This window comes from Rhizobium sp. Leaf341 (genome assembly GCF_001424325.1).
Lineage (GTDB): Bacteria > Pseudomonadota > Alphaproteobacteria > Rhizobiales > Rhizobiaceae > Ferranicluibacter.
The window spans coordinates 732924-959958 of record NZ_LMPE01000015.1 but is presented as its reverse complement, the minus strand read 5'-3'; the positions used below and the strand labels follow the sequence as shown (position 1 = coordinate 959958).

Sequence of the window (227035 nt, the reverse complement as noted above, 5' to 3'; positions counted from 1 at the left end):
TCGCCCGGGCCCGCGAGATCTCGGACATCCTGGAGAAAGCCATGATGGGGGATCGAAGCGCGCTGCACGATCGGACGGAGCGCGGCTGGACTCCGCCGGATATCGCGGCGCGCAACCATGACCTGGGCGCCTCTCTTCCGGACGCAACGGATCTGGAGCGGTCGACCCTGGAGCGGCGGGATCGGGCGGATCTGGATGGACAGGGCGAGGGGTAGGAGGAGCCAGAGATTACCGGCCGGCGGTTCGCCGTTTCCGTGCGGGGCCTTCGAGAGTGCCTTGCGCGGGACACGGCTGGACAAAAGGGGGCGGGCGGGCTAACCCACGCGCCGCAACGGCGGGGCCGACATCCCTCGGGTCCCGGCTCGATGAGACGCGCGTGCCGATGTTCGTCGAGCCGGCTCCGGGCCTTGCATTTATATGCGGTTCGCCGCTGACGCCCATCGGCCCTGCGGAGACGCCTGCATGACATCCACGACATTATCGCGCGCCGCCCGCTTCATGCCCTGGCCCGCTTCGTCGGTCAGCCCGAAGGAGCGGTTTCGCTCGGCCGGCGGCGCGCTGTTCGGCCTTCTGGTCACGGGCCTCCTCGGTGCCTTGCTGACGGCGACGTTTCCCCTCTCGCCGGCACTGGTCGCGCCCATGGGGGCTTCGGCCGTGCTTCTGTTTGCCGTCCCGTCCAGTCCGCTTGCCCAGCCCTGGTCGTTGATCGGCGGCAATCTCGTCGCGGCGTTTGTCGGGGTGACCGTGGGGATGTTCGTGCCCGACCCCATGCTCGGGGCGGCCCTTGCGGGGGCGATCGCCATCGGCCTCATGATGAGCCTGCGCTGCCTGCATCCGCCGAGCGGCGCGATCGCGCTCACGGCCGTTCTCGGCGGCCCACCGATCCATGCACTCGGCTACGGTTTCCTGCTGTGGCCGGTGCTGGGAAACTCTCTTCTGCTCCTGGCGGCCGCCTTGCTCTTCAACAATCTGACCGGGCGTCGCTATCCGCATGTCGCCTTGCCGGCGCTCGGCCCGCACCAGACGAAGGACCCGCCGCCCATCGCCCGCATCGGCTTTGCGGCCGAGGATCTCGATGCCGTGCTCAAGGACTACGACCGGGTTCTCGACATCCAGCGCGACGAGCTTGTGACCATCCTCAAGCGTACGGAGCTGAGGTCGTTCCAACGCCAGTCCGGGCAGACCACCTGCGGGCAGATCATGTCGCGTGACGTGATCGCGATCGCGCCGGATGCCTCGCTGTCGGAGGCGCACGCGCTCCTGCGCGCCCATCACATCAAAGCGCTGCCGGTGACCGACGACAATGCCCGCGTCATCGGCATCCTGACCCAGACAGATATCCTCGATCGCGCCGATTGGACCCGCGGCCGGCCGACCATCGGTCTACGCCGCCGCTATCAGCTCGCCGTTTCCGGCTCGACGGCACCGAACGGCACCGTCAAGGACATCATGACCAGCCCCGTCCGGACCGTGTCGCCCGAGGATGTCCTGTCCGAAGCCATCCTTCTCTTTGCGGAGGGCGGCCTTCACCATCTCCCCGTCACCGATTCCGCGAACCGCCTCGTCGGCATCGTCTCGCAATCGGACGTGCTGGTGGCGATGCTGGCGGAGGGGTGACGTCGTTCCTCGACCGGCCTTACCGCCAGCCGAGCGCCGGCGCGACCTCGGTCAGGATGGCTTCGATGACGTGGGCGTTGTAGTCGACGCCAAGCTGGTTGGGGACCGTCAGGAGAAGCGTATCGGCTTCCGCGATCGCCTCGTCACCGCGCAACTGCTCGATCAGCGTGTCGGGCTCTGCGGCATAGCCCCGGCCAAAGATGGCGCGGGTGTCGGCATCGATGAAGCCGATCTTGTCGCGGGCGTCACCAGAACGGCCGAAATAGGCACGATCGAGATCGTTGGTGATGGCGAAGATGCTGCGGCTGACGGAAACGCGCGGGGTGCGGCTGTGGCCGGCAGCCTTGAAGGCGGCACGATAGGCCCGGATCTGGTCGGCCTGCTGCACGTGGAAGGGCTCGCCCGTTTCGTCGTCCTTCAGCGTCGAGCTCTGCAGGTTCATCCCGAGTTTTGCGGCCCAGATGGCGGTCGCATTCGAGCTTGCGCCCCACCAGATCCGGTCGCGCAGGCCCGGCGCGTGCGGCTCCAGTCGCAGAAGGCCGGGCGGGTTCGGGAACATCGGATTGGGGTTCGGCGCAGCAAAGCCTTCGCCGCGCAGCACGTCGTAGAAGACCTCGGCATGACGGCGGGCCATGTCGCCGCTCGTTTCGCCGTCTGCCGGCGCATAGCCGAAGTGGCGCCAGCCGTCGATCACCTGCTCGGGCGAGCCGCGGCTGATGCCGAGCTGCAGGCGCCCGCCGGAGATAATGTCGGCAGCGCCGGCATCCTCCGCCATGTAGAGCGGATTTTCATACCGCATGTCGATGACCGCCGTGCCGATCTCGATCCGGCTCGTGCGGGCGCCGACGGCTGCCAGAAGCGGGAAGGGCGATGCCAGCTGGCGGGCAAAGTGGTGCACCCGGAAATAGGCGCCGTCGGCACCGAGCGCTTCGGCCGCCACTGCCAGGTCGATCGACTGCAGCAGCGTATCCGCAGCACTGCGTGTCTGCGATTGCGGCGACGGCGTCCAGTGGCCGAATGAGAGGAAGCCGATCGTCTTCATGGTGTATTCCTGACCGTTGATGCAGTGCCGGTGTTGTCGCACGGTCCGTGCCGGGGAAACAATCGTGCAAATGGAGCACGGTTCGTTCGCATTCGCAGCGCAGCGGCCTTTGACGCCCGCCGCGCCGCTTCGCCGCAGGTTTTCGGTCGGTCTCCGTCTTCCTTCCCGTCGGGGACAGCGCTAGATCTCGGACCATGCGACGCCGCGACCCTGTGCGTTGCCGACGTGCAGCTGCCGGGTTTCGGCGGTGCGAGAATGGCAGAAAGAGACATATCATGAGGCACTCCGTTCCCTCCTCCCGCGCCGGGCGCCTTTGCCACTCGACCCACATGGCGCAATTGTCCGGCCTCGCTCTCTGCCTCTTTCTCGTTGCGGCACCGGCCGGTGCGCATGTCACGATTGCGGCGAAAGGCGTCGAGGCCGGGAAGACGAGCTCCTTCGTCCTGAAGATTCCGCATGGGTGCGGCGGGGCCGCGACGACCGGGCTGCGGGTCGCCGTGCCCGCCGTGCTGTCCGACATCGCGCCGAAAGACAAGGCCGGCTGGACCGCCACGGTCACGCCGGCGGCTGCCGGGGCCGGGGACAGGGCAAAGCCGGCGCAGATTGCCTGGACGGGCGGCACGATCGCCGCTTCCGACCATGCCGAATTTACGTTCACGGCAAAAGTCGCAGCCGATGCCAAAGGTCGCATCTATGTGCCGATCGTCCAGCAATGCGGCGATGTCGCGGAGCGCTGGATCGAGATCCCCGCAAAACCGGGCGCAAGCGAACCCGAGAAGCCGGCGCCGGCCTTCGACGTGAGGCCTTGACGGCGCCATGAAGCAGGGCGTCATCGGCACGATGCGGGCCGGGCGGTTCTGCGGCACGCGCGGGCACCGGCCTTCCCCATGGCACACGGGTCTCCTCGCGTTGCTGCTGCTGCCGATGCTGCTCCTGGCGGGCACCGGCCAGGCCCTTGCCCATGCGCAGCTGATCTCCTCCGATCCAGCGGACGGCGCACATCTTGCGGCATCGCCACGCGAGATCGTGCTGACCTTTTCCGAGCCGGTCGATCCGCTTGTCTTCCGCCTGAGCGATCCGACCGGGCAAATGAAGGTGCTGTCGGCGGCCGCCCCCGGCGTGGCTTCCGGCCAGGCCGCGACCCGCCTCGTCGTTGCGCTGCCTTCGGACGTGGCCGTAGGGGCTTACAGTCTATCCTGGCGGGTGACGTCGGCAGACGGACATCCGATCGGCGGCGGTCTTGTCTTCTCCATCGGCGACGCCGGCGGGTTCGCGGCACGGGCTCCGGCCGCCGACGAGCGGGTCGCGTCGCAGGATACGGTGACCAAAGCCGGCCTGTGGATGGCCCGCCTGATCGTGATAGCCGGGCTTGTGTTCGGCGTCGGCGGTGCCGGGTGGGCCGCGCTCCTTTCGCGCCGGAATGCCGTGTCGGCGGATGCGGGTGGGGACGCACCAGCGGCTCCGGCCCTCGTTGCTCTGTCTCTATGGCTTGGTCTAGCCGCCACGCCGGTCTGGATCGTCTTCCAGGGCTACGATGTCCTCGGGGACGTCCCCGATGGATGGGTGTCGCCGGCGGTCTGGTCTGCCGGTCTAGGGGGCACGGCCTATGGTCGCGCCGCCATCCTCTGCAGCGTGGCGATCATCACGGCGATCGTCTCGCTCCGCATGCGCCGAAGAGGAGTCCGCCTTGCGCTTGCCGGGCTCGCCTTCGTGCTGGCGGGCCTGTCTGCGGCCGTTGCGGGACACGCGGCCACGGCGCCGCCGCGCTTTGCCACCATCCCCGGCATCGTGCTCCACATGTTCGGCGCCATGGCCTGGATCGGCGGTCTCGCGCCCCTTTGGGCAGCTCTCGGTGCATCACGGCTGGGCACGTCTCTCTCCGACCCCGATGGTGCGGCGCTTCGGCGCTTTTCCCGTCTCATCCCGTTCGTGCTCGCGATCCTTGTCGGTTCGGGCCTGCTGCTGGCGACGGTCCAGGTGCAGGCGGTGTCGAACCTCTGGACAACGGCCTACGGGCAGGTGCTCCTGGCCAAGCTCGCGCTCGTGCTGCTTCTGCTCGTGCTCGCGACGGTCAATCGGTTTCTGTGGACCCGCACGGCCATCGAGGGGCACCCCCGGGCCCTTCGTCGACTGCGGCGCAGCATTCTGGCCGAGATCGTGCTCGGAGCGATGGTCCTTGCCGTCCTCGGCCTCTGGCGCTTTACGCCGCCGCCCCGCGCGCTCGCCGTCTCGGCCCCGTCCGTTCAGGCGCAGAAGGGAACGCCACAGGACGCCCAGCAACGAGAGGTGCGGGAACAGGGACTGATGGCGACGGTTTCGGTCACGCCGGCGCGCACGGGGCTGGTTCGCGTGTCCATTACAGGGCTGATGCTGGACACGCAGCCGATCGACCCGCTTTCGGTCACGGTGGACGTCGCAGATCCCGGCCGGGAACTTGGTCCCTTCGTGCGGCAGGCACAGCGGGCGGCAGACGGGCGGTTCCAGGCCGATGGTTTCCTGCTGCCCGTCGCTGGTGCCTGGACCGTTCGTGTCACGGTGCTGGTGGATGATTTCACCGCGCTGACGATGACGGCACCGTTCGACATCGCCGCCGAGTAACGGCGGATCCAACCAACGGTTCCCAAAAAGCAAGGCAGCCCTATATCGCGGGTTCGGCGTGTTCGACGTCCAGAATGAGATTGCGTGAGCCGCCCGGCTTTTGAACCGAAATTCTACGGCAGCCTTGATCGGCAGGCCATCCTTCGTTGCTTCATCGGTCGGCATTTGCAATTTTTCAGGGCAATTATCCGGCATCCTCCTCCCAAGACTGAAAGCAGACCCGTCATGACGAAAACCTTGAACCTCCTCATCGAAAAGACAAGCCTGACCCGGCGCGCCGGCCTTGCGCTGGCCGCATCCGCGGTCGCCGCCGCCTTTGTTTCCGCCTCCCTCGCACTGGCGCCGACACCGGTTTTTGCGCAGGACAAGACGTCCGTGAAGGTCGGGATCATGAGCGGCGAGGATGAGGACGTCTGGCGCGTCGCCGTTGCAGAAGCCGGCAAGAAGGGTCTTTCCGTGGAGACCGTCGTCTTCAACGACTATACCCAGCCGAACGAGGCTCTGGAGCGCGGCGAGATCGATGCGAACGCCTTCCAGCATCTTCCCTATCTCGAAAACCAGATCCAGCAGCACGGCTACAAGATCGTCCCGGCCGGCTTCACGGCCGTCTGGCCGATCGGCGTCTACTCGCGCAAGGTATCCAAGATCGCGGACCTTCCCGAGGGCGCGGTGGTCGGCGTGCCGAACGATCCGTCGAACGAAGGTCGCGCCTTGCTCGTGCTGCAGACCGAAGGCCTGATCAAGCTGAAGGAGGGGACCGGCATCCTGGCGACCATCACCGATATCGCCGAGAACCCGAAGAACATCGAGATCAAGGAACTGGACGCCGGCATCGTCGGGCGTTCGATCGACGATCTCGATGCGGCCGTCGTCAACACGGACTGGGCGCTGAAAAGCGGCCTGACGCCGGAAAACCGGATCGCCCAGGAGGCTGTGGACGGCAATCCCTACCGCAACTTCATCGCGGTCAAGGAAGACCAGAAGGATGCGCCCTGGGTGAAGACGCTGGTTTCCGCCTACCAGAACGATGCCGTGAAGGCCGAGTTCGACCGTGTCTACAAGGGCACGGGCATCAGCGCCTACTGATCCGAACGGCATCAGGAACAGAAAACGGCTCGCGGCCCTGGTTGTCGCGAGCCGTTCGCCTTTGCGGCGGGAAGGACAGGACAATGACAAGGATTGCCAGCGCGGAGACCCGCAGCATTCCAGCAGATGGAGAGCCATCGCCGGTGCCTCATGCTGGGCATGGGGCAGAAAGGGCTGCTGACGTGCCCGTCGTTCAGCTCGACGGCGTGGTCCGGCATTTCGGCGGAACGGCTGCGCTGGACGGGATCTCGCTCTCGGTGCGCAAGGGCGAGGTGGTCGGCATCATCGGTCGCAGCGGGGCCGGAAAATCGACGCTGATCCGCTGCCTGAACGGGCTGGAGCGCCCGGACCGCGGCACGATCGCGATCGAGGGCCGCGATATCACCGGCCTTTCCGAGGCTGAGCTGCAGCCGTTGCGGCGCCGGATCGGCATGATCTTTCAGCATTTCAACCTTCTCTCGGCCAAGACCGTGGCCGAAAACGTCATGTTGCCCCTGAAGATCGAGGGCATGCCCCGCGCCGAGCGTCGGGAGCGCGCGGCCGAGCTGCTGGATCTCGTCGGCCTGTCGGCAAAGGCCGATGCCTATCCGTCCGCGCTCTCCGGCGGGCAGAAACAGCGGGTGGGAATCGCCCGGGCGCTCGCCGCACGACCGGCCCTTCTGCTTTCCGACGAAGCCACGTCCGCGCTCGATCCGGAAACGACGGCGTCGATCCTCGCGCTCCTCAAGGATATCAACCAGCGTCTCGGCCTGACGATCCTCCTCGTCACCCATGAGATGGAGGTCGTGCGCGGCGTTGCCGATCGCGTGGCGGTGATCGACGCCGGGAAGATCGTGGAGGACGGCCCGGTCTGGTCGGTGTTCTCCGCTCCCAAGGCCGCCACGACCCGGAGCCTCCTCGGCGCCATCCGTCCCGACCTGCCGCCGGCCATCGTGGCCGAACTTGCAGCGCGCGGCGAGCGCGTGCTCGGTGTCGATCTGGTCGGGCCGGAGGCCGCGACGCTGCTCGCCGCATTGTCCATCGAGCTCAAAGCGCCCGTTCGCCTCGTGCATGGCGGCATCGATTACATCCAGGGGCAGTCGGTCGGCCGCTTCTTCATCACGCTTCCTGCCGGCGCCGCCCTGCCGCAGGCGATCGCATTCCTGACGCGCCACGGCGCCCATGTGGAGACCACGGGTCATGTCCCCGATCATGTTTGATCTTCTGCTGCGGTCTCTGTGGGAGACCGTCCTGATGACGCTCGCCTCGGGCATCATCTCGTTGGTCGCAGGCCTACCGCTCGGCCTTGCGCTGGTCATGACCGGCAAGGGCGGCATTTCGGAGAACCTCTGGGTCAACCGTGTGCTGGGCGCCGTGGTCAACGGGTTCCGCTCCGTGCCGTTCATCATTCTTCTGGTCGCGCTCATCCCCGTCACGCGCTTCATCGTCGGCAGTTCGATCGGCACCTGGGCCGCGATCGTGCCTCTGTCCATTGCCGCCACGCCCTATTACGCGCGCATCGCCGAGGTCTCCCTGCGCGAGGTGGATCGCGGCCTGATCGAGGCGGTGCGGTCGATGGGCGGCAATCGCTGGACGATCGTGCGGGAGGTGCTGCTCCCCGAAGCGCTGCCCGGCATCGTCGCCGGCTTCACGGTCACGCTCGTCACCCTGATCGGAGCCTCGGCCATGGCCGGCGCCATCGGCGCGGGCGGGCTCGGCGATCTTGCGATCCGCTACGGCTACCAGCGCTTCGAGACCTCGGTCATGGTGGCGGTCGTTGTCGTGCTTATCGTGCTGGTCTGCGCGATCCAGTGGATCGGCGACCGGCTGGTCGATCGCCTGGACCATCGTTGACCGACGGCTGACCGGCGCGCCGTTCTTTTCCTGACCCGGACCATGCCGGGATGAACCGAGGGCAATATCCATGACGAAGCAGATGCATCTCGGCGCCTTCATGCGGCCTGTCAGCCTGCATACCGGCGCGTGGCGTTATCCGGGCGCTGCTCCGGATGCGAATTTCAGCTTCAAGCACCTGAAGCATTTTGCGCAGACATTGGAAGCGGCAAAGTTCGATGCTTTCTTCATGGCCGACCATCTGGCCGTCCTCAACATGCCGGTCGAGGCGTTGAAGCGGAGCCACACGGTGACCTCGTTCGAACCCTTCACGTTGCTCTCGGCACTCGCTGCCGTGACCGAGCGGATCGGGCTGGTCGCCACGGCTTCCACCACCTTCGACGCGCCGTACCACATCGCTAGGCGGTTCGCCTCGCTCGACCATATCAGCGACGGCCGGGCCGGATGGAACATCGTCACCACCTCCAACCCCGATGCCGCGCTCAATTTCGGTCTCGAGGAGCATGTGGAGCACAGCGAGCGTTATCGACGGGCGCGCGAGTTCTTCGATGTCGTCACCGGACTTTGGGACAGTTTCGCCGACGATGCCTTCGTGCGCGACCAGGAGAGCGGGCTGTTCTTCGACCCGGAAAGACTGCACGTTCTCGCTCATCAGGGTCCGAGCCTTACCGTGCGCGGGCCGCTCAACATCGCCCGCCCGCCGCAGGGCTGGCCCGTCATCGTGCAGGCAGGACAATCGGAGCCGGGACGCCAGCTTGCGGCGGAAACGGCCGAGGTTATCTTTGCCGCGCCGCGCGATCTGCAGGGCGGGCAGGAACTCTACGCCGACATCAAGGGGCGGCTCCATGCGCTTGGCCGTTCGCGCGACCATCTGAAAATCCTCCCTGCCGCCTTCATCATCATCGGCGACACGGTCGAGGAGGCGCGGCAGAAGCGCGCGTTGCTCGACAGCCTGGTGCACTTTGAAAGCGGGATCGCATCTCTTTCGATCGCGCTCGGGGTCGACGCATCCGGCTTCGATCTCGATCAGCCGCTGCCGCAGGAACTTCCCGAGACGAATGCCAGCAAGACGGGACGCCAGCAGGTGTTGCGGCTGGCGCAAACCGAAAAGCTGACGGTGCGACAGCTCGCGCAGCGTTATGGCGGCTATTCGGGTCTCGCCTTCGTCGGAACGCCGGCAAGCGTCGCCGACGACATGGAGACCTGGATCGATGCGGAAGGATCGGACGGGTTCAACGTCGTCTTTCCCTACCTGCCGCAAGGGCTCGACGACGTGGCCCGGCGGCTTGTTCCCGAGCTTCAAAGGCGCGGCCGCTTCCGCCGGGACTACGAGGGCACGACATTGCGCGACCATCTCGGCCTGCCGCGTCCGGACAACCGGTTCTTTCCGCGCTGAGATCCCTGCCGAGGAGAGGCTACGTCTCCTCGATGCGCCGTTCATCGTCGGGAAGGACGGCCAGCTCGCGCCAGTCGATCTCCTCGAGAAGTAGATTGTACTCGTCGACGTTCAGCCGATTGCTGGTTCGAAGCCGTTCCAGCGCCTTGCGCTGGGCGTCGATCGCTTCCAGGGCGAGGGTGCGATAGGTTCGGAGCGCATCGGCACCCGCGGTATTGCCTCCCCGCGTGTCGATCAGCGCCGCGCGCTCGATGGCGAACTTGTTGCGCACGAGCTCGGCCTCCGGCCCCGAGCGAGCTTCGATGCGCTCGAGCCCGGCCGAGGCAATCTCCAGTCGGAAATCGGTCATGTCGCGGGCGCCCTGTTCGCGCTGGTCGAGGCCGAGCAGCCGGATCAGCGGCGCAAGCGTCAGCCCCTGCAGCACGAGGGTGGCCAGAACCACGGCGAACGCCGCAAGCACGACGAGGTCACGCTGCGGAAAATCGGACGGCAGCGCGAAGGCGGTGGCCAGCGTGACGAGGCCCCGCATGCCGCACCAGGCTGCGAGCACCGACTGACGCACGTTCGTTTGTTCCTCGACGCTCAGAAGGGCGTTTCGAAGGCGGTTGAAGCCGATGCAGATGACGAAGCGGACAAGGACGACGGTCGCGACGACGGCGGCGATGAAGCCGGAGACGTGGATCAGCCGGTCGCTCGTCATGCCGCCGAGAATGTCGCGCACCTGCATGCCCATCAGCAGGAAGGCCATGACGTTCAGCACGAAGACCACGGCACTCCATACGGCATAGGACTGGACGCGCATGCGGGCGGACGAGCGGCTGGTGCTGCTGGCAGCCGCGGTCATGGCGAAGGCGACGATGGCAAGCACGGCCGACAGGCCAAGTCGCTCGGCGAGGATCCAGAGCAGGAACGTCTGGACGAACTGCAGCAGGTTGCCGCCGAGCGTGCCGGCGACATAGGTCGTGACGCGCGCCGTGGCCCAGGCCGTGGCTATGCCGAGCAGAATGCCGCCCGGTGCGGCGATGGCGAAGTGTAGCGCGACCGCCGGTCCGAGCCCACCCGATGTCTGCACCGAGAGGGCCGCGCCGAAGATCAGGAGGGCAGCGGCATCGTTGAACAGGCTTTCGCCGCGCAGGACGGCATCCGTGCTGCGCGGAATGGACATGCCAGACAGCACGGCGGTTGCGGCTGCCGCATCCGGCGGCGCGACGATCGCGCCGAGAACGAGCGCTGCGGCGACCGGCAGGCCGGCATAGAGCGAGCCGACGACGGCAACAGCGACGGCGGTGGCCGCCACACCGCCCACGGCAAAGACGATCAGCGCGACCCAGTAGCGGCGCGCGGTGTTGACGGGGAAGTCGAACGCGGCGTCCATGAGGGCGGGGGCGATGAAGAGCGCGAGCGCGGTCTCGGGCTCGAGCGCGATATAGGGCACGCCCGGCACCACGGCGGCGGCCACGCCGGCCATAGCGAGCATGGAGGGATAGGGCACCGACAGGCGACGCGACACCTGCAGAAGTGCAATCGCCACGAGAAGAAGGACGAGGAGGCTCTCAAAAAAATTCATCGATGGCGCTTCATTCCCTGAAGACCGTGCCGGCGTCATGCCGTCCGGGCGGCAACCTTGCCTCAGCGCCGGGGATCGGTCCAGAGCGGGAAAAGCCGGAAGGAGGCTTTCCGTCGCTGCATCGAGCGTAAGCCGTCTATTTCATAAGGCCTGCCGCGCGCAGGGCTGCCTCGATGACGTCCTTGACGCCTTCCGGCCTTCCGGCGCCGGTAGAGGCGGCAGCAGGCGCTGCGGGATCGCGCCCGGCATGTCCAGCGCGGGACGAGGACGCGGGGGAGGTCGCCTTTGGGGCATGTGTCGCCTGCGGGCGCTGCGTCGTCCTGTCGAACGAAGCCGCGATGCCCCAGCTGCGCGCGATATGGAGGGTGGAGGAAATTCCGACATCCAGCATATAGGGTGCCGCCTCGCCATAGCCGCTCTGGGTGTCGAGGGGCGTGCCGTGGCCCATGCCGCGCACGAGGAAAAGATCGAGAACCTCGCGCCCGGCACCGTCCACCCAGATGTGCCGCTCCTGGCCATCCACCGTTTCCACCCGTTCGGGACGCGCCGCGACGCCGAGTGCGCCGCGCCACTGGTCGATCAGCGCGCCGGCGTTCCTGTCGGAAACGGTGCTGTCGGCCGTCCCTTGCCAGATCGAGATGGTCGGCCAGGGACCCTTGTGCGGCGATGCCGTGGCCAGCAGGGCCTGAAGCCTGTCGGCCTCCGGCAGGCCGTGGCCGCGCATACGGTCGAAGGCTTCCGGTACGGTGGTCGCCACGCCATGCGGCAGGCCGGCGATGATGGCGCCGCCCGCGAAGATTTCGGGATAGGTGGCCAGCAGGGAGTTCGCCATCGCTCCGCCGGCGGACAGGCCTGTCACATAGACCCGGCGCGCATCGACCCCGTGATCGGCGATCATGGTCGCGATCATTTCCCGGATCGACAGCACTTCGCCGGATCCGCGCGTCACGTCGGGCTTCTGGAACCAGTCGAAGCAGAGATTGCCGTTGTTGCTGCGGCTCTGCTCCGGGTAGAGCACGGCAAAGCCGTAGTCCTCCGCCAGGGCCGACCAGCCGGAGCCACGGTCGTAACCGGCCGCGTTCTGCGTACATCCGTGCAGCACGACGACCAGCGGCAGCGCGCCTTTCGGCTTTGACGGTTTACTGTACCAGCCGGTCAGCTCGCCCGGATTGCTGCCGGCGCGCCCGAGCGGCTGCAAGCTGGATGTGGCCGGCCGAAAGCCTTCCGGACGGGCACGCAGGCGTGCCAGGCGCTCGATCGTGTCGGACAGTTTTCTCATGGTCGGTTTCTCATGGCCGTCTCCCGGCTCTGGGCCGGACCCCTGAATGTCGGGTGGCGCATGGTGCAGTGCACAACAGATGGGACGCCATCGTGGCGAGACAAGGGCCACGCGGCCAATCCGGCTTTATTTACGACAGTCCTAATATGTTGTCGACCGTGCGCAGGAAGATGCGCGCGCCCTGTTCGATCAGGATGTCAGGGAAATCATAATCGGGGTTATGGAGCGCGGGATGCGCCTCTCCGCTTCCCAGGAACAGCATGGCCGAGGGGCCGCAGGCGCCGAACCGGCCGAAGTCCTCCGACGCGCGGATCGGCAATCCTGTCGTGTCGTGCGCCATGCCCTCGTCGGCAAGCGCCTGCTCGAGATGCGCGACCGCTTCCGGCGCGTTGTCGCAGTGGTGATAGATATCCTCGTAACGATAGGACAGGTTCAGTCCTTCCTCGCCGGCCACCTGCGCGATCACCGCTTCGGCGCGGGCACAGAGATCCGCCATGCCGGCATCGGTCAGGGTGCGCAGGGTCGCCCAGATTTCGGCACGGCCGGGCGCAATGCTGAAGGCCGGCTCGCCGAGTACCGCATGGGTCAGCGTGACCATGGCGAAATCGTCTGCGGGAAAGCGCCCTGTCGTCAGGTTCGTCAGCTGGGGCATGAGACGCGCGAGCGCCTGCATGGGAGACAGGCCTGTCTCGGGCATGGACGCATGCGCCGTCTTGCCGTCGAGAAGTGCGCAGAGGCCGCGTGAGGCGCAGTTGACGGGCCCGGAGGCGAGCGCGACATGTCCGAGCGGCAGGCCCGGAAGATTGTGCAGCGAAAAGGAGAGTTCGGGGCGGATCTCGTCGAAAGCCGGATCGGCCATCACGGCGGCCGCACCGGCGCCGGTCTCCTCGGCCGGCTGGAACATCAGCACCACGCGTCCTCGCGAAGGTCGCCGCCGCGCAAGGCCGCGACCCAGCGCCGCGATGATCGCCATATGCCCGTCATGGCCGCAAAGATGCGCCTTGCCGGGCGTTCCGGAACGGTAGGCCGCTTCGGATATTTCGGGGATCGGAAGGGCATCGAGTTCGCAGCGGAACAGCAGCGTCGGCCCAGGCGCCTTTCCGGAAAAGACGGCCGCCACCCCGTGGCCGCCGAGACCGGTGAGGATGCGGTCCGGTTCGAGCACGGCGAGATGCGCCTGCACCCGCGCCGCCGTTTCCCGTTCCTCGCCCGAGAGTTCCGGATGCCGATGCAGGTCGTGCCGGAACGCCGTGAGGTCGGCCAGATCCGTGTGATCGAGAAACATGCTCATCCTTCCGCGCGAGTCGCAGTGGGATCTTATCGCGTGCAGGCGGCGCGGCAATGGTCAAGCTCGGGCAGACGATCACCCGAGATGGGCGCGTCCGAAGCGGGACGCAACGTCCGGAAGGTCTGTCTCGGCCGATGCGTCGGCGAAATCGTCGAGGATCGGGCAATCCGGACGGTGGTCTCCGTGACAATGGCTGGCCAGATGCCGCAGCGTTGCCGTCATCGCCGCAATGGCGGCCGCCTTGCGATCGAGTTCGGCAATATGCTCCAGCGCGATCGCCTTGACATCGCCGCTTGCCCGCCCGCGATCGTGCCAGAGGGCCAGCAGCGTCTTCATCTGGTCGACTGAGAAACCGAGGTCGCGGGCGCGGCGGATGAAGCGCAGCGTATGAAGATCCGCGTCCGTATAGGTGCGGTACTGCGCTTCGCTGCGATGGGCGGGCGAAATCAGGCCGATCTGCTCGTAATAGCGGATCATCTTGGAAGATACGCCGGTGGCTTTTGCGGCTTGGCCGATGTTCACGAGGGCGTCCTTTCCACAGAGGCGGGCGGAGAAAAACTGCGCAGGCGCAGCGCATTGCCGAGCACGAAGACGCTGGAGAGGCTCATGGCGCCGGCGGCCAGCACCGGCGACAGCAACGTGCCATTGACGGGATAGAGTAGGCCGGCTGCCACCGGTACGAGACCGATATTGTAGGCAAAGGCCCAGAACAGGTTCTGGCGGATGTTGCGGATCGTCGCCCGGCTGATGGCGATCGCGCGGGGCACGCCGGCGAGATCGCCGGACATCAGCACGACGTCGGCGCTTTCCATGGCGATATCGGTGCCCGTTCCGAGCGCAATTCCGATATCCGCCTCCGACAGAGCGGGCGCGTCGTTGATCCCGTCGCCCACGAAGGCGACACGGGCCTCGCGGCGCAGGGCCTGCACCGCAGCGACCTTGCCGCCGGGCAGAACATCGGCCACGACCGCGTCGATACCGAGCGAACGGGCGACGGCCGTGGCCGTGCGGCGGTTGTCGCCCGTGATCATCACGACCTTCAGGCCCGCCGCCTTCAGGGCCGCAACGGCGGAGGCGCTGCCTGGCTTGACCGGGTCCGAGACGGCCATCACGGCTGCAAGCCTGCCGCCGATCGCCGCATAGATCGGCGACGTTCCGGCATCGCCGAACGTGACCGCCTGCGCCTGATATTCGGAAACGTCGACGCCGACGTCGCGCATGGCGCGATCGGAGCCGATCAGCACGGCCTCTCCGTCGATCGTGCCCCTGACACCCGAGCCGGGAAGGGCCTCGAAATCGGTGACATCGGCCGGCACGAGGCCTTCCCGTTGCGCGGCGGAAACGATGGTCGCGGCGATCGGATGTTCCGAGCGGATCTCGAGACCGGCGACGCGTCGCAGCACGTCCGCGCGGTCAAAGCCCGGTGCCAGCACGAACGAGGTGAGCTCCGGCTTTCCCTGTGTGAGCGTTCCCGTCTTGTCGAAGGCGACGATTCCCACGTCGCGCAGACCTTGCAGGGCGTCGCCCCTGCGGAAGAGGATGCCGAGTTCGGCGGCGCGTCCGGTGCCGACCATGATCGAGGTCGGTGTCGCCAGACCCATGGCGCAGGGGCAGGCGATGATCAGGACGGCAACGGCGTTGATCATGGCGTGGCCGAGCACGGGCGCCGGTCCGAAGACGAGCCATGCCGTGAAGGTCAGCAGGGCGGCAGCGAGAACGGCGGGTACGAACCGCGCGGTGATCCGGTCCACCGTCGCCTGGATCGGCAGCTTTGCGCCCTGTGCCGTCTCCACCATGCGGATGATCTGGGACAGAAGCGTATCCGCACCCGTTTTCGTCACGCGGAAGGTGAAGGTTCCCGTGCCATTGATCGTGCCGCCAACGACGGCCGCGCCTTCGGCAATCGCAACGGGCAGGGGCTCGCCCGTGATCATCGACTGGTCGACCAGAGAGCGGCCTTCCTTGACCTCGCCATCGACGGGAATTTTTTCGCCGGGCCTGATCAGCACCCGGTCGCCCGGCTTCACTGTCCCGATCGGGATTTCCACGATGCCATCCGCGTGGATCACCCGTGCCGTTCTTGCCTGAAGGCCCATCAGCCGGCGGATCGCCTGACCGGTACGTCCTTTCGCCCGGGCTTCGAGCATCCGGCCGAGCAGGATCAGCGTGACGATCACGGCCGCCGCCTCGAAGTACACGTTGTCGGTGCCCGGCGGCAACGCGGTGGGCAGGAAGGTCGCGACGACCGAATAGGACCAGGCGGCCGTGGTGCCGAGCACGACAAGCGCATTCATGTCGGGTGCGAGACGCAGCAGGTTGGGCACGCCCTTGCGGAAGAAGGGAAGGCCGGGGCCGAATAGAACCAGCGTCGCCAGCACGAACTGCAGGCGGCGGCTTCCCGCCATCCCGAGCGTCGACAGCACCCCGTCATGGATGGCCGGCACGAGGTGCGAGCCCATCTCGAGAAGGAACAGCGGCAGCGTGAGCACCGCGGCCAGGAGGAACGCGCGGGCAAGCCGCCTTGCCTCACGCGTCTGGCGATCGCCGGCTTCGTCCACAGGGTCTGCGGCGTTTCCCTCTGCCGGGGACCGCAGATGATAGCCTGCCGTGTTCACGGCCGCCTCGATTGCGGCGATCTCCGTGCCCTCCAGCAGGCGGACGGTCGCTGTTTCCGTTGCGAGATTGACGTCTGCCGCCTGCACGCCGGGTACCGCGGCCAGGGCCTTCTCGACGCGGGCAACGCAGGAGGCACAGCTCATGCCTTCGATGGGAAATGCATGCGTGGCGAGCCGCGGTGCATACCCCGCGGCTTCGATCGCGGCGACCATGGCCGTCGGTGCGAGGTCGGCGGCATGCGTCACCGTCGCCCGTTCGGTTGCAAGGTTGACGCTGACCTCGATCACCCCGGGGACAGCGGCAAGAGCCTTCTCGACGCGCGCGACGCAGGAGGCGCAACTCATCCCCTCAACGGCAACGGTCGTCGTCGTGGAGGTGGTCACGGGCTTGTGGAGAGACGTATGCGCCGTCATCGGGAAGGCTCCCTGTTGTCATCTGCCGATATAGGTAGGCCTTCCCATCATGGGAAGGTCAAGGGCGTTGCACCGTGTTTGCCGGTGACCGGAAGCGGACGGACGCAGGGCGGAAACGCGCGGCTGGCGAAAGGACAGGCAAAAGCCCGCGGGGATCAGCGCGGCGCGCGAAGATGCGGGGTGTAGCCGGCCGCCGTGATGGCCTCGGCGATCTCGTGGGCGCTTGCGGCCGTTTCCACGTCCGCTGTCTTTGCGGCAAGATCGATGCGGATCGTGGCGCGGGCGTCCACGCGATGCACCGCGCCTTCGACCGTGCTCTTGCAGTGGCCGCAGGTCATGTCGGGAATATCAAACGCAATCATGGGGACGTCTCCTTTTCAGATACGTCCCCATGATAGGGCTTCCAACGATGGGAAGGTCAAGGCTGCATCGACTATCCGTCGAGCGTGTCGAGGAGGTCCTGTGCCCGACCGGCCGAGAGGCGGCGAACGTCGAGTTCGTCGCGGCGACCGGCAAGAAGATCGCTGGCAAGAATCCGGTCTGCGAGATCGGCCGGCAGCGAGAGAAGAACACGCGTCTCATCCGTGTGGATGCCGCCGAGGGACGAGCGCTTGCCCGTGATCATGCCGCCCGCCACCGTGTTGTTGGTGTCGGGGTCGATCAGGATGAACGCACCCGTCGTCCGGTTCTGCTCGTAGGCGTCGAACATGGCCTGCTCGTCGAAGGCGAGATGAACCTTGCCGATGGCGTTCATCGACAGCGCTTCGGACGGACCCCACTTGCCGCTCTTCAGATCGAGCTGGCTTACCGGCTCGACGCTGACGCGCTGGCGGCGAGAGCCGCTCTTCAGCCAGTAGCGCTTGTTCGGCTGGATCCCGTCCGGCTGCAGGGCCACGATCTGCGCATCGAAGGCAACCCCGGTCTGTGGCTGGCTGTCGATGGCGACGATCATGTCGCCACGCGAGACGTCTACCTGGCGGTCGAGCACGAGGGTGATCGCGTCGCCGGTGACCGCCGCATTGCGGACGAGGTCGAAGGTGACGATCTTGGTCACGTTGGCGACCATGCCGGAGGGAAGGATGACGACGCTGTCGCCCGGCTTGACCGAGCCGCCGGCAACGGTGCCCTGATAGCCCCGGAAGCTTTCGCCCGGGCGCGAGACGCGCTGGACCGGCAGGCGGAAGCCGGTCGTCTGGCCGGAGCGCACGGTGGCGAGCTCCAGAACCTCGACCAGCGTCGGACCTTCGTACCAGGGCATGGAGGCGCGACCGTCATAGACCACGTTCTCGCCTTTCAGCGCCGAAACCGGGATCGCCGTGACCTGGCGGACGCCGAGCGAAAGGGCGAGTTCCCGGAAGTCGTGGCTGATCGCATCGAAACGGACACGGTCATAGCCGGTCAGGTCGATCTTGTTGACGGCCAGCACGAATTGGCGAATGCCCATCAGCGTGGCGATCGTCGCATGGCGGCGTGTCTGCTCGAGCAGGCCGACGCGGGCATCGACCAGGAGGATGGCGAGGTCGGCAGTTGAGGCGCCGGTCGCCATGTTGCGCGTATACTGCTCGTGTCCGGGCGTGTCGGCCACGATGAAGGAGCGGTTCTCGGTCGCGAAATAGCGGTAGGCCACATCGATCGTGATGCCCTGTTCGCGCTCGGCCTGAAGACCGTCGAGGAGAAGCGCGAAATCCGGCAGGCCGAGGTCGTTCTGCTTGCCGCTGGAGTCGCGGGCCAGCGTCGCGGCCTGGTCTTCCTTGACCGCCTTGGTGTCCCAGAGCAGCCGACCGATCAGGGTGGACTTGCCGTCGTCGACGCTGCCGCAGGTGATGAGGCGCAATGGGCGACTGTCACGCGGGGCCCGGGCATCGGCTCCGGCGAAGGCCTTGACGTCGCCGGTCGTGCGCTGAGCATCCTGCAGGGTCGTGTGGCTGCCGGTGGAAGCGGAAACGGTCATCAGAAATATCCTTCGCGTTTTTTCTTCTCCATGGATCCGGACTGGTCCCGGTCAATGGCGCGGCCCTGGCGTTCGGAGACGGTCGCGGTCTCGAGTTCGGTGATGATGTCGTCCAGCGTCGTGGCACTGGAGCGGATGGCGCCCGTCAGGGGGAAACAGCCGAGCGTGCGGAAGCGGATCTGCTCCATGCGCTTGGCCTCGCCGGGCAGCAGCTCCAGCCGCGGATCCTCCGCGAGGATCATCATGCCGTCGCGCTCCACGATCGGGCGTTCCGCAGCGAAATAGAGCGGCACGATCGGGATTTCCTCGGCCTGGATGTAGCGCCAGATATCGACTTCGGTCCAGTTGGACAGCGGGAAGGCGCGAACGCTTTCTCCCTTGCGGATCATCCCGTTATAGACGTTCCAGAGTTCAGGACGCTGGTTGCGCGGATCCCAGCGATGATCGGGCGTGCGGAAGGAATAGATCCGCTCCTTGGCCCGGCTGGCTTCCTCGTCGCGCCGTGCGCCGCCGAAGGCCGCATCGAACCCGCCTGCATCCAGTGCCTGGCGCAGGCTTTCCGTCTTCATGATGTCGGTGTAGAGCGCGGAGCCGTGCGTGAAGGGCGTCACGTTCTCGGCCGCACCGCGCGGATTGATATGTTCGATCAGATCGAGGTCGTAGCGCTCGACGATCTCGTTGCGAAACGCGATCATCTCGGCAAATTTCCAGCCGGTGTTTACATGCAGCAGCGGAAACGGGACGCGGCCGGGATAGAATGCCTTGCGCGCAAGATGCAGGAGGACGGAGCTGTCCTTGCCGACCGAATAGAGCATGACCGGCTTCTCGAACTCGCCGGCCACTTCGCGGAAGATGTGGATGGCTTCGTTCTCGAGGGCCTTGAGATGCGGGTCGAGCGGGGGGCGGGCGCTCTGCGGATTGTGCAGTTCCGTTTCCGGAAGCGTCAGGGACATCGGGTCGTCTCCAGTCTTGTTCGGGCAGGGTCGGTCAGCGCGCGTCAGGCGGCGCTACCGGCCAAGGCCTTGGCATCGGGTATCGGCTGTGACGCGGCGTCCGCCACGTGCAGGCCGCATTCGCGGGTCTCGTCGTTTTCCCACCACCAGCGGCCGGCGCGCTCGGGTTCGCCGGGCTTGATCGCCCGCGTACAGGGCTCGCAGCCGATGGACGGGTAGCCGCGGGCATGCAGCGGATTGACAGGGATCGCTTCGGCCACGACATAGGCGCGGATCGTGTCGATGTCCCAGTCGGCCAGCGGATTGATCTTGATCAGGCCGCGGTCGAGATCGGCTTCGGCGAAGGGCGTGTCGGCGCGGTTTCCGGACTGACCGCGGCGCAGGCCGGTGATCCAGAACGTCGCTCCGGCAAGGGCGCGTGCGAGCGGCTTGACCTTGCGCACGCCGCAACAGGCGTGGCGCGCCTCGATGCTTTCGTAGAAACCGTTCAGGCCGTAGGTCGCGGCAAAGGCATCGACATCGGCCTGCTCCGGATGGAACCGCTTGATGAGGATCCCGTAGGTCTGTTCGGTGGTGTCGATCAGGGCCACCGTCTCGTTGAACAGCCGACCGGTCTCGAGCGTCGACACCTCGATGTCGAGCTTCGCCGTGCCGATGGCGGCCGTGATGACCTGATCCTCGATGCCGAGGCTGGTGGTAAACACGGCCCGGCCGTCGAGCGATGCGACCAGTGCCAGCCGCTCGCCGAGGGTGAGACATTCCAGCTGCCGGGCCAGCGCCGCGGCAGTTGTTTCAAGGGACATGGATGTCATGGGTTATCCTGTATGGTTCCCATCTTTATCGCAGCCATTCGTCATGAAAGACAGAAAAACGGATTTCCAATGATAGGCGATGGGAGCAAATATCACTCCGATCGCGGGGGATGTGGGAAAAGGCTGTTGCGTGGCCTTCGGCAGAGCGCGTCATCGATGGAGATGGGACGGGCTTGGCGCGATGCTTGGACAGAGCTTCAGACGGGCGCGTGGGTGCGGGAAGGATCGGGCCCTTGTCGCGCCGTTGGCAGCGCCTCTTCCCGCAGCGCCTCTTCCCAAGGTCCGCAAAATGATCCACGCTTGGACTGCGGCTTCTCCCGGGGGCGAAGGGCATGGCTTGACGATGGGGGATGCTTGATGACGCTGATCGGCTGCGGCCACATCTTTCACGGGCTGCCTTGCTGGCCGCCAAGCTGCAGCATCAGCGCGACGAGGCGGCTGTCCAGAGCCTGGGGCTCATTGGCGTCGCGGCGGCCATCGTCACCCTGCGAGGCGTCGTTCTCGCCGCCAACGACCCTTTTCTGTCGCATGACGGCGTTTCGATCTCGGCCTATAACCGGCTGCGGATCCAGTCGGCTTCCGCGGCTAAACTCCTGGATGCGGCGCTCGAGCGACTGGCGGCCGACGCTCTGCCTCTTGCGCCGATGTCGATCGCCGTGCCGGCTACAGAAAACGAGGCTTCCGTCGTGCTGCATGTCCTGCCGGTCAAGGGCCGTGCCCGCGACATTTTCGGTGCCACGACCGTTCTGGTGATCGTCACCGCGCTCGGGACGAAGACGCGACCGTCGGCGTCTCTGATCCGTGCCCTCTTCGATCTGACCCCCGCCGAAGCCCGCGTTGCCGAAGCGATCGTTGCGGGCCGCGACGAACTCGCGGCGTTGCAGGCGCTGGGCATCAGCTCGGGAACCGTGCGTACCCACGTCAAGTCCATCTTCCGGAAAACGGGCCTGAACAGCCGGCTCGAGCTTGTGCGCCTGCTCAGCACGATCGGACTGCCGGGATGACGCGTCTCACAAGCGGCGGTCGCTCGATGCCGCGCGTGGGTTGACCCACGGCTCCTGGTTCGAGCGGGGCAGAGGCTGCTTGCCGAGGATGTGGTCCGCGGCTTTTTCGCCGGTCATGATCGAGGGGCCGTTGAGGTTGCCATAGGTGACGTGCGGGAAGATCGAGCTGTCGGCCACGCGCAGGCCGTCGACCCCGATCACCCGGGTCTCGTGATCGACAACGGCGTTCGGGTCGTTGGCATCGCCCATGCGGCAGGTGCCGCAGGGGTGATAGGCGCTTTCCAGATGCTCGCGCAGGAACGCGTCGATCTCCGCGTCGCTGGCAACGCCTTCGCCGGGCTGGATCTCCGGACCGCGATAGGTGTCGAAGGCCGGCTGGCGGAAGATCTCGCGGGTCAGTCGCACGCAGTGGCGGAACTTCTCCCAATCCTCGGGGTGGCTCATGTAGTTGAAGCGGATCACGGGATCGGCTTTCGGGTCCGCGGACCTGAGCGTGACCGCGCCGCGCGATTTCGACAGGTTATAGCCGACGTGAACCTGGAAGCCGTGGCTCTTGGCGGCGGCCTTTCCGTCGTAGGAGATGGCCACCGGCAGGAAATGGTACTGAATGTCCGGCTGTTTCAATCCCGGTGCCGAGCGCAGAAAGGCGCAGGCCTCGAACTGGTTGGAGCTGCCGAGCCCCGTGCGCGTCATCAGCCATTGTGCGCCTGCGACACCCTGCCAGAACCAGGGCAGCCAGGAATAGAGCGAGACAGGTTTTGTCGAGACCTGCTGAAAGTAGAACTCCATGTGGTCCTGGAGATTGGCGCCAACCCCTGGTCGGTCTGCCTTCACCTCGATGCCCATCGACTGCAGATGCGCTGCGGGACCGATGCCCGAGAGCATCAGCAGCTTCGGCGAATTGAATGACGATGCGGAGATGATGATGTCGCGCTTTGCCTTGACGATCTCGATCGCGCCGCCGCGTTCGATCTCGACCCCGGTCGCGCGGCCGTTCTCGATGACGATGCGGCGCGCAAAGCCACGGACGAGGGAGACATTCGGCCGCTTCATGGCGGGGCGGAGATAGGCATTGGCCGCCGACCAGCGGCGTCCATTGTGGATCGTCTGCTCCATCAGGCCGAAGCCTTCCTGCTTGGAGCCGTTATAGTCTTCCGTCATCTCGAAACCGGCCTCGCTGCCGGCCTTGATGAAGGCGTGGAAGAGGGGATTCTTGACCGGCCCGCGCCGCACGTGAAGCGGACCGTCTGTGCCCCGCCACCCCTCTTCGCCGCCATGCGAATGTTCCATCCGCTTGAAATAGGGCAGCACGTCGGCGTAGGCCCAGCCGCGTGCGCCGAGCGCTTCCCAGCGATTGAAATCTTCCGCGTGGCCGCGCACGTAGACGAGCCCGTTGATCGAGGACGAGCCGCCGATCACCTTGCCGCGTGGCGCGCTGATGCGCCGATTGTTGAGGTTCGGCTCCGGCTCGGAATAATAGCCCCAATTGTACCGCTTCATGCTCATCGGCCAGGCAAGCGCCGCCGGCATCTGGATGAACGGCCCGATATCCGATCCTCCGGCCTCGATGACGATCACCGTGTTGCGGCCATCCTCGGAGAGACGGTAGGCAAGGGCCGAGCCGGCAGAGCCGGAGCCGACGATGATGAAGTCTGCGTCCATGATGATATCCTATCGCCTTGGGGAAAGACGGTCCGGCGAGTGCGCTGCCGGCAATGAAAGACCTCGCCGCCCAACGCTCCCGGAGTTGTGGTCGATGACTCGTTTTGCGGAGGGGACGAAACTCCGCCTTTCGAAGCGGTCCGGGACCGCTTCGACACCGACAGCCCTAGGCGCGATGGTTCCCACCATGATGTGGATCGCATCGTGACGGCCTTGACGGTCGTTGTCGTGCTCGAACGGGACGCCCATCAATAGGGCGCCTCGACCTTGCCCATCGCCACATAGACCGTCTTCAGCTCGGTATAATGCTGCAGGGCTTCCACCGAGTTCTCGCGGCCGAAGCCCGATTGCTTGGAACCGCCGAACGGAATTTCGACCGGGCAGAGATTGTAGGTGTTGATCCAGAGCGTGCCGGCTTCCAGCCGATCCACCACGCGGTGCGCACGGGCGATGTCGCGCGTGAAGACGCCGGCCGAAAGGCCGAATTCCGTCGCATTGGCGCGCCCGATCACCTCTTCCTCGTCATCGAAATCCAGCACGCACATGACCGGGCCGAAGATCTCCTCGCGCGCGATCGTCATCGTGTCCGTCACATCGGCAAAGACGGTCGGCTGGATGTAGGTGCCCTCGGTGGGAACGTCGTTGGGGATTGCGCCGCCCGTGACGAGGGTTGCGCCTTCCGCCTTGCCGGTCTCGATATAGGCAAGCACCTTGTCGCGCTGCAGCTTCGAGACCATCGGTCCAAGCTGTGTCTCCTCGCTCAGGGGGTCGCCGATCACGATCTTTTCGGTGCGGTCCCGAAGGCCCGCCAGGAAACGGTCCTTGATGCCGTTCTGAACGAAGACGCGCGTGCCATTGGAGCAGACCTGGCCCGTCGAATAGAAATTGCCGAGCATCGCGCCGCCGATCGCGCTGTCGAGATCGGCATCCTCGAACACGATCAGCGGTGACTTGCCGCCAAGCTCCATGGTGACATGCTTCAGCTGGCCCGCTGCTGCCGCTGCGACCTTGCGCCCCGTCGGCACCGAGCCGGTGAGCGACACTTTTCCCACATCCGGGTGGCCGACGAGCAGGGGCCCCGTATCCCGGTCGCCCTGTATGACATTGAAAAGCCCCTTGGGCAGGCCGGCCTCGATGAGGATTTCGGCGATCTTCAAGGCACCGAGCGGCGTGTTTTCGGACGGCTTGAACACCATGGCATTGCCGGAGACCAGGGCCGGCGCCGCCTTCCAGCAGGCGATCTGCTGCGGATAGTTCCAGGCGCCGATGCCGACGCAGACGCCGATGGGCACGCGCTTCGTGTAAGCGAAATCGGCCCCGAGCGGGATGTGCGCGCCATTGAGTGCCGCGGCCGCCACGCCGCCGAAGAACTCGAAGCTGTCGGCGCCCGAGGTGGGGTCCGCGACGAGCGTTTCCTGGATCGGCTTGCCGGTGTCGAGCGTTTCCAGCTCCGACAGTTCGCGGTTGCGCGCCCGCATGATGTCCGCGGCTTTCTTCAGGATGCGGCCGCGCGCCGTCGGGCTCATGGCCGCCCATTCCGGCTGGGCACGCTTTGCCGCGGCCACCGCCTGCTCGACGATGGCGGGCGTTGCGGCGTGAAGCCTCGCGATGACTTCGCCGGTGGCGGGGTAGAGGCTGTCGAACGGCGTGCCGGCGCTGTCCTCGACATAGGCGCCATCGATGAAGTGGGATGCGTTCGGCTGGGCTCTCATCGGGTTTCCTTCGCGTGTGGTCTCGGGGGCTCGGCTTCATTCGCCGCGCGGAAAGCGTTTCTGTTCTTCGAGCGTGTCGAGGTTCATGTGATTGCGCATGTAGCGCTCGGACGCCTTCTGCAGCGGCTGATGGTCCCAGGGGTAATAGGCGCCGTTGCGCAACGCCTCGTAGACCACCCAGCGCCGGGCCTGGCTCTCGCGCACGGCGGCATCGAAACGGGGCATGTCCCAACGGGCCTCGCGCATCTGGCGGAAGGCCTCCAGCGTGGCCGCGATGGCAGCGGTCGGCGGAGACGCTGCGAGATTGTCGAGCTCGAGCGGGTCGGCCTCGAGATCGTAAAGCTGGTCGGGATCATCCGCACAGTGGACATATTTCCACTTGCCCTCGCGGATGGCGACGAGCGGGGAGATCGATCCTTCCGCGGCATATTCCATCAGCACGGGCGAGACGCGCTCCCCCCCGTTGATAACGGGCAGCAGGCTTTCTCCATCCGTCCAGGGCATGATCTCGTCCATCGAGATGCCGGCAAGGTCGCAGAGCGTGGGGGTGACGTCGAGATTGGAGACGGGGCCTGCGTGCAGTCCGGGCGTCACGCCGGGTCCCGCGATCATCAGCGGCACGCGGGCCGATCCCTCGAAGAAGTTCATCTTGAACCACAGGCCGCGTTCGCCCAGCATGTCGCCATGGTCGGAGCAGAAAAGGATCAGCGTGTCGTCGAGCTGCCGTGTCCGCTCCAGCGTGTCGATGAGCCGCCCGACCTTCTCGTCGATATAGGAAATGTTGGCGAAGTAGGCCTGGCGGGAGCGTCGGATATCGCTCTCCGTCACCGTAAAGCTGTCATAGTCGCAGGCCGACATCAGCCGCTCGGCATGCGGGTCCTGCCGGTCGAGCATGCCGACCTCGGGCAGAAGGTGGTCGCAATCCGCGTAGAGATCCCAGAATTGCCGACGGGCCACATACGGATCGTGCGGATGGGTGAAGGAGGCCGCCACGCACCAGGGACGCCGGCCCGGTGCGCCCGCGTCGCGTGCAAGGTGATAGATCTTCTGTTCCGCGAGAAAGGCGACCTCGTCGTCATATTCCATCTGGTTGGTGATTTCGGCGACGCCCGCGCCGGTGACCGAACCGAGATTGTGGTACCACCAGTCGATACGCTCGCCCGGCTTGCGGTAGTCCGGCGTCCAGCCGAAATCCGCGGGATAGATGTCCGTCGTCAGGCGCTCCTCGAAGCCGTGCAGCTGATCCGGGCCGACGAAATGCATCTTGCCGGACAGAGCGGTGTAATAGCCAGCGCGTCGCAGATGATGGGCGAAGGTCGGGATGGAGGAGACGTATTCCGCCGCGTTGTCGTAGACGCCGGTGCGGCTTGGAAGCTGCCCGGCCATGAAAGACGCCCGGGCGGGCGCGCAGAGCGGCGACGACGTATAGTTGTTGACGAACCGGGCCGAGCGGGCCGCCAGGGCCTTGAGATGCGGTGCGTGCAGCCACGCCGCAGGCCCGTCCGGAAAAAGTTTCCCGTTGAGCTGGTCGACCATGATGATCAGGATGTTCGGCTTGCTGCTCTCGGCGGGGCTCACGCGGCGGCTCCATTTTCTCGGCGAAGGGCAATGCGGGCGAGTGCGGCATCGACGGTGTCCTCCGCCAACGCGATCGACCGCTCGGTTGTCAGCGGTGCGGCACCCAGTGCGCGGCGGATATAGAGCCCGTCGATCAGCGCGGCCGTCGCCTCGGCGATGCGGGCAGCCTCTGTCTTCGGACAGAGCTGCGACAGGCTGGCCGACAGGTTGGAGTGCAGCCGGCGGGCATAGAGCACCAGCAGTCGCCGGACGGCGTCCGAGCGCTGCGCCTCGCTGTAAAAGGCAAGCCAGGCCGCCACCGTTTCCGGCGCGAACTGCCCGGCATGAAAGCTGACGCGGATCAGGGCCGAAACGCGCGCGCGGGGATCTTCCACCTCGGCCAGCGCCGAGACCGTATCCCGCCGCAGGTCGCGCAGCAGCGAGCGCATGGTCTCGGTCAGAAGCTGGTCTTTGCTGCCGAAATAATGATGGGCAAGAGCGGGGGAGACGCCGGCGCGGCGGGCGATGTCCGACATGGTCACCGACAGCGTGCCCTGGTCTCCGATGGCGCTGATGGCAGCATCGACCAAGGCCTTTCGGCGCACCGGCTCCATTCCGACCTTCGGCATTCCGATCTCCCGTCGTCCGCCGCAGCTTGATTTTGGCAACGTAATGTCGGCAGACTAATTTTGATTGAGCCGTCAATCAAGAAAAAAGACGCGGGAAAGGGAGTTGTGCGCGGTGGGTTTTGCCGGCTTCCGGGCGCGTCAGGCGCGGCCGAAAGCCTCGGTCACCCTGACATCGCCGACATGCATGCCGTTCCAGTTGTGCATGGAGGTCGTCGCTTCCGCCAGCAACGCAGCCTCGATGTCAGGCTCGTCGCGGAAGAAGCGGGCGAGTGTCGCGGCGATCATGGATTCGGCGGCCCTGGTCGTGCCGTCCTCGCATTTCAGCGCAATGGCGATGCCCTGTTCCGGAAGGGTGGCGCAGAAGACGCCTTCAGCGCCGGTCTTGGCGAAGATCCGGCCCGGTGCGATCTGCATGAGACGGGTGCAGGCGCGTTTCGTTCCCGCGACGTAAAAGGGCTCGGCCATGCAGGCGTCGATCAGCCGGCGTGCCGCCTTCGCCCGCTCCGGCCCGAGGCCCGTGCCCGTCGTCATCTTCGCAAAGCCATGGGCAAGCCCCTTCAGGGGCACGGCATAGGTGGGAATGGCGCAGCCGTCGATGCCGCAATTGTCGTGTCCCAGGGCGGCGCCGGTCAGGCTTTCCATCGCGTCACGAATCTCGCGCTGGATGAAGTGATCGTAGGCGATATAGCCTTCCGGATCGACGCCGGCATGGCAGGCGGCGCAGATGAAGCCGGAATGCTTGCCTGAGCAGTTGTTGTGCAGGGCGTTCGGCTTGTCCATTGCCCGGACCTGGTCGATCAGGACCGGCTGGGCGAAGGACCAATGCGCGCCGCATTCGAGCGTCGAGACGTCGCGTCCGGCGAGCGCCAGCATATCGGCGGCAAGGGCTGCATGTTCCGGCTCTCCATTGTGGGAAGAGCAGGCCAGCGCCAGCATCCGCTGATCGAGTCCGTAGGCGTCGGCGGCGCCTGTTTCGATGAGGGGCAGGGCCTGCATGGCCTTGCAGGCCGAACGCGGAAAGATGGCGGCGTCGACGTCACCGAGGGAGAAGACGGTCCGGCCATTGCCGTCTACGGCAATGACCATGCCGCGGTGACGGCTTTCTACGAGGGCGCCGCGCGTCACTTCCACCAATATCGGGTTCGTCATGCCAAAACCTCTCTTCGTCGCTGTTGTCTATCACATTTCGGTGCGGGTCTTGCGAAGCCTGCCCGTCACGACGATCTCTGTCCCAGAAGACGCCGCCTGCTGACCCTGCCATAGCCGATCGCGCTTCGGCGTCAAACCCGGACATTGCATGAATCTGATCCGCATTCTCCTGCTTGCCATTCTGGTCATCTATCTTCTTCCGGCCCTCGCCTCTGCCGGACTGTGGTACGTCAAGGACAGGCCGGAGAGCTGGCGCAATGCCGACTGGTCGTCGTCCGGGGTTCTGCCGAAAGCGACGGCGGATAGGGAAGCCGCCATCTATGTGCTGTCGGCGGCCACCGGCGGCTTGAAGGGGGCGGTGGCAAGCCATTCCTGGATCGTCACCAAAGCGGCCGGCGATCGGGTCTACAACCGGTATGACAAGGTCGGTTGGGGCACGCCCATTCGGCGCAACATGCGCGAGGCCGACGGCGCCTGGTATTCCAACCGGCCGAACATCGTGGTGGCGATCACCGGGGCCGAGGCGGCGCGGCTTGTTCCAGAGGTCGAAGCGGCCATCCAGTCTTACCCCTACGCCAAGCCGGGCGCCTATCGCATCTGGCCGGGACCCAACTCCAACACCTTCGTCGCGCATGTTCTGCGCACCGTGCCGGACCTCGGGGCTGTTCTGCCGCCCGATGCGGTCGGACGCGACTATCTTCCGGACGGCAAGCTTTTTTCGATCGATGCCGATGGTCGCGATGTCCACGCGACACTCTACGGCCTTCTCGGCGTTTCCGCCGGCGTGCGCAGCGGGTTCGAGCTGCACTTTATGGGGCTCGTCGCCGGCATCGATGTCGCGCGGCCGGCGCTCAAGATCCCGGCCTTCGGGAGGCTGGGCATATGACCGAGCTTGGCGATCATGTGTCACCGATGATGCGCCGTTCGTAGGCGCGATCAGGGCCGGCGACCTCCGGCGGAGACAGGGGTCTCTGCACGCATAACCAGAAACGGAAAAAGGGCCGCGTTAGCGACCCTTTCCACGAAATACGGCCCGTAATCGGCCCGGACTGGCTGCTGGCTCAGTCCGTAGAAGGAAGGCTCAGAGCGAGGGCTGCCTCGTTTCCGCAACCATGCTTCCCGTGTCCGTTACGAGTACCGAAATCTCATTAGACATTGGACCACCTTCCTTTCATTACGTTGAACATGAGGAAAAGATAGGTGATTTTCGGCAAAGCGCAAGTCCTAGTCCGACAAAACTTCCGTCCGCGGGATCACGAAGAATAACGCATGACGCGCAGACCGTGAGGCGTGCGGAAAGCGGGTTCAGAGCGTCAGCACGATCTTTCCGATATGGTCGCTTTCCTCCATCAGGCGATGGGCTTCCGCGACATTTGCGAAGGGAAGAACGGCGCTCATGACCGGGGCGACGGTGCCTTCGTCGAGCAGCGGCCAGACATTGTCCTCCAGATCGTCGCGGATGGCTTCCTTTTCCGTCGCCGTGCGCGGACGCAGCGCCGACCCCATCACCCGCAGGCGCTTGGAGAGGATCGGCGCGATATTGGCGTTTTCTACCTTGGCGCCGCCGAGGAAGGCGATGATGGAGAGCCGTCCGTCGGTCGCCAAGCATTGCAGGTTGCGGTCCAGATAGGCGGCGCCGATCATGTCGAGGATGACATCGACGCCCCGCCCGCCGGTTTCCGACAGGATGATCTCCTGGAAATCCTCCTCCTTGTAGTTGATGGCCCTGACGGCGCCGAGCGACACGCAGGCCTCGCATTTCTGGGCGCTGCCGGCGGTCACGAACACCTGTGCCCCGAAGGCGCCGGCAAGCTGGATCGCCGTCGTGCCGATGCCGCTCGAGCCGCCGTGAATCAGGATGGATTCGCCTTCGACGAGATCGGCCATCTGGAACACGTTTGCCCAGACGGTGAAGAAGGTTTCCGGGAGGGCTGCGGCACGGGCGGCGTCGTAGCCGGTCGGCCAGCGCAGCGCCTGCGTCGCCGGCACGCTGCAGTATTCGGCATAGCCGCCGCCATTGGCAAGCGCCGTGATCCGATCCCCCAGGGAGAAGCCTTCTGCCCCGTCGCCGATCGCGACGATCTCGCCGGCGACTTCCAGCCCGAGGATGGGGCTTGCGCCGGATGGCGCCGGATAAAGCCCCTTGCGCTGCATGACATCCGGCCGATTGATGCCGGCGGCCTCTACGCGCACGAGAAGATGTCCGGCCTCGAGATCCGGAAGTGGACCTTTGGCAAGAACCATGGTTTCCGGCCCGCCATGCGAGGGCAGGTCGATGAATGTCATGTGTGTCGGCAGCGGCATGGGAGCTCCTGTGCTTCGTCGCAGCTAGAGCTAGGGCATTCACCGGCACGGTCAAAGGTGCATGGGCGAAGGCGGTGCGTGAACGCGGAGGGCGAACGCCGCCGGTCGGTGCGGCGACCGTCAGGCGGGCTCGTTTTCGCGGGCGGACATCATGTCCCGGAATGCGGCCCGCGACTGGCAGCGTTCGATCCAGTCCCGGACGCCCGGGTGCCTGTCGAACAGGGCCGTCTGGCTCTGGGCGTAACGAAACACTTCCGCCAGATTGAGGTCGGCCACCGTGAAGCGATCGCCGACGACGTAGGCGCGTCCCGCGAGGCGGGTTTCCAGCACGCCGAAGCGCGTTTCCAGGGCGTGCGTCGCGGCCTCGACGATGGCCCGGCCCCGTGCGGGTCCCTTCGGCTCGGCATCGTGGGCAAGCACGATCTTGACGGCGTGCGGCTCGACCTCGCTTGCAGCCCAGAGCGTCCAGTCGACGATTTCCGCGTCCTCCGTGGCATTGGCGGCGGCGAGCGGCCCACCATGCTTGCGGGCAAGGTAGAGGTTGTTAGCCAGCGATTCGCCCAGCACCAGCCCGTCATCCTCGATCGCGGGGATCGTGCCGCGGGGGTTGATGGCGAGATAGGCAGGCGACTGCGTGTTGAGCGGCGCCGTCTCCGACAACGGGTCGATCAGCCGCCGCGCCTGTATCACGGGGACGGACCGGAACGGCAGACCGAGTTCGCCCGCCATCCAGTAATTGCGCGATGCCCGCGATCGGTACACCCCGTAGATGGTCAGCATGATGCTCTCCGTTCCAGATCCAGCTTCCGATAGAACGCCCAGCCTGACGCGATTGGCCGGACGAGGGAAGGTGGCCCTGCTGATGCAAGACATGAAAATTGCTGATGGATCGTTCTAGACGCGCCGGTTTCCCGCTATCGTCAGATGGGCAAAGGCATCCGTCGCGCCGTCCACGAGGTCTGCGCTCGCTTTCTCCGTCCAGCGGTAGCCGAGGATGGCGTTCTCGACGTTCTCGAACAGATTGTTGGTGATGAGAGCCGTGCCCGCACCGTCTGCCACGGTCACGCCGCAGCCGAGCGGCGCGATGCGGACGATATTGCCGCTCACGGTAACGCTGCGCAGATAGGGCCCCCAGCCGATCATCAGGGCCCAGCGGGCCACCTTCTCGATGACGTTGCCGATCACCACCGTGTCGGCTTCGGCCGAAATCCCGTAGCCGAAGCCCGCGCCGTCGGACACATAGGGACCGGTGCCGTGAATGTTGCGGACGATGTTCTGCCCGACGGTCGCGAGCCGCCCGCCGGAATCAAAGTTGACGATCGCGATGCCGTTGGCCGCGGTGTCGACGATGTTGCCGGTGACGACGGCGCCTTCGAAACCGAACTCCGCATAGATTGCAGTCTCGCCGGAGCGCAGGCACTGGTTGGCAGAGATCAGCATGTTGCTGGCTGCATTGCCGCGGATGGCAGAGAGCGCGCAGTCGGAGATATGGTTGCCGGAGACGACGACGTCGCCCGCACGAAAGATGTTGATTCCATTGCCGTTTTGTCCCGTTCCGCCGCCCAGCGACGCGATACGGGCGATGCGGTTGCCTGAAACCAGCGTTCCGTCCGGCCCGGTGTCCGACCTGTGCACGAGGATCCCGCCATTGCCGCAGTCGGCGACGGTATTGCCGGTGATCGACAGGCCGGTGCTGTCGACGGCGAAGATGCCGACGCCTTGCGGGCCTGCAATGTCGTTCTCTTCGATGCGACCGCCGCACCGCTTCAGATGCAGGCCGTGACCGCGCGTCCGGCCGGAGACCGCGCAGTTCTCGATCGTCAGCCGCGCGATGCCGTCGAGATCCACGAGACCGCGGCCGAGGTCACCGGACAATGCCTCGGCGTCGAAGGTCAGGCCGGTCAGCGTCAGGCGGGCAAGGTTCGCCGCAGTGAGAATCGGACCTGCACCCGCGGCAACGAGGCGCGTGGCGCCCGGCGTGCCGGCAAGTGTGAGGCCGTCTGGAAGCGTGATGTCAGAGAGCCTGTAGTCGCCGGGAGGAAGCAGGACGGGCAAGCGTCGGTCGACGGCTTCGGACAGGAGGGCGCGGAAGGCCTTTGACTGGTCGGAGCGCGTGCCGGACCGGATGCCGAAGTCGCCCGCATCGAGCGCGCCGCGAAACCCGTCCGGCAGCGCGGCGGCGCTTGTCCACCGGGTTGCGAGCGCGAGCGGCAGGCCGGCAAGGGCGAAAATCAGGGTGCGGCGGGTGGTCATGGCTCGTCCGATGATCAGGGGGCGATTTGGGAGAGTGTTTAGGGAAGAATAACTTCTTTCCTTTAGCACTTTGTATCCAACAGCGCGCGCCAATGACTGGCGGGAGACGGCCTTGAGCAAAACGAACCTTCGCGGACGCAGCCCGATGTCCGACGGTCTTTCGGGCGACGACGATACGCAGCGCCTGATCGAGGCGACGCGCCGGCTCGCCAGCGAAGCGGCGCGTCTCTACGGCCCGCGAACCGACATCGCCGAACGCCATTATTGGCTCGAGACGATGGTCAACCACATCCCGGATTACATCTACGCCAAGGACCTGCAGGGCCGCTTTCTCCTCGCCAACGAGGCGACCGTTCGCGACAACGGTTTTTCCGAGATGCACGAGATCGTGGGTCTGACCGATTTCGACCTGCATGCAGAGGACATCGCTGCCCGGATCGCGGACGGGGAGCGGCAGGTCATTGCGAGCGGCGAGGCGATCATCGGTCTGGAGGAGCGGGCGGCCGTCGACAAGGGCAACGAACGCTGGCTGATGACGTCCAAGGTGCCGCTTCGCGACAAGCTCGGCCGGACGATCGGCACCGTGGGCGTGTCGCGCGACATCACCGACCGCAAGCGGGCCGAACAACTGATGATCGGGCAGACACGTGTCCTGGAGATGATTGCGAAGGACACACCGCTCGACGATCTCTTCCGCGAGCTCATCCTGATGATCGAGGCGCACGTGCCGGGTGTCCAGGGCGCCGTCTACATGCTGACGGAAGACGGGCAGCGACTGATGAAGGGCGTGGCCCCCGGGCTCGATCCGTCCTACACGGCAGCGATCGAAGGGTTTCCGATCGGCCCGAACAGCGGCTCCTGCGGCACGGCCGCCTATCTCGGCCAGCCGGTCTTCGTCGGCGACATCCTCACCGATCCGCTCTGGGCCGCCTATCTCGATATCGTCCAGCCCTTCGGATTTCGCGCCTGCTGGGCCGCGCCGCTCCTGTCGTTTCACGGCAAGGTTCTCGGCACCTTCGCGCTCTATGCCAAGACTCCCGGCCTTCCGGCGGACCCGGTCAGCGATCTGATCGCCATGGCGGCCCGTCTTGCAGCGATCGCCATCGAGCGGCGTGAGGCGGCCGAACGCATCCATTTCATGGCGCATCATGACGCCCTGACGGGGTTGCCCAATCGCAGCATGCTCGACGGCCATATGGAAAAGGCCATGACGGCCGCGCGCGAGACGGGCGAATGGATCGCGCTCGCCTTTCTGGATCTCGACAATTTCAAGCTGGTCAACGACAGCCTTGGACACAATGCCGGCGACGAACTTCTGCGCACCGTCGCGCAGCGCATGAGCCTCTGCGTGCGCAAGGGCGATATGATCATCCGCGTCGGGGGCGACGAGTTCATCATCCTGCTCACCGGCCTTCAGGCCGACCGGGAGTTGGTGCTGTCCCGTTTCGAAGGCATCCGCAGCGCGATCGCGCGTCCGATGACGCTGGCGGGACAGACCTTGCAGGTAACCTGCAGCATGGGCGTCGTCTGCTATCCGGAACAGGGCGAAAGCACGGGCGAACTGCTCGCCAATGCCGATGCCGCCATGTATCGCGCCAAGGCTTTCGGTCGGAACAACCTGAAGCTCTTCTCGTCGGAAATGGCAGATGCGGCCCGGGCGAAGCTGGTGCAGGTCGAAGCGCTTCGCCAGGCGCTGGAGCAGGGAGAATTCGTGCTGCACTACCAGCCGCAGCTCGACCTCGCCTCGGGCTGCGTCTTTGCGGCGGAAGCGCTGGTGCGCTGGAATCATCCCCGTCACGGCCTGATCTCGCCCGCCGACTTCGTACCGCTGGCCGAGGAAACCGGGCTGATCGTCGACATCGGCGAATGGGTGCTCGATGCCGCCTGCCGGCAGAACCGCGCCTGGCAGGATGCCGGGCTGCCCAGTCTCATCGTAAGCGTCAACGTCTCGGCGCGCCAGTTTGCCGAAAAGGCCTGGGTCTCCCGCGTTGCCCGAACGCTTGCCGACACCGGGCTCGATCCGCAGTTCCTGGAACTCGAGCTGACCGAAAGCCTGATCATGCAGGACGTGCCCCAAGCGATCGCCACCATGCACGAGCTGGAAGCGCTCGGCGTGCGCCTCGCCATCGACGATTTCGGGACAGGCTATTCCAGCCTGAGCGCGCTCAAGCGCTTTCCCGTCAGCCGCCTGAAGATCGATCGGTCCTTCGTCAAAGACATTCCAGGCGACGAGGACGACATGGCGATCACCGCCGCCATCATCTCGCTGGCGCAGAAGCTCAAACTCGATGTGATCGCCGAAGGCGTAGAGACGCAGGAGCAGCTCGATTTCCTGCGCGAGTCCGGCTGCAACGAAATCCAGGGCTATTGGGTCAGCCGGCCGCTGCCGCCGCTCGCCTTCGTCTCGCAGTTTGCCCCGGGCCTCGCGCTGGAAGCCATGAGCGCCTGAGACGCGGTCCCGTCCGTGCGGACCCCGTGATCCAGCGGCGGCTGCGCCGACGGCGTGTGGCAAGCCTCGCGCCAGCACCTGTCTGCCATAAGGGCGGCAACCGCCGGCAGCGGATGGATGCAAAGTTGCAACGGTCGTCAAAAACCCTGCAGCCCCTGCTTTTCCTCCGTTTGTCGCGCGCTAGCTTGCTGTTGTGCTCGTTGAAGCCGAAGACGCCGTACCGTTCTCCCAGCGGCCGTGCGCGCTCGGCCAAACGGACCATGATCATTGCGTCAACCGGAAGTCCGCCCCATGAGCCCGCTCAAGCCCCCGATGTCCCCCCTGTCGCGCCGGCAGTTCCTGAACCTGACCGGCGTGGCGGCTGCGACAGCCGCGCTGTCGTCCTGCAACTACACGTCCAACACCGCCAGCTTCAACGCCGAGACCCGGCCGTATTTCCGGAACCCGGAGTTCGACAACCGCTTCGCTCCGGCAAACGGCAGCTATCCCGTCTACGGGCAGCCCCAGAACGCCGCATACATGACGGGTCTGCCGCCGCAGTCCGCCTATGCCGCCAGCATCTACGGCCCCGTGGTCGACGGCGGCTTTGCCATTCCCGCCGTGCCCTATCAGGAGATCGATCCGCGGTTCTACCGCCAGGAGGTTGCCGATCCCTTCGGTGAAGCTCCCGGCACGATCATCGTGGACACCCAGGACCGGTTTCTCTACCTGACCGAGCCGGGCGGCCGCGCGATGCGCTACGGCGTCGGTATCGGGCGCGAAGGTTTCGCCTGGTCCGGCCGCGGCGTGATTCAGTGGAAGCAGAAATGGCCGCGCTGGAAGCCGCCGAACGAAATGGTCGCGCGCCAGCCGCATCTGGCCGCCTATTCGATAGAGAACGGCGGCATGGAGCCCGGCTTGTCCAATCCGCTCGGCGCGCGCGCCATGTACATCTTCAAGGATGGGCAGGATACGCTCTATCGCCTTCACGGTTCGCCGGAATGGCAATCGATCGGCAAGGCCGTTTCCTCCGGCTGCGTACGCCTGATCAATCAGGATGTGATCGATCTCTACGATCGCGTCCGGACGAAATCGCCGATCCTCGTCGTCTGATCGCCGACGACACACGGCAGACGATCGACCGGCGGTCTCCGCCGGTCCTTTCCGCGCCATTCGTCTCTGTCATCAGGTCCGGCATGAGCTCGGGGCTCAGTGCCGGCCCGTCTCGATGATGTCCGCCAGCGCCTTTAGATTGTCCGACGTCAGAGGCTTTTCGAAATAGCGTTTCACGAAGTCATACTGGAGCGCCTTGTTCCGGTCCGTGCCGAGATGCGAGCTCGTCAGCATCACTACGAGGGGCGCTTGCCCGCCGCAGGGGCGGACGAAGTCGCGGGCAAAGGTTTCCAGGAATTCGAAGCCGTTCATGACCGGCATGTTGATGTCGAGAATGATCGCATCCGGCTGCTCCTGCTGCAGCATCTCCAGTCCCTCGCGGCCGTTGGAGGCCTGCACGACCTTGATGGACGGGTCGAAGCGCTGGATCGTATAGCCGCAGATGAAAAGATCCGTCTCATCGTCGTCGATGATCAGGAGGGAGCCTATGGTCATGCATCATACCTCTGGGGTAATCGTATGACAAATCGACTGCCTTTGTCGAGCCGAACATACGTTACGGTACCACCAAGATGCTCGGCGCTCTTTCTCACGATGTAAAGACCGAGACCGCTGCCGTCCGACCGGGCAGGATGGAAGCGCTTGAACATCTGGAACAGGCTGCCCTCGTCACCGGGGTCGAGCCCGAGGCCGTTGTCGGAAATGCGCAATTCCAGAACCCCGTCTCCGGTGATGGCGGCATCGATCGTCACGTTGCGCACCGCCTCCTCGGGATCAGCATATTTGATGGCGTTTGAGACGAGATTGTCGAGGATCATCCGCAGACGGGCGGGCTTCGTTCGAAGGGTGAGGTCCGCCGCGACGTCGACCGTGAAGGAGACCTGTCGTGCAGGGTCGATGAAACGCAGGCGCTCGATCGTTTCCTCGATGGCGGCGAGGAGGGGGATCGTCGTCATGGGCTCGTCCAGCAGGCGGCTGCGTTTCAGCTGGATGATGTTCTCGATCAGCCCGTCGAGTTTTTGAAGCCCGCGCTCGAGCCGCTCGACAACGGGCGCCATCTGCGTCGTTGAGGCTTTGAGACCGATCATGTCCCGCATGATGGTCGTCAGGCCGATGGAGGATGCGATCGGCGCGCGCAGATCGTGCGAGGTGCGGTAGGCGAACTCCTCAAGCTCGGCATTGGCTTCGAGAATTTCCTGTTCGTGCCGCTTTCGCTGGGAGATGTCGCGGACGATGCCGCTGTAGAGGACGGCGCGATCAAGCTCGATCCGGGCGACGGAGAGATCGAGCGGGAAACGGATGCCGCTGCGGCGCTTGCCTTCGATTTCCCGCGCCCTTCCGGCGATGTCCCCAACTCCAGGTTCAGCTCCGGCATCCTCGGGTTTTCCCGCCGGGGGCAGGAAACCGGGAATAAGAGTGCGGACGTCATGACCGAGCATCTCCACGGCGCGGTAGCCGAAAATCGCTTCCATCGCATGGTTGGTGGACAGGATCCTGCCGGCTGCATCGACGGTGACGATCCCGTCCGCGGCGGTATCGATGACGGCGCTGAGGCGCTCCTCGCTTTCGCGCAGCTTGAGGGCCGTCTCGCGATAGCTCTGTGCCTTGCGGAAGGCGTAGACGATGAGGCCGGCATAGACCATGCCGGAGACGACCAGAAGTCCGGCAAGAATGGCCTGGGAGGCCGGCCTGCCGTCGGAATCGATGCTGATCGTCGGGCTGGTCCCCTCGAACGCATCCTGCAGGTCGAGCAGGGTGAGAAGCAGGAGAAGCAGGTAGCTGGCCGCACCGAGCGTGGCGGCGATGGTCGAGGCGTCGTAGTGGAGCTCCTCGACCCGCAGGAAAATCAGGGGCAGGGCGAGAGCCGCGAAACAGAGCGCGGTGTGCGGCGACATATGGCCATAGCGCGGCCAATCGCTTTCCGTCGCCAGCTGCAAACCGTAGCCGAGCAGCGTCGCCGCCGCCGTCATGAAGACGGTGGCCGCCAGCGCGATGCGCAGGAGCGTCGGTTTGCCGGTCAAGGCGCTGACGAGTATGCAGACGCCGAGCAGGGCGAAGGAGAGCGCCGTTCCGCTGGCGAGATGGCCGGGATAAGGCGCCGTCTGGCGGAAGGGGTCGATCGTCAACCTATCGAGAGGGTGCATCGTGAAGAGAACCGGCTCCAGCAGGAAGGCGAGGCCGATCAGCATCACGACAACGGACAGGACCGTCGCGGTGCGGTTTGCCTCGTGGAGGAGGGCCGCAAAGGCAAGGCCGCTCAAGACGAAGCTGGCGGCGGTGTTGAACTGCATGCGGAAGAGAACCGGCAAGGCATCGGCGAGGGAGCCGACTTTCAGAAGCCAGAGCGCGCTGATGCCGATGCCGACGAGCATGCTGAACCCGGCGGCGCCCATGCCGGCGGCGTGCCAGCGCAGGCTGCGGGGCGGCGCTGCGCCTGCAGGCCGGGAGCGCTGATGGAGGTCGGCGCCTACGAGATCGGATCGATCACGCCCGCCGACGGCTTCGTGCATCCCGTCCGCTCGAAGCGTCCCGCGTTCTTCCCCTGCCTGTGCGCGAACCATCCCCCCAGGTCATCCCCCGCTTCGCTTTGGTCCACAGAGAACACGCGCCGAGCAGGCCGTCAACGCCCGCAGCGCAGGTGCTTTTCGGCGCAGGTGGTTTTTAGGGCAGGTGTTTTTCGGGGCAGGTGCCGGAATGGCGGGCGGGGAGGCGTCAGCCGACGATCAGAGGATTTTTCGGCTGCGAGAGGCGCTCGGTCAGCGCGTCCAGGACGGCCTTGAGCGCGTGGGCCTCGTCGTTGCTGCACCCGATCGCGCTGCCGATCGCGGTCTGGACATGGCCGGCCTCCGCCTGAAGCGCCTCGCCCTTTTCCGTCAGTGCGATGTTGACCTGCCGTTCGTCCTTGCGGTCGCGCGTCCGGCTGACGAAGCCGGCGGCATCGAGCCGCTTGAGAAGCGGCGAGAGCGTGCCGGAATCCAGCCCCAGCTGGTCCCCGATCTGCTTGACGGTCATGACCCTGTGTTCCCAAAGCGCCAGAAGCACGAGGTATTGCGGATAGGTCAGGCCGAAGCGGTCGAGCAGCGGTTTGTAGGTCCGGTTGAAGGCGTGGGACAGCGAATAGACCGCAAAGCACAGCTGGTCCTCGAGCGGCAGCGGAATGCTCAGCGAAACCGCCCGTGCTGTCGTCTCGGTCCGATCTGCCCTTCGCTTTGTCATGGCACGATCTTACGCCTTCCGACGCAAAAATGCAATTTGCAAAATTGAGTTGCGTGCAATTGAATCGTGCGTTATAAAGGTCTCGAAGACGGACGTTCTTCTTCACGAAACGCGTCGAAAGCGACGACAGGAGACACCAATGGCTATTCTCTACACCACCAAAGCTTCTGCCACCGGCGGCCGTGCAGGCCGTGCCGTGTCCGAAAACGGCGTGCTCGACGTCGTTCTGACCGTTCCGAAGGAACTTGGCGGCGACGGCGCCACGGGCACGAACCCCGAGCAGCTTTTCGCTGCCGGTTACTCTGCCTGCTTCCTCGGTGCGCTGAAGAATGTTGCAGGCAAGGAAAAGATCAAGGTTCCGGAAGAAACGAAGGTCACCGCGACCGTCGGCATCGGCCCGCGCGATGACGGCACCGGCTTCGGCATCGATGTCTCTCTGCTCGTCGATATCCCCGGCCTGGACCGCGAAACCGCCGAACGGCTTGTGGCTGCCGCGCATATCGTCTGCCCTTACAGCCACGCCATGCGCACCTCGACCGAAGTTCCGGTCAAGGTTGCCTGATCGACGATCTGCACAAGCGATCGATCGCTTGTTCAACCGACCGAGGCAACAGGCTTCGGATGGGAAGGGTGGAGACGGTGCGTCCGTCTCCACCCTTTTTTGCGTTAGGCTTTTTTGCGTTAGGCCTCTTTTCCCGTCATGCGTGCGCATTTGATCAAGACAGGGAAGAATGTCATCATGGCATCAGGAGACATGGCGAAGGGAGGGGAGCAGATGTCGGACGAGCATGGCAAGTTTATCTGGGCGGAACTGATGACGACCGATCCGTTGGCGGCAGGCGCGTTCTACCGCGCGGTCGTCGGCTGGACGACCGTCGAGATGGCGGATTACGATTACACGGTCTTCGAGGCGGCCCGGCCGGACGGCGAGGGGCGGGCCGGCGTTGCCGGGATGATGCGCATTCCGCCGGAATTGCTGGCCGAGCACGTGCCGCCGAACTGGACGGCCTATGTGTCCGTGTCCGATTGCGATGCCACGGTGGCACGCGTAGCGGCCTTGGGCGGCACGGTCCGGCGCCCGCCGGAAGACATTCCGGCGATCGGACGCTTCGCTGTCGTCGCCGATCCGCACGGGGCTGTGCTCTGCATCATGACGCCTCTGCCGATGGACACTCCGCCGCGGTCTGTCCCGGCCATGACGCCCGGACAGTTCGGCTGGTACGAACTCCATACCGACGATGTCGATGCGGCGTTCGCTTTCTATTCGCAGGTGTTCGGCTGGTCGCTCGATCACGATATGGATATGGGCGACTTCGGCGTCTACCGGATCTTCGCCCATGACGGTCAGGCCGTCGGCGGCATGATGAAGCGCATGCCGCAGATGTCGAATGCGCATTGGGCCTGCTACATCACGGTCGCGCGGCTCGATGACGCCGTGTCCCGGCTCGTGACCGGCGGCGGAAGCGTCCTCAACGGCCCGATGGAGGTTCCAGGCCCGGCCTATATCGTCAACGCTATCGATCCGCAGGGCGCGTTCATCTCCCTGCTAGCGACCGAACGGTGAGAAGAGAGGGGTTCTGCCTCCGCAAGCGGCCGGTGTTAGGGCCGTTTCTTCACTGCGAGAAGCCATGATCGTGGTCGGGGAGGATGTTCGGAAGGATCGTCAGGAATGGGATCCCGAAAGCATCCCGTCCGGACCCTTGCGGCCTTCGTTCAGCAAAGCTTGCAGCAAGGCCTGGATATCGGCGGGGTCGGGACCAAGGATGTAGGGACGGGGGCCCTCCGAGGGAAGCAGCGTGTCGACCACGATGAAGATGTAGGGCAACCGCAATTCTTCAAACGCGTCGAGCAGGTCGATCAGTCGGTCGTCAACCAGGGCGATATCCACAAGCACGCCGGCCCAGTCGCGGGCTCTGCCAAGGTCGATGGCGTCCGGCGCGGTCGGCCCCTCGAGCATGATCTCTGCGGCCTGCCAGGCGAGGCGTGTCGTTTCCAGCAGCGTCTGGGGATCACCGATGACGAGAACCTTGAACTGGGGCACGGTCGATCCACTCGGTAAGGCGCCCAGGTTTGGCGCATCACGCGCCTGTCCTCCGGCATCGGCCGCAAAGCCGACGATGCGCCGTTGCATCGTCCGGTCATCGGCCCGCAGCCCTTAGACGGAAATTCCCCCAGGGTCGAGGCATGCGACACCCGTTGCGACGGGCGCACGCGAAGGCGTCCGTCGGTGCGGCATGTTTGCATCGCTGCGGACAGGTGAAAGGCGGGTCGCGCCGTTTAGCGGAGCTCTTCGCCGAGGTCGCGGGCCAGATGCTGCCGGGCACGGCTGACACGGCTCTTCATGGTCCCAAGCGCACAGTCGCAACGTGCAGCGGCCGATTCGTAGCTGATCCCGTCGATGAAGATATACTGGATCGCCGTCCGATAATGCACGGGCAGGCGCATGACGGCCCGCTCGAGTTCATGACCCCGAACCGACCATTCCTGCGTCGCGGCGACCGACGAGCGATCCGCAACACAATCGTCGAAGCCGACATGCTCCCGCTTGGAAACGCCGAAACGCGTGCAGAAGGTGTTGCGCATGATGGTGAACATCCACGACTTCAGCCGTGTTCCCGGCTCGAACTTGTCGATGTTGGCAAGACTCTTGGCAAGCGTCTCCTGCACCAGATCCTCAATGTCCGTTTCAGACCGATAGAAGCGCGAGGCAAAGGCGCGCAGTGCCGGAATGAGTGCGACGACGTCCTGTTGAAGACCGCTCGTCTGGATTTTCCGATCCATGTTTTTCCCTCCTGACAATGCGTTACCAATCAGCCCGCCGAAGGTTCGTTCCCCCGTTTAGGCGCGATCCAGCCGCTTTTTGAAAAGAATTCGTCTTTTTGTATTTGTCTCAGATTGAATGTAAAAAATGACACAACCGGTAAATGCTGATTTGCATCCCTGTGACGGACGTCGTGAGCACCGTTAGGAAGGTTGGAAACAGCCATGCCGTTTCTTCCAAGGGAACCGAGATCTCCTGGTTTGGTTGACCCTTGGAATGCGCAAAGCGCATGCGCCACGATCAGCCTGCCCTGCACACGAAAAGGGGCACGACAAGCACAGGAAACGTCATGACAGACGAGAACAGCCGGACCCCCAACGAAACATCGACGGAGCGCGACGGCAGCCGCACGGTCACGCGCCGCGCCGTCATGGGTGCGACCGGAGCGGTTCTGGCCGGTGCGGCGATGACCTCCGCGGCCGCTGCGCAAACGACAACGAAGGCCGCCACATCCGAGGCTGCGCCCGCAAAGCTGGTCGATCCGCGTACGGCCTATCCCAAGCCGCCGTTTCCGTCTCAGGAACAGCCTTTTCCCGGCCTCGCCTCCAAGATGGACCCCCGGCCGGATCATGGTGAGACGAGCTACAAGGGCAGCGGTCGGCTGGCCGGACGAAAGGCCCTGATCACCGGCGGCGACAGCGGCATGGGGCGGGCCGCGGCGATCGCCTATGCGCGCGAGGGCGCAGACGTGGCCATCAGCTATCTGCCGGATGAGGAGCCGGACGCGCAGGAGGTGATCGCGCTGATCGAAAAAGAGGGCCGGAAGGCCGTGGCGCTTCCCGGCGACATCCGCGACGAGGCCCTCTGCCGGCGGATCGTCGAGGATGCGGTCCGCGAACTTGGCGGACTGGATATTCTCGTCAACAATGCCAGCCGCCAGCAGCAGCGTCCCTCGATCGCGGATCTTTCGACCGAGGATTTCGACGCGACGATGAAGACCAATCTCTATGCCATGTTCTGGCTGACCAAGGCCGCGCTGCCGCACCTGCCGCCGGGCGCGACGATCATCCAGACGACGTCGGAGCAGGCCTATGATCCTTCGGAAAACCTGGTCGACTACGCCATGACCAAAGCCGGCATGATGAGCTTTACCAAGTCGATGGCCAAGCAGCTTGCGCCCAAGGGTATCCGCGTCAACGGCGTCGCGCCGGGCCCGATCTGGACGCCGCTTCAGGTCAGTGGCGGAGCAACGCAGGAAAAGCTCGTGACGTTCGGGGGCGACACGCCGCTTGCCCGTCCGGGACAGCCTGCAGAGCTTGCCTCGATCTACGTCCAGCTTGCGGCAGCCGATGCAAGCTATGCGACCGGACAGGTTTACGGCGCCGCCGGCGGTAGCGGCCAGCCCTGATCGGGCATCGGCGCGACAGGGTCGTGCCGCGCATTGCGCCCTTCCCGGAGCAGCGGGGAGGGCGGCGCGGCAAACGGGCCTTGGCAAGACGGTCTCACCTTCGATGCTTCTCCTGTGTATGCTGTCGCGAAACGGGGTGCGAGACCAACGACATGCCTGCAATTGGTGCCATCTGGCGCGCGGAGATCGACGCCGTCGAATTTCATGTCGATGGCGGCTACCGTTTCGTCGTGCATCGCAACGTATTCCGCACGCTGCGCGGATCGCCGGCAGCCGGGGAAGTCTGCGTCGCATTTACCGAGGCGCACGGGGAGGCGTTCCTTGCGGCCGCTCAGGCGCGCATCGCGTCCGACGAATCCGAAACAACACGCGCGTTCCATCTCAACAGCCGGCAGGTTCGACGCGCTATGACCGGCACCTCGAACCGGACTGCGATTCTCAGAGAACCTGGGCCGCGCTGATCGACGAGACGAACTGGCGGGTGCGCTGGTGCTGCGGCGTGTCGAAGATGGTTCGCGCCGGTCCCGCTTCGACGATATCGCCGGCCTGCAGGAAGATGACCTGGTCGGCCAGTCGCGAGGCGAGACGCAGATCATGCGTTGCCATGACCATGGTGGTGCCTTCGCGGGCCAGCGCTCCCAGCACGTCCACCACTTCGGCCGCAAGCTCGGGGTCCAGAGCCGAAGTCGGCTCGTCGCAGAGCAGGACGCGCGGCGAGGGGGCCAGCGCCCGGGCGATCGCCACCCGCTGTTGCTGCCCGCCCGAAAGCGTTGCCGGCCATGCCGTGGCCTTTTCCGCCATGCCGACCTTCGTCAGCAGTTCCATCGCGCGGGCGCGGGCCTTTTCGGCCGGCCATTTGAGAACGGTGGTGAGGCTTTCCATCACGTTCTCGATCGCCGTGCGATGCGGGAAGAGCTGAAAGTTCTGAAACACCATGCCCGTCTGCTGACGAATTTTCTGGATGTCGTGCCAGCCTGGCTTCCTGCCCGTCTCGAAACGCGTCTCCTCGCTGCCGATGCGGATCGTGCCGGCGCTCGGGATTTCGAGCAGGTTGATGCAGCGCAGCAGGGTGCTCTTGCCGCCGCCCGAGGGGCCGATCAGCGCGGTCACGCTGCCTTCGGGGATCGTGAGGTTGATGTCCTTCAGGATGACGGCATCGCCGAAGCGCTTTTCGATATGGCGAAGCTCGATCATCGATTGGACTCCATCATGCCGCCATAGCGCGCGAACCGCCGCTCCAGCCGGACCTGCAGCGAGGACAGAACGGAGCTGAGCGCGAGGTAGATCAACGCCGCCTCGATGTAGAGGATCAAAGGTTCATAGGTCGTGGCAACGATGCGCTGAGCCGACTGGAACAGCTCGGGAACGGTAATGGCCGCCGCGAGCGAGGTATCCTTCACCAGCGAGATGAAGGTGTTGGACAGCGGCGGCACCGCCACGCGCGCCGCCTGGGGCAGGATGGTGCGCCGCATCGCTTGGCTCCAGGTCATGCCGATCGAATAGGCGGCTTCCCACTGGCCCTTCGGGACCGAAGAGAGGACGGCACGGATGATTTCGGAGCTGTAGGCGCCGACATTCAGCGTAAAGCCGATCAGCGCCGCGGGAAAGGCATCGAGAAGAATGCCGATGCTCGGCAGGCCGTAGAAGATCACGAACAGCTGAACGAGAAGCGGCGTCCCGCGGATGACCCAGACGTAGAAGCGCGCGATCAGGGCGAGCGGCATCGGCGCGAACAGGCGCGTCACCGCCGTGACCAGCCCGAGGATCGCGCCGAGGAAAAAGGACAGAAGCGTGAGCGGGACCGTAAACTTCGCGCCCGCCCACAGGAGCGTGGGAAGCGAGTCGATCATGAGTTGCAGCCAGTGCGGCACGGTATTTCCTCAATTGCTCGGTACCGGAATAAAGCATGTCCGGTGAACGTCAGTCCACCGGACATGTCATCCGTCTGTCAAAGGTCAGTGCCGGCCGGCGAAGCAGGGCGCCTTGCCGGGAAGCAGGCGATCAGCGCGAGACGTCCTGACCGAAATAGGTGTCGGAGATCGTCTTGTACGTGCCATCGGCCTTGATCTCGGCCAGAGCCTTGTTGATCGCGGCAAGGAGTTCCGGCTCTCCCTTGCGGATGATGATGCCGGAATAATCGGCATTGTCCTGCTCCGCGGCAATCTTCACCGGCGCATCGGGCTTCTGCTTCTTGAAGTCGAGGAAGGACAGGCTGTCGTTGACCGTCGCGTCGGCCCTGCGGGTCAGGACGAGCTGGATCGACTGGTCGAAACCATCCGTGCCAACCAGTTCGGCGCCGGCGCTCTGGGCGATCTTGCCGAAATTGCTGCTCAGCGACTGTGCCGACGTCTTGCCCTTGAGGTCGGCAAAGCCCTTGATGTCGTCATTGTCCTGCCGGACGATCAGCACGGCCTTGGAGGCGATATAGGGCTCGGAGAAATCGTATTTCTGCTTGCGTGCCTCGGTGATGCCGACCTGGTTGATGACGGCGTCATAGCGGCCCGCGTCGATGCCGGCGATCAGCCCGTCCCACTTGCCCTCGATGAACTGCGCCTTGACGCCCAGCTTGGCGGCCACGGCCTCGCCGATCTCCACGTCGAAGCCCACCAGCTTGCCCTCGGCATTGTGGAAGGTGAACGGCGCGTAGGTACCTTCCGTGCCGATCTTCAGCACGCCGGCCTTCTGAATGGCCGACAGGTTCTCGCCGGCCAGCGCCGGGGCGATCGCGGCGGCGTGGAGGATGGCGGCGGTGGCGATGGTCTTGAGCCAGTTCATGATGTCTGCGTCCTTCTGAAGCGATGTCGGTCGTCTCGGCACGGCGGCCGGTCGAGCTCTGTCATCGCAGGAAATAGGCGCGAAGGATTGAAAGAAAACTGCGAATGAAACCGGCAAATGCGAAAATCTTGCTCTTTCCGCCTGCCGAGCCGACAGGCAGATCGCGAAGTCTCGCTAGGTCGCTATGTTAGGCAAACCTTTCTTTACGTTTATGTCGGATTCTAACACTTCACCGGGCTACCGTGGCCGGGCAGCACTTCGGAGATGGCCATGCGCCGCTTGTCTCAGTCCCTCGGCTTCGATGCGAAGTCGGTTCTTCACGCGATCAGTCAGTCCCAGGCGATCATCGAGTTCGACCTGACCGGCAAGGTTCTCACCGCCAACGACAATTTCTGTCAGGCCCTGGGCTATAGCCTTTCCGAAATCGTCGGTCGCCATCACAGCCTGTTCGTCACGCCGGAAGAAGCTGCATCCCCGGCATACCGGGAATTCTGGGCCGCTCTCGCCGGCGGGCTTTTCCAGCGGCGGCAGTACAAGCGCATCGCCAAGGGCGGCCGCGAGGTCTGGATCGAGGCGTCGTACAATCCCGTCCTGCGAAACGGCAAGCCCTACAAGGTGGTGAAGGTCGCGACCGAGATCACGGCCTCGAAGATGAAGAGTGCCGAGGACGGCGGCAAGCTCATGGCCTTGTCGCGGGCGCAAGCCATCATCGAATTCACGCCGCAGGGCGAGATCCTCTGCGCGAACGACAATTTCCTCGGCGCCCTCGGATACGATCTCTCCGAGATCGCGGGGCGGCATCATTCGATGTTCTGCGAGCCGTCCTATACGGCCTCGCCCGACTACAAGGCTTTCTGGGACGATCTGCGCCGCGGGACCTTCAAGACCGATCAGTTCCTGCGCATCGGCAAGGGGGGCAAGCGGGTCTTCATTCAGGCGTCCTACAATCCGATCTTCGATGATGCCGGACGGGTCTTCAAGGTGGTGAAATTCGCGATCGACGTCACGGATCGCATGCATGCCGTGGAGGAACTCGGTGCAGCGCTGGAGCGGTTGTCCCAGTGCAATATCCGCGTGACGCTGGACGAGCCTTTCGTCGGCGAGTTCGACAGTCTGCGGCGCGATTTCAACACGTCGATCAGCGAGTTTCAGAAGACGCTGACAAACGTGCTCGGCCAGACCCACGCGCTGAACGCGAGCAGCCAGGAAATGCGCCACGCGGCCGAAAGCCTTGCCGAACGGTCGCAGCAGCAGGCGGCCGCGCTCGAGGAAACGTCAGCCGCCCTTGACGAAGTCACGGCGACCGTTAACTCCTCTACCGAAAATACGCAGGAAACGCGCACGCTGGTGCAGAACGCCCGCGTGTCGACCGGCGCATCGGCAGCCGTGGTGCAGGAGACGGTCACGGCCATGCAGAGGATCGAACAGGCCTCAGGCGAGATCAGCCAGATCATCGGCGTGATTGACGAGATCGCCTTCCAGACGAACCTCCTGGCGCTGAATGCCGGCGTCGAGGCCGCGCGGGCCGGCGAGGCCGGAAAGGGTTTTGCCGTCGTTGCCCAGGAGGTCCGCGAACTGGCGCAGCGCTCCGCGAAGGCTGCCAAGGAGATCAAGGTTCTGATCACCAATTCCGGCAAGGAGGTTTTGGAGGGCGTCCGTCTCGTCGGCAAGACCGGCGACGCACTGAAAGAAATCGACATCTTCGTGCGCCGGATCGACCAGAACGTGGACGCGATCGCCACCGCCGCCAAGGAGCAGTCGGTCGGCCTTCGCGAGATCAACAAGGCGGTGAACGAGCTCGATCGGATGACGCAGGAAAATGCCGCCATGAGCGAGCGGACGACCGATATCAGCCTGGCGCTGGCCGAAGGCGCCGATGCGCTGGCCGCGATGGTCAGCGTCTTCAAGCTCAACCGGCGGACCGCCCAGCGCCAGCCGGGCGCGTCGGATGCTTCCCGGCCTTCGCACAGGGAGGCGACGCCCGGGCGGAGGAGCTTCGCGGCCTAAGACGCACTGCCGCCTTGAGGCGGGAAAGGACTTGTCATGCAGGAAGACCGGCGCAGGAAGGTGCTCTCGCAGCGCCTTATTCCGGACAACGAGATCGATCGTCTCGCCGCCGTTCGGTCCATCGGCTTCCGTGCCGTCGAGACGATGCCCGAACTCAAGGACCTCGCCTCTCTTGCGCGCGACGTGTTCGAGTGTGCCTTCGCGGCGGTCAACATCGTCGATCAGGACTGGCTCCGCTTCATCGCCCAGTCCGGGACCGTCGTCGAGAGGTGCTCGCGTGACGAATCCATCTGCCAGTACGTCGTGCATGAAGGCGAGGTCATCGTCGTTCCCGACCTGACCCTGGAGCCGGCAATGGCCCACTTGCCCTATGTGGTCGGGGGGCCACGCATGCGCTCCTATGCCGGGGCACCCATCGCGCTGGAGCCGGGCCTGACCGTCGGCGCGTTCTGCATCATGCACACGGATCCCCGCGATCTCGATGCGCGTCAACGTCGGCGGTTGACGGAGTTTGCGCGGCTTGCCGGTGCGCTTTTCCGGTTGCAGCGGTCCAATCTGCTGATGGCGAAGGCCGAGCAATCATTGCGTCTGGCGGCAATCACGGATCCGATGACGGGCTTCTTCAACCGGAAGGCCTTGTCGGAGCTCGTGGATCGCCAAATGGACGAGACGCTGGCGGCTGGCCGTCCGTTCGGTGCCGCCTATCTCGACATGGACGGTTTCAAGGCGATCAACGACCGGCACGGCCACCAGACGGGCGACGAGGTTCTGCGGCAGGCCGCCGGGCGCATTCGCTCGGTCATTCGGGCCGGCGATATTCCATTGCGCATGGGCGGCGACGAATTCGTCGTCTTCTTCCCCGATTGCGGCAGCGAGGATGCGTTGCCGACAATTGCGGCGCGTCTGGTCGAGGCATTCCGCACGCCGTTCCTGATCGGCGGCACACCTGTGGTGGCACATCTGAGCATCGGTGCAGCCGCCGTGTCGCACAACGGTGCAAGCCGCGAGGCACTGCTGGACACGGTGGACAGGGCCTTGTACGAAGCCAAGGCAAGCGGTCGGGACCGCTATGTCGTGCGTCCGGGGAACATGCCGGACTAAACGGTGTCCGTCGCGGGCCGGCGGAAGACCAGGAGGCTTGCCGTCAGGGTCTGCACGATCCCGTCGTCCTGGTTGATCGTCCGGCTGCGCATGACGACGATGCCGCGATCCGGCTTGGAGCGGGATGGGCTGATCTCGACGATCTCTCCCTCCACATGCAGCCTGTCGCCCGGGCGGGTCGGCAGCGGCCAGGCAAGCTCGCAGTGCGTGCCGATGAGGCCGCCATCGAAGGGGAGGCTCTCCACGATCAGACGCATGGTCAGCGCCGCCGTGTGCCAGCCGCTGGCGGCCAGTCCGCCAAACAGCGTCGCATGCGCTGCTGCGTCATCGAGGTGAAAGGGTTGCGGATCGAACTGGCCTGCAAAGCTGCGGATTTCGTCCGCGGTGACATCGACGGTCCCGCTTCGGAATGACAGGCCCGGTGCCAGATCGTCCAGAAAGAGACGCGGTGTGTGCTGTTTCATGCCCGACCTCCCAAAACCTCTGCATCGTGTCTTATCAGAGATCTCTCATTTTCCGTAGCGGCACCGGATCTCAAGGACGATCGCGGGCGAGGTCCTCGAGGTCCGGCGCTAGCCGACGAGATCGCGACGGCGCCTGCAGGCTCCGTGAGAGGCGGAGCACTGCAGGCCTTCGCCGCTCAGGGGATCAGTCGCTCGTTCCGCAGCTCGTCGAACAGGGTCGTGAAGGCGTCGTCCGTCGGCTGATAGACGGTGAATCCCATCCGGCGGCTCTTCGACATGTCGGTGACCACCTCGATCGGCCGACCGAGGTCAGCATCGGTATGCCAGGGCGAAATCAGCCGATGGATGTCGTGTTCCACCAGCCTCTCCCGCTCGGCAATCCTGCGCCAGATCGCAGCGTCGTCTGCCATCTGCTCTTCCAGCGGACGGACCGTGCCGTCGAACGGCGCGGCCTCGATGCCGAAGGCCGCTGCGATGCGCTGCCACATCCAGCTCCAGCGGAAGACATCGCCGTTGACGACGTTGAAGGCCTCATTGGCGGCTTCCGGCGTCGTGGAGGCCCAGAGCATGTGCTGGGCGAGCACATCCGCACTGGTCATGTCGGTGAGGCCGTTCCACTGGGCTTCCACACCCGGAAACCGGAACGGGCGCCCGGTCTCGCGGCAGATGGCAGCATAGACGGCGAGCGTGGTCCCCATGTTCATGGCATTGCCGACGGCCTTGCCGATGATGGTGTGCGGACGGTGGACGCTCCAGGTAAAGCCATCGCGCTCTGCGGCGGAAAAGACCTCGTCTTCCTGCGCGTAGTAGAAATTCTCCACATCGAGCCGGCCCTGTTCCTCGCGGAACGGCGTCTGCGGCAGGGTGCCTTTGCCATAGGCCTCGAAGGGTCCGAGATAGTGCTTCAGCCCCGTGACCAGCGCCACGTGACGCACGCTTCCGGCTGGGCGGAGCGCTTCGAGCAGGTTGCGCACCATGGCGGCATTCACACGAATGTTTTCGGCCTCCGTCGGCTGGCGCAGCCAGCTTGCGATGAAGACATGGGTGGGGGCGACGTCCGCCAGAGCGGGGCCAAGCGTGGCCGGATCGAGAAGATCGGCGGCCAGTGGCGTTACGTTCTCCTGGCGTCCCGGCTTTCGTGCGAGACCCGTGACATCCCAGCCGGCCTTCGACAGCACCTTTGCGGTGGCGCTGCCGACCACGCCGCTGGCGCCCACGATCAAAGCCTTGTTTTGCATCTACAGTCTCCTTGCGTTCACGCCGGACATAGGCATCCCTTCCATTCTGTCCACCCGCCCTATCTGTCCTCCCATGGGCAATCGTACGCCTGCGGACATTCGGTTGCGGAACATTCCATGCTCCGCCCGGTTGGTTGTCGTGCCGGACTTTGCCCGCGATGGGGGCTTTGTTGCCCGTCACATGTCCTTCTTCACACTCGTGGCGTTCCGGTGTTTTCATGACAGTTAAAATTGCGATTATCGGGTCGGGTCCGACTGGTATCTACACGCTCCACGGCCTCGTCTCCTGCCCGCGGCCGCTCGACATCACCGTGTTCGAAAGCGATGCCGATCCGGGGAAGGGGACGCCCTATCATCCCGATATCAACGACCAGGCCATGCTGGCCAATATCGCCAGCATCGAACTGCCGCCGATCTACGAGACGCTCGTCGCCTGGCTTCGCCGCCAGACGGACGCGGAGCTGGAGCGGATGAATGTGGCGCGGGACGCCATTGCCGAGCGTTCCTTCTATCCGCGGATCGTGCTCGGCGAGTTCTTTCAGGACCAGTTCCGCCAGTGCGTGATCGAGGGCCGCAAGGCCGGGCATGTCATCGAGATCAAGGCGTTGCATCGGGTCGACGATATCGATCTTCATCCCGGCGACATCGCCGTCACCGCCACCGGACCGGAGGGACAGCAGCGCTATGCCTTCGACCACGTGGTGATGGCAACGGGGCACGACTGGCCGGAAACGACCGAGACGCGCCCGGGCTACTTCATGTCGCCCTGGCCGGCGCCGGTGCTGAAAACCATTCCGCCGGGGCGCGTCGGCATTCTTGGAACGTCGCTGAGCGCCATCGATGCGCTGATCACCGTCGCCACGGCGCACGGCGCCTTCTACCTCGATGCCGCAGGATCGCTCGAATACTTCCCGTCGCCCGGAACGGAGGCCTTTTCGGCGGCGCTGATGTCGCGCAAGGGCGTGCTGCCGGAAGCCGACTTCTATTGTCCCTATCCCTATCTGCCCTTGTCCATTTGTACACCGGAAGCGGTCGATGCCCTGGTAGCAGGGGGTCGGGGTGATCTTCTGGATCCGATCTTCGACCTCTTTCGGGCCGAATTGCTTGCAGCCGATCCTGCCTATGCCGAGCGGGTCGGTCTGGGGATGCTGACGGTGGAGACGCTGGCGCCGGCCTATTTCGCGGACCGGGAGGGGGCGGATCCCTTCGTCTGGGCGGCTGCGAACCTCGCGGAGGCCGAACAGAACGAGCGCGACCGGCGCACGATCGGCTGGCGCTATGCGATCCTGCGCATGCACGAGGTCATCGCGCGGGCCGTGCCGTTCTTCAACAAAGACGATCTCGATCGCTTCCACAAGCACTTCAAGACCGTGTTCATCGACGATTACGCGACCGTGCCGCACCAGTCGATCCGCCGCCTGCTGGCGCTTCGGCGCGCGGGCAAGCTGGAGGTGCTTCGGCTCGGCAGGGAGTCCGATGTCGATACGGAAAACGTCGATCGCGGCGCGACCGTCAGCTTCGAGGGCCGGTCCGAGACCTTCACGGCCTTCATCGATGCAACGGGGCAGCACCAGCTTTCGGCGCGCGACATCCCGTTCCCCAGTCTCGTCCAGCACGGGTTCGTCCGAAAGGCCACGACACCCGTCTCGACGGTTCTGATCGAGATGCCGAACGAACCGGCGGTGGTGCGCACCGGTGGGGTCGATCTCGATGATACGTTCCGTCCGATCCTGACGGCGCCTGTCAACCGGAACCTCTACTGCGTGTCCATCGCCTTCCTGCTGCACAAGCTTCCCTTCATTCAGGGGATCACCAGCGCGCACGAACTCGGCGGGATCGTCTCCACGACGATCCTTGGCGAGATTGACGGGACAATCGGGGGCGCAGGGTCGGGCATCCTTGTCGGGATCGACATGAACGCCGCGTAACGCAAGGCCCTCAGGCGTCGACCCAGACCTCGGCGCCGAGGGTGACCCGGCCGGGGACGGCGATGTCGGCGTAAACGCCGAGGTTGCGCCGGTTGCCGCGCAGGATACTGCGCAGGATGTTGGGCTGTTCCGGCAGTCCGGGCTGTGCGGCGAGCGTCATGCCGCACCGCTTCGTGCCTTCGGTTACCTGGATCTCCAGCGTGCCGATGACGACCCTCCGGCCGATCCAGTCGTTTTCGACAAAGCCCGCTGGCGTCTCCGTCTGGATCAGAATATCCGGCCGGAACCGTCGTGCATCGAGGGTCGATGCGGGATCGCTTGCCCGGATGGCCTCCATCGAGGCCGTCGTCAGGATGTGGAGAGGGCTTGCCTTGTAGCGCGGCTCGACCACGGGCCAGTTTCCCCCGGTGCCCCGCGTCTCGGCCAGGCCGACGGAAAAGCCGAAATGCGCCGACAGGCGATCCTCCAGATCCGGCGCATCGGCCGGCCGCCACGTGCCGTCGGGAAAGCCGATTTCGGCCATGCCGTCCGGTCGCAGCCGTGAAACGAGATGCAGCGCCTTGCGCCAGCGCTCGCTTGATTCCGGTGCCGCGGGTTCGCGCGTGTCCGCGTCGAAAAGCAGAAAGGATCGACTGCCGGGAACGCCGCTCAGGGCAGGATCCGCTGCCCCGGCTTTGGCGTCACCGGTTGCCGCGACATCGAGGTGGTCCAGTTTTTCGCCGCCCACCGAACTTACCGGGTAGCGCCAAAGTTCGGCAATCCGTCCAACAGATATCATGGAACGTGTCTCCGGCAGGTGATGGGGGGATGAGCAGGTTCGAGGACGCCTGCGGGTGGAACTCTCCGTCTGAATGCGCCCGTGTCTCGCTGGTTCCCGACGCCCGCCCGTAAATACGTCAGGGAACGATCCCCGAAAGAGGTGATCCGCGTTCCACAAGGGAGTGTTGTCTTTACCAGGGCGCGAATTATTTCAATTCAGCAATCCAAGGATGTATATATTATTGGATATTTATTTAGCTTTGCTTGTTATTCTTCCGGTTCATAGCACGGGTCAGGGTAGGTTGATGGTCAGCGTTTTCGGAGAATCCACACGCCTGCTTGTGCCGACGGATGACTTCCGAACGCTGTTTCAGACCCATCCGTCGCCGATGTGGCTTTATGATCCACTGACCTATCGTTTCCTCGTCGTCAATGATGCCGCTGTCGCACTCTACGGTTATAGCCAGAAGGCGTACAAGCGGCTGACGGTTCTCGACATCCGCCCCGCCTCCGAGCGACAGCGCATGATGGATGCCGTGGCGAAGCGCAACGATGTCGATCGGGCCGAGCGGTGGACGCATCTGAAGGCCGACGGGACAGCGCTCGATGTCATCACCTACGGACGCGAGGTGCATTACCAAGGGCGGCAGGCGATCCTTGCCGTCGTCCAGGACCGCACCGAGGTGATCGCCGCCCGCCAGAAGGTCAGCGAGACCCAGACCTTGCTCGACAGCATCATCGAGAACCTGCCGGTTGCCGTTTTCGTCAAGGACATCGAGGAGAATGGCCGCTACGTGCTCTACAACGCCGCCTGCGGCAGCATCTTCGGCACGCCGTCCGAGACGGTCGTGACGGGATCCGACGGGATGGTGTTCTCGGAGCGCCAGACGAGGCAATTCCGCCAGCAGGACGATTGCGCGCTGGCGACATCGGGGACGGTGAACTTCGAGGAGACCATCGAGGATCCCTCGGGCGGGAAGCGCATCCTGCGCACCGCCAAGCGTGTGCTGCCGACGCGCAAGGGCAAGCGACCGCGCTACGTGCTCGGCATCTCGCAGGATGTGACGGAAGAGCGGGAGGCCGAAGCCCGGCTGGCCTACATGGCGATGCACGATTCGCTCACCGGCCTGGCGAACCGTGCCTATTTCAGCGATCACATCCGGCGAGCCGCGCTCGCGGCGACGGTGGAAGCGCCGGTCGCCCTGCTGTATCTCGACATCGACCACTTCAAGACCATCAACGACAGCAAAGGGCATGCGGCGGGTGACGCTCTCCTCTGCCAGGTGGGAGACCGCCTCCTTTCCAACATACGGCAGAGCGATCTCGTGGCGCGGCTCGGGGGAGACGAGTTCGCGATCGTGCTGCAGCTCCAGGACGGGCGCACCGCGGAGGAGGTGGCCGACCGGCTGTTGTCCGCCCTGCGCGTGCCTTTCGATATCGACGGCATCGCCGAGCACGTGACCTGCAGCATCGGCATCGCGCGCGCCCCGGAGCACTCCACGGACGATGACGGGCTGATGCGGGACGCCGATCTGGCGCTTTACGCGGCAAAGGAAGGGGGACGATCGACCTTCCGTCTCTATCGCCCCGAAATGCGCAGGGAGGCGGAGCGCCGGCACGAGATGAAGCTTGCGCTGCATCACGCGCTGGCCGAGGGACAGTTCGAACTCTACTACCAGCCGATCTGCGAGATCGACGGCCCGGTTCTCGCGGGCTTCGAGGCCCTGATCCGCTGGAACCATCCGGAACGCGGGCTGGTGGCGCCGATCGACTTCATCCCCATTGCCGAGGAGACCGGGCTGATCGTTCCGATCGGCGAATGGGCGATGAACGAGGCTTGCCGGACGGCATCCCGGTGGCCGGCCCATCTGAGGATCGCGGTCAATCTCTCGGTCTCGCAATTTCGCGATGCGGGCCTCCTGGATATGGTGCGACAGGCGATCGAGAGCAGCGGACTTGCGCCCGAACGGCTGGAGATCGAGATCACCGAATCCGTCTTTCTCACCGATGTCGGCCAGAGCCTGCCGCTCCTGCGCGCGATGAAAGCGCTCGGCCTCAGGATCGCCATCGACGATTTCGGCACCGGCTATTCGTCGCTGTCCTATCTGCGCAGTTTTGCCTTCGACAAGATCAAGCTCGATCGCAGCTTCGTTTCGTGCATCGAGACGGATGCCGGCAGCCTTGCCATCATCCGCGCGGTCGCCGGGATCGGCTCCGGCTTCAACGCCACGACACTTGCCGAGGGCGTGGAAACCGAGGAGCAGCTGCAGGCACTCCGCCGTGAGGGATTCGGCGAAGTGCAGGGCTATCTGCTCGGTCGTCCGCTGCCGCTCGGCGAGACCGAGGCGATCATCCTGGCGTCAACGCCCGGTTGTCAGAGCGCGCCGTTTCGGTTGAGCGCGACGACATAGAGGCCCGTCGTCGCCGTCATGAACAGCTGATGGCGCGCGCGTCCGCCGAAGCACAGGTTGGAGACGCGCTCCGGAAGCAGGATGCGACCCATCAGATGCCCGTCCGGCGCGATGCAGTGCACGCCGTCGCCGGCGGACGACCAGACATTGCCGTCCGTATCCAGCCGGATGCCGTCGGCAACGCCCGGCGAGATGACATGGAAGACCGCACCGCCCGAGAGCCGGCCATCCTCGGCCACGTCGAAGACACGGATATGGCAAGGGTCGTCGCTATTTGGCAGGCCGGTGTCGGCGACATAAAGCCGACGCTCGTCCGGGCTGAAGGCAAGGCCGTTCGGCGAACGAAAATCGGTGAGCATCGCGCGGATCTCGCCCGAGGGGTCGACGCGGTAGACGTTGCAGGGCAGTTCCTGCGCGCTGCGATGTCCCTCATAGTCGCTGAAGATGCCGTAGATCGGGTCGGTGAACCAGATGGCGCCGTCGGATGCCACGACGACATCGTTCGGGGAGTTGAGGCGTTTCCCCTCGAACCGATCGGCAATGACGGTGATCCTCCCGTCATATTCCGTCCGCGTCACCCGCCGTGTCCCGTGTTCGCAGGTCACGAGGCGCCCGAGACGGTCGCGCGTCTGGCCGTTGGAAAAATTCGATGGCGAGCGGAACGTGGAGAGGCCGCCATCCGGCGACCAGCGCAGGATGCGGTCGTTGGGAATGTCGGAAAAAAGCAGGCAATTGAGGTCGCCGAACCAGACGGGGCCTTCGACCCAGTCGAAGCCGGTTGCCAGCTGCTTGACCGGCCCGTTGCTGAAGACATAGGTCGAAAACACGGGATCGACGGCTTCGAAAAACGACATGATGCTCTAACTCCTCTTGCGCGTGCGCTTTCGCGGTGCCCCTGGCAGGCTCTTTCGACCGCGCTCCCTTTCCTCTGGGGCGAAGCGGAGATTCGTCATGACAGGCACCGAACTTTCCCGACTGTATCGCGAGTATATCGATTGTCTCAACCGGCAGGCCTGGTCCGAGCTGGGGGATTTCGTCTGCGACGATGTCCGGCACAATGGTCGTCCGATCGGCGTCGGCGGCTATCGTGCGATGCTCGAGACGGACTTCCGGGAGATCCCCGATCTCGCCTTTCGGATCGTCCTTCTGGTCGCCGATCCGCCCGTCGTCGCCAGCCGGCTTGCTTTCGACTGCACACCGAGCGGCATGTTCCTGGGGTTGCCGGTCAACGGGCGGAGGGTCCGGTTTTCGGAGAATGTCTTTTACACCTTTCGCGACGGCCGGATCGAAGAGGTCTGGTCGGTGATCGACAAGGCGGCGATCGAGGCGCAAGTGTCATTTGCCGCGGCGCCGGGCCGCACATCCATCCAGAAGACGGAGATCCGCCGATGAGCCTCGATCTGTTCGACCTGACCGGTCGTCGTGCGCTGGTCACGGGATCCTCGCAGGGGATCGGCCTGGCGCTGGCCCGCGGATTGCAGGCAGCCGGTGCGGAGGTGGTGCTCAACGGACGCGATGCGACAAAGCTTGAGGCTGCGGTCGCGGCTGTGCCAGGTTCCCTGAGCCTTGGCTTCGACGCAACCGACCATCATGCGGTGCGGGCTGCCATCGACAGGTTCGAGGCACAGACGGGGCCGATCGACATCCTCGTCAACAATGCCGGCATGCAGCATCGGGCGCCGCTCGAAGATTTTCCGCCCGAGGCCTTCGAACGGCTGCTGCAGACCAACATCGCCAGCGTCTTCCATGTGGGCCAGGCCGTGGCGCGACATATGATCGCACGTGGTGCCGGCAAGATCGTCAACATCGCCAGCGTTCAGGCTGCGCTCGCCCGTCCATCGATTGCGCCCTACACCGCAACGAAGGGCGCCGTGGCCAATCTCACCAAGGGCATGGCGACGGACTGGGCGCGCTATGGGCTCCAGTGCAACGCGATTGCGCCCGGCTATTTCGAGACGCCTCTCAATGCAGCGCTGGTCGAAGACCCGGATTTCTCGGCCTGGCTCGGCAAGCGCACGCCCGCGGGACGGTGGGGGCAGGTCGAGGAACTGGTCGGCGCCTGCGTGTTCCTTGCCTCGGCCGCATCCTCTTTCGTCAACGGCCATGTCCTCTACGTGGACGGCGGCATAACCGCCTCGCTGTGACGCCGGAAAGGGCACCGGAGCCCCTGGCCCGCCGGGGAATAAAAAATATCAGGGATCACTGAAGATTGCCGCATTCATGGGGATGTCTGATGCGCGCATCGGCCTATGTCCGTTCCGTCGCCTCCGGAGATTTCCACGTGTCCCACATCCGCCTTGTCCTCCCCGCAATGGTTTTCGGTGCGCTCCTGGCGCTTGCCGGCTGCAATGAGAAGACCGAGCAGAAGCCTGCAAACGCACCGGCGGCAAAGCCGGAGGTCAGCGTGATGTCGCTGCACCCGACCTCGGTCGCCATCACGGCGCTGCTGCCCGGACGCACTGCCGCATCGCTGATCGCCGAAGTGCGGCCGCAGGTCGGCGGGATCGTGCGCAAGCGAAACTTCCAGGAAGGCGGATCGGTCAAGGAGGGCGACGTGCTCTACGAAATCGATCCCGCGACCTACCAGGCGGCTTACGACAGTGCGGTGGCGGCCGTCGCCAAGGCCAATGGCGCGGTTCCGAGCGCCCAGGCAAAGGTCGAGCGCTACCGGGGCCTCAGCCGCAGCGACGCGGTCAGCCAGCAGGATCTGGACGAAGCCCAGGGCGCACTGGCGCAGGCAAACGCCGACGTTGCCTCGGCAAAGGCTGCGCTCGAGACGGCGCGCATCAATCTCGACTACACCAAGATCCGTGCCCCGATCGGCGGTCGCGTCGGAGCCTCGACCGTGACCGTCGGGGCGCTGGTGACCGCCGACCAGACGACATCGCTGACGACGATCCGCCAGATCGACCCCATCAATGTCGATGTAACGCAGTCGAGCGCCAACCTCCTGAAGCTGCGACGCGCGATCGAAGACGGGCGCCTGAAGACGACAGGGGCGAATGTCAGCGTCAAATTGAAGCTGGAAGACGGTTCCGATTATGATCAGACCGGCCGGATCGAGTTTCTTGATGCTGCGGTCGAGGAGACCACGGGGTCGGTGACCGTCCGCGCGGAGTTTCCCAATCCCGAACAGCTTCTCCTGCCGGGCGTCTATGTCCGCGCGATGATCCAGGAGGGCATTCGCCAGAACAGCTATCTGGTGCCGCAACGGGCCGTGTCGCGCAACACGAAGGGCGAGGCGACGGCCAAGTTCGTGATGCCGGATGGCAAGGTCGAGGAACGCGTGCTGAAGGTCGATCGCAGCATCGGCAACAGCTGGCTCGTGGCCGACGGCATCGAGGACGGCGAACGGGTCGTCGTCGAGGGCTACCAGCGCGTCCGGGCCGGGCAGGAGGTGACCACGTCCGACGTCATCGTCAACGACGCGACAGGCGAACTCGAGCAGGCCTCCAAGGAGACGGGCGGAACCGCAAAGCCCGTCGATGTCTCGGCCGCCGAGCCTGTCGCCACAACGCCGGGCACGGATGCAGCCGCGACGCCCGCCGCATCGAAGAACTGAGGTCGCACCATGTCGCGTTTCTTCATCGGCCGGCCGATCTTCGCCTGGGTCATCGCCATCTGCATCATGCTGGGAGGCCTCCTCGCGATCACCACGCTGTCCATCTCGCAGTATCCGCAGATTGCCCCGACATCGGTGCGGATCAGCGCCAATTATGCCGGAGCGGACGCGCAGACGGTCGAGAATTCGGTGACCAAGGTCATCGAGCAGGGCATGACCGGGATCGACAATCTCGATTACATGACCTCGACCTCGCAATCGACGGGTTCGGCGACGATCTCGCTGACCTTTACCAATGCGGCCGACCCGGATGTCGCGCAGATGCAGGTGCAGAACAAGCTCCAGCTTGTCGAGTCGCAGCTGCCGCAAAGCGTGCAGTCGAGCGGTATCACGGTCGCCAAGGCTTCCACCGGCTTCCTGATGGTCGTCGCCTTGGTTTCCACCGACAACAGCCTCTCCTCGCTCGACCTGTCCGACTATATCGACAGCACGCTCAACGACACGATCAAGCGCGTGCCCGGCGTCGGCGACACCCGCATCTTCGGCTCCGGCTATGCGATGCGGATCTGGCTCGATCCCGACAAGCTGGTCAAATACAACCTTATGGCGAGCGACGTTTCGAGCGCCATCGAGGCGCAGAACACGCAGGTGTCCGCGGGCCAGCTCGGCGGCCTGCCGCAGCGCAAGGGCCAGCAGCTGAATGCGACCGTCACTGCCAAAAGCCGGCTGCAGACGCCCGAGCAGTTTGAAAACATCATCATCAAGAGCCAGCCAGACGGCTCGCTGGTGCGCCTGAACGACGTCGCCCGCGTCGAACTCGGCGCGGAAACCTACGACACGTCCGGCATCTACAACGGCAAGAACGCGTCCGGCCTTGGTGTCTATCTGGCGGCCAACGCCAATGCGCTGGACACGGCAGAGGCCGTGACGAGTGCCATCGACAATCTGCGCGAGACGCTGCCGCAGAATGTCGAGGTGGCCTATGCCAACGACACCACGCCCTTCGTCAAGCTGTCGATCAAGGACGTGATCAAGACCCTGATCGAGGCGATCGTGCTGGTCTTCGTGGTCATGCTGGTGTTTCTCCAGAGTTTTCGCGCCACGCTCATCCCCACGCTGGCGGTGCCCGTCGTGCTGCTCGGCACGTTCGGGGTGCTCGCGGCCTTCGGCTACTCGATCAACACGCTGACCATGTTCGCCATGGTGCTCGCCATCGGCCTTCTGGTCGATGACGCCATCGTCGTCGTCGAGAATGTCGAGCGCATCATGGAGGAGGAGGGGCTCGAGCCGCGCGAGGCGACCATCAAGTCCATGAACGAGATTACCGGCGCGCTGGTCGGCATCGCCACGGTGCTCTCGGCCGTGTTCATCCCGATGGCCTTCTTCTCCGGCTCGGTCGGCATCATCTATCGTCAGTTCTCGGTGACCATCGTTTCGGCCATGGTTTTGTCTGTCGTCGTCGCGCTCACGCTGACGCCGGCGCTTTGCGCCACCCTCCTGAAGAAGCCGAAGGAGGGCGCCAAGAAGAAGGGCCTCTCGGGTGTGTTCAACAGGGGCTTCGACCGCACGACGAACGGGTATCAGCGCAGCGTTTCCGGCATGATCCGTCGACCCTTCGCCTTCCTCGTCGTGTTCCTCCTGATCATCGGCTCCGTCGTCTATCTCTTCAACCGATTGCCGAGCTCGTTCCTGCCGGAAGAAGACCAGGGCATTCTCATCACCAGCGTCCAGCTGCCGCCCGGCGCCACGCAGGACCGCACCCTCAAGGTGATGAAGCAGGTCACGGACTATTACCTCAACCAGGAAAAGGACTATGTCGACGGCGTCTTCGGCGCTGCCGGCTTCGGCTTCGGCGGACAGGGTCAGAATGTCGGCCTGACCTTCGTGCGCCTGAAGGGCTTCGATGTGCGCACCGATCCCAAGGGCAGCGCATCGGCCATCGTCGGCCGGGCGCGAAAGGCATTTTCGAAGATCCAGGACGGTTCCGTCACCGCGCTGGCTCCGCCTGCCATTCCCGGTTTCGGCAACTCCGGCGGCTTCGACCTCTACCTTCAGGACATCAACGGCGAAGGTCACCAGGCGCTGATCGCCATGCGCAACAAGCTGCTGGCCGCAGCCGGGCAAAGCCCGCTGTTGCAGGGAACCCGTCCGAACGGCCAGGAGGATCAGACGCAGTATCAGGTGAACATCGACCAGGAAAAGGCGAGCGCCCTCAATCTCAGCCTGTCCGATATCGATGCGACGCTGTCCACGGCCTGGGGCGGAAAGTACATCAACGATTTCATCGATCGCGGTCGTGTGAAGCCTGTCTATCTTCAGGGCGATCAGGATTACCGCATGCAGCCGGAAGATTTCGACGCCTGGTATGTCCGCAACGCCGACAATGCCATGGTGCCGTTCTCCGCCTTTGCGGGCGGCAGCTGGTCGTTCGGCTCGCCGCGTCTGGAGCGCTACAATGGCTCGTCCGCCGTCGAGATCCAGGGCTCGGCCGCACCCGGCGTCAGCTCCGGTGACGCCATGAACGCGATCGACACGATCATGGCCGAGCAGGGGGCGGGCTTTGCCCATGAATGGACGGGGCTGTCGGCGCAGGAGCGCCTGTCGGGCAGCCAGGCAACGCAGCTGTACCTGATTTCCGGTCTTGTCGTCTTCCTGGCGCTGGCCGCCCTGTACGAAAGCTGGTCGATCCCGTTCGCCGTCATGCTGGCCGTGCCGATCGGCATCTTCGGAGCGCTGTTTGCCGCCACGATCATGGGGGAATCCAACGACGTCTACTTCAAGGTCGGGCTGCTGACGACCATCGGGCTCGCGGCGAAGAATGCGATCCTGATCGTCGAATTCGCCATGGAGCAACAGGCGCAGGGCAAGGATCTCGTCTCGGCGACGATGGAAGCCTCCCGCCAGCGGCTCCGGCCGATCCTGATGACGTCGCTCGCCTTCATCCTCGGCGTGATGCCGCTCGCCATTGCGAGCGGTGCCGGATCGGGTGCGCAGAACTCCATCGGCATCGGCGTCATGGGCGGCATGATCGCCGCGACCTTCATCGGCATCTTCTTCATTCCGCTGCTGTTCGTGACCGTGCGCCGCCTCTTCAAGGGCCGCCGCTCGCAGCCGAGCAAGGAGGCGCCGGCACAGACCGCGACCTGACGTCGAGCCAGCCAGGCCACAGGCCCGTTCGGTGGGACGTTCAGCCGGGCTTTCTGCGGGCACGGCGCAGCGCGTGCAGCGCGATCGCCATGAGGAGAAGGGCGGCCGCCAGGAGCAGCCCGCCGCCGATCGCCTGATAGATCAGCACGCCGAGGACTCCGCCGCCGAAGAAGGCGGCGATCGTGGTGATATGCAGACGCAGCTTTGCCCGGTTGTCGACCGCGTCCGCGGGAACCGCGCGGCCCCGAAGGATGTCGATGGCAATCGCGATTTCGATGCCGATGTCGGTCGCCATGCCGGAGACATGGGTGGTCCGGATGCGGGCATTCGAGATGCGCGTCACCGTGGCGTTCTGCAGTCCCATGAGAAAGGCAAGGCCGAGGACCAGCATCTCGACGCGCCATTCGGCCGTAACGAAGAGATCCGCAAGGCCGAGCGGCGCGAGAAGCAGCGCTTCTACGAGAATGCATCCGGCATAGACGCCATTCCTGCCGCGTCGCTGTCCGGCATTTACGATCAGCGAGGATGCTGTCGACCCGAGGATGAAGACGAGCACGATCGAGAGATAGAACAGGCTCGCCCGGCCGTCCTTTGTCGCGACATGATCCGACAGCGCCGAGACGTTGCCGGTCATGTTGGCGGCGAAGAATCCGATCGCGTAGAAGGCCGTGGCGTTGAGCGCGCCGGCAACGCCGGCCAGCCAGCAGGCGAGATGGACATCGATACGTTCGTTGCGCGCCGCGCCCTGGTGGATCAGCATGCGGCCATATTGCCCCTGTGGCCTTGCGCGAAAACGGAGCGGCGCAGAGCCAGCAGCGGCGCAAGCGTGCAGTGCCGCATTTTTCCGTTGTGCACTGCCGTTCCGAATGCCACACTTCCATGACGTTGGTCTCAAATAGGCCCGAGCAGGGAGACGAGCATGATGCGTTTCGACATGAGCCGAGCCACGCGGATCCGTGCGATCCTCGGCAGTCTCGTCCTTTCTACGGCGCTGCTCTTCGCCTCCGGCGGTGCCTTTGCCGCAAAGACCTCCCTCGTCCTCGGCATGACCATCGAGCCCCAGGGGCTCGACCCGACGGCCGCTGCGCCCGTCGCCATCGGACAGGTCACCTGGCAGAACGTGTTCGAGGGCCTCGTGGCCATCGACCGGGAGGGCAAGGTGGTGCCGCAGCTTGCCAAGAGCTGGGTGATTTCGCCCGACGGGCTGACCTATACGTTCAAACTGCAGGAGGGCGTGACCTTCCATGATGGCGAGACGTTCGACAGCGCCGTCGCCAAATTTTCGCTCGATCGCGCCCGTGGACCGGACTCGACCAACGGGCAGAAGCGCTTCTTTGCCGCGATCGATACGATCGAGACGCCCGATGCATCGACCCTGGTGCTGAAGCTCAGGAAGCCGCAGGGAAGCCTGCTCTACTGGCTCGGCTGGCCGGCCTCCGTCATGGTCGGCACGAAGAGCGCCGCCGAGGACAAGACGAACCCCGTGGGCACGGGACCCTTCACCTTCGTCCGCTGGACCAAGGGCGACCGCGTGGAACTGGCCGCCAATCCGGACTACTGGAACAAGGCGGTCAAGGTTCATCTGCAGACGGTGACCTTCCGCTTCATTCCCGATGCCCAGGCGCAGGCTGCCGCGTTGAACACGGGCGGCGTCGATGCCATTCCGGAGTTTGCCGCGCCCGAACTGATGGAGAGTTTCAAGGACAAGCCCGATCTCGTCACCGTGATCGGCAATACCGAGCTCAAGGTCGTTGCCGGCATGAACAATGCCCGCAAGCCCTTCGACGACAAGCGCGTCCGCCAGGCGCTGATGATGGCGATCGACCGGCAGACGGTGATCGACGGCGCCTGGTCTGGCCTCGGCACCGCCATTGGCAGCCACTATACGCCGAACGATCGCGGCTATGTCGATCTGACGGCCAAGCTTCCCTACGATGTGGACAAGGCGAAGGCCCTTCTGGCGGACGCTGGCTATCCCAATGGGTTTGCCTTCACGATCAAGACGCCGCAGATGGCCTACGCGCCGCGCAGTGCGGAGGTGATGCAGGCGATGCTGGCCGAGATCGGCGTGACCATGACCATCGAGCCGACAGAGTTTCCGGCCAAATGGGTCCAGGACGTGCTGAAGGCCGCCGATTACGACATGACCATCGTGGCGCATGCCGAGCCGATGGACATCGACATCTATGCTCGCGATCCCTATTACTTCAACTACAAGAACCCCGCATTTTCGGCGATCATCGACAAGGTCGAGGCGACCACCGACCCGGCCGAGCAGGACGCGCTGTATCAGGATGCGCAGACGATCCTCGCCGAGGACGTGCCCGCCCTGTTTCTGTTCGTCATGCCCAAGCTCGGCGTATGGAATGCCAAGTTGAAGGGTCTCTGGGAAAACGAGCCCATTCCGTCCAATGTGCTGAGCGAGGTCTATTGGGAGGAATGAGAACGAGCACTCGCTGCGTGACGGAGGTTCTGAAGGCGAGGGCGAAATCGGCCGGGCGGGCGCACGGCGCGGGCCGGGCTGTGCTGCAGCCCATCGCCCTGACCGTCTTTCCGGCTCCGGGGTGCGGGCGCGCGGCTTGCCTTGGCCCGTGTCGGAGCCCCCGATGACCGGTCTCATCCTGCAGCGTATTCTCAGTCTTGTCCTGACGCTCCTTGCCGTTTCCGCTGTGATCTTCCTCGTCATGGATGTCCTGCCGGGCGATCCCGCAGCCATCATGCTCGGAACGTCGGCAACGCTCGAGACGCTGGAAGCGCTGCGGCGGGAGCTCGGGCTCGATCAGCCGCTCGTGCTGCGTTATCTCGCCTGGCTCGGCGGCGTGGCAACGGGCGATCTTGGCACGTCCTATACCTATGGGGTGCCCGTCGCCGGATTGATCGCCGAGCGTCTCGCGGTGACGCTGCCGCTGGCCGTCTTCGCGATCCTGCTTTCGGTGGGTATCGCGCTTCCGCTCGGGGTCGTCTCGGCCGCCCGGCGCAATGGCCCCGTGGACTACGCCGCCGGCCTTCTGTCGCAGATGTTCATCGCGGTCCCCGGTTTCTGGGTGGGACTCCTGCTGGTGCTGGTCTTCTCCGTGTCGCTCGGCGGGGTCCCTTCCGGCGGCTTTCCCGGTTGGCAGGCGGGGCTGGCACCGGCTCTCGGAGCGCTGGTCTTGCCGGCGATCGCTCTTGCACTGCCGCAGGCGGGCGTGCTGACCCGGGTCACCCGCTCGGCCGTGATCGAGGTGATGAACGAGGATTTCGTGCGCACGGCGCGCGCCAAGGGCCTCCCGGGCCGGCAGGCCCTGTGGCGCCATGCGGTGCCCAATGCGCTGTTACCCGTGGTCACCATTCTCGGGCTGCAGTTCACCTTTCTGATTGCCGGCGCGGTGCTGGTCGAAAACGTCTTCAATCTGCCGGGTCTCGGGCGTCTTGCCTTGCAGGCTTTGTCGCAGCGCGACATCATCGTGATGCAGGATGTCGTCTTGTTCTTCGCCGCGCTGGTCATCGTCATGAATTTCGTGGTCGACCTGTCCTATCTGGCGCTCGATCCGCGCCTGCGGGCACGCGCATGAGCGTGGTGCCACCGCCGTCCGCCCCCCGGCGGGTCCGACCTGTGGCCACGGCCCTGCGACAGGGCCTTTCCCGAGGCCCTCTCTGGATCGGCGGTCTCCTGATCGGCTTCATCGGGGCGGTCGCCTTGCTTTCGCTCGTATGGACGCCCCTGCCACCGGGCAGACTGCAGATCGTGCAGAAGCTCAAACCCCCATTGGCACAAGGGCTTCTCGGGACCGATCACCTTGGCCGCGACGTGGCCTCTATGCTGATGGTCGGCGCCTGGAATTCGCTGTCGATCGCGGTGCTGGCCGTTGCCATGGGCGCCTTTGCCGGGACGCTTCTCGGCGTCGCGGTCGCGGCCCGGCGCGGCTGGTTCGAGGCCATCGCGATGCGCGCCAACGATGTGATCTTCGCGGTCCCTCCCATTCTCTCGGCCATGATGCTCGGCGCGCTTCTCGGCACCGGCCGCCTCACGGCGATCATCGCCATCTCGGTGTTCATGGTGCCGGTCTTTGCCCGGGTGACGGCAAGTGCCGCGCGGCAGGTCTGGTCACGCGATTACGTGCAGGCCGCACGCGGAGCGGGCAAGGGCGGCATCCGGATCACGATCGATCATGTCCTTCCCAATATCGCCAACCAGATCATCGTTCAGGCAACCATCCAGCTCGGCCTTGCCATCCTCACGGAGGCAGGCCTGAGTTTCCTCGGCCTTGGCATGGCGCCCCCGGCGCCGACCTGGGGGCGGATGCTCGCCGATGCCCAGACCTATCTCGGCCGCGCGCCATGGCTCGCCATCCTGCCGGGTCTTGCCATCGCCCTGACCGTGCTCGGTTTCAACATGCTCGGCGATGGTCTGCGCGACCTTCTCGATCCGCGCGAAAGGAGCCGGTAATGGACGAGCCGTTGCTCCGGATCGACGATCTCGCCATCTTCATCGATGGGCCCGACGGCGGGCGGCAGCCGATCGTTGCCGATATGGCCCTGACGCTGGCGGCCGGGGAGACGCTCGGCATCGTCGGGGAGAGCGGATCGGGAAAGTCCCTTCTGTCGCTTGCCGTCATGGGGCTTCTGCCCGCCGCCGTGCACGCAACCGGGCGCATTCTGCTGGAGGGCCGCGATCTCCTGGCGATGGGGGATGACGCTCTCTGTTCCGTGCGCGGCCGGCGCATCGGCATGATCTTTCAGGAGCCGCTGACGGCGCTCAATCCGGCCATGACGGTGGGGGACCAGATCGCCGAGGGGATGGTGATCCAGCAGGGGCTTTCCTGGCGGGCGGCGCGACAGGAGGCGATCGTGCTGCTTGACCGCGTGCGGATGCCGGATGCCGCGCGCCTGTCGAAAACCTATCCGCACGCCCTCTCCGGCGGCCAGCGCCAGCGGGTGGGCATCGCCATCGCGCTGGCGATGAAGCCCGCTCTGATGATCGCGGACGAGCCGACGACGGCGCTCGACGTGACGGTGCAGGCGGAGGTGCTGGATATTCTGGACGATCTTCGGCGCGACGCCGGCATGGCCCTCATCCTTGTCAGCCACGATCTCGGCGTCATCGCCCGCATGTGCGCACGCACCCTCGTTCTCTACGCCGGCCGGCGTCTCGAAGAAGGGGCGACCCGCGACGTTCTGACGAAGCCTCTGAACCCCTATACCCGCGGTCTGCTGCGCGCCGTTCCTCGACGCCAGCCCGAGGGCGGGCGGCTGCAGACAATTCCGGGCACCGTACCCTCCTTCGCCGCGCGCCCGGCCGGCTGCTGCTTCTCCGACCGCTGTCCCGACCGGATCGACGCCTGCCATGCGGACGAGCCGCCCTGGACGCGAGCGACGCCCGGCCGCGGTGTCCGCTGCATCCGCGCGCATGGGGAGAGGGCGCCGTGATCGAAACGCCGCTTCTCGATATCCGCGATCTGTCGCGCGACTATGCCGGTGGCGGGCCCTTCACCGGCCGGCACGTGACCCGCGCGCTCGACGCGGTCAGCATGACGGTGCAGCGCGGCACGATCCACGGGATCGTGGGCGAATCCGGCTGCGGGAAGTCGACCCTGGCGCGTCTGGTGATGGCACTCGACCGGCCGACCTCCGGCCGCGTCCTGTTTGAGGGCGAGGATCTGTTCGCCCTTCCGGCGCGGGCGCTGAAACGCAGGCGGCGGGACTTCCAGATGGTGTTCCAGGATCCGTTCGGCTCGCTCGATCCGCGACAGACGGTCGGTCGGATCGTGGCCGAGCCACTGCATGTGCTGGACGGAAAGCCGGGGCGGGCCGAATGCCGGGACAGGGTTGCGGCGATGCTCGAGGCCGTCGGCCTGTCGCCGGATCATGCCGCGCGATATCCGCATGCGTTCTCCGGCGGGCAGCGCCAGCGCATCGCGATTGCCCGCGCGCTGATCACCGAGCCGAAGCTGGTCGTTGCCGACGAAGCGGTGTCCGCGCTCGATCTCTCCGTTCAGGCGCAGGTGCTGAACCTGCTGATGGACTTGCGCGACCGGCGCGGTGTGACGATCCTCTTCATCACCCACAATCTTGCCGTCGTGGACGCGGTGGCCGACCGGGTGGGCGTGATGTATCGCGGGCGCCTGGTGGAAAGCGGACCGGCGCAGGCCGTGTTCGCGCGACCGCTGCATCCCTATACGCGGCTGCTGGCCGAGGCCGAGCCGGACGTCACCCGGTTCGGTCGGCCCGACCGCGCGCCTCTGACGGTTTCGACGGCGATCGATCTCGATGTCGGCTGCAGCTTCCGCAACCGCTGCCCGCTCGCCGTCGCGCGGTGTTCCACGGAGCGACCGGACCTGCGCGTCCTTCGTGACGGCGCAGACATGCCCGACCGGCAGACCGCCTGCCACCGGGCAGAGGTTCTGCTGGAAACGGAGACAGCCGGATGATGGAGACGATATGACCGACCTTCTCGACGCCACCATCGTGCAGTTGCGCGCCCGTTTTGCCGATCTTTCCCTGACGCCATCGGACTATTGGCAGGCCGTCGAGGCGCGGATCGCCGCGTTCGAGCCCTCCATATCCGCGCTCTACGCCTATGACCCGGAGGCGGCACGCGCGCAGGCCGCGGCGTCCACCGCCCGCTGGCGGAAAGGCGAACCGCTTGGCGCGCTCGACGGCATTCCCGTGACGCTCAAGGAGCTGATCGCCACGGAGGGCACGCCTGTGCCGCTCGGCACCGCCGCCACCGTGCTGAAACCCGCGGAAGCGGATGCGCCGGTCGCCGCGCGACTGAGAGAGGATGGCGCCGTCCTCTTTGCCAAGACCACCTGTCCGGACTACGGCATGCTCTCCTCCGGCCTGTCGAGCTTTCATCCCCTGAGCCGCAATCCCTGGAATACGGAGATGAACCCCGGCGGATCAAGCGCCGGTGCGGCTGCGGCCGGTGCCGCGGGTTACGGTCCTCTGCACATCGGCACGGATATCGGCGGGTCGGTCCGCCTGCCGGCCGGCTGGACGGGGCTCTTCGGTTTCAAGCCCAGCAACGGCCGTATCCCGATCGACCCCTATTATGTTGGCCGTTGCGCCGGACCGATGACGCGCACGGTGGAAGACGCCGCCTTTGCCATGGCCACGCTCTCGCGGCCGGACCAGCGGGATGCCACAAGCCTGCCGCCGGACACCATCGACTGGATGGACCTCGACATCGACATCAGGGGCATGCGGATCGGCGTGATGCTGGATGCCGGCTGCGGTCTTGAAGCCGAGCCGGAGGTCAAGGCCGCTGTTCTGACTGGGGCCCGGCACTTCGAGGCGGCAGGGGCCGAGATCTTCGACGTCGGGCCAATCCTGACGCGGGCGATGCTGGATGGTCTCGACCATTTCTGGCGAGCGAAGTTCTGGGGCGATATCGGGGATCTCCCATCCGAACGCCGGGCGGCGATCCTGCCCTACATCTATGCCTGGGCAGAGAAGGGCGCCGCGGTCACCGGCGTCGACGCTGTCGCAGGATTCGGGCAGACGATGGAAATGCGCAGGGCCGCTGCCCGTCTTTTTTCGACCGTGGATGCGGTCATCTCGCCCACCAATCCGATCGTTTCCTATCCGGCCGAATGGGCCTCGCCGACCAATGATCCGGAGCGGCCGTTCGAGCACATTGCCTTCACCGTCCCATGGAACATGTCGGAACAGCCGGCGGCGTCGATCAATGCGGGATTCTCCATCTCCGGCCTGCCGATCGGCCTGCAGATCGTAGGCCCCCGTTTCGCCGATCTCAAGGTGCTGCAACTGTCGAAGCTGTTGGAAACGATGACCGGCGGCATCCGGCACTGGCCGCGTCCGGGCTGAAGCGCGCCTGCGGGCTTGCAAGGCAGGCTTGCGGGGTTTCGGGAAACGTCATCACCCACGGGTTTTTGCCGCGAGCACACTGTACTTCCCAATATCAGAGAATGTCAGGCCCCTGATTGTGTGGCATAGAGGTTTCGCCACTTTAGAGACATCTAATTATGCCGCACGAAACCATTTTCTACCGGAATACCATCAACGATTTATCGCATTTGGACCAACGGTCTTATGACTTTTCGTGGACCGAGCCTGATTATCCGCCCTTCCAGTTTAAGGTATGGGTGCGCTACAGCCCGCATTGTTACTCTCGACAGGTTGATCCTGATGAAGCAGGTCCTGATGATGTGCTCGTGTATGATCCGCATCACACCCGGGTGTTCTGCCCTGAGCGGTACATCGAAACGCCAAGGCTTGTCGAGATCATCAACTCAGTGATGTCAAAGCCCACGACAAGGGTAAGTACAACTACCAAAGGAAACCAGCACGTTTTCCAGCTATTCATTCGTAACGGATCATCGCAGCGGTATTGCGTCTTCTTCAGCCTGAAAAACTCGGACGTTCAGCCGATAGACGGCCCATCCCATTATCTCGACGCACATATCGAAAGTGCCTATGTGAAGGATGAGAGAGTAGGGGTTGTGACATCAATGCCGTTTGGAAGACTGGCACATCACACGAAGAAAAATATCCGATACCGCTAAAAAAGGCGGGGGACGGTTTGTGCCGCCCCCCATATGGTATCCTCGACTAAGTCAAACTCCTAAGAGCCCACAGCCATAAGCAAGTGACCGGAATTAACCGACGACATCCGCACTATCAGTCTCTACGCGAGAAACCTCAGTCGATCTGTGCAGACGCGGAAATATGTATGCTGGAAATGCCATAATGTCAATATGTGGCAATTAATGGCAATCAAAACCAATGCGCCCACGACAATCCCGCAACTGTTGACTCATATAGGAAATCTTTTTCCTGCTGTAGCCGCCATTAGCCGGAAAAAAATTGCAGCATCCGCAATTGCTTTACCTGCACAAGCGCTCCGGTCATCATGCAGCAAACGTGAGGTTGTCCGCATGAATGAAATCGTCGCTCGTCTTGCTTGGTCATCGACCCGTCGCCGATGCGCCTCTACGGGCATGGTCATCGGCATCTTCATCGCCCTGTTCATTCCCGGATTTGGGATTACATCAAGTGGCGGGGCGATATCAGGTAGAGGCGTGGCGCTCATCGTCTTCGCTTTAATCGGCTGGCTTATCGGACGATCCATTGGCGTTGAAGTCGAAGAGCGTAAGAAGCGGCTCTGATCTCACCTACTTTGTCTCTGTGATACTGATCAATGGCAATCGACCCTGAAGTTTAACATTACATTAGAGGTCTCTATCAAGCGATCAAAACCTATAGAAAGGCATCATAGCATCATAGCATCATAGCATCATAGCATCATAGCATCATAGCAGAGAATCGAGACGGAATGCATCGTCTTGAGGAAGAAGCGAAGCGAAAGCAGCAGAAAATTACCGATTACGGTGAGGGATTTAGCATTTTTTTGGGAAAATGAATTTAAAAAATGATTTTAAATTCTGTTGTTATACAAAATCATTTCGAATTACTGCAACTTCCTGTCTTTAGGCTTTAAACGGCGTGTTTGGGCGGGAGCAAAATGAGCACTAAAATGAGCAGTTTCAGACTGATGGGCGAGTGCGTACAGCTCCGCAGCACAAGGGTGTTGACAAAAACCCCATTGTTTTCATAGGTTAGCGGCATTCCGACGGGTGTCCTTCAAGGGGCTGAGATGGCGAAAGCCGAACCGTTATGAACCTGATCCGGGTCATACCGGCGTAGGAACGGAAAACAGGTGTCCGCCCACGGCCCTTTCTCTCTTCTCCGCTCGCCTGGATCTCCGTCGCCGATGTGGAGATCGCTCATGCTGCCGCCCGTTTGTCCGCTTTTCCCGCCGCATCAGGTGAACGGCTAGCCGTGCGCGCCCTGCATGCGGCCCTGGGGCTCGGTGTGTTGGTGCTGCTGTGGCAGGCAGGCACGGCCGCGTTCTCGCCGCCGGCCTATCTGCTGCCGTCGCCGCTGGCCGTTGTCGCGGTGTTTCGCGACCAGCCCGCCTTCCTGATGGCGCAGAGCCTCGTGACCCTTTCGGAAATCCTGATCGGGCTCGTGGCCGGTGCGGCCCTCGGCGCGGGAACGGCGTTCGTGCTTGCGGCGCATCCGCGCCTCGGACCGTTCGTCTGGCCGACGATTCTCGTTCTCCAGGCGCTGCCGGTTTTCGTGCTCGCACCGATCCTCGTCGTCTGGCTCGGCTTCGGCATGGCGTCCAAGGTCGCGATGACGGTGCTGATCATCTTCTTCCCCGTCGCCTCCGCCTTTGCGGACGGGTTGAACCGGACGGAGCGGGACATCGTGGACGCGGTGTCGCTGACGCAGGCCACGCACTGGCAGGCGCTGGTGTCGGTGCGCGCACCGCTCGCGCTTCCAAGCCTTGTCTCCGGCCTGCGGGTCGCCGCGCCGCTGGCGCCGCTCGGGGCCGTGGTCGGCGAGTGGGTCGGGGCGTCGGCCGGCCTCGGCTTTGTCATGGTGCAGGCCAATGCCCGCATGCAGACCGCGACCGTCTTTGCCGCCATGGCGGTGCTGGCCGTCATAACCCTCATCCTGCGCCTGCTGGTCGATATCCTCACGTCTCGCCTTGCGCCCTGGGCGCGCGAGAGCGACCGCCCGCGGCGGGCCCCCAAATCCTTTGAAACCGTCTCATCCTGGAGATCTTGATGATCCGCCTTCTCGTCGCGACGATGCTCGCCATGACCGGTCTTCTGACCACCTCCGCTCAAGCCGCCGACAAATTGACCGTGCTGCTCGAATGGTTCGTCAATCCTGACCACGCACCCCTGGTGATCGCGCAGGAAAAGGGGCTGTTTGCCAAGGCCGGGCTCGATGTCGAGCTCGTGCCGCCCGCCGACCCGTCGGTCGTGCCGCGGCTGGTCGCGGCCAAGCAGGCGGATATCGGCATCCACTACCAGCCCAATCTCTACCGCGACCATGAAGCAGGCCTGCCGATCGTGCGGTTCGGGACCCTGGTCGAAACACCCTTGAACACGGTGACGGTTCTCGCCGACGGGCCGATCAAGAGCCTGAAGGATCTGAAGGGGCGCAAGGTCGGCTACTCGGTTTCGGGTTTCGAGGACGTGCTGCTTCAGCGCATGCTGGCGTCTGCAGGGCTCGGAAAGGACGATGTCGACCTCGTCAACGTCAACTTCTCCTTGTCGCCGTCGCTCATTTCCGGGGCCGTCGATGCCACGATCGGCGGATATCGCAATTTCGAGCTGACCCAGATGAAGCTCGAGGGTCATCCGGGACGCGCCTTCTTCCTCGAGGAGCACGGCATCCCGACCTATGACGAACTCGTCTTCGTCACGCATCGGGATCTCCTTTCGGACGATCGGCTGCCGCGCTTCCTCGCAGCCGTCGAGGAGGCCTCCATCTTTCTCACCAACCATCCGGACGAGGCCTGGGCCGTGTTTGCCAAAGCCTATCCGAACCTCGACGACGAGCTGAACCGCACCGCCTTTTTCGACACGCTGCCACGGTTCGCCAAGCGTCCCGCGGCGCTCGACACGGGCCGCTATGCCCGCTTCGGCGCCTTCATGAAGGATGAGGGCTTGATCGCGAAAGCGCCGGATGTCGCCGAAATTGCCGTGGAGCTGAAATGACCGGCCTTAGTGCACAGATCGCTGCGGATATCCTGGCGCGGGTGCGGCAGGCGCGTCCGCGCGTCCACTGTCTCATGAACACCGTGGTTCAGAAGTTCACGGCCGACGGCATTACGGTCATCGGTGGCCTGCCCTCGATGACCGGGTCGCTCGAAGAGGTCGAGAGCTTCGTCGCCCGTGCGGATGCGCTGACCGTCAATCTCGGCACGCTCGACGCGGAACGGCGTGCGGCGATCCGGCTCGGCGTCGCGGTGGCGCGGGCACAAGGTAAACCCTGGATCGTCGATCCCGTCCATTGCGATTACTCGCCGTCCCGGCTCGCTTTCGCACAGGAGCTGATCGCGCTTCGCCCGACCGTCGTGCGCGGCAACCGCGCCGAGATGGCGTTGATCGGCGAGACGCCCGGCATCCTGCGGATCGTGACCGGTCCGGTCGATCGGCTGCAGGTCGGCCATTCCTGCGTGGAGATCGCCAACGGGCATCCCTTCATGGCGCAGGTCACCGGCACCGGATGCCTCTCGGGCGGCGTCATCGCAGCCTTTCTCGCCGCCGAGCCCGATGCGCTGGCGGCGGCCGGTTCCGCTCTCGCGGTTACCGGCGTCGCGGCCGAACTGGCGGCGTCGAGGGCACAGGGGCCCGGCACCTTCGCGCCGCTGTTTCTCGACGCGCTCGCCGCCGTCGGCGAGGCCGACATTCTTCCTCTTGCAAGGATCCACCATGACCAGCATGACCTCATCGGGCGTCGATAATCGCCTCAACGCGATCGTCGATGCATCGCTCGCCGACATCGCGCCTCTGCCGGACCTGGCACGGGCCGCCGCCCGGAATGGCGCAACCCTGATCCAGTATCGCGACAAAACGGCATCGACGCGCGTCATGGTCGAGCGGGCGACGTCCATCCGGGAGGCGCTTGCCGGCACGGGCGTTGCCTTCGTCGTCAACGACCGGGTGGACGTGGCGCTCGCAGCCGGTGCGGACGGGGTGCACCTCGGTGCCGACGACATGGATGCGGAGACGGCACGGCGTCTGCTGGGCGGGACGGCCATCATCGGGCTGACCGTGAAGACGGAAGCCGATGCGGACCGTGCGGGTCGAGCGCCCGCGACCTATGCCTGCATCGGCGGCGTGTTCGAGACCCTTTCCAAGGTCAATCCGGATCCGCCGGTCGGGCTTTCCGGGCTCCGCACCTTGCGCGAAGCGATCCGCCGCCTCAGCCCCGATCTGCCTGTCAGTGCCATCGCCGGGATCGATCTGGCACGGGTGCCGGAGGTCATTGCCGCCGGCGCCGACGGTGTCGCGGTGATCTCTGCAATCTTCAGGTCCGGTGACATTGGGGGAGCGACCCGGTCGTTCCGCTCGGCGGTGGATGCCGGGGTGGAGGCTGGACGGGAGGCCAGGCTGGGGGCCGCCCGATGACCGCCGTTGCCCTGACCATTGCCGGCTCCGACAGCGGAGGCGGCGCCGGCATTCAGGCCGACATCAAGACGTTTTCCGCGCTTGAGACCTTTGCCACGAGCGTCATCACCGCGGTGACGGCGCAGAACACGACGGGGGTTACGGCGGTCGAGGACATTTCGTCCGCACTGATCGCCGCGCAGATGGCGGCCATCTTTGCCGACATGGATGTGCGGGCGCTGAAGATCGGCATGGTGTCGCGGGCCGAGACCATCGAGACGATCGCTGCGGGTCTTGCCGGGTTTGCCGGGCCTGTGGTCCTCGACCCCGTCATGGTCGCGACCTCGGGCGATCGGCTGCTGCGGGAAGAAGCGATCGACGCTTTGCGGACCGTGCTCGTGCCCCGCGCGGCGATCGTGACGCCGAACCTTCCGGAAGCGGCGCTGCTCACGGGAACGCCGGTCGCACAGGACCGGACGGGCATGACGCAGCAGGCTGAGGCGATCCTGAAAGCCGGCGCCGGGACCGTGCTCATCAAAGGCGGGCATGGCGACGGGCCGGAAAGCGTCGACCTCCTGTTCGACGGCAACAGCGTGCGGACCTTTGCCGCACCGCGGATCGCAACGCGGAACGATCACGGCACCGGCTGTACGCTGGCGGCCGCCATCACGGCCCACCTCGCACGGGGCTATGACATCGTCGAGGCGATCAGCCTGTCGAAAACCTATCTTCACCAGGCGCTGGAAGCCGGGCGTGGCCTGTCGATCGGCAAGGGGCGCGGCCCGGTGCACCATTTCTACCGGTGGTGGCCGGCGTGACGACCCTTACTGACCGGCCCGCGCCGGGAGGCGGCCCGAGCCCGCGTGGCTCGGCCAAAGACCCGGGTCGGCCGGCGCGTATGGCCAGCGTCCTTCTGCACGGGCTCGACCGTCTTCTCGGCGCGCTGGCCGGGTTCGTCCTTGCGATCATGCTCGGCGTGGTGATCACGGGCATCGTGCTGCGCTACGGGTTCCACACCGGGCTTCTGGGGGCAGAGGATCTCGGGATCTGGCTGCACATCGCCCTCATCTCCGTCGGCGCGCCGCTGGCGCTGAACGGGCCGCTCGCCATGCGGCTCGATGTCCTGGTGTCACGGTTGCCCCCTCTGCCGCAGCGGGCCGCCGCCATCTGTGCCGACGCGGTCTCGGTGCTGGCCGGCCTCGTCCTCGTCTCCGGAGGGACGGCTGTGATCGGCATGGTCGGGGGAACGTCGCCGACGCTCGGGCTTCCCGAAGCCCTGCGTTTCGCGCTTCCTGTCTTCGGGGGCGGGGCCCTGCTCGTGAGGCTCTTTCTGACCCGGATTGCGCAAGGCGACCGGGTGGGGGCGGTGGCCGGACCGCTGCTCGGCGTCGCCCTGCACCTTTTTGCGGGCCACGCCGTCATCGAAACGTCCTGGCCGCCAAGCCTCTTCCTGGCACTGCTTGCGGGCCTGAGTCTCCTGGTGTCGGCACCGCTTTCCCATGCCTTCCTTGCGGCTGCGGCCATGGCGGTCGCCTTCGGCAGCAGCCTGCCGGAACCGGCGATCCTGTCAACGACGATTGCCGGCCTGTCCAAATTTCTTCTTCTGGCCGTCCCGTTCTTCCTGCTCACCGGGGCGCTGCTGACGGCGTCGGGTGCTGCCGACCGGCTGGTGCGGTTTGCCGCCAGCCTCGTCGGTCATCGGCGTGCCGGTCTTGCGCAGACGGTTCTTCTGACCAGCGTGCTCTTTTCGGGAGCCTCCGGCTCGTCCGTGGCCAATGCGGCCTTCGGGGCTGCGACCTTTCAGCCGGAGCTGGTGCGCCATGGCTATCCGCCGGCCCAGGCCGGGGCCATCATCGCTGCAACCTCCGTGCTCGACAACGTCATTCCGCCGTCCATCGCCTTCCTGCTGCTTGCCGCCGCCACCAATCTGTCGATCGGTTCCCTGCTCACCGGCGGCTTCGTCGCTGGCGGGCTGATGGCGCTGTGCCTGGCGGTCGCCATCGCGCTGACAGCCGGAGAGCACGGGCGCACGCCCCGTGTCGGGCGCCGCGTGCAGGCGCGTGCGGCCTTGTCCGCCGTTCCCGCCTTCGGGCTTGGGCTGATCGTCGTCCTCGGCATCCGCGTCGGCCTCGTCACGACCACCGAGGCCGCCGCACTCGCAGCGACTTATACGTTCGGTCTCGCGCTCGTGGCGCAGCGCGGCGCCCGGGGCGTCTCCCGCGTTTTCCGGCAGGCTGCCGTCGAGGCCTCGGCGATCGGGCTGCTCATCGGCACGGCTGCGCCCTTTGCCTTCCTGCTGGCCATCGACGATATCGCCGGCGTCATGCAGTCGCTCGTCACGCTGCTTGGCGGCAGTGCCTTGTCGGTGCTGCTCCTGTCCAACCTCGTGCTCCTGGCGCTGGGGCTGATCCTCGACATCGGCGCGGCGATCCTCCTCATCGGTCCCGTGCTGTTGCCGGCTGCCGTCGGTGCCGGCATCGATCCGGTGCATTTCGGGGTGATCCTCGTGGTTAACCTGATGATCCATGGGCTGACGCCGCCCCTCGGCCTGCTCGTCTTCGTCGTGTCCGGCGTGACCGGCGTGCCGGCCCTCGCACTGTTTCGCGCCGTCCTGCCTTATCTCGCCGCGCTTCTCGTCGCGCTCGTCGTCCTGTCCGCGCTCGCGCTCATCTTCCGTCCCTGAGGAACTCGAAACCCATGTCCATCATCACCCGTCGCAGCTTCCTGACATCCGCCCTGGCCGCAGGCCTCGCCGCACCGGCGCTTGTGCGTCCGGCCTTCGCAAGGACCACGAGCATCACGGTCGCCTCTCTGCTGGGCGAGGAAAAGCCGGAAACCCGGATCTGGCGGCATATCGCCGAGCGGGTGGAAAGCCGCATACCGGGCCGCTTCCGGTTCAATGTCGTCGCCAATGGCGCTCTGGGCGGGGAAAAGGACGTGGCCGAGGCGACGCGGCTCGGGGCTGTGCAGGCAAGCCTCGCCACCACGTCCTCCCTGTCGGGCTGGGTGCCCGAGCTGCAGATCCTGGACCTGCCCTTTCTCTACAGGGATGCGGCCCATGTCGCGCGCGTGGTGGGCGGCGAGATCGGCGTCGAGCTTCAAGACAGGCTCAAAGCGCAGAATTTCATCGCCACGGGTTTCATCGACTATGGTGCCCGGCATCTGCTCGCCAAGGAGCCGATCCTCAGGCCGCAGGACATGGCCGGACGGAAGATCCGCGTGATCCAGAGCCCGCTCCATACCAAGCTCTGGTCGGGCTTCGGAGCCGTTCCCGTCGGCATCCCCATCACCGAAACCTACAATGCCCTGTCCACCGGGGTGGTCGATGCGATGGACCTGACGAAATCGGCCTATGCCGGGTTCAAGCTCTATGAGGTCGTGCCGGTGATGATGCTGACAGGCCATATCCGCGCGTCCGGCGTCGTCTATTTTGCCGGAAGCTTCTGGAACGGGCTGTCGTCCGAGGAACAGCAGGTGTTGACCGATGCGTCCCGGGAAGGTGCCAGCGTTTTCAATGATCTGATCGTCGCCGACGAGGCGGCGAGCGTCGCGACCGCCCGGTCGCACGGCGGGCAGGTTCTCGATGTCCCCGACCTTGCCGCCTGGCGTCAGGGCGCGCGCGGCGTCTGGGACGCCTTTGCACCCGTCATCGGCGGTCAGGTGCGCATCAAGGCTGTCGAGGCGCTCTGAGCCTTTCCGGGGTCTAACTGGGGTCCTCGGGTCAATCGGTGGTCGCCGGAAAGGCGCAAGGGGCAGGGAGAGCCGCGCCTTCGGCGAGGCCTCCCATGATCCTTATGCCACGGGCTGGGTAGGGCTTGGCGCCGGTTCGGTGAACCACCTGGGGCCTGCCTCGGTCATGTAGATGTGGTCTTCCAGGCGGACGCCGAAGCGATCGGGGAAGACGACCATCGGCTCATTGGAAAAGACCATTCCGGCGCGCAGCGCCAGCGTGTTGCCGCGCACGATATAGGGATGCTCGTGGATCTCCAGACCGAGGCCGTGACCGGCGCGGTGCGGCAGGCCGGGCAGCGCGTAGTCGGGGCCGAGGCCGTGACGTCGGAGAACCGCGCGGGCGGCGTCGTCGAGACTGTGGCAGGGCGCGCCGATGCGGGCGGCATCGAACACGGCCTGCTGCGCTTCCCGCTCAATGCTCCAGGCGCGGGCGAAATCCGGCGTCGGCTCTCCGAGCATGTAGCTGCGGGTGAGATCCGAGTGATAGCCGTCGATCTGCGTGCCGGTATCGACGAGGATCGCATCGCCTTCGGCGAGGACTTGATCGCCATCCGCCCCATGGGGCAGGGACGTGGCTGCGCCGAAGGAGACAATGCAGAAGGTGGAGCCGGAGCCGGCCAGGGCCCGGTGCTCGCGATCGATGAAGCGGACGATGTCGGAGGCGCGCACGCCCGGTGCCATCTGCGCATGGGCCCGCTTGTGCACGTCGAGCGTGATATCCATCGCATGCTGGATGATGGCGATTTCCGCGGGCGATTTGACGATCCGAATATCCCGGATCAGCGGTCCGCCGTCCGCGAGGCGTTCCGCACCGAAGGCCGTCGCCAAGGGGTGATAGATGGCGAGCGGCAGGGCGTCGTCGAGCGCGAGGCTGCCTGTCGTCCCGAGGATCCGGCGGATCAGATCGGCGGGGCTTTCCTCTTCCTGCCAGACCGCAATCTCGCCCGGCAGATGCGGCAGCGTTTCGACACGGCTCTGCTCGAAGCCGGGCACGATGTAATGCAGCGAGGTCGGGGTCACCAGGGCGCCCAGCAGCCGCTCGCTCGCATGCCAGTGAAGACCGGTAAAATACTGCAGGCTCTTGGATGATCCGAGGAGAAGACCGGCAAGCCCCTGAGCGTCAAGGCCCGCGCGCAGCGTTTCCAGGCGCTGCTGCCGCTCGGCGTCGGAAATGAACGGGGGGAGTCCGAGATCGGGATGGGGCATGACGTGCTTTCTGGCTCGCTGGGTGTCTCTGATGTCTCTGAACCTGTCCGTGATGCTGGTCGATCGGGGTGACGACCGGCCGTTGCCGTGTCACAGATCAGAGGTTCTGGATGGCTGTCGCCTTGCCCATGTCGCGGGCGACATACTCCTGGATCTGCCGAACGATCTGGGCGGCATGGGCGATGGCCAGCCGGTCGCACGTGTCCACGTCGCCGGCCTCGATGGCGGCGATGATGGCTTCATGTTCCTCGACATATTGCCGGGGAAGCCGATCATCGAAGGTCGAGTAATAGAGCCTGAGAATGCGGCGGCCTTCATCCAGCAGGCGGCTGAAGAAGCTGACGTAATAGGGATTGCCGCCGAGCACGGCGATGGCCACGTGGAATTCCCGGTTGGCCTCGATCATGCCATAGGCGTCATGCGCCTCGACCGCTTCGGCGAAAGCCTGCTGGTGGCGGCGGACCTCCTGCATCCCTGCAGGATCGCGGCGCGCAGCGGCAGCACGCGTCGTGACGCGGTACATCAGCGTGAGTGCGTCGAAATACGGCGGCAGGGCTGCAAAATCGATGGTGGCAACAATGGTGTTGCGGTTCGGCAGCGTCGTCACCAAGCCATCGGCCGACAGGCGCAGCAGCGCCTCGCGGATCGGCGTGCGCGACATGCCGAAGCGTTCCGACAGTCGGACCTCGTCGAGCGGGCTGCCGGGCGACAGGGCCATGGACAGGATTTCCGTGCGCAAGGCTGCGTAGACACTTTGCGTGCCCGAGCCGCGGGCGCGAACCGCATCCGGCGATACCGCTTCCGTCATGAGACCGCTCCCTGCATGGACACTGCCCTCAGATAGGGGGCTCCACGATCTCTATCACGGGATAATACAGGCTGTCGACACTCTGCGCCGTGTTGCGGACGTCGTAGGTTTGAATGAAAGACGGCGCGGCAGAAGTGCCGCGCCTTCGAACGGGAGCGATTGTGGAGGATCGATCAGAGATTGACCTTGGCGTTCTCGCCCATGTCCGGCTTCGTGTTGGACACGGCCGCTGCCGCCATCTTGATGTAGCTGATGACGGTGCCGGGGCTGTCCCAATATTCGGCAAACGACGGCGTGACGCGCAGGATGCGGATCTTCGGATCATCCGGGCTGTCCCACCAGGCCTTGGCCGGCGTGCCCCAGAGTTCCTTGATCTTCTCGCGGTCGTTCTCGATCGACGCCGTCCCGGAGAGGGAGACGTATTTATGGCCCTTGGAGTCAGCAAAGGCAAGGCAGACATTCGGATGCGCCTCGACTTCCTCGTCCTTGTGGCTGTCGGCGTCGGTCAGGAAGTAGACGGAATTCTCCATGCGCTCGACATAGGCGGCCATCGGCCGTGCGCGGATGTCGTTGCCGGTTTCGGTCGCCAGCATGCAGAAGCCGATCTTGTCGATGAGATCCCAGACCTTCGTCGTGTCGTCGGTATGCGCCATGTGTGTCTCCTTGGGTTCGTTCCCAGGGAGAACAGCGAAGACCGGCTTTCTGTTCCGTCGCTCGTCCCGCGCGCCTGCTCGGCGAGCGTGGGCCCGTCGACCTCAGGCCATGTCGAGCAGGCCGCGCGCGGCGGCTTCGTCGGTGATCAGCGTGTGGCAGCCGGTGCGGGCCATGGTGGCGCGGATGGCTGCGACGCGCTTGCGCCCGCCCGAGGCAATAACGACGTGACGAGCCTTGGCGACAGCGGAAAGGCCGACCGACATGACACGTCGGTTCAAGGGGTGATCGACGCTGTTTCCAGCCGCATCGAGAAAATGGCAGAGCGTATCGCAGACCGTCCCGGCCGCCAGCAGCGCCGTCAGATCCTCCGGCGGAAGAAATCCCGGGGAGAGGGAAGATCCGTGGGCGCTGAAATCGCCGCAGCTGACGACGGCGATGTCGAGCATCTCGGCGGTCGCAAACAGACGGTCGAGCCCGCAGCGTTCGATCAGGCGTGCCTTCGTCTCCTCGCTGTCCACGATCAACGGCGCCAGCATCAGCATGCAATCCGCACCGAGCGCGCTTGCCAGACGCCAGGAGTAATCGACCGGATTGAGGGTGGATGTTTCCACCAGCCCGCCCAGAAGCGACACGATCTTGGCCTTTTCCATGCGCGGCGGTCGGAACGTCTGCAGCGATGCGCTGAGCGTTCGGCCCCAGCCGACGCCAATCACGTTGCCGTCGCGGATGACCTCTGACAGGAAGGTGCCCAGCGCCGCCCCGACATCGCGGGCGGTTTCATCGACATTGCCGTCGCCCGGAACGACGATCGCCTCGTCCAATCCCAGCTTTTCCTCGAGCCGCAGGGCAAGGCCGGTACAATCCTCCGGCGTCTCGTTGATCCAGATCTGCACCTCGGCGCGCTTCACCGCCTCGTCCAGCATGCGGATCACGGTTGCCCGGCTGATCCCCAGGTTTTCGGCAATGTCCTTCTGCGTGAGCCCTCTGTTGTAATACAGCCATGCCGCCCGCAGGCGCAGCGAGCGCGTGTCGAGCAGTATGTTCGGGTTGGTCCTGTCCAGTCTGGCCAAGGCGTCGATCCTTTTGCATGATGGGTCTCGGGGGCGATAGCGTCCCGATGACGGTCCCGAAATCCAAGGATGCGGCACAACTTTTGAATAAACGATTTGACAAAAGTCATCAAGCTCCTCATATCCAGTCTGGCCGGTAGCGGAACCTCAGGCTTTAATTTCCGTTCGGTCTCACCAACCGTCGCGCGGCGACGGAAGTCCTATCGAGGGAAGAGATGACGCGCTGCAGAGGCCGCATTTCGCACCTCCCGACGAAAGAAGACGAAAGGCGAAGATGATGTCCAAGCTGGAACAATTACGCGGCATCACGACCGTCGTGGCCGACACCGGCGATATCGAGGCCGTTGCCCGCCTCAAGCCGGTGGATTGCACGACGAACCCGACCATCGTGCTGAAGGCGCTGGGCACACCGCTGTTCGACGAGATCAATGCGGAAGCCGTCACCTGGGCAAAGAGCCAGTCGAGCTCGGGCGATGCGCTGGTCAGCGCCGTTGCCGACCGTCTGGCCGTGTCCGTGGGTGCGGAACTGTCCAAGCTGGTTCCCGGCCGCGTCTCGACCGAAGTCGATGCCGACCTGTCCTTCGACACCGAGGGTTCGATTGCCAAGGGGCGCGCCATCATTGCTGCCTACAAGGAGCGCGGCATCGAACGCGACCGCATCCTGATCAAGCTCGCCTCGACCTGGGAAGGGATCCGCGCTGCGGAAGTGCTGCAGAAGGAAGGCATCGACTGCAACCTGACGCTGCTCTTCAGCATGGCCCAGGCGGTTGCCTGCGCCGATGCCAAGGCCTTCCTCATCTCGCCCTTCGTCGGCCGCATTCTCGACTGGTACGTCAAGTCCACGGGCGAGAAGTACACGTCTGAAACGGATCCGGGCGTGGTTTCCGTGCGCGAGATCTACAATTACTACAAGGCCAACGACATCAAGACCGTCGTCATGGGCGCCTCGTTCCGCAATATCGGCGAGATCGAAGCGCTTGCGGGCTGCGACCGTCTCACGATCAGCCCGGCGCTGCTCGAAGAACTGTCCAAGGACGACGGCAAGCTCGAGCGCAAGCTTTCGCCCGACAACGTCACGCCCGTGGAGAAAATCCACATGGACGAGAAGACGTTCCGCTGGATGCTGAACGAAGATGCCATGGCGACAGAAAAGCTGTCCGAAGGCATTCGCGCGTTTGCCAAGGATCTGCACGCGCTCCGCGATCAGGTCGCTAAGCGTCTGGCTGTCTAAGCGCGCCAAGCCGCGGATCGACGACATGAAGGGCCGGTGCATCATGAGTGTGCCGGCTTTTTCGTGCCAAGCCTCCGACAGTCGAGGCGCGCGTTACGGGCCTGTCGATATCGCGCAAGACGCCTTCACCTCGTCATCCTCTCATGCCAATCTGCGCCGGCGCACAGCGGGGGTTCACGGCAAGCGAACGTGCACGGCGAGGGGCTCGGAAATGGGTGAGGTCAGCGGGGACGACGTCCATGCGGAAAAGCTGAGGTTCTCTGTTTACAAAAGTATTACAATATGATTTTTCTGTCCGCGCTGTTCGCGGAGCGGCGGTTTCGGGAGGGGAATCGGACTATTCGAGCAGGAGATCGGCGGGCGCGCGGCGCCGCGCAGATCGCGCTGCGCAGGTGGGTCTCCGAGCTTCCGGGCTCCGATCCCGGGGTTTCGGCGGTCCGACGGTTCGGGACGGCCGCGGGCCCGAAGTTTTCGCTGCGATCCCAGCGCGTGTCTCGAGGACGCGTTGCGGTCGCAGCGGTTCGTGACGTTTCGACAGGCTGACATTCGCATTTTTCTGGAGCTTTCATGTTCACTCTCGGTATCGACTACGGCACAAATTCGGTTCGCGCCCTCATCGTGCGCGCGTCCGACGGCAAGGAATACGGCACGGGCGTCGTGGACTATCCCAGCGGGACGCAGGGCGTGCTGCTCGACCCGCGCGACCACAATGTCGCGCGCCAGAGCCCGGCCGATTACCTCTATGGCTTGCAGGAAAGCGTGGCGCGGGCGCTCCGCGAGGCCGTGACCCAGCCGGATTTCGACGTCTCCAAGGTGGCCGGCATCGGCGTCGACAGCACGGGCTCGAGCCCGCTGCCGGTGGATGCCGCAAACCAGGCGCTCGGCATGCTCCCGCAGTTCGAGAACAACCCCAATGCGCAGTGCTGGCTCTGGAAGGACCATACCAGCTGGCGCGAGGCCGCCCGTATCACCGAGCTCGCCGGCGAACACCGTCCGCAATACATCGCGATGGTCGGCTCGACCTATTCGTCGGAGTGGTGGTGGTCGAAGATCTGGCGCTGCCTGACGGTCGCGCCCGACGTGTTCGCCGCCGCCCATTCCTGGGTCGAGCTCGCCGACTGGGTGCCCTCGGTGCTCGCCGGCGTCAAGACGCCGAGCGACATCGTGCGCGGCGTCTGCGCGGCCGGCCACAAGGCGCTCTACAACACGGCGTGGAACGGGCTGCCGGACAAGGAATTCCTGGCCATGCTCGACCCGAAGATCGCCGAGCTGCGCGACCGGCTCTACGACAAGGCCTATGACGCCGCAACGCCCGCCGGTGCCCTGTCGGCCGAGTGGGCCGACAAGCTTGGCCTGCCTGCCGGCATCCCGATCGCCGTCGGCGCCTTCGACGTTCACTACGGCGCCATCGGCTGCGGCGTCGAGGAGGGCACGCTGGTCAAGGTCATCGGCACGTCCACCTGCGACTGCGCTGTCGTGCCGGTGAAAACGCAGCCGGGCGATATTCCCGGCATCTGCGGCATCGTGGAAGGTTCGATCCTGCCCGGCTTCTTCGGTGTCGAGGCCGGACAGTCGGCCGTGGGCGATATCTTCAAATGGTGGGTCGAGGGCGTCTGCGGCGGCTCCGGTGCGCTGCATGGCGAATTGACGGCGGAAGCCGAGCAGTTGAAGCCGGGCCAGAGCGGCCTTCTTGCGCTCGACTGGAACAACGGCAACCGTACGATCCTCGTCGATCAGCGCCTCTCCGGCCTGGTCCTCGGGCAGACCCTCTATACGACCCGTTCCGAGATCTATCGGGCGCTGGTCGAGGCGACGGCCTTCGGCGCGCGTGCCATCATCGAGCGGATCCGGGAGTATGGCGTTGCGGTCGATCGCGTCGTCTGCACCGGCGGCATTGCCGAGAAGAATCCAATGCTGATGCAGATCTATGCCGACGTTACCGGCTGCACCATGCTGGTCGCAGGCTCCAGCCAGACCTGCGCACTGGGCGGCGCCATCGCGGCGTCGGTCCTGGCCGGTGCACACCCGGATTTCGAGGCCGCCCAATCCGCCATGACCGCGCTGCGCGACGAGCGCTATACGCCCATCGCAGCCAACCAGGCGGTCTACAACGACCTCTACACGCTCTACCGCGACCTGCATGACAGCTTCGGCGGTCTCAACAAGCAGGCCGATCTTTCCGGCCTGATGAAGAGCCTGATCGACATCAAGTACGCCGCCAACAGCTGAAACTTCCGCACCCGACGGGTGCGACAGGATAGACAACAAGGACTGATACGATGTTTGGTTTGAAGCCCGCTAAAATCTGGTTCGTCTGCGGATCGCAGCACCTCTATGGCCCGGAGGCCCTCCAGCAGGTGACGGCGCATGCCGAGGAAATCGCCAAGGCGCTCGACGATACCGGCAATTTCCCGCTCGAAATCGTCTGCCGCCCGATCGTCACGACGCCGGAACAGGCTGCCGATCTCTGCATCGAGGCGAATGCCGACGCGGAATGCGCCGGCCTCATCCTCTGGATGCACACCTTCTCGCCGGCCAAGATGTGGATCCGCGGGCTGGCCCAGCTGAACAAGCCGTTCCTGCATCTCCACACCCAGTACGATCGCGAGCTGCCCTGGGCGACGATCGACATGGATTACATGAACCTCAACCAGTCGGCCCATGGCGACCGTGAAGCCGGCTTCATGCACACGCGCCTGCGCCTCGGCCGCAAGGTCGTCGTCGGTCACTGGACGGACCCCGAAGTCCATCAGCGCATCGATGCGTGGATCCGTGCCGTTCGCGCCTGGCATGACTGGCAGGGTGCCCGCTTCTGCCGCTTCGGCGACAACATGCGCTTCGTCTCCGTGACCGATGGCGACAAGGTTTCGGCCGAAATGGCCTTCGGCTTCTCGGTCAACACCTATGGTATCGGTGACCTCGCTGCCCGGATGAACGCCGTCAGCGACGAAGACGTCAAGGCGCTCGCTGCCGAATACGTCAAGCTTTACGACGTGGTGCCCGACCTTGCCGAAGGCGGTGCCCGTCACGAATCGCTGCTTTACAATGCCCGCCAGGAACTCGGCATCCGCGCCTTCCTCGAAGAAGGCGGCTTCAAGGGCTTCACCACCACGTTCGAAGACCTGCACGGCCTGACACAGCTGCCGGGCATGGCGCCGCAGCGCCTGATGGCCGATGGCTACGGCTTTGCCGGTGAAGGCGACTGGAAGACGTCGGCGCTGCTCCGCGCGCTGAAGGTCATGGGCGAAGGCCTGACCAGCGCGACCTCCTTTATGGAAGACTATACCTACCATATGGCGCCCGGCTCCGAGCAGGTGCTCGGTTCCCACATGCTGGAAATCTGCCCGACGATTGCCAGCGGCAAGCCTTCGGTCGAGATCCACGCGCTCGGCATCGGCGGCAAGGATGATCCGGTCCGTCTCGTGTTCGACGCCATCAAGGGCCCGGCGCTGAACGCGTCGCTGATCGATCTCGGCAACCGCTTCCGCCTGCTGGTCAACGAAGTCGAATCCGTCGAGCATCCCGACCTGCCGAAGCTGCCGGTCGCGCGTGCCGTCTGGGAATGCAAGCCGGACTTCAAGACCGCTTGCACCTCCTGGATTCTCGCCGGCGGCGCGCACCACACGGTCTACAGCTACGACGTCACGACCGAGATGCTGGAAGACTTCGCCACCATCGCCGGCATCGAGCTCGCCGTCATCAACGACGACACGACGTTGCCCGCCTTCAAGCAGGATCTGCGCAACAACGAGGTGTACTACCACTTCGCCCGCGGCATCCGGGGCTGAGGACGCCATGTCGGTCTATACGGAACTCAAGCGCGAAGCCTTCGAGGCGAATGTCTCGCTGCCGCGCCACGGCCTGATCAACCTGACCTTCGGCAATGCGAGTGCGGTCGACCGTGCGCGGGGCGTCTTTGCGATCAAGCCGAGCGGCGTCGATTACACTGCCATGACAGTCGAGGACATGGTGATCGTCGATTTCGACGGCAAGCGGGTCGAGGGAACGCTCAACCCGTCGTCGGACACGCCGACACATCGCCGGTTGCTGATGGCTTTCGAGGACATCGGCGGCGTCGTGCACACCCATTCGTCGCACGCGACAGCGTTCGCCCAGGCCGGACTGCCGATCCCGATCTTCGGGACCACGCATGCCGACTACTTCAACGGCGATATTCCCGTGACCCGCAAGATGACGGCCGAGGAGATCGGCACGGCCTACGAGTGGGAAACGGGCAACGTCATCGTCGAGTGCCTTGGCAATGCTGATCCGCTGGATTTTCCCGGCGTGCTCGTCAACCGCCACGCCCCGTTTACCTGGGGCAAGACGGTGGCGAAGGCGGTCGAGGTTGCGGTTGCCGTCGAGTGCATCGCGCATATGGCGATGATGTCGCTGCAGCTCGCGCCGAAGCTTCCGCAGATCGAGCCAGAACTGCTCGCCAAACACTTCAAGCGCAAGCATGGCCCTGGCGCCTACTACGGCCAGAGCAACCCGGCAAACAAGTCGTAAGTTCTTGAAATCAAAGCACCCGCTTCGCCAGAAGCGGGTGCTTTTGCACGTACACCGACAACCGATCGTGCGACCGGAAAACGTGCGCGAAAAATGTCGAAACCTCGCAATTTCGCCCGCCGATCCACTTTACTAAAGTCATATTGTATGACTATATACCGCCATCGCTGAGGAGCGATTTTTGGGAGGAAATCATGAAGTTTATGAAAGCACTTAGCTGTGCAACGGTTCTCGCCGGCTGCGTATTTTCCAGCGCATCCGCTGCCGACATGACGGTAGGCTTTTCGCAGATCGGCTCTGAGTCCGGTTGGCGCGCGGCAGAAACGACGGTGACGAAGCAGGAAGCCGAAAAGCGCGGCATCGACCTGAAGTTCGCCGATGCCCAGCAGAAGCAGGAAAACCAGATCAAGGCTCTTCGCTCGTTCATCGCGCAGGGCGTCGATGCGATCTTCGTCGCGCCGGTCGTTGCGACCGGCTGGGACGAAGTGCTTGGCGAAGCCAAGGATGCCAGCATTCCGGTCATCCTGCTCGACCGCACGGTCGATGCCGACAAGAGCCTCTACATGACGGCGGTCACGTCCGACCTCGTGCATGAAGGCAATGTCGCCGGCAAGTGGCTTGTCGACACGACGGCCGGCAAGCCGTGCAATGTCGTCGAACTCCAGGGCACGACCGGCTCGTCGCCGGCCATCGACCGCAAGAAGGGCTTCGAAGAAGCGCTGAAGGGTCACGACAACCTCAAGATCGTCCGCTCGCAGACCGGCGACTTCACCCGCACCAAGGGCAAGGAAGTCATGGAAAGCTTCTTGAAGGCGGAAAACGGCGGCAAGAACATTTGCGCGCTCTACGCGCACAATGACGACATGGCCGTCGGCGCCATCCAGGCGATCAAGGAAGCCGGGCTGAAGCCGGGCAAGGACATCCTCGTCGTTTCCATCGACGCCGTTCCGGATATCTTCAAGGCCATGGCGGCCGGCGAAGCCAATGCGACGGTCGAACTGACGCCGAACATGGCCGGCCCCGCCTTCGACGCCCTCGCTGCCTTCAAGAAGGACGGCAAGGAGCCGCCGAAGTGGATCCAGACGGAATCCAAGCTCTACACCCAGGCGGATGATCCGCAGAAGGTGTACGACGCCAAGAAGGGTCTCGGCTACTAAGAGGCTGATCTCGGGTCCGGGTTCCTGAAGGGGCACCCGGACCGACGATTTGCACATGCGACCGGCGGGAGCAGGGGCCTCCGCCGGTTGACGCTTGCCGGTCGGCAACGACGCGCCGCGTTCCAAGCGCTTCCGACCACGGTCGCACCGCAGGTTCGGCGATCCCCGGCTGCGCATGTCGCAGGACGGTCCGCCCGAACGGACGACACCGCATCCACTGACAGCATTGGAGCGATCCGGGCGCATCAACGCCGGCGGACGCTCCGGGAGGGATCATGCAGACAGATCCGGATACCGTTCTATCCGCCAACCGCATCGACAAGGTGTTTCCGGGTGCCAAGGCGCTCAATCACGTCGATTTCTCGCTTCGTCGCGGCGAGGTGCATGCGCTTCTCGGCGAAAACGGAGCAGGCAAGTCGACGCTGGTGAAATGCCTGACAGGCGCCTACCATCGCGACGGCGGCATGATCCTGCTCGATGGCGTCGAGATCGATCCGCGCGACACGCTGGACGCCCAGCGGCTCGGCATTGGAACGGTCTACCAGGAGGTCAACCTCCTGCCCAATCTCAGCGTTGCTGAAAATCTCTTTCTCGGGCGTCAGCCCCGCCGCTTCGGCCTGATCGACACCGGCGCCGTCAATCGCAAGGCGCGCGCGCTGCTGGCCGAATACGACCTCGACATCGACGTGACCGCCGGCCTCGACAGTTTTTCCGTGGCGATCCAGCAGGTGATTGCGATTGCCCGCGCCGTCGATGTCTCCGGCAAGGTGCTGATCCTCGACGAGCCGACGGCCAGCCTCGATGCCCATGAAGTCGCCATGCTGTTCCGCGTCGTGCGGCGGCTGAAGGCGCGGGGCCTCGGCATCATCTTCATCACCCACTTCCTCGAGCAGGTCTACGAGATCACCGATCGCGTCACGATCCTGCGCAATGGCCAGCTCGTCGGGACGCGCGACACCGCAAGCCTCGAACGGCGCGACCTGATCGCCATGATGCTCGGGCGCGAGCTGGCGGCGGAGGTGCATGACGAAGCAGGGGCCTCCAAGACGGTCGATGGCCCGGTTCGTTTCCAGTTCCGCGATTTCGGCCGCAAGGGCCGGATCAACCCGTTCAATCTCGACGTGAAGGCCGGAGAGGTCATCGGCATTGCCGGCCTGCTCGGCTCCGGCCGCACGGAAACGGCCGAGGTCATGTTCGGCGCGCGGCGTGCCGACAGCGGCACGGCGAAGATCGACGGCCAGGCGGCGGATCTGTCGTCGCCACGGGCCGCCATCCGCCAGAAATTCGGCTTCTGTCCTGAAGACCGCAAGACCGACGGCATCATCGGAGACCTCTCGGTGCGCGAGAACATCGCACTCGCGCTCCAGGCCCGCCGCGGTTGGGCCAGACCCATTCCGCGCGCCGAGCAGGACCGGCTGGCTGCCGAATACATCAAGGCGCTCGACATTCGCACCACCGACGCGGAAAAACCGATCCGGCTCCTTTCGGGCGGCAACCAGCAGAAGGCGATCCTTGCGCGCTGGCTGGCGACCAACCCGGACTTCCTCATTCTCGACGAGCCGACGCGCGGCATCGATGTCGGTGCGCATGCGGAAATCATCCGGCTCATCGAAACACTCTGCGAGAAAGGCATGTCGCTGATCGTGATCTCGTCCGAAATCGAGGAGCTGGTGGTCTACAGCCACCGCGTGATCGTTCTGCGCGACCACGAGCATGTGGCCGAGCTGACGGGCGCCGAGATCACCACCGAGAGCATCGTCAACACGATTGCCGGCACGGCGAAGACGCCGGACCAGATATCGGCCGCCGCCGGGGCGGCGGCAGGGGAGATCGCATAATGTCCATGCTCGGCCTCTATGGCAAGCGGCTGCTGCCGCAGTTCATCGCACTCGCGATCATCCTCGGCCTCGTGTCGATCGCCTTTCCCGGATTCTTCAATCTGCAGATCCAGAACGGTCGTCTCTACGGCTCGCTGATCGACATCCTCAATCGCGGCGCGCCGGTGGCGCTTCTGGCGATCGGCATGACCGTGGTCATCGCCACCAAGGGCATCGATCTGTCCGTTGGCGCCGTCATGGCGATCTGCGGGGCGGTCGCGGCATCGACCATCACCGCCGGCTATTCGCTGCCGGCCACGCTGCTGATCACCGTCGGTGTCGGCCTGCTCTGCGGTCTGTGGAACGGCATTCTCGTCGCCATCCTCGACATCCAGCCGATCATCGCCACGCTGGTGCTGATGGTGGCCGGACGCGGCATCGCCCAGATGGTGACGAACGGCGCCATTCTCACCTTCAACGATGAAGGGCTGATCTTCATCGGCAGCGGCTCGCTCTTCGGCCTGCCCATGCCCGTGGTGATCTGGATCACGGCCGGGATCCTCGTCGCCCTTCTCGTGCGGCGCACGGCACTCGGCATGCTCATCGAGGCGGTCGGCGTCAATCGCCGGGCGAGCACCCTGTCGGGCGTTTCCACGCCGGTGCTGCTGATCGCCGCCTATGTTCTCTCGGGTCTCTGCGCCTCCGTCGCCGGAATCATCGCGGCAGCCGACATTCGCGGTGCGGATGCCAACAATGCCGGCCTGTGGCTCGAACTCGACGCGATCCTCGCGGTCGTCATCGGCGGCACCTCGCTCCTCGGTGGACGATTCTCGATCGCAGCCTCGCTGCTCGGCGCGATGATCATCCAGTCGATCAATACAGGCATCCTGCTGTCGGGCTTCCCGCCCGAGTTCAACCTGATCATCAAGGCGGCCATCATCGTCTTCATCCTCGTGCTGCAATCGCCGAAGCTGCAAGGCACGCTTGCCTTCCTCTCGCGGTCGAACAGCACGCCCAAGCCTGCGGAGAGCAAAGCGAAATGAAAGCCAAACATCTTCCGCTGGCGGCGACGATCCTGATTTTCGTCCTCTCCTATGCCCTCTGCGCGTTTCAGTTCCCCAATATCCTGTCCACGCGCGTCATCGGCAACCTGTTGACGGACAATGCCTTTCTCGGCATCGCCGCGGTCGGCATGACGTTCGTCATCCTGTCGGGCGGCATCGACCTGTCGATCGGTTCGGTCATCGCCTTTACCGGCGTCTTTCTCGCCGTGATGATGGAGAACACCTCGATCCATCCGCTCGCCGCCTTCGTCCTGGTGCTGATCATCACCACCAGCTTCGGCGCGCTGATGGGCGCGATCATCCATCACCTGGAAATGCCCGCCTTCATCGTGACGCTTGCCGGCATGTTCCTTGCCCGCGGCATGGCCTTCGTGCTGTCGATCGACAGCATCCCGATCCGGCATCCGTTCTACGCGACGATGAAGGGCTTCTATCTCAAGCTTCCCGGCGGTGGCCGGCTGACGCTGATCGGGGGCGTCATGCTTCTGGTGTTCGCGCTCGGCATCCTCATTGCGCACCGAACCCGCTTCGGCACCAATGTCTATGCGCTGGGGGGCGGCGCGCAGACCGCGCGGCTGATGGGGGTTCCCACGGGCACCACGACGATCCTGATCTACGCGCTTTCGGGCCTGCTGGCCGGTCTTTCCGGCATCGTCTTCTCGCTCTACACATCAGCGGGCTATTCGCTCGCCACCGTGGGCGTCGAGCTGGATGCGATCGCCGCCGTGGTGATCGGGGGAACGCTGCTTTCGGGTGGGTCGGGCTTTGTTGCGGGAACGCTGATCGGCATCCTTATCCAGGGGCTCATCCAGACCTACATCACCTTCGACGGGACCCTGTCGAGCTGGTGGACGAAGATCCTCATCGGTTTCCTCCTCTTCGCCTTCATCCTGCTGCAGAAGGGCATTCTCTATCTGTCGCGCAACAACGGGGCGCTGGCGGCTTGACGTAAAAACGGCCCCGTTTCCGACGGGGCCGTGTGTCTGCCGACATCAACGGGTCTCAGGATGCCTTGCCGGGATCGCCGGCGCTCGCATCGCGCTCGTTGTAGTTCATGTCGAAATCCTTGCCCTCGCGTCGTTCGCCACCCGGACCGGTGTTGATCGTGCTGTCATCCGATCCCGTGAGGACGGTCGGCTTGGCGCTCGTGACGCCATTGTTGTCGCGCCCGATCGTCGGGCGCTTGAAGGCGCCCTTTGCATCCGTTTCGGCAGCGGGCTTGGCGTGATCGGTCATCTTCAGTCTCCCTTCACCTTACCGGCATCGGTCGCCTTTGCCCGCTCGGGCTCGGCCAGCGTTTCGCCATTGGCATCGGGCTCCCTGTCGGGATCGTCCTTGGCCGGCAGATAGCCGCTCGGGCGGCTCTCCTCCGGGCCTTCCCAGCGGGGTTTCTGGTCGATCGTGCCGGCGGCGCCGGTGCTTTTGAATGCTTCGGTCATGTCGGTCTCCTCATCTGCTCTGCCAAGTGAACCACCAGGATGCGTCGATGTTCCACAAGCGGCATTCCCGCGGACAGGCTCAGGATCGCGAGAGCCAGCTTTCGGTGTCCAGGATCTCGAGCTGAACCGAGAACCGGTTGCTGAGAACCTGCAGCGTCGCATCGTGCGTTTCGTCCGCGGAACTGCAGATGGCGTCGCGGATCAGCACGACGTTGAAGCCGAGATCGATCGCGCCAAGAAGCGTTGTCATCACACAGACGTCGGTTTCCCCGCCGGTGATGACCAGCGTCTCGACGCCCTCGGCGCGCAGGATCCTTTGCAGGTCACCGGCAAACCAGGGCGTATAGACCGGCTTGTCATAGATGCGCGCCGGCGGTGCAAAGGGCGCGAGCTCCGGCATGAGATCGAGCATTCCGGGCTCGAGGGCTTCGCGCGTCATGTTGCGCCATTTTTCGTAATAGGCCTTCCATGCGCCGATTGCCGTATCCGGCGAGGCCGGGGGGATGAAGCGCGTGAAGATCGTGCGATCCGGCGCCCGCTCCACGCAGGCAACCGTGTTGGGCAGGATGCGGCCCATCCAGTCGACGCGCCAAGGCGTATCCTCGGCGAAAAGGCGTTGCATGTCGACGCAGAGATGACGCCAGGTTCCGGTTGCGGGTGTGCTCATGGGCGGGGTCGCTTCATACGATGTGGTCCGTGGTCTTCCAGTGGTCGGCAATGTCGATGAAGGCCGCTTTGATCTCGTCACGGCTCCAGCCGGCATGCATCGCGGCTTCCGTCACCTGCTGCACCTTGGCGCCGATCGCCTCGCGGCAGTCGAGCGCGCGCTCGGCATAGTCGTCCTTTTCGCGTGGTTCCTTGATGGGCTGCATGGCGGTTCCTCCTTCTGTCCGCGAGCGCTGCCATCGGACGACAGGCTCTCGTGCGCCGGCTCCCGATGGGTCGGCCTCCACGTCAAACCGTGGGCCGTCGGGAAGGTTCCTGTTTCCGTTGGCGACCGCCGCGTCTCCGGCGGTCTCGACGCTCTGGTGCTCCCTTGTCGGCGCCGGCCGCGCCAAGAGGTCGCAGGTGCCATGAAGTTGATGGTTGCGGGGAACCGGCGCGGCCTCCGGCCGTTCCTGTTGCTTCTGCCTCTGGAGCTTCCATCATGTCCCACGTGCCCAAGATCACGACCTACACTGCGCCGGCTGGCGGATGGGGGTCGGTCAAGTCGCTGATGCGCCAGGCGCGGCAAAGCAAGCGACCGGTCTCGATCCTGCCGGGGCTTGCCAAGCAGAACAAACCGGACGGCTTTGCCTGCGTCAGCTGCGCCTGGGCCAAGCCCGCCAAGCCGCACCCCGCCGAATTCTGCGAAAACGGGGCCAAGGCGACCTTCTGGGAGTTGACGGCCGACCGTGCGACGCCGGCGCTGTTTGCCCGGCATACCGTCACCGAAATGCGCAGCTGGGACGATTTCAAGCTCGAGTCCACCGGACGCCTGACGCATCCCATGCGCTACGACGCCGCCACCGACCATTATGTGGAGACGAGCTGGGAAGAGGCCTATGCCGCGATCGGCGCGGAGATGAAGGCGATCCAGGCGGAGGATCCGAAGCGCACCGTGTTCTATGCATCCGGCCGCGCGTCTCTCGAGACGTCCTACATGTATGCGCTGCTGGCACGCATGTACGGCAACAACAATCTGCCGGACAGCTCCAACATGTGCCACGAGTCCACATCCGTCGGGCTTCTGGAAAGCATTGGGCAGCCGGTCGGCACGGTGCGCCTCGAAGATTTCGATGCGGCGGACGCGATGTTCTTCTTCGGGCAGAACCCGGGATCCAACAGCCCCCGCATGCTGCACCAGCTGCAGGAAGCCGTTCAGCGCGGCGCGCGCATCGTGACCTTCAATCCCCTGAAGGAGCGGGGCCTCGAACGCTTCGTCAATCCGCAGGATCCGGTCCAGATGTTGACGCAGAACGCGACCCAGATTTCCTGTCAGTATCATCAGGTCAAGGCCGGCGGCGATATCGCCGTCATCATCGGCATGGCGAAAGCGCTGCTCGAGGCCGACGATGCCGATCTGCAGCGGGGCGGCAAAGGCGTGCTCGACAGGGAGTTCCTGGCACAGCACACCACGGGCGCCGAAGATTTCATCGCGTTTGTCAAGGCGCAGGACTGGCTGGTGCTGGAACGGGAAGCGGGCCTCGGCCGTACCGCGATCACGCAGGCCGCCGGCGTCTACATGAGCGCGAAGAGCGTGATGGGCATCTATGGCATGGGCCTGACGCAGCACAAGCTCGGCGTCCAGACGGTGCAAATGCTGGTCAATCTCCTGCTCCTGCGCGGCAATTTCGGCCGGCCCGGCGCGGGGATCTGTCCGGTCCGGGGCCATTCCAACGTGCAGGGCCAGAGAACCGTCGGCATATCGGAGAAGCCCGAACTGGTGCCGCTCGACAAGCTGAAGGAGCTCTACGGGTTCGAGCCGCCGCGCGAGGAAGGGCTGGCGACCGTCGATGCCTGTCAGGGCATCATCGACGGTACGGTCGAGGCCTTCATCGGGCTCGGCGGAAACTTTCTCCGGGCGGTGCCCGAGCAGGGGCTGATGGAAGAGGCATGGCCGCGGATGCGGCTAACCGTGCAGATCGCCACCAAGCTGAACCGCGGCCATCTGTTCAACGGCCGGGTCGCCTATCTGCTGCCGTGTCTCGGCCGCACCGAAATCGACCAGCAGGCGAGCGGCCCGCAGACCGTCACCATGGAGGACAGCACGTCCTGCTTCCACGCATCGAAGGGATTTCATGCGCCGGCCTCCGATACGCTGCAGTCGGAAATCTGCATTGTCGCCGAACTGGCAAAGGCATCGCTCGCGACCAATCCCCGCGTCCCCTGGGACACGTGGGTGGACGACTACGCGACGGTCCGGGATGCCATCGAGGCGACCTATCCCGAGCTCTTTACCGGTTTCAACGCGCGCATGCACACGCCAGGCGGCATGGAAAAGCCGCTGCCGGTGCGCGACAGGATCTGGAAGACAGAAAGCGGAAAGGCCGAGTTCAAGCTGCCGAAGTCCTTGTCGGCGAGCTTTGCACCGGACGGACCGGATGTACTGCGGCTGATGACGCTGCGCTCGAACGATCAGTTCAACACGACCGTCTACGGCTATGACGACCGTTTCCGCGGCGTGGACGGCACGCGCATGGTGCTGTTTCTCAACAAGAAGGAAATGGCCAAGATCGGCGCGCGGGCAGGCGAGAAGATCGCTCTGGAAACCGTAGCCGACGATGGTGTTGCGCGCCGGATCGATGGGCTGCAGATCGTGCCTTATGATATTCCGGACGGATGCTGCGGCGCCTATTATCCCGAGTGCAACGTGCTGATCCCGCTGTGGCAGCATGCGGAGCGAAGCAAGGTGCCTGCGGCAAAGTCGGTTCCGGTGCGCATCGTCCGATAGCACAAGCTCGTCTAGCGCATGGGAAAGCCCGCGTGCCGATTGGCAGGCGGGCTTTTTCATGGGCAAAGCTGTCGGGTTTGAGATGGCCCGGCCCGGCCCTCGGGGTCAGCACGGACCGGCAATCCGAGGGGATGTTTGCCTATTGCGGCGGCTGGCCGTTGGATGCGGAGACGCCGCCATCGACGGCGATATTGGCCCCCGTGATGAAGCTTGCATCCGGGCTTGCCATAAAGGCAATGACGGCGGCCACCTCTTCGGGTTCGCAGACGCGACCGAGCGGGATGCGCTCGTAGAAGGTCTGCAGGAGGGCCTCGTCGCCCATCATGTCCGCGGTCATGCCGGTGCGGGTGAGGCTCGGGCACACCGCGTTGACGCGAATGCCGCGCTTGCCGAGATCCATCGCGAGCGCCCGGGTGAAGTTGACGACGGCACCCTTGGCGGCATTGTACGGGCTCATGCCCCAATCACCACCCATGCCGGAGACGGAGGCCGTGTTGACGATGACCCCGCCTGTGCGTTCCAGATGCGGGATTGCCGCCCGGCAGCCGTAGAAGACGCCGTCGGCATCGGTTGCCATGACCTTTCGCCAGGCGTCGTCGGTGATATCTTCCGGCCGGCCGCTCTCGGCCGTTCCCGCATTGTTGACGAGCACGTCGATCTGGCCGAAGCGATGGACGGCTGTTTCCACCAGTGCATCGACGGAGGTGGATTGAGAGACGTCTGCGACCTGCACCAGGGTGCGGTCTTTCGGAAACGTCTGCGCGGTGTTCGTCAGTGTCTCCCCGTCCTTGTCCACCATGACGACGCGGGCGCCCTCCTCGGAGAAGCGGCGGGCTGTTGCCGCGCCAATGCCGGAGGCCGCACCTGTGACGATGACGACCTTGTCTTCGAAGCGATTCATGCAAATGTCCTTATTCCAGTCTTTGCCGCAGCGTCGAAACGCTGCGGCGCATAAAGCTGTCCATCGCCTCAAACGGCGGCGACGGGACAGCGGGCACCGGGCTCGCGCACCGGGACGGGGTTGCGCTCGGAGCGGAAAGCCGCGGATTTATCATAGGCTTCGCGGCGCATGCGCATGATGGAGCCGAGCGGCTGATGGGCGGAAATGCCGTTCCAAGGGCGGAAGGACAGGCCGTCGTCGATGCGTTTCTGCTTGTCGGCCGTCCACGAATCCTGCGGCGGCACGGTGAGCCGCGCCACGGAGATGAACGGGCTTTTCGCCTCGTCCCAGATGGCGGAGGCGTCTTCGACGGGCATGGACTCGAGATCCGAGCAGAGCTGGACCTGCAGTTCCCACACGGCCGTCTCGCTGGCAAAGACGGTGCGGACGGCATGCCGCAGGGCGTCTTCATCCGTGTTCGCGTCGATCGGCTGGTCCTTGAGGGCCTTCAGGTTCTCGCTGACCGGCACCAGCGCAAACTTGGCGATGTGCTCGCCGTAACGGTGCGGCAGCTGGGTGAAGAAGCTTTCGCCGAGAATATGGGTTTCCGGATGTCCGCCCAGGCTCTTCAACGTGGCGCTCTCGGCTCCGAATGCCTCGAGCGCGCCCTCCACGGCACGAAACACCTTGGACGCCACCTCCTTGGTCCGCTCCATGCGGTCGGTGGTCAGCGCAAGGCCCTTGAGGTTCGCGAGGAAGGCCTTGGCGCTCGGGGAATTGAACTGCTTGCCGTTGACCATCAGGAAATCCTGGCTGGTCGAGCCTTCCAGCCCGCCGGGCAGGCGTTCGCCCTCGACATCGAGGATCTTCAGCGAGAAGCCGCGCGGCGTGGAGACGCTGTCGTGCAGGATGTCGCCGGGCGAGGTGGACAGGCGGACGATCGCTTCGTGCCGGCCGGGTTTTGCAAACATGCCCTGCGCCAGAGAGGCCGGCAGATCGGGCAGGATTTCGAGCGTGCCCTCGAGCAGGCCATGGCTCTTTGCGTGCACGCTGCGCACCGCATGGCCGCCGTTGCGCCAGGTCGTATGGGCGATGGACAGCAGCGTCTCCGCCAGCGCGTGCGAGGTCTCCGGCTCGTCCTTCTCGATGGTTTCGACATCGGGGCGATAGTGTTCGAGCTTTGCGGGAGGCTGGGTCATCAATGCGTCAACTCGCTTTCGAGGATCTTGTCGATCGTGATGGGGAAGTGGCGGAACCGGGTGCCCGTCGCGTGATAGATCGCGTTGGCAACGGCCGCAGCCACGCCCACGATGCCGATTTCGCCAAGTCCCTTCACGCCGATGGGGCTCGCCTTGTCGTCATGCTCTTCCACGAAGATCACCTGGAGATCGGCGATGTCCGCATGGGCAGGCACGTGATATTCGGCGAGATTGTGGTTCATGATGCGGCCGGTGCGGTGGTCGATCATGCTCTCCTCGTGCAGGGCCATGCCGATGCCCATGACGATGCCGCCGAGGATCTGGCTGCGGGCCGTCTTGGGATTGAGGATGCGTCCCGCGCCGATGGCGCTGACCACGCGGGTGACCCTGAGGACGCCCAGCTGCTCGTCGATCTTGACCTCCACGAACACGGCGGAATGGGTGTAGCTGACGAACTTGCGCATCTGCATCATGTCCGGACCGGCTTTTCCCGGCTCCTCGACGGACGACAGATCCTTGGAGGCGAGGATATCGGAAAGGGCGATGCCGACCTGGCTGTTGACGTCGAGCACGAGGCGGCCGTCGCGGATGACGACCTCTTCGGGACGCGCATCGGCCAGGGGCGAGTTGTCCATGTCCTGCGCCATGTCGAGCAGGGTTGCCTTAACCGCTTCCGCGGCGATCTGCACGGCAGAACCGGTTGACGCCGCTGTCCAGGACCCGCCTTCCACGCCCGTGATGGGAAGGCTGGAATCTGCGATCGCGACATGAACTGCCTCGATCGGCACGTCGAAGGCTTCGGCGCCCAGCTGGGCGAGGATCGTATAGGTGCCCGTGCCGATATCGGTGGCCGCCGCGGACACGGTGACCCTTCCGTCGATGGCGTAGCGCACCTTGGCCTCGGCCTGGGCCATGCCGGCTTCCCAGAAGCCCGTTGCCATGCCCCAGCCCACGAGGTCGTGTCCATCGCGCATGGAGCGGGGCGCTGCCGATCTCCGGTCCCAGCCAAACGCCTCCGAACCCTCGCGGTAGCAGGCGTGCAACGCCTTGGAGGTCAGTTGCTTGTCGTCGTTCTGGTCGAAGTGGATGAAGTTCTTCACCCGCAGTTCCAGCGGGTCCATGCCGATCTCGGATGCCAGCTCGTCCATGGCGGATTCCAGCGCGAGGACGCCGGTCGCAGCTCCGGGGGCACGCATGTCGCCGGGTGTCGACATGTCGACCTGGGCGAGCTCATAGGTCAGCTTGGCATTGTCGCACTTGTAGGCAAGGCCCGACCAGTTGACGACAGTCTCCTGATAGTCCTCGTAGCGTGACGTTGCTTCCACCGCGTGGTGCATGACCGATTGCAGCATGCCGGTCTCGTCGGCGGCCAGCGAGACCGTTTGCATGGAGGATGGCCGCCAGGTCAGCCCGAACATTTCCTGGCGCGACATCTCCACCTTCACGGAGCGCTTAAGGTCGAGGCTGGCCATGACGGCGAGAAACAGCTGGTGCTTCGGGCGCAGGCCTTGCCCGAAGGCGCCGCCGACATAGGCGTTCTTGACGATGACATTTTCCGGGTCGAGCCCGAAGATGTTGCAGATGTAGTCGCGCGAGGCCTGCGAGCCCTGCGTCTTGTCGTGGACCGTCAGCTGCTTGTCGTTTTCCCAGAGGACGGTCGTCGCGAACATTTCCATCGGATTGTGGTGCTCGCCCTCCATCACGTATTCGGCAGACACCTTGTGCGCGGCACCGGAAAACGCCTCTTCGGGGCTGCCGCGCGGCTTCGGCGGCGGCTGGATGCCGGAGCGCTTCTTCTTCGGCTCGAAGGACTTCGCATACACGTCGGCCAGCTTCGTCTCCGGCTTGTCCTCCTTGTAGGCGACCGTCACCAGCGAGGCGGCATCCCGGGCGGCCTCGAAGGTTTCAGCGACGACGAAAGCCACCGGCTGCCCGTCGAACTGGATGTGCGGCTTCTCCAGCGGCCGAAACGGGCTTCCGGGCGGCGCCACGCTGTCCTGCCATTTGCTGTCCCACCAGGCAGCGCTCGGGCGGTTCTCGTGCGTATAGATCTTGATCACGCCCGGAAAGGCCTCGGCGTTTGCCGTGTCGATGCTGCGGATCTTGCCGCTGGCGATGGTGGACAGAACCACCACGCCATGCAGCATTCCCGGCTCGTAGTGCTCGGCCGCGTAGGGTGCCTTGCCGGAGACCTTGAGCGGGCCATCGACGCGCGAGACCGGCAGTCCGACGATTTTGGACGGATTGAACATGGGGTTCTCCTAGCGGATGGCTTTTTCGGACTGGACCTGCGGCGTGCCGTTGGCGGCCTGCGTCAGGGCACGGATGATCGTCCGCTCGGCCATCGGGATCTTGAAATCGTTGCCGCCCTGGCCCTGCGCCCCGGCGAGAAGCCGTTGCGCGAGCTCGCGGAACGTCGCCTCGTTGGCCGGCTTTCCGGCAAATTCGGCTTCGGCGAGCGGATCGCGCCACGGCTTGTGCGCCACACCGCCGAGGGCAACGCGGATATCCGTGATCCCGCCGTCCTTCATGTCGATCGCCGCAGCGACGGAAACGAGTGCAAAAGCGTAGGATAGCCGGTCGCGGATCTTCAGATAGCTGTGGTTCGCCGCAAAGTGGTCCGGCCGGAGGCGAATGGCGACGACCATCTCGTTTGGTGCCAGGGTGTTGTCATATTGCGGCTCATCCCCGGGGAGACGGTGGAACGCAAGGAACGGAATGTCGCGGCGACCGTCCGGGCCTTCCACCTCGACGGTGGCATCGAGCGCTGCCAGAGCCACGCACATGTCGGAGGGATGGGTGGCGATGCAGGACGCGCTCGCACCGAGGATCGCGTGGATGCGGTTGACGCCGCCGATCGCGCCGCAGCCGGAGCCGGGCTCGCGCTTGTTGCAGGGGCTGGCCGGATCGTAGAAATAATAGCAGCGCGTGCGCTGAAGGAGGTTGCCGCCGGTCGTCGCGGCGTTGCGCAACTGCGGGGAGGCTCCCGCCAGAAGCGCGCTTGCCAGCAGCGGAAAGCGCTCGGCGACAGCAGGGTCATAGGCAAGCGCGGCGTTGCTGACGAGCGCGCCGATCCGCAGCGATCCGTCGTCCAGCGTCTCGATGTCCTTCAAAGGCAGGCGATTGATGTCGATGACGGTCGGGGGGCTCATGACGTCGTACTTCATGAGGTCAACCAGATTGGTGCCACCGGCAAGGAGCCGGGCCTGCGGGTCTGCGGCGAGAGCCGCGACGGCGCCGGCTACATTCTCGGCGCGGATGTAGGAGTACTGTTTCATTCCGCAGCCTCCTTGAAGCCCTTGCCGGGGAAGGCCTTGTTCGGAGAGTCCCGGTCGGGGCGCTCGCCCGACGACTGGCCCATCACCTGCTCAATCGCATCGGCAATGTTGGTGTAGGCGCCGCAGCGACAGAGATTTCCGCTCATCAGTTCGCGGATTTCCGCGCGAGACTGGGCATGGCCTTCATTGAGAAGGCCGGCGGCGGAACAGATCTGGCCGGGCGTGCAATAGCCGCACTGATAGGCGTCATGATCGACAAAGGCCTGCTGCAGCGGATGGAGCTTGTCCGGCTGGCCGAGACCTTCGATGGTGGTGATCTCGGCGCCATCGAGCGTGACTGCCAGCTTGAGGCAGGCGTTCATTCGCTGCCCGTCGATGAGGACGGTGCAGGCGCCGCACTGGCCATGATCGCAGCCCTTCTTCGTGCCCGGCAGTTCCATCGGGCCGCGCAACAGGTCGAGCAGGGTCACCCAGGGGGCGACCTCCAACCTTTCCTGTTTGCCATTCAGCGTGATGACGATCGGAATGCCCGATCGCTCGGAGTCGGCGTGAAGCATGGAAAAGCCTTTCTGGCACTCACAGGCGTGCCCTCACTCAGGCCGGCCCTAAATCTGGCAATGGCTGTCAACGAAATGCGGGTCGGAATGTTCCGACCGGAACCTCTCCCGCGCCACTCCGTTTGGTGCTCGTACAGAAGCGGCAAGGGAGCGAGGACGCGACGGATGGCACGAAGAGCGAGCTGGAAAGGCCAGCTGAAAATCCGGGATCTGAACTGCGCGGTCGGTCTCTACACCGCGATCTCTTCGTCGGAAAAGATCTCGTTCAACATCATCAACCGCAAGACCGGCCACCGTGTCGAACGGCAGTTCGTCGACAGCGAAACCGGCAAGCCGGTCGAGCGCGATGACCAGATCAAGGGTTACCCGCTCGACAACGGCGACTACATCGCCATCGAAGGCGATGACCTGGCTGCGCTGATGCCCGACAGCGACAAGGTCTTGAACGTGACGCGATTCATTGCGCTCGAGGATGTGGATACGCTCTATTTCGACCGGCCCTACCACCTCGCGCCGGTCGAGGATCACGATGCGGAAACGCTGTCGCTGCTGGCGCGCAGCATGCGGGACGAGAATGTTGCGGCCATTGCCGAGGCCATCCTTTTCCGGCGCAACCGCACCGTGCTCATTCGCCCGCAGGACGACACGCTGACCGCGACGACGCTCAACTTCGACTACGAGGTCCGCTCGGCCAAGACGGCCTTCAAGTCGATCCCCGACATTGCCTTCGACGAGGAAATGCTGGACCTCGCCGGCCATATCATTGGAACGAAGGCAGGGCACTTCGATCCCGAGAGCTACAGCGACCGCTACAACGATGCGCTGGCCGAACTGGTCAAGGCAAAGATCGAGGGGCGGACCATCGAGAAGAAGGCGCCGCCGAAGCACGATAACGTCGTCGATCTCAAAGAGGCTCTTCGCCAGAGTCTCGCGGGCTCGAACGCGAAACCCGGCGCCAAAGCGAAGGGCTCTCATACCCGAGACAAGAAGGCGAGCTGACGATGAGCCTCGACACCTACAACGCCAAGCGGCGCTTTGATTCGACGCCGGAGCCGAAAGGCGAAGGCCGGACGGCGGGGGCGAAAAAAGCGGCATCCCAAGGCGCAAGCTTTGTCATCCAGAAGCATGACGCGACACGGCTCCATTATGATTTCCGGCTGGAAATGGAGGGGGTGCTCAAAAGCTGGGCGGTGACCAAGGGGCCGAGCCTCAATCCCGAGGACAAGCGCCTGGCCGTCCACGTCGAGGACCACCCGCTCGCCTATGGGGATTTCGAGGGCGTGATCCCGAAGGGACAGTATGGCGGCGGAACCGTGATCGTCTGGGATCGCGGGACGTGGACGCCGATCGGCGACTTGGCCAAGGCCTATCGGAAGGGGCATCTGGAATTCACCCTGGAGGGCGAGAAGCTACGGGGACGCTGGCACTTGGTGCGCATGCACGGCCGTCCCGGGGAGACGCGCGAGAACTGGCTGCTGATCAAGAGCGACGACGAGGAGGCGCGAAACGACGGTTTCGACATCCTCGAGGAGCGCCCGGAATCGGTCAAGTCCGGACGCGACCTGAAGGCGGTCGGCGAGACTCCGGAGGATACCTGGAACTCCAAGCGTGCCAAGGGCAAAGCGGGACAGGCAAAGGCGGGTGCAAAAAGCGCCGCCAGGAAAAGCGCCGAGGGTCAAAGCGCTGACAGTCGAACATCGAGCACGAAAGGCAAGAAGGCCGCGAAGGTGATGACGGCACCGGTCGGGCAGGCGCATGCCTGGCCGAAGGGCGCAAAGAAGGGTGGGCTCCCCGATTTCGTGGAGCCAGCTTTGGCGTCCCTGAAGCCGAAGGCGCCATCGGGTGATCGATGGGTGCACGAGATCAAGTTCGATGGGTACCGTCTTCAGGCGCGGATCGACAACGGCCAGGTGCGTCTGCTGACGCGCAGCGGTCTCGACTGGACGGAGCGGTTCGGCGACGTGGTCGCCGCGGCCTTTGCCGGGCTGCCGCTCGAGACGGCGCTGATCGACGGGGAGATCGTCGTGCAAAAGGACAATGGCGCCTCCGATTTCTCCGCCCTGCAGGAAGATCTGAGCCTCGGCCGGAGCGACCGTTTTCTCTATTACGCCTTCGATCTTCTGCATCTCGATGGCCACGACCTGACGAATGCAGCGCTGATCGACCGGAAGAACCTCCTGCAGAAGCTCATTCTTACCGACAGTCCCACCGTGCGGTTCAGCGAGCATTTCGAGGACAACGGCGATCTCGTGCTGACGCATGCCTGCCGGCTGAGCCTCGAAGGCGTGGTGTCCAAGGAGCGCTCCGGGAAATACCTTTCCGGGCGCAACGGTAGCTGGATCAAGTCGAAGTGCTCCGAGCGGCAGGAATTCGTCATTGGCGGGTATGCGCCGTCCTCGACATCGGATCATTCGATCGGCGCGCTGGCGCTGGGCGTCTACGAGGAGGGCGAACTCCGTCACGTCGGGCGCGTCGGTACCGGCTTCAGCCATGCGACGGCCGACATGCTGTTCGAGGCTCTGTCGGCGATCGAGCGCAAGGAGAGCCCGTTTCGCGACAAGCTGACGGCGGATGCGCGGCGTGGCCTGCACTATGTCGAGCCGAAGCTGGTGGCAGAGGTCGAGTTTCGCGCCTGGTCGGCCGACGGCAATCTCCGGCATGCCTCGTTTCGCGGTCTGCGGGAGGACAAGCCGGCCACGGAGGTGCGGCAGGAAAGTCCGGCGGCGGATAAGGGCCGCAAGCCGAAACCGCTGCCCAAGGCGACGATTACCCTGACCCATCCGGACCGGCTCTACTGGCCGAAGGAGGGCGTGACGAAACAAGGGCTTGCAGAATACTACGCCGAGGTCTGGCCGTTCATGGCACCCTATGTGGTCGATCGGCCACTCTCGCTGTTGCGCTGCCCGGATGGCATCGACGGCAAGCAGCGGTTTTTCCAGAAACATGCCTGGCGCGGAATCAACAAGGCGATCGACCAGATCAAGGATCCGAAGGACAAGGGCGGCGAGCCGTCGCTGCGGATCACCGATTTCGATGGCCTCATCGCGCTCGTCCAGTCCGCAGCGCTCGAGATTCACCCTTGGGGCACGACCACGCGCGCCTGGGAGAAACCCGACATGATCACTATGGATCTCGACCCCGGCGAGGATGTCAGCTGGGCCGAGATCATCGATGCTGCCCTGCTCCTGAAGGGCGAGATCGAGGCGAAGGGGCTTGCGGCCTTCGTCAAGACGTCCGGCGGCAAGGGCCTGCATGTGGTCGTCCCGCTGAAGCCGTCCGCAGGCTGGGCACCGGTGAAGGCGTTTGCCAAATCCCTGGCGACGAATGCGGCGAAGCAGGATCCCGACCGTTATCTTGCCGTCGCAACCAAGGCGAAGCGACGCGGGCGCATCTTCATCGACTATCTGCGCAACGGCCGCGGGGCGACGGCGGTGGCGCCGTATTCCACACGCGCCCGGCCCGGCGCGGCCGTGTCCGCACCGCTCGAGTGGTCGGAACTGTCGGAAGCCATCGGCCCTGACCACTTCACGGTCGAGAACATGCCGGCGCGACTGGCGGCATTGAAGAAAGACCCGTGGGACGGCTTCTTCGCGGCGGCCAAGGCGCTTCCAAAGCCCTAGAGACTTCCAGAACCCGGAACGGACAGGGCCGGAAAACGGTAAAGACGGGAGGGGTAAGGAAAGGGCGACTCAGCCGCTCTTTTCCTGCTGCAGGCTTTTCTTCAGCGCATCCATGATGTTGATGACATTGCCCGAGGATTTGACGGGCGCGCGCGACTTTGGTGCCGGCTTCCCATCCTTCTTCTGGCGGCTCTTGATGAAGGCCTTGATCTTCTTTTGAACGGGATCCTGGACGAGCGTCGGGCTCCAGGCGCCCTTGTCCTTCTCGACCAGCTTGGCGACCATCTCGCGTTCCGTTTTGTCGCCTTTCGCCTTCATGTCGAGGTCGGCCATGGCTTCGCGGACCTCCTCGCCATAATGCAGGGTCCACAGAACGATGCCCTTGCCGTTCGGCACGAGCAGGACGGCGCGCTCGCGACGGTAGAGAACGAGGCGGGCGATGCCGACGACGTTCTTTCGGGTCATGGCCTCGCGGATCACGCAGAACGCCTCGGCACCGACCTTGTCCTCGGGCACAAGAAAATGTGGCTTGTCGTACCAGATCCAGTCGATCGCATCGCGCGGGACAAATGTGGAGATGTCGATCGTGCGCGTGCTCTCGAGGCCCACGCCCTCGATCTCGTCGTCTTCGAGCAGGACATAGTCGTCCTCGCCCTTCGGGAACCCTTTGACCTGATCCTTCGCGGCCACCTTCTTGTGCGTCACGCTATCGATATAGCGGCTCTCGACCCGGTTCTTGGTGGCACGGTTGAGCACATGAAAGCGCACCTTCTCGCTCTCCGTCGTTGCCGGCGTCAGCGACACGGAGGCCGTGACGAGGGAGAGACGGAGGTAGCCTTTCCAGAAACTGTTGCGGGCCATGTCGGTGTCGTGTCCTGTGGATGGGAATGGCGGATCATCAACCCGCCACCGCCCAAAAGGTTGCCGGACGGCACGCGGCCGCCCGGTTTCGAGCCCGTCGGATCAGCCTTCGCGCGTCAGCTTCAGGATGGCCGAGGTCCCTTCCTTCGGATTCTCGGTCACCGCGTAGACCGCGCCGTCGGGGCCGACCTTGACGTCGCGGATGCGGGCTTCGAGCGGCACGCGCTCCTCGTGGCTGACCTTGTCCCCCTCCATGTGAAGGACGACGAGGCCGGTCGAGACGAGGCCGCCGATCAGCGCTGCCCCTTCCCACTCGGGAAAGGCCGATCCGCTGTAGAACACCATGCCGGACGGGCCGACCACCGGATCCCAGTAATAGACCGGCTGCTCCATGCCGTCCTTCGCCGTGATGCCGTCGCCGATCGGCGCACCGCTATAATCAATGCCGTAGGTGATGACCGGCCAGCCGTAGTTCCGCCCCGCCTGGGGCATGTTCAGCTCGTCGCCACCCTTCGGACCATGCTCGACAGTCCACAGACGCCCCTTGGCATCAAGCGCTGCCGCCTGGAGGTTCCGGTGGCCATAGCTCCAGATTTCGGGCTTCGCATCACCCTCGCCGGCAGAGGCAAACGGATTGTCGGGCAGTGCCTTGCCAGAGGTATCGATGCGGAAGACCTTGCCGAAGCCGCTCTTCAGATCCTGCGCGAAGACGCGGGTCTCGCGGTCGGAGCGCTCGCCGACCGTCACGTAGAGTTCGCCCTGCTTGCCGAACACCAGCCGCGAGCCGTAATGCTTGGTGTTGTCGTAGCTCGGCGTCTGGCGGAAGATCACGGCGACATCTTCCAGCGCCGCGCCGCCGCGATCGTCCGTAACCAGCCGGGCAGACGCGACGGAGGTGCCGTTTCCGTCCTCGCGCGGCTCGGAGAACGAGAAGAAGATCCGGTTGGACGTCGCAAAATCCGGTGCCACCGCAACATCCAGCAGGCCGGCCTGGCCATCGGAAATCACCGCGGGAACCCCCTTGAGGGCCGCGCTCGGCTTGCCGTCTGACGTCACGATGTGCATGGACCCCTTCTTGGCGGCGACCAGCATGCGGCCGTCCGGCAGGAACTCCATGGACCAGAGCTGCGGCAGGCCTTCGGCGACGGCCTGATGCGTCACCTTGGGCATCGTGTCCGGCTGCGGCGCGCGCGTCTGGTTTTCGAAGGCGGGCTTCTGATCGGGTGCGTTCGCGGCTTCCGTCTCGACAGGCTTTCCGGCAGCCTTGATCTCGCCGGTGGCTGGCGGCTGACCTTCGACATGATCGATCGGAGAGGTGTCGCCCGTCGATTGCGCCATCAGCGGGCTTGCGCTGAGGAAGGCTGTCAGGACGGTTCCGGCGAGGAGGCAAGCACGCGTTTTCATCGATGTTCCTGTCTGATGACGGCGTCGAACGACGCATTGACGATGCTGGAAAGGTAGAGCGTCGCTTGACGAAAGCTCATCGCGCCCTGTTCAAGAATATTTTATCGCCGCGTCAGACAGGTTGCCGGTCTTCGGTCAATCACGGGTCGGAAGCGTTTGAAGAGCGGGGCGGCGATGGTGTAGATGAGGCGCATGAAGATCGCATTCTACGCTCCCCTCAAGTCGCCGCACCATCCCACGCCGTCCGGCGACCGGCTGATGGCGCGGCTGATGATGCAGGCGCTCGAACAGGCCGGGCACCGGGTAAGCCTCGTGTCCGAGCTGCGCAGCTTCCTGCGCATGCCCGAGGATATGGCCGGCCTCGGCGTCTCCGCGCATGCCGAGCGCGCGCGTATCGCGGCCACTTGGCGGACCGACGGCGTGCCCGACTGCTGGTTCTGCTATCACCCCTACTACAAGGCGCCCGACCTTCTGGGCCCCTCTCTCGCGCGCGATCATGGCATAGGCTACGTCACGGCCGAGGCGTCCTATTCGGCGCGGCGGGACGGGCAGGGCTGGGCATCGGCACAGGCTGCCCTTCTGGAAACGCTGACCTTCGCGTCGGTCAATATCTGCATGACGGAGCGTGACAGGGTCGGTATTCTCGCCGGCGCTCCGGACGCGCGCGTCGAGCGGCTGCCGCCGTTCATCGACCCCGGACTGTTCCTGGCCCATGCGCCCGCGCCGCATCCCGGCCGCCTCGCGACGGTCGCCATGATGCGGCCCGGCGACAAGATGGACAGCTACCGTATGCTGGCCGACGCGCTTTCCCGGCTGCTGCACCTGCCGTTTACGGTGACGGTCATCGGCGACGGCAAGGCACGGGGCGAAGTGGAGGCCCTGTTTGCACCGCTCGGCCCCGGCCGTGTCGTCTGGTGCGGCGAGCGGAGTGCGGACGAGGTCGCAGCGCTCCTGTCGACCTGCGCGCTCTATGTCTGGCCCGGCTGCGGCGAGGCCTATGGGCTCGCTTATCTCGAGGCGCAGGCAGCGGGGCTCCCGGTGGTGGCCCAGGCCATTGCCGGCGTTCCCGAAGTGGTCGAGCACGGTCGAACCGGCGTGCTGACGCCGGCAGGCGATATTGATGCCTATGCCGACGCGATCGCGGCATTCCTGACCGACGAGATGCGGCGTCAGGCCATGGGTGAAGAGGCTCGGCTCTTTGCGGGCCAGGAGCGCGCGCTTGCGCCGGCCGCGGCACGGCTGGCCGACATTCTCGACCGGGCCGTTCCGTCGGGCAGGGGGGACACGGCATGAAGGCGGGTGGCGATACCGACATCATTGCGGCACTCGACCGTTTTCGGGACGCCGGACGGGTCGCCCGCTTCTGGTTGCGCGACGACGATGCGATCGAACCGACGGCGGGCCTCGATCGCCTTCTGGACCTCACGGAAACGCATGGCGTTCCCCTGGCGCTCGCCGTCATTCCCGAACCGACGGGGCCGGCTCTCGCGCGGCGGCTGGCCCGCGCGCCGTTTGCCTCCGTCACGGTCCATGGCTGGCGGCATGCCAATCATGCGACAGCCGCCGCCAAGAAGTGCGAGCTCGGTGCCGATCGTCCGGCGGATATCGTTCTCGGCGAGCTCGCGGCGGGGTTAGCCAAGCTTTCCGACCTTTATGGCGATCGCTGTCTTCCCGTGCTCGTGCCGCCGTGGAATCGTGTCGATCCGGGCCTTCTGCCCGGTCTGCCGGATCTCGGTTTCCGGGCGCTTTCGGTCTACGGGCCGGAAAAGCGGTCGCCGTTGCCGATGGTCAATACACATGTGGACGTGATGGACTGGCACGGCACGCGCGGATGCCGCGACGCGCAGGCGCTACGGCGCGAGATCGTGGCGCGGCTCGGCGTGTGCCTGGCCGGCGGCGGCAGCGTCGGGCTGCTCACGCATCATCTTGTCCATGACGAGGCCGTCTGGACATTTCTTGGCGAGCTCTTCGTCGCGACCACGGGTCATCCGGCCTGCCAGTGGGTCGGGCTGTCCGCGCTTGTAGATCTTGCGGCGGCCGATTTCACAACGGCGGATCAGAACCGGTAGCTCACGCCGAAGCCGAGCGTCAGGCTTTTGACATCCGTGCGGGCCGTCACGCCGGAATTGGTCAGCACCTGCGTCGGCGGCAGAACCAGCCGCATTTCGGTGTTGGCGAACCATGTCTCGGTCATCCGCACATCCAGACCGACGCGAAAGACGGGCGAGAGCTGGGGATCCACCCGGAAGTCCTTCACGAGCGGGCTGGCGGACTTTGCGCCCGTGTACCAGGTCGCCACCGCACCGAGGCCGACATAGGGATTGAACCGCGCATCCGGCAGGACGTGATATTCGAACGATACACCGACCGGCACCGCCCAGACCGAGCCGACATCGATATCGCCGAAGATCGTGTCGCGGACGCTGAACCGGGTCTTCAGGGCGCCCGTCTGACCGGTGATCGCGAGGCGGTCGGTGAGGAAGTAGCTGACATCCATATCCGGCAGAACCATCCGGGGGACATCGACCCGGCCACCGATCACGTCGATATGCGACCGGACGTCATAGGGCAGAACGCCGGACATGCGCGCCCGGACGACGACATCGCCGGCCTCGAAGCCGTGTTCCGCTGCCTGCGCCTTAGCGGCATCCTCGCCGGCGTCCTGGGCAAGCGCCGATGTCGCTGGCACAAGGGACACCAGCAATCCCGCGACCAGGATCGCGGAGACGGACGCCCCCCGACCGGGCGGTCTCTTGCGGCGGAAAGACCTGGGCATCGTCTTGCTGCGTCCCACCGGCTTCGACGACATCATCACACTCCCTATCGCGAGATATCTAATGTAGAGTGTAATGTTTAAGGTATTTTGTGCATGGATGACACGGATTTTGTGTGGTGACTTCGGGGAGGGACGCCGTGAGGCGAAGGACGCAGTTATGGTAGACGTGGTGACGCTTTTGATAACCAGCGTGACGGCACGGGCAGGGTTTCTCATCGTCTTCCTGTTGTACAGCTTCCGCCCGGGTGCCGTGACCGCCTACCGGTTCTGGACACTCAGCATCTTCTGTTCGGCGCTCGGTCTCTGGATCACCTATCAGGATCCCCGCTTTCCGAATTTCGAGGCCGGGAAGGGCGCGCTCGTCTATTTCATCGTCAGCCTCAGCGTGGTCTCCGTCCGGGCGGGTGCGCGGTCGTTTTTCGGCGTGCCGATCGACCAGCCGCCTTTCCTCTGGACCTGTCTGGTGCCGCCTCTCGTCTACTGGGCAACGGCCACCGCGCAGCTCCCGCCGGCCTATGTGCTGGCGCTGACGCAATGCGGGCTGGTCTACATGCTGTGTACGGCGTCGCTGAGCTTTCTGAAGGTCCGGAAGCGCACGCTTCTGCCGGCCCAGATTCTGGTCGGCTCGGCGCTCGCTTTCTACGCTCTTGCCCTTGCCGGTACGGTGGGTTCCCTGCTGATCAGCGAGATCTTCGGCTATCCCGCTCTCGGTCCCAACAGCAACAATGTCTATCTCTCCGTCTTCATCGACCAGACCTTCAGTGTCCTCATCTATGTCGGCCTCATCTCGATGACGCTCGAGGAAGCGCAGCGGCAGATGCAGGTGGCTGCGACCACGGATCTCCTGACGGGTCTCGCCAATCGGCGGGGACTGGAGGAGCGGACGCTCGCGGTGATCGGCGCTGGGCGGCGGGGGCGACGGCCCATGGCCGTGCTGATCGCCGATATCGATCACTTCAAGTCGATCAACGATCTCTACGGCCATTCGCATGGCGACATCGTGCTGAAGCAGTTTGCCGAGAGGTTGCCCGTCGTCGTCAAGCGGCAGGAGGATGTGCTGGCCCGGTGGGGCGGCGAGGAATTTGTCGCCGTGCTGCATGATGCAACGCTCGAGGATGCCACCCGGCTTGCGGAGCTGCTCTGCCGCGCGATCGAGTCGCGACCCTTCGAGGTGGAGGGCATGACGATCCCCGTGACCGCGAGCATCGGCGTTGCGCCCTTCCGGCAGGAACAGCCGCTGCTAGAGCACGCCATCCATATTGCCGACGCAGCGCTCTACGAGGCCAAGCGCACAGGCCGCAACCGGGTCTGCGTCCGTCTGGCGTAGGGAACCGTGTCCGCTCTCGTGCCGTTAGAGATCGACGATCTGGCCGTCAAAGGCCGAAAAGGCGCCGGGAAAGAGGATTTTTGCCTGTTTCTCGACAGCGTCGAGGGCGTCGTCGGTGCGGAAGGGGGCATGATGCATGAAGGCGACGCGCTTTGCGCCGGCTGCTTTGGCCAGGCGGATGCCCTGTTCCCACGACGAGTGGCCGTAGCCCACATGGCGCTCCATCTCGGCGTCGTCATACATCGCATCGTAGATGAAGAGATCGCAGCCCTCGATGAGCGTGAGAACGGCCGGATCGAGGACGCCCGGATGATGTTCCGTGTCGGTGATGAGCGCACAGGCGCGTCCGCCCCATTCGACGCGGTAGCCGACGGCGCCGCCGGGATGATTGAGGCTGCCGGTCCGGATCTCGATGCCGGGGACGGGGGCGAGACGGTCGCCCGAACGGAAATCCCGCGCATCCAGCGCGGCGCGGCAGATATCGGGTTCCACCGGGAACCAGGGCGGTCGCATGAACTCGCCGATCATCTGGCGGGTCGACATGCGCCCTGCGAGATGCCCGGACCAGAGGGTGACGTCGGCCGAATGATCATAGAGCGGCGGGAAAAAGGGCAGGCCGATGATATGGTCGTAGTGACAGTGGGTGAAGAACAGGTTGAACGCAGACACGCCTTCGGCCTTGAGCGCGACGCCGGCCGGCATCAGGCCGGAGCCTGCGTCGAAGATCAGGCGTTCGTTTCCGCATTGCATCTCGATGCAGACGGTTCGGCCGCCATAGCGCTGAAACTCGGCCCCCGATACCGGCAGGCTGCCCCGAACGCCCCAGAAACGTACGCGAAACAGATTTTCGTCCAAAGTTTGCTTCAGTTTCGGCCCGCCGGTGTGACGTGGCGTGCCGCGACTGTCCCTCTCACTTGCTTGGGTCAGGATCGACCCTGCCGGCTTCTTCGTCCGGCCGTATTTTTGACATGTTATCCAAACTGTCCACATGAAGCGAGACAGGCATTCGCTTTTTCTCGCATCCCGTGCCAGAGACACGCTGAAACTACCCGATCCCGATTTCGAAACCGTTGCCGTCGCCATGACTTTTGAGGTTTTTCCGCCGATCGCCGTGATTGCAGACGCCCATGTCCACGATCCCGCGGCGGATTTCGGCTTTCCCGGCGCCCTGCAGACCGGAGGCCTGTCGGTCCGGCCCCTGTCGGAAGGAGCGCGGTCGACCCGGGTGTTCAACGAGAGCCTGCAGGCTTTCCGGACCGCCCTCGACGACGTGGCCGCACGCGGCATCCGGCACGTGGTGCTCCTCGGCGACTATACCGACGACGGCCAGATCGCGACGACGGCAGCCGTCGCAGAAATCCTTGGCGACTACCGCGCGCGCCACGGCATGGCGTTCTTCGCCTTGCCGGGCAATCACGATATCTTCGGCGATGCCGGCCGGCACCGGACAAAACGGTTTCTGCAGGCGGACGGATCGAGTGCCGTGGTCACGAGCCATCCGGTCACGCCTGCGCATGATCCGCTGCCGCCGGGCATTCCGCGCGATATCCCGGTCACCGTGTCTGCGGCAATGTTCTGCCCGGGCTATCCCGACGGCCTCATGGCGCTTGCCGAGCACGGCTACTTTCCGCAACCCGGCTATCTCCATTGGGAATCCCCCTTCGGATCCGAGGGCGACGTGGAAGCGCGAATGTTCGCCGCCGTGTCGGCGAGCGGGCGGACACGGCGGCCGTTGATGGAGGCGTCGTATCTGGTCGAGCCCGTCGAAGGGCTGTGGCTGCTCATGATCGACGCCAATGTCTTCGTTCCGATCGACGGATCGGACGACTGGGTCGACAGCACCTCCGCGGGCTGGAACGCGATGCTAGAGCACAAGCGTCATGTGATCTCCTGGATGACCGATGTCGGCGCACGGGCGGCGCGTCTCGGCAAGCGGCTCGTGGCCTTTTCGCACTATCCTGCGCTCGATCCGCTGGATGGCACGCAGGCCGCGGAGATCGCGCTTCTCGGGCCGACGGCAACGTCAGGTCGCGTTCCCCGGGATGCCGTCGGAGAAGCCTTCATCGAAGCGGGGATCCAGCTGCATTTCAGCGGTCATCTTCACGTCAACGATACCGCGCGGATGACGCGCGGGGGCAAAGCCTTCATCAATATTGCCGTGCCCTCGCTTGCCGGTTTTCCGCCCGCCTACAAGATCCTGACGCTGCGCACCGGTGCGGCCGAGATCGAGACCGTCCCGCTCGGCGACATGCCGATGGATGCGGCGATCGGAGCGCTTTACGCCGCAGAGGTGCGCCGGACCGGCGTGGACACCGGGGGGATGGCCGAGGCGACCCGCTATGGCGAGTTTCTCTCGGCCCATATCGGACATCTCGCGTGGCGCAGACACCTCAAGCGCGAGTGGCCGGCAGCGCTTGCCGCCGTGTTGCGGGCGGCCACGCTCGGCGACCTCGCGCGGCTGGCGGTCCGGCCCGTCGTGCCGATGGGCGATGCCCTGTCCATGCTGCCCGCGGCGCCCGGACTGGCACGGTCTCCGGAAAAGGACGGTCCCGAAACCCTGTCGGCCATCGCTTTCCTCGGGGACTGGTATCGCCTGCGCATGGGAAGCGATCTTGGACGAATGGCCATCAGCCCGCAGCGCCTGCGGTTCTACGACCGGCTGTCGGCGCTCTATTCGTCGCAGACCTGGCCCGAAGGCTCGGCGCAAGGCGGCATCGCCGCGATGCTGGCGCTGTTTGAGGCCTATCGAAGCGGGCTTCCCTCGGTCGATATCCGGATCGACCTTGCGACCGGCGACATCACCGACCTCTGAATGCGCCTATTCGAGCTCGCGCACCCGGCTGCGGGCTTCCGTCAGCTCGCTCGTCGTATGGCTCAAACGGTCGGCCAGCACGCGCATGATCTCGATGGTGATTTCGGGAAAGTCGGTGAGCAGCTTGATGAAGTGGTCCTTGCGGATCCGCAGGGCCTCGACGGTCGTCGTCGTCTTCACCGTCGCCGTTCGCGAGACATCGCACAGAATGGCGATTTCGCCGACGATCGAGTTGCGCTCGACCTCGGCCACGCGGATCGGGCCGGTTGCGGAATCGACAAGGATCTCCGCCTTGCCGTCCAGCACGACATAGGCCGCATCGCCGGCATCGCCCTGGTGGAAGAGCGTTTCGCCGACGCCGTAGCTCACCCGATCCGAGGTGAAGGCCAAAAGCTTCAGCTTGCCCGCCTCGACGCCGGAAAAGAGCGGCACCCGCCGCAGCATCTGCACTTCGTCCTTCAGCAACATCAGCTCGTCAACTCCTCATCCTCGGCGATACACGCCCTCAAACGTCCAGAGGCTGCAGCAATGCCTGCCCGCCATCCGGTGCCTCTCGATCGGCCGGTTCCTGCCGCTCGTCCAGTCCCCGTTGGTATCACGAGGTTACCAGCTGTTTAAAGACACCGTCATTGTTGAACAGATTGGCGTGCGTGTCATCCTCTACGAGAGCGCCGCGGTCGAATACCAGCACACGCTCGAACAATTTCGTCAAGCCGTTGTTGGACAGCACCCAGATCACGGCCGGATTGGCGCCGTTGCGGGTCAGCAGCTTCATCACGTCGCGGACGATCTCGTCCTGCAGCCGGTGATCGAGACTGGGGAGCGGGCGGTTGAAGACGTAGTAATCGGAGCGGCGAATGATGGCGCGGGCCAGATTGAGCTTCTGCCGCTGGACGGCCGTCAATCGCTTGCCGCCGGCGCCCAGATTGAAATCAAGGCCGATGTCCAGCACCTGTTCGATCAGGCCCTGCGAATTCAGGAGCGAGGACACGATGGCGCGGATCCGCTTGGATCCGTCGGTGTGCTTGTGGCTGATGCGGCCGAACAGCACGTTGTCCATCAAGCTGGCCGAAGCGAGATATTTCTCCGGATCGTAGCGCTCGATGTCGTGCGAGAGATCCTCCGGCATGTTCTCGTGGAACTGGCGGCGAACATCGACGATATGCGCCATCAGCTCGTCCGTCAGGAGACCGAAACGGTGGCGCGGTTCGACGTAGTTGAAGCTGAGACGGATGATCTGGTAGCGGTCGTCCTCGCTTGCCGTTTCCAGGCCCTTGCCGGCATATTTCTGCAGCAGGAGCTGATAGGCCGGGATATCGTCGGCGGTCATGAAGGTCAGCTGCTGGAAGAAGGGATGATCGGGCGGCAGGTCGGCAAAGAGTTCGACCGCGTTTTCGGCGATCTGGTACCCCATGTCGAACAGAACCCGGTCGATCCCCGTCTCCGAGACGACCTTGCGGAAATAGGGGTTCTTGGCGATGGCACGTCCGGCAACGCTCGGGGCCGTCGCCGTGCCGAACAGCAGGTTCTCGCCAACGGTCGCTTCCATGTTGTATTCGCCGGGCTCGAAATAGGCGATCAGCCCGTTGAGGCCGGCTTCCTCGAGCTCTTCGCGCAGCGCCTGCCGCATTTCCACGATGCTCGCCGCAAACTCCGGCCTGTCGGAAGGCTCGATATTGGTCCGCAGGGCCAGATCGAGAATGTCCTTGGACAGCTGCACCGTGTCGAGCACGGCAAGGATCGACGGGAAGAGATCCTCGGCCTGCGTCGAGCCGGCAGCGACATAGTCGATCCAGTCGGCATTGACGTCGTAGTCGGGATTTCCAGCGAGCTTTGCTTCCGTCATCTCCCATTTGCGATGGGCGGCGAGGCTGCCTTCGTAGGTCGCGGCCGCCAAGGGCGCATGCTTCAGCCCGTAGAGCAGATTGTCGCGCAGCGAGCCGTAGAAGAAGAAGGTGTCCGAGGATGCGTAGGTGATGCTGCGCCCCACGACCGATTCCGGCAGGTGCAGCAGATCCTCGCCGCCCAGCGTGACCTTGCCGCCCTCCGGCCAGATCAGCCGGCCGAAAGCCTCGGCGAGCACGTCGCCGCCGCTGGCCGCTCCCCCGATGATGGCCACCTTCTCGCCCGGCTTGATCTCCACCGAAACGCGCTCCAGCAGTCGCGCGCCGCTGTCGTCGGCGAGCGTGAGGCCGGTGGCGGCAAGGGAGCCCGCCCTGCAGCCTTCGTCCTTCGTCGTACCCGCGTCCTTCGTACCCGCTGCGGCCGCGGCACCCGCCACGCCAGCACCGACGGCAACCGCACCGGCCGCACCGGCCGCGGAGACCGCCTGGATCTTCGGATCGATCAGCGGATCGACCGTGAATTGCTCGACCACCTGAACATATTTCACCTGCACGTCCTGGCGCAGCTGATCCCAGTCGATCAATTCCTTAAGCGGGCCGGGCAGATCCTTGTAGGCGCTGATGACGGCGACGAGCTGGCCGATGTCGAGCTGGCCCCGCAAAGCAAGATAGCCGCCGATGCAGTAGAACAGGAATGGCGTCAGCTGCGCGAGGAAGTTGTTGATGAACTTCACCATGAACTTCCACTGGTAGAGATCGTAACGGATCTTGTAGATCCGCCCCAGCCGCGCGGCCACATCGGCGCGCTCGTAGTTCGAGGTGTCATAGGCGTGAATGGTGCCGATGCCGTCGACGATCTCGCTCACGCGGCCGGCCAGTTCGCGCGCCGTGATCTGGCGCTCGCGGCCGAGCACGAGGAGGCGGCGGCGCATGCGCGGGATGATCGTCGCCTGAATGCCGACCATGAAGGCGGCGATGAAGCCGAGCCACATGTTCTGCATGAAGATGAAGGCGAGGGCGGTCAGCGCCTGTCCGCCGAGCAGGGCCGGCGAGACGAAGGCATCGCCCGTGAACCCGCCGAGGGGCTCCACCTCGTCCTTGACCATGGACGAGACCTCGGCCCCCTTCATCCGCTTGAACTGGGTGGGCGGAAAGCGAAGGATGCGATCGACGAGCTCGAAGCGGATGCGGCGCAGCAGGCGCTCGCCCAGTCGGCCCTTATAGGTGTTGATGTAGAGCTTGAAGAGCCCGTTGACGATGACGAGCAGGAGGAAGATGACGCTCAACGCATAGAGCGTTTCCATCCGCGTCAGATCGATCCCGTTGAACAGCGTGACATTGCCGATGCCGGGCAGAGAAAAGGAGATGTCGAAGAAGCGCTGCGTTGCCCCCGGCTGTTCGAAGCCCTTTCCCTGAATGGGGCCGTTGACGATCTGCTTGGGCAGGTCAAACGACAGGAAGTAGGGAATCATCGAGACGGCGACGACCAGAAGGATCCACAATTGCTGCTTGCGCGTGTGGGTCCAGATGTAATGGGTAAGGCGTATATCCATGAAGGGCTGCCATCGAGACGAAGCGGAGACGACGCGGCGGACCAGGTGCTCGTCTGTCTCCTCCGTTCCATCGAAATCTATAGCACACGCACCCGGAAAACCACCCGCAAACGCATCGCTCTGTAGGTCCTTGCCGACACCTTTGGCGCGCGCTGCCTTATAGCATGTCGCGCAGGATGTCCGCCGTCCGGTCGGCACCTTCCAGATCGATCGACAGGTCTCCGGCCGGGAAGGCTGGAGCGTCGAGGCCGGCACGAATGGCGTCGGCCATCCGTTCCGGCGAGATGTCGGAATCATCGAGCGCGGTGACGAGGCCGAGGCGTTCCAGCCGTTCGGCGCGGGCCGCCTGCTCCGTCTCGCCGCCGGTCGTGAAGGGCACGACGACCGCGCGGCAGCGGGCCCGCAGGATGTCGCATACCGTGTTGTAGCCGGCCTGGGATACCGACAGGCGGGCAACCGAGAGGAGGCTCGCAAAATCCGGACGGAACCGGAAAACCTGGACGTTTCCGACCACGCCGGCCGCGATCGCATCATGATCGGCCTGGGCGAGGTTCGGCCCTGTGACCAGGGCCCAGGGCTTGTCCGGGCGGAGGATCGCGGTCGCGCCCACGACGGCATGCAGTACGTGCCGGCCGACGGCGCCGCCGCCGGCGGAGACGACGACCTCGAACGTGTCCTTCGGGGTTTCCGGCTGTGGTGGTGCGACGAGGCCGGTATAGACCACCTTTTCGGCGATCTCGTCTGCATGCGGGAAGGTTTCCTCGAGGCGTGCGAAGCTCGGATCGCCGTGGATGAGGATGCGGTCGAAGTAGCTGTCGATGTAGTCGACCGTCTCCCGGTCGCGCTCCGGCTTCGGGCGTTTCTGCAGGATGTCGCGGACCGAAGCGAAGATCTTCGGCGGCTCGGCCATGGCGCGTGCGGCATCAAGGAAGGGCAGAAGCTCGAAGCGCATCTGCCGCCGACCGAACGGAAACGCCTCGGTGAGGATGGCGTGCGGCCGGATATCGTGGAGAAGGGCCAGCAGCCGGTCGCGACGCATGGCGCGAAAGGCATCGTCGACCGGATGACCGTCGATGTCCTCGAGCGCCGAAAAGCCCTCGTCGCTCGACACGACCGGCGGCAGCGCGACATGGCGAACGGCCGGGCCCGGGAAGCCAGCAACGGGCTTGCCGCCGGTGACGACGGTCACGTCGAAGCCTCGCACGGCCAGCGCATTGGCGATCCGGCTTGCGCGGGTGAGGTGGCCGATGCCGAGCAGGTGCTGGACGTAGAAGAGAACCCGTTTCGGTTCCGGATCGGTCATGGTGCGGTCCGCCATTCTGTTTCGAAAAGATTGCGTAGCTGGGTGATGCTGCTGTGGTAATCGAAATCGCGCCGGACGCGCCGTTCGGCGGCTTGGCCGAGCGATGCGCGCAAAGCGGGATCGCGGATGGCCCGCTCGAGGGCATGGGCAATCGCGTCGGGATCTTCCGGCGGCACGAGCAGGCCGGTTTCCCCGTCGCTGAGCAGTTCGGGCACGCCGGAGATTGTGGTGGAGATGCAGGCGAGCCTTTGGCTTGCGGCTTCGACGATCACGTTCGGCAGGCCGTCTCGGTCGCCGTCCGCGCCGATGCGACAGGCAAGCGCAAAGATGTCGGATGCGCGATAGCGGGCCAGCACGTCCTCCTGCGCCATCGCGCCCAGCCAGTCGATGCGGTGGGAAATGCCGAGATCGGTCGCCATGGCCTTCAGGGTCTTGGCCAGCGTACCGCCGCCGATATGCACGAAGCGCCAGGCCAGATCGTCTGGCAGCCGGGCAAGCGCCGTCAGGAGGAGGTCGTAGCCCTTCTTTTCCACGGCCCGGCCGACGCTGAGAATGACGACGGGATCCGACAGGTCGCTGCCGTCACGCGGGGGGCGCGTCGCCTCGAAGGGGGCGAAGCGGGCAAGGTCGAGGCCGTGATAGCTCAAGTGCACGGTTGCCGTGTCGGCTGCGAGCGTGCGGAGATGCTGGAAGCCGGTCTCCGTGCAGGTCACGGTCCATCGATTGGCGGCAAGCTTGTCGGTCAGCTCCCAGTCGGGCGAGGTCCAGATGTCCTTGGCGTGTGCGGAGCATGTCCAGGGAATGTCGGTCAGGAGGCTCGCATAGGCGGCAACGGAGGCCGGTGTGTGGATGAAATGGGCATGGAGCCACGCACCGCCGTCCGGCCATTCCGCCGCGAGCACGGCGGCCTGGCCGAAGCGCCGGATCCTGTTGCGCGAGACGTCGCGCACGAGGTCGCGCCGGAACGCCGCAAACGCCTTGCGGAAGCCGGCGCGGCGTGTGGCGGCCAAAAGTCCCCGCAAGACCCGCAGCGGCTCGTGATGAAGATATTCCGGCAGATAGAGCACAGGCGCGCGGATCTCGTCGTGGACCGGATGCCGCTTCGTGTCCGTCGGGTGGCGCATCGAGATCAGTGACAGCTCGAGTCCCGCCTGCTCAAGGCCGAGCAGTTCCTGCGCGATGAAGGTTTCCGACAGGCGTGGATAACCCTTCAGGATGACGACGATCTTGCGGCTTTGCATGAAGTCTCAGGCCTTGACGACGCTCAAATGGTCGCGATCCCGCCCATCTAGCATGTCGCCGACGATCCGGGAAATGTTGCTGAGTCCGTCGAGATGCATATTGCAGGCATGGTGGGACGGCGGCGCGCGGTGCGGCAGCGCATGCAGTGCTGCGGCGAGCCGCTTGGGGTCCGCGGCTTCCTGCGGTAGCAGCATGTCGACCAGGCCCAGTTCGCTGGCGCGGCGGGCGCGGATCAGCTGCTCCTCGCGCGGCGCGACGCGCGGCACGATCAGGGCCGGTTTGTCGAACGACAGGATTTCGCAATAGGTGTTGTAGCCGCCCATGGCGACGACGCCGCTCGCATTGGCGATAAGTTCCTCCATGCGGTTGTCGAACTCGATCACCTGCAGGTGGGGCGTCAGCGCGCATTTGGACAGGAGTTTGTGGCGTTGCTTGGCCGGCATGTAGGGGCCGAGCACCACGAAGGACGGATGCGTCAAGGTCGGGTCGGCCCGGTAGGCATCCACGACGTCGTGCACGAGGTCCGACCCGTCGCCGCCACCGCCCGTGGTGATCAGAATATATTCGCCTTTCGGCTTATGCTCGGAGCTGACGTCGAGCGAGACGCTGCGCTGGAGGAACCCGACGAAGTTCATGCGCGTGCGCACCGACGCCGGCACGTCGAGACCGACCAGCGGGTCGTAGAAATCGGGAGGACCGTAGACCCAGACGGTATCGTAGAACTGCCCGATCTTGCGCATCACGTCATTGCGCTTCCACTCGGCTTCCAGGAGGTGAGGGGCGTCCATGACCTCGCGCAGGCCGAGCACCAGCGTCGTGCCCTGATGCTTCAGGTAGGACAGCGTATCCTCCACCTCGCCGCGGAGCCCCATGGGTTCCTTGTCGACGATGAAGATGTCGGGCTTGAAGGTCTCTGCCGTGTGCCGGATGATCGAGCGGCGCATCTTCAGCGTCTCGTTCAGATCGATATGGCGATCCATCGACGTGTATTCGCCGTTGCGCAGCTTGATGACGCTCGGGATCTTCACGAAGTCGACGCGGGCGCGGTAGTCGTAGGCGCCCGCAATGGTCGCGCCGGAGATGATCAGGACCTGCAGGCCGCGATAATCCTCGACCAGGGCATGTGCGATCGCTCGGCACCGGCGCAAATGGCCGAGACCGAACGTATCGTGGCTGTACATCAGGATACGGGCATTTTCGATGCGACGTGTCATCGGCACGGCTCTCCGTGCTGGGCAAGCGTGATCAGCATTGAAAACTCACTTGTACGGATCAGCCGCATCTCTAAGCCCGTCACCGAGGAAATTGAAGGCCAGGATGACGAGAATGACCGGGATAGTTGGATAGAGCAACCACGGATAAAAGGCGATGGTACTGACGCTGCGTGCTTCCGTCAGGAGAATGCCCCAGCTCGTGATCGGCGGACGCAGGCCGAGACCGAGGAAACTCAGGGCGGTTTCGCCGAGAATCATCGCCGGGATCGACATGGTCGCGCTGGCGATCAGATGCGACATGAATCCGGGGACAAGATGGCGCCCGATGATGCGGCTGGTGCGCGCACCCATCAGCTGCGCCGCCAGCACATAGTCCTCCTCGCGGAGCGCAAGCAGCTTGGACCGCACCGCACGGGCAAGACCCGTCCAGTCGAGAAGGCCGAGGATGGCGGTAATGCCGAGATAGATGAAGAGGGGGCTCCACGTCACCGGCATGATGGCGGCGAGCGCCATCCAGAGCGGAATGCTCGGGATCGACTGCAGCACCTCGATGATCCGCTGGACGATCAGGTCGAAGATGCCACCCTTGTAGCCGGCGAGACCGCCGATGACGATACCGAGGACGAAGCTCACCGTCACGCCGAGAAGGCCGATCGTCAGCGAGATGCGTGCGCCGTAGAGGATGCGCGACAGCACGTCGCGGCCGAGGCGGTCGCTGCCCAGCATGAAGAATTGACCGCCTTCGGCCGGGCAGACCAGATGCAGGGAGGCGGGAACGAGGCCCCAGAAGTCGTAGGCATCGCCGCTGCAGAAGAAGCGGAGCTTTTCGACCCGCTCCGGATCTTCCGTATAGACGCGGCGCAGCGTGTTCATGTCGAGGGTCATCGTGCGGCCGTAGACGAAGGGGCCGACAAACTGCCCGTCATCGAACAGGTGCACCTGCTGCGGTGGGGCGTGAATGAAATCGACGTTGCGGGTGTGGAGATTGTAGGGCGCCAGAAACTCGACGACCGTGATCATTGCGTAGAGCAGGGCCAGGAAGACGAGCGAGACGACGGCCACCCGGTGACGCTTGAACTTCCACCACATCAGCTGAAGCTGCGAGGCCTCGTAGACGTGCTTCTGTTCCTCGCTCATCGCTTCCACGGCCATGGGATCGAAAGCCGCTGCGGAGACGAAGTGCTTCAGGGGCTGGCCGGGGGCCGGCAGGCAGGCCGGTTGGTTCGGTGCGGACGGGACGGTCGACGGAGGATGCGGAACGGTCACTTGGTGCTGCCCCCCTGGAGCCGGATGCGCGGATCGAGCAGCGCCAGCGCGATGTCGGAGACGAGCACGCCGATGACGGTGAGGAAGGCGAGGAACATCAGGAAGGAGCCGGCCAGATACATGTCCTGGCTCTGCAGCGCCCGGATCAGCATCGGTCCCGTCGTTTCCAGCGACAACACGATGGCCGTGATTTCGGCGCCGGAGATGATGGCCGGCAGGATCGAGCCGATGTCGGCAATGAAGAAGTTGAGCGCCATGCGCAGCGGATACTTCACCAGCGCGCGGAAGGGATGAAGTCCCTTGGCCTTCGCCGTCACCACATATTGCTTCTGAAGTTCGTCGAGCAGATTGGCCCGCAGCCGCCGGATCATGCCGGCGGTGCCCGCCGTGCCGATGATGATGACCGGGATCCACAGGTGCTCGAGGATCGACAGGAACTTGTCCCAACTCATGGACTGCGAGAGATACTTCTGGTCCATCAGGTGCCCGATGGAGGTGCCGAACCACATGTTGGCGAAATACATGAGGATCAGCGCGAACATGAAGTTCGGGATGGCGAGGCCGAGGAGACCGAGGAACGTCAGCCCGTAATCGCCCCAGCTATACTGATGCGTGGCCGAATAGATGCCGATCGGAAAGGCGATGATCCATGTGAAGAAGATCGTGACGAAGGAGACGAGAACCGTCAGCCAGAGGCGATCGCCGACGACGTCGGACACCGGCAGCTGATACTCGAAAGAATAGCCGAAATCGCCGTGCAGCATGCCGGCGACCCAGTGGAAATAGCGGATGACGGGAGGCTTGTCGAAACCGTATTCGGCCCGCAGCGCTTCGATCTCGGCCATGTCGACGCCTTCGCCCTGCGCGCGCATCTCGGAGATGTAGCTCTCGAAATAGTCGCCCGGCGGAAGTTCGATGATGGTGAAGACGAGGGCCGAGATGATGACGAGCGTCGGGATCATGACGCCGACGCGCCAGAGAATGTATCGCAGCATCGATCAGCTCACCTTGTCGCCGAGCCAGAACGTATCCGGCATGTAGATCCCGAAAAAGCAGGTCGGATCGAAGCCGTAGAGGCCCTGTTCCGGGACGTTCTGCATGCGCGCCGCGTGCAGGATCGGCTGGAGCGTCGCATTGACCATGCCGATGGAATAGACCTGGTCCGTGTAGATCGACAGCATTTCGTGCCAGATCCGCGCACGCCCGGCCGTGTCGGCCGTGCGACGCCACTCTTTCAGCAGGTCCACGAGCTTCTGCGCTTCGGGCAGCTCCGGTGCGTGGCCGAACTGGCCCAGCGAAAGATAGTGCATGCCCCAGACCGGCCATTGCAGCTGGTCGTCGGCACTCGGAGCCAGCTGGCCCGGGCTCATGTCTGCCGTCGCCACGCCATTGGCAAGGCCGAACCACATGGACATCATGATCTCGCCGCCCATGGTGCGGTTGCGGAAGACCTCGCGCTGCGATGTCTTGATGAAGAGCGGGATGCCGATCTTCGCCCAGTGATCGGTGATGAGTTCGAGCACATCCGTTTCCAGCGTGCTTTCGCCGGCGGTCTCGACCACGATCTGCGCGACGCGGCCGTCCGGCAGCAAACGCATGCCGTCGTCGTCGCGCTGGGTCAGGCCCACCGCATCCAGAAGGAGATTGGCCTGTTCGGGGTCGTGCTGCGACCAGGCCGCGGCATATTCGGGCTTGTAGAGCGGGCTTTCCGGCAGCACGGTATCGGCGCTTTCCTTGCCCAGACCGTAGAAGGCGACCATGTTGATCTCGCGCCGGTCGATGGCGAGCGACAGCGCCCGGCGAACCCGGACATCGCGCAGCAGGCCCTGCCAGACGGGATCGCCGTAATTGAGGTTCGGAAGCAGGGCCACGCGCGAGCCCTGTGTCCGCTTCCACAGCTTGACCTTGACCGGATAGCGCTTTTCGCTGTCCTTGATGAAGGCGTAGTCCACGAAGTCGATGTTCTGCGATTGCAGGTCGGCCTCGCCACCCCCAGTCTTGGCCGCGATGATGCCGGGCGACGAGACGTTGAGGACGACGCGGTCGATATAAGGAAGCTGCACCCCGTTCTCGTCGACACGGTGGAAGTAGGGATTACGGTCGAAAATGAACTGTTCGGCAGGAGACGCGGTCGTGTTGACCCAAGGGTCGAGGGACGGCAGCTCGGGATTGTCGGGCCGGCTTTGGCGCGACATCTTGATGTGCAGATCCACCCATTTCTTGACCCGGTACTGCTTCATGAAGGCCTTGAGCTGTTCCTCGGTCTGATACTTCTTGTGGAACTGCTTCATGTAGGCGGCCGGCAGCAGCAGGGTCAGCGGCAGTGCCGATGCGAGGTTCGGCAGGAAATCCGGATTCGGCGCGTCCCAGCTGTAGCGGACGGTGCGCGCATCGAGAACCTCGAACCGCGGCGGCTTGCCCTCGGCGAGGAGCTCCTGCTGCACGCCGCCCTTGCGCAGGTCCTGATCGAGGACAACGTCCTCCCAGGTGTAACGGAAGTCCTCCGATGTGACCGGGCTTCCGTCCGACCAGCGATGGCCCTCGCGAATGCGGAAGGTGAAGACCTTTTCGCCGTCGATGTCGCAGGCTTCCAGGATGTCCGGCTGAAAATTCAGCTTCTCGTCGTAGCCAACCAGGCGGGCATAGCCGTTGATGTACATCACACGGATGTCCTTCTGGCTGCCGATGAGAATGCGGATGGCGCCGCCATAACTTCCGGGGGTACGCCCCATGGCCGCGAGGTTCACGACGCGCGGCGTCTTGGGAATGCGCTCGGCCATCGGCGGCAGGGTCCCGGCCGTGATTTTTTCGACGAGGATCTCAGGCTCCGCTCCCGCGGCCATCGCGTTGCGCGGCAGCAGGAGCCGCGGCATGGCGACGGCGGTTGCGAGAAGTCCGAGCGTGGTGCGGCGCTTGATCACGGCTGAAGCTCCTTGACGTCGGCATTGCGGCTTGCCAGCACCCAGTGACCGTTGCCGAGATCCGCCGGGGCGAGACCTGCGTCGCTTTCCCCGGGGCGAAATGCGGCATGCCATCGCTTCTTGTCGGATGCACCGCTCGCGCTCAGCGCGACGAAGTCCAGCGGCCGATCGAGATCCGGGAACGGGACGGCTGCCAGAAGCGCCTTGGTATAGGGGTGCACGGGCGCGCGCATCAGCATTTCGCGCGGCGCCAGTTCCACGATGCGGCCGGCACACATCACGGCGATGCGATCGGCCATGTAGTCGACGACCGCAAGATTGTGCGAGATGAAGAGGTAGGTAAGGCCAAGTTCCGCCTGCAGATCCTTGAGAAGGTTCAGAATCTGGGCCTGCACGGAGACATCGAGCGCGGAGACGGGCTCGTCGCAGATCAGCAGCTCCGGCCCGAGCGCCAGGGCGCGGGCAATGCCGATGCGCTGGCGCTGTCCGCCGGAAAAGCTGTGCGGATAGCGGTTCATGTGCCGCTCGCTGAGGCCAATGGCCTTCAGCAGTGCCTTTACCGTCTGCTGCCGGCTTTTCGGATCGCCGCGGTGGTGGATTTCCAGTGGCTCGCTGAGGATGTTCTGCACCGTCATGCGCGGCGACAGCGAGGAGACCGGATCCTGGAAGATCATCTGCATGCGCGTGCGCAGGCGATCGAGCGACGACCCGTGCGCCTCCCGGATATCGATCGGGCCATCGGCCGAGTTCAGCATGATCGAGCCCGTATCCGGCGAGAGGGCCCGCATCAGGATCTTGCTCAGCGTGGTCTTGCCGCAGCCGCTTTCGCCGACAAGCCCGAGACATTCACCGCGATGAATGTCGAAGCTGACGTCGTCGACGGCGCGATGCTCGCTTTTCACACCCTTTTTCCACCAGCCGGCCTTGCGGCTGGTGAACGTCTTGCCGATGTGGCGCACGGACAGGAGAACGTCCTCGCCCGGTGCGGGAAGCGTGTCCTCAACCCGCGGGAGAGGCCGTTTCGGTGCGCTTTCGCCCTTGCGCCGCACAATCAGGTTTTCGACGTTGACCGGCACCTCGCGCAGTGCCTTCAGGCGCTCGCCGGGTTTCATGTCGAAATGCGGCACGGCGGCCATCAGCCCCTGGAGATAGGGATGGGACGGGTTGCGGAAGATCTCCTCGACGGAGCCCGCCTCCATGATCTCGCCATGATAGATCACGACGACCTCGTCGGCCATGTTGGCGACGACGCCGAGATCGTGCGTGATCAGCAATACCGCCATGCCGAAGGTCGCCTGCAGATCCTTCAGCAGCTGCAGGATCTGGGCCTGGATGGTGACGTCGAGCGCGGTCGTCGGCTCGTCGGCAATGAGGAGAGACGGCCGGCAGATCAGCGCCATCGCGATCATGGCGCGCTGGCGCATGCCGCCGGACAGTTCGAAAGGATACATGCCGAAGGCGCGTTTCGGGTCGGGAAAGCCGACAAGCCGCAGCATTTCCTCGGTCTGCGACCGCTGTTCCGCCTTGTCCACATCCCGGTGGACGCGCAGGCTTTCGCTGATCTGGTTGCCGATCGTGTGAAGCGGCGACAGCGACGTCATCGGCTCCTGGAAAATCATGCCCATGCGGTTGCCCCGAAAGGCGCGCATGTCCGCGCCATCGGGTGCGAGAGACGCAAGATCGACGACCCCGCCCGGAGCGGTCTCGTCCTTGAACAGGATCTTGCCGCCGATCTCCGCCGATTTCGGCAGAATACCCATGATGGCCTGGCTGATCACGGACTTGCCGGACCCGGACTCGCCCACCAGGGCGGTGACCTTGCCTGGCAGGACGCGAAGGCTTGCCTTGCGCACCGCGTCGATCCGACCGCCGAACATGGCGAAGGAAACGCTCAGGTCTTCGATCCTCAACAGGTCTCCGCCTGATGTCATGCCTGCCATTCCCCACTTTTTTCTCCATCCGGTGCGGATGGTGGCCGGCTTTTCGCCGAAACCTTTAAGGGAAGACTATCGCAGGCATTTCGGCCTGTCCATGACCGCTCTGCAAACCACGGTCACGCCTTCCCGGCGTCGGCTGCGGGTCTAGCGTCGTGATGTATCGATTTTTTGAAATGCCTGCTCCCGCAGGGAAAATAATCACTACTGCAACAGTTTGTTCCAGATGTCCCGCTGCGGCGTGTTGCGGTTGCGATAGAGCAGCATGACCTGCTCTGCCTCGGAGCTGCTTTCCTGGGTGCTGTGGCGGATGGCCTCCGCCTGATCGATCTGCAGGAGCTTCCTGCTCGGCACCAGCACGGTGAGCTTCTGGCGGACCCCGCGCAGCTTTTCCTCTCCGAGCGTTTCCCACTCACCGCCGGCATAGGCCGTGAAGGCCTGGCTGGCGACGATGTGGGTTGCGTACTTCTTGGTAAGCCCCTGCAGACGGGACACCTCGTTCACCGCCGTGCCGAAGGTGGAGAAGGTAAGACGGTCGCGCAGGCCGACATTTCCGAACATGACGTTGCCGATATGCAGGCCGATGCCGTAGCCGATTTCGGTCAGCCCGTTCTCACGCCGTTCGCGGTTCATCTCGATCATGCGGGCGGTCGCCTGGCGGACGGCGTCCATGGCTGCAAGGGCTGCCGCCTGGGACGGCTCGCGATGGCGGCCGCAAGGATAGACCGCGAGGAAGCCATCGCCGAGGAAGCTCAGGATTTCGCCGCCGCCCCGGTTGAACGGCGTCGCGATCGCGTCGAAGAACTGGTTCAGCGTGTCGATATAGGCCTGCCGACCCTCGCGTTCGGCCAGCACGGTCGACTGGCGCATGTCCGCCATGACGAGCACGGCGCGGATGGTTTCGCCGTCGCCGCGGCGGATCTGGCCGGAAAGAACGCGCTTGCCGGCATTTTCACCCAGATAGGTGGTGAGCATGTTGTCGGCGAGCTTGCCGAGCACCGCCATCTTGGCGGCAACGGCAAGGCTGCTCTGGAGACGCAGCATGGCCTCGATCAGCTGATCGGAAAAGCCTTCGGGTGCGTCCGTGGTCCAGGAACCGACCATGCCCTGGCCGTGGCTTTCGTTAAAGGACTGGACGAAGGCGAAATAGTCGGTCGCACCGTCGCGCTTCAGTTCCTCGAAGATCGGAAACTCGATCGGCGATTCCGGCGTGATCCGTCGGCGCAGATGGTCGAGGTCATGGGAGAAGAGATAGTAATAGGGACTGCGCAGGAAGCGTTCGGCATCCGTTTCGCTCTGCCCGGCACGAAAGCCCTCGACGGTCACGCCCTTGCCGCGCTGCCAGGTAAAACCGAGCGCGTCGTAGAGCGGGTGGAGCATGGCGAAGCTCAGATGCACGCGCGACAGCGGCACGCCGGCGGCCGCGAGACGTTCGCAAAAGCCTGTCACCAGCGTTTCCAGCGAGCCTCCCGTCAGGGCCGTCTGCTTGAGCCACAGCGACACGCGATCGAGCAGATGGGTGGAAACCTGCTGGGTCTGGGTCATGGCGATCTTCCTGCTGTCTCGTGCAAACGATCACTGCGGACAATACCCCCCGGCACGTCACGAGCGCTTCGACAAAATATAATCACGCGGATGGACGGAAACCAGAACGGCGGCGAGAAAAGTTGGCAGGGGCCGGGGGAATGCCTCCCCGACAGGGGCGCAGCACGCGGGGACGCCGCGTCCGGTCTTGACAGAGCCACCCCAAGTCCGCATCTGCCAAGCTCCGGCGTGCGAGGCACGTCCCAACCGCAAGGCTACCGATGAGCATGTCTTCCCACGCGGATCTCCTGTCGCGGATCGCCGGCCGTACGGCTCGTGCGGGCGTCATCGGTCTCGGATATGTCGGACTGCCGCTTGCGATCGCCATTGCGCGCAAGGGGTTCACGGTCACGGGGTTCGACATCGATCCCGGCAAGATCGTCGCCATCGAGGGAGGCCGGTCCTACATCGAGGCGGTCAGCGACGCCGTGCTCGCCGAAGAGCGGGAGGCGGGCCGGTTTTCCGCGACGGTCGATTTCGACGGTCTCGCGGCCTGCGACGTCATCATCATCTGCGTGCCGACACCGCTCACGCGCCACCGCGATCCCGACCTGACCTATATCATCAAGACCTGCCAGGAGATCGCGCGGCGGCTGCGCCCGGGGCAGCTCGTCGTGCTGGAATCTACGACGTATCCCGGCACGACGACGGATGTCGTGCGACCGATCCTGGCGGCCACCGGGCTCGATATCGGTGGCGAGGTGTTCCTCGGCTTCTCGCCGGAGCGCGAGGATCCCGGCAATCGGGATTTCTCGACCACCAGCATCCCGAAGATCGTCGCCGGTGACGGCCAGCTGGCGGCCGAGGCGATGGAGGCCTTCTATGCGGCCGTGGTGGAACGGGTCGTGCCGGTGTCGACCACGGCGACGGCCGAAGCTGTGAAGCTGACGGAGAACATCTTCCGCGCCGTCAACATCGCGCTGGTCAACGAGCTGAAGACCGTCTTCGAGGCCATGGGCGTCGACATCTGGGAGGTGATCGACGCAGCGAAGACCAAGCCGTTCGGGTACATGCCGTTTTATCCCGGGCCAGGCCTTGGCGGTCACTGCATCCCGATCGATCCGTTCTATCTGACCTGGAAGTCTCGCGAATACGAGATGCCGACCCGGTTCATCGAACTCGCAGGCGAGATCAATTCGGCCATGCCGAAGCACATCGTCGGGCGTCTCGCCGAAGCGCTGGATATTCACCTCGGCAAGGCGCTCAGCCGGTCGCGCGTCCTCGTGCTCGGTCTGGCCTACAAGAAGAACGTGCCGGATATCCGCGAGAGCCCGTCGCTCAAGCTGATCGAGCTCATCGAGGAACGCGGCGGCCGTGCATCCTTCCATGACCCGCATGTGGACGAAATTCCGAAGACACGCGAATATCTGGCACTGAAGGGTCGGCGCTCGGTGCCTCTCAGCGAGCTTGGCCAGTTCGACGCCGTGCTGGTGGCCACGGATCACGACGACGTCGACTATGCGCTCGTCGCGCAACAGGCGCCGCTGGTCATCGATACGCGCAACGTCTTTGCGCGCCGGGGCATCTCTGGCCAACGGATCGTGAAAGCCTGATCCTCAGGCCGATGGCGCCAGCTGCATCGGTGCCTTGAGATGGCTGGCCGCCATGGCATAGCCGCCATTGGCGCCATCGATGAAATGCATATGGTCGCGGCTGAGCGCCGTGGGCACGATGCAGGTCATCAGCGCTTCGTCCTGTCGATGCAGGCCGTAGCGGCAGACGCCGTCCGACGCGGCGCGCGCCAGCCGCGCCTCGATGTTGGCGAGCCGTCCGGCGTCGATGTCGATCGTCATCTTCAGGCCGTCGTCGAACTTGCGGAAATCCGAATTGCTGGCGACATCCTGGCGATAGATCTTTGGATCGAACCGGCCGAGCGTCAGCCCGAGCCGCGCCAGCCCGTAGGTCAGGGCCGCCTCGAGGAGAACACGGCCGCGCTTGCGCAGACGGCTCTGCACGCCCACCGTCCGCACCTCCGTTTCCAGTCCCTCGCGGGAGAGACCGATGGTCGGACCGTCCGCCGGCACCGGATGCCCCTCGCGCTCCTCGCCCGCGGCGAGCGCGACGATATCGGCCACGAGCCGCGCGAAGGGCGCGGTGTCCGTGCCGGGGCAGGGCACCGCGATGATCGAGACGATGGCGCCATGACGCGAGGCAATCGGGTTCCAGCGACAGGACAGGCCGGTAAGGTCCGGGCGGGCGCCGGCCGGTGCCGGAGCGACCAGATAGCGTCCGGCCTTCATCTCGTTTTCCGCCCATGCACCGCCGCCGCCGGCAAACATGGCATAGGACACGTCCGGGCTGACCTGGAACCGCGCAACCCGGACATCGAACCCGGCGGTGCGAATATCGGAGACGGGAATAAGCGCCGCCCGCAGGTCGAGGTCGAGTTCCTCGCGCGTGTAGAGCTGCACCGAAGCGAGCGCGGATGTGGCCGCCACCAGGGCCGAGGGCGGCAGCGCCACGAGCGCGCCGTCACCGCCGAAGACGAAGGGAAGCTCGAAATGGCCGACGGCATTCAGAACCGACGAGATGACGCTGGCGCCGGCCATGTTCACGGCCTTGTAGCGGCCGGCCTCGATGGCTCCGGTGGAATCGACGATATCGGCGCTGGCGATCCACCAGTCGATCGGCAGCGGGCGATAGTTGCGCGCATCCGCCACGCCCTCGAACGCCGTGAAGACGGGGAGTGTGGAAAAGAAGCGGTCGCTCTGCACCTGTGCCATGTCGGGAAGGTAGCACAACCGGACCCTTGCGAAAGGGCCGCACGGGATGACTTTTGCGTGGGTTGCCCTCCGGCTCCCTGCGGAACGGGTCATCTGTTGCCTGCGGCATGGCCGAGGTCCTATAGAGGGCCCTCTCATCACCGGAAACCGCCTGCATGAGTCGTCTCGACAGCTTCATCGCCCGCCTGCTGGCGCAGCGCGCCATCCTCAACCATATCCGCGATGACATGGCGCTCCCGGGGACAGGGCCCGTGCTCGAGATCGGGCTCGGAAACGGTCGCACCTACGATCATATCCGCGAGATCTTCCCCGGCCGCCGGATCATCGCCTTCGATCGCGCCGTGGGATCGCACCCGGCGTCGACGCCCGCGGAGGGCGACCTGGTGCTCGGCGAAATCGCGGAGACGTTGAAGACCGTGGCCGGCCTTGGTGCAGCCTTCGCACACGCCGATATTGGAACCGCCTATCCCGATGTGGACGCCGAGACGAAGCGCTGGCTGCCGCCGAGACTGGCCGAGGCCCTGGCCTCCGGCGGGATCGTCGCCAGCGGCCTGCCGCTGGAGCATGCGGACCTGGCGCCCCTTTCGGTACCGGCGGGGATCGATCCGAAACGCTACTACCTCTATCGCCGGCTTTAGGTCATGTTTTGATGCATGTCGTTTCCCAAAACCGCTGCACACGTTCGGGCGACATGCGTTAGAGCGCGTCGGGCAGGAGCAGCAGGTCGAACTGATCCTCGTCAAGCGGAATGTCGGCCAGCGCCATTTCGGTCATACCGGTTTCGGTGAAGACGATGCAGCGCGAATAGAACGCGCCGAGCCACCGTGCGAAGGCCAGCGCCTCGCTGCGGCCGTAGAAGACCGGCGAGAACTCGAGATAGAACGGCGTCCGGCGTTCGAGAAGCGGGATCATCGAACGCGCCGCGACGGGCTCGTAACCCTCGATGTCCATGAAGATCAGCGACACGTCCCCGGCCGCGATACCCGCGTCGGACAGAATGTCCATCACCGGGCGCACGGGCACGGTGATCTGTCGGTCGCGCGGGCTTTGCCGCGTGGTGCTGCTCTTGCCGTGATTGTCGGGATGCTGGAAAAAGTCGATCGTGCCCGTCGTCTCGCCCGCGGCGCAGGCAATGGCGGTGATCCGCTCCCGAAGCCCATTCTGGTCGATGTTCTGGCGGAGCAGCGCGTAGTTTCGCGGATCCGCCTCGATCGTCACAATATGCGGGACGGCACTGCCGAGCGCGAAGTAGAGCGTCTGCGTGCCGATATTGCCGCCGACCTCGAGGAGGGCGCCCGTCAGCGCAATCTCGCGCTCCGCGAGAGCGGCAAGAAGACGGACGACGTGATCGCGCTCGAACTGGCCTTTCCGATAGATCTTGCGGCCGATATAGTCGTGCGGCGAGAAGGTCATGACATGGTCGCCGCAGTCGGCCGTCATGGTGAGCACGCGCGGGCTGACGCACTGGATCAGCAGCTCCCGCCCGTAGCGTGTCGCAAACGCCCGGCGCGCGATGCGGTTGCGCAGCTTGCGAAGACGGCGCTTCCAGCGTCGGAAGACCGGCATGTCGTTGACGAGGGGCATGCGCCACCTTTCCCGATCGATCGCGTTGCGCGGGTTACACCATAGGAGCCTTGCGAAAAAAAGGCCTCTTTCGGCTTTTTTGCGCCATCGGCGGTGCGTTGGAAGATCAGGTTTTTCCAGCGGGAACTTTTCGCGTCCTTCCGCATTAGCGGGTGTCACGATCCTGCTCCAGGGGCGGTCACACCCGGTTTTCCGGTGTGATATGCGGAACGGGTCGTTTCGGTCTCTGAGGTGGAAGTGTCGGTATGAGTTGCAATATCATGGTGGTCGAAGACGAGATTTTCGTCGCGACCGAAATCGAGTACGTGGTCGAAGAGCTGGGCCACCGGCCCGTTGGAATTGCCGCCGATACCGCATCGGCGATCAAGCTCGCGCCTCTTGCCGATATCGCACTTGTGGACCTCAACCTGCGTGACGGTGCGACCGGTTGCGACATCGGTCGCCTGCTGGCCGAGCGCCACGGCATGACCGTGCTGTTCATGACGGCCAATCCGTCTCAGGTCGGCGACCCGTTTCCGGGCGCCGTCGGCGTTCTGCCGAAGCCTGTCGCCGAGGACGAATTAAAGGCAGCTGTCCGCTATACGGTCGCACTGCGCGAAGCGCGTCCGGCGTCCGCGCCTGCTCGGCTGCGGGTGTTCGCGTAAACGCAGCCCCGGCGCGCAATAACCTTCTCTGAACATCGGTCTTTCGGGACGAGCGGCGGCGCTACGAACGGCGGCCGACATGCCCGCTGCGCGTCAATGCCCTCAAGGGTATGGCAGCCTCGAGGCGCAACCCGTCCGCTTCCCAAAAGCGTTCGAGCTGGCCTTCGAGCTGGCCTTCCGTGCTGATCGTCATCAGGCGCGAGCCGAATCCATCCCTCTCCGGCTCGGTTATGACGATGTCTTCAAGCTTTTCCTTCCAGGTCAGGTGATAGGTCTCGCCGTCGATCCGCCCCGTGATCTCGACCCGCCCGTCGGTCGTGGACAGGGCGCCATACTTTGCCGAATTTGTGCCGAGCTCGTGCAGGAGAAGCGCGAGGGGCGTGGCCGCGCTATCGGCGATCACCGTGTCGTCGCCCGAGAGCTGGATCGCGCCGGTTCCGGACTCGCCCCAATAGGGTTCCAACAGCCGCGTCAAAAGGTTGAACAGGGTCGTGTCCGGCATGGTCAGACGCGACCTCTCGCTGTGCGGCCGGACGAAATCATGGGCGCGCCCCATGGCGTCGATGCGCTTGCGCAGAAGCTCGGCAAAGCCGCGGGCCTGCGGTTCGGAGCGCGCGGACAGGCTGATGATGCCGCTGAGTACCGAGAAGATGTTCTTGATCCGGTGGCTCAGTTCGTGCGCCACCACCTCGCGTTCCGCCTGCGCCATCTTGGCGTCGTGGATGTCGGTGCAGGTGCCGTACCAGCGGGTGATCCGGCCGTCGGCATCGCGGATCGGCAGCGCGCGCCCCAAGACCCAGCGATAGGCTCCGCTGTGATGACGAAGCCGGTATTCGATCTGGTAGGGCTCGCCGGTCTCCAGGCTCTGGCGCCAGAGCGACCAGGCGCGGTCCTGATCGTCCGGGTGAAAGATGCCGCTCCAGCCGGCGCCGTCGGTCGAGCCCGATGGCACGCCGGTAAACTCGTACCAGCGGGCATTGTAGTAATCGTGAAACCCGTCCGGGCGTGTCGCCCACACCATCTGCGGCATCGTGTTGGCAAGGGTGCGAAAGCCTGCCTCCGATTGCGCATAGGCTTCGGCCACTTCCTTCTGCGAGGTGATGTCGACGGCGATGCCGGGAAACCGGACGCAGATCCCGTCTTTGATCAGCGGCTGCCCCTCGGCCAGAACCCACCGCACCGACCCATCCGACTGGACAAGCCTGTATTCGATCGACAGTTTCTCGCCGCTCGTCATGACGGCGCCGAGAACCTCCGCCACGCGCTCGGCGTCGTCGGGATGGATGGCCGCGGTGAAGCCGGAGATCGGTACGCCATCCGTCGCCGCGGCCGCGGGATCGACGCCGTAGAGGGACGCGAACTTGTCATCGGCATAGACGCGATCGGCGACGACGTCCCAGTCCCAGATGCCCACCACGCCGGATGCCTGCAAGGCCAGCGAAAGCTTTTCGCGGTTGCGCGACAGCGCCAGCTCCGCCTCGACCACCTTCGTCGTTTCCACCACGACGGCGAGCGCGCCGATGATGTCGCCGTCGTCGTCAAAGACGGGGCTATAGTCCAAATCGAACCAGACGCGCTCCTCGGCGCCGTTCCGGTTCACCGTCATCTCCATGTCCGCGTAGGAGAAGCAGGCCCCCCTCAGCACGCCATCGATGATGGTGCGGTTGAAATCGGCGATCTCGGGCCATGCCGTCAGGGCCGACATGCCGAAGCAGCCGGGGTGGCGTCCGGCCGCTATGGTGGCATAGCCGGCATTGTAGATCATGATGCCTTCGGGTCCGAGAAGAAGCGTCATCGCGACCGGCGAGGCGAGGATGACCCGGACAAGGCTGGTCACGGATGTGGGCCAGCGGTCGCGCGGACCAAGCGGCGTCTGGCTCCAATCGCGGCTTTCCAGAAGGCGCGCGGTCTCGTTTTGCGAGGCAGCGACGATCGACCAGCGGCTGGCGGCACCGGAGCGCGCAGCGACGGCGTCGAGGCTGGCGTCTCGGGTAGCATCTGGCGGGGAAGAACTCTGCATGGCGCATCTCGGATCGGGTTCGGTCGCTCCACGCGCCTTCGGGCAATATAGGCAAGACCGGCCGAAAGTCATCTGTTTTCATGAGCCTATCGCCATGCCTGCTCGCTCTGTCCGCAACAGAGATGCAGGAAAAAACGCGGGAACGTCAACGATCCCGCACTGCCTGTAATGCGTTCGGATCGTGCATGAAGAAAGGATGAAGACGCGGCGGAACCATGGATGCGGATCGACGTTTTCATGGCGAGGGATCCCGGAAAGTACGAAATTTCGCAAACGACCGGGAGCTTGGAATAAATTGTCTATGAAATCGGTGGAAATTCAAGAATGTAGACGCAGAGCCGACCACGGTCGATTTTGCGAATGTGAAACGGCTCGCTAGTTCTGGAGGATATGATGCGAACGTCGAAACAGATCCTGCACGTACCCCACGCCCGATATTCCGATGCCGCTTCGACGGCACATCTGCCCAGCCTTCATGCGGTGCTGCGCACGCTGACGCTGGTTGCGGCCTTCGCGTTCATCGCAGCCTGCGTCTGCGGGGCCATCTGAGAGCCTCGCTTTCGTCGTGCCATTTGAAAAAAACCGGACTGCAGCCGCAGTCCGGTTTTTCTTTTGCGGACAACTTGGTTTCGGAGCGTCAGATACCTGGCAGTTTGAAATCTTCGAGGCGCCGACGCAGGAGGCCGATCGTCTCGACATCGGCGTTGGCGAAGGCGAACCGCAGGAAACCCTCCTGGATCTCGCCGAAATAATCGCCGGGAAGGCAGACGACGCCGGCTAGGGCTGCAAGCTTGGCCGCAACGAATTCCGCGCTGATGTCGGGGTAGGGGTGGCGGACATAAGCGAAGTAGGCGCCGATCGATTCGAGTTTCCAGCCCTGCAGGCCCGCCATCACCGCCTGCATTGCCGCACGGCGACGACCGATCTCGCGTCGGTTCTCGTCGCGCCAGGCGGCAAGGGAGGGGATGGCCTTGACCAGAGCCATCTGGCCGACGCGGGGCGCGCAGATCTGCAGGTTGTCCATGACCTTTGCGATCTGCTGGATCATCTGCACGCCGCCGGTGATGGCGCCGATCCGGTGGCCCGGGATACAGTAGGATTTCGAGAAGCTGTAGAGGCTGACGAAATGGCTCTGCCAGCCCTCCCGTGAAAAGATCGCGTGCGGCGGCTTGGTCGTATCGTCCAGAAAGTCGCGATAGGTCTCGTCGAGGATCAGCCAGATCCCCTTCCGGCGGCAGAGATCATAGATGTCGGCCAGCCGATCGGCCGGATAGACGGCGCCCGTCGGGTTGTTTGGCGAGACCAGGGCCAGCGCCCGGACGCGCGGATGCAACGAAGCCTCGATCGTCTCGATATCCGGGACGAAGCGATCGGCCGCGTCGCAGGGCACAAGATCGACGTTGATGCCGAGCATCGACAGCGTCGTTTCGTGGTTGAAGAAATAGGGGTTGGTCATCAGGACGGTGTCTCCGGCCTGGACGAGTGCGATCACGGCTGCGGCGAAGGCCTGGTTGCAGCCGGCGGTGATCTGGACGTGCCGGGCGGCAAGCGGTGCACCGTAGAGTTCGGCGACATGCGTCGCATAGGCTGCGCGCAGAGAGGCTTCCCCTTCGATCGGACCGTAGCCTGCCGCTTCCCGGGACGACGCGGCCTCGCCGAGCCATGTCAGCATGTCGGCCTGCGGCGGATAGCCGGGCACGGCCTGACTGAGGTCGATCAGCGGGCCGTGCCCGCCATCATAGTCTCTGGCCCAGGCGGCGACCGAGGGGACGGGCGGCGGCGACAGCCGGGCGACCAGCGGGTTGAATGTCGGCATGGGTTCGTTCCTGTGTGTGATGATGGTCCGCCGGCCTTGAGGTCGTCTGGATCAGCATCGGAATCTATTGGGCACGGAGCGTTCAGGGAAAATGGTGGCTGATTTGCGCCGGAAGCGGATCCGGGTGTGTGTGGGGCGATTTGCCGCACAATTCCAGAAGCCGCCCCCAAAGCCAAGGCCAAGAGCTTCACACTGTCGTGCCGTCCCGATGTTTTGCACGCGTCGGAGAAACCGATCCGCCCTGAGATCCGTATCGTCTTCAGAACTGAATGGAGATGATCATGAAGATCGCATCAACCGTTTTCGCGACCACCCTTGCTGCCACTCTCCTGACCGCCTCGGGCGGGGCCTTCGCCCAGACGGCGGGCCCGATGCGCGAGACGTTGATGGAGCGCTTCTTTCGGGGGCAGACCCACGCCGCTGGCACGTTCCGGGCCATCAACGGTACCCGGCGAGACCTCGACATCGCGCTGCGCGGCACCGTTACCAAGACCGGACTGACCCTGCGCGAGGACATCCGCTATGCGGACGGCGCCAAGGAGCGGAAGACCTGGCGTTTCGTGCGCACCGGTCCGACGACCTACAGCGGCACGCGCGAAGACGTCATCGGCGGCACGACGGTGCGGGTCGACGGCAACGTCGTGCGGTTCAACTATCTTGTCGACCTCGATCCCGGCCCGAAGCAGGATCTCTATCGTTTCTTCGACACGCTGACATTTGCGCGTGACGGCAAGACCATGACGAACACAGCCGTCGTGTGGAAGACGATCCTGCCTGTCGCCCGCGTGAAGATCGACTTCCGCAAATAGCCGGAGGCGTGTCTCTCACGGTCAAGACCGTGCGGGACGCGCGTCCAACCAGCGGGCGACGGTACTGGCGTCTTCCGGCGAGAGTTCATGGCCGGCAGCGAGCGTGACCACGGTCGTCTCCGCGCCGGCCTCCGTCAGGGCTTTCACCTGGGCGGGTCGGTAGGCGTCAAAGCTGTCGTCGGCGCCGGAGACGACGAGAACGTCGGTGCCGGACAGGTCTGCCTCCGGAACGGTCTCAAGCGGCATCATGCTGCGCAGCAGGATGGCCCGGCGGATGAGCCCCGGCTGCAGGAACAGGCTGGCGGCAATCAGGTTCGCGCCGTTGGAACAGCCGAGAAACGCTGCGCGCTCGAGATCGATGCCGTAGCCGGACGCCGCACCGTCGACAAAGGCTGCAAGGGCTTCGGCCTCGCTCGCAATATCGGCCTGATCGAACGTCGCTGCGCCAAGGCGCCGGTAGAAGCGCGGCGCACCTTCCTCGAGGCTGCGCCCGCGGAGGGCGACCAGCAGGGCATGCGGCGCTGCCTTGCGGGCAAGCGGCAGCAGGCTCAGCTCGTTCGCGCCGCTGCCGTGCAGCAGAAACAGCGTGCTGCCGTCCGGTGCGTCTGCCTGATGAAGACGATGGATGAACGGCAGGTCGCGCGCCGCAAAACGTTCCTCGCCCGGAAGGCCGAACTGCGGGAGGAGAACGGTCATGTCCTCAAGGGTCGCGGTCTCTCCTGCGATATCCCGAAAGTGACCCGGCACGAACAGCCGGGTTCCCAAGGTCGCCTCGTCTTCGTCGATCGTCATGCCCGGGCTATCGGTCGCGACCTCGATCAGGCTGCCGCCGGGTTCCCGAACATAGAGCGAGAAGAAATAGGTCCGGTCATGTGCCGGGGTCGGGCCGGCATTCTCCTCGCCGAGCCTCTCCCGCAGCGCCTCCACGGCCGCGCGGGAGGGCGCGCGTACCGCAATATGGTCGATGGTGCCGGTGCCGGGTGCGGATGTCCAGAAGCCGCTGGCGTCGCGCACATCGATCACGTCGCCCGCGTCCGAGCGCAGGCGTTCGATCGTCTCGCTCTTCTCGCTGGACCGAAAACCGGTATGGCGCTGCAGGAAGGACGACGTCTCCGCAGCCCGGCTCGTGAGGATGGTGGCGCCGCGCAGCGCACGGATGGCGTCTTCGGGCGGAATGCCGTCGGTCGCGGCCGGGTTTCGGCCGGGCACTGCCGTCGTCCCCACCAGCTTGACGATGACGCCGTCGGGATCCTTCAGGCGCAGAACGGGCTCGCCGAATTCCGGGGCCGGGCCCGAGACCGGCACCAGGTAGCGCAGCGCACGCTGCAGCCAGAAGCCGATCGACCCGGGTGCGATGGCAAAGGCGATTTCGCTCGGCTGGCCTTCGCCGACCCTGCCGGGGCCACCGTCTTCCCAGACAAGGAACGACACCAGCGAGCCGGGCGTCCCCGTCCTGTCGCCGTAAAAGAGGTGCAGCTGTGCTGCGTCTTCAAAGCCGGCGGTCCGCTTGACGAGGCGCAGACCGAGAAATCCGACATAGAAATCGACGTTTGCCTGCACCTTCCGGGTAATGAGTGTGACGTGGTGAAGGCCGCTGGTGCCGTTCGGCGCAACGCGGTCGAAGTCGCGGGGGTTCGCTGTCATGGTGGTCTCTCCTACTGCCGCGGACGCTCCTTGGTCAGATAGGTGCGGAAGGCCTCGGCATGATCGGGATGCCAGCGGGACAGCGGCGGCCGGTTTTCGACGATGTCGCCGGCCGCCCAGAGGATGCGCTTTTCGTCGAGTTCGCGGCTGACGTCGTTGTCCGGGCAGAGAATGTAGAAGTCGTGGCGCGCGAGACTGTCCATCATGAAATCGACCGTCTGCTCGGGCGTCCAGGCCGCGTCCGGCTTCTCGGTCCGGCCGTTTGCGGTCAGCCCGGTATAGACGAAGCCGGGGATGAGCAGATGCGCAGCGATCCGGCAGTCCGGCGTCGTGCGCAGCTCGTGTTCCAGAGCTTCGGTGAAGGCTTTGACGCCGGCCTTCGCAACGTTGTAGGCGGGATCTCCGGGTGGGGTGGTGATGCCCTGCTTGGATCCGGTGTTGATGATGAGGCCGGGTTCGCCATGCGCGATCATGGCCGGGCCGAACACGCGCGTCCCGTTGATGACGCCCCCGAGATTGACGGCCATCACGCGTTCCCAGTTTTCAAGCGGGCCGAACAGCGCGCTTCCGGGCTGGATGCCGGCATTGTTCATCAGCACGTGGACCTTGCCGAATCGCGCGATCACCTCTTCCTGCAGGGTCTCCAGCGCCTCGAGTTCCGAGACGTCCGTTGCGCAGGCGAGAACGCCGTCGGTCCCATGCGGGGAGACCGCGGCGACGGTGCGCGCGGCGTCCGCCAGGCGCTCACCCTTGCGATCGGCCACCACCACCTTCATGCCGAGGGACGCAAAGCGGTGCGCGGCGGCAAGGCCGATGCCGGAGGCGCCTCCGGTGACGAGGGCGACGGCATTGGCGGTAAGGGCGGCATGTGTCATGTTGGGTCCGAAATCTGCCCTGATTTAAGAGGGGCGCGGTTAGCAAATTTAATAGTGTCGCCCACGAAAGTAGGTAAGGAGGAGGCGCAAGTCCATCCTCTTGCTTCTGCCCGCCTTTTCCTGTTCCTTCAGCGCCAGACCGCCTGCCGAGCCAGACCTCTTCTTCGTCATCCCATTCGTCTCTCTCTTCGAGTCCCAATGTATCCCCCGAGAACGCGCAATAGCCGGCAGACGCCGTGCGACCAATGTCCTCTGCGTCATCTGCCGACCTTTCGCGAATTTCAGCCCGAGGAACTCGCCTTCGTTTCGCATTTCAAGACGGGCGAACTTTCGGTCGATGCCGGAACCACCGTTCTGGTCGAGGGCAACCACAGCGCCCATCTCTTCACCGTGCTGTCGGGCTGGGGTTTCCGCTACAAGATGATGGGGGACGGCCGCCGGCAGATCCTCAACTACATCATGCCCGGCGATCTCGTCGGCCTGCAGGGCAGCCTGATGGGCGAAATGAAGCATTCGGTGGAGGCGCTATCGGCGCTGACACTGTGCGTGTTCGAGCGCGAAAGGCTCGGTCAGGTCTATCGCAACCATCCCGACCTTGCCTTCGACGTGACCTGGATCGCGTCCCAGGAAGAGCGGATCCTCGACGAGCACCTCTTGAGCATCGGACGGCGCACAGCGCTGGAGCGCGCAGCCTACCTGCTGTCGTTCCTCTCGCAGCGAGCCAATGCGTCTAATCTTTTCAAGGGAGAGCGTGTGTCGATCCCGCTGACGCAACAGCATGTGGCCGACACCTTGGGCCTCTCGATCGTGCACACGAACAAGACGCTGAAGAAGCTCGCGGAACGCAATCTCATCCGCTGGGCGGACCGCGGCTGCGACGTGCTGGATGCCGAGGGTCTGATGCGCGTCGCGGACTGGGATGGCCTTGAGGTCATCCGGCGGCCGTTCATCTGACAGAGTTCCGAGGCGCGCCTTCAGGCGCCGGGGAGCATGGGTGCGCGCACGGCGAGGCGTTTTGTGACATAGGCGCGGATCCGGTCGATAAAGCCTTGCTTTTCCTCGACAATGATCGCTTCGCCGTCATCGTGACCGAACACGCTTCGCGCGGCCTGCTCCAGTCTTTCAATTTCGCTGGCTGTCATGATATCCTCCCTCTTGCTCCCGATGACAAGAATGCGCCACAAGTGTTAAAAGTTCCCGTCGAGCGTGAGGACTTTCGAAAACACTTCCAGGCGGCGTTCCGTTCCTGAAGGAGCGTGGACACCTCGGACGTCGTCTCGACCGCGACACGACGGCCGGACGTCGCCACGTGGCGGGTTCACGATATGTCTTATTTAAATGTGAGGGCCGCCTGTTGGCTCTAGTGTTGAATTTGAGGACGTCGAATCATATTTGTGGGTCGAGCGAGCCGAACGGCTCCTGTCGCCCGAACTGCCTCTCAACGAATGGATCTTGGTGCAGCGTTTGGAAACACTTTCGTCAATCAAACGCGTCCTCGTGCTGGAAGACAATTTCATCATCGCGATGGAGGCCGAGGATATCCTGCGGACCCTCGGCGTTGAGACGGTCGATATCGCGACGAACGTCGCGCAGGCAACGCAGCTGGTGCAGGACCATGTTTTTGATTTTGCCCTGCTCGACGTCAATCTCGGCAACGAGACGAGCTTCGATTTCGCCAATATCCTGATCGCCCGCGATACGCCGTTCGGCTTCGTCAGCGGCTATGGCGAGAGCGCGATGTTTCCCGGCAGCCATCGTGACCGACCGCGCATTACCAAGCCGTTCAACGAGATCTCGATGAGCCAGCTTCTTGCCTCCGTATCGGGGGCAGACGACGCGTTGACGCCGTCCACCGAAGCGGCCTCTAAAGCATCGCGATAAGCACCTCCGTCCGGTCGCTGCCATAGGTGACCGTGGCGCTGCCGGCATAAACAAGCCGCAAGGCGTCGCCGGCCGTCAGGGCGGCAAGCGCACTGACGGTGCCGGCATGTCGGGCGGATGCGCCGGAAAATTCCCGAAGCGTCGCAAGGGTCTGCGTGCCGGACTGCAAAGCGAGCGAGAACGTGCCCGTCGGCTGGATCTCCGCCTTGAGCGTCACGAAATAGAGACCGGTTGCCGGGACCACGAGGCTCTGGCCGCCGCCTGCGACCGGGGCGCCGAGCGCGAAGCCGCCTTGCGAGAGCGGCAGGGACGAAAATCCGCTTTCACTGCCCTCGACGGGCGTTGACGTGCCGGCCGCCGTGGTCGCACGGGCGATCGGTCTTTGCGGCAGATGCACGCGACCGGCGGCATCTACGCGCAACGCCTCCTGCCAGAGCGCACCGTCGGCGCTGGTCTTGAGGGCAAACGTGTCTGCACCGCTCAAGCCCATTTCCGCCCGGCCGGACCAGCCGCTCTGGAAAAGCAGGCTCGCGACATCGGCCGGTGTCGCCTTGTTGATCTTGAGCTGATGGCCATGGCCGGCATGGCTGAGCAGCGTGGCATCTCCCGAAACGGCAAGGCGATTGACCTCGTCGGCCGTGGCGTTGACGCCGAGCCTCTCCAGGCCGGAAAGCGCATCGTAAGGGCGAAAGCGCGTGCCGTCGTGGATATGGAGGCGGTGATCTTGCGCCAAGGTCGCGCGCCAGCCCGGTCGAGGGGTGAGGAAGGTCCAGGCCCCGTCATCCCAGAGAGCGATCGTGCCGGCCTTTCCGAACCAAGGGCCGGCCGGGTCCGCCGCGACCTCGTAGCAGGCGCCTGGGTTGGGGTCGGCCGGAGGTTGCGACAGGGTCGCGACGATGACCAGCTGCGTCAGCGCATCCAGCCGCTGCAGCGCCTCATTGTGCGTGACGTGCTTCTGGGCCTGCGATGGCAGGATGTAGGGCATTTCGAGGTTGGGGGTCGTCTCGCTCATCGGCATCTCCTGTCGGGGTGCCGTCAGTGTGCGCGGCAGTCTGCCCGCGGGGAGGATCGCAAGGTCCTGGCGTTGGTTTGCAAGGGTTTTTTCCGTTTCTTCTCCCCGGCCTGCCCGTCGTTTGCGATGCAGCCCCGCCGCTCTGGCACCACCCCATGCCGACGCGTGTCAGCCGCGGCCGCGGGAAACGAAATAGGGATTTGCGAAATCCACGTCGGATCGCTGGTTGCGCTTGCCATAGAAGAGAGGGTTGCCGTCCATGGTCAGGGTTTCCCCACCCGCCGCGCGCAAGACGGCATCTCCTGCCGCCGTGTCCCACTCCATCGTGCGGCTGAGGCGGGGATAGATGTCGGCCAGCCCTTCGGCGAGCAGGCAGAACTTCAAGGAGGAGCCGACCGACTCGTAATCGGTGACGCCATGTTCCGCGAGATAGGCAATGGTTTCTGCGCTGTTGTGCGAGCGGCTGGCCAGCGCCACGATCCTGTCGCCGCGCTGGCGGCAGCCGATGATGGTGGGCGTGCCGATCTCCGTCTGCCCGGAGACGACGGACTTGCGGGCCCTGTTGCGCTCTGCCGCATAGAGAATGCCGAGGGCCGGCGCGTAGACGACGCCGAACGTCGGCGCCCCCGCCTCGATCAAGGCGATGTTGACCGTGAAATCGTGATTGCGTCCGACGAATTCCTTGGTGCCGTCCAGCGGATCGACGAGGAAGAAGGCGCGCCCGTCGATATCGGGAACGAGACCTGCCGATGCGGCTTCCTCGGCAACCACGGGAATGTCGGGGAATGCTCCCTTGAGATGTCGCAGGATGATGCGCTCCGCACTTTCGTCGGCATCGGTGACGGGGGAGGCGTCCTCCTTGTAGCGAACCTCCGCGCCGATATTGTAGACGTCGATGACCGCCCGCCCGGCTTCGACCGCTGCCTTCTCCAACACGTCCAACATCGCGCCTGCCGCGCTCCTTTCCCGTCTACGATGGCCGGGATGTCCGCGCCCACCGCCTTTCTCCACAACCATACAGGGATTTGCCTCATTCGTCAGGCAAATCCCTGTAAACGATCGTTACATTCCGTGGTGCCGGGACCCGGACCCCGGAGTGGGGCAGGCCGGGGCCACGCGGTGTGCCGGACGCGTTTCGCAAGAGATTACAGACGGATGGTTGCCGTGCGTTGCAGGGCATGGGCGCCAGCGCAAAGCCCTGATTTGCTTAAAATGTAAGCGTTTACTGCATTCAACTCAGCTGATTGCCGACGAAACCGCCAGATTTTTTCCTGTTGGAAAAGAATCTGTTGGGTGCCTTCTTTTTGTGCTTTTCTTTTCGAACGAAAACAGTATGGAATCCCCGCAAACGTCGGGTCCTCAACGGACTGCAGAACACGAGGCCGGACCCGACAAGGGATCTGGTCCAGGGGAAAATAGATGGTGTACTTCATCCAGCAGCTCGTCAACGGGCTGACTCTCGGATCTATCTACGGCATGATCGCCATCGGCTACACGATGGTCTACGGCATTATCGGCATGATTAACTTCGCCCATGGCGATATCTTCATGCTGGGCAGCTTTGCCGCCCTCATCGTCTTCCTGATCCTCACGACGCTCTTTGCCGGCATCCCCGTCGTCCTTGCCCTGCTCGTGATGATGATCGTGGCCATGCTCCTGGCAGGCCTCTGGAACTGGACGATCGAGCGGATCGCCTACCGGCCGTTGCGCGGGTCGTTCCGGCTTGCGCCGCTGATCACCGCGATCGGCATGTCGATCGCGCTGTCCAACTTCATCCAGGTGGTGCAGGGGCCGCGCAACAAGCCGATCCCGCCGCTGGTCAACTCCAATTTTGAGGTGCTCGGCATTTCGATCTCGCTGAAGCAGATCGTGATCATCGTCGTCACCGCCATCCTGCTCACCATCTTCTGGTATATCGTCAACAAGACGCCGCTCGGCCGCGCCCAGCGCGCCACCGAACAGGACCGCAAGATGGCGGCGCTGCTCGGGATCGACGTCGACCGCACGATTTCCATCACCTTCATCATGGGGGCCGCTCTCGCTGCCGTCGCGGGTACGATGTATCTGATGTATTACGGTGTTTCGGTCTTCACCGATGGCTTCATTCCGGGCGTCAAGGCCTTCACGGCGGCCGTCCTCGGCGGTATCGGCTCTCTGCCGGGCGCCGTCCTCGGCGGTATCCTCATCGGCCTCATCGAAAGCCTGTGGTCGGCCTACTTCTCCATCGCCTACAAGGACGTCGCAACCTTCGTCATCCTCGCGGTCGTTCTGATTTTCAAGCCGACCGGCATTCTCGGCCGGCCCGAAGTGGAGAAGGTATAAGTCCATGGCGAACATTTCCTCTCCCGTATCCCCGAAGCCCGCGTCCGAGCCGCATGCCGAGCAGAGCGTGATGGCGCGCGCCTTCAAGGAAGCCTTCTACGCCGGCCTCGTCTCTCTCGGGCTCTTCTGCCTCTTTGTCGGCGTGGAGACCTACCAGAACATCAACAACGAGCTCGTCTGGCGCATGCGCTGGGGCCTGCTGGCGGTGTTCGTGCTGGTCGCCGCCGTCGGTCGCTTCGTCAACGTCGCCTTCATCCGGCCGGCGCTGGACAAGCGCAAACTGGAAAAGGCCAAGAGCGGCGTTCTCGACGTTTCCGAGGACAAGGGCTTCTTCCATCGCCATTTCCTCAAGATCGCGCTCGTCGCCCTGCTGATCTACCCGCCGGTTTCCGTGATGTTGCGCGGCGTTCAGGGCTCGCTGCTCCTGGTCGACAATTTCGGGATCCAGATCCTGATCTACGTCATGCTGGCCTGGGGGCTCAACATCGTGGTCGGTCTCGCGGGACTTCTCGACCTCGGCTATGTCGCGTTCTACGCCGTGGGCGCCTATTCCTACGCGCTCCTGTCCACCCATTTCGGGCTGTCCTTCTGGGTCCTGCTGCCGCTCGCCGGCATCTTTGCGGCTCTCTGGGGCATCGTCCTCGGTTTCCCGGTTCTGCGTCTGCGCGGCGACTATCTCGCCATCGTGACGCTCGCCTTCGGTGAAATCATCCGCCTGGTGCTGATCAACTGGACGGAAGTGACCAAGGGGACCTTCGGGATCTCGGGTATCGCCAAGGCATCGGTCTTTGGCATCTGGTCGTTCGACGTCGGCTCGCCGTCGAACTTCGCCAAGGCATTCGGTCTGCCGATGTCGTCCGCATATTACAAGATCTTCCTGTTCTACGTGATCCTGCTGCTCTGCATGCTGACGGCCTATGTCACGATCCGCCTGCGGCGCATGCCGATCGGCCGCGCCTGGGAAGCGCTGCGGGAAGACGAGATCGCCTGCCGCTCGCTCGGCATAAACACGGTCACCACCAAGCTGACGGCGTTTGCAACCGGCGCGATGTTCGGCGGGTTTGCAGGCTCGTTCTTCGCGGCACGTCAGGGCTTCGTGTCGCCAGAAAGCTTCGTGTTCATCGAGTCCGCCGTCATCCTCGCCATCGTCGTTCTCGGCGGTATGGGGTCGCTGACCGGCATCGCCATTGCGGCGGTCGTCATGGTCGGGGGTACGGAACTGCTGCGCGAGATGAGCTTCCTCAAGGTCGTCTTCGGCCCCGAATTCACGCCGGAACTCTACCGCATGCTGATCTTCGGTCTCGCCATGGTGGTCGTGATGTTGTTCAAGCCGCGGGGCTTCGTCGGTTCGCGTGCGCCGTCGGCCTTCCTCCACACCAGAAAGAACGTGTCGGGAAGCTTTACCAAGGAAGGGCACGGCTGATGGTTACGGGAACGGCGACGACAATGTCCAAGGATCCAATCCTGAAGGTCGAACATCTCTCCATGCGCTTCGGCGGCCTGATGGCCATCAACGACTTCTCGTTCGAAGCCACCCGCGGCGAGATCACCGCCCTCATCGGCCCGAACGGGGCCGGCAAGACGACCGTGTTCAACTGCATCACCGGCTTCTACAAGCCGACCATGGGCATGATCACGATGCGCCAGAAGAGCGGCAAGGAGTTCCTGCTGGAGCGCCTGCCGGATTTCGAGATCACCAAGCGGGCAAAGGTCGCGCGGACGTTTCAGAACATCCGCCTGTTCTCGGGCCTGACGGTGCTCGAAAACCTGCTCGTTGCCCAGCACAACGCGCTGATGCGCGCCTCGGGCTACACGGTCCTTGGTCTCTTCGGCTTTCCTGCCTACAAGAAGGCGTCTCTCGCCAGCATCGAGCTTGCCAAGTACTGGCTCGATAAGGCGTCGCTGACCGACCGCGCCGACGATCCGGCCGGGGATCTTCCCTATGGCGCGCAGCGCCGGCTGGAAATTGCCCGGGCGATGTGCACCGGACCGGAGCTTCTCTGCCTCGACGAACCCGCGGCGGGCCTCAATCCCCGGGAGTCGCTGGCGCTCAACACGCTGCTGCGCGATATCCGCACCGACACGGGCACCTCGATCCTTCTGATCGAGCATGACATGTCGGTGGTCATGGAGATCTCGGACCACGTCGTGGTGCTGGAATACGGGCAGAAGATCTCGGACGGCAATCCGCAATTCGTACAGAACGACCCGAAGGTCATCGCGGCCTATCTCGGTGTCGAGGATGATGAGGTCGACGAGGTGATTGCGGAAGTGGAAGAGGTTGCGGCAACGGTCGGTCACGAGACCGGCAGCACGGGAGAGCGCCCATGAGCCCGCTTCTTCACGTCAAGGGCGTCGAGACCTATTACGGAAACATCCGGGCGCTGGGTGGCGTCGATGTCGTCGTGGAGCCGGGCGAGATCGTCTGCATGATCGGCGCGAACGGCGCCGGCAAGTCCACGCTGATGATGACGATCTGCGGCAGCCCCCAGGCGCGCACGGGATCGGTGATCTTCGACGGTCAGGACATCACCCGCATGCCGACACACGAGATCGCACGGTTGCGGATCGCGCAGTCGCCCGAAGGGCGGCGCATCTTCCCGCGCATGACGGTCTATGAAAACCTGCAAATGGGCGCGAGCCTCGACAATCTCAAGTATTTCAACGAGGACATCGAGAAGATCTTCACGCTGTTCCCGCGTCTGAAGGAGCGGCAGTCGCAGCGCGGCGGCACGCTGTCGGGCGGCGAACAGCAGATGCTGTCCATCGGCCGCGCATTGATGGCGCGTCCGAAGCTTCTTCTTCTCGACGAACCGTCGCTCGGGCTGGCGCCGCTGATCGTCAAGGGCATCTTCGAGGCGATCAAGAAGCTGAACGAGACGGAAGGCCTGACGGTATTCCTTGTCGAGCAGAACGCCTTCGCCGCCCTCAAGCTGTCGCATCGCGGCTATGTCATGGTCAACGGACAGGTGACGATGAGCGGCGGTGGCCGCGAGCTGCTGGCCAATCCTGAAGTGCGCGCCGCCTATCTCGAAGGCGGGCACCATTGAGCGCCGCTTCCTTCATCCCTTCCACCGGGAGTTTCTGACATGCAGGGCATTCTTCACGAAGAGCCTTCGATCCTTCAGTTCATGCTGATCACGTGCGTGCTCGGCGGCTGGGCGGCCTGGCGCACGGGAAAGAGCGTCGCGGACGGCTGGCAGACCTATGCGACCGTCCTGATCTACACCGCGCTGCTCGGCGTGGGCATCCGTTTCGTGCATCACGCACTGTTCAACGGCACCATGTTCAGCCTCCACTATTACCTTGTGGACACGATCATTCTTTTGCTGTTTTCTACCGCTGGCTTCCGTTTCTATCGGACGCGCCAGATGGTCAACAGCTACTACTGGCTTTACGAAAAGGCGTCGCCCTTCTCGTGGAAGAACAAATAAAAAGGGAACAGCCGCGGGCGCATCGCCTCGGCCGCAACGAACACCGGCGCAGTCAGAGTGGGAACTGCGTTGGCTATGGCAACAGACCCGCTTGAAAATTGGGAGTTACAGGATGAAGAAGTCACTTTTGTCGGCTGTTGCGCTGACGGCGATGGTCGCGTTCAGCGGCCAGGCCTGGGCGGACATCACGATCGCTGTTGCCGGTCCGCTGACCGGCCCGAACGCCGCATTCGGCGCGCAGCTCCAGAAGGGTGCCGAGCAGGCAGCCGCTGACATCAACGCAGCCGGCGGCATCAACGGCGAGCAGATCAAGATCGTTCTCGGCGACGACGTTTCCGACCCGAAGCAGGGCATCTCCGTTGCCAACAAGTTCGTCGCCGACGGCGTGAAGTATGTCATCGGTCACTTCAACTCGGGCGTTTCCATTCCGGCTTCTGAAGTCTACGCAGAAAACGGCATCCTCGAGATCACCCCGGCTGCCACCAACCCGGTCTTCACCGAGCGCGGCCTCTGGAACACGTTCCGCACCTGCGGCCGTGACGACCAGCAGGGCGGCGTCGCCGGCGCCTACCTCGTCGAAAAGTTCAAGGATGCCAAGGTCGCCGTCATCCATGACAAGACGCCTTACGGCCAGGGCCTTGCCGACGAAACCAAGAAGGCGATGAACGCTGCCGGCATGACGGAAGTCATGTACGAAGGCGTCAACACCGGCGACAAGGACTTCTCGGCTCTCATCGCCAAGATGAAGGAAGCCGGCGTCTCGATCATCTACTGGGGCGGTCTCCACACGGAAGCCGGCCTGATCATCCGCCAGTCGGCTGACCAGGGCCTCAAGGCAACGCTCGTGTCCGGTGACGGTATCGTCTCGAACGAACTGGCCTCGATCGCGGGCGACGCGGTCGCCGGTACGCTCAACACCTTCGGACCCGATCCGACGCTCCGCCCGGAGAACAAGGAACTGGTCGAGAAGTTCAAGGCCGCCGGCTTCAACCCGGAAGCCTACACGCTCTACTCCTACGCCGCCCTGCAGACCATTGCAGCCGCTGCCAAGGCCGCAAACTCCACCGACGCGGAAACCGTTGCGACCGCGATGAAGGAAAAGGGTCCGTTCAAGACCGTTCTCGGCGACATGTCCTTCGACGAGAAGGGCGACCCGAAGCTTCCCGGCTACATCATGTACGAGTGGAAGAAGGGCCCGGACGGCAAGTACAGCTACTTCCCGCAGTAATCACGGTCCATGGCTTCGGCCATATCCTCCGAAACGAGAAAAGCCCGGCGCAAGCCGGGCTTTTTTCCTATGTGCAGGGCCCCCGTCTGGTAGATCAGTCTGGCAGATCAGGCCGGCGTGTCACGTCCGGCAGGTCACGTCCGGCAGGTCACGTCCGGCGGGTCACGTCCGGCTCAGGGCATTCGTCGCCTTCACCGCAGCCGATGCGCGGTTCTCGACGCCGAGTTTCACATAGATCTGCTCGAGATGCTTGTTGACGGTGCGCGCGGAGAGGCCGAGGATTTCGGCAATATCCCGATTGGACTTGCCTTTGGCGATCCAGACGAGCACCTCCGCTTCGCGCACCGTCAGGGAGAAGTGACGGCGCAGCGCTTCCTCGTCCGTGGTCTGGCTCGCGGCGGTCAGACGAAACAGATATTCGTCGCTGCCGATCACGCCGAGGAACGCGAGGTGCAGCACCGGCACCCCGGCGTTTTCGACGACCAGCGGGGCGTCCTTGGCGCCGGTCCGGTCGCGCAGGAAGTGGGCGATGCGGTCCGAGACCGAGGCCAGGCCATCCTCCGAGCCAATGGCCGTGGCGACCAGCCGCGTCGCCTGGGGCGTCGACCAGTGCAGCGCGCCGTCGCCACGCACGGCCAAGAGGTGGCGGCCGGCCGCATCCAGCGCGACGCGGGCGCTTTGCGCCGAGCGGGCATTGCCGAGATGGACGCGGATGCGCGCGCGCAGCTCATCGATGTTGATCGGCTTGGAAAGGTAGTCCACCCCGCCGGATTCGAGCGCATGGACGATATGCTCCGTTTCCGTCAGCCCGGTCATGAAGATCACCGGCACCGGCGCGATGTCGGCCAGCCCCTTCAGCCGCCGGCAGGTATCGAAGCCGTCCATATCCGGCATGATGGCATCCATGAGCACGATATCCGGCGTGATCTTGTCGACGACCTTCAGCGCCGCCGGCCCGGACGTGGCGATCAGCACGGAAAAGCCGGACTGCTCCAGCGCGTCGGTCAGGAAGCCGAGGGTCTCCGGGCTGTCGTCCACGATCAGGACGATATCGCGGGGGTGGGGCGTCTCACTCACCGGCGCTCTCCTTGCGGCGACGGATCGGTGCGCACCGCCGCGGTTTCGAGAAAGGTGGCATAGCCGGCCATGTCGAAAGCCTGGACATAGGCACGTGCCGCCTCTGCGAAGGCCTGATGGGCAGGGTCACGCGCGAGCTCCGCGAGTTTGGCCTCGATCCCCCGGATATAGCCGATCTCACCGAGCCGGATCAGCTCTTCGATATCGGATGCCTCCGGCGCGACGACCGTCTGCGGCACGGGTGTGTCCGGCTGAGCCGCGGGGTCGTCATGCGTCCATGTCAGCCCGAGATGAATGGCGATCTTGTCCTTCAGCTGCCGGATGTCGAACGGTTTGGCAAGCGTGTCGTTGTGGCCGGTATGCTGGCTGGCCAGGCTGCCGTCGCCGATATTGGCAGACAGCATGATGATGGGGGCCGCCTGTCCATGTGCGCGCAGGCGCGAGACAAGCTGCCACCCGCTCATGCCGGGCATGGAGATATCCACGAGGAACAGGTCGGGCTTGATGCCCTCGATCAGCGTCAGGCATTCGGCGCCGCCGATCGCGGTCAGAACCACGAAGTCGAGCGGGATCAGCACCTCGCGCATCAATTCGCGATGGTCCTCGTTGTCGTCCACCACGACGATCGTGCGACGCGGCCCAGCATAGCCGGTGACCGCGCGCGACGGAGGAGGAACGGGAGCCGGGTGGGCGATGGCCGAGAGCATCAGCCGAACGCGAAACGTCGAACCCTTGTCACGCTCGCTCGTCACCAGGATCTCGCCGCCCAGCGTCTCGGTCAGGAGGCGGGTGATGGTCAGCCCGAGCCCGAGGCCCGGCATCGGGCGGATCGTCTCGGCTTCGCCGCGCTGGAACGGCTCGAAGATGCGCGGCCGGTCGGCCTCCGAAATGCCCCGGCCCGTATCGGTCACGGTGAAGGTCGCCACCTGGCTTCGATAGGCGACCTCGAACCCTATGACGCCGCGATCGGTGAACTTGATGGCGTTCGAGAGCAGGTTGACGAGGATCTGTCGCAGACGCTTCTCGTCGGTGCGCACATGCGTCGGCAGTCCGGGCGATCGCACATGTTCGAAGGCAAGCCCCTTGGCCTGGGCCTGCGGACGGAACATGTCGACGATCTGATCGAGGAAATCCTGAATGTTGATCTCGTTGGAGAACACCTGCAGACGGCCGGCCTCGATGCGGGAAATGTCGAGCAAGCCGTCGATCAGTCCGGAGAGGTGGTCGGCGCTGCGCTTGATGACGCGGATGGCAGCCTGACGGGGGGCCGGGATCGTCTCGTCGCGCTCGAGGATCTGGGCATAGCCCATGACGGCGTTGAGCGGGGTGCGCAGCTCGTGGCTGAGACCGACGACATACCGGCTCTTGGCGCGGTTTGCGGCCTCGGCCGTCTCCTTGGCGTATTGCAGGGCCGCGTCGGTCTTCTTGTGGGCGGCGATTTCCTTGAGCAGCAGCGTGTTCTGGCGCGAGGATTCCTCCTCCGCGACCAGACGGCTGTCGTGCGCGAGCACATAGAACCAGCAGACGACGCCGGTGACGACGGTGAACACGAAGAACACGATGCCGACGGTGCGGTTGATGACCTCGGCGGCGATCGGCGAGGCAGAGCCCGTCTGGTAGGCGATCATCGCAAGGATCGCGCCAATGGCGGAAACGGCGATGACGACCGCCGTGGCATAGCGGCCGAGACGGCTCGAAAGCGCAGTGACGACGTGTTCGGGCAGAAGCCTGCGCGCGACGACCGCCGCTTGCGCGTTCACGCGCGCATGCGGCTTGCAGACATCGTGGCAGCGGCTGTCGAGCGAGCAGCACAGCGAGCAGATCGGTGCGGCATAGGCCGGGCAATACGCCATGTCTTCCGGCTCGAACGGATGCTGGCAGATGGAGCAGGTGATGGTGCTCAGGCTCTTCCAGTGGGCGCGCGGCTTGCGGGCGAGGTAGTATCGCCCGCGCGTCGCATAGGCGAGGGCGGGGGACACGAGGAAGGCGATGAGGGTGACATAGGTCGAGAGCGATGCCATGACCGTGCCGAAGAGGCCGAAATGCGCGGCAAGCGCCACGCCGGCAGCAACGAACATGGCGCCGAGGCCGACCGGATTGATGTCGTAAAGATGCGCCCGCTTGAACTCGATGCCCGGCGGCGAAAGGCCGAGCGGCTTGTTGATGAAGAGATCGGCCGACAGGGTCGAGAGCCAGGACATGGCGATGATGGAGAAGACGCCGAGCGTGGCCTCGAGCAGCTTGTAGATGCCGAACTCCATGAGAAGGAGGGCAATGGCGACATTGAACACCAGCCAGACGACACGTCCGGGATGGCTGTGCGTCAGGCGGGAAAAGAAGTTCGACCAGGCAAGCGAGCCGGCATAGGCGTTCATCACGTTGATCTTGAGCTGGGAGACCACCACGAACGCGGCCATGAGGACGAGGGCCGCCGTGTCGTTGGGGATCATGTAGCCGAAGGCCGTGAGGTACATGTGCGAGGGGTCTGCCGCCTGTCCGGCGGGCACGCCGGTCGAAAGCGTCAGCACGGCCAGGAACGATCCGGCGAGAAGCTTCGGCACACCCACCACCACCCATCCGGGGCCGGCGAGAAAGACGGCAAGGCGATGCCGCCACTTCTTCATGCCTTCCGGCGGGAGAAAGCGCAGAAAATCCACCTGCTCGCCGATCTGGGGCATGAGCGCGAGGATGACGGCGGAGGCGGCGCCGAATTCGACGAGATCGAACGGAGCGGCACCGCCCACCTGCGCATTCGAATGGGCGATGCCGGCAAAGGCGCGCCAGAGGTCGAATTTCTCCCAGTCCGAAAAGGCGATGAAGACGAAGGGCAGGATGTTGAGGACGATCCAGAAGGGCTGCGTGACCAGCTGGAAACGGGAGATCAGCTGCACCCCGTAGATGACGAGCGGGATGACCACGACGGCGCTGATGATATAGCCGATCCAGAGGGGGATGCCAAAGGCGAGGTTCAACGCGCCCGTCATGATGGATGCCTCGATGGCAAACAGCATGAAGGTGAAGCTGGCATAGATCAGCGAGGTGATGGTGGAGCCGATGTAACCGAAGCTCGCCCCGCGCGTGAGCAGGTCGATATCGACCCCGTGGCGGATGGCGTAGCGGCTGATCGGCATGCCGATGAGGAGCATCGCGATTGCGGCCGCGAGAATGGCGAAAAAGGCGTTGGTCGTCCCGTAGGAGAGGGTGATCGTGCCGCCGATTGCCTCCAGCGCGAGAAACGAGATCGCGCCGATGGCCGTCTGCGAAATGCGGCTCGCCGAAAACCTGCGCGCGCTCTTGGCGGTGAAGCGCAGAGCATAGTCTTCCAGGGTCTGGTCTGCGACCCAGCGGTTGTACTCGCGCCGGACCGGGATGATACGCTGCCGGGCTGTCATTTTGGGTTGGTCATGGTGCGATGCATCATCCTTGTCGGGACGCGACGACGCGGGTTCGCGCGGATGAAACGATCTTGAAGACAAGGCGGGCGCCTGTCCAGACGGACGGCATGTTTCCCGCGGAAACACACGCGTTCTCGGCCGTTCCCGCCTACGTCAATTGACGTATGTGCATTGCACAAGGCGTGTCGGATAGTCCCGTTGCGACCCGTTAACACTCCCTTAGGAAACGGCGCCAAAGAACGAGAGGGGTTCTCCGATGTCATTCAAATCCCATACCTTAAGCGCATTTCTGGCAGGCGCCCTGGCAACCACGGCGTTCTCCGCCGTCAACGCGGCTGACGACACGATCAAGGTCGGCGTCCTGCACTCGCTGTCCGGCACGATGGCCATTTCCGAGACGACGCTGAAAGACGCCATGCTGATGCTCATCGACGAGCAGAACAAGAAGGGCGGCGTGCTCGGCAAGAAGCTCGAAGCCGTTGTCGTCGATCCGGCGTCCGACTGGCCGCTGTTTGCCGAAAAGGCCCGTGAGCTGATCTCCGTCGACAAGGTCGCTGCCGTGTTCGGCTGCTGGACGTCCTCGTCGCGCAAGTCGGTTCTGCCCGTGTTCGAAGAGCTGAACTCGATCCTCTTCTACCCTGTCCAGTACGAAGGCGAAGAGTCCTCGCGCAACATCTTCTACACCGGTGCCGCGCCGAACCAGCAGGCCATCCCGGCCGTCGACTACCTGATGGCCAACGAAGGCGTCGAGCGCTTCGTGCTCGAAGGCACCGACTACGTCTACCCGCGCACGACCAACAAGATCCTCGAGGCCTACCTGCTCTCCAAGGGCGTGGCCAAGGAAGACATCATCGTCAACTACACGCCGTTCGGTTTCTCGGACTGGCAGACGGAAGTCGCCAAGATCAAGGAATTCGGCTCGGCTGGCAAGAAGACCGCCGTCGTCTCCACCATCAATGGCGACGCCAACGTTCCCTTCTACAAGGAACTCGGCAACCAGGGCATCAAGGCCACGGATATTCCCGTCGTCGCCTTTTCGGTCGGTGAAGAAGAACTCGCCGGCCTCGACACCAAGCCGCTCGTCGGCCATCTCGCCGCCTGGAACTACTTCCAGTCCGTGGACGCGCCGGCCAATGCCGAGTTCATCAAGGAGTGGCACGCCTATACCAAGAACGACAAGCGCGTGACGAACGACCCGATGGAAGCGGCCTATATCGGCTTCAATGCCTGGGTAAAGGCCGTCGAGGCTGCGGGCACGACCGATACGGATGCCGTTCTCGACACGATCATCGGCACCTCCGTCCCCAATCTGTCGGGCGGATACGCCACCGTCATGCCGAACCATCACATCACCAAGCCAGTGCTGATCGGCGAAATCCAGGGCGACGGCCAGTTCGAAATCGTCCAGCAGACCCCCCAGGTCGTCGGCGACGAGTGGTCGGACTACCTGCCGGACAGCAAGGATCTGATCTCCGATTGGCGCAAGCCCATGTCCTGCGGCAACTTCAACGTTGCAACGGGCAAGTGCGGCGGCAAGGGCTCCTGATCGCACGGCGACCACGCCTTTTCGCAAACACCCTTTCCGTCCGGCTTTGCGCCGGGCGGGGATCTTTCTCGGGGAGACACGTCGATCGTCTTCCCGCATTCGTGCATGGCACGGAACCTGCATCGAAACGACCGGACACGGCGGTTGGAGGGCTTTTCCACCGACGTCGGACCTGCAGGCTGCAGCCCATGGGCAGCGCTTGCGACATTCTTGGGCAGATGGGGGAGGCTTGCCACCGCTCTGCCGCGTGAAGGGGCTTTGAACACACATGCAGCTGATATCGCGCACGGTTCGGACCATGGTTTTCCTGCTCGGCGTCTGCCTTGTCTCTGCGGCCGGCGCACTGGCGCAGGATGGCCTGAAACCGCTGGTCGATGGTCTCGGCGCGACGGCCTTCCCGCAGAAGGTGGAGGCGGTCAAGCAGTTGGCTGCGACGGGCGATCCCAAGGTGCCCGAGATCCTCGACAAGCTGAGCGCCGGCGCCCTGTTTGCGCCGAAGACGGGCGGCGCGGTCTATCTCGTCGAGGGCGGCGTCGTGTCCGATCCGGTGACCGGTGCGCCTGTCGAGGGCGTGGCCGCCGGCAGCCTGCAGAAGATCCGGCTGAACAACATGCTGCGCGGGGCGATCGGCGACGCCATGAGCCAGCTGACCCTGCTCAGCCCTGATCGCAATGCCCGCCTGTCAGCCGCCCAGGCGCTGCTGGCCAGCGGCGACACGGAAAATCTCCCGCTGCTCGACGGTGCGCTGGCAAAGGAAGCCGATGCCGAGGTCAAGGCGGCAATGGAGTCTGCCCGGGCCGTGCTGATCCTGAAAACGGACGCGAGCGCGCAGGACAAGAAGGCGGCGATCGAGAATGTCGCGGCGCGCGGCGATCGCGGCGCGCTGAACATCCTGACGGCCGCGCTCGCCACCGCGCCGCCCGAGCTCGTGCCGGTCATTCAGGGCCGCATCGACGGCATCGCCAGCAGCCTTGCGGTTTGGGACGTCGTCCAGAACGTCTGGTACGGCCTGTCGCTCGGCTCCGTTCTCCTGCTTGCCGCCATCGGCCTTGCCATCACCTTCGGCGTCATGGGCGTCATCAACATGGCGCATGGCGAGATGGTGATGCTCGGGGCCTATACGACCTATGTCGTGCAGCAGACCGTCGCGTCGCTGGCGCCCGGTCTTTCCACCTTTTCGCTCGCCTTCGCCGTGCCGATCGCCTTTCTCTTCACGGGCCTGGTGGGCGTCGCCATCGAGCGCGGCATCATCCGCTTTCTCTACGGTCGTCCGCTCGAGACGCTGCTCGCCACCTGGGGTCTGTCGCTGATCCTGCAGCAGACCATCCGCTCCATCTTCGGGCCGACCAACCGGCAGGTGGACAATCCGAGCTGGATGTCGGGCACCTTCGACCTCGGTGGCCTCGCGATCACCTGGAACCGCATGTGGATCATCGCCTTCTCGCTCGCCGTCTTCCTGGCCCTGCTGACGCTGCTCAAGCGGTCGCGGCTCGGCCTGCAGATGCGGGCGGTGACGCAGAACCGGCGCATGGCCTCGTCCATGGGCATCCGGACGCCGATGGTGGATGCGATGACCTTCGGCCTTGGTTCCGGCATCGCCGGTATTGCGGGCGTGGCGCTCAGCCAGATCGACAACGTCTCGCCCAATCTCGGGCAGAACTACATCATCGACAGCTTCATGGTCGTGGTCTTCGGCGGGGTCGGCAATCTCTGGGGCACCTTCGTCGGCGCCATGACGCTCGGGATCGCTAACAAGTTCCTCGAGCCCTATGCCGGGGCGGTGCTCGGCAAGATCCTCATTCTCGTTCTTATCATCCTCTTCATCCAGCGGCGGCCGCGCGGCCTGTTCGCGCTCAAGGGAAGGTCGATCGAATAATGTTCACGACCCGGCTCATCCATGCGCACGAGAAGAAGGTGCTGGCACTCGCCGCCCTGATCCTCGTCATCGCCATCGCGGTTCCCGCCTCCAACCTCCTGCTCGATCCCGGCAATGTCCTGCATGTGCCGTCCCATGTCGTGCCGCTGTTCGGAAAATATCTCTGCTACGCGCTGCTTGCCCTCGCGCTCGATCTCGTCTGGGGCTATTGCGGCATCCTCTCGCTCGGCCACGGCGCTTTCTTCGCCCTCGGCGGCTATGCGATGGGCATGTATCTGATGCGCCAGATCGGCGCGCGGGGCGTCTACGCCAATCCGGTTCTGCCCGACTTCATGGTGTTTCTGAACTGGAAGGCGCTGCCCTGGTACTGGACGGGCTTTGATCATTTCGGCTTTGCGGCGCTCATGGTCGTTCTGGTGCCGGGTGTGCTGGCCTTCGTGTTCGGCTGGTTCGCCTTCCGCTCGCGCGTCACCGGCGTCTATCTCTCGATCATCACCCAGGCGATGACCTATGCGCTGCTTCTCGCCTTCTTCCGCAACGAAATGGGGTTCGGCGGCAATAACGGCCTGACCGATTTCAAGGACATCATCGGCTTCAACATCCAGGCGCCGGAGACCCGGGCGACGCTCTTTGCCCTGACCGGCGTGGTTCTCGCCCTCGCGCTGCTTCTCTCCTCGGCCATCGTGCAGTCCAAGTACGGCAAGGTGCTGATCGGGGTGCGGGATGCGGAAAGCCGGACACGTTTTCTCGGCTATCGCGTCGAAAACATGAAGCTCTTCATCTTCACGTTCTCTGCCATGCTCGCAGGCATTGCCGGCGCCCTATACGTGCCGCAGGTCGGTATCATCAATCCGGGGGAATTTGCGCCCGCCAATTCGATCGAGGTCGTCATCTGGACGGCGGTCGGCGGACGCGGAACGCTGATCGGGCCGATCATCGGGGCGGTGCTCGTCAACTTCGGAAAATCGATCTTCACGGCCGCCTTTCCCGAATTCTGGCTGTTTGCGCTCGGGGCGCTCTTCGTGGCCACCACGCTGTTCCTGCCCAAGGGGATCGTCGGCACCCTTCAGCAGGGTTTTGCCTCCCGTCGCGACCACAAGGCCGCTGCCGAGGCCGAAAAGGGTCACACGGTTCCCGCCCGCGACCCGGTCGATGCCCAACCTCAGGCCGCGGAGTGAGTGCAATGGACCAGAAGATCACCACCAGCCTCCTTTACCTCGATGGCGTCTCCGTTTCCTTCGATGGCTTCAAGGCGCTGAACGCACTCTCCTTCGTGGTCGCGCCCGGCGAATTGCGGGCGATCATCGGCCCGAACGGGGCCGGCAAGACGACGATGATGGATATCATCACCGGCAAGACGCGGCCGGACAGCGGCACCGTCTATTTCGACGGCAAGGTCGACCTGACCAAGAAAGACGAGGCCGATATCGCGCAGCTCGGCATCGGCCGAAAATTTCAGAAGCCGACCGTGTTCGAGAGCCAGACGGTCTGGGACAATATCGAGCTCGCACTCAACCGCAAACGCGGCGTGTTCGCCACCCTGTTCTACACGCTGACGCCGGGCGACAAGGCGCGCATCGAGGAGATTCTGGAAACCGTGCGCATGACCGCCCGCAAGGACCATCTGGCCGGCAGCCTGTCGCACGGCCAGAAGCAATGGCTGGAAATCGGCATGCTGCTTGCGCAGGAGCCGAAGCTGCTGCTGGTGGACGAACCCGTCGCCGGCATGACCGACGCCGAGACCGCGGAAACCGCGATCCTTTTGAAGGAGATCGCCAAAACCCGTTCGGTCGTTGTCGTCGAGCACGACATGGGCTTCATTCGCGACCTCGGGGTGAAGGTCACCTGCCTTGCCGAGGGATCGGTGCTCGCCGAGGGCTCGATCGACTTCGTGTCGAGCGACCCGAAGGTCATCGAAAACTATCTGGGACGGTGATGTCCATGCCTGAAAACGTCTCGATGGTTGCAGTCCGGACGGCTGCCGACGGTGGTGCGCTCGTTCGTCGCCGCTTGCGGACGGGTGCTTGGCCGCCTGTCTTTACCGGTCCTGTGGAAGAGAGCACGCGTTGCGCGGCGCGACCCGTTGAAAACTCCGATGCGTCGTTCCCACCCATGCCACGAGGTGTCTCATGCTGACCGTCGACAACATCAACCTTCACTATGGTGCGGCCCAGGCCCTGCGCGGCGTCTCCATCACGGCGCCGATGGGCAAGATCACTTGTGTGCTCGGCCGCAACGGCGTCGGCAAGACCAGCCTTCTGCGCGCCGTCACGGGCCAGCATGCGACAAGCGCGGGCAAGGTGACGTTCAACGAGACCGTCATGAACGGCATGGCACCCTACAATCGCGCACGACTGGGTGTCGGCTTCGTGCCGCAGGGGCGGGAGGTGTTCCCCCTGCTGACAGTCAAGGAGAATCTGGAGTCGGGTTTCGCGCCCGTCGCCCGCAAGGACCGGTTCGTCCCGGACGAGATCTTTCAGCTGTTTCCGATCCTGAAATCGATGCTCGGTCGTCGCGGCGGGGATCTGTCCGGCGGGCAGCAGCAGCAACTGGCCATCGGCCGGGCTCTCGTCACGCGTCCGAAGATCCTCGTGCTGGACGAGCCGACGGAGGGCATCCAGCCATCGATCATCAAGGATATCGGGCGGGCAATCCAGTATCTGCGGGATTCCACGGGCATGGCAATTCTGCTTGTGGAACAATACCTTGACTTTTGCCGTGAGCTTGCAGACCATGTCTACATCATGGATCGCGGAGAGATTGTGCATGAAGGCCCGGCCGAAACGCTCGACACGCCGGATGCCCGACGGCACCTTACGGTTTGACCGTGCTCGCCCGCAATCTGCAGCCATTGCCCGAACGACAGCGCATGCCTGAAACGCTTTGCGAAACCGCCGCGACCCGGCCTCAGCGCGCCTTCGGACGCGGACGGCTGGTGGCGAAATCGGCCGGCGGACGCACGCGGCTGGAGGAGTTCTATCAGGAGGGCTGCGCCAAGCTGCGCCTTCCCACGATGTTCGATGGCAGCATGGAAGCGGTTCTGATCAACAGCTCCGGCGGGTTGACAGGCGGCGACGTGATGGACTGGCGCTTTGCCGCGGGCGCGGGCACCGATCTGACGCTGACGACGCAGGCCTGCGAAAAGATCTACAAGGCCAGCGCCGGGACGACCTCGGTGACGACGACCATCCGGGCGGGGGCAGGCTCCCGCATCCATTGGCTGCCGCAGGAAACGATCCTGTTCGATCGCGCCTCGATGACGCGCTCGCTCGATGTTGACCTTGCCGCAGATGCCGAATTTCTGGCTGTCGAGGCTGTGTTGCTCGGGCGGGCCGCAATGGGCGAACGCATGCGCAACGGCCTGTTTCTCGACCGTTGGCGCATCGTGAAAGGTGGCACCTTGTTGCATGCCGAAAACATGCGCTTGTCAGGCGATGTCGACGCGCTGACGCGCCGAGCCTTCTCGCTGGGCGGCCACGTCGCCTTTGCAACGCTGCTCTTGACCGCGGACGGCTGCGAGCAGCACATCAAGGGGATGCGCGAACGCCTGCAGAGCGCCGCCGAAACAGGATCGGGCGGGGTCAGCCACGTCGTGGTGGGCGGGCAGGAAAAACTGGTGGCGCGGATCGTGGCGAAGGACGGTTTCACCTTGCGAAAAATCCTCGTGCCGATGATTTCGCACTTGCGCAAGAGCGGATCTGTGCCGAAAGTCTGGAGCCTGTAGAGAATGTCGAAGAAGATGGTGGGTCGCGTCGCATGAACCTTACTCCGCGGGAAAAAGACAAGCTGCTGATCTCGATGGCCGCCATGGTGGCGCGTCGCCGGCTGGAGCGTGGCGTCAAGCTCAACCATCCCGAAGCCATCGCGCTGATCACGGATTTCGTGGTCGAGGGCGCACGGGACGGGCGTTCCGTGCCCGATCTCATGGAGGCCGGCGCCCATGTCATCACCCGCGAGCAGGTGATGGAGGGGATCCCCGAAATGATCCACGATATCCAGATCGAGGCGACATTCCCGGATGGCACGAAGCTTGTCACCGTTCACGAACCCATTCGCTGAGGTTTCCATGCTGGCGCTTCGACCCAATTGCGAATGCTGCGATACGGACCTGCCGGCCGACAGCCGCGACGCGATGATCTGCAGCTTCGAATGCACCTTCTGCGCGACCTGCGCCGGCGGCGTGCTCGGCGGACGCTGCCCGAACTGCACCGGCGAACTCGTTCGCCGCCCCATTCGTCCTGCCGAGAAGCTGATGAAGAACCCCGCTTCCACCGATCGCGTGGTGAAGGCCGGCGGGTGCGGCATGGCGGCATGACGCCCGCGAACCCGCATCGTCGGACCGTCGTGACTGCCGTGAGTGCCCCGAATGCCATGAATGCCATGAATGCCATGCAGCCTGCCTATCGAGACCTTGAGGAGAGACAGAATGATCCCCGGTGAAATCCTTGCGGCAGAGGGCGAGATCGAACTGAATGTCGGGCTGGAGACGGTGACGATCGAGGTGTCGAACACCGGCGACCGTCCGGTGCAGGTCGGCAGCCACTATCACTTCGCCGAGACCAATGCCGGCCTCACCTTCGATCGTGCGGCCGCCCATGGCCGGCGGCTCGACATTCCGGCTGGTACGGCGGTCCGGTTCGAGCCGGGGCAGACGCGCGACGTGACGCTCATCCCCTTTGCCGGCAAGCGGGAGGTCTATGGTTTCCGCCAGAAGATCATGGGTGCGCTCTGAGATGGCAAGACTGATGGTCTTTTCGGGCGCTGCCCTGGTTTCGGGACTGTTTCTCGCAGCCACGCCCGCCGCTGCGGCCGGCGCCGACGAGCCCGACTGCAACAATGCAACGACCCAGAGCGACATGACGCTGTGCGCGCAGATGGACTACGATACGGCGGATGCGGCGTTGAACGCAGCCTATCGCAAGACGCTGGCGCGTGCTCAGGCGGCGGACAAGGATCTTGCCGATCTCGGCGACGACATGGTCGGCGCGGTCGATGCGCTGAAGACGGCGCAGCGTGCCTGGATCGCCTATCGCGACGGACAGTGCGCGCTGGCAGGCTTCGAGGCGCGGGGCGGGACGATGGAGCCGATGCTGGTGGCCGGCTGTCTCGCGGAGCTGACCACCAAGCGGACGGAAGAACTGGATGCGGCATTGGCCGAGCAATGATCGCCGCACCCGCGGGCCGCGCGGGCCGGCGGATATCGGGCAAGCGGTCCTTTGCGGCCAGAGGATCTGCCGACCGTTCGGCAGGAAGACGGCCGACGCTCGGGGCCAGCGGAGCCGAAAGGCCTTAAGCACGGAACACGGGAGCATGGAACAGGGCAGCATGGAACAGGCAAACGTAGAACAGGAAGGCGGGGGACGATCGTGAAGACCGGGGCGCGCATCGTGATTGTCGGCAATGGGCCGGTGCCGGACGGCACTGCCCCCGAAATCGCGTCTGCCGACTGCGTCATTCGCTTCAATGACTGCCGCTCCTACCGCGCGGGCCAGCGCACGGATGTCGTTGCCGTCTGCAACACAGGTCGCCCGGCAAAGATGATGCTCGGGCCGCCGGCTTTGCAGGTATCGGCAAGCCTCGCGCCGACGGCCTGGGCGGCGCATCCCGCCGTTGTCGCCGCGAAACAGCTCTGGTGCGTCCGCGATCCCGCGCTTTTCCAAACCCTGCGGACACCCCTCGCGACCACGCATCCCGAACTCGACGATTTTTGCGACGACGAGACGGCCGCCTTCGAAGCCTTCGCACAGGCATCCGGCAAGACGTTCCGGGTGCTCGATGCGCAGACGCAGCGGTTCGTGGAGTCGATGCTCTCCGGTTTTTCGCCCGCACGCTACGTCGTGCCGAGCAGCGGCCTTGTCGTGATCGCCGATGTGCTCGGCGCACATCCCGACGCCGATATCGCGCTTGCCGGCTTCACCCATGTCGGATGGGAGGGGCACCCGTTCGCCGCCGAGCGGCAACTGGTCGATCGCTGGATCGCCGAGGGCCGGCTTCGACGGCTGGACGCGGCACCGGCCGTGTCTTTCGCGGTCGGGCGTTAGGAGAGCGGCATGGGCAAAGCTGTCAGGATGAAAACGGGCACGATCACCAAGGCCATGATCGCATCCCCGTCGCCCCATGCGCATCATCCCGGCGGCACTCCGGACCATCCGGGCGGCGAGAGCAACCGTCGCACTGGCGGCTTTGCGCCCTCTACAGTCGATCGCGCTGCTGGCCGGTCATCCCTTTTTTCCGAGCTTTCGAGGTAGTCCCATGTCCTACAAGATGTCCCGCGCCGCCTATGCCAACATGTTCGGCCCGACGACCGGTGACCGGGTCCGGCTGGCGGATACGGAGCTTTTCATCGAGGTGGAGAAGGATTTCACCACCTATGGCGACGAGGTGAAGTTCGGCGGCGGTAAGGTCATCCGGGATGGCATGGGCCAAAGCCAGGTGACGCGGGCCGATGGCGCGGTGGATACCGTCATCACCAATGCGCTGATCGTCGATCACTGGGGCATCGTCAAAGCCGATATCGGGCTGAAGGATGGGTTGATCATCGCGATCGGCAAGGCGGGCAACCCGGATACGCAGCCGAATGTCGACATCATCGTCGGACCCGGCACGGAGGCGATCGCCGCCGAAGGCAAGATCATCACGGCCGGAGGCATGGACAGCCATATCCACTTCATCTGCCCGCAGCAGATTGAAGAAGCGCTCATGTCGGGCCTCACGACGATGCTCGGCGGCGGCACGGGGCCGGCGCACGGCACGCTCGCCACGACATGCACGCCCGGCCCCTGGCATCTGGCGCGCATGATCGAGGCCGCCGATGCCTTCCCCATGAACCTCGCCTTTGCCGGCAAGGGCAATGCATCCCTGCCGGGCGCGCTGGTCGAGATGGTGCTGGGTGGCGCGACCTCGCTGAAGCTGCACGAAGACTGGGGCACAACGCCTGCTGCCATCGACTGCTGCCTGTCGGTCGCCGACGAGTACGACGTGCAGGTGATGATCCACACGGACACGCTGAACGAAAGCGGCTTCGTCGAGGACTCCATCGCCGCGTTGAAGGGCCGCACTATCCACGCCTTCCATACCGAAGGGGCCGGAGGCGGGCATGCGCCCGACATCATCAAGATCTGCGGTCAGCCGAACGTCATCCCGTCCTCCACCAACCCGACGCGGCCCTACACGATCAATACGCTGGCCGAGCATCTGGACATGCTGATGGTCTGCCATCACCTGTCGCCGTCGATCCCCGAGGACATCGCCTTTGCCGAAAGCCGGATCCGCAAGGAGACGATCGCGGCGGAGGACATTCTTCACGATATCGGCGCCTTCTCGATCATCTCGTCCGACAGCCAGGCGATGGGCCGCGTCGGCGAGGTGGCGATCCGCACCTGGCAGACCGCCGACAAGATGAAGCGGCAGCGCGGCCGCCTGCCGGGCGAGACCGGCGACAACGACAACATGCGGGTGAAGCGTTACATCGCGAAATACACCATCAACCCGGCCATCGCACATGGTCTCAGCCACGCGATCGGATCGGTGGAGGTCGGCAAGCGGGCGGATCTCGTGATGTGGAGCCCGGCCTTCTTCGGGGTCAAGCCGGACATGGTCCTGCTCGGCGGCGTGATCGCGGCAGCGCCGATGGGTGATCCGAACGCCTCCATTCCGACGCCGCAGCCGGTGCACTACCGGCCGATGTTCGGCGCCTATGGCAAGGCGCGAACCAATTCGTCCGTTACCTTCGTGTCGCAGGCTTCGCTCGATGCCGGTCTCGCAGCCAAGCTCGGCGTGGCAAAGACGCTGATGGCGGTGAAAAACACACGCGGCGGGATCGGCAAGGCCTCGATGATCCACAACAGCCTGACGCCGGTGATCGAGGTCGATCCGGAAACCTACGAGGTGCGGGCGGATGGCGAGTTGCTGACCTGCGAGCCCGCGACAGTGCTGCCGATGGCGCAGCGCTATTTCCTGTTCTAGACCGGTGCGCGCGGTCCTCACGCTCGATGGCAGGCTCGGCGGACGCCGGCCGATGTGCACCGTATGAGGCGGCTGCGCACGGCCGTGCGAAGACTGGGGATCGGTCTCGCGCTCCTGACGCTTGTCCTCGCGCTGGCCGCAGGGTTCGGCGCGATCCTGCCGCAGCCCTTGTTTGCGCCATCAGGCGACGGCGGAGAGGGGACGCGGCGGATCCTGGTTCTCTCCAACCCGATCCACACCGATATCGCCATTCCCGTGGATGCGGAAAGCCTCGAGCGGTTCTCGTTTCTTCGCGAGAACGGCGTACCGGTCGATGATCCCGCGGCGCGGTGGATGGTATTCGGTCGGGGCGGGCGCGCCTTCTATCTTCAGACGCCGACCTGGGCGGACCTGAAACCGCTTCCCCTTCTGCGCGGACTGACGCTCGATCGGGCGGTGTTGCATGTGGACGTGCTCGGTGCGCTGGACGAGCCGACGCCTACGGTGCAGGGTTACGACATCGGGCCTGTCGCCTATCAGCGGCTGCTCGAGACGATCGCGGCCGACTTCGAACGGCTGCATGGGCAGGTCGTGCCGGTGCCGGATGTGCGCTACGGGCAGACCGATCGTTTCTTCGAGGCGACCGGCTGGTTCACGGCGCTGGCCGGCTGCAACACCTGGACGGCGCGTGTCTTGCGCGCGGCGGGGCTTCGCACGGGGGTCTGGAACCCGCTGCCGGTATCGCTCGCCTTTTCTCTCCAGCATTTCAATTGATCGAGGACGTCATGCCGTATCGCTCCACCGCCATCGTTTCTCCGGCTCCGGCCGATATCACGCCCGTTGCCCTGTTGCGCCTGCCGCACGACCAGCGGCATCTGCGACGCAAGCTCCTGCATCTGCCGGATGATGACGTCGTCATGCTCGACCTGAAGCAGGCCGTGATGCTCGCCGATGGCGATGCGCTGGTGCTGGACGGCGGCGGCTACATCCTGATTGCCGCCGTGGAGGAGCCGCTTTACGAGATCAAGCCGCGCGACCGTCTTCACCTGATCGAGCTCGCCTGGCATCTGGGCAACCGGCACCTCCAGGCCGAGATCCGCGAGGACCGCATCGTCATCCTGCGCGATCCCGTCATCCGCTCCATGCTGATCGGGCTCGGTGCCGACGTTCAGGAGGTGACGGCGCCCTTCCAGCCGATGCGCGGCGCCTATCACAGCGGGCACGGACATGATCATGGTCCGGATCAACACCATGATCACGGCCATGGCGGGAAGGGGCACGAGCATTCCCATGACGGATAGGCTTTGCCAGGCGACGCGGGCGGACCGTCCTGACACAGAGACGAACACCGGGAGCACGCAGGCGCTTCTCAGGCTGATGGCATGGCTGTCGCCGGCGTTTCCCGTCGGGGCCTTCTCCTATTCGGGCGGGCTCGAGCAGGCCGTGGCCGATGGAAGCGTTGCGGATCCGGCGTCGCTCGAGGATTGGCTGTCCGGCGCGCTTGCGCAGGGAACGACCTGGAACGATGCCGTGCTGCTCGCGGAAAGCTATCGCGCGGCCGGAAAGGTCGACGCGCTCCACGCTGTCGCCGCTCTTGCAGAGGCCATGGCGGGAAGCCGGGAGCGGCAGATGGAGACCCTGCTGCAGGGAGAGGCCTTTCTCGCCGCAGCGTCCGCCTGGCCGGCCGGGATCGAGGTTTCGCTGCCGGAGCGCGTCGCCTATCCGGTTGCCGTCGGCACCCTTGCCGGCCTTCATGGCACAGGGCTCGCGCCGGCGATTGCGGCCTATCTGCATGCGGCACTCTCCAACCAGATCTCCGTGGCGATCCGGTGCGGCGTGCTCGGCCAGCGCGCCGGCGTGGCCATGCTGGCGGGGCTGGAAGCCGACGTGGCGGCGATAGCGGCACGCGCGGCCGCAAGCTCGCTTGAGGATCTCGGCTCTGCCGGCTTTCTGGCAGACGTCGCAGGCCTTCGCCACGAGACGCTGGCGTCTCGCCTCTTCCGGTCGTAAGGCGTGAAAAACGTTGCCCCGAGGGGCGCATTCGAAAGGACACTCTGATGGCATCCACCCATGGTCCCCTGCGCGTCGGCATCGGCGGCCCGGTCGGCTCGGGCAAGACGGCTCTGACGGACAAGCTGTGCAAGGCCATGCGCGACAGATGGTCTGTCGCCGTGGTTACCAACGACATCTACACGCAGGAAGACGCCGAAGCGCTGGTGCGCATGCAGGCGCTGCCTTCCGACAGGATCGTCGGCGTCGAGACAGGCGGTTGCCCGCACACCGCCATCCGCGAGGATGCGACGATCAACCTGCAGGCCATCGCCGACCTCAATCGCCGGATCCCGGACCTCGACGTCGTGTTCATCGAGTCCGGCGGCGACAATCTCGCGGCGACCTTCTCGCCCGATCTGGCCGATATCACGCTCTACGTCATCTCCGTCTGCCAGGGCGAGGAGATTCCCCGCAAAGGCGGTCCGGGCATCACGCGCTCCGATCTCCTCGTCATCAACAAGAAGGATCTCGCGCCTTATGTCGGGGCCGACCTCGAGGTCATGCAGCGCGACGCCGACCGCATGCGCCAATCCCGGCCGTTCGTGTTTTCCGACATGAAGCGCGGCGAGGGCGTTGAGCGGATCGTGGAGTTTCTGCGGGTCGAAGGCGGGCTGTAGGAGACCTGTCGAGAACCGACGCACGTCCGCACCGCCACCTGCGGGCAAGGGGCCCGGGCGGGGAAGCTGTCGGCAAGGGGCGGTCGCGGCAATAAGCCCGCCGTCTACTCCGCAGCGAGAGCCGGGTGCGTGACGACGGTGCCTCCGACGGCACGCAGCGTGCCCGGCGTGGCGCGGCTTTCCAGGCGATCGAGGCGCTCCTGCAGCGTTTCGATCGTTTCGGCCTGCTCCGCGAGCTTTTCCGTCAGTGCCGTATTTTCGAGCGGGATGGTCTCGGCCTCCTTGCGGCCGACGAGACCGCCGAAGGCCCATCCAAGCAGGCGCGACAGGTCGTCCATGATCAGGAAGAACGACGGCACGACCACCAGCGACAGGACCGTGGAGACGATGATCCCGCCGATGACGGCGATGGCCATCGGTGCGCGGAACGATCCGCCTTCGCCGACCCCGAGCGCGGACGGCAGCATGCCCGCCGACATGGCGATGGACGTCATGATGATCGGCCGGGCCCGCTTGCGCCCCGCCTCCACCATGGCATCCACCCGTTCCATGCCCTGACGCTTCATCTCGATGGCGAAATCGACCAGGAGGATGGCGTTCTTGGTGACGATGCCCATCAGCATGAGGATGCCGATAAGGACGGGCATGGAGAGCGCATTGTTGGTGACGATGAGGCCCAGTGCGACGCCGCCGATGGCGAGCGGCAACGAGAACAGGATCGTGAAGGGCTGGATCACATCCTTGAACAGGAGGATCAGCACCACGAGAACCAGGAGCAGGCCGAGCAGCATGGCATGGACGAAGCCGGACTGCATTTCGGCCTGGACCTCGGCGTCGCCGCTTTCCAGGAAGCGGACGCCCTTCGGCAGGTTGACCTCGCTTGCGGCCTGTTTGAAGCGATCCGAGGCCGTGTTCAGCGCAACGCCGACCGGCAGGTCCGCGCCGATCGTGACGACGCGGAAGCGGTCATAGCGCTTGATGGAACTCGGCCCTTCCGAATAGGCGATATCGGCCACGCTCGAGATGGGCACCAGCGCGCCGGATGCCGTCTGGATCCGGATGTTGCGGATGGCGGCCAGATCCGTGCGGACGCCGGTGTCGAGCTGCACGCGAATGGGGATCTGCCGGTCGTCGAGCGAGATCTTCGTCAGCGCCGCGTCGATGTCGCCGATGGTCGCGACCCGCAGGACATCGGAGAGCTGGGACGTGGTGATGCCGAGCCGCGACATGCGTTCCGTCAGCGGACGCAGCTGCAGTTCCGGGCGCGGCAACGCACCGTCGGGGCTCACATTGGCGAGCGTCGGCTCGTTGCGGAGCTTGGCCTGCAGCAGGCCGACGGCATCGCTAAGGGACGCTTCGTCATTGGACAGAAGGTTGAATGCCAGGTCGCGCTCGCCGCGGTCGTTCAGCTTGAGCACGCGCACATCCGGAATGGTGTGAATGGCGGCAAAAATCTGGGACTCGATCTGGGACTGGGGAATGACGCGGCCTGTCGGCGGCAGCTTGGGCATGTACTGGCCCACCACCGGGAGCCGGCCCAGGAGATTGTTGACCAGCTTGTTGACGAGCGAATGGTCGAGCTTCTTGAGAAGGACCGTGATCGTCGCGCGACGCAGCTCGAGGTCGCCCTTCGGCGATGCCCCGCCCAGCACGAAGATGCCGTCGACGCCCGCGAAACCCTTGATCCGGTCGTAGATTTCTGCGGTCGTCCGGTCGGTATCCTCCAGCATGGCATCCGGCGGCAGTTCGACGGAGAGCACGATGCGCGACGCATCTTCCGGCGGCAGGAAGCTGCCGGGAACGGTCAGCAGCAGCTGTACCGAGCCGACGAGGAAGGCAATCGCGACGGCGAGCGTCAGATAGCGCATGTACCAGCGCCGCGTGGTGGTCGAGACCAGCCAGCTGTAGCCGCGCATGATGACGCCGTCGCGCGCTTCGCCATGCCCGTCGCCATCGCCGGAGCGCATGAGATAGGCAGCCATGACCGGCGTGATCAGTCGCGCCACCATGAGCGAGAAGAACACGGAAACCGCGACCGTCAGGCCGAACTGGATGAAGTACTGACCGGGGATGCCCGGCATGAAGGACACCGGCACGAAGACCGCGATGATCGTGAACGTGGTGGCGATGACCGCAAGACCGATCTCGTCCGCCGCCTCGATCGACGCCCGATAGGGCGATTTGCCCATCTTGATGTGCCGGGCGATGTTTTCGATCTCGACGATCGCGTCATCCACGAGAATGCCGGTTGCCAGCGTCAGGGCCAGGAACGAGACGAGGTTGAGCGAGAAGCCGAGCAGGTCCATGACCCAGAAGGTCGGAATGGCCGACAGGGGCAGGGCCAGCGCGGAAATCAGCGTTGCGCGCCAGTTCCGCAGGAACAGGAGAACGACGGCCACGGCCAGCAGTGCGCCTTCGATCAGCGTGTGCAGGGCCGCTTCGTAATTGCCGTAGGTGAAGTACACACTGTCGTTGATCAGCTGGATCGAGACGCCGGGATTGGCGGCCCGGACGGCGTCCAGCGACTTTGCGACGGTTTCGGCGACGGTGACCTCGCTTGCGCCCTTGGAGCGGAACACGGCGAAGGTGACGACGGGCGTGCCGTCGAAGCGCGAGAAACTTTTCGGTTCTTCATAGGTGTCCGTGACGGTGCCGAGTTCCGACAGGCGCACGAAGCGTCCGTTCGGCATAGCGATCATCGTATCGGCCAGCGCCGAGACGGAGCGGGCGTCACCGAGCGTGCGGATCGCCTGTTCGCTGCCGCCGATCTGTCCGCGGCCGGAACCGAGGTCGGTGTTCATCTTGCGCAGCTGCGCGTTCACGTCGGTCGCCGTGATCCCATAGGAATTGAGGCGGCTGTCGCTGAGTTCGACGCGCACCTCGCGATCCGCGCCGCCGTAGCGGTCGATCCGGCCGATGCCGGTCTGGCCCTGCAAGGCGCGCTTGATCGTATCGTCCACGAACCAGCTGATCTCTTCCAGAGTCATATCCGGAGCGGAGACGGCAAAGGTCTGGATCGCCTGACCCTCGACATCGATCTTGGCGACGATCGGCTCCTCGATCCCAGCCGGAAGGTCGCCGCGGATCCGGTCGATCGCATCCTTGGTGTCCTGCACCGCCTGGTTCGTCGGGATCTCGATCTCGAATTCGACGGCGGTCGTGGAAATGCCGTCGGTAATGGTCGAGGTGACGTGCTTGACCCCGGCAATGCCGGCGACGGCGTCCTCGATCTCCTTGGTGACCTGCGTTTCCAGCTCGGCCGGCGCAGCGCCACTCTGCGCGACGGCGATGGAAACGATGGGCACATCGATGTTGGGGAAGCGTGTGATCGGCAGCGCGTTGAACGACTGATAGCCGAGAAACATCAACAGCACGAAGGTGAGGATCGGTGCGATCGGATTGCGAATGGCCCAGGCCGAAAAATTCATGGCGGGTCGATCCTCAGTTGGTGGCCGTCTTGCCAGTGGTGTCTGTCGGCCTGACCGGCGTGATCCGGTCGCCATCGCGAACATAGGCACCCGCTTTCGCCACGACCTCGTCGCCTTCCGCGAGGCCCGAGACGACCTCGATGTAGCGACCGTCCTGAATGCCCGTCTCGATCCGGGCCATCTCGACCACGCCGTCGCGCACCTTGCGCACGACCGTTTCGCTCTTGCCGCTGGTCACGGCCGTGAGGGGAAGGGCCAGGGCCTGCTTTTCCTCCACCGTGATGTCGGCATTGGCATACATGCCGATGCGCGCCTTTTCGGACTCGGGGATGCTGATGAAGACGGTGCCGAGGCGGGTATCGGCGTCGACGGTCGGCGATATCAACCGGATCGTGCCGTCGAGCGTGACACGGCTATCGGCGAGCTTCAGCTTGGCCTTCTGGCCGACGGCGAGCTTCAGGAGATCGCTTTCCGAGACGTCGGCGCGCATCTCCACGGCGCCGTCGCGGATGATGGTGAAAAGCGGCTGTCCGGAGCCGGCGGCGATGGCGCCGACTTTGGCTGTCCGGGCGGAGACCGTGCCGGCGACCGGCGCCTTGATGGTGGTGCGCGCCAGGCGGAGGTCCACATCTGCGATCTGCGCTTCGACGACCTTGATGTCGGACTGCGCAACGGCGATCAGCTGTTCGGCAGAGGTGACGCGCGCCAGCGCGGCCGCCGCGGCGGCCTCCGTCTGGTCGGCAAGGGCGGTGGAAACCGAACCCGATGTCAGGAGCCGGGCGTTGCGCTCGGATACGCGAACGGCCTCTTTCGCATTGGCTTGCGCTTCGACGAGCTGGGCTTGATACTGGGCGAGCGACGCCTGCGCCTTGGCGAGGCTGGCCTCGTTCTGGCCGCGCGTGAGCAGGAGGGCGTCCTCGTTCAACGTCGCCATCGTTGCGTCGGCCTCGACCTTGTCGCCGATATCCACTGCAAGGCTGCGGATCGACAGGCCCTCGACGAGCGGCTGCACAAAGGTTTCCTCGACCGCCTGAATGGTCCCGGTCGCAATGACCCGGTCGATGACCTTGCGCGTCTCGGCCTTGGTGACGACGATGGACGGGTAGCTGGCCGCAGGCTTGGCGTCCGCCTTGTCCGCCTCAGGCGTTGCCGTTTCCTGGGTCTGGCTTTGGCTTTGGACCTGGGCTTGAGCCTCGGCTGCCGATGCCGAAACGGGCAACCATGCCAGCAGGAGAGCCGTCAGGACGGCTGGAAACGGCGTTCGTTCCGAAGCGGGCCTGTCCGCATGCATGCCACTTGCCAAGCTACGTTCACCCGCCATCGGCGCGTCCTCATCACTGAATTATGCTGAAAGACGACCAACGCCGTCTTGTCTGCCCCATCATCGCAAGGCTGGCGCCACGCCCCCGCGGCAGCCTACCCGGCGTCCTCTATAGCATTGTCCGAGGTTTCGTGCTCGGAGAATCATCGGCACAATGGCGTCTGAAGCCCCGGAGCCCTTTGGTCTGCAGAGGTCCGACCGTCTATGGCGTCGGGATCAGGCATTTTTCAGGCAGACGGGCCCGGCACGTGGCTTCGGGAGGAACCGGAACGCGAAACGCGCGGCCGGAGCCGCGCGCTGTCGAATGGTAGATGCCGATCGGCTTGCGGGCTACTTCAACGCCGCGTCAGTGATCTCGTGCGTCCAGGCGCCGGTGGGCTCCTTGGTAATGACGGGGTCGGAGCCGCCCTTCATCAGCGATGCGACCGTGCGGGTGTAGTCGGCCTCGTCCAGCGCGCCGTTGGAGCCGGCGGTCAGCTTGGCAATCTCGCCCATCATGCGCTTCTGGTGCTCTTCGGTCTGGGCGCCGGTCGCATCGTTTTCCAGCACGATGCCGGCGGCCTCGTCGACGTTCTCTTCGGCGTATTTCCAGCCCTTCATCGAGGCGCGCACGAACTTGACCATCTTGTCCTTGAACGCCTGATCCTTGAGCTTGTCTTCAAGCACGTAAAGGCCGTCTTCGAGCGTCGCCACGCCCTGATCCTCGTACTTGAACGTCACCAGATCCTCCGGCTTGATGCCGGCGTCGAGAACCTGGCCGTATTCGTTATAGGTCATCGTGGAGATGCAGGCGGCCTGCTTCTGGATCAGCGGATCGACGTTGAAACCCTGCTTGAGGACGGTCACGCCATCCGGCCCGCCATCGGTCTTGAGGCCGAGCTGGCTCATCCACGACAGGAACGGATATTCGTTGCCGAAGAACCAGACGCCGAGCGTCTTGCCCTTGAAGTCGGCGGGGCTCGTCACGCCGCTTTCCTTGAGGCAGGTCAGCATCATGCCGGACCGCTTGAACGGCTGGGCGATATTGACGAGGGCGACACCCTTTTCGCGGGTGGCGAGGGCCGACGGCATCCAATCGACCACGACATCGGCTCCACCGCCGGCGATGACCTGCGGAGGCGCGATATCCGGACCGCCCGGCTTGATCTCGACGTCAAGACCTTCCTCCTCGTAGAAGCCCTTGTCCTTGGCGACGTAGTAGCCGGCAAACTGTGCCTGCGTGACCCATTTCAGCTGCAGCGTAACCTTGTCCGCTGCCATGGCGTCGAAGGCGGCCAGCGAGAGAGCACTGGACAGGAGAAGCGATGCGATTGTCCGTTTCATGTTCGTTCCCTTTGTTATCGTTCGTCTTCTTTTTACGCCCGTCCACCGCGGACGGACGGATGCCAGAACGTGACGACGCGTTCCACCAGCGCCACCACACCATAGAACACCGAGCCAGCCAGCGCCGCCACGGCGATTTCCGCCCAGACCATGTCGACATTCATGCGCCCCACCTCGGTGGAGATGCGAAAGCCCATGCCGACGATCGGGGTGCCGAAGAATTCCGCGACGATGGCACCGATCAGGGCCAGCGTCGAGTTGATCTTCAACGCATTGAAAATGAAAGGCCAGGCGGCCGGCAGCCGGAGCTTGATCAGCGTCTGGAACCAGGAGGCCGCATAGGTCTGCATCAGATCCTTTTCCATGCTGCTGGCCGCGGCAAGCCCTGTCACCGTGTTCACCAACATGGGGAAGAACGTCATGATGACGACGACCGCTACCTTGGACGGCCAGTCGAAGCCGAACCACATGACCATGATAGGGGCGACGCCCACGACGGGGAGGGCCGACACGAAGTTTCCGAGGGGCAGAAGCCCTTTCTGCAGGAAGGGCGAGCGATCGATGGCGATGGCGACCAGGAAGCCGAGACCGCAACCGGCGACATAGCCGGTGAGCACGGATTTGAGGAAGGTCTGCCGGAAGTCGGCCCAGAGCGTGGGCAGGGACGAGATCAGCCGCGTCCAGATCATGGATGGCGGCGGCAGGAGGACGGCCGGCACGGCGAAGCCGCGCACGAGGCCCTCCCAGAGGACGAGCAGGCTGATGCCGAAAAGGATCGGCACGGCCAGGCGGATGGCGCGCGCCGAGGCCCTTGAGGCCGGCTTCCGGCGCACCAGCCATTCGTTGAGTGCCCAGGCGGCAAGCCAGAAGAGCACGGCGGGAAGAATGGCGTTCATGGGCGGGCTCCCATGCGGCGAAGCACTGCGGCGTGCGCGGCGCCGACGAGAAGAACGAGGATGGCGGCAAGGCCCGCCGCCATGAACAGGGCCGACCAGATCTGGACGGTCTGCCCGTAATAGGAGCCGGCCAGAAGGCGCGCGCCGAGCCCGGCGACGGCACCCGTCGGCAGTTCGCCGACAATGGCGCCCACCAGCGAGATGGCGACGGCCACTTTCAGTGAGGCGAACAGATATGGCATGGACGCCGGCCAGCGCAGCTTCCAGAAGAGTTGCGCGGGGCTGGCATTGTAGGTGCGCATCAGGTCGAGCTGGATCTGTTCCGGACTGCGCAGACCCTTCACCATGCCGACCGCAATCGGGAAGAACGAGAGATAGGTCGAGATCAGCGCTTTCGGCAGCAGACCGGAAATCCCGATGGCGTTGAGCACGACGATGATCATCGGAGCGATCGCGAGAATCGGGATGGTCTGGCTGGCGATGATCCAGGGCATCAACGAGCGGTCCATGGCCCTGTTGTGCACGATGCCGACCGCCAGGGCGATGCCGAGCAGGGTGCCGAGACCGAAGCCGACCAGCGTGGCGGAGAGCGTGATCCAGGCGTGATAGACGAGGCTGCGCTTGGAGGTCACCGGCTTGTTGATCGTGGTGTCCCAGAGTTCGGCGATCACCTGATGCGGCGCCGGTAGAACCGGCCGCGCCTGCGCCATCGTCCGCGGTACGATCTCCGCGAAGGTCACGCTTGTTCCGGCCCGGCCTGCCGTGTCGCGTTCGAACGGCGCATTGAGGAAAACGGCGGCGGCGTACCAGACGAGGAGGAGCACAGCGAGAATGGTGAGGACGGGAATGATCTTTTCGCGCGTCGTCATGGGGTGCTCTCTCCGGGGCGCGACGGGAGGCTGTTCGTCCGCTGCATCCGGTCGCTACTCGTCATAGCTGTGTCCCGCCCGCAGGCCGTCCCGGACACGGCTGGCGATTTCCAGGAATTCGGGCGTTTCGCGGATATCCAGCGGCCGCTCACGTGGCAGGGTCGACTCGATCACGTCGGTGATCCGGCCCGGACGCGGGCTCATGACGACGATCTTGGTGGAGAGGTAGACGGCCTCGGGGATGGAGTGGGTGACGAAGCAGATGGTCTTTTCGGTGCGGGCCCAGAGCTCCAGAAGCTGCTCGTTCAGGTGGTCGCGCACGATTTCGTCCAGTGCTCCGAACGGTTCGTCCATCAGCAAGAGGTCCGCATCGAAGGCGAGTGCGCGGGCGATGGAGGCGCGCTGCTGCATGCCGCCGGACAACTGCCAGGGAAACTTCTTGCCAAAACCCGACAGGTTGACGAGAGCCAGCGTGCGCTCGATCCGCGCGCGTTTCTCGGCGTCGCCATAGCCCATGATCTCCAGCGGAAGCGCGATGTTCTGCTCGATCGTACGCCAGGGATAGAGGGCTGCGGCCTGGAAGACGTATCCATAGGACCGGTTCTTCCGCGCATCCTCGGGCGTCGTGCCGTTGACCGTGATCGTGCCGGCGGTCGGCGTCTCGAGATCTGCGATGACGCGCAGGAATGTCGTCTTGCCGCAGCCGGACGGGCCGATGAAGGAGACGAAATCGCCCTTGCGGACGTCGAGATCGACACCGGTCAGGGCGGTGACCGGCCCGTCGTCGGTCTTGAAAGTCAGGCCGAGACCCCGAGCCGAGACGACGGATCGGCCATCGGCCGGCCTGCTGTCGGCATCGGGGCGTGTCGGGGAAAGGGCATCGGGTGTCATCTGCGGCATTGCGAAAGCGGTCCCCATGTGGTGCCGTCCTTGAAACGGATCGTATAGCCCTTCGCGCCGCGGTCGAGCGCGACGGTTTCCTTCGGGCCGACCTCGCCTTCGGCATCGCACTGGGTGCGGACGCTGAAGCCGGATGGCGTCTTCTTCGCCGTTCCCTCGAACTGGCAGTAGGCCGTGGCCGTGGTGATGCCTTCGTCGTTGAGGAGGAAGAACACATCCGCGCCGCTCGACTCGCTCGTCAGGGCATAGGCACAGCCTTCCGCATCACCATAGGCGCCGTCGAGAAAGCTGGGCGCAGCAACGCTTACGCCCGACACGCAGCCGCAGGCGGCGATGAGCGCGAGCATGCGCATCAGACGCCACTCGCCGGGACGCCGGTCCGCGTCACCTTGCGCGGCGCCGTGATTTCCTTCCAGGTCGACAAGGCCTTGGACACCGGCGTGACCGGGGGTCGGCGGACGAAAGCGCCATGGCCCTCGCGTGTTTTCACCGTATCCTCCTCGATCGCGACCATGCCGCGCGTCAGCGTGTAGCGAGGCAGGCCGGTCACGGTCTTGCCCTCGAAAACGTTGTAGTCGATCGCCGACTGCTGGGTCTTGGCGGAAATGACCTTCGTCCGTTTCGGATCCCAGACGACGAGGTCGGCATCGGCGCCGATGAGGATCGCGCCTTTCTTCGGGTAGATGTTGAGGATCTTCGCGATGTTGGTCGACGTTACCGCAACGAACTCGTTCATGGTGATGCGGCCTGTCGCCACGCCATGCGTCCAGAGCATCGGCATGCGATCTTCCAGCCCGCCGGTCCCGTTCGGAATCTTGCGGAAATCGCCAAGGCCGGAGCGCTTTTGTTCGGTGGTGAAGGCGCAGTGATCCGTCGCCACGCATTGCAGCGACCCGGACGAAAGGCCGGCCCAGAGGCTGTCCTGGTGCTGCTTGCTGCGGAATGGTGGCGACATCACGCGGCGGGCGGCATGGTCCCAGTCACCGTTGGCATATTCACTTTCGTCAAGCGTCAGGTGCTGAATGAGGGGCTCGCCATAGACCCGCATGCCCTTCTGCCGGGCGCGGCGGATGGCTTCGTGGCTTTGCTCGCAGGAGGTGTGGACGATATAGACCGGACAGCCCGCCATGTCGGCGATCATGATCGCGCGGTTCGTCGCCTCGCCCTCGACCTCGGGCGGGCGGGAATAGGCATGCGCCTCCGGCCCGTCGTTGCCTTCGGCCATGAGCTTGGCCTGCATCTGCGCCACGACGTCGCCATTCTCGGCATGGACGAGCGGGAGCGCGCCAAGCTCCGCGCAGCGCTGGAAGGACGCGAACATTTCGTCGTCGTCCACCATCAGCGCACCCTTGTAGGCCATGAAATGCTTGAAGGTGTTGATGCCCTTGTCGCGGACGATCGCCTCCATCTCCTCAAACACCTGCGCACCCCACCAGGTGATCGCCATGTGGAAGGAATAGTCGCAGGCCGCCCGCGAGGTCTTGTTGTGCCACATGTCGAGCGCGTCGAGCAGCGACTGGCCCGGATTCGGCAGCGCGAAATCCACGACCATCGTCGTTCCCCCGGCCAGTGCCGCGCGGGTGCCGCTCTCGAAATCGTCGGCGGAATAGGTGCCCATGAACGGCATTTCGAGATGGGTGTGGGGGTCGATGCCGCCGGGCATGACGTAGCAGCCCGTCGCGTCGAGCACATCGCCGCCGGTCAGGTTGGGTCCGATCTCGGCGATCACGCCGTTCTCGATGCGGATATCCGCGGCGTAGGTCAGGTCGGCGGTGACGATGGTGCCGTTCTTGATGATGGTTGTCATGGGTGTTCCTCCTCCGGCTTCCTTAGCGTGGCTGCGGGATGCTCGCCTGTCGCAAGCCTGTAATGTTGATCAAGGCGGCTGCGACCTGCGACATGTCAAAGCCTCGACGGGGGCCGAGCATCATGCGCATTGCCATCTTGTTGCGGTGGGTCGTCGTGTCGGAGGGTGGGGTGAGCTTCGATGTCCGCATTCGCGTGAAGACTGACGGCGGGCCGGGGCTTTCCCAAGATTCCCGGAAACACGGCAAGGATGACGTCCCACGCTGCACCCTCACCGACGATTCCCAACTTCAAAGGCCGTGCCCTCGTGGAGTCTGCCAATACCGGGCCGCTCATCCGCCAAGACCGATTTGGCTGCCTGACCGGGCGCATCTTCGAGGTGCGACGGATTGGCGGGATCCGGAGCCGATATCGCGATCGGGCGATAACCCCGTCCTAGCCGGCGTTCCCGTTCTTCCAGCGACAATTCCCTCGGGCGACCCATGACGGCTCTCCTCATCTTGGCGTGCCGATCCTACTCCACAATCCCGGCCGTCTCTACCACGGCGTGAAACAGGACGTCGCAACCGGCGCTCGCCCAATCCTTCGAAATTTCTTCCGCCTCGTTGTGGCTGAGCCCGCCGACGCAGGGGCACATGATCATGGTGGCGGGAGCGACGCGGGCTGCCCAGCAGGCATCGTGACCGGCACCGGAGATGATGTCCATGTGGCTGAGCCCGAGCTTTTCGGCGGCCGTGCGAACGGTCGAGACCAGCGTCGGATCGAAGGTGACCGGGTCGAAATGGCCGACCGCCTCCACCGAGCAGCCGACGCCGAGATCGGCACAGATCATGGCGGCCTCCGCCTCGATGCGGGCGCGCATCCGGTCGAGCTTGGCCTGGTCGGGCGTGCGGATGTCGACGGTAAAGACGACCTTGCCGGGCAGGACATTGCGGGAATTGGGCGAGAAGAAGACCTGGCCGACGCCGCCGACAGCGCCCGGCTGCTCGCCCATCGCGACCTTCTGCACCATCTCGACGATGCGCGACATGGCAAGGCCGGCGTTGACACGCAGGCCCATCGGCGTCGAGCCGGTGTGGGCCTCGCGTCCCGTCAGCGTGAATTCGAGCCACCAGAGACCCTGGCAGTGAGTCACGACGCCAATCGCCTTGTTTTCCGCCTCGAGGATCGGGCCCTGCTCGATGTGATATTCGAAATAGGCGTGCATCTTGCGCGCACCGACCTCTTCCTCGCCGCGCCATCCGATGCGGGTCAGTTCGTCGCCATAGGTCTTTCCCTCCGGATCCTTGCGGCTGTAGGCGTAGTCGAGCGTGTGGACGCCTGCAAAGACGCCGGAGGCAAGCATGGCGGGCGCAAAGCGCGCGCCTTCCTCGTTTGCCCAGTTGGTGACGACGATCGGGTGTTTCGTCTTCAAGCCGAGATAGTTGAGGGTCCGCACGACCTCGAGTCCCGCGAGCACGCCGAGGACGCCATCGTATTTCCCGCCGGTCGGCTGGGTGTCGAGGTGCGATCCGACATAGACGGGCAGAGCATCCGGGTCCGTGCCCGGCCGGGTGGCAAACATGGTGCCCATGCGGTCCAGCCCCATGGTCAGGCCGGCATCCTTGCACCAGGTTTCAAACAGGCTTCGGCCTTCGGCATCGGCATCGGTCAGCGTCTGGCGATTGTTGCCGCCGGCAACGCCCGGTCCGATGTCCGCCATGCGCATGAGACTGTCCCAGAGACGCTCGGCGTCAATGCGCATATTTTCGCCCGGTGCGGCCATGGCTTTCCCTCTCCGTTCGGACGCGGCAGGGCGCAAAGGCGCGCTCGTCTGCCAGACGTTCGACTGTCTTGTTCCCACCGGTCAAACGGGGCATTCTTTTTGTGCGCCCTCGTATCAGTCGTTGCGTTTGTCATTGAAGTGACTGATAATTTAACCGGTTGGTAAACATTACAACTTCCGTTGCAGCACTCAAGACGGAAAAACAAAAAAAGAAAAGTTGCCTGCGCGACGAGATGGAATGGCGGCCCCTGCGGCCGGCGAAAGGGGACCGTGATGGCAATTCCAAGGGCAGCGCCGAGAGCCGCCAGGACGCAGCGGCGCACGCGGATCCAGGAGGAAAAGGAAGAGCTGATCCTGGAAGCGGCGCTGGACGTCTTTGCGACCAACGGCTTCCGCGGCAGCACCATCGACCAGATCGCCGAGGTCGCGGGCATGTCGAAGCCCAACCTGCTCTATTATTTCCGCACGAAAGAGGCGATGCACCGGGCGCTGATCGAGCGCGTCCTCGACAGCTGGCTCGATCCTCTGCGCGAGTTCGATGCCGCGGGAAATCCGGTTTCCGAGATCCGCAGCTATATCCGACGCAAGCTCGAAATGGCGCGGGACTTTCCGCGCGAAAGCCGCCTTTTCGCCAACGAGGTTCTGCAGGGTGCACCGCGCATCGAAGATGCGCTGATGGGGCCGCTGAAATCGCTTGTCGACGAGAAGGCGATGGTCATTCGCGCCTGGGCAAAGGCCGGCAAGATTGCCAAATGCGACCCGTATCACCTGATCTTCGCCATCTGGGCGACAACGCAGCATTATGCCGATTTCGACGTGCAGGTGCGGGCGGTTCTCGGGCCCAACAGGGCCGGCGAGGGGCGCTTCGAGGATGCGGCCCGTTTTCTGGAACACCTGTTCGTCAACGGTCTCGCTGTGGGCGGGCCGCCGGCGGGCACTGCCGGCAGCTGAAGCATCCGGGCTTTCCGTGTCGACGCCGGATCAGGCGCCGGTTCGCGCGGCTTTCGCGACGGCGTCCTTTTTCTCGCGGGTGGCGGCAAGCAGGATGCCGATCTCCTCGGCGTTTTCCACGATCAGCGTCTCCAGCGTGCCCTTGCGCCCGCGAATGGCGATGTCGTGGCTCTCGCGATCGTCCAGCGTCAAGCCGGCGTAACGGATGACGTCGGCGGAGACGGCAAGCTGCGCGTCGTACTCCTTGGCAAAGCCTTCGAGCCGGCTCGCCGCGTTGATCGTGTCGCCGACGGCCGTCAGCGAGGAGGCGCGGCCGTAGCCGATATGGCCGATGATGGCCGGCCCGGCATGCATGCCCATGGCGATCCGAAGCGGCTTGTCGAGCTCGCTCGTGAAGTTTCGATTGAGCGTCTCGATGCCGCGGGAGATACGGGCCGTTGCCTCGAGCGCATTGGCGCAGGCGTCCTCGATCCGGCCGGTCAGGCCGAAGATGGCCAGCACGCCGTCGCCGATGAACTTGTCGATCACGCCGCCGGCACCTTCGACGGCTTCGCCGATCGTCTCGAAATAGCGGTTGAGCAGAAACACGGTGTCGAAGGGCAGCTGCTGCTGGGTGAGCAGCGTGAAATCGCGCAGATCGCAGAACAGCACCGCGATGCGACGTTCGCGGCCCGCCGCCACGTCCTCGCCGATCTGCGGGCGCACGCCGACATTCTCGGCGCCCAGCACAGGCGCGATGGCGACGTCGTGGTTCGGCCGAAGCTGGCAGCCGAGACGCACGTTTTCGCCGGCGCGAATGCGGATCAGGGTCTGGCGCTCGCCTTCGCTCGGCGGCGGCAATCCTTCCAGTCCTTCGGTCACCCGCACCCGGCAGGTCGAACAGCGGCCACGCCCCCCGCAGACGGAAAGGTGAGGGATGCCGGCCGAACGACTGGCTTCGAGCACGGAAAAGCCGCGGGCGACCGAGAGAACCCGTCCATCGGGATAGCGGATGCGCACCCGCCCGCGAATCGGGAAGGACCGCCAGAGCAGGGTGATGCCGATGGAGGCCACGAGAACGAGAAAGATCCCCTGGCGAATGTCGGCCAGAAGCGCCGGATCGGTCCGGCCCGACATGAACCACGCGTTGGACGGCATGGCCGGGCCGACGGCGCGGGCGGCGACCGCAAAGCCCAGCAGCGAGAGGACCGGAACCAGCAGCGCGAGCGTATAGAGCACCAGCGCCGCGCGGGGATACCAGTCACGGCCGCGCATCCAGAACCAGAACCCGAGACAGCCATGCGCCCATGCGATCACGAGCGCGACGGATTGCCAGATGGTGTTTTCGGTCCGCGACCAGATCCGCGGCAAGATATCGCGGTAGTCGGCGGAATATCCCGACAGCATCCAGTCGATTCGGGTGACGGTGACATGGCTGACCAGCAGGAAGGGCAAAGCCAGGCCGAGGCCGATCTTCAAGGCTTCCCGCAGCGGCATGCGCAGGGTCTGCCTCCGCCGCAGCCCATCGAGCGCGAGCACGAAATGAACGGCGAGCGACCCGTAAAGGGCAACCGTTCCCGGTCGACTGCGCCAGACCTGGTTGAAGAGATCGCGGCCGCGCTCCATCGCGTCGATCGAGACGAGGCCGAGCGCGTGGTTGAGGAAATGCGTGAGGAGGAACAGGCCCAGACAGACGCCGGTCCAGATATGCAGGCGCTTGCGCAGCTTCGAACGATCGCGTTTCAAGCAGGCTCCGGTTCGTTCGGTTGATCACCCGATGCTTATCGGCCAGTTTGGAACGCGGGGCAACGCAGGAATTGTGACGCGCTGCCCGAACGATCCGCAGCGCAAGAGGTGAGGGCGTCAGCCCATCGCAAGCGGAAGCTCGACGCCGTGGCCGTCGGTGGCCGGATCTCGGTCATCGGCGTTTTCGAAGGCTTTGACCTTTCGGGGCCAGCCGGACCGCTGATGCTGAAATCACCGCTGGTGCAGGGCATCTTCGTCGGTCACCGCCGGGCTCTCGAGGATTTCGTCAGGGCCATCGACGTCACCGGTCTGAAGCCGGTGATCGACGGGCGTTATGGCTTCGATGCGGTGCCGGCGGCATTCGCGCATCTGGAGCGTGGTCCTTTCGGCAAAGTCGTCGTCACCTTTTGACGCCTGAACGCCCGATCCTTCTTGCCGCGCGACGATCGATCGCCGCGCGGCGAGGCGCGATGTTACTCCGCCGCCTGGCGCGACATCGGATTGTTCGGGTGGGTGGTCCAGTTCGCATAGGTGGGCTCGACCACCTTGCCGGTCCGCTCGTCGAGCGTGCCCGGGGGCAGGGCAACCATGGTGATGCAGTCCTGGACGGGGCAGACGTTGACGCAGAGATTGCAGCCGACGCATTCGTCTTCCATCACCTCGAAGTGCCTGACGCCATCGACATACTGGGTGATCGCCTGGTGAGACGTGTCCTCGCACGCGATGTGGCAGCGGCCGCATTTGATGCAGGCATCCTGGTCGATCCTGGCCTTTGCGACATAGTTGAGGTTCAGGTACTGCCAGTCCGACACGTTCGGAACGGCGCGGCCGGTGATGTCGTCGAGCGTCCGGTGACCCTTGGAATCCATCCAGGTCGAGAGCCCGGTGATCATCTCCTGCACGATCTTGAAGCCGTAGGTCATGGCCGCGGTGCAGACCTGGACGTTACCGGCGCCGAGCACAAGGAATTCGGCCGCATCGCGCCAGGTGGTGATGCCTCCGATGCCGGAGATGGGCATGCCCTGCGTTTCAGGATCACGCGCGATCTCGGCCACCATGTTGAGCGCGATCGGCTTGACCGCCGGGCCGCAATAACCGCCATGGCTGCCCTTGCCGTCGATCGAGGGTTCCGGGGCGAAGGTGTCGAGATTGACCGAGGTGATCGAGTTGATGGTGTTGATCAGCGACACGGCGTCGGTGCCGCCGGCTTTGGCGGCGCGGGCGGGATGGCGGATGTCGGTGATGTTCGGCGTCAGCTTGGTGATGACCGGCATGCGGGTATACTGCTTGCACCAGCGCACCACCATTTCGATATAGGCCGGCACCTGGCCGACGGCGGCGCCCATGCCGCGCTCCGACATGCCGTGCGGACAGCCAAAATTGAGCTCGATGCCGTCGGCCCCCGTCTCCTCGACCAGCGGCAGGATCGCCTTCCAGCTTTCCTCCTCGCAGGGAACCATGATGGACGCGATCAGCGCACGGTCCGGCCAGTTCATCTTGACCTGCTTCATCTCCCGCAGGTTGGTGTAGAGATCCCGATCGGTGATCAGCTCGATATTGTTCAGGCCGAGGAGCCGGCGGTCGGCTCCCCAGATGGCGCCGTAGCGCGGACCGTTGACGTTCACGACAGGCGGGCCGTCCTCACCGAGCGTCTTCCAGACCACACCGCCCCAGCCGGCCTTGAAGGCGCGCTCGACGTTGTAGGCTTTGTCGGTCGGTGGCGCAGAGGCGAGCCAGAACGGGTTGGGGGATTTGATGCCGACGAAGGTGTTGCGCAGATCAGCCATGGTTCATCTCCCTCAAGCGACGGCAGCGGACGGATGGCGCTCGGCCATCAGCGTGCGGTGGATCTGGTCTGCGGCATCGCGCCCCTGGGCAACGGCCGACACGGTAAGGTCTTCGCCGCCGAGACGACAGTCGCCGCCGGCCCAGACACGGTCGAGCGACGTGCGCCCGTCCGCATCCACAAGAATGCGGCCGGACTGAAGCGCGACGACGCCAAGTGCCGCGGGTTCGAGCGTCTGCCCGATCGCCTTCAGGATATGATCGGCGACCAGAACGCCGGTCTCGCCGGTCGTGGCCAGGCGACCCTCCCTCTCTTCGGTGTAGTCGAGTTCGATGCCCGCGACCTTGCCGTCGTCGCCGACGAGGATGCGTTTGGGCTGCAGCCAGTGACGGATGGTGACGCCGCGCGACGTTGCGAGATCCTGCTCATAGGCCGAGGCGTTCATGTGTTCGCGTCCGCGCCGGTAGCAGATGGTCACTTCTTCCGCGCCGAGCAGCTTTGCCTGGACCGCGGCGTCGATCGCGGTCATGCCGCCGCCGATCACCACGACGCGGCGGCCGACGGGGATGTCGGTCTTTCCCGGCGATTGCCGCAGGGCCGCGATGAAATCGATCGCATCCTCGACACCTTCGGCCGCTTCGCCGTCCGTGCGCAGCGCATTGACGCCGGTGAGGCCCATGCCGAGAAAGACGGCATCATGGCGGGCAAGGAGATCCGCCAGCTTGATGTCGCGGCCGAGCTGCTGGCGGTTGCGAATCTCGATGCCGCCGATGGCGAGGATGTAATCCACCTCCTTCTGCGCAAAATCGTCCGTCGCCTTGTAGGTGGCGATCCCGTATTCGTTCAACCCTCCGGCTTTTTCGCGCGCGTCATAGACGATGACATCGTGGCCGTTGACGGCGAGACGATGGGCGCAGGCAAGGCCCGCCGGCCCGGCGCCGACGACGGCCACGGTCTTTCCGGTCGAGGGTGCACGCGTGTAGAACTGGCGCTCTTCCGCCATGGCAATGTCGGTGGCATAGCGCTGCAGCCGTCCGATCGCGACCGGACGGCCCTCGGCCTCCATGCGGACGCAGGCTTCCTCGCAGAGCGTTTCGGTGGGACAGACCCGGGCGCACATGCCGCCGAGAATGTTCTGGTCGAAGATGGTGTTGGCCGAGCCGATCGGATTGCCCGTCGCGATCTGGCGGATGAAAAGGGGGATGTCGATGGATGTCGGGCAGGCCGTCATGCACGGCGCATCATAGCAGAAATAGCAGCGATCCGCTGCGACGAGCGCCTCGTGCTCGTCGAGGCGCGGATGCAGATCCGCGAAGTTCGCTTCGTACTGGCCGGGCGTCAGTCGCCCGCCGATCATTCCGGAGTCCGTCGTTCCCATGTTTTCCTCCCGATGGCAACCGCACGATCAGCGAAGGCTAACATGGAAAATTTCTTGATCAAACGGTAAAATTTCAGAGCGGGTTTCCGGTGTTTTCCCCGTCCCGGGGTCAATTGACAGGCCGCGGCAAAAGGTGTCAGCACTTCGTCTTCCCGCTGGACCTTGGGAGAGGCATGGAATGGCACGCAGACCGGAAGCGAATGCACGGCTCGACGACGCGGCACGCGCCGGCTGGCTCTACTATGTCGCGGGCCGGACGCAGGACGAGATTGCCGGGCAGATGGGGATCTCGCGGCAGTCGGCGCAGCGGCTCGTGTCGCTTGCCATGGCGGAGCGCCTGATCAAGGTGCGCCTCGATCACCCGATCGCCGCCTGCATGGAACTCGGCCTGCGGCTGAAGGAACGCTATGGCCTGCGGCAGGCGGAGGTGGTGCCGAGTGACCCGACGTCGTCGTCCACCACGGTCGGTATCGCCGAGGCAGGGGCGGCCGAGATCGAGCGCTGGCTAAAGTCGAGCGACCCGATCATCATGGCGATCGGGACCGGGCGGACGCTGAAGGCCGCCATCGACCAGCTGCCGGCCATGGATTGTCCGCAGCATCGCATCGTCTCGCTGACAGGCAATATCGGCGTCGATGGTTCGGCCGCCTATTACAACGTCATCTTTTCCATGGCCGATGCCGTCAAGGCGCGGCATTTTCCCATGCCCCTGCCGGTCATCGTGTCGTCGGCGGAGGAGCGGGAAGTGCTGCACAAGCAGATCCTCGTGCAGTCGGCGCTCAGCCTCGGCACGCAGGCCGATATCGCCTTCGTCGGCATCGGCGAGGTGGGCACCGACGCGCCGCTCTGCCAGGACGGGTTTCTGGCCCATGACGAGATGGCGCGGCTCGTGGAGCAGGGCGCCGCCGGTGAAATCTGCGGCTGGATGTTTGATGGCGACGGACAGCTCATCTCGGGCGAAATCAACAAGCGAGTGGCGAGCGTTCCCTTGCCGTCCCGCGATGCAACGACCCTGATCGGCATGGCCAAGGGCCGCCGCAAGCACGTCGCCTTGCGGGCGGCCTTGCGGGGCGGACTCATCAACGGCGTCATCACGGACGAGGACACGGCCGAATTTCTGCTCGCTGATTGAGCAAATATGTCAAAAAATTGTCAGTCGTTGCGATGACTTAGCTTTGTGTTCGGCGATGCAGCAACGAATGCGATTGACAAATCCACACTGAAAATGAGTAATTGCCCGTGAGCGAGGCAAATGCTCATTACTCTTCTGGGAGGAAGATCATGAATTTGAAGACATCTCTGCTGGGCGCATGCTCAGCATTCGTCATTGCTGCCGTTTCCGGCGGTCTGGCCCAGGCCGAGACCCTCACCATTGCAACGGTGAACAATGGCGACATGGTCCGGATGCAGACACTGACCGACGACTTCACCAAGGCCAATCCCGACATCCAGCTCGAATGGGTGACTCTGGAAGAAAACGTCCTGCGTGAGCGCGTTACCACCGACATCGCGACAAAGGGCGGCCAGTACGACGTCCTAACGATCGGCACCTATGAAGTTCCGATCTGGGCCAAGCAGAACTGGCTTCTGCCGCTCGACAACCTGGGCGCCGACTACGACGTCGACGACCTGCTGCCGGCCATCCGCTCGGGCCTGACGGCCGATGGCAAGCTCTACGCTGCCCCGTTCTACGGCGAAAGCTCCATGGTCATGTACCGCAAGGACCTGATCGAGAAGGCCGGGCTGAAGATGCCCGACGCGCCGACCTGGGACTTCATCAACGAAGCAGCCCGCAAGATGACCGATCGTGCCAACGGCATCAACGGCATCTGCCTTCGCGGCAAGGCCGGCTGGGGCGAGAACATGGCGTTCCTCACGGCGACGTCCAACGCCTTCGGCGCACGCTGGTTCGACGAGAACTGGAAGCCGCAGTTCGACCAGCCCGAGTGGAAGAACACGCTCGACATGTACGTCAAGCTGATGAACGATGCCGGCCCGCAGGGTGCATCCTCCAACGGCTTCAACGAAAACCTGGCGCTCTTCCAGCAGGGCAAGTGCGGCATGTGGATCGACGCCACGGTGGCGGCATCCTTCGTGACCAACCCGAAGGACTCGACGGTTGCCGACAAGGTCGGCTTCGCGCTGGCGCCGGACACCGGTCTCGGCAAGCGCGGTAACTGGCTCTGGGCCTGGAACCTCGCCATCCCGGCTGGTACCCAGAAGGCTGCAGCGGCCGAGAAGTTCGTGTCCTGGGCAACCAGCAAACACTACCTCGACCTCGTCGCGCAGAAGGAAGGCTGGGCCAACGTTCCTCCGGGCACGCGCACCTCGCTCTACCAGAATGCGGAGTACCAGAAGGCTGCCCCGTTCGCCAAGATGACGCTTGACAGCATCAACGCCGCCGACCCGAAGAACCCGTCGACGAAGCCGGTTCCCTATGTCGGCGTCCAGTTCGTGGCCATCCCCGAGTTCCAGAGCCTTGGAACGACCGTCGGCCAGCTGTTCTCGGCAGCTCTTGCCGGCCAGATGTCCGTCGACGATGCCCTCGCGCAGGCCCAGACGGCAGCGACACGCGAAATGACGCGCGGCGGCTACATCAAGTAAGCCCACGTCATGCGCGGGGCGTTCTCCACCCTCGACGGGTAAGATCGCTCCTCACCCTCGCCCTCTTCCCGTCTGCGGGGAGAGGGGATATGCCGGGCCTTGCCTCTCCCCGTTCGCGGGGAGAGGCAACCTGCCGGGCTTTCAGTCTTCCGAATGACGCAGGTGCTGCGTGTTGCTTCGCCCCGCCAAAGCGGGGAAGGTGCCGGCAGGCGGGCACGGGTTCGACCCGCACGCCGCCCCAGACGAAAAAACAACCCACACAACAAAATGCCGCCCCTTCCGTCGTTGCGGAGGGTAGAGCCGGCAGTACCAGAGGGAGGGTCCAACCATGGCAACGCAGAACACCCGAGGCCTTGCCCGGATCATGATGGCGCCGTCCGTCGGCCTGCTGCTGATCTGGATGATCGTGCCGCTGGCGATGACGCTCTGGTTCTCGTTCCAGAACTACAACCTCCTGAACCCGGCCAATGTCAGCTTCGCTGGACTGTTCAACTATCAGTTCTTCTATTCCGATCCTGCTTTCTTCCAGTCGATCTTCAACACGCTGATCATCGTCGTCGGCGTCCTTGCGATCACGGTTATCGGGGGGATCGCGATCGCGCTGATGCTCGACCAGCCGGTCTGGGGGCAGGGGATCGTGCGCATCCTCGTCATTTCCCCGTTCTTCGTCATGCCGCCGGTCGCGGCGCTGGTCTGGAAGAACATGATCATGCACCCGCAATACGGGGTGTTCGCCGATATTTCCCGATTCTTCGGCCTTCAGCCGGTCGACTGGTTCGGCCAGTATCCGCTGTTCTCCATCATCATCATCGTGGCCTGGCAGTGGCTGCCCTTCGCGACGCTCATTCTCCTCACCGCCCTGCAGTCGCTCGACGGCGAGCAGAAGGAAGCGGCCGAGATGGACGGGGCGAATTTTGTCAACCGGTTCATCTACCTGACCGTCCCGCATCTCGCCCGCTCGATCACGGTGGTCATCCTGATCCAGACGATCTTCCTGCTGGGCGTCTATGCGGAAATCCTGGTCACCACCAATGGCGGCCCGGGCTACGCCTCGACCAACCTGCCGTTCCTGATCTACCGCACGGCCCTTCTCGGCTACGACGTCGGCGGTGCTTCCGCCGGGGGCATCATCGCCGTCATCCTCGCCAACATCGTCGCCTTCTTCCTGATGCGCGCCGTCGGCAAGAACCTCGACAAGTAGGGAGCACTCTCATGGCACGCGCCGTTTCGACCCGCAGGACCGTCTTCTTCACCGTGCTCGCCTGGATCGTGGCCCTGGTGATCTTCTTTCCGATCCTCTACACGATCATCACCTCGTTCAAATCCGAGACGGAAGCGATCCAGGGCTTCAACCTAATTCCCTCGGGCACGGTCGAGAGCTATGCCGCCGTGCAGGCGCAGAGCAACTACTTCAAGTTCTTCATGAATTCGGTCATCATTTCGGTCGGTTCGACGCTGCTGGCGCTGCTGATCTCGGTGCCGGCCGCCTGGGCGATGGCGTTTTCGCCAACGCCGCGCACCAAGGACGTCCTGATGTGGATGCTCTCCACCAAGATGATGCCGGCCGCCGCCGTCATGGTGCCGATCTACCTTCTGTTCCGCGATTTCGGCCTGCTCGACAGCCGCTTCGGCCTGACCATCATGCTGACCATGATCAACCTGCCGATCGTCGTCTGGATGCTCTACACCTACTTCCGGGAAATCCCGGGCGAAATCCTCGAAGCCGCCCGCATGGACGGAGCGTCGCTCTGGGGCGAGATCGCCTATGTGCTGACGCCGATGGCGGTGCCGGGCATTGCCTCCACCATGCTTCTCAACATCATCCTCGCCTGGAACGAAGCGTTCTGGACAATCCGACTCACCACCACCAACGCAGCACCTCTGACGGCCTTCATCGCCTCGTTCTCCAGCCCGCAAGGCTTGTTCTGGGCGAAGCTTTCGGCAGCGTCGACGCTCGCCATCGCGCCGATCCTGATCATGGGCTGGTTCAGCCAGAAGCAACTGGTGCGCGGCCTGACCTTCGGCGCCGTGAAGTAAGTTCGAAAAACACGATAACGACAAGACGAGCGGGAGCGCACACCATGGGCAATATACGTCTGAAGAACGTCTCGAAGAGTTTCGCGGCCACGACGGTCATTCCGGGCATCGATCTCGAAATCAAGGACGGCGAGTTCGTGGTCTTCGTCGGGCCGTCCGGCTGCGGCAAGTCCACGCTGCTCAGAATCATCGCGGGGCTCGAGGATGCGACCTCTGGGCACATCGAGATCGACGGACGCGACGTCACCAACGAGGCGCCTGCCAAGCGTGGCCTCGCCATGGTCTTCCAGTCCTATGCGCTCTATCCGCACATGACGGTGCGCAACAACATCGCCTTCCCGTTGAAGATGGCGAAGATGGACGAGGGCGCCGTCGAGAAGAAGGTGACGGAAGCCGCGCGCGTCCTGAACCTCACCAACTATCTCGATCGTCGGCCGGGGCAGCTTTCGGGTGGCCAGCGCCAGCGCGTCGCCATCGGTCGCGCCATCGTTCGCGAACCTTCGGCCTTCCTGTTCGACGAGCCGCTGTCCAACCTCGATGCGGCACTGCGCGGCACGATGCGGCTCGAAATCAGCGAGCTGCACAACCAGCTGAAGACCACGATGATCTACGTCACCCACGACCAAGTGGAGGCCATGACCATGGCCGACAAGATCGTGGTGCTGAACGCCGGCAACATCGAGCAGGTCGGCTCGCCGCTCGATCTCTACCACAAGCCGAACAACCTCTTCGTTGCCGGCTTCATCGGTTCGCCGCGCATGAATTTCGCGACCGGCGCCTTTGCGAGCGGCTACGGTGCCCACACGATCGGCGTGCGCCCCGAGCATCTGAAGCTCTCGCGCGAGAGCGGGACATGGACCGGCCGGGTCAGTGTCGCCGAACATCTTGGTGCCGACACGTTCCTGCATATTCTGGTCGACGGCATCGGCCAGGTGACGGCGCGCATCGCGGGCGACGTCCCCGTCCAGCACGGTGACACGGTCTATCTGACGCCCGACGAGGCGCGCATTCACAAGTTCAATGAGAAGGGCATGGCGATCCGATGAAACGTCTTGAAGGAAAAAGCGCGCTGATCACAGGTTCGGCCCGAGGGATCGGTCGCGCGTTCGCGGAAGCCTACATCGCCGAGGGCGCGACCGTGGCGATCGCCGACATCAACCTTGCGCGGGCGACGGAGACCGCGTCCGAGCTCGGACCCAAGGCCTATCCGGTCGAAATGGACGTGACGCAACAGGCATCGATCGACGCGGCGATTGCGACCGTCGTCGCGCATGCCGGCCGGCTCGACATCCTCGTCAACAATGCGGCCCTGTTCGACCTGGCGCCGATCGTCGAGATCACGCGCGAAAGCTATGACCGGCTGTTTGCCATCAATGTGTCCGGCACGCTGTTCACACTGCAGGCGGCTGCCAAGCAGATGATCGCGCAGGGGCACGGCGGCAAGATCATCAACATGGCAAGCCAGGCCGGTCGGCGGGGCGAAGCGCTGGTTGCGGTCTACTGCGCAACGAAGGCGGCCGTCATCAGCCTGACCCAGTCCGCAGGGCTCAACCTCATTCCACACGGCATCAACGTCAACGCGATCGCCCCCGGCGTCGTGGACGGCGAGCACTGGGACGGCGTGGACGCGATGTTTGCGAAATACGAGAACCGGCCGCTCGGCGAGAAGAAGAAGCTTGTCGGCGCGGAAGTGCCGTTCGGCCGCATGGGCACGGCACAGGACCTCACCGGCATGGCCGTCTTCCTCGCCTCGTCGCACAGCGACTACATCGTCTCCCAGACCTACAATGTCGACGGCGGAAACTGGATGAGCTGAGGCTGATGCCCGCTCGACCTCCAAGCCGCTTTCCGAAAGGGTAACATCATGACCACCAAGCTCTCGCTTGCAAACCTGGACGCCATCAAGGCGACAGCGACCATCCCCGCTTTCGAGCGCTCTGCGCTGACGGCCGGAATCGTTCACTTCGGGGTCGGCAATTTCCATCGCGCCCATCAGGCCGTCTACCTTGACGACCTGTTCAACACGGGCCGCGATCACGACTGGGCAATCGTCGGGGCCGGCGTGCTGCCGTCGGACGCCGCCATGCGCGAGAAGCTGGCCGGACAGGATTTCCTCACCACCGTGGTCGAGCAGGACAACAACCGGTCGGCCGCTCGCGTGACCGGCCCGATGATCGATTATCTCGCGCCGGGAAATCCGGCCGGGACCATCGCCCGTCTTGCCGATCCGGCGATCCGCATCGTCTCGCTGACGATCACCGAAGGGGGCTACTTCATTGATCCGGCTTCCGGCCACTTCAACCCGAAACATCCTGCGATCGTTGCCGATGCGGAAAATCCGGACGCGCCGAAGACCGTGTTCGGTCTCATCATCGCCGGTCTCAGGGCGCGTCGGGAGAAAGGGCTCGTTCCCTTCACGGTGATGTCCTGCGACAATATTCCGGGCAATGGCGAAGTCACCCATGCCGCGGTATCGGGCCTTGCCCGCCTGTCGGACGCGGCGCTTGCCGACTGGATCGACGCCAACGTGGCCTTTCCGAACGGCATGGTGGACCGGATCACGCCCGCGACCGGCCCACGCGAGATCGGTATTGCTGCCGACCAGTATGGCATCGACGATGCCTGGCCGGTGTTTTGCGAGGAATTCAAGCAGTGGGTGCTGGAGGACCATTTTCCGGCCGGCCGGCCCGCCCTCGAAACGGTTGGGGTCCAGTTCGTTCCCGACGTCGCACCCTATGAGTTGATGAAGATCCGCATCCTGAATGGCGGCCACGCCGCCATTGCCTATCCCGCGGCGCTGCTCGACATCCATTTCGTGCATGACGCCATGGAAGAGCCGATCATCCAGGCGTTTCTCGAGAAACTCGAGCACGACGAGATCATCCCGATCGTTCCCGCCGTGCCGGATACGGATCTCAAGGCCTACTACAAGCAGGTGGAGACGCGCCTTTTCAACCCGAAGATCGGCGACACCATTCCCCGTCTGGCGCAGGACGGGTCGAACCGCCAGCCGAAGTTCATCCTTCCCTCGACGGCAGATCGCTTGCGCCAAGGCCTCGACGTGGTCGGGCTGGCGCTGGTCTCGGCTCTCTGGTGCCGCTACTTTGCCGGGACGACCGACAGCGGTGCCAAGATCACCTTCAATGACGCCAGCGCCGACCGTCTGCACGCGGCGGCCGTCAAGGCGAAGGACGATCCGATGGCGTTTCTGGCGCTTTCCGACATTTTCGGAGACGTCGCGCAGTCTGACATCTTCCGCAAGCGTTTCGCACATGGCCTGAAGACGCTATGGGAACAGGGCACGCGCCAGACGCTGCAACTGTATCTCGACGGAAAATTGACGGAGTAAGATCATCATGGCCGCACCCGAACTTGTCATCTTCGATTGCGACGGCGTGCTGGTCGACAGCGAGCCCTTGTCGATCGACGTGCTGGTGCGGGTGCTGCGCACGGCCGGCGTCGAGATGGATGCCGAGGAGGCGACCGAACGGTTCCTCGGCAAGAGCCTGATGACGATGACGAAGATCCTGCATGACGATTTCGGGCTTCGGGTCGATGAGGCATTTCTCGAGGAGATGCGCCGCGACCTCTACCAACGCTTCGAAGCCGAGTTGCAGCCGATCGCCGGGATCTCCGGTGTGCTGGATGCGCTCGACGTGCGGCGCTGCGTCGCGTCGTCGAGCCAGATGGAGCGGATCCGCCTGTCCCTTACCATTACCGGGCTGATCGACCGGCTGGAGCCGCATATCTTCAGCGCGACGATGGTGACGAATGGAAAGCCGGCACCGGATCTCTTCCTGCATGCGGCGGAGGCGATGGATGTCGCGCCCGAAAACTGCATCGTCATCGAGGACAGCCCCGCCGGTATCGTCGCGGCAAAGGCGGCCGGCATGCGCGTCTTCGCCTTTACCGGCGCATCGCACGCCCGTACCGAGCGACACCTCGGCGCCATTCGCGAGCTCGCGCCGAATGCCATGTTTGACGACATGCGCGAACTCCTCCATCTTGTGGCGCAAGAACAAAAACGGGATGGATACCCAGGCTGACGGATCGGATCGCTTCACGTTCGGAGCCTTTGAGACCGGCGCGCGCATGGCGGGCGCCGGAACACGGTCCGACGCCTGCTGCACCGCTTCGGACGCGTGACATGACGGACGCGGCATGGGCGACCTGATCGTCGCGGTCGATATCGGGACCGGCAGCGCGCGCGCCGGGATCTTCGATGCTGCCGGCTCGCTGCTCGCGCGTGCGGATTACCCGATTCTCATGAACCGGCCGGAAGAAAACCATGCCGAACATGACTCCGAAAACATCTGGTCGGCCGTCTGCATCGCGGTGAAGACGGCGCGCGCCAAGGCGGGGGTTCCCGCCGAGGCGATCGCTGCCATCGGTTTCGATGCGACATGCTCACTCGTCGTGCGGGATCAGGATGGTGCACCGCTGTCCGTCAATCGCAAGGGCGATCCGCGCTGGGACACGATCGTCTGGCTCGACCATCGCGCCCTGGCGCAGGCGGATGCCTGTACCGCGACGCGGCATCCCGTTCTTGTGCATTCCGGCCGCGTCATGTCGCCGGAAATGCAGATGCCCAAGCTCCTCTGGTTGAAGCAGACCCTGCCGGAGCAATGGGAGCGGATCGGCTACCTCTTCGACCTTGCCGATTTCATGTCGTGGCGGGCGACGGGCAGCACGGTTCGGTCGCGCTGCACGCTGAGCGCAAAATGGAACTATCTGGGCCATGCGGACGGCTGGCAGCGGGATTTTCTCGAAGCGATCGGGCTGGGTGACCTTCTGGAGCGCGGCCGTCTCGACGGCACGCCCGCGCACGTCGGCTCCGCACTCGGCCTGTTGACCGCCGAGGCTGCTGCAGACCTTGGCCTGCACGAGGCCTGCCAGGTGGCGACGGGGGTGATCGATGCCTATGCCGGCGCTATCGGCGTTCTCGGCCGGTTTGCCGGGCAGCCCGACGTCCTCGAGCGTCAACTGGCGCTGATTGCGGGAACGTCGAGCTGCATCGTGGCCTTCTCACGCGAGATGCGGCCCGGATTTGGCATGTGGGGCCCCTATTTTGAAGCGGCCTTTCCGGAACAATGGCTGATCGAGGGCGGGCAGTCAGCGACAGGCGCTCTGCTCGATCACGTGGTGCGCAGTCACAGCGCCGGCGGAGAGCCGGACATGGAAACCCATGCCCGGATCGTCCTGCGCATTCAGGAACTGCGGGCGGCCGCAGGCAAGGACTTCGCCGCGCGGCTGCATGTTCTGCCCGACTTTCACGGCAACCGTTCGCCCTTTGCCGATCCGCATGCGCGCGGGGTGGTCTCGGGCCTGACGCTCGACAGCTCGTTCGATGCGCTTTGCCGGCTCTACTGGCGCACCTGCGTTGCGATCGCGCTCGGCGTTCGGCATATCCTCGCGATGATGAAGGAAGCCGGATATCACGTGGATACGCTCCATGTGACAGGGGGCCATGTCCGCAATCCCTTGCTCATGGATCTCTACAGCGACGCCACAGGATGCCGCGTCGTTGTTCCGGAGACGACGGATGCCGTGCTTCTGGGAACCGCCATGATCGCGTCCGTAGCAGGGGGCCTTCACGGTGATCTCGCCGCCGCCGGAGCGGCCATGAGTCCTGGCGGCTTCGAACGTCAACCGGACCCGGATATGATGGCCGTCTACGACCGCGACTACGAGAAATTCCTGAGCCTGTACCGCCACCGCGCCGAGCTCGAGGCGGACTGATACCCTTCAAGGCGCGCTTGCTCCACTGCGTTTTCGCGATCCGGAAAAAAAATCGAAAAAAGATGCGAGGGGCGGAACCAAACCCCGGACTGCGTGTTTATCGGGTGTCCGGACCATGGTTCTCATCGCCCCCAATGAGAACCACCCAAGAATATCCGGCTTCCAACTCACATGCCCCCTCGGTGAGTTGTCGAATACAGCCAGTGCCTCCCCCCGGCACTGGCTGTTTCTTTTTCAGAACCTCATCATTGCGATACGCACACCAACACGACCGGACGGTGTCGTGTTGGCATGACGGCCGGACGGCGTTTTGATGCTCATTGGTTGAGGATGTCAGATCTCTCCGTCAACCCTCGATGGGCGCGAGAATCTCGTATTCGTGGGCCGGGATGGTCAGGTGATATTCGATGCGGTCGGCCCGGGTGATGTACACGGCTTTCCCCGCGATCGCGATCGGCACGACGCGCTCCAGCACGGTCCGGGCAAAACTGGGCTCGTCATGGTCATGCGCGTCGTCTGCGTCGGGCAGATGTTCGATCCAGGCGAGCTCCAGCGCCGGCTTGTCGTCGAAGACGGTTTCGAAACAATCGAGCGTCAACGAATTCATGCCGGCGGCGATGGCCCCGTGGGACGCCGAGTTGACGATCAGTTCGTGCAGCGCGAGACCGATATGGAGCGCGGCATTCGGCGACAGGTGCGCATCGATACCGGTCGCCACGATCGGCATCCGGGGTTCCGACCAGTAGGCAGCAAACTGCTTTGCGGCGAGCGCAAAGAGGAAGGCGCCCCGCCAGCTGGAATCCGTCACGAGATCCTGGGAATAGGCCAGCGACTGGATCCGCCCCCGGAACTTCACCAGGAAACTGTCGAGCGACAGCGCCTGACGCGCCGTCTGCGTGGCGATACCCTGGATGATGGCAAGCAGGTTCTTCGAGCGGTGGCTCAGCTCGCGCAGGAGCGTCTTCAGCACGCGCTCCCGATGCCGGGTCTCGGAGATATCGGTGATGACGGACAGGATGCCGTCGGTGTCCTGTGCCGTGAACCGTTCAAGGTCGATGCGAAAGGTCATAAGGCCGGCCGAGGAAGGGAGCTCGACCTCCATGCAGTCGGCTTCCGCGGTTTCGAAGACCGCCTTTTTCAACGCAAGCAGCCGCTTGCCGTCGTCCTCGCCGAGGACATCCCGGTCGCCGTTTTCCTGGAGAAGACCGCTCAGCCTGTCGGGCAGATTCCCGGACAGCAGAACATCGAGAGAGCCTGACTGGAAAATGTACCCGGCGCCGGTTTTCCTGACGACGCGGTCCAGCAGTCCGATACTCTCTCCAGCGTTGACGGCTCTGGTCATGCCGCCTGGAGATGTTGAACTGCTTGCGCTGGTCACGCGGGGATGCCTCTTCATTCACTACAATACGGGGCGGCTGACGCGTTAACGAGACAAGGCCGGGTCCGTTCCATCATCCGTGACGATGATGCGAAGATGGCCGATCCATCGTTATCCGATGAGAGAAGCCGCGCCCGGAAGAGCGCGGCTCGAAGAGTTCATGCGAGGGAGTGGCAGGATCGGATCAGGCCGCAGCCTTGGTCGATTCGTTGAAGAACAGCGCCTGGCTGATCAGCGCCTTGACCATGTCCGGATTGAAGGGCTTCGTCACGAGGAAGGTCGGCTCGGGACGCTCGCCGGTCAGCAGACGTTCCGGGAAAGCCGTGATGAAGATGACCGGTACGGCCGATGTGCGCAGGATTTCGTTTACGGCGTCGATGCCCGAGCTGCCGTCGGCAAGCTGGATGTCGGCAAGAACCATGCTCGGCTGTGTCGCGTTGAAGAGAGCCACGGCCTCGTCACGCGTGCGGGCGATGCCCGTCACCCGATGACCGAGGCTTTCGACCATCTGCTCGATGTCGATCGCGATCAGCGGCTCATCCTCGATGATCATGATATCGGTGGCGACCTGACGCGAAATTTCTTCGGATGCACGCTCGATCAACTGTGCCATGCCGCTTTCCGACGTTCCCAGAACCTCGGCCGCTTCACTGGTACGGAAACCCTCGACGGACACGAGAAGGAAGGCCTGGCGGGCAAGCGGAGAGACCGATGCCAGATTGATGGAGGCCCGCTTCTCCCAGGCGAAGGGAGAGACCGGCTCGGGAATAAGGACGGAGGACGACCCGAACAGCTTCGTGTAGAGCTGGAAGAGGGCGACACGATCGCTGCTCGCTTCGGGGAAGATCGACATATCCGAGATCAGCGCCTCCAGAACGGCGGCGACATAGGCATCGCCCGATGTCTGGGACCCGGTCAATGCGCGGGAATACCGGCGCAGGTAGGGCAGGAACGGAGCGATCCGGGTAGACAGTGACATACAAAAACTCCCTCAATCCGGCCGAGGTTATGGCCATGACAGTTATGGGAACGTTGATCCAAAAAAAAGGTTCCGTCGCGGGAACAAATTTTTGTGCCGCGCATTTAGGCTCCGATCACCACGCGAGGTATTTCGTTTTCATGACCGACAAAACTGGGGCAAGTTCTGGAGCCGGCGAGCCGGTCCGGGCCGATCATCCACATGCGCAGATCGCTACGAAGCTGCGCGCTCTCTATGTCTCCGTCCAGGAGGAAGCCATTCCCGATCGTTTCCTCGATCTTCTCGAACAGCTGGACGCCGTCGAGCGTCGCCACGTTCCGGACGTTGCGAAATGAGCACCAAAATGACGGCCGAAGAACCCAGTTTCAAGCGCGAGATGCTGGCGGCCCTGCCGAGCCTGCGCGCTTTCGCAATGTCGCTGATCGGTCGCCACGACCGGGCGGACGATCTGGTGCAGGACACCATCATGAAGGCCTGGGCGAAGCAGGATCACTTCGAGATGGGCACCAACATGAAGGCGTGGCTTTTCACGATCCTGCGCAACGAGCTGTACAGCCAGATGCGCAAGCGCGGCCGCGAGGTGCAGGACAGTGACGGCTTCTTCACGGAATCGCTCGCCCAGCATCCCTCGCAATACGGGTCGCTCGATCTGCAGGATTTCAAGCGCGCGCTGAACATGTTGCCGCCGGACCAGCGGGAAGCGATCATTCTCGTCGGCGCCTCGGGTTTTTCCTACGAGGAAGCGGCGGAAATCTGCGGCTGCGCGCTCGGCACCATCAAGAGCCGGGTTAACCGCGCCCGGCAGCGGCTGTCCGATATTCTGCAGGTGACGGGCGAGAACGAATACGGCCCCGATGCGACCTCGGCGCCGCTGACATCGCGCGCCTTCGTCTCCTGACGCAGGGGCATTGTGATTGCACAATCGGCGCAAAAGGACATGCGCCGATTGTTGACCCTGTGCCTTTCGCCATTGCCGTCATGCGCAGGATCATGCAGATTCCGGTCGAAACGATTCATCCCTTGGGCCGCTCATCCGATCCGGGCGATGCCGCAGGCGAGTGCTGATGACTGACACCAGACCGGATTTGCTGCCAGATGTCCCCGCGGTCATCATGGACAAACAGAGGCTCGCCGCCTTGCGGTCGCTTGAGCCCGGCCGCCCCGGAATGTCTGCGGAATTCCAGGAGATCGTCGAGGTTGCGGCCGGCATCTTCGAGGCGCCGGTGGCGCTGCTGACCCTGATCGACGACCGGCGCGAATGGGTGGTGGCGCGTGTCGGCACCGATCTTTCCGACGTCGATGCCTTTACCTGTTTCGGTGCGCATGCGGTGGCCACGCAGCCTCTGGCACCCTTCGTCGTGCGCGATGCCGCAAAGGATCCCCGTTTTGCCGCCCAGCCCTGCGTTGTGGACGGCATCCGCTTCTATGCGGGAGCGCCCTTGCTGGTCGACGGTCATGCGGTGGGCATGGTCTGCGTCATCGACCGCGTGGCGCGCCTCGACGTGCCGGAGGCGCTGACGCGGCAATTGCAGCGGCTCGCCCGCATCGCTTCGCGCCTGATGAGCTTCAAGGAGGATGCGCGCGTCCGGGCCGCGCGGGCCGAAGTGCTCTCGCGGGACGAGAAGCGTCATGCCCAAGCGCTCGAGGCTGCCAATGTCGGCAGTTGGCTCTGGGATGCGGAGACCGGGCAGGTGACCTGCAACGCCGCGATGTCGCGCATGTTCGGCGTGACCGCGACCACCATGAGTCCACGCGACATCATCAGCTTCATTCACCCGGAAGATCGTCCCGGCATGCTGGACAGCCTGCGGGCCGCAATGACGGAAGATGCGGAATATGCAAGCACGTTCCGGGTCGAGACCACGGGGCGATGGGTGCTCGGGCGGGGGCGGGTGCACGAGCGGGATGCTTCGGGGAAACCCAGAAGCTTCCTCGGCGTCAATATCGACGTAACCGCCGAGCAATCCACCACGCAACGCACGCGCCTCTTGCTGCGCGAACTGAACCACCGGGTCAAGAACACGCTCGCCATGCTGCAGTCCCTAGCCCGGCAGACCCTGCGACAGACCAGTGATCCGCAGGAGTTCATGACGGCCTTTGCCGGACGTCTTCAGGCGATCTCGGAAGCCCATGGCCTTCTCTCGGACCATGAATGGGGCGAGATCCGGCTGTCGGCTCTGCTGAAGAAGCAGCTCTCGCCGCATGTGCGCGATTACGAGGCACAGATCGAAATTCACAAGGACGAGATCCTGCTCGGACCCGACCAAGCTGTCGGGCTCGGCCTCGTTCTCCACGAGCTGGCAACCAACGCCTACAAATACGGAGCGCTCTCCGTGCCCCGAGGGCGCATCGTCATCACGGCGCGAGGGCATCAGGAGGAGATCGGGCGCGTCCTCAATCTGACCTGGACGGAGGTCGGCGGACCGCCGGTGAAGGAGCCGGGCCGGCGCGGCTTCGGTTCGATCCTGATCGAGCGGAGCCTCGACAAGGTGATGGGCAGCTCCGTGAAGGTGGAATATCTCGCAGCCGGTGTCACGGCGCTTGTGCGGTTGCCGCTCTAACGCATGTCGCCCGAACGTGTGCAGCGGTTTCGGGAAACGACATGCATCAAGACAAGACCTTAACGCGCGTTGCGTGAGTGCTTTTTCACGCAACGCGCTTTCGGTTTTTCAGCTGCGGACACGAAAAAAGGCCCCGAAAGGCCTTTTGGAACGCGACGTGTTGCGGTCTCGTGCTCAGTCGTCGCTGCGGCCGCGCGTGACACCGAGAAGAGCGCCGACCGCCATCGCGACGCCGGCAGCCACAAGCGGCTTGCGGCGAAAGACGGTCAGGGCCGTCGTCATGGCGACATTGGTCTTCAACTGCGACTGGCGGCGACGTTCCGCAGCGCGGCGCTTCTCGGCAGACGCCATGGCCGACATGATGATGAAGAGAACGACCGCGATGGCGATGAAGACGCCGCCCATGATGAGGGTCGCCGGGATCATGCCATAGGCATTCGACAGCGCAATGGTGCCCGCGACGAGCAGGAAAACATAGGCGGTCAGGAAAAAGACGCCCGCGATCGACATAAAGATCGCGTTGCGTTTTGTCCGTGCGACAATCGTTGAAATGTCGCTGAGTACAACGCCTGACAGTAAGGCCGCCAAAGTCCCCATGCAAATTCTCCCTCAAATCCTCGAAAAAAGCCGCCCCTTTCCTCAGGGACGGCATTCAAACCCGCAAGGGTGGCTTAACGGCGCGACAGCGCGATGAAGGCGATACCGAGCGCTGCAATGGCGCCGACGGTCGCGAGAGGGTGTTCGCGCACGGTGTGACGAACCTGGCGCTCCGTCGACGCATAGCGATGACGAAGATCCGACAGGAGCTGTTCCGCACCGTCCACCATGTCGGCGAGGCCGGTTTCGGCCTGGCCGCGCACATCGCTTGCGCGCGACGACAGGAGGTTGCCGGCCTTGCTGCCGCGCTTGGAAACGAGGTTTGCAAGCGACGCGATGTCGTTGCGCAGATCGCTCAGCTGATCTTCGATGGCGCTACCCATCAGATGATGACGCTTGCGGCTGGACGAGCTGGAAAACAGACCGAGTGACATGCTTTACTCCTTGATGCCGCGGGTTCACGACGTTGGCCCAGACGGGTTGGCTGGAACAGGTGGCCGGGACACTCCGACCGTGTGCAGCGCAAACGCGGATGGCATCGATTTGTTCCCGGTGCAGGCGCCAGCGGCCCGCTGCAGCATGGGAACGCGGCGCGGGAGAGCGGCTAGGACATGGTCGTTTGCGGCAGGACAAACGGCATGCCGGATGGCGGCACGGCGCTGACCCGCATCGCGCAGCCGAAGACGGTTTCCATCATCTCGTCCGTCATGACCGCCCGCGGCGCGCCCGCCGCCACGACGCGCCCCTCTTTCATCATCACCACGTGATCGGCGAACATGGCCGTCAGGTTGAGATCGTGCATGACGGCGACGACACCGCCGCCGCGCCGGCAATAATCGGCAGCCAGGCGCATGACGGTCAGCTGGTGGCGGATGTCGAGGCTCGAGACAGGCTCGTCGAGGAGAAGGAAGGCCGGGCATCCATCGCGCACCGGCTCCCAGATCTGGCTCAGCGCGCGGGCGAGCTGGACGCGCTGCTGCTCGCCGCCCGAAAGCTCCTGGTAGAGCCGCCCGGCAAATCCGCCGAGGTCGACCGCCTCCAGCGCTTCCTCGGCAATGCGGTCTGCAGAGCCGTGCCCGGCCCGCGCCGCCGTCCCGCGGGACGAGGATGCGCCGACGGTGAGGCCCATGCGGACGATCTCGCGCACCGTGAAGGGGAAGGCGATGACGCTCGCCTGCGGGAGAACCGCGCGCCGGGTGGCCAGCTGCCAGGGTTGCAGGCTGCCGATGTCGTCGCCGCCGATCAGCACCCGGCCATCGCAGGCAAGCTCGCCGGCGATCGCCTTCAGCGTCGTCGTCTTGCCGGAGCCATTGGGTCCGACGATGGCGGTCATCTCGCCCGCTTGGGCCGTGAGGCTGACGTTATGGAGAACCGTCTTGCTGCCCATCCGGACGGTCACGTCGAGTGCTTCGATCATCGCGTTCACAAGCCCATCTGCGCGCGACCACGCAGGAGGATCCACAGGAAAAAGGGTGCGCCGGCGAAGGCGGTGATGATGCCGATCGGCAGTTCCGCCGGCGGCACGACGGTGCGGGCCACCATGTCGGCGACGATGAGCAGGGTGCCGCCAAGAAGGGCGGAGGCCGGCAGGAGATAGCGATTGTCCGGGCCGATGAGAAGGCGAAGAACATGTGGCACGACGATGCCGACGAAGCCGATACCGCCGCTGACGGCAACGGCCGCACCCGTCGAGGCGGCGACAGTGACGACGGCGACCGTTTTCAGGCGTTGCACCGGAACCCCCATGTGAAAGGCCGCGGCTTCGCCCAGTGTCAGCGCGTTGAGGCCGCGGGCGAGAAACGGAACGACGGCCAGCGACGCGAGGATGATGGGCGCGGCGGCTGCGATCTTCGTCCAGCTGGCGCCGGCGAGCGAGCCGAGCCCCCAGAAGGTCAGGTCGCGCAACTGTTTGTCGTCGGCAAGGAAGATGAGCACGCCCGTCACCGCGCCCGCGAGAGCGGCGAGGGCCACGCCGGCAAGCAGCATGGTGGCGACCGACGTCTGTCCGCCGCGGGTGGCGATCCGGTAAAGCAGGAAGGTCGTGACCAGCGCGCCGAAAAAGGCGGCGACCGGCAGGGCGTAGATCCCGACCAGCGTGAACAGTCCGGAGAACACGGAGGTGCCGAGAACGATCGTCACGACCGCACCGAGGCCCGCGCCGGCGGAGACGCCGACAAGGCCGGGATCGGCCAGCGGGTTGCGGAACAGGCCCTGCATCACGGCGCCGGAGACGGCGAGCGCCGCGCCGACCAGAAGGCCGAGCACGGCCCGGGGCAGGCGGATGTCGAGGATGATGATGCGATCGCGCAGGCTGAGCGCGGCGTCCGTGGTCTCCGTGCCCGTGAGCCAGCGCAGGAGATTGCCGACAGAGGCATCGGCAGCACCGGTCATGACCGACGCGCCGAAGGCGAAAAGGGTCACCGCCGCGAGAAACAGGATCAGCAGGCGCGCCAGGCCGGAGCGATCGCCGGCCTCCCGGTCTGCCCGGATCGCGGTGAGGGGAGAGGGGCTGCGCCGTCGCGGTGACGCAGAGGGCATGGGATGCCGGGTATCGCCTGCCGCCGTGTTACCGGGCTGCATGCGCGTCTCCGTAGATGGCGTCGTTCAGGTCCCGCACCGCACTTGCCGTGCGCGGGCCGAAGCCGAGGAGATGCAGGCCGTCCATGCGGATGACGCTTCCGGTTTCGGCTGCGGGCGTGAGGGCAAGGGCAGGGTGCCTGAAAAGTTCTTCGTCCGAGGCGCCATGCGAGCCGCCCCGCGTCATCATCAGCACCACATCCGGCTTCGCCGCGATCACCGCCTCGTCGGTGACAGGCTTGTATCCCTGAAACGTCGCCGTGGCATTGATGGCGCCGGACATCCGCACGATGGCATCTGCCGCCGTGCCCTTACCCGCTGCCATGATCTTTCCGCCCTGCATGCTGAGGATGAAGAGCACGCGCTTTTGCTCCGTTTCCGGTCGGGTTTCGGCATCGGCCAAAGCGGCATCGAGATCCGCCCTGACCCGCGCGGCCAGCGCGCCGGCCTTCTCATCGACCCCGAGCAGCGCGCCGACGCGGATGATCTTTTCGACGATGCCGGCACCGTCATAGCGTTCCGGTACGGTTTCCATCGGGATCGCCGCATTCTTGAGCAGGGTGAGCGTTTCCGGCGGACCGCTGCCCTCGACGGCAAGGATGGCGGTCGGGTTGGTGGCCATGATGCCCTCCGGCGAAAGCTGGCGCATATAGCCGACATCCGGAACCTTGAGAGCTGCCGCTGGGTAGAGGCTGGTGGAATCACGTCCGACCAACCGTCCCTCCTCGCCGAGCGCGTAGATGATCTCCGTCACGTCGCCGCCGACGGACACGAGACGGGACGTGTCGATCGAACCGGCGTCCTGCCCGAAGGCCGCTCCGCCGATCGTGAGCGATGCGGCGAGAACCAGACGGAAAAGAATGGCGCTTCGGCCGCGTTCGGATCGCAAGGTCATCGATCGGCTCCTCAGGCAGCAACGGTCAGATCGAGACGCGGCAGGGCTTCCATGATCGCGCGCCAGTCCTCGCGCTCGGCGACGCCTTCCTTGCGCTTGCCGAAGAACTGGATGACCATCTCGCCACGCGCGTCCAGCGCTTCGAGCGACGTCACATGCCCATCGGCCGTCGGCTTCCGGACGGCCCAGATCTCGGCCAGTTGATCGGTGCGCAGATGCAAATGGAAGGTCGGATCCATGACGTTGAGCCAGGGACCCATGGTCCCGATCGCCTCGACCGGGCCGGAATGGATCTGGATGATGCCCTGGTTGCCGACGAAGCACATCAGGGGCAGGGCAATGGCTGCCGAGCGCCGCATCATCGCCTCGACGGCGCTGGCGTCGAGGCGCCAGGCGTAGTCGTCGCCGATTGCGTGCAGGGCGGCGCGTCGTTCGATCTTCAGTTTCCGCAGGAGGCCATGGAACTGGTGCGTGTCGGTCATCCGGCTCCATCCGTCGCGAAGGCCGTCGGTATCGACCGCATGGTCCTCCACGGCGGCGACGGCCGCGGGCGCTTCGGCCGTGAAGACCTGCGACTGATCCTCGTGTGCGAAGTCCCGGACGAGACGGCGATAGGCATCGAGATCGGAGGCAGGGCGCAGGTGAACCTTGTGGACGGCCATGCCCTGCCGGTCGAAATACTGCAGGCTGCGGCGGATATCGTCGCCATCCGTCTTCGTGACGGCGAATGCATGCGCCCAAGCGCCGGGAAACACGCGCAGGTCGATGTCCTCACCGAGCACGATGGAGGCCGCCCGCGCGGTCTTCGGCGTTTCGAACACCCCGATCTTTTCGTGGACCGCGCTCTCATTGCGCGTCAGCGCCATGACCTCCCCGAGCTGCGGGGCAAACTCCAGGAGCCGGTTGGCGTCCGGGTCGATCCGGACGACGGTCAGCCCGCATTCGGCCGCCACGAGTGCCGCTTCGGAAATGCCGAGCTGCGCGGCAATGTCGCGCTCGCGCATCTTCGGGTGCTCGGCCCTGTAGGTGCGAATCTCTGCGGGAGAAGGGGAGGTCGGTTCGGTCATGTTTGGCTGCCTGGTTCTAGGGCTGGTTCTGGGGCGGGTTCTGGAGCGGGTGCTGGGCTGGTTCGCGGCGGATTCGGTCAGACGAGGACCCGGTGTCCAAGGATCGTTCGTCGGCCTTCTATCTTGACTTTATAACTCATCTTTTAATATGGACGCAATATGCCGGCATGCTTCCGTCGCGGAGGCCACGCTGGCCAGACCATCGTTCCGGAGTCCTGCATCATGATCCGTCGCCCGCTTGCGCACGTCGCCGCCCTTGCCCCTCTCGCGTTGTCGGCTCTCCTGCTGACGACGCCAGCCTTTCCGGCGGCAGCGCAGAACCCCCAGGCAGCGGTCGCCGCGCCCGCTGCCGGATTGTCGGTGGAACTCAATGATGTCGCGGCCTCCGAGCGCGGCTGCAAACTCACCTTCGTGGCGGGCAATGATCTGGCTCAGCCTCTGTCCAAGGTGTCGTTCGAATTCGTGCTGTTCGACCAGAAGGGGCGTGTCGAGCGGATGGCGGTTCTCGATTTTCGCGATCTTCCGGCAGGAAAGACGAAGGTCCGGCAATTCGATCTCGCGGGGACGAAATGCGATGCGCTGGACAGCCTCCTGATCAACGATGCGCCCGTCTGCGCAGGCGAAGGCATCGACAAGGGCGCCTGCATGCAGGGCCTCCGGACAGGCTCGAAGTCACCCGTGGGACTGAAGGGCTGAGCGGATACGGCAGACAGGCCTGAAAGGACAGGAACGTAGGATGAAGAAAGCCGTGAAATGGGCCCTGGCTCTTTCCCTCTCGGTCGCAGCCCATGCCGGTGCCGCGATCGCCTTCCTGCCGGATGCCGCGCCGCCGCCGCTCGCCGCCACGCAGGGCGGGGCGGAGATGGAGATCGCGCTTCTTGGAAATGCGTTCGAAGACACCGTCGAGTCGGGCGTCATCACCGATACGATCACGCCGGTGGAAACACCGCCGGAGGACGTCGCACCGCTTCAGCCCGAGACGGCGGAGCCCATGACGGAGCCCATGACGGAGGTGAGGACGGAGGCGGTGGCGCCGACGACGCCTGCGGAAACGGTGTCCGAACCGGTGCCGGAGACCCTGCCGTCAGACGCCGATGTTCTTTTACCCGCAGACTCCCTGCCGCCGGTCACGACCGCGGAACCCGACGTGGTGGCCGCGCTGCCGCCGGTAGCGACCGTCGTTCCCCAGACGCGGCCCGAGACTCCGCCCGAGGCAGCCAAGACGCCGTCGGCTCGCAAGGCGACGCCCGAAAAGGAAAAGAAGGCGGACCTCGAAACGCCGAAGAAAAAGCCGCAGCCGATCAAGGCGGGCAAGGACGGCCAGGCAGAGACCCGCAGCACCAAGGGTCGGGCCGACGGCTCGGAGGTTGCGTCCGCGGCCAGTTCGGGCAAGGGCGCGCAAGCGCGTGCGGCGGGGAACGCATCGTTCTCGAACTTCGAAGGCAAGGTCCGCAGCGCCCTCCAGCGGGCCGTCCGGTATCCTTCGCGTGCCGAGAGCAAGGGTGTGAAAGGCGTGGTCCAGGTGCAGTTCCTCGTGGCCGCCAATGGCAGCGTAAGCGGTCCGAAGGTCACCCGAAGCAGCGGTTCGCCGGTGTTGGACAAGGCAGCCCTGGATGCAGCCCGGCGGATGCGGTCTCCGAAAATCCCGGAAGAGTCCGGGCGCTCCTCATGGCTCTTCACCATTCCCATCACCTTTACCCGGTGAGTGCGCGACCCCGTTCGCCACGGGTTCCCACCACCGTTTAAAATATGACAAAATTGATCATGTTTTATCTTTACTCGGTTTATCAAGTTTATTAGGGTCCGGGCAGAAGGAGCCGCGCACGACGTGCCGGCAGAGGAAACCCGGAGATTCCCCATGGGCGACAAGCGTCAGCAACAGCGGACCAAGCAGAAGCGTGGCGCCGGACCAACGCCTGCCGCGCCCGCGGGACCGGAGGCACGCGGGGAGGCGCAGGCGCTGGACGTCCGCAGTTTTCTTTATGTCGGCGGACGGGATTGTCAGGTGGCCCACCTTCGCCAGATCGCCAGCAATTTCGGGGCGGAACTGATCCATCATGATGGCGGCCTGCGCGAGGCGGTTTCTCGGATCGACAACGTGCTGCCCTCCGTCGACTGCGTTTTCTGCCCGATCGATTGCATCAGCCACGATGCCTGCCTGCGCGTGAAGACCGGGTGCAAGAAGTTCGGCAAGGCCTTCGTGCCCTTGCGCAACGGCAGCAAGTCCAGCCTCGAACGTGCCCTGCACGATCTGAAGGCCGCGCGGTCGCAGACAAACTGAAGCAGCGGCCGATGCCAAACCCGATGCGTTTTTCACCTCTGGGGCTTCACCCGACGGCGTCGCTCGATACGTTGCGGAGCCTGTGCGCAGCACCGGGGCCGGATGCGAAGGTCGTGCCGCTTCTGCCGCGGCGGGCGCGTTCCTGCCACGCGGGACTTGCGTGCGGCGAGCGCGCCGTTATCTCTCTCGTTCCGCAAAGGGACCAAGGGATTGCCCCGAAGCGCCGATCGAAGGAGATGTGAAGCGATGTATGTTGCCATGAACCGGTTCCGGATTGCACTCGGCCATGAAGAGGCTTTCGAGGCGATCTGGAAGAACAGAGACTCGAGTCTCGCCGAGAATCCGGGCTTCAAGACGTTTCAGCTGTTGCGCGGCCAGACCCATACGGACGAAGGTTATACCCTGTTCGTCTCGTCCTCGAGCTGGAACAGCCACGAGGATTTCGTCGCCTGGACCAGATCCGAGAATTTTCGCGCAGCCCATCGCAATGCCGGCGACAATCGCGCGCTGTATCTCGGTCCGCCGGTCTTTGAAGGCTTTGCTGTTGTAGGCGGCGCTTGAAGTCGCTGCCTGGTTGATTCCGCAAATGTCGCCAAGGGACTGACACATCAGGAGATTGTCGTCGGTTGGCAAAGCCCTTGGGGTCAGGACTTTTTCGGCAGGAGCGCGCCGACGACGAGCAAGGCCCATCCGGCCATCATGATCACACCGCCGAGAGGCGCCGACATGGGGAAGAGCCCGTGGTCGGTGATATGGCGCAGCGCGAGATCGCCTGCAAAGATCGCGGTGCCCACGGCCATGCTCGTCCCGGCCGCCGCCCCGAGCCGGATGTGACGGGCGGAACCCGACAGCGCGAGAAGTGCTGGGGCATGGGCAAGACACATGGCCGAGGCCCCGCCGAGGAGCCGGGGATCGCCGCCATGCGAGGCCGCAGCCGCCAGGGCGACGCCGCAAAGGCCGAGAAGGCCCGAGGCGGCCAGAAACAGGGATTGCGTGCGATCGGCCATGGCTAACCTTCCTGGTTCTGCATGTGATGGGCGAGCCGCGTCACGGGCTCCAGGATGATCCGGCGAAGCTCCGGGTGAACGACCGTTTCGTCCAGCGCCGTGTTGAAACAGAAGAGCCAGCCTTCGACCTCCTCTGCACCGATGGACGCGCCGAAATGGCGGCGGCGCAGCATCGGGTGGCCATGCTTGTCGGTGTAGAGCGGAGGCCCTCCGAGCCATCCCGTCAGATAGTCATAGAGCTTTGCCTCGCTGCCGGCGAGCGACGGCGGATGGACCGCCCGGCAGGCGGCGGCTTCGGGCGCACTGTCCATGATCTCGTAGAAACGGCGCGTCAGCATCCGGACGGTGGCATCGCCGCCGATCGCGTCGTAGAGGGTGGTGCTGCGGGCGTCGTCCATGGCGGATACTCTGGCGGGTTGGCAGGGGAGGCACATCTTCACGGCTCCGGTGAAGCTCTTAAACCCGATTGGCAGGCAAGAGAAGATTCCTTAGCGGATTCAATTGCTCGCCGGCGTCAACGCAGACGGTGAATCAGGCTCGCCTGCGCCGTGGCGGCGTCGTCGCGATCGGCCCTTGACCCGGGCTCCGGCCGGACCGAAGATCGTTTCTTCCCGATGCGCGGAGGCTGCCGTGAACCCCTTGATGCTGTACGCCCTGCTGGTGGTTGCCATCGTCTTCGAAGTGCTCGGCACCTCGGCCATGCAGGCGGCCCAGCACTTCTCCAAGCTTGGGCCGACGCTGGTCATGATCGGCTGCTATGCCGTTGCGTTCTTCTGTCTGTCCTACACGCTGCGCGCCATTCCGGTCGGCATCGCCTATGCGATCTGGAGCGGTCTCGGGATCGTCCTCATTTCCCTCGTCGGCGTCGTTGCCTTCGGGCAGAGACTGGACCTGCCGGCCGTGCTCGGGCTTGGACGGATCATCTCGGGCGTCATCGTCATCAACGTTTTTTCCAAATCGGTCGTTCACTGAACGAAGCATCGGCAAGGTTCGCCCGCGGTACGCCCGCCTGTCTTGCCCTTGGCCGATTTCCGGTTTATCGCTGGTCCTGCAAGCGCTTTGGATCGCTGCCAATCGGCGTTCGCGGAACCTTTTCAGCCGTCGGGCCTTGCTGGCTTCGGGGTCGTTTCAGAATTTTTCCAGGAGATCATCATGTCCATCCGTGCCGTCGTCTGGGGCGAGAATATCCATGAGCAAACGAATGCGATCGTCGGCAGCGTCTACCCGAACGGGATGCACACGGCCATCGCCGCCGCCCTCAACGAGCATCCGAACATCGAGGCGACGACCGCAACGCTGCAGGAGCCGGAGCATGGCCTTTCCGAACAACGCCTTGCCGCGACCGACGTGCTTCTCTGGTGGGGCCACAAGGCGCATGGCGAGGTCGCGGACGAGATCGTCGAGCGTGTGGCCAGGCGTGTCTGGGAAGGCATGGGGTTGATCGTCCTTCACTCCGGGCATTTTGCAAAGCCGTTCAAGCGCTTGATGGGCACACCCTGTGCGCTGAAATGGCGCGAGGCGGGCGAGCGCGAACGCGTCTGGGTCGTCAATCCGCGTCACCCGATCGCCGAAGGGCTCGACGACCATTTCGTGCTCGAGAATGAAGAAATGTATGGCGAGCAGTTTTCGGTGCCGGAGCCGCTGGAGACGGTGTTCATCTCGTGGTTTGCCGGCGGCGAAGTGTTCCGCTCTGGCCTCACCTGGCGTCGTGGAGCCGGCAACATCTTCTATTTCCGTCCGGGTCACGAGACCTATCCGACCTATTACGATGAGAATGTGAAAACGGTGCTGAAGAACGCGGTGCGCTGGGCTTACAACCCGCAAGGGGCGCTGACGTCGATCCATGATGCGCCGAACGTTCCCGTCGAGCAGGCGCTCGAGCCGATCACCGAGCGCGGTCCGCGCCTGCACAAGGCCGGGGAAGAGGGATACAAGTGATGGCCCCCATCCGTATCCTCATTCTCGGCACGGGTGGGATGGCGAACACCCATGCGATGAATTTCGCGACGATCGCGGACGCCGTACTGGTGGCCGCTGTCGACGTGGATCTTGCCCGCGTGCGCTCGTTTGCGCTTCGCCACGACATCCCCACGACCTTCACCTCGCTAGACGAGGCCATCGCCTGGGGCGCTTTCGATGCCGTCGCCAATGTGACGCCGGACAGGGTGCACCATGCGACGACGCTGCAACTGCTGGCGGCCGGCAAGCACGTGCTCTGCGAAAAGCCGCTCGCGGAAGATTTTGCCAAGGCGGACGAGATGGCGACGGCTGCCGAAAAATCCGGTCTGGTGACGATGGTGAACCTCACCTATCGCAACGTCGCCGCCGTGCAGAAGGCGCGGCAGCTGGTGATCTCCGGAGAGATCGGACAGGTGCGCCATATCGAGGCCTCGTATCTGCAGAGCTGGCTGGTGTCGAAGGCCTGGGGCGACTGGGCGACCGAGTCGCAGTGGTTGTGGCGGCTGTCGACCAAGCACGGCTCGAACGGCGTGCTCGGCGATGTCGGCATCCATATTCTCGATTTTGTCGGCTATGGCGCGGCCACCGAGATCGACCATGTGTTCGCGCGGCTGAAGACCTTCGACAAGGCGCCGGGAAACCGGATCGGCGAGTATGATCTCGATGCGAATGACAGCTTCACGATGACCGCCGAATTTACGAACGGGGCCATGGGCGTCATCCATGCCAGCCGCTGGGCCGTCGGCCACCTCAACGAATTGCGCCTTCGGGTGCATGGCGACAAGGGCGCGTTGGAGGTGGTGCACATGCCGGATGGGTCGACGCTGCGCGCCTGCCTTGGCGCCGACGTGGAGAAAGGCGTCTGGCAGACCATCGACCCCGGCACCGTGTTCACCAACTATCAGCGCTTCATCGACGCCATCAAGATCGGCAAGACGGCGGAGCCCGGCTTCCGCCATGCCGCCGACCTGCAGAAGGTGCTGGACCTCGCTTTGGAGACGGAGCGGGAACGCCGGGAGATGGCGGTTTCAGGCACCTGAGGCCGCCGGACGGCGAACTCCGCATCCCGAAACGGCCAGCCGCACATCACTGCCCCGTTGCCGTCTCCAGCGTGTTGCCGACCGAGCGTCCGAGACGATCCACTTGGCCGCGATAGTTTTCGCGGGTCTTCGGGTCGAAGATGAGGATCGGGGTGCTCACCGCGATGCTGGCAGCGCTGCCGACGGTCTGCGCGGTGCCGAGCGCGACGGCACCGACGCGTTCGCCGAGGCCGACATCGCTGTCGGTCACGGTCTGGCCGGCGATCAGCCGGTTGCCGAGCAGTTTTACCACTTCCGGGCTTTCGGCGAACTTGCCATGGTTGAGGCGATCGCCGGTTTGCAGGGCTGTCAGGTCGAGGACGGTGATGCCGGCCTTTTCCAGGTTGGTGCGATAGGGCTCCTGCGTCGGATCGATCTGGCCGAGCCGTTCGACATTGCCGGAAATCCGCCGCGAGATCGAAAGCGCGCGATCGTCGCGCGAGACGAACAGGGTGAACTTCGGCTTGTCCGGCCCCATCGCCTCCCACTGCTTTCCGAAAACGTCGACGTCGAGATCCGGTGAAGCAAGGATCACGTTGTTGATCTTCGGCGCCACGCGGCCGTCTCGGATCGCCATCTGGCGCAGGGCCTCGACCGTGACCCACGAGCCCATCGAGTGCGCCATCACCGTGACGTCGGACACGCGCGGGTCCTTGGCGGTCCGGCGCAGCAAGTCTTCCAGCGCGTCGCGGGAGTAGTTGGTGCTTTCCTTGTCGTAGTTGTAGTCGAAGATGCTGGCGCGCGACGGCCAGGTGAAGATGATCGGCGCCACGTCGGCGCGGCTGTCATGGACGATCTGCGCGAAGCGATAGACCGCGTCCTCGTACCGGTTGTTGAAACCGTGGACGAAGATGAGCACGCGGCGGCTCTTGGGCAGCGAATCGCGCGTCCAGGTCTCCACCTCGGCGCGCTCGGCGAGCGGCGTTACCGAGACGGTCGAAAATTCCTTCGCAGGATTGGCCGGCAGGCGCTTCGGCCACTGGACCTGGCCGATCTTGCGGTTCTTGTCGGGCGGAATGGACACGACGATCTCGGCCGCTGTCAGCTCGGTCCCACGCTCGCCGCCGTAGAGAACGCCGGCCTGCTCAGAGGGCGCACGCGTGGTCGCAACGAGCATGTCGACTTGCGTGGCGCCCGGCGCCGTGCCGGAGGGGATGAGGACGCCGACGGGGCGGCCTGCGCAGGCCGAAAGCCCGAGTGCGAGAGCAAGACAGGCCGCGATCCGCAAGGATCGGCGCGCCGCGCTTGGGCCGCGGGGGGCGGACGGTACCGGACATCCTGTCCGCTGCTCTGTCATCATGACGGAAACCTTCATCTGTTCGTCCGAGACTTGGCAGATTTCCCGAGCGACGGAAAACCGTTTCTCCGCAAATCGATAATTGCGCAGATACCGTCACCGGAATGACACGGTCGCTCAGCGTTGTGCACTGCCTAATTTGTTTGCACGCGCAGTGTTGCCAGCCCATCTGCCATTGTCTAGCATGCATTTTGCCGACAGATATTTGCCGCCTTATGTCCCGGCTACTGTCATGTTTTGGAAGGTCTTTTGGTCATGCAGGCAGTTTTCGACGGGCATAACGACGTGCTCTTGCGGCTCTGGAGCCATGCACGGGCCGGGCATGATCCCGTTGCGGAATTCCGGGATGGCACGATGTCCGGGCACATCGACGCCCCGCGTGCTGCCAAGGGAGGGCTCGCGGGTGGGCTCTGCGCCATCTATATTCCCTCGGGCGACCTCGTCCTGAAGCAGCCGGATGCCGAGGGGCATTATGTGACACCGATGTCGGCGCCTTTGGAGCGTGGGCCCTCGCTGGAGATTGCCCTGCAGTTTGCGGCCATTGCGTTGCGTCTCGATCAGGCGAAGGCCTGGCGGCTCTGCCGCACGACGGCGGACATCCGCAAGGCGATGGCGGACGGCATTTTCGCGGCTGTCCTGCACATGGAAGGATGCGAGGCGATCGACGCCGATCTCGCCGCGCTCGAAACCTTCTACGCCGCCGGTCTGCGATCGCTCGGCCCTGTCTGGAGCCGTCACAACATTTTTGCCCACGGCGTGCCCTTCGCCTATCCGATGGATCCAGACACGGGGCCGGGGCTGACGGATGCCGGTTTCGCGCTGGTCCGGGCCTGCGACCGGCTCGGGATCGCGATCGATCTCGCCCATATTACCGAAAAGGGTTTCTGGGATGTGGCCAAGACGAGTTCGGCGCCGCTGATCGCCAGCCATTCAAACGCCCATGCCCTGACGCCTGTCGCCCGCAACCTGACCGACCGGCAGATGGATGCGATCCGTGAAAGCGGCGGGCTGGCCGGCGTCAACTACGCAACGACCATGCTGCGCCCGGACGGGCAGGAAAACGCGGCCACGCCGCTGTCCGACATGGTGCGCCATATCGATTACATGGTCGACCGCATGGGCATCGATTGCGTCGCGCTCGGATCGGACTTCGATGGTGCGACCATTCCGGCCGAAATCGCGGATGCCAGTGGAAACCAGAACCTGATTGCTGCTCTGCGGAGCGCCGGTTATGGTGAGGACGATCTTACCAAGATGTGCCGGGAAAACTGGCTGCGGGTTCTTGCCAAGGTCTGGCACGAGACCGACCAAGGCTGACGATCAACGGCCGCAAAGGCCAGAAGAAAAGGGAACAGAGCGATGATGCATTCTTTCGGCACGACGATGCGACGGTTGACGGCAGGGGCGGCGATCGCCCTGATCATGGCGGCAGCGGCGCCGGCCTATGCCGCAACGCCGGCGGATACGCTGGTCCAGGCCTGGGCAATCGACGACATCATCTCCATGGATCCGGGCGAGGCGTTCGAAATCTCGACGGCGGAAATCACCGCCAACACCTATAGCCTTCTCGTCCGGCTCGATCTGGCCGACACCTCCAAGGTCAAGGGGGACCTGGCCGAAAGCTGGACGGTGTCCGACGACGGTCTTACCTTTACGTTCAAGCTGAAGCCCGGCATGACCTTTGCCTCCGGGAACCCGATCACCGCCGAAGACGTGGCCTGGTCGATCGAGCGCGTCATCAAGATGGACAAGAGCCCGGCCTTCATCCTGACGCAGTTCGGCCTGAACGGCGACAACGTGACCGAGAAGGCCAAGGCCGTCGATCCGACCACCTTCACGCTGACGGTCGACAAGCCTTACGCACCGAGCTTCGTGCTGAACTGCCTGACGGCCACCGTGGGCTCGATCGTCGACAAGAAGCTCGTGATGGAGCATGTCGCGCCTGTCGAGAAGACGGCTGAAAACAAGTATGACAACGATTTCGGCAATGCCTGGCTGAAGACCAATTTTGCGGGCTCCGGTCCGTTCAAGCTGCGGGAATGGCGTGCCAACGAGGTCGTCGTGCTGGAGCGCAACGACACGTATTTCGGCGAGAAGCCCAAGCTGGCCCGCGTCATCTATCGCCACCTCAAGGAGAGCTCGGGTCAGCGACTGGCGCTGGAAAACGGCGATATCGACATCGCCCGCAACCTCGAACCGAACGACCTCGAATCCACGGCCGGCAAGGAGGACATCGTCCAGACCAGCGCGCCGAAGGGCACGGTGTTCTATTTCAGCCTGAACCAGAAGAATCCCAACCTTGCCAAGCCCGAAGTGATCGAGGCCTTCAAGTATCTGGTCGACTACAACGCCATCGGTTCCACCCTGATCAAGGGCGTGGGCGAGGTGCACCAGACCTTCCTGCCGAAGGGGGTCCTTGGCGAACTGGATGAGAAACCCTTCACGTTCGACGTCGCAAAGGCCAAGGAACTGCTGGCGAAGGCTGGCTTGCCCGACGGCTTTACTGTGACCATGGATGTGCGCAGCAACCAGCCGACCACGGGTATCGCGGAGTCGATCCAGCAGACGGCTGCGCAGGCGGGCATCAAGATCGATATCATCCCGGGTGACGGCAAGCAGACGCTCACAAAGTTCCGCGCCCGCACTCACGACATCTATATCGGTGTCTGGGGACAGGATTACTTCGATCCGAATTCGAACGCCGAAACCTTCACGATCAACTACGACAATTCCGACGAGGGCAAGAACAAGACGCTGGCCTGGCGGAATGCCTGGGACGTTCCGGACCTGACGGAGCAGACCAAGGCCGCTCTCCTGGAAAAGGATCCGACGAAGCGCGCGGACATCTACAAGGGCCTGCAGAAGGCCGTTCTCGAGCGCGGCCCGTTTGTGGTGATCTACCAGCAGATCGAAGTGGCCGGGGCGCGCAAGAACGTGCAGAACTTCAAGCTCGGGCCGAGCTTCGACACCACGTTCCTCGGTGGCGTCACCAAGGAATAGGCCGCCCGCATGACTCTTCCCGAAACGTCGCAGATGGTGGCCGGGCGCTCGCGAGGTGCCCGGGCGCGGGGGCGGGCGGCCATCGTCGCTCGCTTTCTCGTGGTCATCGTCACCACCTATCTCGGCCTTCTCGCGGTCACGTTCTTCATCGGCCGGGTCATTCCGATCGACCCGGTGCTTGCCGTTCTCGGCGATCGGGCCCCGGCTCACGTGGTCGAGCGGGTGCGCGAGGAGATGGGGCTGAACCTGCCGCTCTACCAGCAGTTTTTCCGGTATCTCGGTGATGCGCTGCAGGGCAATTTCGGGACGTCGGTGCTCACCACCAATCCCGTCATGACCGATATCCGCCGGGTCCTGCCGGCAACGTTCGAGCTGGCAACCCTGGGAACGCTGATCGGGAGCCTTATCGGCGTGCCGCTCGGCGTTCTCGCCGCCGTCAAGCGCGGCAGCCTGGTCGACCAGGCGGTGCGGATCGTCGGTCTGATCGGCTATTCCGTGCCCATCTTCTGGCTGGCGCTCCTGTCGCTGCTCCTGTTCTACGCGCAGCTTCGGTGGGTCGCCTTTCCCGGGCGCATCGATGTCGTCTACGAGTACACGTTTACGCCGACGACGGGGCTTTTTCTGCTGGACTCGCTCTGGCAGGGGCAGTGGGACGTCTTCCGCGACGTTTTCCGCCACATCATCCTGCCGGCAAGCCTGCTTGGTTATGTCTCGCTCGCCTACATCAGCCGCATGACGCGCAACTTCATGCTGAACGAACTGTCGCAGGAATATGTCGTTGCGGCACGGGCGAAGGGGCTCTCGGAGACGCGGATCATCTGGTTTCATGCGCTGCGCAACGCGGCCGTACCCTTGGTGACGGTGATCGCGCTGTCCTATGCAAGCCTGCTGGAGGGCTCCGTGCTGACCGAGACCGTGTTCGCCTGGCCGGGCATCGGGCTCTATATTACCAATTCCCTGCAGAATGCCGACATGAACGCCGTGCTCGGCGGCACCATCGTGATCGGCTCGATCTTCATCGCCATCAACATCCTGTCCGATATCCTTTATCGGACGCTCGACCCGAGGACACGCGCGCGATGACGGCTGTACCTTCCGCCCCCCTCAGCCGGCGCGACTGGCTTCTGTCCGATCGGCCGCAATCGCGGATGCAGGCGCGGCTTGGCCGGGCTTACATGACCTGGCGACGGTTTTCGGCCAACCGGCTGGCGCTGCTCGGCCTCGGCATTCTCGTTGTTCTCATCCTCATGGCGATCTTCGCCGGCGTTCTGTCGCCGCACTCGCCGGTCACCGGCGATCTCGCAGGTGCGCGTCTGCTTCCGCCGGGCTCGCCGGGCTACCTGCTCGGGACGGACGAGCAGGGGCGCGATATCCTGTCGCGGCTGCTGCACGGCTCTCGTCTGACGCTGTTCGTCATCATTCTCGTGGCCGTCATCGCCGCGCCGATCGGCCTTATCGTCGGGGCCGTCGCCGGCTATGCGGGCGGCTGGATCGACGCCGTGCTGATGCGGATCACGGACATCTTCCTTGCCTTCCCGAAACTTGTCCTCGCGCTTGCGCTCGTCGCCGCGCTCGGGCCGGGAATCGAAAACGCGGTTCTTGCCATCGCCGTCACGTCCTGGCCGCCCTATGCGCGCATCGCCCGGGCGGAAACCATGACCGTGCGCAATGCGGATTACATCGCTGCGGTCCGGCTAATGGGCGCGTCGCCGCTGCGCATCGTGCTTCTGCACGTGATGCCCATGTGCCTGTCATCGCTGATCGTGCGCATCACGCTCGACATGGCGGGGGTCATTCTCACGGCGGCCGGCCTCGGCTTTCTCGGTCTCGGCGCCCAGCCGCCGCTGCCGGAATGGGGCGCGATGATCGCGTCCGGCCGACGATTCATTCTCGATCAGTGGTGGGTCGCCACCATGCCGGGCATCGCGATCCTGCTCGTCAGCCTCGCTTTCAACCTTCTGGGCGATGGATTGCGCGACGCGCTCGACCCGCGCGAGGCCGGACAATGAGCCCGCTGTTGACCGTCGACGACCTGCGCGTCAGCTTTCCCACGCGTGCCGGCCTGGTGGAGGCCGTGCGCGGCGTGTCGTTCTCGCTTGGCCGCGAGCGCCTGGGGATCGTCGGCGAGAGCGGCTCGGGAAAATCCCAGACCGGCCGTGCCATCATGGGGCTGACGCCACCGCAGGCACGGATCACGGCGAAAACGCTCTCCTTCGACGGGATCGATCTGCTGGAGGCGTCGCCGCGTGAGCGGCGGGAACTGCGCGGAAACCGCGTGGCGATGATCCTGCAGGACCCGAAATATTCGCTGAACCCGGTGATGACCATCGGCCGCCAGATCGTGGAAACGCTGCGGACCCATCGCAAGATCAGCGCCTCCGAGGCGAAGGCGCGCGCGATCGCCATGCTTGAGGCCGTGCAGATCCGGGATGCGGCCCGCGTCTTCGACCTGCATCCACATGAGGTATCCGGCGGCATGGGGCAGCGGGCCATGATCGCGATGATGCTGATCGCCGAGCCGGAACTGCTGATTGCCGACGAGCCGACCTCGGCGCTCGACGTCACGGTGCAGCTCGAGGTGCTCGCCATTCTCGACCGGCTGGTGGCCGAGCGGGGCATGGGCCTGATCTTCATCAGCCACGACCTGCGGCTCGTCTCCTCTTTCTGTGACCGGGTGATCGTCATGTATGCCGGCCGTATCGTAGAGGAGATCGCTGCGGCCGACCTGCGCAATGCGCGCCACCCCTATACGCAGGGGCTGCTGTCCTGCATGCCGGAAATTGGCGGCGACCGGCATCCGCTGCCCGTCCTCGACCGCAAGCCGGAGTGGGCCCGATGAGCACTGCCGTATCTGCGCACGACGTCACCGTCATCTATGAGGATTTCAAGGCGCTCGACGGCGTCAGCATCGCGGTCGACAGGGGAAAATCCTACGGTCTCGTCGGCGAGTCCGGATCCGGCAAATCCACGCTCTTGCGCGCGATCGCCGGCCTTGCACCGGTTGCGTCCGGTCGGCTGGAGGTTAATGGCCGCACGTTGGCGCCGCGCCGGCGCGACAAGGCGTTCTATCGGGACGTCCAGATGGTGTTCCAGGATCCCTACGGCTCGCTGCACCCGCGCCAGACGATCGATCGCCTGCTGCAGGAGCCGCTCGCGATCCACGGCCTGTCCGATGCCGAAGCGCGGATTGCCCGTGCGCTGGACGAGGTGGGCCTGGGGACCGGCTTCCGGTTCCGCTACTCGCACCAGCTTTCCGGCGGGCAGCGGCAGCGCGTGGCGATCGCCCGGGCGCTGATCGTCGAGCCGTCCATCCTGCTCCTCGACGAGCCGACATCGGCGCTCGACGCTTCGGTGCAGGCCGAGGTGCTCAATCTTCTGGAGCAGATCCAGCGCGACCGCGGGCTCACCTTCCTGATGGTCAGCCACGATCTCGGTGTCGTGACGCACATGTGCGACCAGCTCGCCGTCATGCGCAGCGGCAAGGTCGTGGAGCGGCTGAGTGCGGCGGATCTGGTCGCGGGCCGGATCGACGCGGAGTATACCCGCAACCTCATGGTTGCGAGCAAAGGGTTCGTCCGCACCTCCGCCTGAAGCAGGATAGCGCAATGGTCGATGCGCGCCTCAGGCGCTGACGTCGATGACCACGCGTCCGCGAATGCGGCCTGCGACGATGGCCTCGGCAAGCGCCGGGAGATCGGACATGGGCGCAACCGTCGTCATGCTGTCAAGCCGGGCGGGGTCGAGATCGCGGGAAAGCCGATCCCAGGCGGCGAGGCGCTGATTGCGGCTCGCATAGACCGAGTCGACCCCGATGAGCGTGACCGCCCGCAGGATATGCGGCATGACCGTGCCCGGCAGATCCGCGCCACCGGCAAGGCCGCAGGCAGCGATGGCGCCGCCGCGAACGGTCTGGGCGAGAGCATTGACGAGCGTGGTCGATCCGACGGAGTCGACCCCTCCGGCCCAGCGCTCCTTCTGGAGCGGGCCTGCCTTTTCGGCAAGCGCGGCCCGGTCGATGATGTCGTGGGCGCCGAGCGATGTCAGGTAGTCTGCTGTTTCGGGGCGGCCCGTCGAGGCAACGACCCGGTATCCGCGTGCGGCGAGAAGCGAGACCGCAACAGAACCCACGCCGCCCGCGGCACCGGTGACCAGAACATCGCCGCCACCGGGGGTTATCGTGCCCCATTTCTCCAGAGCATCGACGCACAGGGCCGCGGTATAGCCGGCGGTGCCGATGGCCATCGCCTGCTGCAAGGAAAATGCGGCGGGCAGGGGAATGAGCCACTCCGGCTTGACGCGCTGGAAGCGGGTGAACGCGCCCCACTCGGTTTCTGACAGGCCCCAGCCATTGAGGATCACCTGATCGCCGGGCTTCCATTCCGGCGCGCGCGAAGAGACCACCGTGCCCGACAGATCGATGCCGGCGACCATGGGCGTTCGCCGTGCGATCCTGCCCTTGCCGGTGATCGCCAGACCATCCTTGTAGTTGAGCGTGGAATAGGCAATCTCGACGAGAACATCGTGATCGGGCAGGTCGGCCTGGGAGATCTCGCGGATGTCAGCCTGCGGGCGACCATCGACGGTGTCGATCATCATGGCCCTGAATGTGTCGGTCATGTCGTTCTCCGGTCCGTTGGCGCCCCGTCCGTCCAGCGTCCGTCCAGCGCCTTCCAGTGCCCGTCATGCCATGTCCCGTGGCGTGCTGCCAATGCGTCTTTCGCCGCACGATGCGAACTCTGCTCGCAGGTTGTCCCTCAGGGCAGCAGCCACAGGATACCGGCGATGATCAGGGCCCAGAGGGCCAGGGAAAGAACAAACGCCAGGAAAAGAGCAATGATGCGCAATGTCGGAGCGAAACGAGAGACTTCCTCCGGGCGACGCGCCGCCCATCCGAGGAAAGAGAATTCGCACGAAAAGATCCAGGCTGGCATGAGCGGTCCCGGCGTGTAAGAGCTTAAACCTCACTTAACCAAAGGTTGGGTGCGGATGCAAGCACGTGATGAAGCGAAAACATCGATTCCGCAACGGCTTACCCTATTTTTGGGATGATCGTTCGGCCCCGGTCCGCGTTCTCAGGAGGTTTGCTCGGCGGTGCGAGGACACATTCCGGTTGCGGCGGAAATGGTGCTTTGGCCGGGATGGGCGCGGGTCAGAATTCCTCCCAGCTCTCCGTCTTGAGGGCGGCGTTGCCGTCAAATGCCGGGGCCGGCGCGCTTCTGACGGGCTTGGCATGCGGAACGAGCGTGACGGGTTTCGTGGTCGGCGATGACGCGGCCGGTGCGGGATGGGCACGGCGGTCCGGCGTCGCGGATCCGATGTTGAAATGCGAGAGTTGCTGGAAGAGTTGCTGCGCTTCCCGGGCAAGGCCGTGCGCTGCAGCCGTGGTCTGCTCGACCATCGCAGCATTCTGTTGCGTGCCCTGGTCCATGGCATTGACCGCCGTGTTGATCTCCTTGAGGCCGACGGCCTGTTCACGTGATGCTTCGACGATCGCGATGACATTCGTATCGACGTGAACCACCTCGTCCACGATCTGTTTCAGAGCTTTGCCGGTTTCGCCGATGAGGGCCACGCCGTTCTGCACGTGGCCGTTCGAGGTGGCAATCAGGCTCTTGATTTCCCGTGCCGCCTTTGCCGAGCGCTGGGCCAGTTCGCGCACTTCTTGCGCCACGACGGCAAAGCC

The 227035-nt window shown here is 64.5% G+C and carries 206 protein-coding genes, 1 pseudogene and 1 riboswitch (2 of these 208 only partly in view); of the genes and pseudogenes, 111 read left to right on the top strand and 96 right to left on the bottom strand.

What is annotated here, in order from left to right; all coding sequences use genetic code 11:
• A protein-coding gene (locus tag ASG03_RS19115) for a monovalent cation:proton antiporter-2 (CPA2) family protein (RefSeq protein WP_082475849.1) crosses the window boundary here: on the top strand, positions 1-215 show its final stretch. 1768 nt of this gene lie to the left of the window's left edge; only the last 215 of its 1983 coding nucleotides appear in the window; its start codon lies off the left edge, out of view; the stop codon is at positions 213-215.
• Between the two features lie 247 nt (positions 216-462).
• Positions 463-1617, top strand: coding sequence for an HPP family protein (locus ASG03_RS19110; protein WP_062695138.1), 1155 nt, complete (start codon positions 463-465; stop codon positions 1615-1617).
• 19 nt (positions 1618-1636) lie between these two features.
• Here ASG03_RS19110 and ASG03_RS19105 read toward each other — a convergent pair whose 3' ends face one another.
• Complete coding sequence (locus tag ASG03_RS19105) at positions 1637-2659, bottom strand: LLM class flavin-dependent oxidoreductase (protein WP_062476891.1); 1023 nt, start codon at positions 2657-2659, stop codon at positions 1637-1639.
• Between the two features lie 275 nt (positions 2660-2934).
• Between ASG03_RS19105 and ASG03_RS19100 the strand changes: the two genes are divergently transcribed.
• The 6 genes from ASG03_RS19100 to ASG03_RS19075 all read left to right on the top strand — a co-directional run bounded on the left by ASG03_RS19100 (position 2935) and on the right by ASG03_RS19075 (position 9572).
• A complete protein-coding gene (locus ASG03_RS19100; RefSeq protein ID WP_162241409.1) occupies positions 2935-3468 on the top strand; it encodes a YcnI family protein in 534 nt (177 codons plus the stop codon).
• 7 nt (positions 3469-3475) lie between these two features.
• Positions 3476-5257: a copper resistance CopC/CopD family protein gene (locus tag ASG03_RS19095; RefSeq protein WP_062695137.1), complete on the top strand. Its 1782-nt coding sequence runs from the start codon at positions 3476-3478 to the stop codon at positions 5255-5257.
• Between the two features lie 225 nt (positions 5258-5482).
• Positions 5483-6343, top strand: a complete 861-nt coding sequence (locus ASG03_RS19090; protein WP_062695136.1) for a MetQ/NlpA family lipoprotein — start codon at positions 5483-5485, stop codon at positions 6341-6343.
• Between the two features lie 83 nt (positions 6344-6426).
• Positions 6427-7542 (top strand): methionine ABC transporter ATP-binding protein, encoded by a 1116-nt coding sequence (locus ASG03_RS19085; protein ID WP_082475847.1) that lies wholly within the window; start codon positions 6427-6429, stop codon positions 7540-7542.
• Complete coding sequence (locus tag ASG03_RS19080) at positions 7523-8176, top strand: methionine ABC transporter permease (RefSeq protein WP_062476878.1); 654 nt, start codon at positions 7523-7525, stop codon at positions 8174-8176. Before ASG03_RS19085 ends, ASG03_RS19080 begins: the two co-directional genes overlap by 20 nt.
• A gap of 70 nt (positions 8177-8246) precedes the next feature.
• Positions 8247-9572, top strand: a complete 1326-nt coding sequence (locus ASG03_RS19075; protein ID WP_200934716.1) for an LLM class flavin-dependent oxidoreductase — start codon at positions 8247-8249, stop codon at positions 9570-9572.
• Positions 9573-9591: 19 nt separating this feature from the next.
• On the opposite strand, the gene ASG03_RS19070 is transcribed toward ASG03_RS19075, so the two are convergent.
• The 9 genes from ASG03_RS19070 to ASG03_RS19030 all read right to left on the bottom strand — a co-directional run bounded on the left by ASG03_RS19070 (position 9592) and on the right by ASG03_RS19030 (position 20451).
• Positions 9592-11139 carry a cation:proton antiporter gene (locus ASG03_RS19070; protein ID WP_062695131.1) on the bottom strand — a complete coding sequence of 516 codons (1548 nt, stop codon included), beginning with the start codon at positions 11137-11139 and terminating at the stop codon, positions 9592-9594.
• Positions 11140-11275: 136 nt separating this feature from the next.
• Positions 11276-12418, bottom strand: a complete 1143-nt coding sequence (locus ASG03_RS19065) for an extracellular catalytic domain type 1 short-chain-length polyhydroxyalkanoate depolymerase (RefSeq protein ID WP_062695129.1) — start codon at positions 12416-12418, stop codon at positions 11276-11278.
• 130 nt (positions 12419-12548) lie between these two features.
• Positions 12549-13703, bottom strand: a complete 1155-nt coding sequence (locus ASG03_RS19060) for an amidohydrolase (RefSeq protein ID WP_062695127.1) — start codon at positions 13701-13703, stop codon at positions 12549-12551.
• Positions 13704-13781: 78 nt separating this feature from the next.
• Positions 13782-14228: a Cu(I)-responsive transcriptional regulator gene (gene cueR / locus ASG03_RS19055; RefSeq protein WP_062695125.1), complete on the bottom strand. Its 447-nt coding sequence runs from the start codon at positions 14226-14228 to the stop codon at positions 13782-13784.
• Positions 14225-16735, bottom strand: a complete 2511-nt coding sequence (locus tag ASG03_RS19050; protein WP_062476859.1) for a heavy metal translocating P-type ATPase — start codon at positions 16733-16735, stop codon at positions 14225-14227. Before ASG03_RS19050 ends, cueR begins: the two co-directional genes overlap by 4 nt.
• Positions 16736-16890: 155 nt before the next feature.
• Positions 16891-17097 (bottom strand): heavy-metal-associated domain-containing protein, encoded by a 207-nt coding sequence (locus tag ASG03_RS19045; protein WP_062476856.1) that lies wholly within the window; start codon positions 17095-17097, stop codon positions 16891-16893.
• A gap of 71 nt (positions 17098-17168) precedes the next feature.
• Positions 17169-18686, bottom strand: a complete 1518-nt coding sequence (cysN, locus tag ASG03_RS19040; RefSeq protein ID WP_082475846.1) for a sulfate adenylyltransferase subunit CysN — start codon at positions 18684-18686, stop codon at positions 17169-17171.
• Positions 18686-19639, bottom strand: coding sequence for a sulfate adenylyltransferase subunit CysD (cysD, locus tag ASG03_RS19035; RefSeq protein WP_062476854.1), 954 nt, complete (start codon positions 19637-19639; stop codon positions 18686-18688). Before cysD ends, cysN begins: the two co-directional genes overlap by 1 nt.
• A 44-nt stretch (positions 19640-19683) precedes the next feature.
• Positions 19684-20451, bottom strand: a complete 768-nt coding sequence (locus ASG03_RS19030) for a phosphoadenylyl-sulfate reductase (protein ID WP_062476851.1) — start codon at positions 20449-20451, stop codon at positions 19684-19686.
• 350 nt (positions 20452-20801) lie between these two features.
• On the opposite strand from ASG03_RS19030, the gene ASG03_RS19025 reads away from it, so the two are divergent.
• Positions 20802-21455 carry a helix-turn-helix transcriptional regulator gene (locus tag ASG03_RS19025; protein WP_062476848.1) on the top strand — a complete coding sequence of 218 codons (654 nt, stop codon included), beginning with the start codon at positions 20802-20804 and terminating at the stop codon, positions 21453-21455.
• 6 nt (positions 21456-21461) lie between these two features.
• Here ASG03_RS19025 and betA read toward each other — a convergent pair whose 3' ends face one another.
• The 5 genes from betA to ASG03_RS19000 form a co-directional block, all read right to left on the bottom strand.
• Complete coding sequence (betA, locus tag ASG03_RS19020; RefSeq protein WP_062695123.1) at positions 21462-23117, bottom strand: choline dehydrogenase; 1656 nt, start codon at positions 23115-23117, stop codon at positions 21462-21464.
• Positions 23118-23365: 248 nt separating this feature from the next.
• Positions 23366-24829, bottom strand: a complete 1464-nt coding sequence (gene betB / locus ASG03_RS19015) for a betaine-aldehyde dehydrogenase (RefSeq protein WP_062695120.1) — start codon at positions 24827-24829, stop codon at positions 23366-23368.
• 36 nt (positions 24830-24865) lie between these two features.
• Entirely contained in the window at positions 24866-26407 is a 1542-nt protein-coding gene (gene betC, locus ASG03_RS19010) for a choline-sulfatase (protein WP_274533665.1), read from the bottom strand.
• Positions 26404-27015, bottom strand: a complete 612-nt coding sequence (gene betI / locus ASG03_RS19005; RefSeq protein ID WP_062476839.1) for a transcriptional regulator BetI — start codon at positions 27013-27015, stop codon at positions 26404-26406. The genes betC and betI overlap by 4 nt, the downstream gene beginning before the upstream one ends.
• 138 nt (positions 27016-27153) lie before the next feature.
• Positions 27154-28164: an asparaginase gene (locus ASG03_RS19000; RefSeq protein ID WP_062476836.1), complete on the bottom strand. Its 1011-nt coding sequence runs from the start codon at positions 28162-28164 to the stop codon at positions 27154-27156.
• 148 nt (positions 28165-28312) lie between these two features.
• Between ASG03_RS19000 and ASG03_RS18995 the strand changes: the two genes are divergently transcribed.
• Positions 28313-29050 carry a DUF3750 domain-containing protein gene (locus ASG03_RS18995; protein WP_062695118.1) on the top strand — a complete coding sequence of 246 codons (738 nt, stop codon included), beginning with the start codon at positions 28313-28315 and terminating at the stop codon, positions 29048-29050.
• A 419-nt stretch (positions 29051-29469) separates the two neighbouring features.
• Here ASG03_RS18995 and ASG03_RS18990 read toward each other — a convergent pair whose 3' ends face one another.
• The 3 genes from ASG03_RS18990 to ASG03_RS18980 form a co-directional block, all read right to left on the bottom strand.
• Positions 29470-30468: an NAD(P)H-quinone oxidoreductase gene (locus ASG03_RS18990; RefSeq protein ID WP_062695116.1), complete on the bottom strand. Its 999-nt coding sequence runs from the start codon at positions 30466-30468 to the stop codon at positions 29470-29472.
• Between the two features lie 120 nt (positions 30469-30588).
• Positions 30589-31248 carry a glutathione S-transferase family protein gene (locus ASG03_RS18985; protein ID WP_062695114.1) on the bottom strand — a complete coding sequence of 220 codons (660 nt, stop codon included), beginning with the start codon at positions 31246-31248 and terminating at the stop codon, positions 30589-30591.
• Positions 31249-31362: 114 nt separating this feature from the next.
• Positions 31363-32721: a TIGR03808 family TAT-translocated repetitive protein gene (locus ASG03_RS18980; protein WP_062695113.1), complete on the bottom strand. Its 1359-nt coding sequence runs from the start codon at positions 32719-32721 to the stop codon at positions 31363-31365.
• A 145-nt stretch (positions 32722-32866) separates the two neighbouring features.
• On the opposite strand from ASG03_RS18980, the gene ASG03_RS18975 reads away from it, so the two are divergent.
• Positions 32867-35170 carry an EAL domain-containing protein gene (locus tag ASG03_RS18975; RefSeq protein WP_062695346.1) on the top strand — a complete coding sequence of 768 codons (2304 nt, stop codon included), beginning with the start codon at positions 32867-32869 and terminating at the stop codon, positions 35168-35170.
• A 291-nt stretch (positions 35171-35461) separates the two neighbouring features.
• Positions 35462-36262: a L,D-transpeptidase family protein gene (locus ASG03_RS18970; RefSeq protein WP_443216632.1), complete on the top strand. Its 801-nt coding sequence runs from the start codon at positions 35462-35464 to the stop codon at positions 36260-36262.
• A 96-nt stretch (positions 36263-36358) separates the two neighbouring features.
• Here ASG03_RS18970 and ASG03_RS18965 read toward each other — a convergent pair whose 3' ends face one another.
• The 3 genes from ASG03_RS18965 to ASG03_RS18955 all read right to left on the bottom strand — a co-directional run bounded on the left by ASG03_RS18965 (position 36359) and on the right by ASG03_RS18955 (position 39478).
• Positions 36359-36757 carry a response regulator gene (locus ASG03_RS18965; RefSeq protein WP_062476822.1) on the bottom strand — a complete coding sequence of 133 codons (399 nt, stop codon included), beginning with the start codon at positions 36755-36757 and terminating at the stop codon, positions 36359-36361.
• Positions 36754-38772 carry a sensor histidine kinase gene (locus tag ASG03_RS18960; protein WP_062695112.1) on the bottom strand — a complete coding sequence of 673 codons (2019 nt, stop codon included), beginning with the start codon at positions 38770-38772 and terminating at the stop codon, positions 36754-36756. Before ASG03_RS18960 ends, ASG03_RS18965 begins: the two co-directional genes overlap by 4 nt.
• Before the next feature lie 202 nt (positions 38773-38974).
• A complete protein-coding gene (locus ASG03_RS18955) occupies positions 38975-39478 on the bottom strand; it encodes a MarR family winged helix-turn-helix transcriptional regulator (protein ID WP_062695111.1) in 504 nt (167 codons plus the stop codon).
• A 139-nt stretch (positions 39479-39617) separates the two neighbouring features.
• Between ASG03_RS18955 and ASG03_RS18950 the strand changes: the two genes are divergently transcribed.
• Positions 39618-40040 carry an organic hydroperoxide resistance protein gene (locus tag ASG03_RS18950; RefSeq protein ID WP_062476814.1) on the top strand — a complete coding sequence of 141 codons (423 nt, stop codon included), beginning with the start codon at positions 39618-39620 and terminating at the stop codon, positions 40038-40040.
• A 213-nt stretch (positions 40041-40253) separates the two neighbouring features.
• Positions 40254-41042: a VOC family protein gene (locus ASG03_RS18945; protein ID WP_062695344.1), complete on the top strand. Its 789-nt coding sequence runs from the start codon at positions 40254-40256 to the stop codon at positions 41040-41042.
• A 99-nt stretch (positions 41043-41141) separates the two neighbouring features.
• Here ASG03_RS18945 and ASG03_RS18940 read toward each other — a convergent pair whose 3' ends face one another.
• Both ASG03_RS18940 and ASG03_RS18935 read right to left on the bottom strand, forming a co-directional pair.
• Positions 41142-41609 (bottom strand): hypothetical protein, encoded by a 468-nt coding sequence (locus tag ASG03_RS18940; RefSeq protein WP_062695110.1) that lies wholly within the window; start codon positions 41607-41609, stop codon positions 41142-41144.
• 146 nt (positions 41610-41755) lie between these two features.
• Positions 41756-42259 carry a sigma-70 family RNA polymerase sigma factor gene (locus tag ASG03_RS18935; protein ID WP_062476807.1) on the bottom strand — a complete coding sequence of 168 codons (504 nt, stop codon included), beginning with the start codon at positions 42257-42259 and terminating at the stop codon, positions 41756-41758.
• A gap of 410 nt (positions 42260-42669) precedes the next feature.
• On the opposite strand from ASG03_RS18935, the gene ASG03_RS18930 reads away from it, so the two are divergent.
• Both ASG03_RS18930 and ASG03_RS18925 read left to right on the top strand, forming a co-directional pair.
• On the top strand, positions 42670-43647 hold the full coding sequence (locus tag ASG03_RS18930; protein WP_062695342.1) for an SDR family oxidoreductase: 978 nt from the start codon (positions 42670-42672) through the stop codon (positions 43645-43647).
• A 152-nt stretch (positions 43648-43799) separates the two neighbouring features.
• Positions 43800-44108 carry a hypothetical protein gene (locus ASG03_RS18925; RefSeq protein WP_062695094.1) on the top strand — a complete coding sequence of 103 codons (309 nt, stop codon included), beginning with the start codon at positions 43800-43802 and terminating at the stop codon, positions 44106-44108.
• Here the strand turns inward: ASG03_RS18925 and ASG03_RS18920 are convergent.
• The 3 genes from ASG03_RS18920 to ASG03_RS18910 all read right to left on the bottom strand — a co-directional run bounded on the left by ASG03_RS18920 (position 44086) and on the right by ASG03_RS18910 (position 46422).
• The gene (locus ASG03_RS18920) at positions 44086-44841 is read right to left on the bottom strand and encodes an amino acid ABC transporter ATP-binding protein (protein ID WP_062695092.1); all 756 of its coding nucleotides are present in this window, start codon (positions 44839-44841) and stop codon (positions 44086-44088) included. The genes ASG03_RS18925 and ASG03_RS18920 overlap by 23 nt on opposite strands.
• On the bottom strand, positions 44838-45518 hold the full coding sequence (locus tag ASG03_RS18915) for an ABC transporter permease subunit (protein WP_062476798.1): 681 nt from the start codon (positions 45516-45518) through the stop codon (positions 44838-44840). Before ASG03_RS18915 ends, ASG03_RS18920 begins: the two co-directional genes overlap by 4 nt.
• A 130-nt stretch (positions 45519-45648) precedes the next feature.
• Positions 45649-46422 carry an amino acid ABC transporter substrate-binding protein gene (locus tag ASG03_RS18910; RefSeq protein WP_062695090.1) on the bottom strand — a complete coding sequence of 258 codons (774 nt, stop codon included), beginning with the start codon at positions 46420-46422 and terminating at the stop codon, positions 45649-45651.
• A gap of 270 nt (positions 46423-46692) precedes the next feature.
• Between ASG03_RS18910 and ASG03_RS18905 the strand changes: the two genes are divergently transcribed.
• Entirely contained in the window at positions 46693-48429 is a 1737-nt protein-coding gene (locus ASG03_RS18905) for a methyl-accepting chemotaxis protein (protein ID WP_062695088.1), read from the top strand.
• A gap of 36 nt (positions 48430-48465) precedes the next feature.
• A complete protein-coding gene (locus ASG03_RS18900; protein ID WP_062695086.1) occupies positions 48466-49530 on the top strand; it encodes a GGDEF domain-containing protein in 1065 nt (354 codons plus the stop codon).
• Here ASG03_RS18900 and ASG03_RS18895 read toward each other — a convergent pair.
• Both ASG03_RS18895 and ASG03_RS18890 read right to left on the bottom strand, forming a co-directional pair.
• Positions 49527-49994 carry a MaoC family dehydratase gene (locus ASG03_RS18895; RefSeq protein ID WP_062476785.1) on the bottom strand — a complete coding sequence of 156 codons (468 nt, stop codon included), beginning with the start codon at positions 49992-49994 and terminating at the stop codon, positions 49527-49529. The genes ASG03_RS18900 and ASG03_RS18895 overlap by 4 nt on opposite strands.
• A 176-nt stretch (positions 49995-50170) precedes the next feature.
• Positions 50171-51232: an SDR family oxidoreductase gene (locus ASG03_RS18890; RefSeq protein WP_062695081.1), complete on the bottom strand. Its 1062-nt coding sequence runs from the start codon at positions 51230-51232 to the stop codon at positions 50171-50173.
• A gap of 218 nt (positions 51233-51450) precedes the next feature.
• On the opposite strand from ASG03_RS18890, the gene ASG03_RS18885 reads away from it, so the two are divergent.
• Entirely contained in the window at positions 51451-53160 is a 1710-nt protein-coding gene (locus tag ASG03_RS18885; RefSeq protein WP_062476780.1) for an FAD/NAD(P)-binding protein, read from the top strand.
• Positions 53161-53170: 10 nt separating this feature from the next.
• Here ASG03_RS18885 and ASG03_RS18880 read toward each other — a convergent pair whose 3' ends face one another.
• Positions 53171-53938, bottom strand: a complete 768-nt coding sequence (locus ASG03_RS18880) for an MOSC domain-containing protein (protein ID WP_062695079.1) — start codon at positions 53936-53938, stop codon at positions 53171-53173.
• Positions 53939-54224: 286 nt separating this feature from the next.
• Here ASG03_RS18880 and ASG03_RS18875 point away from each other — a divergent pair, with 286 nt between their 5' ends.
• Positions 54225-56330: a putative bifunctional diguanylate cyclase/phosphodiesterase gene (locus ASG03_RS18875; RefSeq protein ID WP_062695077.1), complete on the top strand. Its 2106-nt coding sequence runs from the start codon at positions 54225-54227 to the stop codon at positions 56328-56330.
• Here the strand turns inward: ASG03_RS18875 and ASG03_RS18870 are convergent.
• On the bottom strand, positions 56294-57184 hold the full coding sequence (locus tag ASG03_RS18870) for an SMP-30/gluconolactonase/LRE family protein (RefSeq protein ID WP_062476771.1): 891 nt from the start codon (positions 57182-57184) through the stop codon (positions 56294-56296). The two genes, ASG03_RS18875 and ASG03_RS18870, sit on opposite strands and share 37 nt — an antisense overlap.
• Positions 57185-57281: 97 nt before the next feature.
• On the opposite strand from ASG03_RS18870, the gene ASG03_RS18865 reads away from it, so the two are divergent.
• From ASG03_RS18865 to ASG03_RS18850, 4 genes are all read left to right on the top strand, one after another.
• A complete protein-coding gene (locus ASG03_RS18865; protein ID WP_062695075.1) occupies positions 57282-57722 on the top strand; it encodes an ester cyclase in 441 nt (146 codons plus the stop codon).
• The gene (locus tag ASG03_RS18860) at positions 57719-58474 is read left to right on the top strand and encodes an SDR family oxidoreductase (protein ID WP_062476765.1); all 756 of its coding nucleotides are present in this window, start codon (positions 57719-57721) and stop codon (positions 58472-58474) included. The genes ASG03_RS18865 and ASG03_RS18860 overlap by 4 nt, the downstream gene beginning before the upstream one ends.
• Before the next feature lie 89 nt (positions 58475-58563).
• Positions 58564-59892 (top strand): efflux RND transporter periplasmic adaptor subunit, encoded by a 1329-nt coding sequence (locus ASG03_RS18855; protein ID WP_062695072.1) that lies wholly within the window; start codon positions 58564-58566, stop codon positions 59890-59892.
• Positions 59893-59901: 9 nt separating this feature from the next.
• Positions 59902-63039 (top strand): efflux RND transporter permease subunit, encoded by a 3138-nt coding sequence (locus ASG03_RS18850; protein ID WP_062695071.1) that lies wholly within the window; start codon positions 59902-59904, stop codon positions 63037-63039.
• Positions 63040-63079: 40 nt separating this feature from the next.
• On the opposite strand, the gene ASG03_RS18845 is transcribed toward ASG03_RS18850, so the two are convergent.
• A complete protein-coding gene (locus tag ASG03_RS18845; protein ID WP_062695070.1) occupies positions 63080-63799 on the bottom strand; it encodes a YoaK family protein in 720 nt (239 codons plus the stop codon).
• Positions 63800-63958: 159 nt separating this feature from the next.
• Here ASG03_RS18845 and ASG03_RS18840 point away from each other — a divergent pair, with 159 nt between their 5' ends.
• From ASG03_RS18840 to ASG03_RS18780, 15 genes are all read left to right on the top strand, one after another.
• Positions 63959-65482: an ABC transporter substrate-binding protein gene (locus tag ASG03_RS18840; protein ID WP_082475843.1), complete on the top strand. Its 1524-nt coding sequence runs from the start codon at positions 63959-63961 to the stop codon at positions 65480-65482.
• Positions 65483-65645: 163 nt separating this feature from the next.
• The gene (locus ASG03_RS18835) at positions 65646-66593 is read left to right on the top strand and encodes an ABC transporter permease (protein WP_062695068.1); all 948 of its coding nucleotides are present in this window, start codon (positions 65646-65648) and stop codon (positions 66591-66593) included.
• Positions 66590-67468: an ABC transporter permease gene (locus tag ASG03_RS18830; RefSeq protein WP_082475842.1), complete on the top strand. Its 879-nt coding sequence runs from the start codon at positions 66590-66592 to the stop codon at positions 67466-67468. Before ASG03_RS18835 ends, ASG03_RS18830 begins: the two co-directional genes overlap by 4 nt.
• Positions 67468-68448: an ABC transporter ATP-binding protein gene (locus ASG03_RS18825; protein WP_062695064.1), complete on the top strand. Its 981-nt coding sequence runs from the start codon at positions 67468-67470 to the stop codon at positions 68446-68448. The genes ASG03_RS18830 and ASG03_RS18825 overlap by 1 nt, the downstream gene beginning before the upstream one ends.
• Complete coding sequence (locus ASG03_RS18820) at positions 68445-69449, top strand: ABC transporter ATP-binding protein (protein ID WP_062695062.1); 1005 nt, start codon at positions 68445-68447, stop codon at positions 69447-69449. The genes ASG03_RS18825 and ASG03_RS18820 overlap by 4 nt, the downstream gene beginning before the upstream one ends.
• 10 nt (positions 69450-69459) lie before the next feature.
• Positions 69460-70848, top strand: a complete 1389-nt coding sequence (locus ASG03_RS18815) for an amidase (protein ID WP_062695060.1) — start codon at positions 69460-69462, stop codon at positions 70846-70848.
• 158 nt (positions 70849-71006) lie between these two features.
• The gene (locus ASG03_RS21595) at positions 71007-71546 is read left to right on the top strand and encodes a hypothetical protein (RefSeq protein ID WP_156381866.1); all 540 of its coding nucleotides are present in this window, start codon (positions 71007-71009) and stop codon (positions 71544-71546) included.
• Between the two features lie 204 nt (positions 71547-71750).
• Positions 71751-72149: a hypothetical protein gene (locus ASG03_RS21590; RefSeq protein WP_156379798.1), complete on the top strand. Its 399-nt coding sequence runs from the start codon at positions 71751-71753 to the stop codon at positions 72147-72149.
• Between the two features lie 454 nt (positions 72150-72603).
• Positions 72604-72707, top strand: a riboswitch (TPP riboswitch).
• A 115-nt stretch (positions 72708-72822) separates the two neighbouring features.
• A complete protein-coding gene (locus ASG03_RS18810; RefSeq protein ID WP_062695057.1) occupies positions 72823-73617 on the top strand; it encodes an ABC transporter permease in 795 nt (264 codons plus the stop codon).
• Positions 73617-74558, top strand: coding sequence for an ABC transporter substrate-binding protein (locus tag ASG03_RS18805; protein WP_062695055.1), 942 nt, complete (start codon positions 73617-73619; stop codon positions 74556-74558). The genes ASG03_RS18810 and ASG03_RS18805 overlap by 1 nt, the downstream gene beginning before the upstream one ends.
• Complete coding sequence (locus ASG03_RS18800; RefSeq protein WP_062695053.1) at positions 74555-75307, top strand: hydroxyethylthiazole kinase; 753 nt, start codon at positions 74555-74557, stop codon at positions 75305-75307. The genes ASG03_RS18805 and ASG03_RS18800 overlap by 4 nt, the downstream gene beginning before the upstream one ends.
• Positions 75276-75974 carry a thiamine phosphate synthase gene (gene thiE / locus ASG03_RS18795; RefSeq protein WP_062476728.1) on the top strand — a complete coding sequence of 233 codons (699 nt, stop codon included), beginning with the start codon at positions 75276-75278 and terminating at the stop codon, positions 75972-75974. The genes ASG03_RS18800 and thiE overlap by 32 nt, the downstream gene beginning before the upstream one ends.
• Positions 75971-76771 (top strand): bifunctional hydroxymethylpyrimidine kinase/phosphomethylpyrimidine kinase, encoded by an 801-nt coding sequence (gene thiD / locus ASG03_RS18790; RefSeq protein ID WP_062476724.1) that lies wholly within the window; start codon positions 75971-75973, stop codon positions 76769-76771. Before thiE ends, thiD begins: the two co-directional genes overlap by 4 nt.
• Before the next feature lie 80 nt (positions 76772-76851).
• On the top strand, positions 76852-78636 hold the full coding sequence (locus tag ASG03_RS18785) for a TRAP transporter large permease (protein WP_062695051.1): 1785 nt from the start codon (positions 76852-76854) through the stop codon (positions 78634-78636).
• A 14-nt stretch (positions 78637-78650) separates the two neighbouring features.
• A complete protein-coding gene (locus ASG03_RS18780; RefSeq protein WP_062695049.1) occupies positions 78651-79643 on the top strand; it encodes a TRAP transporter substrate-binding protein in 993 nt (330 codons plus the stop codon).
• Positions 79644-79745: 102 nt separating this feature from the next.
• On the opposite strand, the gene ASG03_RS18775 is transcribed toward ASG03_RS18780, so the two are convergent.
• From ASG03_RS18775 to ASG03_RS18760, 4 genes are all read right to left on the bottom strand, one after another.
• On the bottom strand, positions 79746-80891 hold the full coding sequence (locus ASG03_RS18775; RefSeq protein ID WP_062695047.1) for a M24 family metallopeptidase: 1146 nt from the start codon (positions 80889-80891) through the stop codon (positions 79746-79748).
• Between the two features lie 97 nt (positions 80892-80988).
• Positions 80989-81699, bottom strand: coding sequence for a GntR family transcriptional regulator (locus ASG03_RS18770; protein WP_062476712.1), 711 nt, complete (start codon positions 81697-81699; stop codon positions 80989-80991).
• A gap of 173 nt (positions 81700-81872) precedes the next feature.
• Positions 81873-82352 (bottom strand): pyridoxamine 5'-phosphate oxidase family protein, encoded by a 480-nt coding sequence (locus ASG03_RS18765; RefSeq protein ID WP_062476709.1) that lies wholly within the window; start codon positions 82350-82352, stop codon positions 81873-81875.
• A 102-nt stretch (positions 82353-82454) separates the two neighbouring features.
• A complete protein-coding gene (locus ASG03_RS18760; RefSeq protein ID WP_062695045.1) occupies positions 82455-83423 on the bottom strand; it encodes a sugar-binding transcriptional regulator in 969 nt (322 codons plus the stop codon).
• Positions 83424-83697: 274 nt separating this feature from the next.
• On the opposite strand from ASG03_RS18760, the gene tal reads away from it, so the two are divergent.
• The 8 genes from tal to yjfF all read left to right on the top strand — a co-directional run bounded on the left by tal (position 83698) and on the right by yjfF (position 94148).
• Positions 83698-84654 (top strand): transaldolase, encoded by a 957-nt coding sequence (gene tal / locus ASG03_RS18755; protein WP_062695043.1) that lies wholly within the window; start codon positions 83698-83700, stop codon positions 84652-84654.
• 567 nt (positions 84655-85221) lie between these two features.
• Positions 85222-86883 (top strand): ribulokinase, encoded by a 1662-nt coding sequence (locus ASG03_RS18750; RefSeq protein WP_062695042.1) that lies wholly within the window; start codon positions 85222-85224, stop codon positions 86881-86883.
• A gap of 50 nt (positions 86884-86933) precedes the next feature.
• Positions 86934-88442, top strand: a complete 1509-nt coding sequence (araA, locus tag ASG03_RS18745) for an L-arabinose isomerase (protein ID WP_062695041.1) — start codon at positions 86934-86936, stop codon at positions 88440-88442.
• 7 nt (positions 88443-88449) lie between these two features.
• Complete coding sequence (gene araD, locus ASG03_RS18740) at positions 88450-89163, top strand: L-ribulose-5-phosphate 4-epimerase AraD (RefSeq protein ID WP_062476693.1); 714 nt, start codon at positions 88450-88452, stop codon at positions 89161-89163.
• 194 nt (positions 89164-89357) lie between these two features.
• Positions 89358-90320, top strand: a complete 963-nt coding sequence (gene ytfQ, locus ASG03_RS18735) for a galactofuranose ABC transporter, galactofuranose-binding protein YtfQ (protein WP_062476690.1) — start codon at positions 89358-89360, stop codon at positions 90318-90320.
• Positions 90321-90595: 275 nt separating this feature from the next.
• Entirely contained in the window at positions 90596-92158 is a 1563-nt protein-coding gene (ytfR, locus tag ASG03_RS18730) for a galactofuranose ABC transporter, ATP-binding protein YtfR (protein WP_062695040.1), read from the top strand.
• On the top strand, positions 92158-93180 hold the full coding sequence (locus tag ASG03_RS18725) for an ABC transporter permease (RefSeq protein WP_062476684.1): 1023 nt from the start codon (positions 92158-92160) through the stop codon (positions 93178-93180). Before ytfR ends, ASG03_RS18725 begins: the two co-directional genes overlap by 1 nt.
• On the top strand, positions 93177-94148 hold the full coding sequence (gene yjfF / locus ASG03_RS18720; protein ID WP_062695039.1) for a galactofuranose ABC transporter, permease protein YjfF: 972 nt from the start codon (positions 93177-93179) through the stop codon (positions 94146-94148). Before ASG03_RS18725 ends, yjfF begins: the two co-directional genes overlap by 4 nt.
• A gap of 55 nt (positions 94149-94203) precedes the next feature.
• On the opposite strand, the gene ASG03_RS18715 is transcribed toward yjfF, so the two are convergent.
• The 4 genes from ASG03_RS18715 to ASG03_RS18700 all read right to left on the bottom strand — a co-directional run bounded on the left by ASG03_RS18715 (position 94204) and on the right by ASG03_RS18700 (position 95512).
• A complete protein-coding gene (locus ASG03_RS18715) occupies positions 94204-94437 on the bottom strand; it encodes a hypothetical protein (RefSeq protein WP_062476677.1) in 234 nt (77 codons plus the stop codon).
• 2 nt (positions 94438-94439) lie between these two features.
• Positions 94440-94640 carry a hypothetical protein gene (locus ASG03_RS18710; protein ID WP_062476674.1) on the bottom strand — a complete coding sequence of 67 codons (201 nt, stop codon included), beginning with the start codon at positions 94638-94640 and terminating at the stop codon, positions 94440-94442.
• 79 nt (positions 94641-94719) lie between these two features.
• Positions 94720-95307 (bottom strand): cysteine hydrolase family protein, encoded by a 588-nt coding sequence (locus tag ASG03_RS18705; RefSeq protein ID WP_062695037.1) that lies wholly within the window; start codon positions 95305-95307, stop codon positions 94720-94722.
• Positions 95308-95320: 13 nt separating this feature from the next.
• Positions 95321-95512 carry a hypothetical protein gene (locus ASG03_RS18700; RefSeq protein ID WP_062476668.1) on the bottom strand — a complete coding sequence of 64 codons (192 nt, stop codon included), beginning with the start codon at positions 95510-95512 and terminating at the stop codon, positions 95321-95323.
• 275 nt (positions 95513-95787) lie between these two features.
• Between ASG03_RS18700 and ASG03_RS18695 the strand changes: the two genes are divergently transcribed.
• The gene (locus tag ASG03_RS18695) at positions 95788-98073 is read left to right on the top strand and encodes an FdhF/YdeP family oxidoreductase (RefSeq protein WP_200934715.1); all 2286 of its coding nucleotides are present in this window, start codon (positions 95788-95790) and stop codon (positions 98071-98073) included.
• Positions 98074-98212: 139 nt separating this feature from the next.
• Here the strand turns inward: ASG03_RS18695 and ASG03_RS18690 are convergent, their stop codons facing one another.
• The 5 genes from ASG03_RS18690 to ASG03_RS18670 all read right to left on the bottom strand — a co-directional run bounded on the left by ASG03_RS18690 (position 98213) and on the right by ASG03_RS18670 (position 103987).
• Complete coding sequence (locus ASG03_RS18690; protein WP_062695035.1) at positions 98213-98974, bottom strand: SDR family NAD(P)-dependent oxidoreductase; 762 nt, start codon at positions 98972-98974, stop codon at positions 98213-98215.
• 68 nt (positions 98975-99042) lie between these two features.
• The gene (locus ASG03_RS18685; RefSeq protein ID WP_062695033.1) at positions 99043-100152 is read right to left on the bottom strand and encodes a catalase family protein; all 1110 of its coding nucleotides are present in this window, start codon (positions 100150-100152) and stop codon (positions 99043-99045) included.
• Positions 100152-102404: a xanthine dehydrogenase family protein molybdopterin-binding subunit gene (locus tag ASG03_RS18680; protein ID WP_062695032.1), complete on the bottom strand. Its 2253-nt coding sequence runs from the start codon at positions 102402-102404 to the stop codon at positions 100152-100154. The genes ASG03_RS18685 and ASG03_RS18680 overlap by 1 nt, the downstream gene beginning before the upstream one ends.
• 9 nt (positions 102405-102413) lie before the next feature.
• The gene (locus ASG03_RS18675; protein ID WP_062695031.1) at positions 102414-103430 is read right to left on the bottom strand and encodes an FAD binding domain-containing protein; all 1017 of its coding nucleotides are present in this window, start codon (positions 103428-103430) and stop codon (positions 102414-102416) included.
• Entirely contained in the window at positions 103427-103987 is a 561-nt protein-coding gene (locus ASG03_RS18670) for a (2Fe-2S)-binding protein (protein ID WP_082475841.1), read from the bottom strand. The genes ASG03_RS18675 and ASG03_RS18670 overlap by 4 nt, the downstream gene beginning before the upstream one ends.
• Before the next feature lie 165 nt (positions 103988-104152).
• On the opposite strand from ASG03_RS18670, the gene ku (ASG03_RS18665) reads away from it, so the two are divergent.
• Both ku (ASG03_RS18665) and ligD read left to right on the top strand, forming a co-directional pair.
• Positions 104153-104986, top strand: a complete 834-nt coding sequence (ku, locus tag ASG03_RS18665; RefSeq protein WP_062476655.1) for a non-homologous end joining protein Ku — start codon at positions 104153-104155, stop codon at positions 104984-104986.
• A gap of 2 nt (positions 104987-104988) precedes the next feature.
• Entirely contained in the window at positions 104989-107607 is a 2619-nt protein-coding gene (ligD, locus tag ASG03_RS18660; RefSeq protein ID WP_062695030.1) for a DNA ligase D, read from the top strand.
• A gap of 69 nt (positions 107608-107676) precedes the next feature.
• Here ligD and ku (ASG03_RS18655) read toward each other — a convergent pair whose 3' ends face one another.
• The gene (gene ku, locus ASG03_RS18655) at positions 107677-108468 is read right to left on the bottom strand and encodes a non-homologous end joining protein Ku (protein WP_062695029.1); all 792 of its coding nucleotides are present in this window, start codon (positions 108466-108468) and stop codon (positions 107677-107679) included.
• 102 nt (positions 108469-108570) lie between these two features.
• On the bottom strand, positions 108571-109806 hold the full coding sequence (locus ASG03_RS18650) for a PQQ-dependent sugar dehydrogenase (RefSeq protein WP_443216641.1): 1236 nt from the start codon (positions 109804-109806) through the stop codon (positions 108571-108573).
• A 258-nt stretch (positions 109807-110064) separates the two neighbouring features.
• Between ASG03_RS18650 and ASG03_RS18645 the strand changes: the two genes are divergently transcribed.
• A complete protein-coding gene (locus tag ASG03_RS18645) occupies positions 110065-111165 on the top strand; it encodes a glycosyltransferase family 4 protein (RefSeq protein ID WP_062695028.1) in 1101 nt (366 codons plus the stop codon).
• Positions 111162-111941 (top strand): polysaccharide deacetylase family protein, encoded by a 780-nt coding sequence (locus ASG03_RS18640; protein WP_062476644.1) that lies wholly within the window; start codon positions 111162-111164, stop codon positions 111939-111941. The genes ASG03_RS18645 and ASG03_RS18640 overlap by 4 nt, the downstream gene beginning before the upstream one ends.
• Here ASG03_RS18640 and ASG03_RS18635 read toward each other — a convergent pair.
• Positions 111929-112570, bottom strand: coding sequence for an OmpW/AlkL family protein (locus tag ASG03_RS18635; protein WP_162241408.1), 642 nt, complete (start codon positions 112568-112570; stop codon positions 111929-111931). The two genes, ASG03_RS18640 and ASG03_RS18635, sit on opposite strands and share 13 nt — an antisense overlap.
• A 235-nt stretch (positions 112571-112805) precedes the next feature.
• Here ASG03_RS18635 and ASG03_RS18630 point away from each other — a divergent pair, with 235 nt between their 5' ends.
• On the top strand, positions 112806-113975 hold the full coding sequence (locus ASG03_RS18630) for a GGDEF domain-containing protein (RefSeq protein ID WP_062695027.1): 1170 nt from the start codon (positions 112806-112808) through the stop codon (positions 113973-113975).
• A gap of 24 nt (positions 113976-113999) precedes the next feature.
• Here the strand turns inward: ASG03_RS18630 and ASG03_RS18625 are convergent, their stop codons facing one another.
• Positions 114000-114830 (bottom strand): MBL fold metallo-hydrolase, encoded by an 831-nt coding sequence (locus tag ASG03_RS18625; protein ID WP_062476635.1) that lies wholly within the window; start codon positions 114828-114830, stop codon positions 114000-114002.
• A 226-nt stretch (positions 114831-115056) separates the two neighbouring features.
• On the opposite strand from ASG03_RS18625, the gene ASG03_RS18620 reads away from it, so the two are divergent.
• On the top strand, positions 115057-116787 hold the full coding sequence (locus ASG03_RS18620) for a metallophosphoesterase family protein (protein WP_062695336.1): 1731 nt from the start codon (positions 115057-115059) through the stop codon (positions 116785-116787).
• A 6-nt stretch (positions 116788-116793) separates the two neighbouring features.
• Here ASG03_RS18620 and ASG03_RS18615 read toward each other — a convergent pair whose 3' ends face one another.
• From ASG03_RS18615 to ASG03_RS18570, 10 genes are all read right to left on the bottom strand, one after another.
• A complete protein-coding gene (locus ASG03_RS18615; protein ID WP_062476632.1) occupies positions 116794-117255 on the bottom strand; it encodes a cyclic nucleotide-binding domain-containing protein in 462 nt (153 codons plus the stop codon).
• Between the two features lie 127 nt (positions 117256-117382).
• Positions 117383-120184, bottom strand: a complete 2802-nt coding sequence (locus ASG03_RS18610; RefSeq protein WP_062476629.1) for an ABC transporter transmembrane domain-containing protein — start codon at positions 120182-120184, stop codon at positions 117383-117385.
• Between the two features lie 157 nt (positions 120185-120341).
• Positions 120342-121487, bottom strand: coding sequence for a glycosyltransferase family protein (locus tag ASG03_RS18605; RefSeq protein ID WP_062477139.1), 1146 nt, complete (start codon positions 121485-121487; stop codon positions 120342-120344).
• Positions 121484-122728 (bottom strand): glycosyltransferase family 4 protein, encoded by a 1245-nt coding sequence (locus ASG03_RS18600; RefSeq protein WP_062695026.1) that lies wholly within the window; start codon positions 122726-122728, stop codon positions 121484-121486. The genes ASG03_RS18605 and ASG03_RS18600 overlap by 4 nt, the downstream gene beginning before the upstream one ends.
• A gap of 6 nt (positions 122729-122734) precedes the next feature.
• Positions 122735-123943 (bottom strand): glycosyltransferase family protein, encoded by a 1209-nt coding sequence (locus ASG03_RS18595; protein WP_062695025.1) that lies wholly within the window; start codon positions 123941-123943, stop codon positions 122735-122737.
• A 45-nt stretch (positions 123944-123988) separates the two neighbouring features.
• Positions 123989-125152, bottom strand: a complete 1164-nt coding sequence (locus tag ASG03_RS18590; RefSeq protein ID WP_443216640.1) for an ABC transporter permease — start codon at positions 125150-125152, stop codon at positions 123989-123991.
• Between the two features lie 53 nt (positions 125153-125205).
• The gene (locus ASG03_RS18585) at positions 125206-126204 is read right to left on the bottom strand and encodes an ABC transporter permease (RefSeq protein ID WP_062476616.1); all 999 of its coding nucleotides are present in this window, start codon (positions 126202-126204) and stop codon (positions 125206-125208) included.
• Between the two features lie 3 nt (positions 126205-126207).
• The gene (locus tag ASG03_RS18580) at positions 126208-128130 is read right to left on the bottom strand and encodes an ABC transporter substrate-binding protein (protein ID WP_062695024.1); all 1923 of its coding nucleotides are present in this window, start codon (positions 128128-128130) and stop codon (positions 126208-126210) included.
• Positions 128127-130061 (bottom strand): ABC transporter ATP-binding protein, encoded by a 1935-nt coding sequence (locus ASG03_RS18575; RefSeq protein ID WP_062695333.1) that lies wholly within the window; start codon positions 130059-130061, stop codon positions 128127-128129. The genes ASG03_RS18580 and ASG03_RS18575 overlap by 4 nt, the downstream gene beginning before the upstream one ends.
• 207 nt (positions 130062-130268) lie before the next feature.
• On the bottom strand, positions 130269-131609 hold the full coding sequence (locus ASG03_RS18570; RefSeq protein WP_062476609.1) for an adenylate/guanylate cyclase domain-containing protein: 1341 nt from the start codon (positions 131607-131609) through the stop codon (positions 130269-130271).
• A 260-nt stretch (positions 131610-131869) separates the two neighbouring features.
• Between ASG03_RS18570 and ASG03_RS18565 the strand changes: the two genes are divergently transcribed.
• Positions 131870-133201 carry a nucleotide sugar dehydrogenase gene (locus ASG03_RS18565; protein WP_062695023.1) on the top strand — a complete coding sequence of 444 codons (1332 nt, stop codon included), beginning with the start codon at positions 131870-131872 and terminating at the stop codon, positions 133199-133201.
• 3 nt (positions 133202-133204) lie between these two features.
• On the opposite strand, the gene ASG03_RS18560 is transcribed toward ASG03_RS18565, so the two are convergent.
• On the bottom strand, positions 133205-134371 hold the full coding sequence (locus tag ASG03_RS18560) for a DUF3095 domain-containing protein (protein ID WP_062695021.1): 1167 nt from the start codon (positions 134369-134371) through the stop codon (positions 133205-133207).
• Between the two features lie 155 nt (positions 134372-134526).
• Between ASG03_RS18560 and ASG03_RS18555 the strand changes: the two genes are divergently transcribed.
• Positions 134527-135009, top strand: coding sequence for a class I SAM-dependent methyltransferase (locus tag ASG03_RS18555; RefSeq protein ID WP_062476601.1), 483 nt, complete (start codon positions 134527-134529; stop codon positions 135007-135009).
• A 58-nt stretch (positions 135010-135067) separates the two neighbouring features.
• Here ASG03_RS18555 and ASG03_RS18550 read toward each other — a convergent pair whose 3' ends face one another.
• A complete protein-coding gene (locus tag ASG03_RS18550) occupies positions 135068-135955 on the bottom strand; it encodes an FkbM family methyltransferase (RefSeq protein ID WP_156381865.1) in 888 nt (295 codons plus the stop codon).
• A gap of 245 nt (positions 135956-136200) precedes the next feature.
• Here ASG03_RS18550 and ASG03_RS18545 point away from each other — a divergent pair, with 245 nt between their 5' ends.
• Complete coding sequence (locus ASG03_RS18545; RefSeq protein WP_062476598.1) at positions 136201-136599, top strand: response regulator; 399 nt, start codon at positions 136201-136203, stop codon at positions 136597-136599.
• Positions 136600-136660: 61 nt separating this feature from the next.
• Here ASG03_RS18545 and ASG03_RS18540 read toward each other — a convergent pair whose 3' ends face one another.
• Positions 136661-138619 (bottom strand): sensor histidine kinase, encoded by a 1959-nt coding sequence (locus ASG03_RS18540; RefSeq protein WP_062476595.1) that lies wholly within the window; start codon positions 138617-138619, stop codon positions 136661-136663.
• Positions 138620-139009: 390 nt separating this feature from the next.
• On the opposite strand from ASG03_RS18540, the gene ASG03_RS21585 reads away from it, so the two are divergent.
• Positions 139010-139168 (top strand): hypothetical protein, encoded by a 159-nt coding sequence (locus tag ASG03_RS21585; RefSeq protein ID WP_156466904.1) that lies wholly within the window; start codon positions 139010-139012, stop codon positions 139166-139168.
• Positions 139169-139256: 88 nt separating this feature from the next.
• Here ASG03_RS21585 and ASG03_RS18535 read toward each other — a convergent pair whose 3' ends face one another.
• Positions 139257-140435, bottom strand: a complete 1179-nt coding sequence (locus ASG03_RS18535) for an aminotransferase (RefSeq protein ID WP_062695019.1) — start codon at positions 140433-140435, stop codon at positions 139257-139259.
• 281 nt (positions 140436-140716) lie between these two features.
• On the opposite strand from ASG03_RS18535, the gene ASG03_RS18530 reads away from it, so the two are divergent.
• Positions 140717-141244: a DUF3833 family protein gene (locus tag ASG03_RS18530; RefSeq protein WP_244475305.1), complete on the top strand. Its 528-nt coding sequence runs from the start codon at positions 140717-140719 to the stop codon at positions 141242-141244.
• A 21-nt stretch (positions 141245-141265) separates the two neighbouring features.
• Here the strand turns inward: ASG03_RS18530 and ASG03_RS18525 are convergent, their stop codons facing one another.
• Together ASG03_RS18525 and ASG03_RS18520 are read right to left on the bottom strand one after the other, a co-directional pair.
• Positions 141266-142888, bottom strand: a complete 1623-nt coding sequence (locus tag ASG03_RS18525) for a VOC family protein (RefSeq protein ID WP_062695015.1) — start codon at positions 142886-142888, stop codon at positions 141266-141268.
• A gap of 11 nt (positions 142889-142899) precedes the next feature.
• Positions 142900-143763: an SDR family NAD(P)-dependent oxidoreductase gene (locus tag ASG03_RS18520; RefSeq protein ID WP_062695014.1), complete on the bottom strand. Its 864-nt coding sequence runs from the start codon at positions 143761-143763 to the stop codon at positions 142900-142902.
• A gap of 198 nt (positions 143764-143961) precedes the next feature.
• Here ASG03_RS18520 and ASG03_RS18515 point away from each other — a divergent pair, with 198 nt between their 5' ends.
• Positions 143962-144717: a Crp/Fnr family transcriptional regulator gene (locus ASG03_RS18515; protein WP_062476582.1), complete on the top strand. Its 756-nt coding sequence runs from the start codon at positions 143962-143964 to the stop codon at positions 144715-144717.
• Between the two features lie 20 nt (positions 144718-144737).
• On the opposite strand, the gene ASG03_RS18510 is transcribed toward ASG03_RS18515, so the two are convergent.
• Positions 144738-144905, bottom strand: a complete 168-nt coding sequence (locus ASG03_RS18510; protein WP_156381864.1) for a hypothetical protein — start codon at positions 144903-144905, stop codon at positions 144738-144740.
• A 313-nt stretch (positions 144906-145218) separates the two neighbouring features.
• On the opposite strand from ASG03_RS18510, the gene ASG03_RS18505 reads away from it, so the two are divergent.
• Complete coding sequence (locus tag ASG03_RS18505) at positions 145219-145644, top strand: response regulator (protein ID WP_274533666.1); 426 nt, start codon at positions 145219-145221, stop codon at positions 145642-145644.
• Here the strand turns inward: ASG03_RS18505 and ASG03_RS18500 are convergent.
• The 3 genes from ASG03_RS18500 to ASG03_RS21580 form a co-directional block, all read right to left on the bottom strand.
• Positions 145628-146656 carry a DUF2793 domain-containing protein gene (locus ASG03_RS18500; RefSeq protein ID WP_062476575.1) on the bottom strand — a complete coding sequence of 343 codons (1029 nt, stop codon included), beginning with the start codon at positions 146654-146656 and terminating at the stop codon, positions 145628-145630. The two genes, ASG03_RS18505 and ASG03_RS18500, sit on opposite strands and share 17 nt — an antisense overlap.
• Positions 146657-146824: 168 nt before the next feature.
• Positions 146825-147601, bottom strand: coding sequence for a 3'(2'),5'-bisphosphate nucleotidase CysQ (gene cysQ, locus ASG03_RS18495; protein WP_062476572.1), 777 nt, complete (start codon positions 147599-147601; stop codon positions 146825-146827).
• A 200-nt stretch (positions 147602-147801) separates the two neighbouring features.
• Positions 147802-148089, bottom strand: coding sequence for a hypothetical protein (locus tag ASG03_RS21580; protein ID WP_156379793.1), 288 nt, complete (start codon positions 148087-148089; stop codon positions 147802-147804).
• Between ASG03_RS21580 and ASG03_RS18490 the strand changes: the two genes are divergently transcribed.
• The 6 genes from ASG03_RS18490 to ASG03_RS18465 all read left to right on the top strand — a co-directional run bounded on the left by ASG03_RS18490 (position 148076) and on the right by ASG03_RS18465 (position 153640).
• Positions 148076-148978: a branched-chain amino acid ABC transporter permease gene (locus tag ASG03_RS18490; RefSeq protein ID WP_062476569.1), complete on the top strand. Its 903-nt coding sequence runs from the start codon at positions 148076-148078 to the stop codon at positions 148976-148978. The genes ASG03_RS21580 and ASG03_RS18490 overlap by 14 nt on opposite strands.
• Positions 148979-148982: 4 nt before the next feature.
• Positions 148983-150401 carry a high-affinity branched-chain amino acid ABC transporter permease LivM gene (gene livM, locus ASG03_RS18485; RefSeq protein WP_062476566.1) on the top strand — a complete coding sequence of 473 codons (1419 nt, stop codon included), beginning with the start codon at positions 148983-148985 and terminating at the stop codon, positions 150399-150401.
• Positions 150401-151309 (top strand): ABC transporter ATP-binding protein, encoded by a 909-nt coding sequence (locus ASG03_RS18480; RefSeq protein ID WP_062476563.1) that lies wholly within the window; start codon positions 150401-150403, stop codon positions 151307-151309. Before livM ends, ASG03_RS18480 begins: the two co-directional genes overlap by 1 nt.
• On the top strand, positions 151306-152028 hold the full coding sequence (locus ASG03_RS18475; protein WP_062476560.1) for an ABC transporter ATP-binding protein: 723 nt from the start codon (positions 151306-151308) through the stop codon (positions 152026-152028). The genes ASG03_RS18480 and ASG03_RS18475 overlap by 4 nt, the downstream gene beginning before the upstream one ends.
• A gap of 39 nt (positions 152029-152067) precedes the next feature.
• A complete protein-coding gene (locus tag ASG03_RS18470) occupies positions 152068-152412 on the top strand; it encodes a DUF6867 family protein (RefSeq protein ID WP_062476556.1) in 345 nt (114 codons plus the stop codon).
• A 112-nt stretch (positions 152413-152524) separates the two neighbouring features.
• On the top strand, positions 152525-153640 hold the full coding sequence (locus ASG03_RS18465; protein ID WP_062476553.1) for a branched-chain amino acid ABC transporter substrate-binding protein: 1116 nt from the start codon (positions 152525-152527) through the stop codon (positions 153638-153640).
• 162 nt (positions 153641-153802) lie between these two features.
• Here ASG03_RS18465 and ASG03_RS18460 read toward each other — a convergent pair whose 3' ends face one another.
• Together ASG03_RS18460 and ASG03_RS18455 are read right to left on the bottom strand one after the other, a co-directional pair.
• Positions 153803-154717, bottom strand: a complete 915-nt coding sequence (locus ASG03_RS18460) for a response regulator transcription factor (protein ID WP_062695010.1) — start codon at positions 154715-154717, stop codon at positions 153803-153805.
• A complete protein-coding gene (locus ASG03_RS18455) occupies positions 154714-158109 on the bottom strand; it encodes a hybrid sensor histidine kinase/response regulator (protein ID WP_062695008.1) in 3396 nt (1131 codons plus the stop codon). Before ASG03_RS18455 ends, ASG03_RS18460 begins: the two co-directional genes overlap by 4 nt.
• A 259-nt stretch (positions 158110-158368) precedes the next feature.
• Between ASG03_RS18455 and urtA the strand changes: the two genes are divergently transcribed.
• The 17 genes from urtA to ureG all read left to right on the top strand — a co-directional run bounded on the left by urtA (position 158369) and on the right by ureG (position 172147).
• On the top strand, positions 158369-159658 hold the full coding sequence (gene urtA / locus ASG03_RS18450) for an urea ABC transporter substrate-binding protein (RefSeq protein ID WP_062476545.1): 1290 nt from the start codon (positions 158369-158371) through the stop codon (positions 159656-159658).
• A 298-nt stretch (positions 159659-159956) separates the two neighbouring features.
• Positions 159957-161534: an urea ABC transporter permease subunit UrtB gene (urtB, locus tag ASG03_RS18445; RefSeq protein WP_443216639.1), complete on the top strand. Its 1578-nt coding sequence runs from the start codon at positions 159957-159959 to the stop codon at positions 161532-161534.
• Entirely contained in the window at positions 161534-162712 is a 1179-nt protein-coding gene (gene urtC / locus ASG03_RS18440; RefSeq protein WP_062695006.1) for an urea ABC transporter permease subunit UrtC, read from the top strand. Before urtB ends, urtC begins: the two co-directional genes overlap by 1 nt.
• A 5-nt stretch (positions 162713-162717) precedes the next feature.
• Positions 162718-163470: an urea ABC transporter ATP-binding protein UrtD gene (gene urtD, locus ASG03_RS18435; RefSeq protein ID WP_062695004.1), complete on the top strand. Its 753-nt coding sequence runs from the start codon at positions 162718-162720 to the stop codon at positions 163468-163470.
• Between the two features lie 193 nt (positions 163471-163663).
• Positions 163664-164359, top strand: a complete 696-nt coding sequence (gene urtE, locus ASG03_RS18430) for an urea ABC transporter ATP-binding subunit UrtE (protein ID WP_062476536.1) — start codon at positions 163664-163666, stop codon at positions 164357-164359.
• Positions 164360-164403: 44 nt separating this feature from the next.
• The gene (locus ASG03_RS18425) at positions 164404-165258 is read left to right on the top strand and encodes an urease accessory protein UreD (protein ID WP_062695002.1); all 855 of its coding nucleotides are present in this window, start codon (positions 164404-164406) and stop codon (positions 165256-165258) included.
• A 32-nt stretch (positions 165259-165290) separates the two neighbouring features.
• Positions 165291-165593 (top strand): urease subunit gamma, encoded by a 303-nt coding sequence (locus ASG03_RS18420; protein WP_062591957.1) that lies wholly within the window; start codon positions 165291-165293, stop codon positions 165591-165593.
• A 7-nt stretch (positions 165594-165600) separates the two neighbouring features.
• Positions 165601-165849, top strand: a complete 249-nt coding sequence (locus ASG03_RS18415; protein ID WP_062476530.1) for a DUF1272 domain-containing protein — start codon at positions 165601-165603, stop codon at positions 165847-165849.
• A 111-nt stretch (positions 165850-165960) separates the two neighbouring features.
• A complete protein-coding gene (locus ASG03_RS18410; protein ID WP_062476527.1) occupies positions 165961-166266 on the top strand; it encodes an urease subunit beta in 306 nt (101 codons plus the stop codon).
• A gap of 1 nt (position 166267) precedes the next feature.
• The gene (locus ASG03_RS18405) at positions 166268-166699 is read left to right on the top strand and encodes a lysozyme inhibitor LprI family protein (RefSeq protein WP_156379815.1); all 432 of its coding nucleotides are present in this window, start codon (positions 166268-166270) and stop codon (positions 166697-166699) included.
• Between the two features lie 222 nt (positions 166700-166921).
• Positions 166922-167575, top strand: coding sequence for a hypothetical protein (locus ASG03_RS18400; protein ID WP_062695327.1), 654 nt, complete (start codon positions 166922-166924; stop codon positions 167573-167575).
• 9 nt (positions 167576-167584) lie between these two features.
• Positions 167585-167782: a hypothetical protein gene (locus tag ASG03_RS21895; protein ID WP_062695000.1), complete on the top strand. Its 198-nt coding sequence runs from the start codon at positions 167585-167587 to the stop codon at positions 167780-167782.
• A 4-nt stretch (positions 167783-167786) separates the two neighbouring features.
• Positions 167787-169499 (top strand): urease subunit alpha, encoded by a 1713-nt coding sequence (gene ureC / locus ASG03_RS18390; RefSeq protein ID WP_062694998.1) that lies wholly within the window; start codon positions 167787-167789, stop codon positions 169497-169499.
• A gap of 63 nt (positions 169500-169562) precedes the next feature.
• On the top strand, positions 169563-170252 hold the full coding sequence (locus ASG03_RS18385; RefSeq protein ID WP_200934714.1) for a TIGR02117 family protein: 690 nt from the start codon (positions 169563-169565) through the stop codon (positions 170250-170252).
• Between the two features lie 11 nt (positions 170253-170263).
• Positions 170264-170779 carry an urease accessory protein UreE gene (gene ureE, locus ASG03_RS18380; RefSeq protein WP_062694996.1) on the top strand — a complete coding sequence of 172 codons (516 nt, stop codon included), beginning with the start codon at positions 170264-170266 and terminating at the stop codon, positions 170777-170779.
• Between the two features lie 76 nt (positions 170780-170855).
• Entirely contained in the window at positions 170856-171488 is a 633-nt protein-coding gene (locus ASG03_RS18375) for an urease accessory protein UreF (RefSeq protein ID WP_062695323.1), read from the top strand.
• Positions 171489-171535: 47 nt separating this feature from the next.
• Positions 171536-172147, top strand: a complete 612-nt coding sequence (ureG, locus tag ASG03_RS18370) for an urease accessory protein UreG (protein WP_062694993.1) — start codon at positions 171536-171538, stop codon at positions 172145-172147.
• 104 nt (positions 172148-172251) lie between these two features.
• On the opposite strand, the gene ASG03_RS18365 is transcribed toward ureG, so the two are convergent.
• The 9 genes from ASG03_RS18365 to ASG03_RS18325 form a co-directional block, all read right to left on the bottom strand.
• Positions 172252-175575 carry an efflux RND transporter permease subunit gene (locus tag ASG03_RS18365; protein ID WP_062694991.1) on the bottom strand — a complete coding sequence of 1108 codons (3324 nt, stop codon included), beginning with the start codon at positions 175573-175575 and terminating at the stop codon, positions 172252-172254.
• Positions 175576-175588: 13 nt separating this feature from the next.
• Positions 175589-176896, bottom strand: coding sequence for an efflux RND transporter periplasmic adaptor subunit (locus tag ASG03_RS18360; protein ID WP_443216631.1), 1308 nt, complete (start codon positions 176894-176896; stop codon positions 175589-175591).
• Positions 176897-177226: 330 nt separating this feature from the next.
• The gene (locus tag ASG03_RS18355) at positions 177227-178219 is read right to left on the bottom strand and encodes an ABC transporter substrate-binding protein (RefSeq protein WP_062476498.1); all 993 of its coding nucleotides are present in this window, start codon (positions 178217-178219) and stop codon (positions 177227-177229) included.
• Positions 178220-178251: 32 nt separating this feature from the next.
• Complete coding sequence (locus ASG03_RS18350) at positions 178252-179115, bottom strand: ABC transporter permease (protein ID WP_062694987.1); 864 nt, start codon at positions 179113-179115, stop codon at positions 178252-178254.
• A complete protein-coding gene (locus ASG03_RS18345) occupies positions 179112-179984 on the bottom strand; it encodes an ABC transporter permease (RefSeq protein WP_062476492.1) in 873 nt (290 codons plus the stop codon). The genes ASG03_RS18350 and ASG03_RS18345 overlap by 4 nt, the downstream gene beginning before the upstream one ends.
• A 54-nt stretch (positions 179985-180038) precedes the next feature.
• Positions 180039-180875 carry an ABC transporter ATP-binding protein gene (locus tag ASG03_RS18340; RefSeq protein ID WP_244475321.1) on the bottom strand — a complete coding sequence of 279 codons (837 nt, stop codon included), beginning with the start codon at positions 180873-180875 and terminating at the stop codon, positions 180039-180041.
• Positions 180872-181237 carry a hypothetical protein gene (locus ASG03_RS18335; RefSeq protein ID WP_062694986.1) on the bottom strand — a complete coding sequence of 122 codons (366 nt, stop codon included), beginning with the start codon at positions 181235-181237 and terminating at the stop codon, positions 180872-180874. The genes ASG03_RS18340 and ASG03_RS18335 overlap by 4 nt, the downstream gene beginning before the upstream one ends.
• Positions 181237-182691: a dihydropyrimidinase gene (hydA, locus tag ASG03_RS18330; RefSeq protein WP_062694983.1), complete on the bottom strand. Its 1455-nt coding sequence runs from the start codon at positions 182689-182691 to the stop codon at positions 181237-181239. Before hydA ends, ASG03_RS18335 begins: the two co-directional genes overlap by 1 nt.
• Positions 182692-183204: 513 nt before the next feature.
• Positions 183205-184455, bottom strand: a complete 1251-nt coding sequence (locus ASG03_RS18325) for a Zn-dependent hydrolase (RefSeq protein WP_062694981.1) — start codon at positions 184453-184455, stop codon at positions 183205-183207.
• Positions 184456-184728: 273 nt separating this feature from the next.
• Here ASG03_RS18325 and ASG03_RS18320 point away from each other — a divergent pair, with 273 nt between their 5' ends.
• On the top strand, positions 184729-185406 hold the full coding sequence (locus tag ASG03_RS18320; RefSeq protein ID WP_062477112.1) for a TetR family transcriptional regulator C-terminal domain-containing protein: 678 nt from the start codon (positions 184729-184731) through the stop codon (positions 185404-185406).
• A gap of 30 nt (positions 185407-185436) precedes the next feature.
• Here the strand turns inward: ASG03_RS18320 and ASG03_RS18315 are convergent, their stop codons facing one another.
• Positions 185437-187131 (bottom strand): adenylate/guanylate cyclase domain-containing protein, encoded by a 1695-nt coding sequence (locus ASG03_RS18315; RefSeq protein WP_062694979.1) that lies wholly within the window; start codon positions 187129-187131, stop codon positions 185437-185439.
• 138 nt (positions 187132-187269) lie between these two features.
• On the opposite strand from ASG03_RS18315, the pseudogene ASG03_RS18310 reads away from it, so the two are divergent.
• A pseudogene (locus ASG03_RS18310) lies at positions 187270-187542 on the top strand (zinc-binding dehydrogenase); the annotation flags it as partial.
• Positions 187543-187604: 62 nt separating this feature from the next.
• Here ASG03_RS18310 and preA read toward each other — a convergent pair.
• Both preA and ASG03_RS18300 read right to left on the bottom strand, forming a co-directional pair.
• Positions 187605-188918, bottom strand: coding sequence for an NAD-dependent dihydropyrimidine dehydrogenase subunit PreA (preA, locus tag ASG03_RS18305; RefSeq protein WP_062476473.1), 1314 nt, complete (start codon positions 188916-188918; stop codon positions 187605-187607).
• A gap of 12 nt (positions 188919-188930) precedes the next feature.
• Positions 188931-190295 (bottom strand): NAD(P)-dependent oxidoreductase, encoded by a 1365-nt coding sequence (locus ASG03_RS18300; protein WP_062694975.1) that lies wholly within the window; start codon positions 190293-190295, stop codon positions 188931-188933.
• A 178-nt stretch (positions 190296-190473) separates the two neighbouring features.
• On the opposite strand from ASG03_RS18300, the gene ASG03_RS18295 reads away from it, so the two are divergent.
• The 9 genes from ASG03_RS18295 to ASG03_RS18255 all read left to right on the top strand — a co-directional run bounded on the left by ASG03_RS18295 (position 190474) and on the right by ASG03_RS18255 (position 200675).
• The gene (locus ASG03_RS18295) at positions 190474-191427 is read left to right on the top strand and encodes a sugar-binding transcriptional regulator (protein ID WP_062476464.1); all 954 of its coding nucleotides are present in this window, start codon (positions 190474-190476) and stop codon (positions 191425-191427) included.
• 149 nt (positions 191428-191576) lie between these two features.
• Positions 191577-192899 (top strand): ABC transporter substrate-binding protein, encoded by a 1323-nt coding sequence (locus ASG03_RS18290; protein WP_062476460.1) that lies wholly within the window; start codon positions 191577-191579, stop codon positions 192897-192899.
• A 328-nt stretch (positions 192900-193227) separates the two neighbouring features.
• Positions 193228-194100, top strand: a complete 873-nt coding sequence (locus tag ASG03_RS18285; protein WP_062476457.1) for a carbohydrate ABC transporter permease — start codon at positions 193228-193230, stop codon at positions 194098-194100.
• A gap of 11 nt (positions 194101-194111) precedes the next feature.
• Positions 194112-194936: a carbohydrate ABC transporter permease gene (locus ASG03_RS18280; protein ID WP_062476454.1), complete on the top strand. Its 825-nt coding sequence runs from the start codon at positions 194112-194114 to the stop codon at positions 194934-194936.
• Positions 194937-194980: 44 nt separating this feature from the next.
• Positions 194981-195982, top strand: coding sequence for an ABC transporter ATP-binding protein (locus tag ASG03_RS18275; protein ID WP_062476452.1), 1002 nt, complete (start codon positions 194981-194983; stop codon positions 195980-195982).
• Positions 195979-196752: an L-iditol 2-dehydrogenase gene (locus ASG03_RS18270; RefSeq protein WP_062694973.1), complete on the top strand. Its 774-nt coding sequence runs from the start codon at positions 195979-195981 to the stop codon at positions 196750-196752. The genes ASG03_RS18275 and ASG03_RS18270 overlap by 4 nt, the downstream gene beginning before the upstream one ends.
• A gap of 48 nt (positions 196753-196800) precedes the next feature.
• A complete protein-coding gene (locus ASG03_RS18265; protein WP_062694971.1) occupies positions 196801-198285 on the top strand; it encodes a mannitol dehydrogenase family protein in 1485 nt (494 codons plus the stop codon).
• A gap of 7 nt (positions 198286-198292) precedes the next feature.
• Entirely contained in the window at positions 198293-198982 is a 690-nt protein-coding gene (locus tag ASG03_RS18260; protein ID WP_062694968.1) for an HAD family hydrolase, read from the top strand.
• Positions 198983-199097: 115 nt separating this feature from the next.
• Positions 199098-200675, top strand: coding sequence for an FGGY-family carbohydrate kinase (locus ASG03_RS18255; RefSeq protein WP_062694966.1), 1578 nt, complete (start codon positions 199098-199100; stop codon positions 200673-200675).
• A 346-nt stretch (positions 200676-201021) separates the two neighbouring features.
• Here ASG03_RS18255 and ASG03_RS18250 read toward each other — a convergent pair whose 3' ends face one another.
• Positions 201022-202017 (bottom strand): sensor histidine kinase, encoded by a 996-nt coding sequence (locus ASG03_RS18250; RefSeq protein ID WP_062694963.1) that lies wholly within the window; start codon positions 202015-202017, stop codon positions 201022-201024.
• 220 nt (positions 202018-202237) lie between these two features.
• A complete protein-coding gene (locus tag ASG03_RS18245) occupies positions 202238-203032 on the bottom strand; it encodes a response regulator (protein WP_062476437.1) in 795 nt (264 codons plus the stop codon).
• Positions 203033-203172: 140 nt separating this feature from the next.
• Between ASG03_RS18245 and ASG03_RS18240 the strand changes: the two genes are divergently transcribed.
• The 3 genes from ASG03_RS18240 to ASG03_RS18230 all read left to right on the top strand — a co-directional run bounded on the left by ASG03_RS18240 (position 203173) and on the right by ASG03_RS18230 (position 205593).
• Complete coding sequence (locus ASG03_RS18240) at positions 203173-203367, top strand: NepR family anti-sigma factor (RefSeq protein ID WP_062476434.1); 195 nt, start codon at positions 203173-203175, stop codon at positions 203365-203367.
• An 8-nt stretch (positions 203368-203375) separates the two neighbouring features.
• Positions 203376-203930, top strand: a complete 555-nt coding sequence (locus ASG03_RS18235; protein ID WP_062477108.1) for an RNA polymerase sigma factor — start codon at positions 203376-203378, stop codon at positions 203928-203930.
• Between the two features lie 166 nt (positions 203931-204096).
• Positions 204097-205593, top strand: a complete 1497-nt coding sequence (locus ASG03_RS18230; RefSeq protein ID WP_062476431.1) for a sensor histidine kinase — start codon at positions 204097-204099, stop codon at positions 205591-205593.
• A gap of 174 nt (positions 205594-205767) precedes the next feature.
• Here the strand turns inward: ASG03_RS18230 and ASG03_RS18225 are convergent, their stop codons facing one another.
• From ASG03_RS18225 to ASG03_RS18200, 6 genes are all read right to left on the bottom strand, one after another.
• Positions 205768-206190 carry a phage holin family protein gene (locus ASG03_RS18225; RefSeq protein WP_082475835.1) on the bottom strand — a complete coding sequence of 141 codons (423 nt, stop codon included), beginning with the start codon at positions 206188-206190 and terminating at the stop codon, positions 205768-205770.
• 74 nt (positions 206191-206264) lie between these two features.
• The gene (locus ASG03_RS18220; protein ID WP_062694961.1) at positions 206265-206624 is read right to left on the bottom strand and encodes a DUF883 family protein; all 360 of its coding nucleotides are present in this window, start codon (positions 206622-206624) and stop codon (positions 206265-206267) included.
• Between the two features lie 170 nt (positions 206625-206794).
• Positions 206795-207607, bottom strand: a complete 813-nt coding sequence (locus tag ASG03_RS18215) for a heme ABC transporter ATP-binding protein (protein ID WP_062476422.1) — start codon at positions 207605-207607, stop codon at positions 206795-206797.
• 5 nt (positions 207608-207612) lie between these two features.
• Complete coding sequence (locus tag ASG03_RS18210; protein WP_082475870.1) at positions 207613-208728, bottom strand: FecCD family ABC transporter permease; 1116 nt, start codon at positions 208726-208728, stop codon at positions 207613-207615.
• 28 nt (positions 208729-208756) lie between these two features.
• A complete protein-coding gene (locus tag ASG03_RS18205; RefSeq protein ID WP_082475834.1) occupies positions 208757-209662 on the bottom strand; it encodes an ABC transporter substrate-binding protein in 906 nt (301 codons plus the stop codon).
• 11 nt (positions 209663-209673) lie between these two features.
• Positions 209674-210729 carry a hemin-degrading factor gene (locus tag ASG03_RS18200; RefSeq protein WP_062694959.1) on the bottom strand — a complete coding sequence of 352 codons (1056 nt, stop codon included), beginning with the start codon at positions 210727-210729 and terminating at the stop codon, positions 209674-209676.
• 222 nt (positions 210730-210951) lie between these two features.
• Between ASG03_RS18200 and ASG03_RS18195 the strand changes: the two genes are divergently transcribed.
• From ASG03_RS18195 to ASG03_RS18180, 4 genes are all read left to right on the top strand, one after another.
• On the top strand, positions 210952-211425 hold the full coding sequence (locus ASG03_RS18195; protein WP_156379790.1) for a hypothetical protein: 474 nt from the start codon (positions 210952-210954) through the stop codon (positions 211423-211425).
• Between the two features lie 40 nt (positions 211426-211465).
• Entirely contained in the window at positions 211466-212434 is a 969-nt protein-coding gene (locus tag ASG03_RS18190) for a TonB family protein (protein ID WP_062694957.1), read from the top strand.
• Positions 212435-212587: 153 nt separating this feature from the next.
• Positions 212588-213010, top strand: a complete 423-nt coding sequence (locus ASG03_RS18185) for a DUF2325 domain-containing protein (protein WP_062476413.1) — start codon at positions 212588-212590, stop codon at positions 213008-213010.
• Between the two features lie 246 nt (positions 213011-213256).
• Complete coding sequence (locus tag ASG03_RS18180; protein WP_062694955.1) at positions 213257-213571, top strand: antibiotic biosynthesis monooxygenase family protein; 315 nt, start codon at positions 213257-213259, stop codon at positions 213569-213571.
• A gap of 83 nt (positions 213572-213654) precedes the next feature.
• On the opposite strand, the gene ASG03_RS18175 is transcribed toward ASG03_RS18180, so the two are convergent.
• Both ASG03_RS18175 and ASG03_RS18170 read right to left on the bottom strand, forming a co-directional pair.
• Entirely contained in the window at positions 213655-214017 is a 363-nt protein-coding gene (locus tag ASG03_RS18175; protein ID WP_062476408.1) for a DUF423 domain-containing protein, read from the bottom strand.
• A 2-nt stretch (positions 214018-214019) separates the two neighbouring features.
• Complete coding sequence (locus ASG03_RS18170) at positions 214020-214415, bottom strand: globin domain-containing protein (RefSeq protein ID WP_062694953.1); 396 nt, start codon at positions 214413-214415, stop codon at positions 214020-214022.
• A 241-nt stretch (positions 214416-214656) separates the two neighbouring features.
• Here ASG03_RS18170 and ASG03_RS18165 point away from each other — a divergent pair, with 241 nt between their 5' ends.
• From ASG03_RS18165 to ASG03_RS18155, 3 genes are all read left to right on the top strand, one after another.
• Positions 214657-214989 carry an SMR family transporter gene (locus ASG03_RS18165; RefSeq protein WP_443216638.1) on the top strand — a complete coding sequence of 111 codons (333 nt, stop codon included), beginning with the start codon at positions 214657-214659 and terminating at the stop codon, positions 214987-214989.
• A 180-nt stretch (positions 214990-215169) separates the two neighbouring features.
• Positions 215170-215955, top strand: a complete 786-nt coding sequence (locus ASG03_RS18160; RefSeq protein ID WP_062477096.1) for a ThuA domain-containing protein — start codon at positions 215170-215172, stop codon at positions 215953-215955.
• Between the two features lie 8 nt (positions 215956-215963).
• Entirely contained in the window at positions 215964-217016 is a 1053-nt protein-coding gene (locus tag ASG03_RS18155; protein WP_062477094.1) for a Gfo/Idh/MocA family protein, read from the top strand.
• 46 nt (positions 217017-217062) lie between these two features.
• Here the strand turns inward: ASG03_RS18155 and ASG03_RS18150 are convergent, their stop codons facing one another.
• Positions 217063-218370, bottom strand: a complete 1308-nt coding sequence (locus tag ASG03_RS18150) for an alpha/beta hydrolase (RefSeq protein ID WP_244475304.1) — start codon at positions 218368-218370, stop codon at positions 217063-217065.
• A gap of 237 nt (positions 218371-218607) precedes the next feature.
• Between ASG03_RS18150 and ASG03_RS18145 the strand changes: the two genes are divergently transcribed.
• The 6 genes from ASG03_RS18145 to ASG03_RS18120 are packed head-to-tail and all read left to right on the top strand — an operon-like array spanning position 218608 to position 224943.
• A complete protein-coding gene (locus tag ASG03_RS18145; protein WP_062694949.1) occupies positions 218608-219669 on the top strand; it encodes a dipeptidase in 1062 nt (353 codons plus the stop codon).
• A gap of 42 nt (positions 219670-219711) precedes the next feature.
• Positions 219712-221352: an ABC transporter substrate-binding protein gene (locus ASG03_RS18140; protein ID WP_062476397.1), complete on the top strand. Its 1641-nt coding sequence runs from the start codon at positions 219712-219714 to the stop codon at positions 221350-221352.
• 9 nt (positions 221353-221361) lie between these two features.
• Positions 221362-222435 (top strand): ABC transporter permease, encoded by a 1074-nt coding sequence (locus ASG03_RS18135; protein ID WP_062476394.1) that lies wholly within the window; start codon positions 221362-221364, stop codon positions 222433-222435.
• A complete protein-coding gene (locus ASG03_RS18130) occupies positions 222432-223361 on the top strand; it encodes an ABC transporter permease (RefSeq protein WP_062476389.1) in 930 nt (309 codons plus the stop codon). The genes ASG03_RS18135 and ASG03_RS18130 overlap by 4 nt, the downstream gene beginning before the upstream one ends.
• Complete coding sequence (locus ASG03_RS18125; protein ID WP_062476384.1) at positions 223358-224191, top strand: ABC transporter ATP-binding protein; 834 nt, start codon at positions 223358-223360, stop codon at positions 224189-224191. The genes ASG03_RS18130 and ASG03_RS18125 overlap by 4 nt, the downstream gene beginning before the upstream one ends.
• Positions 224188-224943, top strand: a complete 756-nt coding sequence (locus ASG03_RS18120; RefSeq protein WP_062476381.1) for an ABC transporter ATP-binding protein — start codon at positions 224188-224190, stop codon at positions 224941-224943. Before ASG03_RS18125 ends, ASG03_RS18120 begins: the two co-directional genes overlap by 4 nt.
• Before the next feature lie 30 nt (positions 224944-224973).
• Here ASG03_RS18120 and acuI read toward each other — a convergent pair whose 3' ends face one another.
• From acuI to ASG03_RS18110, 3 genes are all read right to left on the bottom strand, one after another.
• Entirely contained in the window at positions 224974-225969 is a 996-nt protein-coding gene (acuI, locus tag ASG03_RS18115; protein WP_062694947.1) for an acrylyl-CoA reductase (NADPH), read from the bottom strand.
• A gap of 137 nt (positions 225970-226106) precedes the next feature.
• Positions 226107-226283, bottom strand: coding sequence for a hypothetical protein (locus tag ASG03_RS21575; RefSeq protein ID WP_156379788.1), 177 nt, complete (start codon positions 226281-226283; stop codon positions 226107-226109).
• A gap of 218 nt (positions 226284-226501) precedes the next feature.
• Positions 226502-227035, bottom strand: the final stretch of a protein-coding gene (locus ASG03_RS18110; protein WP_062694945.1) for a methyl-accepting chemotaxis protein. Its footprint extends 1266 nt past the window's final position; only the last 534 of its 1800 coding nucleotides appear in the window; the start codon falls outside the window, past its right edge; it ends in the stop codon at positions 226502-226504.

Bases quoted from the DNA above. Each gene is read 5' to 3' on its own strand.
- ASG03_RS19110 (WP_062695138.1), top strand. From the start codon at position 463: ATGACATCCACGACATTATCGCGCGCCGCCCGCTTCATGCCCTGGCCC.
- ASG03_RS19105 (WP_062476891.1), bottom strand. From the start codon at position 2,659: ATGAAGACGATCGGCTTCCTCTCATTCGGCCACTGGACGCCGTCGCCG.
- ASG03_RS19100 (WP_162241409.1), top strand. From the start codon at position 2,935: ATGAGGCACTCCGTTCCCTCCTCCCGCGCCGGGCGCCTTTGCCACTCG.
- ASG03_RS19095 (WP_062695137.1), top strand. From the start codon at position 3,476: ATGAAGCAGGGCGTCATCGGCACGATGCGGGCCGGGCGGTTCTGCGGC.
- ASG03_RS19090 (WP_062695136.1), top strand. From the start codon at position 5,483: ATGACGAAAACCTTGAACCTCCTCATCGAAAAGACAAGCCTGACCCGG.
- ASG03_RS19085 (WP_082475847.1), top strand. From the start codon at position 6,427: ATGACAAGGATTGCCAGCGCGGAGACCCGCAGCATTCCAGCAGATGGA.
- ASG03_RS19080 (WP_062476878.1), top strand. From the start codon at position 7,523: ATGTCCCCGATCATGTTTGATCTTCTGCTGCGGTCTCTGTGGGAGACC.
- ASG03_RS19075 (WP_200934716.1), top strand. From the start codon at position 8,247: ATGACGAAGCAGATGCATCTCGGCGCCTTCATGCGGCCTGTCAGCCTG.
- ASG03_RS19070 (WP_062695131.1), bottom strand. From the start codon at position 11,139: ATGAATTTTTTTGAGAGCCTCCTCGTCCTTCTTCTCGTGGCGATTGCA.
- ASG03_RS19065 (WP_062695129.1), bottom strand. From the start codon at position 12,418: ATGAGAAAACTGTCCGACACGATCGAGCGCCTGGCACGCCTGCGTGCC.
- ASG03_RS19060 (WP_062695127.1), bottom strand. From the start codon at position 13,703: ATGTTTCTCGATCACACGGATCTGGCCGACCTCACGGCGTTCCGGCAC.
- ASG03_RS19050 (WP_062476859.1), bottom strand. From the start codon at position 16,735: ATGACGGCGCATACGTCTCTCCACAAGCCCGTGACCACCTCCACGACG.
- ASG03_RS19045 (WP_062476856.1), bottom strand. From the start codon at position 17,097: ATGATTGCGTTTGATATTCCCGACATGACCTGCGGCCACTGCAAGAGC.
- cysN (WP_082475846.1), bottom strand. From the start codon at position 18,686: ATGACCGTTTCCGCTTCCACCGGCAGCCACACGACCCTGCAGGATGCT.
- cysD (WP_062476854.1), bottom strand. From the start codon at position 19,639: ATGTCCCTGACGCTTCCGGAAACGGAACTGCACAATCCGCAGAGCGCC.
- ASG03_RS19030 (WP_062476851.1), bottom strand. From the start codon at position 20,451: ATGACATCCATGTCCCTTGAAACAACTGCCGCGGCGCTGGCCCGGCAG.
- ASG03_RS19025 (WP_062476848.1), top strand. From the start codon at position 20,802: ATGCTTGATGACGCTGATCGGCTGCGGCCACATCTTTCACGGGCTGCC.
- betA (WP_062695123.1), bottom strand. From the start codon at position 23,117: ATGGACGCAGACTTCATCATCGTCGGCTCCGGCTCTGCCGGCTCGGCC.
- betB (WP_062695120.1), bottom strand. From the start codon at position 24,829: ATGAGAGCCCAGCCGAACGCATCCCACTTCATCGATGGCGCCTATGTC.
- betI (WP_062476839.1), bottom strand. From the start codon at position 27,015: ATGCCGAAGGTCGGAATGGAGCCGGTGCGCCGAAAGGCCTTGGTCGAT.
- ASG03_RS19000 (WP_062476836.1), bottom strand. From the start codon at position 28,164: ATGACGAACCCGATATTGGTGGAAGTGACGCGCGGCGCCCTCGTAGAA.
- ASG03_RS18995 (WP_062695118.1), top strand. From the start codon at position 28,313: ATGAATCTGATCCGCATTCTCCTGCTTGCCATTCTGGTCATCTATCTT.
- ASG03_RS18990 (WP_062695116.1), bottom strand. From the start codon at position 30,468: ATGCCGCTGCCGACACACATGACATTCATCGACCTGCCCTCGCATGGC.
- ASG03_RS18985 (WP_062695114.1), bottom strand. From the start codon at position 31,248: ATGCTGACCATCTACGGGGTGTACCGATCGCGGGCATCGCGCAATTAC.
- ASG03_RS18980 (WP_062695113.1), bottom strand. From the start codon at position 32,721: ATGACCACCCGCCGCACCCTGATTTTCGCCCTTGCCGGCCTGCCGCTC.
- ASG03_RS18975 (WP_062695346.1), top strand. From the start codon at position 32,867: ATGTCCGACGGTCTTTCGGGCGACGACGATACGCAGCGCCTGATCGAG.
- ASG03_RS18970 (WP_443216632.1), top strand. From the start codon at position 35,462: ATGAGCCCGCTCAAGCCCCCGATGTCCCCCCTGTCGCGCCGGCAGTTC.
- ASG03_RS18965 (WP_062476822.1), bottom strand. From the start codon at position 36,757: ATGACCATAGGCTCCCTCCTGATCATCGACGACGATGAGACGGATCTT.
- ASG03_RS18960 (WP_062695112.1), bottom strand. From the start codon at position 38,772: ATGCACGAAGCCGTCGGCGGGCGTGATCGATCCGATCTCGTAGGCGCC.
- ASG03_RS18955 (WP_062695111.1), bottom strand. From the start codon at position 39,478: ATGACAAAGCGAAGGGCAGATCGGACCGAGACGACAGCACGGGCGGTT.
- ASG03_RS18950 (WP_062476814.1), top strand. From the start codon at position 39,618: ATGGCTATTCTCTACACCACCAAAGCTTCTGCCACCGGCGGCCGTGCA.
- ASG03_RS18945 (WP_062695344.1), top strand. From the start codon at position 40,254: ATGTCGGACGAGCATGGCAAGTTTATCTGGGCGGAACTGATGACGACC.
- ASG03_RS18940 (WP_062695110.1), bottom strand. From the start codon at position 41,609: ATGCAACGGCGCATCGTCGGCTTTGCGGCCGATGCCGGAGGACAGGCG.
- ASG03_RS18935 (WP_062476807.1), bottom strand. From the start codon at position 42,259: ATGGATCGGAAAATCCAGACGAGCGGTCTTCAACAGGACGTCGTCGCA.
- ASG03_RS18930 (WP_062695342.1), top strand. From the start codon at position 42,670: ATGGGTGCGACCGGAGCGGTTCTGGCCGGTGCGGCGATGACCTCCGCG.
- ASG03_RS18925 (WP_062695094.1), top strand. From the start codon at position 43,800: ATGCCTGCAATTGGTGCCATCTGGCGCGCGGAGATCGACGCCGTCGAA.
- ASG03_RS18920 (WP_062695092.1), bottom strand. From the start codon at position 44,841: ATGATCGAGCTTCGCCATATCGAAAAGCGCTTCGGCGATGCCGTCATC.
- ASG03_RS18910 (WP_062695090.1), bottom strand. From the start codon at position 46,422: ATGAACTGGCTCAAGACCATCGCCACCGCCGCCATCCTCCACGCCGCC.
- ASG03_RS18905 (WP_062695088.1), top strand. From the start codon at position 46,693: ATGCGCCGCTTGTCTCAGTCCCTCGGCTTCGATGCGAAGTCGGTTCTT.
- ASG03_RS18900 (WP_062695086.1), top strand. From the start codon at position 48,466: ATGCAGGAAGACCGGCGCAGGAAGGTGCTCTCGCAGCGCCTTATTCCG.
- ASG03_RS18895 (WP_062476785.1), bottom strand. From the start codon at position 49,994: ATGAAACAGCACACACCGCGTCTCTTTCTGGACGATCTGGCACCGGGC.
- ASG03_RS18890 (WP_062695081.1), bottom strand. From the start codon at position 51,232: ATGCAAAACAAGGCTTTGATCGTGGGCGCCAGCGGCGTGGTCGGCAGC.
- ASG03_RS18885 (WP_062476780.1), top strand. From the start codon at position 51,451: ATGACAGTTAAAATTGCGATTATCGGGTCGGGTCCGACTGGTATCTAC.
- ASG03_RS18880 (WP_062695079.1), bottom strand. From the start codon at position 53,938: ATGATATCTGTTGGACGGATTGCCGAACTTTGGCGCTACCCGGTAAGT.
- ASG03_RS18875 (WP_062695077.1), top strand. From the start codon at position 54,225: ATGGTCAGCGTTTTCGGAGAATCCACACGCCTGCTTGTGCCGACGGAT.
- ASG03_RS18870 (WP_062476771.1), bottom strand. From the start codon at position 57,184: ATGTCGTTTTTCGAAGCCGTCGATCCCGTGTTTTCGACCTATGTCTTC.
- ASG03_RS18865 (WP_062695075.1), top strand. From the start codon at position 57,282: ATGACAGGCACCGAACTTTCCCGACTGTATCGCGAGTATATCGATTGT.
- ASG03_RS18860 (WP_062476765.1), top strand. From the start codon at position 57,719: ATGAGCCTCGATCTGTTCGACCTGACCGGTCGTCGTGCGCTGGTCACG.
- ASG03_RS18855 (WP_062695072.1), top strand. From the start codon at position 58,564: ATGCGCGCATCGGCCTATGTCCGTTCCGTCGCCTCCGGAGATTTCCAC.
- ASG03_RS18850 (WP_062695071.1), top strand. From the start codon at position 59,902: ATGTCGCGTTTCTTCATCGGCCGGCCGATCTTCGCCTGGGTCATCGCC.
- ASG03_RS18845 (WP_062695070.1), bottom strand. From the start codon at position 63,799: ATGCTGATCCACCAGGGCGCGGCGCGCAACGAACGTATCGATGTCCAT.
- ASG03_RS18840 (WP_082475843.1), top strand. From the start codon at position 63,959: ATGATGCGTTTCGACATGAGCCGAGCCACGCGGATCCGTGCGATCCTC.
- ASG03_RS18835 (WP_062695068.1), top strand. From the start codon at position 65,646: ATGACCGGTCTCATCCTGCAGCGTATTCTCAGTCTTGTCCTGACGCTC.
- ASG03_RS18830 (WP_082475842.1), top strand. From the start codon at position 66,590: ATGAGCGTGGTGCCACCGCCGTCCGCCCCCCGGCGGGTCCGACCTGTG.
- ASG03_RS18825 (WP_062695064.1), top strand. From the start codon at position 67,468: ATGGACGAGCCGTTGCTCCGGATCGACGATCTCGCCATCTTCATCGAT.
- ASG03_RS18815 (WP_062695060.1), top strand. From the start codon at position 69,460: ATGACCGACCTTCTCGACGCCACCATCGTGCAGTTGCGCGCCCGTTTT.
- ASG03_RS21595 (WP_156381866.1), top strand. From the start codon at position 71,007: ATGCCGCACGAAACCATTTTCTACCGGAATACCATCAACGATTTATCG.
- ASG03_RS21590 (WP_156379798.1), top strand. From the start codon at position 71,751: ATGGCAATCAAAACCAATGCGCCCACGACAATCCCGCAACTGTTGACT.
- ASG03_RS18805 (WP_062695055.1), top strand. From the start codon at position 73,617: ATGATCCGCCTTCTCGTCGCGACGATGCTCGCCATGACCGGTCTTCTG.
- ASG03_RS18800 (WP_062695053.1), top strand. From the start codon at position 74,555: ATGACCGGCCTTAGTGCACAGATCGCTGCGGATATCCTGGCGCGGGTG.
- thiE (WP_062476728.1), top strand. From the start codon at position 75,276: ATGACCAGCATGACCTCATCGGGCGTCGATAATCGCCTCAACGCGATC.
- thiD (WP_062476724.1), top strand. From the start codon at position 75,971: ATGACCGCCGTTGCCCTGACCATTGCCGGCTCCGACAGCGGAGGCGGC.
- ASG03_RS18785 (WP_062695051.1), top strand. From the start codon at position 76,852: ATGGCCAGCGTCCTTCTGCACGGGCTCGACCGTCTTCTCGGCGCGCTG.
- ASG03_RS18780 (WP_062695049.1), top strand. From the start codon at position 78,651: ATGTCCATCATCACCCGTCGCAGCTTCCTGACATCCGCCCTGGCCGCA.
- ASG03_RS18775 (WP_062695047.1), bottom strand. From the start codon at position 80,891: ATGCCCCATCCCGATCTCGGACTCCCCCCGTTCATTTCCGACGCCGAG.
- ASG03_RS18770 (WP_062476712.1), bottom strand. From the start codon at position 81,699: ATGACGGAAGCGGTATCGCCGGATGCGGTTCGCGCCCGCGGCTCGGGC.
- ASG03_RS18765 (WP_062476709.1), bottom strand. From the start codon at position 82,352: ATGGCGCATACCGACGACACGACGAAGGTCTGGGATCTCATCGACAAG.
- tal (WP_062695043.1), top strand. From the start codon at position 83,698: ATGATGTCCAAGCTGGAACAATTACGCGGCATCACGACCGTCGTGGCC.
- ASG03_RS18750 (WP_062695042.1), top strand. From the start codon at position 85,222: ATGTTCACTCTCGGTATCGACTACGGCACAAATTCGGTTCGCGCCCTC.
- araA (WP_062695041.1), top strand. From the start codon at position 86,934: ATGTTTGGTTTGAAGCCCGCTAAAATCTGGTTCGTCTGCGGATCGCAG.
- araD (WP_062476693.1), top strand. From the start codon at position 88,450: ATGTCGGTCTATACGGAACTCAAGCGCGAAGCCTTCGAGGCGAATGTC.
- ytfQ (WP_062476690.1), top strand. From the start codon at position 89,358: ATGAAGTTTATGAAAGCACTTAGCTGTGCAACGGTTCTCGCCGGCTGC.
- ytfR (WP_062695040.1), top strand. From the start codon at position 90,596: ATGCAGACAGATCCGGATACCGTTCTATCCGCCAACCGCATCGACAAG.
- ASG03_RS18725 (WP_062476684.1), top strand. From the start codon at position 92,158: ATGTCCATGCTCGGCCTCTATGGCAAGCGGCTGCTGCCGCAGTTCATC.
- yjfF (WP_062695039.1), top strand. From the start codon at position 93,177: ATGAAAGCCAAACATCTTCCGCTGGCGGCGACGATCCTGATTTTCGTC.
- ASG03_RS18715 (WP_062476677.1), bottom strand. From the start codon at position 94,437: ATGACCGATCACGCCAAGCCCGCTGCCGAAACGGATGCAAAGGGCGCC.
- ASG03_RS18710 (WP_062476674.1), bottom strand. From the start codon at position 94,640: ATGACCGAAGCATTCAAAAGCACCGGCGCCGCCGGCACGATCGACCAG.
- ASG03_RS18705 (WP_062695037.1), bottom strand. From the start codon at position 95,307: ATGAGCACACCCGCAACCGGAACCTGGCGTCATCTCTGCGTCGACATG.
- ASG03_RS18700 (WP_062476668.1), bottom strand. From the start codon at position 95,512: ATGCAGCCCATCAAGGAACCACGCGAAAAGGACGACTATGCCGAGCGC.
- ASG03_RS18695 (WP_200934715.1), top strand. From the start codon at position 95,788: ATGTCCCACGTGCCCAAGATCACGACCTACACTGCGCCGGCTGGCGGA.
- ASG03_RS18690 (WP_062695035.1), bottom strand. From the start codon at position 98,974: ATGAATCGCTTCGAAGACAAGGTCGTCATCGTCACAGGTGCGGCCTCC.
- ASG03_RS18685 (WP_062695033.1), bottom strand. From the start codon at position 100,152: ATGACCCAGCCTCCCGCAAAGCTCGAACACTATCGCCCCGATGTCGAA.
- ASG03_RS18680 (WP_062695032.1), bottom strand. From the start codon at position 102,404: ATGTTCAATCCGTCCAAAATCGTCGGACTGCCGGTCTCGCGCGTCGAT.
- ASG03_RS18675 (WP_062695031.1), bottom strand. From the start codon at position 103,430: ATGAAACAGTACTCCTACATCCGCGCCGAGAATGTAGCCGGCGCCGTC.
- ASG03_RS18670 (WP_082475841.1), bottom strand. From the start codon at position 103,987: ATGCTTCACGCCGACTCCGAGCGATCGGGCATTCCGATCGTCATCACG.
- ku (WP_062476655.1), top strand. From the start codon at position 104,153: ATGGCACGAAGAGCGAGCTGGAAAGGCCAGCTGAAAATCCGGGATCTG.
- ligD (WP_062695030.1), top strand. From the start codon at position 104,989: ATGAGCCTCGACACCTACAACGCCAAGCGGCGCTTTGATTCGACGCCG.
- ku (WP_062695029.1), bottom strand. From the start codon at position 108,468: ATGGCCCGCAACAGTTTCTGGAAAGGCTACCTCCGTCTCTCCCTCGTC.
- ASG03_RS18650 (WP_443216641.1), bottom strand. From the start codon at position 109,806: ATGGCGCAATCGACGGGCGACACCTCTCCGATCGATCATGTCGAAGGT.
- ASG03_RS18645 (WP_062695028.1), top strand. From the start codon at position 110,065: ATGAAGATCGCATTCTACGCTCCCCTCAAGTCGCCGCACCATCCCACG.
- ASG03_RS18640 (WP_062476644.1), top strand. From the start codon at position 111,162: ATGAAGGCGGGTGGCGATACCGACATCATTGCGGCACTCGACCGTTTT.
- ASG03_RS18630 (WP_062695027.1), top strand. From the start codon at position 112,806: ATGGTAGACGTGGTGACGCTTTTGATAACCAGCGTGACGGCACGGGCA.
- ASG03_RS18620 (WP_062695336.1), top strand. From the start codon at position 115,057: ATGACTTTTGAGGTTTTTCCGCCGATCGCCGTGATTGCAGACGCCCAT.
- ASG03_RS18615 (WP_062476632.1), bottom strand. From the start codon at position 117,255: ATGTTGCTGAAGGACGAAGTGCAGATGCTGCGGCGGGTGCCGCTCTTT.
- ASG03_RS18610 (WP_062476629.1), bottom strand. From the start codon at position 120,184: ATGGATATACGCCTTACCCATTACATCTGGACCCACACGCGCAAGCAG.
- ASG03_RS18605 (WP_062477139.1), bottom strand. From the start codon at position 121,487: ATGACCGATCCGGAACCGAAACGGGTTCTCTTCTACGTCCAGCACCTG.
- ASG03_RS18600 (WP_062695026.1), bottom strand. From the start codon at position 122,728: ATGCAAAGCCGCAAGATCGTCGTCATCCTGAAGGGTTATCCACGCCTG.
- ASG03_RS18595 (WP_062695025.1), bottom strand. From the start codon at position 123,943: ATGACACGTCGCATCGAAAATGCCCGTATCCTGATGTACAGCCACGAT.
- ASG03_RS18585 (WP_062476616.1), bottom strand. From the start codon at position 126,204: ATGCTGCGATACATTCTCTGGCGCGTCGGCGTCATGATCCCGACGCTC.
- ASG03_RS18575 (WP_062695333.1), bottom strand. From the start codon at position 130,061: ATGACATCAGGCGGAGACCTGTTGAGGATCGAAGACCTGAGCGTTTCC.
- ASG03_RS18570 (WP_062476609.1), bottom strand. From the start codon at position 131,609: ATGACCCAGACCCAGCAGGTTTCCACCCATCTGCTCGATCGCGTGTCG.
- ASG03_RS18565 (WP_062695023.1), top strand. From the start codon at position 131,870: ATGAGCATGTCTTCCCACGCGGATCTCCTGTCGCGGATCGCCGGCCGT.
- ASG03_RS18560 (WP_062695021.1), bottom strand. From the start codon at position 134,371: ATGGCACAGGTGCAGAGCGACCGCTTCTTTTCCACACTCCCCGTCTTC.
- ASG03_RS18555 (WP_062476601.1), top strand. From the start codon at position 134,527: ATGAGTCGTCTCGACAGCTTCATCGCCCGCCTGCTGGCGCAGCGCGCC.
- ASG03_RS18550 (WP_156381865.1), bottom strand. From the start codon at position 135,955: ATGCCCCTCGTCAACGACATGCCGGTCTTCCGACGCTGGAAGCGCCGT.
- ASG03_RS18545 (WP_062476598.1), top strand. From the start codon at position 136,201: ATGAGTTGCAATATCATGGTGGTCGAAGACGAGATTTTCGTCGCGACC.
- ASG03_RS18540 (WP_062476595.1), bottom strand. From the start codon at position 138,619: ATGCAGAGTTCTTCCCCGCCAGATGCTACCCGAGACGCCAGCCTCGAC.
- ASG03_RS21585 (WP_156466904.1), top strand. From the start codon at position 139,010: ATGATGCGAACGTCGAAACAGATCCTGCACGTACCCCACGCCCGATAT.
- ASG03_RS18535 (WP_062695019.1), bottom strand. From the start codon at position 140,435: ATGCCGACATTCAACCCGCTGGTCGCCCGGCTGTCGCCGCCGCCCGTC.
- ASG03_RS18530 (WP_244475305.1), top strand. From the start codon at position 140,717: ATGAAGATCGCATCAACCGTTTTCGCGACCACCCTTGCTGCCACTCTC.
- ASG03_RS18525 (WP_062695015.1), bottom strand. From the start codon at position 142,888: ATGACAGCGAACCCCCGCGACTTCGACCGCGTTGCGCCGAACGGCACC.
- ASG03_RS18520 (WP_062695014.1), bottom strand. From the start codon at position 143,763: ATGACACATGCCGCCCTTACCGCCAATGCCGTCGCCCTCGTCACCGGA.
- ASG03_RS18515 (WP_062476582.1), top strand. From the start codon at position 143,962: ATGTATCCCCCGAGAACGCGCAATAGCCGGCAGACGCCGTGCGACCAA.
- ASG03_RS18510 (WP_156381864.1), bottom strand. From the start codon at position 144,905: ATGACAGCCAGCGAAATTGAAAGACTGGAGCAGGCCGCGCGAAGCGTG.
- ASG03_RS18500 (WP_062476575.1), bottom strand. From the start codon at position 146,656: ATGAGCGAGACGACCCCCAACCTCGAAATGCCCTACATCCTGCCATCG.
- cysQ (WP_062476572.1), bottom strand. From the start codon at position 147,601: ATGTTGGACGTGTTGGAGAAGGCAGCGGTCGAAGCCGGGCGGGCGGTC.
- ASG03_RS18490 (WP_062476569.1), top strand. From the start codon at position 148,076: ATGGTGTACTTCATCCAGCAGCTCGTCAACGGGCTGACTCTCGGATCT.
- ASG03_RS21580 (WP_156379793.1), bottom strand. From the start codon at position 148,089: ATGAAGTACACCATCTATTTTCCCCTGGACCAGATCCCTTGTCGGGTC.
- livM (WP_062476566.1), top strand. From the start codon at position 148,983: ATGGCGAACATTTCCTCTCCCGTATCCCCGAAGCCCGCGTCCGAGCCG.
- ASG03_RS18480 (WP_062476563.1), top strand. From the start codon at position 150,401: ATGGTTACGGGAACGGCGACGACAATGTCCAAGGATCCAATCCTGAAG.
- ASG03_RS18475 (WP_062476560.1), top strand. From the start codon at position 151,306: ATGAGCCCGCTTCTTCACGTCAAGGGCGTCGAGACCTATTACGGAAAC.
- ASG03_RS18470 (WP_062476556.1), top strand. From the start codon at position 152,068: ATGCAGGGCATTCTTCACGAAGAGCCTTCGATCCTTCAGTTCATGCTG.
- ASG03_RS18465 (WP_062476553.1), top strand. From the start codon at position 152,525: ATGAAGAAGTCACTTTTGTCGGCTGTTGCGCTGACGGCGATGGTCGCG.
- ASG03_RS18455 (WP_062695008.1), bottom strand. From the start codon at position 158,109: ATGACAGCCCGGCAGCGTATCATCCCGGTCCGGCGCGAGTACAACCGC.
- urtA (WP_062476545.1), top strand. From the start codon at position 158,369: ATGTCATTCAAATCCCATACCTTAAGCGCATTTCTGGCAGGCGCCCTG.
- urtB (WP_443216639.1), top strand. From the start codon at position 159,957: ATGGTTTTCCTGCTCGGCGTCTGCCTTGTCTCTGCGGCCGGCGCACTG.
- urtC (WP_062695006.1), top strand. From the start codon at position 161,534: ATGTTCACGACCCGGCTCATCCATGCGCACGAGAAGAAGGTGCTGGCA.
- urtD (WP_062695004.1), top strand. From the start codon at position 162,718: ATGGACCAGAAGATCACCACCAGCCTCCTTTACCTCGATGGCGTCTCC.
- urtE (WP_062476536.1), top strand. From the start codon at position 163,664: ATGCTGACCGTCGACAACATCAACCTTCACTATGGTGCGGCCCAGGCC.
- ASG03_RS18425 (WP_062695002.1), top strand. From the start codon at position 164,404: ATGCCTGAAACGCTTTGCGAAACCGCCGCGACCCGGCCTCAGCGCGCC.
- ASG03_RS18420 (WP_062591957.1), top strand. From the start codon at position 165,291: ATGAACCTTACTCCGCGGGAAAAAGACAAGCTGCTGATCTCGATGGCC.
- ASG03_RS18415 (WP_062476530.1), top strand. From the start codon at position 165,601: ATGCTGGCGCTTCGACCCAATTGCGAATGCTGCGATACGGACCTGCCG.
- ASG03_RS18410 (WP_062476527.1), top strand. From the start codon at position 165,961: ATGATCCCCGGTGAAATCCTTGCGGCAGAGGGCGAGATCGAACTGAAT.
- ASG03_RS18405 (WP_156379815.1), top strand. From the start codon at position 166,268: ATGGCAAGACTGATGGTCTTTTCGGGCGCTGCCCTGGTTTCGGGACTG.
- ASG03_RS21895 (WP_062695000.1), top strand. From the start codon at position 167,585: ATGGGCAAAGCTGTCAGGATGAAAACGGGCACGATCACCAAGGCCATG.
- ureC (WP_062694998.1), top strand. From the start codon at position 167,787: ATGTCCTACAAGATGTCCCGCGCCGCCTATGCCAACATGTTCGGCCCG.
- ASG03_RS18385 (WP_200934714.1), top strand. From the start codon at position 169,563: ATGAGGCGGCTGCGCACGGCCGTGCGAAGACTGGGGATCGGTCTCGCG.
- ureE (WP_062694996.1), top strand. From the start codon at position 170,264: ATGCCGTATCGCTCCACCGCCATCGTTTCTCCGGCTCCGGCCGATATC.
- ASG03_RS18375 (WP_062695323.1), top strand. From the start codon at position 170,856: ATGGCATGGCTGTCGCCGGCGTTTCCCGTCGGGGCCTTCTCCTATTCG.
- ureG (WP_062694993.1), top strand. From the start codon at position 171,536: ATGGCATCCACCCATGGTCCCCTGCGCGTCGGCATCGGCGGCCCGGTC.
- ASG03_RS18365 (WP_062694991.1), bottom strand. From the start codon at position 175,575: ATGAATTTTTCGGCCTGGGCCATTCGCAATCCGATCGCACCGATCCTC.
- ASG03_RS18360 (WP_443216631.1), bottom strand. From the start codon at position 176,896: ATGGCGGGTGAACGTAGCTTGGCAAGTGGCATGCATGCGGACAGGCCC.
- ASG03_RS18355 (WP_062476498.1), bottom strand. From the start codon at position 178,219: ATGAAACGGACAATCGCATCGCTTCTCCTGTCCAGTGCTCTCTCGCTG.
- ASG03_RS18350 (WP_062694987.1), bottom strand. From the start codon at position 179,115: ATGAACGCCATTCTTCCCGCCGTGCTCTTCTGGCTTGCCGCCTGGGCA.
- ASG03_RS18345 (WP_062476492.1), bottom strand. From the start codon at position 179,984: ATGACGACGCGCGAAAAGATCATTCCCGTCCTCACCATTCTCGCTGTG.
- ASG03_RS18340 (WP_244475321.1), bottom strand. From the start codon at position 180,875: ATGACACCCGATGCCCTTTCCCCGACACGCCCCGATGCCGACAGCAGG.
- ASG03_RS18335 (WP_062694986.1), bottom strand. From the start codon at position 181,237: ATGCGCATGCTCGCGCTCATCGCCGCCTGCGGCTGCGTGTCGGGCGTA.
- hydA (WP_062694983.1), bottom strand. From the start codon at position 182,691: ATGACAACCATCATCAAGAACGGCACCATCGTCACCGCCGACCTGACC.
- ASG03_RS18325 (WP_062694981.1), bottom strand. From the start codon at position 184,455: ATGGCCGCACCGGGCGAAAATATGCGCATTGACGCCGAGCGTCTCTGG.
- ASG03_RS18320 (WP_062477112.1), top strand. From the start codon at position 184,729: ATGGCAATTCCAAGGGCAGCGCCGAGAGCCGCCAGGACGCAGCGGCGC.
- preA (WP_062476473.1), bottom strand. From the start codon at position 188,918: ATGGCTGATCTGCGCAACACCTTCGTCGGCATCAAATCCCCCAACCCG.
- ASG03_RS18300 (WP_062694975.1), bottom strand. From the start codon at position 190,295: ATGGGAACGACGGACTCCGGAATGATCGGCGGGCGACTGACGCCCGGC.
- ASG03_RS18295 (WP_062476464.1), top strand. From the start codon at position 190,474: ATGGCACGCAGACCGGAAGCGAATGCACGGCTCGACGACGCGGCACGC.
- ASG03_RS18290 (WP_062476460.1), top strand. From the start codon at position 191,577: ATGAATTTGAAGACATCTCTGCTGGGCGCATGCTCAGCATTCGTCATT.
- ASG03_RS18285 (WP_062476457.1), top strand. From the start codon at position 193,228: ATGGCAACGCAGAACACCCGAGGCCTTGCCCGGATCATGATGGCGCCG.
- ASG03_RS18280 (WP_062476454.1), top strand. From the start codon at position 194,112: ATGGCACGCGCCGTTTCGACCCGCAGGACCGTCTTCTTCACCGTGCTC.
- ASG03_RS18275 (WP_062476452.1), top strand. From the start codon at position 194,981: ATGGGCAATATACGTCTGAAGAACGTCTCGAAGAGTTTCGCGGCCACG.
- ASG03_RS18270 (WP_062694973.1), top strand. From the start codon at position 195,979: ATGAAACGTCTTGAAGGAAAAAGCGCGCTGATCACAGGTTCGGCCCGA.
- ASG03_RS18265 (WP_062694971.1), top strand. From the start codon at position 196,801: ATGACCACCAAGCTCTCGCTTGCAAACCTGGACGCCATCAAGGCGACA.
- ASG03_RS18260 (WP_062694968.1), top strand. From the start codon at position 198,293: ATGGCCGCACCCGAACTTGTCATCTTCGATTGCGACGGCGTGCTGGTC.
- ASG03_RS18255 (WP_062694966.1), top strand. From the start codon at position 199,098: ATGGGCGACCTGATCGTCGCGGTCGATATCGGGACCGGCAGCGCGCGC.
- ASG03_RS18250 (WP_062694963.1), bottom strand. From the start codon at position 202,017: ATGACCAGAGCCGTCAACGCTGGAGAGAGTATCGGACTGCTGGACCGC.
- ASG03_RS18245 (WP_062476437.1), bottom strand. From the start codon at position 203,032: ATGTCACTGTCTACCCGGATCGCTCCGTTCCTGCCCTACCTGCGCCGG.
- ASG03_RS18240 (WP_062476434.1), top strand. From the start codon at position 203,173: ATGACCGACAAAACTGGGGCAAGTTCTGGAGCCGGCGAGCCGGTCCGG.
- ASG03_RS18235 (WP_062477108.1), top strand. From the start codon at position 203,376: ATGACGGCCGAAGAACCCAGTTTCAAGCGCGAGATGCTGGCGGCCCTG.
- ASG03_RS18230 (WP_062476431.1), top strand. From the start codon at position 204,097: ATGACTGACACCAGACCGGATTTGCTGCCAGATGTCCCCGCGGTCATC.
- ASG03_RS18225 (WP_082475835.1), bottom strand. From the start codon at position 206,190: ATGGGGACTTTGGCGGCCTTACTGTCAGGCGTTGTACTCAGCGACATT.
- ASG03_RS18220 (WP_062694961.1), bottom strand. From the start codon at position 206,624: ATGTCACTCGGTCTGTTTTCCAGCTCGTCCAGCCGCAAGCGTCATCAT.
- ASG03_RS18215 (WP_062476422.1), bottom strand. From the start codon at position 207,607: ATGATCGAAGCACTCGACGTGACCGTCCGGATGGGCAGCAAGACGGTT.
- ASG03_RS18210 (WP_082475870.1), bottom strand. From the start codon at position 208,728: ATGCCCTCTGCGTCACCGCGACGGCGCAGCCCCTCTCCCCTCACCGCG.
- ASG03_RS18205 (WP_082475834.1), bottom strand. From the start codon at position 209,662: ATGACCTTGCGATCCGAACGCGGCCGAAGCGCCATTCTTTTCCGTCTG.
- ASG03_RS18200 (WP_062694959.1), bottom strand. From the start codon at position 210,729: ATGACCGAACCGACCTCCCCTTCTCCCGCAGAGATTCGCACCTACAGG.
- ASG03_RS18195 (WP_156379790.1), top strand. From the start codon at position 210,952: ATGATCCGTCGCCCGCTTGCGCACGTCGCCGCCCTTGCCCCTCTCGCG.
- ASG03_RS18190 (WP_062694957.1), top strand. From the start codon at position 211,466: ATGAAGAAAGCCGTGAAATGGGCCCTGGCTCTTTCCCTCTCGGTCGCA.
- ASG03_RS18185 (WP_062476413.1), top strand. From the start codon at position 212,588: ATGGGCGACAAGCGTCAGCAACAGCGGACCAAGCAGAAGCGTGGCGCC.
- ASG03_RS18180 (WP_062694955.1), top strand. From the start codon at position 213,257: ATGTATGTTGCCATGAACCGGTTCCGGATTGCACTCGGCCATGAAGAG.
- ASG03_RS18175 (WP_062476408.1), bottom strand. From the start codon at position 214,017: ATGGCCGATCGCACGCAATCCCTGTTTCTGGCCGCCTCGGGCCTTCTC.
- ASG03_RS18170 (WP_062694953.1), bottom strand. From the start codon at position 214,415: ATGGACGACGCCCGCAGCACCACCCTCTACGACGCGATCGGCGGCGAT.
- ASG03_RS18160 (WP_062477096.1), top strand. From the start codon at position 215,170: ATGTCCATCCGTGCCGTCGTCTGGGGCGAGAATATCCATGAGCAAACG.
- ASG03_RS18150 (WP_244475304.1), bottom strand. From the start codon at position 218,370: ATGAAGGTTTCCGTCATGATGACAGAGCAGCGGACAGGATGTCCGGTA.
- ASG03_RS18145 (WP_062694949.1), top strand. From the start codon at position 218,608: ATGCAGGCAGTTTTCGACGGGCATAACGACGTGCTCTTGCGGCTCTGG.
- ASG03_RS18140 (WP_062476397.1), top strand. From the start codon at position 219,712: ATGATGCATTCTTTCGGCACGACGATGCGACGGTTGACGGCAGGGGCG.
- ASG03_RS18135 (WP_062476394.1), top strand. From the start codon at position 221,362: ATGACTCTTCCCGAAACGTCGCAGATGGTGGCCGGGCGCTCGCGAGGT.
- ASG03_RS18130 (WP_062476389.1), top strand. From the start codon at position 222,432: ATGACGGCTGTACCTTCCGCCCCCCTCAGCCGGCGCGACTGGCTTCTG.
- ASG03_RS18125 (WP_062476384.1), top strand. From the start codon at position 223,358: ATGAGCCCGCTGTTGACCGTCGACGACCTGCGCGTCAGCTTTCCCACG.
- ASG03_RS18120 (WP_062476381.1), top strand. From the start codon at position 224,188: ATGAGCACTGCCGTATCTGCGCACGACGTCACCGTCATCTATGAGGAT.
- acuI (WP_062694947.1), bottom strand. From the start codon at position 225,969: ATGACCGACACATTCAGGGCCATGATGATCGACACCGTCGATGGTCGC.
- ASG03_RS21575 (WP_156379788.1), bottom strand. From the start codon at position 226,283: ATGCCAGCCTGGATCTTTTCGTGCGAATTCTCTTTCCTCGGATGGGCG.